Origin of the sequence: Sphingomonas sp. TZW2008 (genome assembly GCF_002117915.1) — a bacterium.
Lineage (GTDB): Bacteria > Pseudomonadota > Alphaproteobacteria > Sphingomonadales > Sphingomonadaceae > Sphingomonas.
The window spans coordinates 55,776-239,113 of record NZ_BDJB01000007.1 but is presented as its reverse complement, the minus strand read 5'-3'; the positions used below and the strand labels follow the sequence as shown (position 1 = coordinate 239,113).

At 68.4% G+C, this 183,338-nt stretch carries 168 protein-coding genes, 3 tRNA genes, 1 pseudogene and 1 riboswitch (1 of these 173 only partly in view); of the genes and pseudogenes, 61 read left to right on the top strand and 111 right to left on the bottom strand.

All coding sequences use genetic code 11. The annotated features are described in order from the left end of the window. Positions 1-338: 338 nt before the first annotated feature. Positions 339-414: transfer RNA gene (locus B7L05_RS09830), tRNA-Thr, on the bottom strand. Between the two features lie 156 nt (positions 415-570). On the opposite strand from B7L05_RS09830, the gene B7L05_RS09825 reads away from it, so the two are divergent. After that, a complete protein-coding gene (locus B7L05_RS09825) occupies positions 571-1,404 on the top strand; it encodes a hypothetical protein (RefSeq protein ID WP_085810075.1) in 834 nt (277 codons plus the stop codon). Positions 1,405-1,488: 84 nt separating this feature from the next. Next, a complete protein-coding gene (locus B7L05_RS09820; RefSeq protein ID WP_085810074.1) occupies positions 1,489-6,111 on the top strand; it encodes an NAD-glutamate dehydrogenase domain-containing protein in 4,623 nt (1,540 codons plus the stop codon). 286 nt (positions 6,112-6,397) lie between these two features. Here the strand turns inward: B7L05_RS09820 and B7L05_RS09815 are convergent, their stop codons facing one another. Next, on the bottom strand, positions 6,398-6,937 hold the full coding sequence (locus B7L05_RS09815; RefSeq protein WP_085810073.1) for a histidine phosphatase family protein: 540 nt from the start codon (positions 6,935-6,937) through the stop codon (positions 6,398-6,400). Between the two features lie 12 nt (positions 6,938-6,949). Beyond that, on the bottom strand, positions 6,950-9,688 hold the full coding sequence (locus B7L05_RS09810) for an ATP-dependent DNA helicase (RefSeq protein ID WP_256926680.1): 2,739 nt from the start codon (positions 9,686-9,688) through the stop codon (positions 6,950-6,952). A gap of 168 nt (positions 9,689-9,856) precedes the next feature. On the opposite strand from B7L05_RS09810, the gene sucC reads away from it, so the two are divergent. The 3 genes from sucC to B7L05_RS09795 all read left to right on the top strand — a co-directional run bounded on the left by sucC (position 9,857) and on the right by B7L05_RS09795 (position 12,939). Beyond that, on the top strand, positions 9,857-11,056 hold the full coding sequence (gene sucC / locus B7L05_RS09805; RefSeq protein ID WP_085810072.1) for an ADP-forming succinate--CoA ligase subunit beta: 1,200 nt from the start codon (positions 9,857-9,859) through the stop codon (positions 11,054-11,056). Positions 11,057-11,114: 58 nt separating this feature from the next. Continuing rightward, complete coding sequence (locus tag B7L05_RS09800) at positions 11,115-11,864, top strand: electron transfer flavoprotein subunit beta/FixA family protein (RefSeq protein WP_085810071.1); 750 nt, start codon at positions 11,115-11,117, stop codon at positions 11,862-11,864. Between the two features lie 145 nt (positions 11,865-12,009). Then, positions 12,010-12,939, top strand: coding sequence for an electron transfer flavoprotein subunit alpha/FixB family protein (locus B7L05_RS09795; protein ID WP_085810070.1), 930 nt, complete (start codon positions 12,010-12,012; stop codon positions 12,937-12,939). A gap of 264 nt (positions 12,940-13,203) precedes the next feature. Here B7L05_RS09795 and B7L05_RS09790 read toward each other — a convergent pair whose 3' ends face one another. The 7 genes from B7L05_RS09790 to pgmG form a co-directional block, all read right to left on the bottom strand. Continuing rightward, positions 13,204-13,587 (bottom strand): VOC family protein, encoded by a 384-nt coding sequence (locus B7L05_RS09790; RefSeq protein ID WP_085810069.1) that lies wholly within the window; start codon positions 13,585-13,587, stop codon positions 13,204-13,206. A gap of 58 nt (positions 13,588-13,645) precedes the next feature. Further along, positions 13,646-14,752 carry an S-(hydroxymethyl)glutathione dehydrogenase/class III alcohol dehydrogenase gene (locus B7L05_RS09785; protein WP_085810068.1) on the bottom strand — a complete coding sequence of 369 codons (1,107 nt, stop codon included), beginning with the start codon at positions 14,750-14,752 and terminating at the stop codon, positions 13,646-13,648. 21 nt (positions 14,753-14,773) lie between these two features. Next, complete coding sequence (locus B7L05_RS09780; RefSeq protein WP_085810067.1) at positions 14,774-15,799, bottom strand: sensor histidine kinase; 1,026 nt, start codon at positions 15,797-15,799, stop codon at positions 14,774-14,776. Further along, a complete protein-coding gene (locus B7L05_RS09775; protein WP_085810066.1) occupies positions 15,799-16,242 on the bottom strand; it encodes a response regulator in 444 nt (147 codons plus the stop codon). The genes B7L05_RS09780 and B7L05_RS09775 overlap by 1 nt, the downstream gene beginning before the upstream one ends. Further along, a complete protein-coding gene (locus B7L05_RS09770; protein WP_085810065.1) occupies positions 16,239-17,750 on the bottom strand; it encodes an ATP-binding protein in 1,512 nt (503 codons plus the stop codon). The genes B7L05_RS09775 and B7L05_RS09770 overlap by 4 nt, the downstream gene beginning before the upstream one ends. Before the next feature lie 81 nt (positions 17,751-17,831). Beyond that, positions 17,832-18,590, bottom strand: a complete 759-nt coding sequence (locus B7L05_RS09765) for an exonuclease domain-containing protein (protein WP_085810064.1) — start codon at positions 18,588-18,590, stop codon at positions 17,832-17,834. 57 nt (positions 18,591-18,647) lie between these two features. Further along, positions 18,648-20,024 carry a phosphoglucomutase/phosphomannomutase PgmG gene (gene pgmG, locus B7L05_RS09760; protein ID WP_085810063.1) on the bottom strand — a complete coding sequence of 459 codons (1,377 nt, stop codon included), beginning with the start codon at positions 20,022-20,024 and terminating at the stop codon, positions 18,648-18,650. Positions 20,025-20,154: 130 nt separating this feature from the next. Between pgmG and B7L05_RS09755 the strand changes: the two genes are divergently transcribed. Beyond that, positions 20,155-20,718, top strand: coding sequence for a hypothetical protein (locus tag B7L05_RS09755; RefSeq protein WP_085810062.1), 564 nt, complete (start codon positions 20,155-20,157; stop codon positions 20,716-20,718). Here B7L05_RS09755 and B7L05_RS09750 read toward each other — a convergent pair. Together B7L05_RS09750 and B7L05_RS09745 are read right to left on the bottom strand one after the other, a co-directional pair. Further along, complete coding sequence (locus B7L05_RS09750) at positions 20,715-21,002, bottom strand: hypothetical protein (protein ID WP_085810061.1); 288 nt, start codon at positions 21,000-21,002, stop codon at positions 20,715-20,717. The genes B7L05_RS09755 and B7L05_RS09750 overlap by 4 nt on opposite strands. Continuing rightward, a complete protein-coding gene (locus B7L05_RS09745) occupies positions 20,999-21,781 on the bottom strand; it encodes a division plane positioning ATPase MipZ (protein ID WP_085810060.1) in 783 nt (260 codons plus the stop codon). The genes B7L05_RS09750 and B7L05_RS09745 overlap by 4 nt, the downstream gene beginning before the upstream one ends. Before the next feature lie 81 nt (positions 21,782-21,862). Here B7L05_RS09745 and panC point away from each other — a divergent pair, with 81 nt between their 5' ends. Next, on the top strand, positions 21,863-22,714 hold the full coding sequence (gene panC, locus B7L05_RS09740; RefSeq protein ID WP_085810059.1) for a pantoate--beta-alanine ligase: 852 nt from the start codon (positions 21,863-21,865) through the stop codon (positions 22,712-22,714). Between the two features lie 61 nt (positions 22,715-22,775). Further along, on the top strand, positions 22,776-23,072 hold the full coding sequence (locus tag B7L05_RS09735) for a hypothetical protein (RefSeq protein ID WP_085810058.1): 297 nt from the start codon (positions 22,776-22,778) through the stop codon (positions 23,070-23,072). Positions 23,073-23,103: 31 nt separating this feature from the next. Here B7L05_RS09735 and topA read toward each other — a convergent pair whose 3' ends face one another. From topA to plsY, 4 genes are all read right to left on the bottom strand, one after another. Next, positions 23,104-25,701 carry a type I DNA topoisomerase gene (topA, locus tag B7L05_RS09730; RefSeq protein ID WP_085810106.1) on the bottom strand — a complete coding sequence of 866 codons (2,598 nt, stop codon included), beginning with the start codon at positions 25,699-25,701 and terminating at the stop codon, positions 23,104-23,106. Between the two features lie 90 nt (positions 25,702-25,791). Then, positions 25,792-26,145 carry a hypothetical protein gene (locus B7L05_RS09725; RefSeq protein WP_085810057.1) on the bottom strand — a complete coding sequence of 118 codons (354 nt, stop codon included), beginning with the start codon at positions 26,143-26,145 and terminating at the stop codon, positions 25,792-25,794. Next, positions 26,142-27,239, bottom strand: a complete 1,098-nt coding sequence (gene dprA, locus B7L05_RS09720; RefSeq protein WP_179187178.1) for a DNA-processing protein DprA — start codon at positions 27,237-27,239, stop codon at positions 26,142-26,144. The genes B7L05_RS09725 and dprA overlap by 4 nt, the downstream gene beginning before the upstream one ends. Beyond that, entirely contained in the window at positions 27,232-27,816 is a 585-nt protein-coding gene (gene plsY, locus B7L05_RS09715) for a glycerol-3-phosphate 1-O-acyltransferase PlsY (RefSeq protein ID WP_085810105.1), read from the bottom strand. Before plsY ends, dprA begins: the two co-directional genes overlap by 8 nt. Positions 27,817-27,958: 142 nt before the next feature. Here plsY and murI point away from each other — a divergent pair, with 142 nt between their 5' ends. From murI to B7L05_RS09700, 3 genes are all read left to right on the top strand, one after another. Then, a complete protein-coding gene (gene murI / locus B7L05_RS09710; RefSeq protein WP_085810056.1) occupies positions 27,959-28,747 on the top strand; it encodes a glutamate racemase in 789 nt (262 codons plus the stop codon). 152 nt (positions 28,748-28,899) lie between these two features. Next, on the top strand, positions 28,900-30,144 hold the full coding sequence (hemA, locus tag B7L05_RS09705; protein WP_085810055.1) for a 5-aminolevulinate synthase: 1,245 nt from the start codon (positions 28,900-28,902) through the stop codon (positions 30,142-30,144). A gap of 185 nt (positions 30,145-30,329) precedes the next feature. Continuing rightward, entirely contained in the window at positions 30,330-31,199 is an 870-nt protein-coding gene (locus B7L05_RS09700; protein WP_085810054.1) for a 3-hydroxybutyryl-CoA dehydrogenase, read from the top strand. Here B7L05_RS09700 and B7L05_RS09695 read toward each other — a convergent pair. Beyond that, on the bottom strand, positions 31,166-31,930 hold the full coding sequence (locus B7L05_RS09695) for an ABC transporter substrate-binding protein (RefSeq protein WP_256926679.1): 765 nt from the start codon (positions 31,928-31,930) through the stop codon (positions 31,166-31,168). The two genes, B7L05_RS09700 and B7L05_RS09695, sit on opposite strands and share 34 nt — an antisense overlap. 182 nt (positions 31,931-32,112) lie before the next feature. Here B7L05_RS09695 and B7L05_RS09690 point away from each other — a divergent pair, with 182 nt between their 5' ends. The 3 genes from B7L05_RS09690 to B7L05_RS09680 all read left to right on the top strand — a co-directional run bounded on the left by B7L05_RS09690 (position 32,113) and on the right by B7L05_RS09680 (position 36,300). Next, positions 32,113-33,105: an iron ABC transporter permease gene (locus B7L05_RS09690; RefSeq protein ID WP_085810052.1), complete on the top strand. Its 993-nt coding sequence runs from the start codon at positions 32,113-32,115 to the stop codon at positions 33,103-33,105. Further along, entirely contained in the window at positions 33,099-33,866 is a 768-nt protein-coding gene (locus B7L05_RS09685; protein ID WP_085810051.1) for an ABC transporter ATP-binding protein, read from the top strand. The genes B7L05_RS09690 and B7L05_RS09685 overlap by 7 nt, the downstream gene beginning before the upstream one ends. A 47-nt stretch (positions 33,867-33,913) precedes the next feature. After that, positions 33,914-34,135, top strand: a riboswitch (cobalamin riboswitch). A 221-nt stretch (positions 34,136-34,356) separates the two neighbouring features. Next, a complete protein-coding gene (locus B7L05_RS09680; RefSeq protein ID WP_085810050.1) occupies positions 34,357-36,300 on the top strand; it encodes a TonB-dependent siderophore receptor in 1,944 nt (647 codons plus the stop codon). A gap of 43 nt (positions 36,301-36,343) precedes the next feature. On the opposite strand, the gene B7L05_RS09675 is transcribed toward B7L05_RS09680, so the two are convergent. Together B7L05_RS09675 and B7L05_RS09670 are read right to left on the bottom strand one after the other, a co-directional pair. Continuing rightward, the gene (locus B7L05_RS09675) at positions 36,344-38,878 is read right to left on the bottom strand and encodes an ABC transporter permease (protein WP_085810049.1); all 2,535 of its coding nucleotides are present in this window, start codon (positions 38,876-38,878) and stop codon (positions 36,344-36,346) included. Next, positions 38,875-39,570, bottom strand: a complete 696-nt coding sequence (locus tag B7L05_RS09670; RefSeq protein ID WP_085810048.1) for an ABC transporter ATP-binding protein — start codon at positions 39,568-39,570, stop codon at positions 38,875-38,877. Before B7L05_RS09670 ends, B7L05_RS09675 begins: the two co-directional genes overlap by 4 nt. Positions 39,571-39,590: 20 nt before the next feature. On the opposite strand from B7L05_RS09670, the gene B7L05_RS09665 reads away from it, so the two are divergent. Further along, on the top strand, positions 39,591-40,316 hold the full coding sequence (locus tag B7L05_RS09665) for an arylesterase (protein WP_085810047.1): 726 nt from the start codon (positions 39,591-39,593) through the stop codon (positions 40,314-40,316). Between the two features lie 56 nt (positions 40,317-40,372). Here the strand turns inward: B7L05_RS09665 and B7L05_RS09660 are convergent, their stop codons facing one another. The 6 genes from B7L05_RS09660 to lgt form a co-directional block, all read right to left on the bottom strand. Beyond that, the gene (locus B7L05_RS09660; protein WP_085810103.1) at positions 40,373-40,948 is read right to left on the bottom strand and encodes an opacity protein; all 576 of its coding nucleotides are present in this window, start codon (positions 40,946-40,948) and stop codon (positions 40,373-40,375) included. 158 nt (positions 40,949-41,106) lie between these two features. Then, a complete protein-coding gene (locus B7L05_RS09655) occupies positions 41,107-41,643 on the bottom strand; it encodes an MAPEG family protein (protein WP_256926678.1) in 537 nt (178 codons plus the stop codon). After that, a complete protein-coding gene (gene pgeF / locus B7L05_RS09650) occupies positions 41,640-42,413 on the bottom strand; it encodes a peptidoglycan editing factor PgeF (RefSeq protein WP_085810046.1) in 774 nt (257 codons plus the stop codon). Before pgeF ends, B7L05_RS09655 begins: the two co-directional genes overlap by 4 nt. After that, entirely contained in the window at positions 42,410-42,925 is a 516-nt protein-coding gene (locus B7L05_RS09645) for a GNAT family N-acetyltransferase (protein WP_179187177.1), read from the bottom strand. Before B7L05_RS09645 ends, pgeF begins: the two co-directional genes overlap by 4 nt. Beyond that, the gene (locus B7L05_RS09640; protein WP_085810101.1) at positions 42,922-43,974 is read right to left on the bottom strand and encodes a class I SAM-dependent methyltransferase; all 1,053 of its coding nucleotides are present in this window, start codon (positions 43,972-43,974) and stop codon (positions 42,922-42,924) included. The genes B7L05_RS09645 and B7L05_RS09640 overlap by 4 nt, the downstream gene beginning before the upstream one ends. Positions 43,975-43,990: 16 nt before the next feature. Further along, positions 43,991-44,866 carry a prolipoprotein diacylglyceryl transferase gene (gene lgt, locus B7L05_RS09635; RefSeq protein ID WP_144037218.1) on the bottom strand — a complete coding sequence of 292 codons (876 nt, stop codon included), beginning with the start codon at positions 44,864-44,866 and terminating at the stop codon, positions 43,991-43,993. 89 nt (positions 44,867-44,955) lie between these two features. Between lgt and B7L05_RS09630 the strand changes: the two genes are divergently transcribed. The 4 genes from B7L05_RS09630 to phbB all read left to right on the top strand — a co-directional run bounded on the left by B7L05_RS09630 (position 44,956) and on the right by phbB (position 50,730). Beyond that, the gene (locus B7L05_RS09630; protein WP_085810043.1) at positions 44,956-46,659 is read left to right on the top strand and encodes a class I adenylate-forming enzyme family protein; all 1,704 of its coding nucleotides are present in this window, start codon (positions 44,956-44,958) and stop codon (positions 46,657-46,659) included. A gap of 105 nt (positions 46,660-46,764) precedes the next feature. Further along, positions 46,765-48,969 (top strand): xanthine dehydrogenase family protein molybdopterin-binding subunit, encoded by a 2,205-nt coding sequence (locus B7L05_RS09625; RefSeq protein WP_085810042.1) that lies wholly within the window; start codon positions 46,765-46,767, stop codon positions 48,967-48,969. Further along, positions 48,966-49,973 carry a ferrochelatase gene (gene hemH, locus B7L05_RS09620; protein ID WP_085810041.1) on the top strand — a complete coding sequence of 336 codons (1,008 nt, stop codon included), beginning with the start codon at positions 48,966-48,968 and terminating at the stop codon, positions 49,971-49,973. The genes B7L05_RS09625 and hemH overlap by 4 nt, the downstream gene beginning before the upstream one ends. A gap of 34 nt (positions 49,974-50,007) precedes the next feature. Beyond that, positions 50,008-50,730, top strand: a complete 723-nt coding sequence (gene phbB, locus B7L05_RS09615; RefSeq protein ID WP_085810040.1) for an acetoacetyl-CoA reductase — start codon at positions 50,008-50,010, stop codon at positions 50,728-50,730. Between the two features lie 145 nt (positions 50,731-50,875). Here the strand turns inward: phbB and B7L05_RS09610 are convergent, their stop codons facing one another. Both B7L05_RS09610 and B7L05_RS17440 read right to left on the bottom strand, forming a co-directional pair. Beyond that, positions 50,876-51,190: an antitoxin Xre/MbcA/ParS toxin-binding domain-containing protein gene (locus B7L05_RS09610; RefSeq protein ID WP_085810039.1), complete on the bottom strand. Its 315-nt coding sequence runs from the start codon at positions 51,188-51,190 to the stop codon at positions 50,876-50,878. Next, positions 51,187-51,363: a hypothetical protein gene (locus tag B7L05_RS17440; protein ID WP_179187176.1), complete on the bottom strand. Its 177-nt coding sequence runs from the start codon at positions 51,361-51,363 to the stop codon at positions 51,187-51,189. The genes B7L05_RS09610 and B7L05_RS17440 overlap by 4 nt, the downstream gene beginning before the upstream one ends. Positions 51,364-51,503: 140 nt before the next feature. Between B7L05_RS17440 and B7L05_RS09605 the strand changes: the two genes are divergently transcribed. Both B7L05_RS09605 and B7L05_RS09600 read left to right on the top strand, forming a co-directional pair. After that, complete coding sequence (locus B7L05_RS09605; RefSeq protein ID WP_085810038.1) at positions 51,504-54,251, top strand: [protein-PII] uridylyltransferase; 2,748 nt, start codon at positions 51,504-51,506, stop codon at positions 54,249-54,251. Positions 54,252-54,296: 45 nt separating this feature from the next. Further along, the gene (locus B7L05_RS09600) at positions 54,297-54,677 is read left to right on the top strand and encodes a VOC family protein (RefSeq protein ID WP_085810037.1); all 381 of its coding nucleotides are present in this window, start codon (positions 54,297-54,299) and stop codon (positions 54,675-54,677) included. A gap of 90 nt (positions 54,678-54,767) precedes the next feature. On the opposite strand, the gene B7L05_RS09595 is transcribed toward B7L05_RS09600, so the two are convergent. From B7L05_RS09595 to B7L05_RS09575, 5 genes are all read right to left on the bottom strand, one after another. Further along, the gene (locus B7L05_RS09595; RefSeq protein WP_085810036.1) at positions 54,768-57,590 is read right to left on the bottom strand and encodes a TonB-dependent receptor; all 2,823 of its coding nucleotides are present in this window, start codon (positions 57,588-57,590) and stop codon (positions 54,768-54,770) included. A gap of 239 nt (positions 57,591-57,829) precedes the next feature. Next, positions 57,830-58,363, bottom strand: a complete 534-nt coding sequence (gene infC, locus B7L05_RS09590; protein WP_085810035.1) for a translation initiation factor IF-3 — start codon at positions 58,361-58,363, stop codon at positions 57,830-57,832. A 132-nt stretch (positions 58,364-58,495) separates the two neighbouring features. Next, positions 58,496-61,324, bottom strand: coding sequence for a TonB-dependent receptor (locus B7L05_RS09585; RefSeq protein ID WP_085810034.1), 2,829 nt, complete (start codon positions 61,322-61,324; stop codon positions 58,496-58,498). Positions 61,325-61,496: 172 nt separating this feature from the next. Then, positions 61,497-63,488, bottom strand: a complete 1,992-nt coding sequence (thrS, locus tag B7L05_RS09580; protein WP_085810100.1) for a threonine--tRNA ligase — start codon at positions 63,486-63,488, stop codon at positions 61,497-61,499. A gap of 336 nt (positions 63,489-63,824) precedes the next feature. Beyond that, on the bottom strand, positions 63,825-64,175 hold the full coding sequence (locus B7L05_RS09575; protein ID WP_085810033.1) for a glycine zipper 2TM domain-containing protein: 351 nt from the start codon (positions 64,173-64,175) through the stop codon (positions 63,825-63,827). Between the two features lie 137 nt (positions 64,176-64,312). Between B7L05_RS09575 and B7L05_RS09570 the strand changes: the two genes are divergently transcribed. Then, positions 64,313-65,272: an esterase-like activity of phytase family protein gene (locus B7L05_RS09570; protein WP_085810099.1), complete on the top strand. Its 960-nt coding sequence runs from the start codon at positions 64,313-64,315 to the stop codon at positions 65,270-65,272. A gap of 87 nt (positions 65,273-65,359) precedes the next feature. On the opposite strand, the gene rpmB is transcribed toward B7L05_RS09570, so the two are convergent. After that, positions 65,360-65,656 carry a 50S ribosomal protein L28 gene (rpmB, locus tag B7L05_RS09565; RefSeq protein ID WP_085810032.1) on the bottom strand — a complete coding sequence of 99 codons (297 nt, stop codon included), beginning with the start codon at positions 65,654-65,656 and terminating at the stop codon, positions 65,360-65,362. 143 nt (positions 65,657-65,799) lie between these two features. Between rpmB and B7L05_RS09560 the strand changes: the two genes are divergently transcribed. Both B7L05_RS09560 and B7L05_RS09555 read left to right on the top strand, forming a co-directional pair. Further along, entirely contained in the window at positions 65,800-66,039 is a 240-nt protein-coding gene (locus B7L05_RS09560; protein WP_085810098.1) for a hypothetical protein, read from the top strand. An 81-nt stretch (positions 66,040-66,120) separates the two neighbouring features. Then, a complete protein-coding gene (locus tag B7L05_RS09555) occupies positions 66,121-66,549 on the top strand; it encodes a nucleoside deaminase (protein WP_085810031.1) in 429 nt (142 codons plus the stop codon). A gap of 24 nt (positions 66,550-66,573) precedes the next feature. On the opposite strand, the gene B7L05_RS09550 is transcribed toward B7L05_RS09555, so the two are convergent. Next, entirely contained in the window at positions 66,574-67,251 is a 678-nt protein-coding gene (locus B7L05_RS09550) for an OmpA family protein (RefSeq protein ID WP_085810097.1), read from the bottom strand. Between the two features lie 128 nt (positions 67,252-67,379). Here B7L05_RS09550 and B7L05_RS09545 point away from each other — a divergent pair, with 128 nt between their 5' ends. Beyond that, positions 67,380-68,675, top strand: a complete 1,296-nt coding sequence (locus B7L05_RS09545) for a hemolysin family protein (protein ID WP_085810030.1) — start codon at positions 67,380-67,382, stop codon at positions 68,673-68,675. A 113-nt stretch (positions 68,676-68,788) separates the two neighbouring features. Beyond that, on the top strand, positions 68,789-69,511 hold the full coding sequence (locus B7L05_RS09540; RefSeq protein WP_085810029.1) for an alpha/beta fold hydrolase: 723 nt from the start codon (positions 68,789-68,791) through the stop codon (positions 69,509-69,511). Positions 69,512-69,531: 20 nt separating this feature from the next. On the opposite strand, the gene B7L05_RS09535 is transcribed toward B7L05_RS09540, so the two are convergent. Then, a complete protein-coding gene (locus B7L05_RS09535; protein WP_085810096.1) occupies positions 69,532-69,816 on the bottom strand; it encodes a hypothetical protein in 285 nt (94 codons plus the stop codon). Next, positions 69,816-70,838 (bottom strand): glycerophosphodiester phosphodiesterase, encoded by a 1,023-nt coding sequence (locus B7L05_RS09530; protein ID WP_085810028.1) that lies wholly within the window; start codon positions 70,836-70,838, stop codon positions 69,816-69,818. Before B7L05_RS09530 ends, B7L05_RS09535 begins: the two co-directional genes overlap by 1 nt. Positions 70,839-70,895: 57 nt before the next feature. On the opposite strand from B7L05_RS09530, the gene B7L05_RS09525 reads away from it, so the two are divergent. The 5 genes from B7L05_RS09525 to B7L05_RS09505 are packed head-to-tail and all read left to right on the top strand — an operon-like array spanning position 70,896 to position 76,096. Continuing rightward, positions 70,896-71,399 carry a 2Fe-2S iron-sulfur cluster-binding protein gene (locus B7L05_RS09525; RefSeq protein ID WP_085810027.1) on the top strand — a complete coding sequence of 168 codons (504 nt, stop codon included), beginning with the start codon at positions 70,896-70,898 and terminating at the stop codon, positions 71,397-71,399. After that, complete coding sequence (locus tag B7L05_RS09520; protein WP_085810026.1) at positions 71,396-72,370, top strand: xanthine dehydrogenase family protein subunit M; 975 nt, start codon at positions 71,396-71,398, stop codon at positions 72,368-72,370. Before B7L05_RS09525 ends, B7L05_RS09520 begins: the two co-directional genes overlap by 4 nt. Beyond that, a complete protein-coding gene (locus tag B7L05_RS09515; RefSeq protein WP_085810025.1) occupies positions 72,367-74,571 on the top strand; it encodes a xanthine dehydrogenase family protein molybdopterin-binding subunit in 2,205 nt (734 codons plus the stop codon). The genes B7L05_RS09520 and B7L05_RS09515 overlap by 4 nt, the downstream gene beginning before the upstream one ends. Positions 74,572-74,574: 3 nt before the next feature. After that, positions 74,575-75,498: an XdhC family protein gene (locus tag B7L05_RS09510; RefSeq protein WP_085810024.1), complete on the top strand. Its 924-nt coding sequence runs from the start codon at positions 74,575-74,577 to the stop codon at positions 75,496-75,498. After that, on the top strand, positions 75,485-76,096 hold the full coding sequence (locus tag B7L05_RS09505) for a nucleotidyltransferase family protein (protein ID WP_085810023.1): 612 nt from the start codon (positions 75,485-75,487) through the stop codon (positions 76,094-76,096). The genes B7L05_RS09510 and B7L05_RS09505 overlap by 14 nt, the downstream gene beginning before the upstream one ends. Before the next feature lie 11 nt (positions 76,097-76,107). Here B7L05_RS09505 and B7L05_RS09500 read toward each other — a convergent pair whose 3' ends face one another. The 11 genes from B7L05_RS09500 to B7L05_RS09450 form a co-directional block, all read right to left on the bottom strand. Then, the gene (locus B7L05_RS09500; RefSeq protein ID WP_085810095.1) at positions 76,108-77,316 is read right to left on the bottom strand and encodes an ABC transporter permease; all 1,209 of its coding nucleotides are present in this window, start codon (positions 77,314-77,316) and stop codon (positions 76,108-76,110) included. Continuing rightward, entirely contained in the window at positions 77,316-78,062 is a 747-nt protein-coding gene (locus tag B7L05_RS09495; RefSeq protein ID WP_085810094.1) for an ABC transporter ATP-binding protein, read from the bottom strand. The genes B7L05_RS09500 and B7L05_RS09495 overlap by 1 nt, the downstream gene beginning before the upstream one ends. Next, positions 78,046-79,440: an efflux RND transporter periplasmic adaptor subunit gene (locus B7L05_RS09490; protein ID WP_085810022.1), complete on the bottom strand. Its 1,395-nt coding sequence runs from the start codon at positions 79,438-79,440 to the stop codon at positions 78,046-78,048. The genes B7L05_RS09495 and B7L05_RS09490 overlap by 17 nt, the downstream gene beginning before the upstream one ends. Continuing rightward, positions 79,440-80,915 (bottom strand): efflux transporter outer membrane subunit, encoded by a 1,476-nt coding sequence (locus tag B7L05_RS09485; protein WP_085810021.1) that lies wholly within the window; start codon positions 80,913-80,915, stop codon positions 79,440-79,442. The genes B7L05_RS09490 and B7L05_RS09485 overlap by 1 nt, the downstream gene beginning before the upstream one ends. A gap of 116 nt (positions 80,916-81,031) precedes the next feature. Further along, entirely contained in the window at positions 81,032-83,059 is a 2,028-nt protein-coding gene (locus tag B7L05_RS09480) for an acetyl/propionyl/methylcrotonyl-CoA carboxylase subunit alpha (RefSeq protein WP_085810020.1), read from the bottom strand. Positions 83,060-83,141: 82 nt separating this feature from the next. Then, a complete protein-coding gene (bioB, locus tag B7L05_RS09475; protein WP_085810093.1) occupies positions 83,142-84,155 on the bottom strand; it encodes a biotin synthase BioB in 1,014 nt (337 codons plus the stop codon). Continuing rightward, complete coding sequence (locus tag B7L05_RS09470) at positions 84,152-84,541, bottom strand: lysozyme inhibitor LprI family protein (protein ID WP_256926676.1); 390 nt, start codon at positions 84,539-84,541, stop codon at positions 84,152-84,154. Before B7L05_RS09470 ends, bioB begins: the two co-directional genes overlap by 4 nt. Then, positions 84,538-86,712: a methylmalonyl-CoA mutase gene (scpA, locus tag B7L05_RS09465; RefSeq protein WP_085810091.1), complete on the bottom strand. Its 2,175-nt coding sequence runs from the start codon at positions 86,710-86,712 to the stop codon at positions 84,538-84,540. Before scpA ends, B7L05_RS09470 begins: the two co-directional genes overlap by 4 nt. Positions 86,713-86,826: 114 nt before the next feature. After that, positions 86,827-87,618: an enoyl-CoA hydratase-related protein gene (locus tag B7L05_RS09460; protein ID WP_085810019.1), complete on the bottom strand. Its 792-nt coding sequence runs from the start codon at positions 87,616-87,618 to the stop codon at positions 86,827-86,829. A gap of 22 nt (positions 87,619-87,640) precedes the next feature. Further along, positions 87,641-88,060, bottom strand: a complete 420-nt coding sequence (mce, locus tag B7L05_RS09455) for a methylmalonyl-CoA epimerase (protein WP_085810018.1) — start codon at positions 88,058-88,060, stop codon at positions 87,641-87,643. A 41-nt stretch (positions 88,061-88,101) separates the two neighbouring features. Continuing rightward, positions 88,102-89,628: an acyl-CoA carboxylase subunit beta gene (locus tag B7L05_RS09450; RefSeq protein WP_085810017.1), complete on the bottom strand. Its 1,527-nt coding sequence runs from the start codon at positions 89,626-89,628 to the stop codon at positions 88,102-88,104. Between the two features lie 101 nt (positions 89,629-89,729). On the opposite strand from B7L05_RS09450, the gene B7L05_RS09445 reads away from it, so the two are divergent. Continuing rightward, a complete protein-coding gene (locus tag B7L05_RS09445; protein WP_085810016.1) occupies positions 89,730-91,088 on the top strand; it encodes a short-chain fatty acyl-CoA regulator family protein in 1,359 nt (452 codons plus the stop codon). Between the two features lie 20 nt (positions 91,089-91,108). On the opposite strand, the gene B7L05_RS09440 is transcribed toward B7L05_RS09445, so the two are convergent. The 11 genes from B7L05_RS09440 to B7L05_RS09390 all read right to left on the bottom strand — a co-directional run bounded on the left by B7L05_RS09440 (position 91,109) and on the right by B7L05_RS09390 (position 98,017). Next, positions 91,109-91,600, bottom strand: coding sequence for an MmcB family DNA repair protein (locus tag B7L05_RS09440; RefSeq protein WP_085810015.1), 492 nt, complete (start codon positions 91,598-91,600; stop codon positions 91,109-91,111). A 57-nt stretch (positions 91,601-91,657) separates the two neighbouring features. Continuing rightward, positions 91,658-92,266, bottom strand: coding sequence for a cell wall hydrolase (locus B7L05_RS09435; protein ID WP_085810014.1), 609 nt, complete (start codon positions 92,264-92,266; stop codon positions 91,658-91,660). 163 nt (positions 92,267-92,429) lie between these two features. Then, positions 92,430-92,756: a DUF1491 family protein gene (locus B7L05_RS09430; RefSeq protein ID WP_085810013.1), complete on the bottom strand. Its 327-nt coding sequence runs from the start codon at positions 92,754-92,756 to the stop codon at positions 92,430-92,432. After that, on the bottom strand, positions 92,756-93,211 hold the full coding sequence (locus B7L05_RS09425) for a PaaI family thioesterase (protein WP_256926675.1): 456 nt from the start codon (positions 93,209-93,211) through the stop codon (positions 92,756-92,758). Before B7L05_RS09425 ends, B7L05_RS09430 begins: the two co-directional genes overlap by 1 nt. Further along, complete coding sequence (locus tag B7L05_RS09420; RefSeq protein WP_085810011.1) at positions 93,198-93,677, bottom strand: PTS sugar transporter subunit IIA; 480 nt, start codon at positions 93,675-93,677, stop codon at positions 93,198-93,200. The genes B7L05_RS09425 and B7L05_RS09420 overlap by 14 nt, the downstream gene beginning before the upstream one ends. A gap of 13 nt (positions 93,678-93,690) precedes the next feature. Beyond that, positions 93,691-94,275: a ribosome hibernation-promoting factor, HPF/YfiA family gene (gene hpf / locus B7L05_RS09415; protein ID WP_085810010.1), complete on the bottom strand. Its 585-nt coding sequence runs from the start codon at positions 94,273-94,275 to the stop codon at positions 93,691-93,693. A 51-nt stretch (positions 94,276-94,326) separates the two neighbouring features. Further along, on the bottom strand, positions 94,327-95,013 hold the full coding sequence (gene dnaQ, locus B7L05_RS09410; RefSeq protein WP_085810009.1) for a DNA polymerase III subunit epsilon: 687 nt from the start codon (positions 95,011-95,013) through the stop codon (positions 94,327-94,329). 7 nt (positions 95,014-95,020) lie between these two features. Further along, the gene (coaE, locus tag B7L05_RS09405; protein ID WP_085810008.1) at positions 95,021-95,659 is read right to left on the bottom strand and encodes a dephospho-CoA kinase; all 639 of its coding nucleotides are present in this window, start codon (positions 95,657-95,659) and stop codon (positions 95,021-95,023) included. 28 nt (positions 95,660-95,687) lie between these two features. Next, positions 95,688-96,539 carry a shikimate dehydrogenase gene (locus B7L05_RS09400; protein WP_085810007.1) on the bottom strand — a complete coding sequence of 284 codons (852 nt, stop codon included), beginning with the start codon at positions 96,537-96,539 and terminating at the stop codon, positions 95,688-95,690. A gap of 30 nt (positions 96,540-96,569) precedes the next feature. Next, complete coding sequence (locus tag B7L05_RS09395) at positions 96,570-97,187, bottom strand: nucleoside triphosphate pyrophosphatase (RefSeq protein WP_256926674.1); 618 nt, start codon at positions 97,185-97,187, stop codon at positions 96,570-96,572. Beyond that, complete coding sequence (locus B7L05_RS09390; protein WP_085810006.1) at positions 97,184-98,017, bottom strand: pyruvate, water dikinase regulatory protein; 834 nt, start codon at positions 98,015-98,017, stop codon at positions 97,184-97,186. The genes B7L05_RS09395 and B7L05_RS09390 overlap by 4 nt, the downstream gene beginning before the upstream one ends. Positions 98,018-98,374: 357 nt before the next feature. On the opposite strand from B7L05_RS09390, the gene hemE reads away from it, so the two are divergent. From hemE to ribA, 7 genes are all read left to right on the top strand, one after another. Beyond that, positions 98,375-99,430, top strand: a complete 1,056-nt coding sequence (gene hemE / locus B7L05_RS09380; protein ID WP_256926683.1) for a uroporphyrinogen decarboxylase — start codon at positions 98,375-98,377, stop codon at positions 99,428-99,430. Next, entirely contained in the window at positions 99,430-99,888 is a 459-nt protein-coding gene (locus B7L05_RS09375; RefSeq protein WP_085810003.1) for a CopD family protein, read from the top strand. The genes hemE and B7L05_RS09375 overlap by 1 nt, the downstream gene beginning before the upstream one ends. Before the next feature lie 180 nt (positions 99,889-100,068). Next, entirely contained in the window at positions 100,069-101,325 is a 1,257-nt protein-coding gene (gene rho / locus B7L05_RS09370; protein WP_085810002.1) for a transcription termination factor Rho, read from the top strand. Positions 101,326-101,545: 220 nt separating this feature from the next. Continuing rightward, complete coding sequence (locus B7L05_RS09365) at positions 101,546-102,277, top strand: TerC family protein (RefSeq protein WP_375601254.1); 732 nt, start codon at positions 101,546-101,548, stop codon at positions 102,275-102,277. 96 nt (positions 102,278-102,373) lie between these two features. Then, a complete protein-coding gene (locus B7L05_RS09360) occupies positions 102,374-102,970 on the top strand; it encodes an outer membrane lipoprotein carrier protein LolA (protein ID WP_085810001.1) in 597 nt (198 codons plus the stop codon). Between the two features lie 355 nt (positions 102,971-103,325). Then, on the top strand, positions 103,326-104,108 hold the full coding sequence (locus B7L05_RS09355; RefSeq protein ID WP_085810000.1) for an exodeoxyribonuclease III: 783 nt from the start codon (positions 103,326-103,328) through the stop codon (positions 104,106-104,108). Then, positions 104,105-105,175, top strand: a complete 1,071-nt coding sequence (gene ribA, locus B7L05_RS09350) for a GTP cyclohydrolase II (protein ID WP_085809999.1) — start codon at positions 104,105-104,107, stop codon at positions 105,173-105,175. The genes B7L05_RS09355 and ribA overlap by 4 nt, the downstream gene beginning before the upstream one ends. Before the next feature lie 23 nt (positions 105,176-105,198). Here the strand turns inward: ribA and B7L05_RS09345 are convergent, their stop codons facing one another. After that, positions 105,199-105,864 (bottom strand): HAD family phosphatase, encoded by a 666-nt coding sequence (locus B7L05_RS09345; protein ID WP_085809998.1) that lies wholly within the window; start codon positions 105,862-105,864, stop codon positions 105,199-105,201. Continuing rightward, positions 105,861-106,538, bottom strand: a complete 678-nt coding sequence (locus B7L05_RS09340) for a YggS family pyridoxal phosphate-dependent enzyme (protein WP_085809997.1) — start codon at positions 106,536-106,538, stop codon at positions 105,861-105,863. Before B7L05_RS09340 ends, B7L05_RS09345 begins: the two co-directional genes overlap by 4 nt. A 22-nt stretch (positions 106,539-106,560) precedes the next feature. Between B7L05_RS09340 and B7L05_RS09335 the strand changes: the two genes are divergently transcribed. Further along, positions 106,561-107,115 (top strand): thiamine phosphate synthase, encoded by a 555-nt coding sequence (locus B7L05_RS09335; RefSeq protein ID WP_085809996.1) that lies wholly within the window; start codon positions 106,561-106,563, stop codon positions 107,113-107,115. 24 nt (positions 107,116-107,139) lie between these two features. Here the strand turns inward: B7L05_RS09335 and B7L05_RS09330 are convergent, their stop codons facing one another. The 4 genes from B7L05_RS09330 to B7L05_RS09315 form a co-directional block, all read right to left on the bottom strand. Continuing rightward, positions 107,140-107,847, bottom strand: coding sequence for a porin (locus B7L05_RS09330; protein ID WP_085810088.1), 708 nt, complete (start codon positions 107,845-107,847; stop codon positions 107,140-107,142). 623 nt (positions 107,848-108,470) lie between these two features. Beyond that, the gene (locus B7L05_RS09325; RefSeq protein ID WP_085809995.1) at positions 108,471-110,252 is read right to left on the bottom strand and encodes a YbhB/YbcL family Raf kinase inhibitor-like protein; all 1,782 of its coding nucleotides are present in this window, start codon (positions 110,250-110,252) and stop codon (positions 108,471-108,473) included. 317 nt (positions 110,253-110,569) lie between these two features. Further along, positions 110,570-111,352: a trans-aconitate 2-methyltransferase gene (locus tag B7L05_RS09320; protein ID WP_085809994.1), complete on the bottom strand. Its 783-nt coding sequence runs from the start codon at positions 111,350-111,352 to the stop codon at positions 110,570-110,572. A 19-nt stretch (positions 111,353-111,371) separates the two neighbouring features. Next, positions 111,372-113,402, bottom strand: coding sequence for a TonB-dependent siderophore receptor (locus tag B7L05_RS09315; protein WP_144037211.1), 2,031 nt, complete (start codon positions 113,400-113,402; stop codon positions 111,372-111,374). 296 nt (positions 113,403-113,698) lie between these two features. Here B7L05_RS09315 and B7L05_RS09310 point away from each other — a divergent pair, with 296 nt between their 5' ends. The 4 genes from B7L05_RS09310 to holA are packed head-to-tail and all read left to right on the top strand — an operon-like array spanning position 113,699 to position 118,189. After that, the gene (locus tag B7L05_RS09310; protein ID WP_085810087.1) at positions 113,699-114,136 is read left to right on the top strand and encodes a DUF3576 domain-containing protein; all 438 of its coding nucleotides are present in this window, start codon (positions 113,699-113,701) and stop codon (positions 114,134-114,136) included. Positions 114,137-114,144: 8 nt separating this feature from the next. Next, positions 114,145-116,667, top strand: coding sequence for a leucine--tRNA ligase (gene leuS / locus B7L05_RS09305; protein WP_085809992.1), 2,523 nt, complete (start codon positions 114,145-114,147; stop codon positions 116,665-116,667). After that, a complete protein-coding gene (gene lptE, locus B7L05_RS09300; protein WP_085809991.1) occupies positions 116,664-117,176 on the top strand; it encodes an LPS assembly lipoprotein LptE in 513 nt (170 codons plus the stop codon). Before leuS ends, lptE begins: the two co-directional genes overlap by 4 nt. Next, a complete protein-coding gene (holA, locus tag B7L05_RS09295; RefSeq protein WP_085809990.1) occupies positions 117,173-118,189 on the top strand; it encodes a DNA polymerase III subunit delta in 1,017 nt (338 codons plus the stop codon). Before lptE ends, holA begins: the two co-directional genes overlap by 4 nt. A 7-nt stretch (positions 118,190-118,196) precedes the next feature. Here holA and B7L05_RS09290 read toward each other — a convergent pair whose 3' ends face one another. From B7L05_RS09290 to B7L05_RS09265, 6 genes are read right to left on the bottom strand one after another with little or no spacing between them, the layout of a single operon-like run. Then, on the bottom strand, positions 118,197-119,096 hold the full coding sequence (locus B7L05_RS09290; protein WP_085809989.1) for a ParB/RepB/Spo0J family partition protein: 900 nt from the start codon (positions 119,094-119,096) through the stop codon (positions 118,197-118,199). Further along, entirely contained in the window at positions 119,093-119,875 is a 783-nt protein-coding gene (locus B7L05_RS09285) for a ParA family protein (RefSeq protein ID WP_085809988.1), read from the bottom strand. Before B7L05_RS09285 ends, B7L05_RS09290 begins: the two co-directional genes overlap by 4 nt. Then, complete coding sequence (locus B7L05_RS09280) at positions 119,872-120,492, bottom strand: 16S rRNA (guanine(527)-N(7))-methyltransferase RsmG (protein WP_085809987.1); 621 nt, start codon at positions 120,490-120,492, stop codon at positions 119,872-119,874. Before B7L05_RS09280 ends, B7L05_RS09285 begins: the two co-directional genes overlap by 4 nt. Continuing rightward, positions 120,489-122,207, bottom strand: coding sequence for a tRNA uridine-5-carboxymethylaminomethyl(34) synthesis enzyme MnmG (gene mnmG, locus B7L05_RS09275; RefSeq protein ID WP_144037210.1), 1,719 nt, complete (start codon positions 122,205-122,207; stop codon positions 120,489-120,491). Before mnmG ends, B7L05_RS09280 begins: the two co-directional genes overlap by 4 nt. Positions 122,208-122,215: 8 nt before the next feature. Next, complete coding sequence (gene mnmE, locus B7L05_RS09270; protein WP_085809985.1) at positions 122,216-123,487, bottom strand: tRNA uridine-5-carboxymethylaminomethyl(34) synthesis GTPase MnmE; 1,272 nt, start codon at positions 123,485-123,487, stop codon at positions 122,216-122,218. Beyond that, a complete protein-coding gene (locus tag B7L05_RS09265; RefSeq protein WP_085809984.1) occupies positions 123,487-123,720 on the bottom strand; it encodes a DUF6489 family protein in 234 nt (77 codons plus the stop codon). The genes mnmE and B7L05_RS09265 overlap by 1 nt, the downstream gene beginning before the upstream one ends. 117 nt (positions 123,721-123,837) lie before the next feature. Here B7L05_RS09265 and B7L05_RS09260 point away from each other — a divergent pair, with 117 nt between their 5' ends. Then, on the top strand, positions 123,838-124,539 hold the full coding sequence (locus B7L05_RS09260) for a dienelactone hydrolase family protein (protein WP_085810086.1): 702 nt from the start codon (positions 123,838-123,840) through the stop codon (positions 124,537-124,539). Between the two features lie 25 nt (positions 124,540-124,564). On the opposite strand, the gene B7L05_RS09255 is transcribed toward B7L05_RS09260, so the two are convergent. The 4 genes from B7L05_RS09255 to cysD all read right to left on the bottom strand — a co-directional run bounded on the left by B7L05_RS09255 (position 124,565) and on the right by cysD (position 128,684). Next, on the bottom strand, positions 124,565-124,867 hold the full coding sequence (locus tag B7L05_RS09255) for a hypothetical protein (protein ID WP_085809983.1): 303 nt from the start codon (positions 124,865-124,867) through the stop codon (positions 124,565-124,567). Positions 124,868-124,927: 60 nt separating this feature from the next. Beyond that, a complete protein-coding gene (locus B7L05_RS09250) occupies positions 124,928-125,668 on the bottom strand; it encodes a 3'(2'),5'-bisphosphate nucleotidase CysQ (protein WP_085809982.1) in 741 nt (246 codons plus the stop codon). An 8-nt stretch (positions 125,669-125,676) separates the two neighbouring features. Then, entirely contained in the window at positions 125,677-127,617 is a 1,941-nt protein-coding gene (gene cysN / locus B7L05_RS09245) for a sulfate adenylyltransferase subunit CysN (RefSeq protein WP_085809981.1), read from the bottom strand. Positions 127,618-127,775: 158 nt separating this feature from the next. Continuing rightward, on the bottom strand, positions 127,776-128,684 hold the full coding sequence (cysD, locus tag B7L05_RS09240; protein WP_085809980.1) for a sulfate adenylyltransferase subunit CysD: 909 nt from the start codon (positions 128,682-128,684) through the stop codon (positions 127,776-127,778). Positions 128,685-128,758: 74 nt separating this feature from the next. Here cysD and B7L05_RS09235 point away from each other — a divergent pair, with 74 nt between their 5' ends. Continuing rightward, the gene (locus B7L05_RS09235) at positions 128,759-129,769 is read left to right on the top strand and encodes a hypothetical protein (RefSeq protein ID WP_085809979.1); all 1,011 of its coding nucleotides are present in this window, start codon (positions 128,759-128,761) and stop codon (positions 129,767-129,769) included. A gap of 191 nt (positions 129,770-129,960) precedes the next feature. On the opposite strand, the gene B7L05_RS09230 is transcribed toward B7L05_RS09235, so the two are convergent. Further along, the gene (locus B7L05_RS09230; RefSeq protein WP_085809978.1) at positions 129,961-132,273 is read right to left on the bottom strand and encodes a DNA translocase FtsK 4TM domain-containing protein; all 2,313 of its coding nucleotides are present in this window, start codon (positions 132,271-132,273) and stop codon (positions 129,961-129,963) included. A gap of 196 nt (positions 132,274-132,469) precedes the next feature. Between B7L05_RS09230 and B7L05_RS09225 the strand changes: the two genes are divergently transcribed. The 7 genes from B7L05_RS09225 (at position 132,470) to B7L05_RS09195 (ending at position 136,272) form a co-directional block, all read left to right on the top strand. Then, positions 132,470-133,684: a UbiH/UbiF/VisC/COQ6 family ubiquinone biosynthesis hydroxylase gene (locus B7L05_RS09225; protein WP_085809977.1), complete on the top strand. Its 1,215-nt coding sequence runs from the start codon at positions 132,470-132,472 to the stop codon at positions 133,682-133,684. Between the two features lie 140 nt (positions 133,685-133,824). After that, positions 133,825-134,070 (top strand): translation initiation factor IF-1, encoded by a 246-nt coding sequence (infA, locus tag B7L05_RS09220; RefSeq protein ID WP_026325702.1) that lies wholly within the window; start codon positions 133,825-133,827, stop codon positions 134,068-134,070. Between the two features lie 27 nt (positions 134,071-134,097). Next, positions 134,098-134,670, top strand: a complete 573-nt coding sequence (locus B7L05_RS09215) for a nucleoside triphosphate pyrophosphatase (RefSeq protein WP_085809976.1) — start codon at positions 134,098-134,100, stop codon at positions 134,668-134,670. Then, on the top strand, positions 134,663-135,586 hold the full coding sequence (locus tag B7L05_RS09210) for a ribonuclease (RefSeq protein WP_085809975.1): 924 nt from the start codon (positions 134,663-134,665) through the stop codon (positions 135,584-135,586). Before B7L05_RS09215 ends, B7L05_RS09210 begins: the two co-directional genes overlap by 8 nt. Further along, entirely contained in the window at positions 135,583-135,768 is a 186-nt protein-coding gene (locus B7L05_RS09205) for a DNA gyrase inhibitor YacG (protein WP_085809974.1), read from the top strand. Before B7L05_RS09210 ends, B7L05_RS09205 begins: the two co-directional genes overlap by 4 nt. 29 nt (positions 135,769-135,797) lie before the next feature. After that, positions 135,798-135,873 (top strand) — tRNA-Phe (locus tag B7L05_RS09200). A gap of 126 nt (positions 135,874-135,999) precedes the next feature. Then, entirely contained in the window at positions 136,000-136,272 is a 273-nt protein-coding gene (locus B7L05_RS09195; protein ID WP_085809973.1) for a hypothetical protein, read from the top strand. A gap of 55 nt (positions 136,273-136,327) precedes the next feature. On the opposite strand, the gene B7L05_RS09190 is transcribed toward B7L05_RS09195, so the two are convergent. The 13 genes from B7L05_RS09190 to B7L05_RS09135 form a co-directional block, all read right to left on the bottom strand. Beyond that, entirely contained in the window at positions 136,328-137,464 is a 1,137-nt protein-coding gene (locus tag B7L05_RS09190; protein WP_085809972.1) for a TrmH family RNA methyltransferase, read from the bottom strand. 71 nt (positions 137,465-137,535) lie between these two features. Beyond that, positions 137,536-137,997, bottom strand: a complete 462-nt coding sequence (gene nrdR, locus B7L05_RS09185; protein ID WP_085809971.1) for a transcriptional regulator NrdR — start codon at positions 137,995-137,997, stop codon at positions 137,536-137,538. Positions 137,998-138,053: 56 nt separating this feature from the next. Then, positions 138,054-138,230: a small multi-drug export protein gene (locus B7L05_RS17435; protein WP_179187174.1), complete on the bottom strand. Its 177-nt coding sequence runs from the start codon at positions 138,228-138,230 to the stop codon at positions 138,054-138,056. A 9-nt stretch (positions 138,231-138,239) separates the two neighbouring features. Next, complete coding sequence (glyA, locus tag B7L05_RS09180) at positions 138,240-139,547, bottom strand: serine hydroxymethyltransferase (RefSeq protein ID WP_085809970.1); 1,308 nt, start codon at positions 139,545-139,547, stop codon at positions 138,240-138,242. Continuing rightward, positions 139,544-140,002 carry a ribose 5-phosphate isomerase B gene (rpiB, locus tag B7L05_RS09175; protein WP_085809969.1) on the bottom strand — a complete coding sequence of 153 codons (459 nt, stop codon included), beginning with the start codon at positions 140,000-140,002 and terminating at the stop codon, positions 139,544-139,546. The genes glyA and rpiB overlap by 4 nt, the downstream gene beginning before the upstream one ends. 113 nt (positions 140,003-140,115) lie before the next feature. Continuing rightward, a complete protein-coding gene (locus tag B7L05_RS09170; protein WP_085809968.1) occupies positions 140,116-140,964 on the bottom strand; it encodes a CoA ester lyase in 849 nt (282 codons plus the stop codon). Then, the gene (locus tag B7L05_RS09165; RefSeq protein WP_085809967.1) at positions 140,961-143,000 is read right to left on the bottom strand and encodes a malate synthase G; all 2,040 of its coding nucleotides are present in this window, start codon (positions 142,998-143,000) and stop codon (positions 140,961-140,963) included. Before B7L05_RS09165 ends, B7L05_RS09170 begins: the two co-directional genes overlap by 4 nt. Positions 143,001-143,123: 123 nt before the next feature. Further along, positions 143,124-144,632 carry an acetyl-CoA acetyltransferase gene (locus tag B7L05_RS09160; RefSeq protein ID WP_085809966.1) on the bottom strand — a complete coding sequence of 503 codons (1,509 nt, stop codon included), beginning with the start codon at positions 144,630-144,632 and terminating at the stop codon, positions 143,124-143,126. Next, entirely contained in the window at positions 144,633-145,448 is an 816-nt protein-coding gene (locus B7L05_RS09155; RefSeq protein ID WP_085809965.1) for a crotonase/enoyl-CoA hydratase family protein, read from the bottom strand. It abuts the gene before it with no gap. 12 nt (positions 145,449-145,460) lie between these two features. Then, positions 145,461-147,767, bottom strand: coding sequence for a CoA transferase (locus tag B7L05_RS09150; protein WP_085809964.1), 2,307 nt, complete (start codon positions 147,765-147,767; stop codon positions 145,461-145,463). Further along, the gene (locus tag B7L05_RS09145; RefSeq protein WP_144037209.1) at positions 147,764-149,173 is read right to left on the bottom strand and encodes a phosphotransferase family protein; all 1,410 of its coding nucleotides are present in this window, start codon (positions 149,171-149,173) and stop codon (positions 147,764-147,766) included. The genes B7L05_RS09150 and B7L05_RS09145 overlap by 4 nt, the downstream gene beginning before the upstream one ends. Beyond that, positions 149,170-150,282, bottom strand: a complete 1,113-nt coding sequence (locus B7L05_RS09140; RefSeq protein ID WP_085809963.1) for a hypothetical protein — start codon at positions 150,280-150,282, stop codon at positions 149,170-149,172. Before B7L05_RS09140 ends, B7L05_RS09145 begins: the two co-directional genes overlap by 4 nt. 154 nt (positions 150,283-150,436) lie before the next feature. After that, on the bottom strand, positions 150,437-151,042 hold the full coding sequence (locus B7L05_RS09135; RefSeq protein ID WP_085809962.1) for an NADPH-dependent FMN reductase: 606 nt from the start codon (positions 151,040-151,042) through the stop codon (positions 150,437-150,439). 63 nt (positions 151,043-151,105) lie between these two features. Here B7L05_RS09135 and B7L05_RS09130 point away from each other — a divergent pair, with 63 nt between their 5' ends. Beyond that, positions 151,106-153,364, top strand: coding sequence for a transglycosylase domain-containing protein (locus B7L05_RS09130; RefSeq protein WP_085809961.1), 2,259 nt, complete (start codon positions 151,106-151,108; stop codon positions 153,362-153,364). 203 nt (positions 153,365-153,567) lie between these two features. Here B7L05_RS09130 and gltB read toward each other — a convergent pair whose 3' ends face one another. The 4 genes from gltB to B7L05_RS09110 form a co-directional block, all read right to left on the bottom strand. Then, entirely contained in the window at positions 153,568-158,085 is a 4,518-nt protein-coding gene (gene gltB, locus B7L05_RS09125) for a glutamate synthase large subunit (protein ID WP_085809960.1), read from the bottom strand. Then, the gene (locus B7L05_RS09120) at positions 158,082-159,539 is read right to left on the bottom strand and encodes an NAD(P)-dependent oxidoreductase (RefSeq protein ID WP_085809959.1); all 1,458 of its coding nucleotides are present in this window, start codon (positions 159,537-159,539) and stop codon (positions 158,082-158,084) included. Before B7L05_RS09120 ends, gltB begins: the two co-directional genes overlap by 4 nt. 135 nt (positions 159,540-159,674) lie before the next feature. Then, the gene (locus tag B7L05_RS09115) at positions 159,675-160,475 is read right to left on the bottom strand and encodes an undecaprenyl-diphosphate phosphatase (RefSeq protein ID WP_085809958.1); all 801 of its coding nucleotides are present in this window, start codon (positions 160,473-160,475) and stop codon (positions 159,675-159,677) included. A 109-nt stretch (positions 160,476-160,584) separates the two neighbouring features. After that, the gene (locus B7L05_RS09110) at positions 160,585-161,511 is read right to left on the bottom strand and encodes a complex I NDUFA9 subunit family protein (RefSeq protein ID WP_085810085.1); all 927 of its coding nucleotides are present in this window, start codon (positions 161,509-161,511) and stop codon (positions 160,585-160,587) included. Between the two features lie 97 nt (positions 161,512-161,608). On the opposite strand from B7L05_RS09110, the gene B7L05_RS09105 reads away from it, so the two are divergent. After that, positions 161,609-161,695, top strand: a tRNA-Leu gene (locus tag B7L05_RS09105). Between the two features lie 317 nt (positions 161,696-162,012). On the opposite strand, the gene B7L05_RS09100 is transcribed toward B7L05_RS09105, so the two are convergent. The 3 genes and pseudogenes from B7L05_RS09100 to B7L05_RS09090 form a co-directional block, all read right to left on the bottom strand. Further along, complete coding sequence (locus B7L05_RS09100) at positions 162,013-162,585, bottom strand: DNA-3-methyladenine glycosylase I (protein WP_085810084.1); 573 nt, start codon at positions 162,583-162,585, stop codon at positions 162,013-162,015. Positions 162,586-162,604: 19 nt separating this feature from the next. Further along, positions 162,605-163,315: pseudogene (locus B7L05_RS09095) on the bottom strand (SDR family oxidoreductase); the annotation flags it as partial. A 68-nt stretch (positions 163,316-163,383) separates the two neighbouring features. Continuing rightward, positions 163,384-163,719, bottom strand: a complete 336-nt coding sequence (locus B7L05_RS09090; RefSeq protein ID WP_085809957.1) for a nuclear transport factor 2 family protein — start codon at positions 163,717-163,719, stop codon at positions 163,384-163,386. Between the two features lie 96 nt (positions 163,720-163,815). Between B7L05_RS09090 and B7L05_RS09085 the strand changes: the two genes are divergently transcribed. The 3 genes from B7L05_RS09085 to B7L05_RS09080 all read left to right on the top strand — a co-directional run bounded on the left by B7L05_RS09085 (position 163,816) and on the right by B7L05_RS09080 (position 166,259). Beyond that, entirely contained in the window at positions 163,816-164,721 is a 906-nt protein-coding gene (locus B7L05_RS09085; RefSeq protein WP_085809956.1) for a LysR family transcriptional regulator, read from the top strand. A 137-nt stretch (positions 164,722-164,858) separates the two neighbouring features. Then, positions 164,859-165,002, top strand: coding sequence for a hypothetical protein (locus tag B7L05_RS17430; protein ID WP_179187173.1), 144 nt, complete (start codon positions 164,859-164,861; stop codon positions 165,000-165,002). A 321-nt stretch (positions 165,003-165,323) separates the two neighbouring features. Further along, entirely contained in the window at positions 165,324-166,259 is a 936-nt protein-coding gene (locus B7L05_RS09080) for an NAD-dependent epimerase/dehydratase family protein (RefSeq protein ID WP_085809955.1), read from the top strand. 45 nt (positions 166,260-166,304) lie between these two features. On the opposite strand, the gene B7L05_RS09075 is transcribed toward B7L05_RS09080, so the two are convergent. Continuing rightward, complete coding sequence (locus B7L05_RS09075) at positions 166,305-167,660, bottom strand: cytochrome P450 (RefSeq protein WP_085809954.1); 1,356 nt, start codon at positions 167,658-167,660, stop codon at positions 166,305-166,307. Positions 167,661-167,701: 41 nt separating this feature from the next. Beyond that, entirely contained in the window at positions 167,702-168,496 is a 795-nt protein-coding gene (locus B7L05_RS09070) for a glutathione S-transferase family protein (protein WP_085809953.1), read from the bottom strand. A 147-nt stretch (positions 168,497-168,643) separates the two neighbouring features. Between B7L05_RS09070 and B7L05_RS09065 the strand changes: the two genes are divergently transcribed. Further along, on the top strand, positions 168,644-169,183 hold the full coding sequence (locus B7L05_RS09065; protein ID WP_256926673.1) for a GNAT family N-acetyltransferase: 540 nt from the start codon (positions 168,644-168,646) through the stop codon (positions 169,181-169,183). Here B7L05_RS09065 and B7L05_RS09060 read toward each other — a convergent pair. The 9 genes from B7L05_RS09060 to B7L05_RS09020 all read right to left on the bottom strand — a co-directional run bounded on the left by B7L05_RS09060 (position 169,180) and on the right by B7L05_RS09020 (position 177,677). Beyond that, positions 169,180-169,614: a cytochrome c-type biogenesis protein gene (locus tag B7L05_RS09060; protein WP_144037208.1), complete on the bottom strand. Its 435-nt coding sequence runs from the start codon at positions 169,612-169,614 to the stop codon at positions 169,180-169,182. The genes B7L05_RS09065 and B7L05_RS09060 overlap by 4 nt on opposite strands. Continuing rightward, positions 169,611-170,138: a redoxin family protein gene (locus B7L05_RS09055; protein WP_085809950.1), complete on the bottom strand. Its 528-nt coding sequence runs from the start codon at positions 170,136-170,138 to the stop codon at positions 169,611-169,613. The genes B7L05_RS09060 and B7L05_RS09055 overlap by 4 nt, the downstream gene beginning before the upstream one ends. 7 nt (positions 170,139-170,145) lie before the next feature. Next, a complete protein-coding gene (locus B7L05_RS09050) occupies positions 170,146-172,104 on the bottom strand; it encodes a heme lyase CcmF/NrfE family subunit (RefSeq protein ID WP_085809949.1) in 1,959 nt (652 codons plus the stop codon). Positions 172,105-172,187: 83 nt separating this feature from the next. Then, positions 172,188-173,480: an amidohydrolase family protein gene (locus B7L05_RS09045; protein WP_085809948.1), complete on the bottom strand. Its 1,293-nt coding sequence runs from the start codon at positions 173,478-173,480 to the stop codon at positions 172,188-172,190. After that, positions 173,477-174,898: an amidohydrolase gene (locus B7L05_RS09040; protein ID WP_085809947.1), complete on the bottom strand. Its 1,422-nt coding sequence runs from the start codon at positions 174,896-174,898 to the stop codon at positions 173,477-173,479. The genes B7L05_RS09045 and B7L05_RS09040 overlap by 4 nt, the downstream gene beginning before the upstream one ends. A 102-nt stretch (positions 174,899-175,000) precedes the next feature. Continuing rightward, on the bottom strand, positions 175,001-175,564 hold the full coding sequence (hslV, locus tag B7L05_RS09035) for an ATP-dependent protease subunit HslV (RefSeq protein WP_085809946.1): 564 nt from the start codon (positions 175,562-175,564) through the stop codon (positions 175,001-175,003). A gap of 88 nt (positions 175,565-175,652) precedes the next feature. Continuing rightward, positions 175,653-176,060 carry a holin family protein gene (locus tag B7L05_RS09030; RefSeq protein WP_085809945.1) on the bottom strand — a complete coding sequence of 136 codons (408 nt, stop codon included), beginning with the start codon at positions 176,058-176,060 and terminating at the stop codon, positions 175,653-175,655. A gap of 11 nt (positions 176,061-176,071) precedes the next feature. Next, entirely contained in the window at positions 176,072-176,608 is a 537-nt protein-coding gene (locus B7L05_RS09025; protein ID WP_085809944.1) for a glycoside hydrolase family 108 protein, read from the bottom strand. 91 nt (positions 176,609-176,699) lie between these two features. Then, complete coding sequence (locus B7L05_RS09020) at positions 176,700-177,677, bottom strand: NAD-dependent epimerase/dehydratase family protein (protein ID WP_085809943.1); 978 nt, start codon at positions 177,675-177,677, stop codon at positions 176,700-176,702. Positions 177,678-177,816: 139 nt separating this feature from the next. On the opposite strand from B7L05_RS09020, the gene B7L05_RS09015 reads away from it, so the two are divergent. Beyond that, positions 177,817-178,638 (top strand): tryptophan 2,3-dioxygenase, encoded by an 822-nt coding sequence (locus B7L05_RS09015; RefSeq protein ID WP_085809942.1) that lies wholly within the window; start codon positions 177,817-177,819, stop codon positions 178,636-178,638. Then, entirely contained in the window at positions 178,635-179,873 is a 1,239-nt protein-coding gene (kynU, locus tag B7L05_RS09010) for a kynureninase (protein ID WP_085809941.1), read from the top strand. The genes B7L05_RS09015 and kynU overlap by 4 nt, the downstream gene beginning before the upstream one ends. A 4-nt stretch (positions 179,874-179,877) precedes the next feature. Here the strand turns inward: kynU and B7L05_RS09005 are convergent, their stop codons facing one another. The 5 genes in view from B7L05_RS09005 to B7L05_RS08985 are tightly spaced (at most 60 nt apart) and all read right to left on the bottom strand, a layout consistent with a single transcriptional unit that may run on beyond the window. Beyond that, positions 179,878-180,381 (bottom strand): hypothetical protein, encoded by a 504-nt coding sequence (locus B7L05_RS09005; RefSeq protein ID WP_085809940.1) that lies wholly within the window; start codon positions 180,379-180,381, stop codon positions 179,878-179,880. Between the two features lie 11 nt (positions 180,382-180,392). Then, a complete protein-coding gene (gene egtD, locus B7L05_RS09000; protein WP_085809939.1) occupies positions 180,393-181,370 on the bottom strand; it encodes an L-histidine N(alpha)-methyltransferase in 978 nt (325 codons plus the stop codon). Positions 181,371-181,395: 25 nt separating this feature from the next. Next, a complete protein-coding gene (egtB, locus tag B7L05_RS08995) occupies positions 181,396-182,649 on the bottom strand; it encodes an ergothioneine biosynthesis protein EgtB (RefSeq protein WP_085809938.1) in 1,254 nt (417 codons plus the stop codon). Between the two features lie 60 nt (positions 182,650-182,709). Further along, positions 182,710-183,267, bottom strand: coding sequence for a cob(I)yrinic acid a,c-diamide adenosyltransferase (locus tag B7L05_RS08990; protein WP_085809937.1), 558 nt, complete (start codon positions 183,265-183,267; stop codon positions 182,710-182,712). 26 nt (positions 183,268-183,293) lie between these two features. Continuing rightward, positions 183,294-183,338 carry the end of a twin transmembrane helix small protein gene (locus B7L05_RS08985; RefSeq protein ID WP_085809936.1) on the bottom strand. It continues 192 nt past the right edge of the window, so only the last 45 of its 237 coding nucleotides appear in the window; the start codon falls outside the window, past its right edge; it ends in the stop codon at positions 183,294-183,296.

Sequence of the window (183,338 nt, the reverse complement as noted above, 5' to 3'; positions counted from 1 at the left end):
CCACGCTCTCCTTACGGAGCCTGAATCAGATCACGCATCCCACATCAATGGGTCCTGACCCTAAGGCCAAGGCTCATCGATGTGACGGGTGGGATCTGATCCAGGCCCCATGAGGACACTAGCAGCCGAAGTCGCGGCGTATTGATAGTTGTTCGAGAAAGGTAATTCCACGATCGGTGACGAGGCGCGCATAATCGGAGTGGGGGTCACGCCGCCGTAGCAGCCGCCCGCCATCCCTGCTCAAAAGCCGCCCCAGCCAGGACCCACGTGAGTTCCCAAGCCAAAGCCCCTTCGCCTCAGCCGCCGCCGCTGCCCTTGTCGAAGTGCCATAAAGAAGGTGGTGCCGCTTACAGGACTCGAACCTGTGACCCCCGCATTACGAATGCGATGCTCTACCAGCTGAGCTAAAGCGGCGCCGCGCGCCCCGAAGGGGCACGTCGATGATTGCCGCGTAGCAGGCGCGTTCGATCGGTGCAAGCCGGTGTTCGGGCGTCCGCGCTTTACCTGCCCTTTACCCTGTTGGCCGCAAAGCCGGGCGCAAGAGGCACTTTGCCCAGGGGATTGACGCACATGGACATCCGCGGCTTCGACGAGGCGCGCCCGAGCGACGGGAACGATCCCACCGAAGGCGGCGTGGGCGAGCCGATGATCGCCATCGGCACCGACGAGCGACGCATGCACGTGCGCGCCTATAATCACTGGGTCAGCCTGCTTGATGGCCGCGCCTATCCCTCGATCACCGATCTCGATCCCGCGCAGAACACGGATTTCGGGCCCAACAGCGTGCTGCTCGATTTCACCGGCGGCGTCGGCGATCCTGCGATCCGCTTTCTCGGCCAGGCGCTGCGCGACGAATGCGATCTCGATTCGGGGATCACGCGCATCTCGGACGTGCCCGAGCGCTCGCTGCTGTCACGGCTGACCGATCACTATCTTCAGATCATCGCCAATCGTGCGCCGATCGGCTTCGAGGCGGAGTTCGTCGGCACGCGCGGGCACAACACGCTCTATCGCGGCATCCTAATGCCCTTCTCGTCCGACGGGTCGACGATCGATTTCGTCTACGGCGTCATCAACTGGAAAGAACTGGTCGGCAGTGCGGAGCAGCAGCGGCTCTTTGCCGAGCTCGCCGGGGCGATGCGCAGCGCACCCGCGCCGAGCGCACACGGCGCCGTGTGGGCGGATGGGCCGAGCGCGGGCTTCGGCAACGCCGCGATCGCGCCGCCCGCCGCTCGCCCGCCGGAACATGCGACGCTCGCCACGCTGCCGCTCGACGTGCGCGGCTTCCCCGGCGATCTCGTGGTGCTGCTCGCGCGCGTGTCGCCCACCGGCGGGCTCGACGTGTTCGGCACCGTCACCGACGATCCCGATCTGTCCGCGCGCGCGCTCGCCGCGATCGGCTGATCGCCGCCGCGGTTTCGTCTCAATCGATACGAAACCGCCACCCCGGGGTTGAGCCCCGCCGCGCCCGGGCGCATAGGCGCGCGCATGGCGAAAGCATCGATGAAGGCGCTCACCCAGGCGCTGGCGGACCGGCTCACCCACGGCGCATTGCCCGGCGAGCTGGACGGGTTCGGCCCCGCGGAACAGGCCGAGGCGGCCGCGTTCCTCGCCGCCACGGCGGAGCGCCGCGCGCCCGGCACAGTGGCGATCGCGCTCGATACGCTGCCGGGTGACGGCACCGCGCGCCGCATGCGCCTCGCCATCGTCAACGACGACATGCCGTTCCTCGTCGATTCGATCGCCGGCGCGATCGGCGCGCACGACATCGCGATCGATCGCATCATCCACCCCGTCGTGCCCGTCAGCCGCGATGCGGACGGCGTGCTGGGCGGCGTTGGCGACAGCGGCACGCGCGAATCGATGATCTACATCGAGACCGAGCGCGCCGACGCGCGCGAGCGGCGCGAGCTGATCGACGATCTCACCGCCGGCCTCGCCGACGTGCGCGCCGCGGTGGCGGACTGGCGTGCGATGCAGGCGACGCTCGCCGCCGACGCCGGCATGCTCGAGGAGACGGGCGGCGATCACGAGGGCGCGGCGCTGATGCGCTGGTTCCTCGATCGCCATTTCACGCTGCTCGGCCACGAACGCTGGCTGGCGGATGGCACCAGCGACCGCGCGCCGCTCGGCATCGCGCGCCACCCGCATGAACCGGCGCTGCTGGCCGAGCGCTCGCGTCGCCTCGCGCTTGACTATTTCGCCGCCGGCAAGCCCGCGCCGCTGCTGCTGAAATCGAGCCTGATCTCGCCCGTCCATCGCCGCGCGCCGATCGATCTCGTCGTCGTGCCGCTGCGCGACGGCGGGCGGATCACCGGCCTGTCGATCCACGCCGGGCTGTGGACCTCCGCCGCGCTCAACGCGCCGCCGCGCAGCGTGCCGGTGCTGCGCCAGCGGCTGGCCGAGCTCGAGAAGAAGCTCGGCTTCGATCCTGCTGGGCACGCCGGCAAGGCGCTGACGCACGCGATGGCCGCGCTGCCGCACGATCTCGTCACCGCGGTCGATGCCGAGGCGGTCGAGTCGCTGGCGCTCACCGCGATGAGCCTCGCCGATCGCCCGCGGCCCAAGCTCGTGCTGCTGCGCTCGGCGCTCGGCCGCCACCTCTTCGCCTTCGCGTGGTTGCCGCGCGACGATCTCACCACCGCGCGCCGCGTTGCGATCGGCGAGATGCTGGCGGAGGCGGCGAACGGCACGATCCTCAACTGGTCGATCTCGCTCGAGGACGGCACGGTGGCGATGCTGCGCTACACGATTGATCTGCGCCAGGGCGGCGCGATGCCCGATGCCGCCGCGCTCGACGCGCGGCTCGTCAAGATGGTGCGCGGCTGGGAACGCGACGTCGAGGCCGCGCTTGCCGAGCGGCTGGCGCCGGCCCGAGCCGCGCGCCTCGCGTTGCGCTGGGCGGCTTCCTTCCCCGCCAATTATCGCAACGTGAGCACGCCCGAGGAAGCGGCAGAGGACATTCTGCGGGTGTCCGAGCTCGCCGACGCGGCCGATCGCGCGGTGCTAATCTATCCCACCGCAGGGGGCGAGGAGCAACGGCTCAAGATCTACAAGTCGCACGGCGCGCTGGCGCTGTCCGAGGCGGTCCCGGTGCTCGAGAACTTCGGCTATCGCGTGATCGGCGAGCTGCCGACGCGGCTGCGCGAGGACAGCGACAGCTTCGTCCACGACTTCATCGTCGAGACGCGCGCCGATGTCGCCGCGATCGATCGCACCGTGCTAGAGGATGCGATCGCCGACGTGCTGCGCGGCACCGCGGAGAACGATGCCTTCAACCGGCTGATGCTCGTCGCCGGGCTCACGCCGGCCGCGGTGCTGCTCTACCGCGCGTGGTTCCGCTATCTGCGCCAGGCCGGGCTCGCCTACGGTCTCTCCACCGTCGCCGACGCGCTGGGTCGCGCGCCCGCGCTCGCCAAGGCGCTGATCGACCGCTTCACGCTGGCGCACGATCCCGCCGCAACGGGAGACGTTGCCGCGATCGATGCCGAGATCACCGCCGGGCTCGACGCGATCGTCGCGATCGACGACGATCGCATCCTGCGTGCGTTCAAGGCGGTGATCGCGGCCACGCTGCGCACGAACGCCTTCGCCCCCGCTGCGGCTGAGGCGCTGGCGTTCAAGCTCGACAGCGCGCGCATCCCCGGCCTCCCCGCCCCGCTGCCGTGGCGCGAGATCTGGGTCTATTCGCCGCGCGTCGAGGGCATCCACCTGCGCGCCGGCCCGGTCGCGCGCGGCGGCCTGCGCTGGTCCGACCGGCGCGACGATTTCCGCACCGAAATCCTCGGGCTGATGAAGGCGCAGCGCGTCAAGAACGCCGTCATCGTGCCGACCGGTGCGAAGGGAGGCTTCTATCCCAAGCAGCTGCCCAACCCTGCCACCGATCGCGACGCCTGGCTGGCGGAGGGCACGGAAAGCTACCGCATCTTCATCCGCACGCTTTTGTCGATCACCGACAACATCGTCGCCGGCAAGGTCGTCCACCCCGCGGGCGTGCGCGTTCACGACGGCGAGGACCCCTATTTCGTCGTCGCCGCGGACAAGGGCACCGCGACGTTCAGCGACGTCGCCAATGCGATCGCGCTCGATCGCGGCTTCTGGCTCGGCGACGCCTTCGCCAGCGGCGGATCGCAGGGCTACGATCACAAGGCGATGGGCATAACCGCGAAGGGCGCGTGGGTCTCCGTCCAGCGCCACTTCGCGGAGCGCGGCGTCGACGTGCAGAAGGACGTGATCCGCGTCGTCGGGTGCGGTGACATGTCGGGCGACGTGTTCGGCAACGGCATGCTCCTGTCGCAGACGCTCAAGATCGTCGCGGCGTTCGATCACCGCCACATCTTCCTCGATCCCGATCCCGATCCGGCGGCGAGCTGGGCCGAGCGCGCGCGGCTGTTCAGCCTGCCGCGGTCGAGCTGGGAGGATTACGACGCCGCGCTGATCTCGGCCGGCGGCGGGGTCTTCCCGCGCGCCGCCAAGTCGATTCGCCTGTCGCCGCAGATCAAGGCGGCGCTCGACATCTCGGCTGACGAGATCGAGCCGACCGCGCTCATTTCGGCGATCCTCAAGGCGCCAGTCGATCTCATCTGGTTCGGCGGCATCGGCACCTATGTAAAGGCGGCGGGCGAGAACAACGCCGCGGTCGGCGATCCCGCCAACGATCGTCTGCGCGTCGATGCGGAGGAGCTGCGCGCGACCGCAATCGGCGAGGGCGCGAACCTCGGCGTCACGCAGGCTGCACGCATCGCGTTTTCTGTTAAGGGCGGGCGGATCAACACCGACTTCATCGACAATTCGGCCGGCGTCGATTGCTCGGACAATGAGGTCAACATCAAGATCGCGCTCAACCGCGAGATGGCCGAGGGTCGCCTCTCGTTCGACGATCGTAACGCGCTGCTAGGCGCGATGACCGACGACGTCGCGCATCTCGTGCTGGAGGACAATCGCCTGCAGACACTCGCGCTGTCGATCGCCGAGCGTGGCGGCGCGCGCGGCGTGCCGAGCTACGTTCGCGCGATCGAGATCTTCGAGGCATCGGGCCGGCTCGATCGGCGTGTCGAAGGGCTGGCGGCGAACGAGGATTTGCTGCGCCGCTCGGCGGAAGGCCGCGGGCTGACGCGCCCCGAACTGGCGGTGCTGCTGTCGACCGCCAAGCTCGCGCTGCAGGACGCGATCGAGCAGGCCGGGCTCGGTGCCGACAAGCTGCTCGAGCCCGATCTCCACGCCGCCTTCCCGCCGGCCATGCGCGAGCGGTTCGCCAAGGCGATCGACAGGCACCAGCTGCGCAGCGAGATCGTCGCGACCAAGCTCGCCAACCGCATCGTGAACCGTATCGGCCTGCTCAACCCGTTCGAGCTCGCCGAGGAGGAAGGCGCCGCGCTGGGCGACGTCGCGGCGATGTTCGTCGTCGTCGAGCGGCTGTTCGCGCTCGACGCGCTGTGGCGCGATATCGAGACGACCGCGATGCCCGAGGCGGGCCGCCTCGCGCTGTTCGAAGGCGTCGCACGTGCCGTCCGCGGGCAGGTTGCCGATCTCCTGCGCGTCGTCGCGCCCGGCACGATGCCGGGCGAGGTGCTCGCGCGCATCGGCAAGGGCGTCGCCAAGCTCGAGACGCAGGCAAGCGACCTGCTGCTCGCCGAGGCGCGCACGGAAAGCGCGCGCATCGCCGCGTCGCTCGCCCGCGCCGGCGCGCCCGACGCGCTCGCCGCACGCGTGGTGCGCCTGTCGGAACTGGACGGTGCGATCGGCCTCGTCGATCTCAGCGGCAAGTCGAAGACCGACGAGACCGCGCTCACCCGCGCCTATACCCGGCTCGGCGAGGCGCTCGGGCTCGATTGGGCGCAGGCCGCCGCGACGCGGCTCGCCCCGTCCGATCCATGGGAGCGGCTGCTCGTCGCCGGACTGGTGCGCGATTTCGAGCAGATGCGGCTCGACTTTCTCGCGCGGGAGGGCAAGCGCGATCCCGATCGTGCGGTCGAGGCTTGGCTCGCCGAGAACCCCGCGCGCGTCGCGCAATTCGCCGCCGTCGTCACCCGCGCGCGCCAGTCCGCCACCCCCAACGCCGCGATGCTGGCGCAGGTCGCCAGCCAAGCGCGCATGCTGCTCGGTCGCTGAGGCAGGACGTCATCGCGGGCAGGCCCGCGATGACGGACCGATCACCTACGCCGGTCCGCGACGCCGCGCCTGCGGTCCGATCCAATCCGCTCGAAGCGCCCGTCCTTGGAGAAAGGGCTCAGGCGGGGATGGTTCAAGGTCAATTGATCAGCCCGGCGTCCCGCCCCGCGCCCCGGTCGTGCTGAGGAGGTACTGAGCAGCGCGAAGTACCGTCTCGAAGCACAGCCGCTTACGCCACCGACCAATTGCAACATCAGCCCGCCAGCCGGCGCGCCCGCGGCAGCGATCAGTCCGTGTCCGGCCCCAGCGTCGGATCGAGGTCACGCGGGCGGACGAAGCGCACCAGCGTCCCGGCCCCCGCGGCGATCCCCGCCCAATCGTCGACCGCGAACTCCAGCGCCGCGACCGTCGCCGTCGGATATTTCGCCTCGGCCGCGCGCACCAGCGCGGAATCGCCGCCGCCCAGCAGCAGCAGCACGAAATCCTCCAGCCCCGGATTGTGCCCGATCATCAGCAGCCGCGCGGCGTCCGCGGGTGTCTCGCGCGCGACGTCCATCAGCGTCTGCGCGGAAGCGAGGTACAGCCTTTTGTCCCACGCCGGCGCGATCGCGCTGCCATAGCCGCGCGCGACGTCGTCGATCGTCTCCACCACACGCTGCGCCGGCGAAGCGACGATGTGGTCGAACGCCAGCTTTTCGTCGCGCAGATGCCGCCCGATCGCCTGTGCCGCCTTGCGCCCCTTGGCGTTGAGCGGCCGATCGAAGTCGCGCGCGACGGTATCGTCCCAGCCCGATTTGGCGTGGCGCAGCAGCGTCAGCGTCTTCAAACCTGATCTCCGTTAAGGCGTGCGGGCGGGAGCCGCCTCATGCCCCAACGCCGCGTCCGAGGAAAGCCGCGAAGCGACGCGCGCGATCGCCTCGTCGAGCGGCACGCGCGCGATCGGCACGCCGGCCGGAAACGCGTCGAGCAGTCGCGAGGGCGTCGCAGCGGACAGCAGCACGAACACGCCCCGATCGTCGGCGGAGCGGATCAGCCGCCCGAACGCCTGCGCCAGCCGCGCGCGCACGATCCGATCGTCGTACGCGCTGCCGCCCGCGCCGTCGGTGTTTGCCAGACGGCGCGCGGCGTGCAGCACGCTCGGTTTGGGCCACGGCACGCCCTCCATCACGACGAGCCGCAGCGAGTGGCCGGGTACGTCCACCCCGTCGCGCAGCGCGTCGGTGCCGAGCAGCGAGGCGTGCGGATCGTCGCGAAAGATGTCGACCAGCGTCCCCGTGTCGATCGGATCGACGTGCTGCGCCATCAGCGGCAGGCCGGCGCGCGCCAGCCGGTCGGCGATCCGCGCGTGCACCCCGCGCAGCCGGCGGATCGCGGTGAACAGCCCCAGTGTGCCGCCGCCCGCCGCCTCGATCAGCCGCGCATAAGCGTTGCTCAGCGCGGGCACGTCGCCGCGCTTCACGTCGGTGACGACGAGTACCTCGGCGCGCGCGGCATAATCGAACGGGCTCTCCGCCGCGAAGCGGGTCGGCGGCAGCGCGAGGTGATGCGCCCCCACCCGAGCCTCCGCGGTCTCCCACGTGCCCCCCGCGGTCAGCGTGGCGGAGGTGACGAGCGCACCGTGCGCCGGCTTCAGCACGATCTCGGCGAACGGCCGCGTCGGATCGAGCCAGCGGCGGTGCAGCCCGATGTCATATTCACGCCCCTCGACGCGCTCCACCGCCAGCCAGTCGACGAAGTCCGCGCTCGCCGGCCCGCCGACGCGCGCGATCAGCGCCAGCCACGCCGCCACCGTCTCGGCGCGCCAGCCGAGCGAGGCGATCGCCCCCTCCACGCGCGCGCGCGCCGGCCCGTCGAGCCAGTCGGGCGCGTCGGTCAGCACCGCCTCCAGCCGCTTGCCCAACGCGACGAGCGGGCGATACAGCGCGTCGAGCGCCTCCGCTGCGGGCGCCGCCGCCTCGATCAGTTCGGCGCTCGGCTCGGCTAGCTCGGTCTCCAGCCCATAGCCCGCGTCCTCCGCCCCTTCAGCGCGCGCGTAGGTCAGGCCGCGCACGCTCGCCAGCAGCGTCTCGATCGGTCCGAACGGCTGCCCCTCGGCGATGCGCTGCAGCCAGCCTTCGGCGGCAAGCCCCCCCGCCGCCTTTACCGCGTCGCCGATCGCCTGCGCCCCGCCCTCGTCGTAGCTCGCGACGTCGGACAGCCGCGCCGCCAGCCCGCGCCGCCGCCCGCGGCTCCCCGCCTCCGGCCCGATCACCCAGCGGCGGAGCTCGATTGTTTCCTGCCCGGTCAGCGCGGTGGCGAACATCGCGTCCGCCGCATCGAACAGGTGATGCCCCTCGTCGAACACGTAGCGCGTCGGCCGAGTCGCCGTCTCGCGCCCGCGCGCGGCGTTGACCATTACCAGTGCGTGGTTGGCGATGACGATGTCCGCCTCGGCGGAGGCGCGCGCGGCGCGCTCGATGAAGCATTTGCGGTAATGCGGGCAGCCGGCATAGACGCACTCGCCGCGCCGGTCGGTCAGCGCCGCCGATCCGTTGCGGCGGAACAGCGTGACGAGCCATCCCGGCAGGTCGCCGCCCACCATGTCGCCGTCCGCGCTATACGCCGCCCAGCGCGCGACGAGATGCGCTAGGATCGCAGCGCGGCCCGCGAACCCGCCTTGCAGCGCGTCCTCGAGGTTGAGCAGGCACAGATAATTCTCGCGCCCCTTGCGCGTCACCACCTTCTGCCGCCGCACCGCCTCGTCGGGGTACACGCGCCGCGCCTCGTGCCCCAATTGCCGCTGCAGCGCCTTGGTATAGGTCGATACCCACACCGCACCGCCGGCGGTGTGCGACCACAGGCTGGCGGGCGCGAGATAGCCCAGCGTCTTGCCGATCCCCGTCCCGCCCTGCGCCAGCACCACATTGGGCGCCTCGCGCACCGCGCGCGGCGCGAACGCCCCCGTCGCCGCGGCGGCATAGGCGCGCTGCCCCGGCCGCGTCTCCGCCGTGTCACCGATCAGCGTCGCGAGCACGCGCTGCGTCGCCTCGGGATCGACCGGTACCGTGCGTGGCGCAGGGCGCGGCGCCGCCTCCTCCCATTCGGGCAATTTGGCGAACAGCCAGCGCTCGTTCTGCGCCGGCTTCTTTATGCGATCGACGAGCAGCGGCGCCCACGCCCAGCGCAGCCGGAACAAGGATTGCGCCGCCGTCCACGCCCCCTCCCGCTCGGGCCAGTCGCCGTGCGGGATCGCCAGCAGCCGCGCCGCGGCGGCGAGCAGGAACGGCGCGATGCCCGCGTCGTCGGCGGGCATGTCGAGCCCGGTAACTGCGGCGAGCCCCTTCGGCGTCGGCACCGCGAAGCGCGCAGGCCTCAGGAACGCGAACAGCTCGAGCAGGTCGAGCCCCGACAGTTCGGCATAGCCCAGCCGCTGCCCGATCAGCGGCGCGTTCAGCAAGATCATCGGCGTGTCGGCGGCGGCGCGGATTGCCTCGCCACGCGACACCTGCCGCGTCTCACCGCCCTGCGCGATCCAGATGCCGGTGTGGCTCGCGTGAAGCGCGGGGTATGGCAGCGCGGGAAACGGCTCGGGCGACACGCGCGCCTCTTAGAACAAAGCGACAACCATCGCCAGCCGCCGCACGCCCCCGCCGCCGGGGCAAGGATGCGGAAACTCGCACGCTAGGCTGGATTCCCCGGCCTCGCTGTGCTTAGGGCACCATAAATTTCGTTCCGTAACTTTCGTCATCACGAGGTGCGACGCTCCATGAACATTCACGAATATCAGGCCAAGGAACTGCTGGCCAAGTACGGCGCGCCGATCGCCGCGGGTCACGCCGCCTTCACCGTCGAGGAGGCCGTCGAGGCCGCCAAGCAGCTCCCCGGGCCGCTCTACGTGGTGAAGTCGCAGATCCATGCCGGCGGCCGCGGCAAGGGCAAGTTCAAGGAGCTGGCGCCCGAGGCAAAGGGCGGCGTGCGCCTCGCCTTCAACCTCGACGAGGTCCGCGCGCACGCCACCGACATGCTCGGCAACACGCTGGTGACGATCCAGACGGGCGACGCCGGCAAGCAGGTCAACCGCCTGTACGTCACCGACGGTGCCGACATCGCGAAGGAATTCTACCTCGCGCTGCTCGTCGATCGCGCCACCGGCCGCGTCGCCTTCGTCGTTTCGACCGAGGGCGGCATGGACATCGAGGAAGTCGCGCATTCGACGCCCGAGAAGATCCACACGTTCAGCGTCGATCCGGCGAGCGGGTTCCAGCCGCACCACGGCCGCACCGTCGCCAACGCACTCGGTCTGTCAGGCGATCAGGGCAAGCAGGCCGCCAAGGTCGCGCAGTCGCTTTACGACGCCTTTCTCGGCACCGACGCCGCGCAGATCGAGGTCAACCCGCTCGCGCTGACCGAGCAAGGCAATCTGCTGGTGCTCGATGCCAAGGTCGGCTTCGACGGCAACGCGCTGTTCCGCCACAAGGACCTGATGGAGCTGCGCGACGAATCCGAGGAGGATCCCGCCGAGCTCGAGGCGTCGAAGTACGACCTCGCTTACATCAAGCTCGACGGCGACATCGGCTGCATGGTCAACGGCGCGGGCCTCGCCATGGCGACGATGGACATCATCAAGCTCAACGGCATGTTCCCGGCCAACTTCCTCGACGTCGGCGGCGGCGCTTCGAAGGAGAAGGTGACGGCGGCGTTCAAGATCATCCTCGCCGATCCGAACGTGAAGGGCATCCTCGTCAACATCTTTGGCGGGATCATGAAGTGCGACATCATCGCCGACGGCATCGTCGCCGCGGCGAAGGAAGTGAACCTTTCGGTGCCGCTGGTGGTTCGCCTCGAAGGCACGAACGTCGAGAAGGGCAAGGAAATCCTCGCCAACTCTGGTCTCGCCATCGTTCCCGCGAACGATCTGGGCGATGCCGCGCAGAAGATCGTCGCCGAGGTGAAGAAGGCGGCCTGACGCTCCTCCCCGGGGAAATCCCACGGAAGCGTTGCCGACTGATTTGGAGAGTAAGCGAATGAAGGTGCTGGTGCCGGTCAAGCGCGTGCTTGATTACAACGTGAAGCCCCGCGTGAAGGCGGACGGGACGGGGGTCGATCTGGCCAACGTCAAGATGAGCATGAACCCGTTCGACGAGATCGCGGTCGAGGAAGCCATCCGCCTCAAGGAAAAGGGCGTGGTGACAGAAATCGTCGCAGTGTCGATCGGCGAGGCGAAGGCGCAGGAAACGCTGCGTACCGCGCTCGCGATGGGTGCGGATCGCGCGATCCTCGTCACCGCGGACGACCGCGTCGAGCCGCTCGGCGTCGCCAAGATCCTGAAGGCGATCGCCGACGAGGAACAGCCGCAGCTTGTCATCCTGGGCAAGCAGGCGATCGACGACGACAACAACCAGACCGGCCAGATGCTCGCTGGCCTGCTCGGCTGGGGCCAGGGCACGTTCGCGTCGAAGGTCGAGGTATCGGGCGATACCGTGACGGTCACGCGCGAGGTCGACGGCGGTCTCGAGACCGACAGCTACAAGCTGCCGGCGATCGTCACCACCGATCTTCGCCTCAACGAGCCGCGCTACGCCTCGCTGCCCAACATCATGAAGGCGAAGTCGAAGCCGCTCGCGCAGAAGACCGCCGCCGATTACGGCGTCGATGTCAGCCCGCGCGTGAAGACGCTCAAGGTGGTCGAGCCCGGCAAACGCCAGGCCGGCGCCAAGGTCGCCGACGTCGACGAGCTGGTGATGAAGCTCAAGGCGATGGGCATCGCCAAGTAAAATCCATCCGTTCGCCCTGAGGAGGCGCTGAGCCGCAGGCGAAGTGCCGTCTCGAAGGGCATGTGCTTCGAGACGAGGCTTCGACAGGCTCAGCCGCTCCTCAGCACGAACGGTGGGAGATACGGGTTCGGAAGGAAGAGAAGCTATGAAGACTCTGGTTTGGGTCGAGCATGACGGATCGGCCGTCAAGGATGCGACGCTCGCCGCGGTGACCGCCGCGTCGAAGCTCGGCGAAGTGCACCTCCTCGTCGCCGGCAAGGGCGTCGACGGCGTCGCGCAGGCGGCCGCTAAGATCGCCGGCGTCGGCAAGGTCCACGTCGCCGACGACGATGCCTTCGCGCACGCGCTGGCGGAGAACGTCGCGCCGCTGATCGTCGATCTGATGGGGCATCACGACGCGTTCGTCGCGCCATCGACCACCTCGGCCAAAAACATCGCGCCGCGCGTCGCCGCGCTGCTCGACGTGATGCAGATCTCCGACATCCTGTCGGTCGAGGGTGAGGATACGTTCACCCGCCCGATCTACGCCGGCAACGCGATCGCGACGGTGCAGACGTCGGACGCGAAGAAGGTCATCACCGTGCGCACCACCGCCTTCGACAAGGCGGCGGCGGAAGGCGGCTCGGGCACGGTCGAGGCGGTGTCGTCGACCGGCGACAAGGGCCTGTCGACCTTCCAGAGCCAGGAAATCGCCAAGAGCGCGCGTCCCGAGCTCGCCAGCGCCAAGATCATCGTCTCGGGCGGCCGCGCGCTGCAGAACGGTGAGAACTTCCGTTCGCTGATCGAGCCGCTCGCGGACAAGCTGGGTGCCGGCGTCGGCGCGAGCCGCGCAGCAGTCGACGCGGGCTTCGTTCCCAACGACTATCAGGTCGGCCAGACGGGCAAGATCGTCGCGCCTGAAGTCTATGTCGCGGTCGGCATCTCCGGCGCGATCCAGCACCTCGCGGGGATGAAGGATTCAAAGACGATCATCGCGATCAACAAGGACGAGGACGCGCCGATCTTCCAGGTCGCGGACATCGGTCTCGTCGGCGATCTCTTCAAGGTCGTTCCGGAACTGACCGAGAAGCTCTGATAGGTCCCGGCGCCCGGCGCGCCGGCCCGGACCAACGAACGACGGCGGCGCCCACCCGGACGCCGCCGTTGTCGTATCTACGCTGGAGAAAGGGCGTCACGCTGCCGCAATCGCGCTTCAGCAGCGCGTCGTACCCCTCACGCACCGCACACCAAGCCTACACCTGAGGCCAACCAAACGACCGCTTGGGCCGCTAATTGCACCGCGCTTAACGCAAACGAACGGCGCATCGCGCGAACATGATCGCACGACGCGCCGCCGCGATCACGCCGGGATACGGTGCATCGCACACAGCTTGTTGCCGTCCGGATCGCGCAGATAGGCGAGATACAGGTTGGCGAAGCCGCCCTCGCGCACGCCCGGCGCGTCCTCGATCGCGGTGCCACCATTGTCGACCCCCGCCTGGTGCCAGGCGTTCGCCTGCTCGGGATTGTCCATCGCGAACCCGATCGTGCCGCCATTGGCGTGCGTCGCCGGCTCGCCGTCGATCGGCTTGGTGACGAGGAACAGGCCGCCGTTGTGCATGTAGATCAGGCGACCCTTGTCGTCCTCGATCGCCGGCTTGCCGCCGACCGACGCGAATAGCGCGTCGTAGAACTTCTTCGATCGGCCGATGTCGTTCGATCCGACCATCATGTGACTGAACATGCATCCTCTCCCTTTACTTATACCGTTATCGTGCCGGATCTTTGCCGGCACGCGCAAGTCAGTAAACCACCACGCTCCTGATGCTCTCGCCGGCGTGCATCAGATCGAACCCCTTGTTGATCTCGTCGAGGCTCAACCGGTGCGTGATCATCGGGTCGATCTCGATCAGCCCGTTCATGTACCAGTCGACGATCTTGGGCACGTCGGTCCGGCCGCGCGCGCCGCCGAACGCCGTCCCCTTCCACACCCGTCCGGTGACGAGCTGGAAGGGCCGCGTCGCGATCTCCTTGCCGGCTTCGGCGACGCCGATGACGATCGATTCGCCCCAGCCGCGGTGCGCGCTCTCGAGCGCCTGCCGCATCACCACCGTGTTGCCCGTACAGTCGAACGTATAGTCGCCGCCGCCGTCGGTCATCGCGACGAGATGCTGCACGACGTCGCCGACCGTCTTCCCGTTGACGAAGTCGGTCATCCCGAAGCGCCGGCCCCATTCCTCGCGATCGGGATTTATATCCACACCGATGATGCGCGCGGCGCCGGCGAATTTCGCGCCCTGGATCACGTTGAGCCCGATCCCGCCGAGCCCGAAGACGATCACCGTCGCCCCCGGCTCGACCTTGGCGGTGTTGACCACCGCGCCCACCCCCGTCGTCACGCCGCAGCCGATGTAGCAGCTGGTATCGAAGGGCGCGTCAGGCCGGATCTTCGCCACGGCGATTTCGGGCAGGACGGTGAAGTTCGAGAAGGTGGAACAGCCCATATAGTGAAAGATCGGCTGCCCCTTGTAGCTGAAGCGGCTCGTGCCGTCCGGCATCAGCCCCTTGCCCTGCGTCGCGCGGATCGCGGTGCACAGGTTGGTCTTCTGGCTGAGGCACGACTTACACTGGCGGCATTCCGGCGTGTACAGCGGGATCACATGATCGTCGGGAGCGACGCTCGTCACCCCCGGCCCCACCGCGCGTACGATGCCGCACCCCTCGTGACCGAGCACGCTCGGAAACAGCCCCTCGCTGTCGAGCCCGTCGAGCGTATAGGCATCGGTGTGGCAGATGCCCGTCGCCATGATTTCGACCAGCACCTCGCCCGCCTTTGGTCCTTCGAGGTCGAGCTCGACGATTTCCAGCGGCTTCTTGGCTTCGAACGCGACGGCGGCGCGGGTCTTCATGGCAATTCCCTCAAGGCAAGATCAGGCTAGTGCCGCGCGCAGCGTGGCGCGCGTGCCGCGGTGGGCGGGGTCGTACTCGATGCTCGTCTGCAGGCTCTGCGCCATGGCGCGGATCAGCTTGGTGCCGACGCCGGTCCCCCCAGGCGCCACCGCGCCGCTCAGCCCGACGCCATCGTCCTCGACGGCGAGCAGGAAGACGGCGTCGCCGTCGCGATGCAGCGCGATGCGGATCTCGCCACTACCCGCGGGATAGGCGTATTTGCAGGCATTGCTGACGAGTTCGGTGACGATGACGCCGAGTGATACCGCGCGATCGGTCGGCAACTGGATCGGATCGGCGACGAGCCGCAGCAGGCGCGGCCGCTCCACACTCGACCACGTCTCGGCGAGCTCATCGACCAGTGCGCCGAGATATTCGCGCATGTCGACCTGCTCGACGTCGCCGCCGGTGTACAGCCGGCGATGCACCTGCGCGATCGCGCTGATGCGGTGCTGGGTATCCTCAAGCGCGGCGCGCGCGGCGGGATCGCTCAGCGCGCCGGCCTGCAACCGCACCATCGCCGAGACGAGCTGCAGCGAGTTGGCGACACGGTGATTGACCTCGGCGAGCAGCGCCTCGAGCCGCGCGTTGGAGACACGCAGCTCCTCTTCCGCGGCGAGCTTCTGCCGCTCGAGCTGCGCGCGCGCCGCGACCCCCCGGAACGACGCATCGAGCAGGTCGAAGAAATCGTCGCCGACCGATTTGACGACATATTCCGACGCGCCGGCACGCAGCGCCGCCACTGCGACGCGCTGCTCCTCCGATCCGGTAACGTAGACGACGCTCGGCGGATCGGGCAGCGCGCGCAGCCGCGCGAGCGTCTCGAGCCCGTCGATGCCCGGCATGTAATGATCGACCGCGACGAGCGCGAACTTCTGCTCGGCCGCTATCCTGACGCCCGCCTCACCGCCGTCGGCGGTCGTCACGTTCCACCCGCGCCGCGCGAGCGCACGCGAGGCGAGCCGGCGAATCCCCTCGTCGTCGTCGATGTAGAGGATGCGGTCCATCACTCCTCGATGTCGGGGACCTGGATCACCGACAGGAATAGTCCGAGCTGGCGGATCGCCTGCGCGAAGCTCTCGTAGTTCACCGGTTTGGTGATGTAGACGTTGGCGCCCAGATCATAGCAGCGCTGGATCTCGCGGCTGTCGTCGGTGGTGGTCAGAACGACGACCGGGGTGCGCTTCACCGGGCCGTCGGACTGCTTGATTCGGGCGAGGATGTCGGTGCCGCTCATGTCAGGCAGGTTGAGATCGAGCAGCACGAGCGCGGGGCCGTTCAGCGCCGGGCCGTCGGGCGCGTTGAACAGATAGTCGAGCGCGGTCGTGCCATCCAGGAAATGCTTAATGTCGTTGAGGATGCCTGCGCGCCGGATGTTCTTCTCGATCAGCCGGGCGTGGCCCTCGTCGTCCTCGATCATCACAATGCTGACGGATTGATGCGCGTTCATGGCTTTTCCTGCAAATTCAACGTCGATGGCAGCGATAGGCGGAAGGTCGCGCCCTCGCCAAGCGCGGATCGCAGCGTGATCGTGCCGCCGAGGCGATAGGTCAGCGCGCGGACGTGCGCGAGCCCGATCCCCTCGCCCGGCTGATCCTGCACGCCCGACCGGCGGAAGAGATCGAACACCCGCTCGTGATCGCGCGGGTCGATGCCGCGGCCGTTGTCGGTCACCGACAGCCACACGCGGTCGCCCGCCTGCGCACCGCTCACGCGGATCGCGACCGGGCGCTTGGGATCGCGATATTTCACCGCATTCTCGATCAGGTTCGACAGCACCTGCTCGATCGCGACGCGGTCGCTGACGAGATGCGGCAGCGTACCATCGACGGTGATCGTGCCATCGGTCTCGTCGAGCCGGTGCGCCATCGAATCTCGGATCGACGACACCATCTGTTCCAGATCGAGCGGCTCGGGCGCGAGTACCCGGCGCCCCTGCCGCGACAGCGCCAGGATCGCGTTGATCAGCCGATCCATCTTCTGCGTCGACGTGCGGATGAAACCGATCGCCTCGGGCAAGTCCTCGCGCGCGGCGAGCTTCGCGTCCTCGGTGAGGATCGCCGGCGCCTCCGCCTCGGCCTCATCGACCAGCGCGCGCAGCGTCGCGCTCGACGCCTCGAGCTCGGCAGTGAAGCCCATCACGTTGACGAGCGGCGAGCGCAGATCGTGGCTGACGATATAGGCGAATCGCTGAATTTCGTCGTTGGCGCGCGTCAGATCCGCCGTCCGATCGACGACGATCGCCTCGAGACTCTCGTTTAGCTGCCGCAACTGCTCGCGCGACTGGGTGACGTCCTGCGTGAAGCGCAGCACGACGAGCAGCGAGGCGAGCGCGACGACGAGCAGCAGAACGCCCGCGACGATCAATACGGTGTAGAACAGCGCGATGCTGCGCTGCTGCTCGGCGTCGCGCACTGCAAGCAGTCGGCGTTCCTCGCGCGACATCGCGTTGAACGTCCCGCGGATCTCACGCAGGCGCGCGGCGCTCAGCTCCGCCCGGAACTCTGTGATCGCCTGCGCGACGCGGCCCTCGCCGATCAACAGGATCGATCGCTCACGCAGCGCCGCAAGCGCTGCCATCCGCGCTTCGAGCAGGCGCAGGTTGCCGATCTGACGCGGATTGTCATACGTCAGCCGGCGCAGTTTCTGCGCCGCGCGCGGCAGCTCCGCCGCCGCTTCACGATAGGCCGTAAGGAATCCCGCGGTTTGCGGCGCCAGAAGATAGCCGCGGCGCGTTGTCTCGCCCTGTTCGATCAGCCGGCGAATGTCGGCAATCGCCAGCTCGACCTGATAGGTATGCGCCACTGCACGGCTGTGCTGGGCGAGCTGCCCCGTCACCCATGCCGCCGCGATCCCGGCGGCGAGCAGCGCGACGAACCCCGCCGCCATGAACGCGACAAGAACCCGGCCGATGCGGCCTTCAGTAACGGTTAGTCGTTGCCCGCGTTCGCCAGCCATGGCGGTCGCGTCTAGGCGACCGATCGGGGGAAGGCCAGCATTGTGCCGACAACCTGGGTCGGTCGCCGCCGCGAAATCACATCAGAGCAGCAGATCCTGTGCCGTCATCCGCCCAACGTGGCCGCCGCCGCGCCGCCGCGCCATCTCAGTCTCAGCGGTAAAGCGGACGTCGGGATCGCGATCGGTCAGGAATTTGACGAGGCTCTCCTCCTCGATCTCGGTCCAGGGCTTGCCGCGATCGGCGCCGAACCGCACGCGCGGCAGCAGTGCCGGGATGTTCGACCATTCGATCAGCTGCGCCACGCTCGCCTCGTTGAGCATGTCGCGCAAATGATGCGCGGTAACATAGGCATCGGGAAAGGCGCGATGCGCCGGTAGGCCGCGTTCGTGATCGAGGCCGTGCGGCTTGCGCCAGTACCGCAGCACCTGGTTCGAGAAGCTAGGGCTGTCGGGCCACAGGCGCAGCGCACACTTCCACGTACAGATCCAGTCGGCGCCGTGCGTCATCGCGGGCGTGCAGAATTGCTGCTCGAAATCGGCCCGGTGCGCGGCCAGCGCGACGCGCCGCGGATAGGGATCAAGCACTGCGCGCGCGACGTCGTGCCACCATGGCGCATCGGCGACGTCCTCGTCGCGGATGTGGTGGATCGCCTGCGTGATCGGCGGCATCGCGCGCCCCGGATTGACCAGCCGGTTGCCGCCCTCGCCGTACAATTCCCAGCGTCCGTCGGTGCCGAGCGCCACGTCCTGCCACCCGATCTCGCATACGCCGTGCGCCGGGGGGGCGTTCCCCGTCGTCTCGAGGTCGATCACGCGGATGATGCTGGGTTGCTGACGCATGGCCGCTATGTGGGGATCGCAACGCACGCTGTCATCGGTCGCGTGGTCAGGAGGTAGCTAGGACGCGGGGCGCGTGCGCTCCACCCCGCTCGCCAGCAACTGCGCATCGATCGCCGCAACGAGCCGGTCGAGCGCCGCCGCGTCGCGCGCCTCGGCCCGCGCGGTCAGCATCGCCTGCGTATTGGACGCGCGCAACAGCCACCATCCGTCTCGCGTCGTGACCCGCGCCCCGTCGGTGCGATCGACGGTAGCACCCTCGGCTGCGAGCCGCGTGAGGACTTCGTCGACGACCGCGTCCGCCCGCGCGGGATCGACGGCGAAGCGCAATTCGGGCGTCGCCACCACAGCGGGCATGGCGTCGCGCAATTCGGCGAGGCTGCGCCCGCTATCCCCGATCGCGCGGATCAGCGCGATCGCGGCGAACAGCGCATCGTCGTGGCCGCCGAGTTCGGCGAAGAACAGATGTCCGCTCATCTCGCCCGCGATCGGCGCGCCGACCTCGTGCATCATCGTCTTGATGTTGCTGTGGCCGCTCTTCCACATCACCGGCCTTCCGCCCAACTCCGCGATGCGCTCGAACAGCGTCGCACTCGCCTTCACGTCGGCGACGATCGCCGCGCCGGGATGCGCGCGCAGCGCCGGCTCGGCGAGGATCGCGAGCAACTGGTCACCGGCGACGATCCGCCCCTGCGCGTCGATCGCGCCGATCCGGTCGCCATCTCCGTCGAAGGCGACGCCGAGATCGAGTTTCCGCGCTGCGACGAGCCGGCGCAGGTCGGCGAGGTTCGCCGCCTCGGTCGGATCGGGATGGTGGTTGGGAAAGCTGCCGTCGACGGCGGTGAACAGCAGATGGTGCTCGCCCGGCAGCAGCCGCACCAGCCGCTCGATCGCCGGCCCGGCCGCGCCGTTACCGGCATCCCAGCCGATACGAAGCGACGGGACCGCGGCACCGGACACGAGCGAGGCGACGTAGCCGTCGAGGACGTCGACTTCCCCAACCGAACCTGCCCCATGTTCGACGTCGCCCGACGCGGAGAGCTGCGCCAGCGCCTTGATGTCCGCACCGAAGAACGGCCGGTGGCGCAGCACCATCTTGAACCCGTTATCGTCCGCGGGATTGTGGCTGCCGGTCACCTGGATGCCGGCATCGACGTCGAGCAGGCGTTCGGCATGGTAAAGCATCGGCGACGGCCCGAGCCCGATCCGCACCACGTCGACACCCGCGGTACGCAGCCCGGCCACCAGTTCCGCCTCGAGCGCCGGCGAGGACACGCGCCCGTCACGCCCGACCACCACGCGCGCACCCCCCTGTCGCCGCACGATCGTGCCGAACGCAAGGCCGAGTGCGTGCGCATCGTCGGGTGAAAGATTGCGACCGACGGTGCCGCGAATGTCGTACTCACGCAGGATCGAGGGATCGAAGAGGTGCCGCATCGGGCATGCTTAGGGCGCCGATTGGATGCCGTCATCCCCGCCGTCCCGACCTTCGCCGTGCGGTACGTCCGCGCGCCGGGCAGTCGAGACGGCGCTTGATCCCCGGCAGCGTCGCGGGGACACTGTCGGCGTGGATGCCTTCTCCTATCTCTCCGTGCTGCTGTCGATCATTCTCGGACTGGCGATCACGCAGGTGCTGCAGGGCGTGCGCGGCCTGCTCCTCTCGCGACGCCACGTGCGGCTCTACCCACCGGTGCTGCTATGGGCGGGGACGATCCTGCTGATGGCGGTGCAGATGTGGTGGGCGAGCTTCGGTCTCGCGGATCACGCCGAGTGGACCTTCGCCGAATTTGGCATCGTGCTGGTTCAGACGGTTCTGCTCTACATGCTCGCCGCGCTCGTCCTGCCCGATTTCGCGCTCCACGAGCCGGCCGACTTGCGGGAGCATTACTATCGCGAGACGCGACCATTCTTCGCCATCCTCGTCGCGATGCTGCTCGTCAGCGGGTTCAAGGATCTTATCATCGACGGCTATATGCCGTCGGGTGTCAACCTGTTGTTCCACGCCGCCTTCGCTGCGATCGCACTGGCCTGTTCGATCAGTCGTCGTGCCCGGCTGCACGAGATCAGCGCCGTCGCCATCGCCGCCATGGTCGTCGTCTACATCGCACTGCTGTTCGCGCGGCTCGGCTAGCCCCGGCGCAGCAGCAGATCGCGCGCGGCGTTGAGCGCGCGGGCGCGTTCGGGCGATCCGCCACGATCGGGGTGCGCCTCGCTCATCAGCCGGCGGTGCGCATCGCGTATCCCGCGCTCGTCGGCAGAGGCATCGAGCCCGAGCAGGCGGCGCGCGGCGATCGCGTCAGCCGGATCGATGGTGGGGACGGGTCGCGTCGCTCGCTTGCCGCTGCCGAGCGCGTCCTTCCACAGCTTCCACCCGGCGTAAGCGACGAGCATCGCGATCAGCAGCTTCCAGATCATGCGACTTGCGGCACCGCCGGCTCGGGCAGCGCGAGCCCGGCCATCATCTCGCGCAGCTCCTGGCGCGCGGCGACATGGCCCAGCCCCATCGCACCGAATTCCTTGGCATCGAGCATCGTCATGCCCGACGGGAACAGCTCGCGATAGATCACGCGCTCGCCAAGCCCAGGGATGATGCGGAAGCCGACACGCTTGGCGAGCTGGTCGAGCGCTTCGGATACGCGGCGCATGTTGCGCGCCTCGATATGCTGCAGGCGGTTGCGCAGCACGACCCAGTCGATCGTCGAGCCGTCCGCCTTCGCCCGTGCCTTGCGCGCATCCCAGATCAGTTCCGAATAGAAGCTCGGCCGGGTCACCTTGAAGGTTTCGGGATGAACCTGGCCGATCAGGTCGAAATCGACGAAACTGTCGTTCATCGGCGTCACTAGCGTGTCCGCGCGCACCGCCGCCATCCGCGCATAGGGATCGTCGCGCCCCGGCGTGTCGATCACCAGGAAGTCGCTACCCTCGACCATGGCCTCGAACGCCGGCTCGAAATCGTCGTGCGCCGTACGATGGCGCGGAATGACGAGCGGCGCGCCGGTGCGGCGTACCGTTTCGGCACGGTTGTCGAGGTACCGACCCATCGTGCGCTGGCGATGATCGAGGTCGAGGCAGGCGACGCGCGCACCGCGCACCGCCAGCGCAATCGCGACATGCACGGCCGTCGTCGACTTGCCCGTCCCGCCCTTTTCGTTGGCGAAGACGATGACGTGAGTATTGTCGGAACCACTCGGCAAGTCGTCGCATCCCTTGTTGATCGCGCGGATACTCCCCCATAGATGCCCGTTGATCCCGTTACGAGTGGAGTTTCGACGCGCGTGCAGACTGTCCGTGACCTGAACGACCTGCGCGCTGCCGTTGCCGCCTTTCGCGCCGATGGTGCGCGCGTCGCGCTGGTGCCGACGATGGGCGCGCTTCACGCCGGGCACATCGCGCTGATCGATGCGGCGAAGCGGGCTGGGACGCGCGTCGTCGCGTCGATCTTCGTCAATCCAAAGCAGTTCGGCCCCAACGAGGATCTGGCGCGCTATCCACGGCGCGAGGCGGCCGACGCGCGCCTGCTGGTCGACGCGGGATGCGACCTGTTGTGGCTGCCGCCGGTGGAGGTCATGTACCCGGACGGTTTCGCGACCAATGTGTCCGTGTCCGGCGTGACCGAGGGGCTCGATGGCGCGGCGCGGCCCGGGCATTTCGATGGCGTGGCGACCGTCGTCGCGAAGCTGTTCAATCAGGTGACGCCCGACGCCGCCTACTTCGGCAAGAAGGATTTCCAGCAGCTCGCCGTCGTCCGCCGGATGGTCAGCGATCTCGATTTCGCGATCGAGATCGTGGGCGTGCCGACGCAGCGCGACGACGACGGCCTCGCGCTGTCGTCGCGCAACATATACCTCGACGAGGAACAGCGTTTGAAGGCAGTGACGCTGCCGCGTGCGCTGGGTGTCGCAGGGCGCGCGATTGCCCGCGGCGATGATCCGGCGGCGGCGCTGGCCGAAGCGCAGGCGAGCCTCGTCGCCGCGGGCTTCGTCGTTGATTATGTCGCACTGGTCGACGCGGCGACGCTGGCAGAGCCCGCGCACGCCGATCGCCCGCGCCGCCTGCTTGCCGCCGCGCGCATGGGACAGACCCGGCTGATCGACAATATCGCCGTCGACCCCACGTTAACCCGTTAACCATTTATAGAGACGAATCGCGCCAAGGTCAGCCCATGGGGACCTGAACTGGGGCAATGACATGGGCAACAGCCTGAAAAGCGCACGATTTCTGATCGAGACACGACTGGCCGACGCGATGCGCGGCGACGATCGCGCCTGCTACGACCTGGGCGTCGCATATTCGACCGGCACCGGCGGCGCCGATTACGATCTCATCCAGGCGCACAAGTGGTTCAATCTCGCGGCGGTCGCCGGCAACGAAGAGGCGCAGGTCGCCCGCGCCGAGATCGCCGACGACATGACCGCGCGCGAGATCGCCACTGCGCAGCGCGCCGCACGCGACTGGATCGCCGCGAGCCAGCGCCGCGCGGCCTGACGCTTCCACGGCCGCGCCCAGCCGGCGCGAATTACGCCGCGGCGCTCTTCTTCGCGGCCGCCTTCTTCGGCGCAGCTTTCTTGGATGCCGCCTTCTTGGCCGGCGCATCCTTGCTTGCCGCCGCTTCCTTCTTGGCAGCAGGCTTTTTCGCCGGGGCTTTCTTCTTCGGCTTGCCCTTTGACGGCATCGCGGCGCGTGCGTCGATCAGCTGCGCGGCTTCCTCGAGCGTCAGCGCGTCGGGGGCGATCGTCTTGGGCAGCGTCGCATTCGTCTCACCATCGGTGACATAGGGGCCGTAGCGCCCTTCCATCAGCTTGATCTCCGCTTCGGTCCGCGGATGCTTGCCGAGCACCTTGAGCGGCTCGCGTGATCCGCGCTGCGGCCGCCCGCCGCCCGCCGCCGCCTCGGCGAGCTTGACCACCGCGGCATTCATGCCGGTTTCGAACACCTCCATCGTCGCGCCGAGCCGCGCATATTTGCCGTCGTGCTGGAGATACGGGCCGTAGCGGCCGATCGAGGCAACGATGTCCTTGCCCGTTTCGGGGTGCTGGCCGATCGTCCGCGGCAGGCTCAGCAGCTTGAGCGCCATTTCGAGGTCGAGTTCCCCGATATCCTTAGGGATCGAGGCGCGCTTTGCCTCCTTGCCCTCGCCGAGCTGGATATACGGGCCGAACCGCCCGGACTTGCGCTCGACCGGCAGGCCGGTGACCGGATCGTGGCCGAGCTGCTCGGGCTCGCCGCTGTCGCCGCCCTCGGCGCCCGCCTGCGCGAAACGGCGGGTGTATTTGCACTCGGGATAGTTGGAGCAGGCGATGAACGCGCCGAAGCGGCCGCCGCGCAGCGCGAGCCGCCCGTCGCCACAATTGGGGCACAGCCGCGCGTCGCCGCCGTCCGCCTTCTGCGGGAAGAGATAGTCCTCGAGAAACGCGTCGAGCTGCTCGGTGACCTCGCTCGGCTTGAACTCCATCACCTCCGCGGTGCGCGGCTTGAAATCGCGCCAGAAGCTCTCGAGCACCGCCTGCCACTCCGCGCGCCCGCCCGACACGTCGTCGAGTTCCTCCTCGAGCTCGGCAGTGTAATCATAGCCAACGTAGCGTTCGAAGAAGCGCTCGAGGAACGCCGTCACGAGCCGCCCGCTCTCCTCGGCGAAGAAGCGGTTCTTCTCGACGCGCACATAGGCGCGGTCCTTCAGCGTCTTGATGATCGAGGCGTAGGTCGAAGGCCGGCCGATGCCGAGCTCCTCCATCCGCTTGACCAGCGAGGCCTCGGAGAAGCGCGGCGGCGGCTGGGTGAAATGCTGCTCGGCGTCGACCGATTTCTTGGCCGGCGAATCACCGTCACGCATCCGCGGCAGGCGCTTCGCGTCCTCGTCGGCGCTGTCGTCCTGCCCCTCTTCATAGAGCGCGAGATAGCCGGCAAAGAGCACGACTTGGCCGGTCGCGCGAAGTACGTTGCGGCCGGTGCCGTCCGCCATGTCGACGGTGGTGCGCTCCATCCGCGCCGACGCCATCTGGCTGGCGAGCGCACGCTTCCAGACGAGATCGTAGAGGCGGGCATGGTCGCCTGAGCCAACGCGATCGCGGCCGAAATCAGTCGGGCGGATCGCCTCGTGCGCTTCCTGCGCGTTCTTCGCCTTGGTCTGATATTGCCGCGGCTTGTCGGGCACGTAGCTCGCGTCATAGCGGTTGGCGATCGCGCCGCGCGCGGCATCGATCGCGCTGCCGTCCATCTGCACGCCGTCGGTCCGCATGTACGTGATCGCGCCGTCCTCGTAGAGCTGCTGCGCGATCCGCATCGTGTGATCGGCGGAGAAACCGAGCTTGCGCGCCGCCTCCTGCTGCAGCGTCGAGGTGGTGAAGGGCGGCGGCGGATTACGCGTCGCCGGCTTCGTCTCGACGCGCTCGACCGCGAAGCGCCCGGCCTCGACCGCAGCCTTGGCCTTCAGCGCATCGCCTTCGTTGCCGATCGACAGGCGATCGAGCTTGGTGCCGTCCCATTGCACGAGGCGCGCGGTGAAGGGCGTGCCGTCCTGCTCCATGGCGGCAGTGACTGACCAATATTCCTGCGCGCGAAACGCCTCGATCTCGCGCTCGCGGTCGACGATCAGGCGAAGCGCGACCGATTGGACGCGGCCGGCGGACTTAGCACCGGGCAGCTTGCGCCACAGCACGGGCGAGAGCGTGAAGCCGACGAGATAGTCGAGCGCGCGGCGGGCACGGTACGCGTCGATCAGGTCGGTATCGAGCTCGCGCGGATTCGCCATCGCGGTCGTCACCGCCGCCTTGGTGATGGCGTTGAAGGTGACGCGCTGGACGTCCTTGGGCAGCGCCTTTCGCTTCGCCAGCACTTCCTGGACGTGCCAGCTGATCGCCTCGCCCTCGCGATCGGGGTCGGTCGCGAGAATCAGCCGGTCGGCGCCCTTCGCCAGATCGGCGATCGCCTTCAGCTGCTTCGCCTTGTCGGCGTAATTCTCCCATTCCATCGCGAAGCCGGCGTCGGGGTCGACCGAGCCGTCCTTGGGCGGCAGATCGCGGACATGGCCGTAGCTCGCGAGAACGCGATAATCGGAGCCGAGGTATTTTTCGATGGTCTTCGCCTTGGCGGGCGATTCGACGATGACGAGTTGCATTGGCGCCTTGCTAAAGATCTTCACACGTACGCGCGAGGGTGACGGCGGCGGCGGCGCATCGTCAAGCAGCCCTCGCGCTGCGATCGGCGCTCAGCTTCTGGGCGTCGCCCGCCACGCTAGAAGAAAGCCGAGCCCGAGCAACAGGTCGAGCCCGCCGAACAGAACGACCGCGAGCGGCGCCACACCCTTGGCATAAAGCACGAACGCCGGCACGCCGAACGCCAGCTTCTCGGCAACGCCCGCCAGCATCAGCGCGCGGTAGCGGACGGGATCGCTAGCGATGATCCAGAAAACGATCTGGAACGCGCTCGCCGTGCCGATGAAACCGTATGCGACGAGCTCGGCTCCCGCAGGCTGCGGCAGCAGATATTGCGGCAGCAGCGCAAGAAGGCCGTAGATCGCCGCGACGCGAAACCACAGCGACACCCAGCGCGGCGCGGTCACGCGACGATGCTCGCGCGGCCGCCGGCATGCCGCTCGAGCCGACCGGCGAGTTCGAGCTCCAGCAGCACCATCTGGACGACGGCGGGCGCGATGCCCGACTGGCGGATCAGCTCGTCCACCGCGACCGGCACCGGCCCCAGCAGGTCGGCAATGCTGCGCCGTGCGGCATCATCGGCATCGGCGGGCGGCTGTGGCTCGAAGGTCCACACGGGGGAACGGACGAGGCGCGGATCGAACGGACGGATCTGCTCCAGCACGTCGGCCGCATTCTGCACCAGCGTCGCGCCCTCGCGGATCAGCAGATTGCATCCCTGCGCGCGCGGATCGAGCGGACTGCCGGGCACCGCCATCACCTCGCGCCCGGCCTCGTTCGCAAGCCGTGCCGTGATGAGCGAGCCCGATTTGGGTGCGGCCTCGACCACCACCGTGCCGTGCGCAAGCCCGGCGATGATGCGGTTGCGATAGGGAAAGTGCCGGGCGCGCGGCTCGGTGCCCGGTGGCATCTCGGCGAGCAGCAGCGCGTCGGTCGCGATCCGCTCCTGAAGCGCGGCGTTCTCCGGCGGGTAGGCGATGTCGATCCCGCCGGCGATGACTGCGATCGTCGCGGCGCCCGCCCCCATATGCGCCGCGGTATCGATCCCGCGCGCCAGCCCCGACACGACGATCGCGCCCTCCGCGGCGAGATCGTGCGCCAAACCGCGCGCGAAGCGGCATGCGGCGGCGGAGGCGTTGCGCGCGCCGACGATCGCGACGATTCGCGCATCGGCCGCAGGCAACGCGCCGCGCATGGTGATTACCGGCGGTGCATCGTCGAGTTCGGCGAGCAGCCGCGGATAATCGGGCGAATCGATGAACAGGTGGCGTCCGCCGAGCGCGGCGATTCGCTCCACCTCGTGCGCGACCGTGCGGAGATCGGGCGGGTCGCCGCTGCGGCCGCCACCGCGCCGTGCGAGATCGGGCAGCGCACGGAGTGCGGCGGCCGCCGTGCCGAAGCGGCGGATCAGCTGGCGATAGGTGACCGGCCCGACACCGGGCGTGCGGATCAGCCGCAGACGATCCGCCGCATCGGGCAGCGCCGGATCGGCGTCAGCCACTCTTCCTGCCGATCCTGGGCTCCGCGCCCTCGATCAGTCGCCCGATATTTTCGCGATGCTTCCAGATGACGATCAGCGCGAGCGCGAGCAGCAAGGGGACGAAATCAAACTGGCTAAACACCGCCGCGGCCAGCGGCGCGCTGCCCGCCGCGGCCATCCCGGCGACCGACGATATGCGGAGCAGTGCGAGCAGGCCGAGCCAGACGATCGCATAGACGAGCCCGATCGGCCAGTAGAGCGCGAGCACGATCCCCATCAGCGTCGCGACGCCCTTGCCGCCGCGAAATGCCAGCCAGACGGGATAGCAGTGACCGACGAAGGCGCCCGCCGCCGCCAGCTGCTCGTTGCCCGGCAGCAGCGCCGCCACGAGCGCCACCGCGGCCCAGCCCTTGACCATGTCGAGCAGCAGCGTCGCCGCCGCGAGCCCCTTGCGCCCCGTGCGCAACACGTTCGTCGCGCCGATGTTGCCCGAGCCGATCTGTCGAAGGTCACCCGCTCCGCCGAACCGCGTCAGCAGAACGCCGAAGGGAATCGAGCCCAGCAGATAGCCGAGCAGCAGCGCCGCGGCCGGCGGCATCCAGACGATCCCGGTTTCCAGGTGCAATCCCTCCGTTGATCGTGACGATAGCCGAACGACCGGCGCGGCGCTACTCACCTGCATCAAGCGTACGGAAGCGTGCGCGCTTCCCCGCTGCGTCGCAGCGCGGTACGCGGCAGCGATGAGCGACGCGCGGCCGATCCTGTTTTTCGATTCGGGGGTTGGAGGGTTGTCGATCGTCGACCCTGCGCGCGCGGCGCTGCCCGACGCACCGTTCGTCTACGTCGCCGACTCGGCCGGTTTCCCCTATGGCATCAGGGACGAGGCGGAGATCGCCGCGCGCGTGCCGGCGCTGCTCGGCCGGCTGGCCGAGCGCTACGCGCCGCGGTTGATCGTGATCGCCTGCAACACCGCATCGACGATCGCGCTCGCCGCCGTGCGCAGCGCGCTCGACGTGCCGATCGTCGGCACCGTGCCTGCGATCAAGCCCGCCGCTGCGCGCAGCCGGACGCGGACGATCGCGGTGCTCGGCACCGCTGCGACGGTGCGTCAGCGCTACGTCGACGATCTCGCCGCGCGCTTCGCCGCCGACTGCCGCGTCATCCGCCACGGCAGCGCGGCGCTGGTGACGTTGGCGGAAGCCAAGCTCGCCGGCGAGGTGGTAGATCCGGATGCCATACGCGCCGCGATCCGGCCGATGTTGGAGGCGGACTGTGGTGATCCCATCGACGCGGTCGTGCTTGCCTGCACGCACTTCCCGCTGCTGCGCGACGAGTTGCAGCGCGCGATCGCGCGGCCGATCGACTTCGTCGACGGCGGAGACGGTATCGCCCGCCGCATCGCCTTTCTCACGCAAGGACAGTCGTTCACTCGAGAGCGGCCCGACCGCGCAGTATTCACCGGCGCGATCAGTGAGGGGCTCGAGGCCGCATTTTCAAATCGCGGGTTCGCGACGGTCGAGCAGCTCTGATTTCGCTACTGGGATAAGGCGCGTTAACTTTGCCATCATGGGTCGGCGTCTGTTGCACCGACTCCACTCCCCATCCCTGAACGACGCCGCAGATCACCGCGATCGCTGGAATCCGCTGGAAACTGCGGCTTCAGGCGCGTAAGTCGCGCTCCATGTCTATCGACGCTCTCGCCGGGAAGCCGGTCGATTACACGCGCGCCTTCTCGCAGGCGATCGATCGCCTGCACGCCGAGGGCCGCTATCGCGTGTTCATCGATATCCTGCGCAACAAAGGCGCTTATCCCAGCGCGCGCTGCTTCGCTGGCCATAACGGGCCGAAGCCGATCACCGTCTGGTGCTCGAACGATTACCTCGCGATGGGGCAGCACCCCAAGGTGATCGCGGCGATGGAAGAGGCGCTGCACGATGTCGGCGCCGGCTCGGGCGGCACGCGCAACATCGGTGGCAACACGCACTATCACGTCGATCTGGAGGCCGAGCTCGCCGACCTGCATGGCAAGGAAGGCGCGCTGCTGTTCACGAGCGGCTATGTCTCGAACGAGGCGACGCTGGCGACGCTCGCCAAGGTGCTGCCCGGCTGCATCATCTACTCGGACGAGCTCAACCACGCGTCGATGATCGCCGGCATCCGCAATGCGGGCTGCGAGAAGCGCGTGTTCCGCCACAACGATCTCGCGCATCTCGAGGAGTTGCTCGCCGCCGACGATCCCGCCCTGCCCAAGATGATCGCGTTCGAGAGCGTCTATTCGATGGAGGGTGACGTCGCCCCGATCGCGGCGATCTGCGACCTTGCCGACAAGTACAATGCGCTGACCTACCTCGACGAGGTTCACGCCGTCGGCATGTACGGCGCACGCGGCGGCGGCATTTCGGAACGTGACGACGTCGCGCACCGGCTGACGATCATCGAAGGCACGCTGGGCAAGGCGTTCGGCGTGATGGGCGGCTATATCGCCGCGGACCGGACGATCATCGACGTCATCCGCTCCTACGCGCCGGGCTTCATCTTCACCACGTCGCTTTCGCCCGTGCTCGTCGCCGGCGTGCTGGCGAGCGTGCGACACCTCAAGGCATCGTCGGTCGAGCGCGAGGGGCAGCAGGCCGCCGCAGCGCGGCTGAAGGCGATGATGACCGAGGCGGGGCTGCCGGTGATGATCGGCGATACGCACATCGTGCCGGTGATGGTCGGCGATCCGGTTAAGGCGAAGAAGATCAGCGACGTGCTGCTCGCCGAATACGGCATCTACGTCCAGCCGATCAATTACCCGACCGTCCCGCGCGGTACCGAGCGGCTGCGCTTCACGCCCGGCCCGGCACACAGCGAAGCAATGATGCAGGAATTGACCGACGCGCTGACCGAGATCTGGGATCGACTGGAGCTGCGCAAGGCGGCTTGATCCGCCTTTCCTTGCATACTGCCCCACCACTCCCTTCGTCCTGAGGATAGGCTGAGCTAGCGAAGCCTCGTCTCGAAGGACCTGTGTCTTGAACCTAGCTTCGAGACAACACTTCGCCATCGACTCAGCACCTCCTCAGCACGAACGGGTGAGGAGCGGAACCAACTTACGTGAGGATTGACATCATGCAGGCAGTCGGCGTCGTCGGGGCGGGCCAGATGGGCGCGGGGATCGCGCAGGTTTCGGCACAGGCCGGCTATCGCGTGCTGCTGACCGATGTCGACAAGGCGCGTGCCGAGGCGGGCAAGGCCGGGATCGCGCGGCTGCTCGACCGCGCGGTCGACAAGGGCAAGCTCGAGCCGCAGGCGCGCGACCAGACGCTCGCGCGGATCGAGCCGATCGAGGGCGTCGAGGGCATGTCGTCGTGCGGCCTCGTGATCGAGGCCGCGACCGAGCGCGAGGAGGTGAAGCGCACGATCTTCGCGCGCGTCGGCACCGTGCTCGGCCATCAAGCGGTGCTCGCGTCGAACACCTCGTCGATCCCGATCACCCGGCTCGCGCAGGCGGCGCCTGATCCGGCGCGCTTCATCGGCGTCCACTTCTTCAATCCCGTCCCCGTGATGGGGCTGATCGAGGTGATCCGCGGCCTCGCGACGTCGGACGAGACCGTGGCGACGATCGAGACCTATGCCGCGGCGCTCGGCAAGCAGGTGGTCCGCGCCAACGACGCGCCGGGCTTCATCGTCAACCGCGTGCTGATGCCGATGATCAACGAGGCGTGTTTCGCGCTTGGCGAGGGCGTCGCCACGATCCGCGACATCGATCTGGCGTGCCAATTGGGGCTCAACCATCCGATGGGGCCGCTGACGCTGGCCGATTTCATCGGGCTCGACACCTGCCTCGAGATCACGCGCGTGCTGTTCGAGACGACGGGCGATCCGAAGTTCCGCCCGGCACCGCTGCTCGTGAAGTACGTTGAGGCCGGCTGGTACGGCCGCAAGACTAAGCGCGGCTTCTACGACTATTTGGGTGCGGAGCCGGTGCCGACGCGCTGAGGGGCGCGGCGTAGCTGCGCGGTCAGCGACTGCGCGGCGCGGACATAGGCCGGTCCGCCACACACCGTCCATGCCTCGGGCACGCGCAGCCGCGTGATCGGCGCGATCAGCGGGTGGCGGAGCATCGCCGCGCCGCGATCGGTCGCGACGTCGGTCGCCGTCTCGACGATCAGATAGTCGGGCCGCGCCAGCGCGATCCGCTCGAGCCCGATCCGCGCGAGCGGGGGCGTGCCGAGCCGCGTCGCGAGGTTGGTGAGGCCGACGCGCCGCATCAGATCGTCGACCAGCGTCCCTGTGCCCGTCAGATAGCCGCGACGCTGATAGTAAGCCGCGACGCGGCCCTTCCCCGTATCGTCAGGCAGCGCCGCCAGATCGTGGCGCATCCGCGCGATCAGTGCTTCGCCACGCGCCGGCTGGCCGATCGCGGCCGCGATCTGGCGGACCTGCGCGACGATCTCCTGCGCGGTATCCGCCGTATCGAGCTCGATCAACCGCGTCCGGCCGCGCGTCAAACGGTCGAGCGCGGCGCGACGGAAACCCGGTGCGGCGATGATGAGATCAGGCCGCAGCGCGAGGATGTCCTCGGCCGTCCCGGCGGACACGGGCCAGGACGCTGCCTGAACGGCGACGGCGGACATGTTCGGGTCACGCGACAGGCGCGTCAGCGCCGCCACCTGCGATCGATCGGCCAGCGCGACCAGATACTGATCGGCGCACATGTTGAGCGACACGATGCGCTGTGGCCGAAAGGGCGGACTTTGGGAGGGCTTTGGGCGGGCTTGGGGTGCGCGAACGGGGGCTGCGCCGAGGCTCAGCGCAGCAAGCAGGAGGGCGAGCACGTGGCGCATGCATCGCCTTTGCCTCAGCCCGCGCGCATCGGCTAGGGAGCGGGCGAACTGCCCGGGGTCGCCGCTTGCCATCCACCCGTCGCTGGCTCTGGCCGGCGCTGATCCTTTTGCTGGTGATCGCGGCGACGGCCTCGGTCGGGATCGGCAGCGCCGCGATCCCGCTGCCGCGCGTGCTGCGTGCGCTGGCGGGCGGCGGCGATCCGGTCGAGCGTGCGATCCTGATCGAGCTGCGGCTGCCGCGCACGCTGCTGGCGCTGCTCGTCGGCGCGATGCTCGGCATCGCCGGGGCGGCGCTGCAAGGCTATCTGCGCAACCCGCTTGCCGAGCCGTTGGTGCTCGGCGCGTCGAACGGCGCCGCATTGGGCGCGGTCGTTGCGCTCTATTTCGGGCTGGCGGCGTGGCACGAAGCGATGGTGCCGCTGCTCGCGATCGGGGGGGCGCTCGCAAGCTTGGCGCTGCTGTTCGTGCTGGCAGGGCGTGCGGAGAGCGCGCTGACGCTGATCCTCGCAGGGATCGCAGTCGGCACGCTGGCGGGCGCGGGGATCAGTCTCGCGCTCAACCTGTCGCCCAATCCGTTCGCGGCGATGGAGATCGCGACATGGCTGCTCGGCAGCCTCGAGGACCGGTCGTTCCACCACGTCGCGCTCGCGCTGCCGTGCATCGCGGCGGGAATCGTGCTGCTCGCGTGGGACGGCCGCGCGCTCGACGCGCTGACGCTGGGTGAGGATAGTGCGGCGACCTTGGGGATCGACCTCGCGCGGGTGCGGATCCGCATGCTGCTGGGCGTCGCGCTGGGTGTCGGCGGCGCGGTGGCGGTGTCTGGCGCGATCGGCTTCGTCGGGTTGATCGTGCCGCATCTCGTACGCCCGTGGACCGACCGCAGCCCGTCGGCGGTATTGTGGCCGAGTGCGGCGGGCGGCGCCGCGCTGCTGTGTCTCGCCGACGTCGCGGTGCGCGTGATCCCGAGCAGCAACGAATTGCGGCTCGGCGTCGTCACCGCGTTCCTCGGCGTCCCCGTGTTCCTCGTCCACCTGATGCGCGAGCGACGGCTGTGGTGACGGTGACGCTGGATGGCGTCGGTGTGCGGCTTGCCGGGCGGCAAGTGGTAGAGGACGTTTCGTTCACCGCGGACGGCGCGGCGTTCGTCGGCGTGCTCGGCCCCAATGGCGCGGGCAAATCGTCGCTGATCCGCGCGCTGCTCGGCCTGCTGCCGGCAAGCGGGCGGATCGCGATCGACGGCCAGCCGGTCGCCAACATTGCCGCGGCGACGCGTGGCCGGCGGCTCGCCTATCTGCCGCAGGGCCAGGCGCTGCACTGGCCGATCAGCATCGCGCGGCTCGTCGCCCTCGGCCGCCTGCCGCACCTCGCCCCCTTCTCGCGGCTCGGCGACGACGATCGCGCCGCGATCGCGCGCGCGATGGACGTCGCCGAGGTAACGTCACTCGCACATCGCGTCGCGACCGAACTATCGGGCGGCGAGCGCGCGCGCGTGATGCTCGCCCGCGCGCTTGCGGTGGAAGCGCCGGTGCTGATCGCCGACGAGCCGCTCGCCAGCCTCGATCCCGCACACCAGCTGCACGGCATGGAGATATTGCAGGCGCAGGTGCGCGCCGGCGTGCTGGTGATCGCGGTGCTGCACGATCTGGGTTTCGCCGCGCGCTTCTGCGACCGCGTGCTGGTGATGAAGGCTGGCCGTCTGGTCGCGGACGGGGCGCCGGGCGCGGTGCTGACGCCGCCGCTGCTCGCCGACGTCTACGGCATCAGCGCGCTGTTTCACGACGGCCAGCCGATCGCGCCGCTGGCGCGCACCGGCGCGTGACTTGCCTTTCTTCGCATCTGCGGTAGAGGCGCCGGCGGCCCGGTGATCCGGGCCACGTTCGCGCTGGTGCCCCGAGAGGGGCCATCGAGGGAATGCGGTGCGGGAGGGATCCTCCCCAAGCCGCGGCTGTCCCTGCAACTGTAAGCGGCGAGCGCGGCGCACAGGCGCCCGGCACTGTTGCCGGGAGCAGCCACTGGGGAAACCTGGGAAGGCGTGCGGCGCGCGACGACCCGCGAGCCAGGAAACCTGCCGGCGCGGGTCGCTCGATGCTCGGGTCCAGGGGATGGTCGGGGCACGGAACATCCGTTCGAGCGACGACGGTGCGCGGCGGGGCGACCTGCCGATCACCGACAGCCGCGCGGCTTCGGGGCCGCACGTGGCGCGTCGAGCGGGCACCGCGTCCGTCATCTCCGCGCGTCACCGGTCCGTCGCGCATGCGGCGGACGGCCCCGCCGCGTGTCCGAACGTTCGGCGCGGGGGGAATAAAAGAATGAAGAGCCATGTTTCGCTGCTGGCGCTCGCACTCGCGAGCGTCGCCACACCGTCGCTCGCGCAGAGCGACCCGACGATCCCGACGCGCGATGCCGAGGGCCGCGACATCGTCGTCACCGGATCGCGATCGGGCGACGCCAACCGTGTGTCCGACCTGCCGGCGTCGGTATCGGTCATCGCCGACGAGGATCTGCGGCTGCGCCAGACGCGCATCGTCTCCGACGTGCTGCGCGACGTGCCCGGCGTGTCGGTAAGCCGCACCGGCGCGATCGGCGGGCTGACGCAGGTGCGCATCCGCGGCAGCGAGAGCAACCACGTGCTGGTGCTGATCGACGGGATCGAAGTCGCCGACCCGTATCAGGGCGAGTATGATTTCGGCACGCTGATCGCCGACGAGGCCGCGCGGATCGAGGTGCTGCGCGGGCAGCAATCGTCGCTCTACGGCTCCGATGCGATCGGCGGCGTGATCCAGGTGATCACGCTGACCGGCCGCGAGGCGCCGGGGCTGTCGCTGCGCGCGGAGGGCGGATCGTTCGGCACCGCGGCGGGCGGCGCACGCTTCGCCGGCGTTTCCGACACGATCGACTATGCGCTGTCGGCGACCGCCTATCGCACCGACGGCACGCCGACCGCGCGCGGCGGCGAGCGCGACATCGGATCGACCAGCGTCGGCGCGACCGCCAAGCTGACGTGGACACCGTCCGACGTGTTCAAGCTGACCGGCGTCGGCCGCTACAGCTACACCGACGCGCGCAGCAACAATTCGGAGAACGATACTTCGAGCCCGCTGTTCGGCTACACCGTCGACAGCCCGGGCGTGAAGACGCGCAACGAGGCGTTCTATGGATTGGCGCGCGGCGAATTGTCGCTGGCGGATGGCCGCTGGGTGAGCGCGCTGACCGGGCAGATCGCCGACACGACGCGCAAGGGCTTCACCGCCGCCGGCTTCGATTACGGCGACGAGGGCACGCGCTACAAGGGATCGTTCGAGACGAGCTATCGCTTCGGCAGCGACCGCGTGATCAACCGCGTGACCGGCGCGGTCGATTTCGAGCGCGAGGAATTCCGCAACACCACGCCCTCGCCCTTCGCCTTCCAGGGGCGGCGCGCGACGGAAAATTGGGGCTTCGTCGGGCAGTACGAATTGACCGTCGACGATGCCTTTTCGGCCGGCGCGAGCGTGCGGCACGACGCCAACGATCGCTTCGACGACGTGACGACGTGGCGCGCACAGGCGGGCTATCGCCTGCCGTTCGGGCTGCGCGTGCGCGGCGCGTACGGCACGGGCATCAAGAACCCCGGCTATTTCGAGCTCTTCGGCTATTCGGACGGGCGCTACATCGGCAATCCGAACCTGAAGCCCGAGAAGTCGAAGGGCTGGGAAGCGGGCGTCGATCAGGAGGTCGCCGGCACGACGGCGACGATCGGCGCGACCTATTTCGACAACAGGCTGACCAACGAGATCTACACCACCTATCCCGCGCCCGCGTTCGTCGCGACGCCGGCGAACCGCACGACGCTGTCGAAGCAGCACGGCGTGGAGGTGTTCGTATCCGCCCGGCCGATCCCGCAGATCAAGTTCGACCTCGCCTATACCTATCTCGATGCCGAGGAGAACGGGGTGACCGAGCTGCGCCGGCCGCGCCATATCGGCAGCCTCAACACGAGCGTGTTCAGCGCCGACCAGCGCTTCTCCGGCACGCTGACGCTGCGCTACAACGGGCGGCAGTTCGACAATGCGTTCATCGATCCGAGCTTCGTGCCGGTGCGCGTGAGCCTGCAGGAATATGTGCTGATGAACCTCAGCGCAGAATACCGGCTCACCGATCGCTTCTCGCTGTTCGGACGCGCGGAGAACCTGCTCGACGAACGGTACGAGGAGATCTTCAGCTTCGTCGGCCAGGGGCGCAGCGTGATCGGCGGGGTGCGCGCGAAGTTCTGATCGTTCGGGCGCCCGCCCTTCCGATGCGGGGGGCGGGCGTCCGCTACAGCGTGCGCAGCGCGCGGGCGGGGCGCAGCGCCATCAGCGGCAGCGATCCGGCGAGCCCGATGCCGAGCGTGAGCAGCGCGCCGCCCGCCAGCGTGGCGAGCACCTGCACCCAATCGGGCGCCCAGCCGAAATCGAACACCTGGACGATGACGAACCACGCCGCCGTCAGCCCGAGCGCGAGCGCCACTGCGGCGAGGATCGCGGCGAGCAGCCCGTATTCGAGCGCCTGCGTGCCGAGCACCTGCCAGCGCGTCGCCCCCAGCGTCTTCAGGATGACGCTGTCATAGGCGCGGGACTGGCGCGACGCGGCGATCGCGCCGACGAGCACCGCGATGCCGGCCAGGATCGCGATCGAGGCGGCGGCTACGATCGCCTGCGCCATCTGATCGAGGATGCCGCCGATCTGCCCGATGACGTCGCTGACCGCGATCACCGACGCGGCGGGAAAGGCGCCGAGCAGCGCGCGCGTGACGGCCCCGTCGCGCGCCTTGTCCATCGTGATCGTCGCGGTGACGCTGTGCGGCGCGGCGGCGAGCGTGTTGGGCGAAAACACCATGATGTAGTTGAAGCCCATCGTGTCCCAGTTGATCTTGCGCAGCGAGGCGATGCGCGCGGGGATCTCGCGGCCGAGCACGCTGACCGTCAGCGTATCGCCGACGCCGATGTTCAGCACCTTGGCCGCCTCCGCATCGAGCGAGACGAGCGGTGGGCCGGCATAGTCCTTCGGCCACCATCGGCCGGCGACGAGGTCGCTGCCCTGCGGCAGCGCGTCGCTGTACGTCGCGCCGCGCTCGCGGCCGAGGAACCACGCGCCATCGGGCAGCTGCTTCAGGTCCGCGACGCGCTGGTCGCCATAGGCGACGATCGTCGCGCGTAGCGCGGGGACGACGTTGAGCGCGGCGCCGGGCGCGGTCTGCGCGACGAGCGAGCGGAAGCGCGCGGCGTCGGCAACGGGCACGTCGAGGACGAATAGATTGGGGGCCTTCTTGGGCACCGAGCGCGCGATCTCGGCGGAAAGGCTCGACTGGATCGCGGCAAGCGTGACGAACAGCGTCAGCGCGAGGCCGAGCGCGACGACGAGCGCGCCGGTCTGCGCACCGGGGCGGTGGAGATTGCCGAGCGCGAGGCGCAGCAGCGGGCGACGCGGGCGCGGCAGCGCGCGGGCGATCCGCGCCACGCCCCAGCCGAGCGCGAGCAGCAGCACAAGCACGCCCGCAACGGCGCCGAGCACCGCGGCGGAGAACAAGGGCTCGCGCGCGGTGCCGAGCGCGACCGCGACGAGCGCGGCGGCGGCGAGTGCGACGCGCGCGAATGTACGCCGGTCGACGCCGCGGCGCGGATCGACGCCCGAGCGGAAGATCGCCGCCGCTGGCTGCGTGCGCGCGCGGGCGAGCGGCGGCAGCGTGAAGGCATAGGCGATGATGAGGCCGTAGAGCGCGCTGGTGGCGAGCGGCACCGGGTGAAGCGCGAAGCCGGGGCGGACCGGCAGCACGTCGCCGAGCAGCGCGACGATCGCCGGCGGGATCAGCGCGCCGACGACGAGCCCACTGGCGATCGCGAGCGCGGCGACCGCGCCGATCTGCAGCAGGTAGATGCGTGCGATGTCCTGGCTTCGCGCGCCGAGCACCTTGAGCGTCGCGATCGATCCGCGCTTGAGCGCGAGGTACGACGACACGCCGTTGCTGACGCCGATCCCGGCGATGACCAGCGCCGCGAGCCCGATCAGCGACAGGAACTGGCCCATACGTTCGAAGAAGCGGTTCGCGCCGGGCGCGGCGCGGCCGTGATCCTTGAACGACCAGCCATCCGCCGCGTGCGCCTTCTCCAGCCGGTCACGCAAGGCGGGTGCGTCGGTGCCGGGCGGGGTGCGCAGACGGTACTTGCTGTCGTAGAGGCTGCCGGGCTGGATCAGCCCGGTGCGCGCAAGCCCGTCGAGCGAGACGATCGCGACGGGGCCGAGCGTGAACCCCTCGCCGACGCGATCTGGCTCGTCGGCGATGACTCCAGCGACAGTGAAATCGGCGCTGCCGTAGCGCAGCCGCGCCCCGCGGCCGATCGCCAGCCGATCGGCGAGCGCCTGGCCGATGACGACGCGATCGGGGGCGAGCGGCGCGTAGCGGCCTTCGGCGAGGCGCAGCGTGCCGTAGAGCGGATAGGCGCGGTCGACGCCCTTCAGCTCGGTGAGCACCGCCGGCGGCGCGTCGCTCCGCGCCGGGCCGAGCGCGCGTGCCATCGCGCGCAGGCGGATCGTCTCACTGACGCTGCCGAGCCGCCGCAGCATCGCGAGATCGGCCGGCGCGATCTGCCGCTGCATCATCGCGATCTCGATATCACCGCCGAGCAGCGTACGGCCGCGTGCGGCAAGCTCCTGCGTGATCGCGGCGGTGAGGCTGCCGATCGCCGCGAGCGTCGCGACGCCGAGGAACAGGCAGACGAATAGGAGGCGGAGCCCGCGGAAGCCGGCGTGGAGATCGCGCCGCGCGATCCGCCAGGTCGCGCCCCAGCCGAGCGCGCCAGCATCGTCGCTCACGCGCGGCGCTCCCCGACGATGCGGCCGTCGCGCATCTCGATCACGCGCGCGCAGCGGTCGGCGAGCGCGGGATCGTGGGTGATGATGAGCAGCGTCGCACCCGCCGCGCGCTGGCGCGCGAACAGCAGGTCGATCACCGCGGCGCCGGTGGCCGCGTCGAGATTGCCGGTCGGCTCGTCGGCGAAGAGGATCGCGGGCTGCGGCGCGACGGCGCGCGCGATCGCGACGCGCTGCTGCTCGCCGCCCGATAGCTGGGCTGGATAATGATCGAGCCGGTGGCCGAGGCCGACCGCAGCGAGTTCGTTGGCGGCGATGGTAAAGGCATCGGCGTGGCCGCCAAGTTCGAGCGGAACGGCGACATTCTCGAGCGCGGTCATCGTCGGCAGCAGGTGGAAGGCCTGGAGCACGATGCCGATCCGCCCGCGCCGCGCCTTGGCCAGCCCGTCCTCGTCGAGGCGGCCGAAATCGACGCCGCCGACGCTGACGCTGCCGCCGCTCGCGCGTTCGAGCCCAGACAGCACCGCCATCAGCGACGACTTGCCCGATCCCGAGGCGCCGAGGATCGCGAGGCTCTCCCCCGCCGCGATATCGAGATCGACGCCCTTCAGCACCTCCACCGGGGCGGCGCGGCTGCCGAGCGTGAGCGTGACATCGCGCGCGCGGACCGCGATAGCAGCGTCCTGGTTAGGCATAGGTGAGGGACGCTCCCGACATGATGGCGATGCGACATTTGGTGGCGGCGCTGGCGCTTGTCCACCTGAGCGCGGCGTGCAGCCCGGCGCGTGACGACGCGACAGGCATCGACAATGCGGCGGCGCCCGCCGCCGCGCCGGCGAACGTGGCCGAAGCGGCGGCGCCGCAAGGCGATCGGCGGCTGATCGTGGCGTTCGGCGACAGTCTGTATGCGGGCTACAATCTGCCGGCAGGTGACGGCTTCGCACCGGTGCTTGAGCGCGCGCTGACCGCGCAAGGGGTGCCGGCGCAGGTGGTGAACGCCGGCGTGTCGGGCGATACGAGCGCGGGCGGGCGCAGCCGGCTTGCCTTCGTGCTCGACGGACTGCCGCGAAAGCCCGATCTCGTCGTGCTGGGGCTGGGCGCGAACGACATGCTGCGCGGGCTCGATCCGGCGGCGACACGGGCCAACCTCGACGCGATGCTGGCGACGCTGAAGACGCGCGGCATTCCCGCGATGCTGACGGGCATGGTCGCCGCGCCGAACATGGGCGCGGACTATGCCGGCGCGTTCAACGCCATCTATCCCGATCTGGCGAAGAAATACGGCGTGCCGCTCTACCCGTTCTTCCTCGACGGCGTGATCACCGATCGCGGCCTGCTACTGGGCGACGGCATCCATCCCAATGCCGCCGGCGTGAAGCGCGTGGTCGCGAAGGTGGCGCCGATCGTGGCGGACGCACTGCCGCCCGCTGCCGGGCAATGAAAAAGGGGCCCCGGCAGCGTGCCGGGGCCCCTTTCGAGATTAGCCGATCTTCGAAATCAGAAGTGGCCGATGACGCCGATCATCGGACGGACCGATTCGAACTCGCCGGTGGTCGACACTTCGGCGCGCAGCCGGATGCCTTCCTTCTTGGTCAGCCCGTCCAGCCCGATCGCCGCCGGGCCGAACTCGCCGCCGATGCCGTAGGAGACACGGCCGAAATCGGGGCTGTTGTTGCCGTAGCGGTCGAAGTTGACCCAGCGATAGCCAGCCTTGACGTAGACGAGGCCCGATTCACCGGCGCGCGCGCCGACGCGGCCGTGCACGCCATATTCCCAGTCGATATCGCCGGTGAAGCCCTTGGCCGCATTGCCCTCGACACCGACGAAGAACCCGCCGAGCGGCACGTTGACGCCGGCCACGCCCTCGACCAGCCCGCCCTTGAGGCGATCACCGCGCGGGCTGGCCGGAATGCCGCCGCCCGGGTTGCTCTCGAACCCTTCGTAGCCGCCCATCACGCCGACGTACGGGTCGATGCCGAACGCGCGCGAGCCATCGGTGGTGGTATCCTGCGCTGCAGCGACGGCGGGAACGAGGAAAGCGGCAGCAGTCGCCGCCATGATCAACTTCTTCATGAAAATTACCTTTGAAGCGAGCCGCATACGTCATGCGCGGCTCGCGTGTAGAAACCGCCGGCGACGGGCATGTTTCCGCATGCGGCGCAAAAGCGGCGGCGTGTTGCAGCGCGGTAACAGTAGTTTGGTAGCTTTGCGCTAGGCTGGCGACGACGCGCCTACCTGAGCAAGCGGCGTGCGGCGAGCGCGAGCGCAACGATCGTCGGGTAGAAGGTAAAGCCGAAGCCGAATGCGCGCCGCGCGGCACCGCGGGCGTATCCCAGCGCGAAGCAGCCACGACCGAGGCAGAACAGCGCGGCGAAAACCGGGACGAGCGCGATCTCCCGCTCCCGGACGACGCTGGCTAGTGCGAGGTGCGCGAAGACGGCGAGCGTCACCTGTTCATGCGTGTTGGCGAGGAGTGCGCGGCCGATTGCCACCGGCGGCGTAGCAGGGGCAAACGCCGCCCCGTCGACATCCGCGGCGGAGAAGAAGCGCCGTGCCGCCACTGCGGCGATCGCGAACAGCAACGTCGCGACGACGGGAATGTCGCACCTCAGCGCAAAGGCGAGGCGGTCTGCGGTGGTCGGCATCGCGGGCAACAGGCCGCCGCCCCAGCGAAGCGCCACGATCGCTGCGACGATCGTCACCCCCGCCGCCGCCGCCATGCCGGTGGCGACGCCGCGCTGCTGCGACGCGAACGGCGGGGCGCTCACCCCGGCAGGCCGATGATCGCGATCTGACGGCCGTAGCTCGGCTCGCCGCGGTGCGTCGCGCGGCGGTAGCTGAAGAAGCGCTGCTCGTCGGCATAGGTATCGAGCCCCAGCGCCTCGATCCGGCGGACCCCGGCGGCGGCGAGTCGGTGCGCGACATAGGCTTCGAGATCGAACTGCGCGTGACCGGGGCGGGCATCGACGAAGAAGCGCTCGTTCGCGGGATCGACCGCCTCGAACCGCTGGCGGAACGCGTCGTCCACTTCGTAGCTCGCACGCGCGATGCACGGGCCGATCGCGACGACGATCGCCTCGCGCCGCGCCCCCAGCGCCTCCATCGCCGCGATCGTCGCGTCGGTGACGCCGGCGAGCGCGCCCTTCCATCCGGCGTGCGCGGCACCGACGACTCCCGCGGCGGGATCGGCGAGCAAGACTGGCGCGCAATCGGCGGTGAGGATGCCGAGCGCGAGTCCCGGCCTCGCGGTAACCAGCGCGTCGGCGCGTGGCCGCTCGGCGGGAAGCGCATCCAGCGTCACGCAGTCGGCGGAATGGATCTGGTAGCAGGTGGCAAGCGCGGCGCCGGGCAGTACGGCGGCTAGCGCGCGGGCGCGGTTCTCCGCCACCGCAGCGGGATCGTCCTCCGACCCCAGGCCGACGTTGAGCCCGCCGTGGATCCCGGCGGAGACGCCGCCCCGCCGGCCGAGGAAACCGTGCGCGATCCCGTCGAGCGCGCGGGCGCGGATCGGCGCGACCTGATCGGCGGTACCCGTCACAGATCAAGCCGCATGATAAGATCGCGGTCGATCTGGCTGCCCGTCTGGAAGGCATAGTCGCCGACGTGGACGAAGCCGTGCTTAGCATAGAAGGCCCGCGCGCGATCGTTGCCTTCCCAGACGGTGAGGAGGATCGCGGGCGTGCCGCGGCGGCGCGCGAGCCCCTTCGCCCAATCGAGCAGCGCGGGCGCGACGCCGCTGCCGTGCGCCGCGGGATCGACGTAGAGCTGGTGCAGGTGGATCGTCCCCGCGGTCGGCACCTCGCCGTCGAAGAAGGTGGGGCCCAGCTTGCAATAGCCGACGACGACGCCGTCCTTCAGCGCGACCTGAAAGTCGTAGGCGGGATCGGCGAGGTGGCGGCGCAGCGTGCCGGCCGGGCCGTAAGCGTTGGCGACATAGGCATCGATATCCGCCGGCGGGGCGGAATGCGCGAAGGTCGCGAGCCAGACGCGGCGCGCCATTTCGTCGATCGCCGCCCCATCGGTGGCGACGGCGTTGCGATAATCGATCATGCGAAACCTGCCGGCCGCGGCCATTGGGGGTGATGGATGGCAAGCACCTTGAACAACGTGCCCATCGCGTCGACCAGCCGATCGCGATCGGCGGTAACCTTGGGCCCGAGCGCGGCGGCGCGCGCATCGATGCCGAGCGCGCGGAGGAATTCGCCCTGCCCGTCCGGCCCGGCGATGCGCGCGCCGCTGGCGAGGCCGACCGCGCCCAGCGTTGCGAAATCGACGTGCGCGGTGAGATCGCGATCGCCCGGCGCCTCGAACGGATTGGCGAAGGCGTGGCCGCGCACTGCCTGCAGCGTGTCGCCGATCGCCGGGCCTTCGTAGCCATAGTCGATCACCAGCGCCGCGCCGCCCTGCGCGACGATCCGCGCGGCGAGGACGCGCATGATCCCGACGCTGGCGGGCGACGTCTCGATGATCGACCCGGCCGGCGCATCGACGAGGTGCGGCGGGATGATCGCGTCGGGCACCTGCTTGCCGGGGATCGGCAGGAACAGCGTATCCTGGCAGGCGACGAAGCGCTCGTGCCAGCTGCCCGCGCGGCGGACGAGCTGGCGGATCGGCAGCGCATCGAAGAATTCGTTGGCGACGACGATCAGCGGGCGATTGGTGGGGAGATCCTCGACATCGTCGTGCCACGTCGCGCCGGCGACCCGCTTCGCCTGCTCGGCGCGGAGCACCGGGCTCGTCTCGACGAAGTGAACGGGCGGCGCGAACCCCGCCTTTGCCGCGGCGCGCATCGCATCGGCGGTGAGCGTACCGCGCCCCGGGCCGAGCTCGACCCAGCGCACGTCGGGGCGGCCGGCGCGATCCCACAGGTCCGCCGCCCACAACCCGATCAACTCGCCGAACATCTGGCTGATCTCGGGCGCGGTGGTGAAATCGCCCGCCGCGCCGAGCGGATTGCGCGTCGCGTAATAATGCGCGTTGGCGGCCGCCATATACTGGCTGACCGGGATCGGCCCGCCGAGCGCGATCGCGCGGGCGAGCCGTTCGGGCAGCGGGCCGTCGGCGCCGGGTGCGCGATCGGCTGATGGAGCGGCCGTCATCGCAGAGCCCGGCGCGTCAGGCGACGCTCTCGCCGCCGGCGATCGGCTCGACCCGCTGGCGGCGGCCCGGCGCGGTGGCAACGAGATAGAGCCCGCCGGCGATCATCGGCAGGCAGAGCAGCTGCCCCATGTGGATCGTCGTGGCGAAGAAGGTGCCGGCGAACTGCGAATCGGGTTCGCGAAAGAATTCGACGACGAAGCGCGCGACGCCGTAGCCGACGAGGAACAGCCCGACGAGCTTGCCCGGCTGGTAACGCGCCTTGGTGCGCCAGAAGAAGAACCACAGGATCGCGAAGAGGACGATGCCCTCGAGCCCCGCCTCGTACAGCTGGCTGGGATGCCGCGCCGGTTCGGGCACGCCGATCGGCACCGTGCGGTCGAACACGATGCCCCAGGGCGCTTGCGTCGGCTTGCCCCACAATTCGCCGTTCACGAAGTTGGCGAGCCGCCCGAAGAACAACCCGAACGGCACCACGCAGGCGACGTAATCGTGGATGCGCAGCCAGTTCAGCCCGTTCTTGCGCGCGAACAGGATGATCGCGAGGCTGGTGCCGATCACCCCGCCGTGGAAGCTCATCCCCCCGTCCCACAGACGCAAGATGCGCAGGGGATGAAGGAACATCTCGGGCGCGTAGAAGACGACGTAGCCGATCCGCCCGCCCAGGATAATGCCGAGCGTGGCGTAGAAGACGAGATCGTCGGCGTGGCGCCGCGCCATCGGTGCGCCGGGCTGGTCGAGCAGCTTCAGCAGATACCACCAGCCGATGACGATGCCGGCGATATAGGCGAGGCTGTACCAGCGCAGCGTGAAGAAGCCGATCGAGAACACATCGGGATGCAGACCGAGCTCCGCAAAGCGGATGTGGCCGGTGGCCGCCGCGGCAGCAATCATTTGAGGCAGGATCAAGGCTTTCCCCTATCGCGTCGCGCCTGCATAAAGGGGCGGGGCAGCAAGACCAATAGCCATGCGGAGAGCGTTGCATGAAGACCGAACTCGACCACAAGATGGATGCCGTCATGGCGGCGATGACCGCAGAGGGCGGCCCGCTTGCGCTCGGTTCGATCGCGCGCTTCGGCCGCGAGCTGCCGATCATCGCGGGTGCCCCGCCGACGCTGCCGGCCTATTTCGATCATTATTGCCAGCAGCACGCCGGCACCGAATTCCTCGTCGCGGGCGATGAGCGGCTGACCTACGCCGACGTGTACGAGCGCGCGCGCGCCGTCGCCGCGGCGCTGGCGAGCGGCTTCGGCGTCGGCAAGGGCGACCGCGTCGGCATCGCGGCGCGCAATTCGCCGTCGTGGATCGTCCTCTACATGGGCATTCTGATGGCGGGCGGCGTCGCGACACTGCTCAACGGCTGGTGGCAATCGGAGGAATTGCAGGCGAGCATCGAGGATGTCGGCTGCGGGCTCGTTTTCGCCGATCCGCCGCGCTGCAAGCGGCTCGCCGCGATCGACCAGCTGACCGCCACCGTGGTCGAGTTCGACGACCTGCAGCCGGTCGACACCGCGCTGAAGCCGATCCTGGCGAAGGGCGCGGGCGAGGCCGAGCTGCCGCAGGTGGGGCCGGACGACCACGCGACGATCCTGTTCACTTCGGGCTCGACCGGCCAGTCGAAGGGCGCGCTGTCGACGCATCGCCAGGTGACGCAGGGGGTATTCAACTACCTCGGCTCGGCGATGATGATGCTCGCGATCGCGGCGCAGGACGGTCAGGAAGCCGGCGCGCTGCAGCCGTCGACGCTGCTCAACGTACCGCTGTTCCACGTCACTGCCGAAGTGCCGGTGATGCTGCAGTCGTTCGCTATCGGGCGCAAGCTGGTGCTGATGCCCAAGTGGGACGCGGAGGAGGCGATGCGCCTCATTCAGCAGGAGAAGATCACCTATTTCGTCGGCGTGCCGCTGATGAGCTTCGAGATGCTGACGCATCCCAATCGCCACAAATACGACCTGTCGAGCGTCGCCGACATCGCCGCGGGCGGCGCGCCGCGCCCGGTGGAGCACGTCAAGCGGATCGACGAGGAAATGGAGGGCGCGCCGCTGATCGGCTACGGGCTGACCGAGACGAACGGCGTCGGCACGGGCAACTGGCGGTCGAACTACCTCGCCAAGCCCAATTCGGCCGGGCGACCGTCGATGCCGCTGGTCGACCTCGCTATCCTCGACGACGCCGGCAATCCGGTGGCGCAGGGCGAGCGCGGCGAAGTGGCGATCCGATCGGCGGCGAACTTCGAAGAATATTGGGGCAAGCCCGAGGCGACCGCGAGCGCCTATACCGCCGACGGCTATTTCCGCACCGGCGACATCGGCTATCTCGACGAGGACGGCTATCTGTTCATCGTCGACCGCAAGAAGGACATCATCATCCGCGGCGGCGAGAACATCAGCTGCCAGGAGGTCGAGGCGGCGCTGTACGAGCACCCTGATGTAGCGGAAGCCGCGGTGTTCGGGCTGCCGGACGAGAAATACGGCGAGGTTCCGGGCGCGGTGGTGCATTTGTCGAGCCGCGGTGCGGTGACCGCGGAGGACCTTACCGCCTTCCTCCACCAGCATATCGCGGCCTTCAAGGTGCCGGCCAAGATCTGGCTGTCCGACGATGCGCTGCCGCGGCTGGGCACCGAGAAGATCGACAAGGTGGGGCTGCGCACCCGCTATCGCGCGCTGGCGAATACCGAGGCGGCGTGACGGCCCTAGCGCCGGTGGCTGCGGCTGCGGGCGCGCGCACCTCCCCGTCGCCCCGCGCGCGCAACGCCGATGACGGCGCGGCGATCGCGGGCTAAGCCCGCGCGGATGATCTCGCGGCGTTCCTTGCTGGTGACCGGTGGCGCGGGGGTGGGCCTCGCGCTCGCCTGGGCGGTGTGGCCGCGCGACTATGCGGTCGATCTGGCGCCGACGGCGGGCGAGACGCAATTCGGCGCGTGGCTCAAGATCGCCGAGAGCGGGCAGATCACCGTCGCGGTGCCGCAGGCGGAGCACGGCCAGGGCGTTTGGACGGTGCTGCCGCAGATCCTGGCCGACGAGCTGGGCGCCGACTGGCGCACGATTGGCGTGGAGGCGGCGCTGCCGAGCCCGCTCTACGCCAACCCGCTCGCCGCCGACGCGCTGTTCGGCACGGGGGGCGTGCCTGAGGCAGTGCGGCGCGAGCATTGGGTGCGATCGGCGCTGGTGCTGACCGGCGGATCGACATCGGTGCGCTCGTTCGAGCAGCCGCTGCGCGAGGCGGGCGCGGCGGCGCGTGTGCTGCTGTGCCGCGCGGCGGCGGCGCGCTGGGGGATCGAGTGGGAGGCGTGCGAGACGCGCGACGGCTTCGTCGTCGCCGGCAATCGGCGGCTGCGCTTTGGCGAGCTCGCCGCAGCGGCGGCGCGCGAGACGCTGCCCGACGATCTGCCGCTGCGCATCGGCGACGCGGGCCGACTGACGGGGCAGCCGCTGCCGCGGCTTGACGCGCCGGCAAAGGTCGACGGATCGGCCAATTTCGCCGCCGACGTGCGGCTGCCCGACATGGTCTTCGCCAGCATCTGCCAGGGGCCGGCGGGGGGCGAGAGCCGGCTGGTGCGCGTCGATCGCGCGGCGGCGGACCGGGTGAGCGGCGTCGTCGCGGTGGTGGAGAATGCACGCTGGGTCGCGGCGGCGGCGAACAATTGGTGGGCGGCGAACCGCGCAATCGCCGCGCTTGCGCCGCGCTTCGAGACGCGCGGTGCGCTGGCGGACGACGCAGCGATCGCACGCGCGCTCGATGCGGCGCTGGCGGGCGAGGGGCGGCGGCTAGCGGCGATCGGCGACGTGTCTGACGTGCTGCAAGGCGACGTGGTGCGCGCCGACTATGCGATCGGCGTTGGCGTCCACGCCGCGATCGAGACGCCGACCGCGACGGCGTGGTGGCACGCCGACCGGCTTGAACTGTGGGTGCCGACGCAGGCGCCGACAGCGGCGCGCGCGGCGGCGGCGCGTGCGATCGGCGTGGGCGAAAGCGCGGTGACGATCCACCCGATGCTGATCGGCGGATCGTTCGGCCAGGCGCTGGAGCATGACGCGATCGCACAGGCGGCGATGCTGGCGGTGACGCTGAAGCGCCCGGTGCAGCTTACGTGGTCGCGCCGCGAGGCGATCATGCACGATCGGTTCGGGGCGCCGGCCAAGGCGCGCATGGCGGCGCGGATGGCGAGCGACGGGCGTATCCTCGAATGGCAGGCGCGGATCGCGACGCCGGCGACCGGCGCGGCGCTGGCGGCGCGGCTTGCGCCGGGCGATCCGCTGCTGCGCGCCGACGCGCTGCTCCCCGCACGGGCGGACGGCTACGCGATGTCGGGCGCGCTGCCGCCGTATCGGCTGCCCGCGCTGTCGGTCGATCATCACGTCGCCGATCTGCCGATCCCGGTCGGCCATCTGCGCGGCCAAGCGAACCGCGCTAACGCCTTCTTCACCGAATGCTTCCTCGACGAGCTGGCGCATCGCGCTGGCGCGGAACCGATGTCGTACCGGATCGGCATGCTGGGGCACGACGCGCGGCTCGCGCGCTGCCTGACCACGGCGGCGTCGCTCGGCGGGTGGGACGGCGGGCGGCCGGGCAGCGGCCAGGGGCTGGCGTGCCACGCAATGGCCGGCAGCAGCATCGCGATTCTCGCCGAAGCGCAGTTCGACGGGGCGGGGCGGCCGCGCGTCGACCGCATCGTTGCCGCGGTCGATGCCGGGCGGGTGATAAATTCCGACGTGGTGCGCCAGCAGATCGAGGGCGGCATCGTGCTCGGCCTGGCGCTCGCCACCGGCGCGGGGCCGGGGTTCGCGGGCGGGATCGCGCGCGCGCGGCGGATCGGCGACCTCGCGCTGCCGCGCCTTGCCGATACGCCCGAGATCACCGTCGAGCTGCTGCCGAGCGACGCTGAGCCCGGCGGGATCAGCGATCTCGGCGTACCGGCCGTCGCCCCGGCGATCGCCAACGCGCTGACCGCGGCGACCGGCAACCGGCTGCGCACCCTGCCGTTTGGAGCATCATGACCCTACCCCCCGATCACCCACCCATTCCCCCGCGCCGGATCGGCGTGCTGCTGATCAACCTCGGCACGCCCGACGCGCCCGATGCGCGATCGGTGCGGCGCTATCTCGCCGAATTCCTGTCCGACCGGCGCGTCGTCGAGATCCCGCAGATCGTGTGGCAGCCGATCCTGCGCGGCGCGGTGCTGACGACGCGACCGAAAAAATCGGCGCACGCCTATGGCCAAGTGTGGCGCGAGGATGGATCGCCGCTCGCTGCGATCACGCGCGCGCAGGCGACAGCGCTCCGCGATGCCTTCGGGCCAGAGGTGATGGTCGACCACGCGATGCGCTACGGACGGCCGGCGATCGCCGACCGGCTGCAGGCGATGAAGGATGCGGGGTGCGAGCGCATCCTGCTGGCGCCGCTCTACCCGCAATATTGCGCGGCGACGACTGCGACCGCGAACGACAAGGCGTTCGCGCATCTCGCGACGCAGCGCTGGCAGCCCGCGATCCGCACGCTGCCGCCGTATCACGATGATCCGGCCTATATCGCGGCGCTGAAGGCGTCGATCGAGGATGGACTGGCGGCACTCGATTACACGCCCGACCTACTGATTGCGAGCTTCCACGGCATGCCCAAGCGCACGCTTCAGCTGGGCGATCCGTACCATTGCCACTGCCAGAAGACCGCGCGGCTGCTCGCCGAGGCGATGGGGCGAGAGGTGCGCATCACCTTTCAATCGCGCTTCGGCCCGGCGAAGTGGCTCGAACCCGCGACCGACACGACGCTCGCTGCTTTGCCCGGCGAAGGCGTGCGGAAGGTGGCAATCGTCGCGCCGGGCTTTTCCGCCGACTGCCTGGAAACGCTGGAAGAACTGGCGATCCGCGGGCGCGAGACATTCGAGGAGGCGGGGGGCACGCACTTCGCCTACCTGCCGTGCCTCAACGACAGCGCCGTCGGCATCGATTTGTTACGCACGCTGCTGGCGCGGGAGCTTGAAGGCTGGGTGGCGGCTAAGTAGCGTCGCGGCTGACTGCGGATTAGGGAGAGGCTGAATGGCACGGGTCGCGATCGTCACGGGCGGAACGCGCGGGATCGGCGAGGCAATCAGCCTGGCGCTCGAGGACATGGGCATGACGGTGGCGGCGAATTACGCCGGCAACGACGAGAAGGCCGCCGCCTTCACCGAGCGAACGGGGATCAGGGCGTATAAATGGGACGTCGCCGATCACGAGGCGTGCCAGGCGGGCGTCGCGCGCGTCGCGGAGGAACTCGGCCCTGTCGACGTGCTGGTCAACAACGCCGGCATCACGCGCGACGGCACGATCCTGAAAATGACGTACCAGATGTGGAAGGAGGTCATGGACACCAACCTTGGCGGGTGTTTCAACATGGCCAAGGCGGTGTTCCCGGGCATGCGCGAGCGCGGCTGGGGCCGGATCGTCAACATCGGCTCGATCAATGGCCAGGCGGGCCAGTACGGGCAGGTCAACTATGCCGCCGCGAAGAGCGGCATCCACGGCTTCACCAAGGCGCTGTCGCAGGAGGGCGCGCGCGCCGGCGTGACGGTGAACGCGATCGCGCCGGGCTATATCGATACCGACATGGTCGCGGCGGTGCCCGCCGACGTGCTCGACAAGATCGTCGCCAAGATCCCGGTCGGGCGGCTCGGCCAGGCGCACGAGATCGCGCGCGGCGTCGCGTTCCTGTGTTCGGAAGAGGGCGGGTTCGTCACCGGATCCACGCTGAGCATCAACGGCGGCCAGCATATGTACTGACGGGCGCAGGCCCGCGCGGCGGGCCGATGCGCGGCGCGTAGCGCTCGGGCTGCGCCCGGCACGGCCGGCGGGTCGGCAGCGCCGAACCCGTCCGACGACGCGGCTTCGCCGCGGCGTGCCTAGCGACCGACCCCTCGACCGCGCCTCAGCGCGGTGCGGCCGCCGCGTGCGCGACGATCGCCGCCTCAACCGCCGCCATCCCCGATGCGCTCGCCGTGGCGACGTCGAGCGGGCGGCCGCCGAGTGCCGCGTCAGGTTCGTTGAGGAAGGCACGCGAGGCATCGCGGCCCATCTTCTCGAACGCGAGGCGCACGGCGCGGCCCTGACGATCGGCCTCCTCGACTGACAGCTTGGATTTGGTAGCGGCGGTGCGGAACTGGCGCCGCTTCACCACCGGTGCCGGTGCCGGCGTGTCGCCCGCATCTTCGCCGACGACCAGAGTTTCCGGCGCGGTGCTCATGCCGCGCGGCCGGCGAGCGGGCTGGTGGCGCCGCTGCGGGACTGGAGCGCCGCGATCCGCGTCGCGTAACCGCGCGTGAGCCCGGCGTGCGCGTGGCGCGCCTCCGGCGAGGCGGCGGCGCGCACCCGCATCAGCGAGATCTGGTGGCGGGCGAGTAGGTGATTGAGATCCATGGAACACTCCGGCGCGTAAGCGGGAGCACGTGCGTCTCTCAGCCGCCAGCGCCTACGGGCGGTGATACTGGCGATTGTTACTATATAGGAACGATTGCGCCCGGTTCCAAGGCGCGTCGCTTTGCCGTACCGCTGGCGGGATGAGCACGCGCTTCGACACGCTTCCCAATCGCCGGGCGATCGTCGATCGCCGCGCGCTCGCCGAGGCGATCGCCGCGCTCGAGATCGACGACCCCGCGCTGCTGCGCCGTACCGCCACCGCGATGCTCAAGGACGCGCTCGACGCCGGGCGCGCGGAGATCGCGCGAAGGCTCGCCGACCGCCCATCGCGCGGGCTGGAGGCGGCGAATGCGCAAGCGTTCCTGATCGACCAGCTGCTGCGCATCCTGCTCGATCTCATCACCCAGCGGCTGTACCCGCCGACCAATCGTACCGCAGGTGAACGCCTGTCGCTGATCGCGGTCGGCGGCTACGGCCGCGGCGAGATGGCGCCGTTCTCCGACGTCGACATCGGTTTCCTGACGCCGTGGAAGCAGACGCCATGGGCCGAGCAGGTGATCGAATCGATGCTCTACGCGCTGTGGGACCTTGGGCTGAAGGTCGGCCATTCGTCGCGCTCGCTCGACGAGATGGTGCGCCAGGCGAAGGGTGACGTGACGATCCGTACCGCGCTGCTCGAAGGGCGGTTCGTGTGGGGCGACACCGCGCTGCACGACGAGGCGATCGCGCGCTTCAAGGCGGAGGTGACGTTCGGCACCGAGCGCCAATTCATCGCCGACAAGCTCGCCGAGCGAAACGTGCGCCACGTGAAGATGGGCGACACGCGCTACGTCGTCGAGCCCAATGTGAAGGAGGGCAAGGGCGCGCTGCGCGACCTCCACGCGCTGTTCTGGATCGGCAAGTACGTCTACGACGTCGATCGCGCCGCGCAGCTCGTCGACGTGGGGCTGTTCACCCCTGCGGAATACCGCCTGTTCAACCGTGCCGACAATTTCCTGTGGGCGGTGCGCTGCCACCTCCACCTCGCCGCGGGGCGTGCCGAGGACCGGCTGACTTTCGACATGCAGCGCGAGATCGCGGAGCGGATGCGCTTCTCCGACCGGCCGGGCAAGGCGGCGGTCGAGCGGTTCATGCAATATTACTTTCTGCACGCCAAATCGGTCGGCGCGCTGACGGGCGTGTTCCTGGCGCACCTCGACGAGAAGTTCGCCGCGCGCGGGCGCCGCTTTGGCCTGCCGCAGCTGCGCCGGCGCCCGCGTAAACTGGCGGGGTTCGTGCTCGATCGCGGGCGGCTCGCGCTGCCGCACGACGGCTTCTTCGCCGAGGATCCGGTGCGGCTGATCGAGATCTTCCAGCTCGCCGATCTGCACGGGGTGGAAATCCATCCGCTTGCCGCGCGCGCCGCGACGCGCGACGCCAAGCTGGTCGACGACGTGCGCACCGATCCGCGCGCCAACGCGCTGTTCCTCGACGTGCTGACGAGCCCGCGCGATCCCGAACTTGTGCTGCGCTGGATGAACGAGACGGGTGTGTTCGGGCGCTTCGTGCCCGATTTCGGCCGCGTCGTCGCGCAGATGCAGTTCGACATGTACCACCATTACACCGTCGACGAGCACACGATCCGCGCGATCGGGCTGCTCGCGCGGATCGAGAGCGGCGCGCTGGCCGCCGACCACCCGCTCGCCACCGCGATCTTCGACCAGATCCTGTCGCGGCGCGTGCTGTACGTCGCGGTGCTGCTGCACGACATCGCCAAGGGGCGCGGCGGCGACCATTCGATCCTGGGCGCGGCGGTTGCCGAGCGGCTGTGCCCGCGCTTCGGGCTGAGCCGCGCGGAGACCGAAACGGTGGCGTGGCTGGTGCGGCATCACCTGCTGATGTCGGCGACGGCGTTCAAGCGCGACCTGTCGGACTTCAAGACGATCCTCGATTTCACCGCCGTGGTGCAATCGGCGGAGCGGCTGCGGCTGCTGCTGATCCTGACGATCGTCGATATCCGTGCGGTCGGCCCCGGCACCTGGAACGGGTGGAAACGCCAGCTGCTCGGCGATCTGTTCGAGGCGGCGGAGGAGGTGCTGCGGCTCGGCCACAAGCAAAAGGGCCGCGGCGAGCGGATTGAGGCGAAGCAGACGAATCTCGCGGCGGCGATGGCGTGGGATGCCGACGCGCTGGCGCGCTACGTCCGTCGCTTTCCCGAGGCCTATTGGATCGCCGAGCCCGAGGACGTGCTGCTCCACAACGCCCGCTTCGTCGCCAAGATGGGCGAGGCGCGGCTGGCGATCGACGCGCAGGTCTATGCGCAGCGCGGCGCGACGCTCGTCACCGTCTATGCCGCCGATCATCCCGGCATCTTCTATCGCATCGCCGGCGCGATCCACGTCGCCGGCGGCAACATCATTGACGCGCGTATCCACACGACGCGCGACGGCATGGCGCTGGATAATTTCCTGGTGCAGGACCCCTATGGCCGGCCGTTTGCCGAGGACGACCAGCTCGCGCGGCTGCGCACCGCGATCGAGGATGCGCTGGCAAACCGCGGCAAGCTGATCGACCGGCTGAAGGCGAAGCCGCTGCCGCGCACCCGCGCCGATGCCTTCGCGATCGAACCCAACGTGCTGATCGACAACAAGGCGTCGAACCGCTTCACCGTCGTCGAGGTGACGGCGCGCGACCGGCCGGCGCTGCTCAACCAGCTGGCGCACGCGCTGTTCCAGTCGAAGGTGACGATCCACTCGGCGCACGTCGCGACCTATGGCGAGCGCGCGGTCGACACTTTCTACCTGACCGATCTGACGGGCGACAAGATCGCCAGCGGGCCGCGGCTCAAGACGCTGGAGAAGCGGCTGCTCGACGCCGCCGCGGGTCGCGCGATGGAGCTTGCCGCCTAGCCACCGACCGCGCACCATCCTGTTCGATCAAGCGGGAGGTGCGCGATGCCGGTGCTGGGAATAGGTGGCTTGTTCTTTCGCGCGCGCGATCCCGATGCGCTGAGCGCCTGGTACCGCACGCATCTCGGCGTCGGCGCGGGCTGCAACGCGAGCGGGGACGGCGCAGCGAGCGAATGGTTCTGGCAGACGCAGGGCGGGCCGACGGTGTTCGCGCCGTTCCGCGCCGACAGCGATTATTTCGCCGCCGACAAGGCGTGGATGCTCAACCTGCGCGTTAGCGACCTTGCCGGGCTGGTCGCAACGCTCGCGGCATCCGGCATCGCCGCCGAGACGCGGACGGAATGGGATTCGCCGGAGACGGGCCGCTTTGCGCGCATCCACGATCCCGAGGGCAATGCGATCGAGCTGTGGGAACCGCCGGCCTGACGGCCAAGAAAAAGGCGGCACCTGGATCGACCAGATGCCGCCTTTCCTAAGCGATCGGGGAGAGGGTGTCCCCCCCCCGCCCGCTTCCGATCAGAAGCGCTTGCGCAGCGTGACGCCATAGGTGCGCGGCTCGGCGAGGAACGATGAGAAGATCTGGTTCCCGGTACCGCCGAAGCGCTGGACCTGCGCGATGCTGCCCGCGCCCTGGAACGGGGCGTTGAACGCGACCTGCTGGTAATCCTGGTCGAACAGGTTCTGCACGAAGCCCTCGATCGCCCAGTTGGCGTCGGGCCCGCGCAGGCCGACGCGCGCATTGGCGACGAAGAAGCTGTCCTGCGCCTTCTCCAGGAACAGATCCGAGCCGGTGTTGTAATCGCTCGACAGACGACCATCGAGGTAGAACAGCGCCGACATCCCGCTGCTGCCGATATCCGGCGTCCAGCTGACCGAGCTCGTCACGACGTTGCGCGGCGCGTTCGACATCTGGCTGCCGGCGAGCAGGAACAGCGCCGGATCGAGCGGCTCGCCCGAGGCCGAGCCGACGAGGTTGCGGCGGAACTTGGTGTCGGCCAGCGTGTAGCCGAGGTTCACCGCGAAGTTACGCGCCGGGTAGATGCCAATCTCGAGCTCGACGCCCTGGCTGCGCACGCCGGTGCCGACCTTGCCGGCGCAAGCGCCGGTCGTCGCCGATGCGTCCTGATCGGCGCCGTTCAGGCTATCCGAGCACGAGCCGATGTTCTGGACGACGAAGTTGGTGCCGTTGAACGTGTTGAGCTGGAAGTTTTCGAAATCCGAGCGGAACACGGTGACGTTGGCAGTGAACTGACGCGTCGAATATTTGACGCCCGCTTCGTAGCTGTTGACCAGCTCCGGATCGAAGCGGAGGCGCGCTGCGCCCGCGTTCGTGGGCGGGGCGAAAGCGTTGGGCGCCAGTTCCGACCGATCGAGGTTGTAGCCGCCCGCCTTATAGCCGCGCGAGTAGCTCGCGTAGAGCATCAGATCGCGCGTCGGCTTCCACGAGATGACGCCGGTGCCGGTGAATTCGTCCTCCGAGAAATCATCACGCAGATCGAGCCCGTTGAGCGCGACCGTCGAGTTGCCGGTGCAGCCCAGCGTGATGATACCACCGGCGAGCTGCGCGAGTGCGGCGTTGCCGAGCAGCGGCGCGAGGCTCTGCTGGAGCTGCGGGCAGACGGTGTTGGTGTTGTCGAACGCGGCGCGGAAGTTCTTCGCCTCGTGCGTCCAGCGCAGGCCGGCAGTGATCGACAGCGTATCCGTCAGCTTGAAGATGTTGTGCGTGAAGAACGCGTAGTTCTCGCTGTTCTGCTTGTAGGTCGCGTTGCGATCGCCGAGGTTGTTGAGCGTCGACAGACGATCGAGCCCCGCGCCGAGCAGGCCGGCGTTCGTCGAAGCGGTGGCGAGCGGCGTGCCGGCAGCGACCTGCGCCTGGATCAAGCCTCCGAGCACGGCTGCACGGCCCGTAACGCCCGGTGCGACGAAGCCAGTGCCGAGGCAGCCCGGTGCGGCTGGATTGCGCAGCGCCGCAAGCGGATTGACGGTCGCGACGATGCGGCACGACGCGAAGGCGCCGTACTGCGAGCCGAACTGGAGGTTGTCGCCGATCGTCAGGTCTTCGTTCGAGTAGAAGCCGCCGACGAGCCAGTCGAGGCGGTCGTCGAACGCCGAACCCTGCAGGCGGACTTCCTGCGTGAAGGTGTGGAACTGGCGGAAGGCGCGGCCGTCGTCGGCGCGGTAGCCGAGATCGACGTTGCCGTAATCGATGTCCGCGGCGTTGCCCGCCTTGTACTCGCGATAGGCGGTGATCGACGTCAGCGAGGCGTTGCCGAAATCATAGTCGATCTGCATCGACCCGCCGTAATCCTTGGTCTCGTTCGAATAGGCGCGGCCCGGCGAGAAGGCGATGCGGCGGTTGTACGGATCGCCCGCACTCGGGAACACGCCGCCGAGGCTGCGCAGCACGTCGACGATGCGGTTGCCGTTGGGGTTGACGGTGAAGTCGCCCGGGACGCCCGGCGTCGGATCGAGCTTCTCGCGCGTGTCGACATAGACCGCGCCGCAGCACTTCTCGTCACGGAAGGTATAGTCACCGATTAGGCGGACGGTGAGTTCCGACGTCGGCTCGAACAGCAGCTGACCGCGCACGAAGTAGCGATCGCGGTTGTTGTAGTCGGTGTTGTTGACGACGTCGCGGTAGAAGCCATCACGCTTGTTGAACACGCCGTCGAGGCGGAACGACAGCACGTCCTTGACGATCGGACCCGTCACCGCACCGGCGATGCGGATGTTGTCGTAATTGCCGTACGTGCCCTCGAGGTAGCCGCCGAAGTCGTTCGACGGCGCCTTGGTGTAGACGTTGATCGCGCCGGCCGACGCGTTGCGGCCCGACAGCGTGCCCTGTGGTCCGCGCAGCACCTCGATCCGGTCGACCTCGCCGATGTCGTTGAGGCCCGAGCCGGTGCGGCTGCGATAGACGCCGTCGATGAACACCGCGACCGAGCTCTCGAGCCCGGGGTTGTCACCGACGGTGCCGATGCCGCGGATACGCGCGGAGGCGTTCGCCTCGCTCCCGGTCGACGAGATGAGCAGGGACGGCGCGAGCTGCACCACGCCGCGGATGTCGTTGGCGCCCGAATTCTGCAGCGCAGCCTGGCTCACCGCCGAAACGGCGATCGGCACGTCGGCAAGGCGCTCGGCACGACGCGTTGCGGTGACGACGATGTCACCGGCATTGCCGCCCTCGCCAGCGCCCAGATCGGTGTCCGCAGCGGGTGCGGGCTGCGGCGTGTCGACCGACGCGGCGGCGGTGGGATCCTGGCTCGGCTGCTGCTGGGCCAGCGCGGGCAGCGCGGCGAACAGGACGGCGGTAGACAAAAGCGAGGCGGCGCGACGCATCGTGCTCTCCGGATTATTTTTTGAAGATCGGGTTTGGAGCGGCGCCTTTACGGCCAACGAAGGCGCGATCTAGAGAATTTTTGTTGCTGACGATTCGTTTCGAATACGGCTGTCGCCCGCGCGCCACGGTATGGCCGAAATGGTTCGGTTGCAGCGCACAACTGACGCTACGGCATCGCACAAAAAAGGCCGCGCCCGACGGGCGGACGCGGCCGATTGAAAAACGGTTCTAAAAAAAGTTACTTGGGCGCCAAAACCATCAGCATCTGGCGGCCTTCCATGCGCGGATAGGCTTCGACCTTGGCGACTTCCGCCACCTGCTCGGCGACGCGCTGCAGCACCGCCATGCCGAGCTGGCCGTGGCTGAGCTCACGCCCGCGGAAGCGCATGGTGACCTTCACCTTGTCGCCGTCGCCGATGAACTCCTCGACCTTCTTCATCTTCGTATCGTAATCGTGATCGTCGATGTTGGGACGCATCTTGATCTCTTTGATCTCCTGCGTCTTCTGGCTCTTGCGGGCGAGGTTCGCCTTCTTCTGCGCCTCGTACTTGAACTTGCCGACATCGAGGAACTTGGCCACGGGCGGATCGGCGTTGGGCGACACCTCAACGAGATCGAGCCCGACTTCCTTGGCTTGGGCGATCGCTTCGCGGGTGTACATCACGCCGAGATTCTCGCCCTCGTGATCAATCACGCGGACCTTCTGGCTCTGGATCCATTCGTTGAATCGCGGGCCGTTCATCGGCGGCGCCTGGTTAGGCCGGCGCATCATTGGCGGACGTATGGTTGATTCTCCTGTTTGAACACTTACCGCCAATATAGGCGCTCGCGTGTCAATCCGAAAGACACGAAACGGCCGCCGCCCCGAGGGGACGACGGCCGCGACGTTCGACCGGTGATTGGATCAGAAGCTGCCGCGCAGCGTGACGCCGTACATGCGCGGCTCGCCCGGGAAACCGACGAACAGCTGATTGGCGGTCGCCGGGAAGCCCGCCGATGCCGGTGCAGTGACGGTGCCGAGCGATCCGCTGCCCTGGAGCGGCATGTCCGCCCCGATCTGGAAGTAGCGCTTGTTGAACAGGTTCTGGCCCCAGAATTCTAGCCCCCAGCGCTTGTCCGCGCCGTAGAGGCCGATGCGGCCGTTGACCACCGCGAACCCGTCCTGGATCTTCTCGGGATCGAGATCGGAGCCGGTGTTGGTGTCGCTCTGCAGACGCGTGTCGAGATAGAACAGCGCGGACATTCCGCTGCTGCCGATCTCGGGCGACCAGCTGATCCCCGCCGTCGCGGCGTAGCGCGACGAGTTGGACACGTTCTGGCCGGGCAGCTGGAACAGCACCGGCGAGAGCGGCCGGCCGCCCGTGCCAACGAGATAGCGGCGGTAGTAGGAGTCGACGTAGGTCAGCGCCATGTTGACCGAGATGTCGCGATACGGGCGCAGGAACGCCTCGATCTCGAACCCCTTGGAGATGACGCCGGGGCGCAGGCGATCGGAGTCGCACGCGCCGGTCAGCGCCGAGGCATCGCGGTCGCCGCCGTTCAGGCTGTCCTTGCACGCCTGGATGTTGGTGACTTCAAAATTGACGCCGTTGTAGGTGTTGAGCTGATAATCCTCATACGCCTGGTAGAAAGCGGCGACGTTGACGTCGATGCCGCGGCCGTTGAACTTGGCGCCGACTTCGTACGCCCACACCTTCTCGCTCGCGAAGGCGAGATCGGACGCTTCGGCGCGGCCGTTGCCCTGCCGGTTCGCCGGCAGCGCGAGACGCGCGGCGCAGGCGGTGTCGAACGCGGTGAAGCACGGACGATCGAGCGCCGACGTATCGAGGTTGAAGCCGCCCGCCTTGTATCCCTTCGACACCGAACCGTAGACGAGCAGGCTGTCGATCGGCTTGAACGAGAGCACCGCGGTGCCCGTCCACTCGCTGTCGGTGAAGCGCGTGCCCGGCGTGCCGCGCGCGAAATCGGGCGCGGTGCCGTTGGTGACGCACGGCAGCGCGGCGAGCGCCTGGAACGGCGAGTTGACGATCAGCGGGCAGATCGCGTTGTTGAGATTGGCGTCGATGCCCAGATCCTTGCGCTCGTGCGTGTAGCGCGCGCCGATCGTGAACATCAGCCGATCCTCGATGATGTCGACCGTGTTGTGCGTGAAGAAGGCGTAATTCTCGCTGTCCTGGCGATAGCGCGTGTCGACGTTGCCGGTGCCGTTGATCGCGATATCGGGCTGGCCGAGGCGTGCCGCGAGGCTACCAAAACCGGGACGCGCGGTGTTGAAGATCAGCGCCTGCAACGTGCCCAGCGACGCGCGGCGCGGATCGGTTGCCGGTAGCGCGTTCAACGCCGCGATCGTGCCCTGCACCACCGGCACGTTGACGCAGAACGGATTGCTCGTCTGTACCGCCGCCGGCAGCACGCTCGAGAACAGCGTGCAATTGGCGTAGCGCTCGAAATCGCGGCCATACTTGATGTCGTCGCGGACGTTGAGCTTCTCGTTCGAGTAATAGCCGCCGACGAGCCAGTCGAGCCGCCCGTCGAACGCCTCGCCCTGCAGCCGCAGTTCCTGGCTGAACAGGCGGAAGCGGCGATCGAGGTTGAAGCGGTCGAGCAGGCCGAGCGCGCTGAAATCGCCGTCCTGCCCCTGCTTGTTCTTGTAATCACGATAGGCGGTGATCGACGTCAGGTTCGCAGGGCCCAGATCATAGTCGATCTCGCCCGAGACGCCCCAATCCTCGCTGTCGGAGGTGTAGCGCACACCCGGCGTCGTCGGCGTCTGATAGTTGAACCGGCGGCTGGCGGGGATCGCAGGGTAGTTCGCGCCGAGCGCCTGGACGAGGCCGAACAGCGCATTGGGGCCGATCGCGGCGGTGCCGTCGGCCTGGCGGGTCAGGCCGCGGACCGGGCCGAGCAGCACGCCGGCGCAGCAATTCTCGTCGCGCTTCGAATAGTCGCCGATCAGGCGGACCTTGAGCTGGTCGGTCGGCTCGAACGCGAGCTGGCCGCGCAGCAGCCAGCGATCGCGATCGTTCATGTCGGGCTCACCGGGCGTTAGCGCCTTGATATAGCCGTCGCGCTGCTGCCACACGCCGTCGAGGCGGAAAGCGGCGTTCTCGCCCAGCGGCGCGTTCACCGCGCCCTCGGCGCGCATGAAGTCGTAATTGCCGTAGGTGAAGGCGCCCTTCGCCATGAAGCGGCCGAGCTCGGGCCCCTTGGTGGTGATGTTGATGAGACCGGCGGTCGAGTTGCGGCCGAACAGCGTGCCCTGCGGGCCGCGCAGCACCTCGACACGCTCGATATCGCCGAGTTCGGACAGGCCGACGCCGGTGCGGCTGCGATAGACGCCGTCGATGAACAGGCCGACCGAGCTCTCAAGCCCAGCGTTCTCGCCGACGGTGCCGATGCCGCGGATGCGCGCGGTGAAGTTCACCTCGCTCGTCGCGCCCGAGACGAGCAGCGATGGCGCAACCTGGTTGAGCGCACGCACGTCGGTCGCGCCGGTGTTCTGCAGCGTCTCACCCGATACCGCGGAGATCGCGATCGGCACGTCCGACAGTGCCTCGGTACGGCGCGTCGCGGTGACGACGATGTCGCCGGGATCGTCGCTCGCGGCGGGCGCCTGATCGGCAACGGCGGCATCGGCGGCGGGAGAGGTGGTCGACTGCGTCTGCGCCGCGACGGGCATCGCGAGCGCGAGCGGTGCGGCCGAGAGCAAACAAGTAAGCAACGTCGAGCGCATGTGGCGATCCTCCCCATTCGGCCCTATCAGCCGGTTTGGGGCGCCTTTAGCGGCGCGGTGACGTTCGCGTCACCTGACACGATCGCCAGGTTGCAGCTTTGTAACGAAGTGCGTCTTTCGCGCCACATCGCGCGCCGCGCGGGAAGCGATCCCGGCGGCGGCGACCAGGACCTTACGCCATGTCGGGGGCGCGCGCTTCCTCGACGAGCCGGGCGACGATCTCGTCGAGCGCGACGATCTCCTGCCCCTGGCTGCCGAGTCGGCGGACGGCGACGGTGCCCTCCTCCGCCTCGCGCTTGCCGACCACCAGCATCGCGGGAACCTTGGCGAGGCTGTGCTCGCGCACCTTGTAGTTGATCTTCTCGTTGCGAAGATCGGTCTCCACCCGCAGCCCGGCGGCGGCGAGCTTCGCGCGTACCTGCTCGGCGTAATCATCGGCGTCGGAGACGATCGTCGCGACCACCACCTGCACCGGTGACAGCCACAGCGGGAAGCGGCCGGCGTGATGCTCCATCAGGATGCCGAGGAAGCGCTCGAACGTGCCGAGGATCGCGCGGTGCAGCATCACCGGCCGGTGGCGCTCGCCGTCCTCGCCGATGTAGCTCGCGTCGAGACGATCGGGCAGCACGCGGTCCGACTGGATCGTGCCGACCTGCCACGTGCGGCCGATCGCGTCGGTCAGGTGGAATTCGAGCTTGGGCGCGTAGAAGGCGCCTTCGCCCTCCAACTCCTCGAACCCGTCCTTGATCGTCTGCGGCAGGTTCGACGCCATGACGGCGCGGCGCAGCTCGTCCTCCGACTTGTCCCACATCGCATCGTCGCCGAAGCGCTTCTCGGGGCGCAGCGCGAGCTTCACGGCGTAGTCAGTGAAGCCGAGATCGCGGTACACGCTGTCGAGCAGGTCGATGAACTTGGCCACCTCATCGACCAGCTGATCCTCACGCACGAAGATATGCGCGTCGTCCTGCGTGAACTGGCGCACGCGCATGATGCCGTGCAGCGCGCCGTGCGGCTCGTTGCGGTGGCAGCAGCCGAACTCGGCCATGCGGATGGGGAGGTCACGGTAGGATTTGATTCCCTGGCGGAAGATCAGGACGTGCGCCGGGCAGTTCATCGGCTTCAGCGCCATCCAGTCGGCGTCGTCTGACACCAGCGCGCCTTCGTCCTCGATGTTGGGCACCTCGTCGGGAATGACGAACATGTTCTCGCGATACTTGCCCCAGTGGCCGGATTTTTCCCACTGACGCGCGTCCATCACCTGCGGCGTCTTAACCTCGTCATAGCCCGCCGCGTCGAGCCGGCGACGCATGTACGCCTCCAGCTGGCGCCAGATCATATAGCCCTTGGGGTGCCAGAAGACGCTGCCGTGCGCCTCGGCTTGGAGGTGGAACAGGTCCATCTCCTGGCCGATCTTGCGATGGTCGCGCTTCGCCGCTTCCTCAAGCATCGTGAGGTGCGCGTCGAGCTGCTTCTTGTTGAGCCAGCCGGTGCCGTAGATGCGTGACAGCATCGCGTTCTTCTGGTCGCCGCGCCAATAGGCGCCCGAGACACGCGTCAGCTTGAACGCGTCGGGCGAGAGCTTGCCCGTCGAGGGCATGTGCGGGCCGCGGCACATATCGAGCCACTGGCCCTGGCGATAGATCGTCAGTTCCTCGCCGTCAGGCAGTTCGGCAGCCCATTCGGCCTTGAACGTCTCACCCTGGCGCTGCCACGTCTCGATCAGCTGCTCGCGGCTCCACACTTCGCGCGTGAACGGCTCGTTCTTCGCGATGATGCGGCGCATCTCGGCCTCGATCGCGGGCAGATCGTCCTCGGTGAACGGGCCGCGATCCGCCGGCGCGGCGAAATCGTAGTAGAAGCCGTCGTCGGTCGCCGGGCCGAAGGTGATCTGCGTGCCGGGGAACAGATGCTGCACCGCTTCGGCCAGCACGTGCGCGTAATCGTGCCGCGCGAGTTCGAGCGCATCCTTCTCGTCGCGCATCGTGACGAGCGCCAATTGCGCGTCGCCGCTGAACGGCCGCGACAGATCGCGCAATTCGCCGTCGACGCGCGCGGCGATCGCCGCCTTGGCAAGGCCCGGGCCGATCGCCGCGGCGATATCGGCGGGCGTCGCGCCGGGAGGGACTTCGCGCACCGAACCGTCGGGGAGCGTGATCGCGTACATGTTCATCACTGGCTTTCCTGCAATGCTTGCCGCTTAGGCGAGGCGCGCCCGCGCGAAAAGAGCGTCCGATGGGTGCAGGAACGGGAAGGGACGCCGGCCCACCCGTTCCCGGGCGAGCTGGCCGACCGCGCGCCTAGCGCGTGGGCGACCGCCCCCGGGTGACCGGGGTGGTGGTGCTAGTCGTGGCGCGGACGAGCGGCATGGCGCGAGAGATAGCGGCGCGAACCGCTGCGAACAATAGCGCCGCATATAACAACGGGCCCGCCTCCGTTGGGAAGCGGGCCCGCGCCCTCGATACGCGACCGGAGGGAAGGGTTCGGCCGTCAGGCCATCTGGTTAGCGGCAGTAGCGCGGGTTGTTCGACTTCTCGATCGCATTGCCTGCCACCGCGCCGCCGACGCCGCCGAGCACCGTGCCGAGCGTGCGATCACCGCGGCTGTCGACGACCCGGCCGAGCAGGCCGCCGGCGATCGCGCCGACGATCGTGCCGGTGGTGCCGTTGTTGCAGCGCTGGTTGCGATAGTAGCGCCGGTCATTCCCACGATAGTTGCGGTAGCCGTTGTCATAGCCGCGATACTGGCGCTCGTAGCGATCGCCATAGTAGCGCTGCGCCGACGCTTCGGCCGGGATCATGGCGACCGTGCTCATGGCGAGAGCGGCGCCGGCGAGCGAAAGCTTCTTGAACATCTTGCAACTCCCGTTGGTGTTTCCGGCGAGACGGCGGGTGCCGCCTCGATGAACACGCTTTTGGCCGAGTCGCGTTGAGTGAAGCCTGAATGCGCTCGTTATCGACCGTTCAGGCAAGAAGCGCCTATGGCGCGGGCGTGCGCATCATCCTTTCGATCATCGCCGTGCTGCTGGCCGTGCCGCGTTACAGCGGCGACGAGCGGCTGCCGCTGATCCGCGCGACGCCCGAAATCCGCGCCCTGCCGTACGTCCCCGCGGGCGGCTGGCCGGCGCGCGTCGGCGCGCTGCGCCCGATCGGCGGGGTGACGCTGACAAGCCCGACGCCGGCGTTCGGTGGCTTCTCGGGCATCGCGCTGCGCGACGGTCGAATCACCTTATTGTCGGATGGCGGCAATATCGTCCGCTTCGCGATCGCGGGGGGCCGCGTGATCGATCCCAGCGGTCATGTGCTGCGCGCGGGGCCGGGGACGGGGTGGACGCGATCGGACCGTGACAGCGAATCGATTGCGCTCGATCCCGCCACCGGCACGGCGTGGATCGGGTTCGAGAACAACAACGAGATCTGGCGCTACGCAGCCGACTTCGGCCGGGCGATGGGGCGGGCGCAGCCGGCAGCGATGCGCGACTGGGCGACCAACCAGGGCGTCGAATCGCTCACGCGACTAGCGGACGGCCGCTTCGTCGCGATCGCCGAGCGCAAGCCGAACCGTCGAACGCGCCACGCGGTGCTGTTTTCGGGCGATCCGACGCGCGCGGACACGCGAATTGCGCGCTTCCTGTTCGTGCCGCCCGAGCGCTACGACCCGAGCGATGCGGCAACGCTGCCCAACGGCGACCTGCTAATCCTGACGCGGCGCTTCCGCTTTCCGTTCGATTTCTCCGCCAAGCTCGTCCGCGTGCCGCGCGATTCGATTCGCGCGGGGGCGCAGGTGGCCGGGCGGGTGATTGCGACCCTGCGCGCGCCGCTCGTGGACGAGAATTGCGAGGGGCTGGCGATCACGCGCGAGCGCGGGCGGACGATCGTGTGGATCGTGACCGACAATGACGCGATGCCGTGGCGACCAACCTATCTGCTCAAGTTCGCGCTAGACGGTTGAGCCGGCGACGATCGCTGCCCCACAACAGCGAAAGGCCCGCTGCCCGGTGGGGCAGCAGGCCGTTCGAACCTTGCAATCGCGCGCCGATCAGGCGGCGGTAGCGGCCGCCAGCTTCTTGACGACGTCGCGCTTCAGGCGGCGTGCACGCAGCGACAGCTTGTCGTCGCCCGTCTTGACCAGCCAGTTGTCGAGACCGCCGTTATGCTCGACCGAACGCAGGCCATGCGTCGACACACGCAGGCGGACGCTCCTCTCGAGCGAATCGGACATCAGCGTCACGTTCTGCAGGTTGGGCAGGAAGGTGCGCTTGGTCTTGTTGTTGGCGTGGGAAACATTGTGTCCCACCTGCCGGCCCTTGCCGGTCAGCTCGCAGATGCGCGACATGATTCAGATCCTGAGTTTCGGGTTGGCCCGGAAAGTGGGCGCAGATAACCATCACGCGACGAAAGGTCAAGCGACCGGCGATGCAACCCTTGGCCGCGGGCGGGCGTTGTTCCGGCAGCGAATCGGTTGTGGAGATCCCCGTCATGCGTGCCCTGCTCGTCCTACTCGGCATCGCCGCACTCGTGATCCTGGCGGGGATGGCGACGGGGTTCATCAGCATCGATCAGACCCGGACGGCGCAGTTGCCGCGTATCGAGGGCGGGCAGGCGCCCGAGTTCAAGGCCGATGTCGGGCGAATCGACGTCGGCACGGAGACCAAGACGGTCGAAGTGCCCAGCATCCAGGTGCAGAAGCCCGGCGCGACGCCGACGCCGGCACAGTAAGCACGTTTCCGGCGGCCGCTCGACTGGCGAGCCCCGCTAATCGGCGATACGGGCGGCGGGATGTTTCCTCTGCCCGCACCGATGCGCCGCGCGCTTGACGCCGCCTGCGAGGCGGCGGGCACCGGCGAAGTGCCGGTCGGCGCGGTCATCGTGCACCGGGGCGAGGTGATCGCGACCGCAGCCAATGCGCCGCGCCGCCTGCACGATCCGACCGCGCATGCCGAGATGCTGGCGATCCGTGCCGCCGCTGCGCGGCTCGGGCGCGACCGGCTGGAGGATTGCGACCTGTGGGTGACGCTGGAGCCATGCGCGATGTGCGCCGGGGCGATCGCGCACGCGCGGATTGCGCGGCTCTATTATGCGGCGAGCGACGCGAAGGGTGGCGCCGTCGAACACGGTCCGCGCCTGTTCGAGCAGCCGACCTGCCACCACCGGCCCGACATTTACGCCGGGATCGGTGATGGCGAGGCGCGCGACCTGCTGCGCGCTTTCTTTCAGGCGCGGCGCTGACGAACCTGCGTCAGCGCCACCGGCTCAGCCAGCTTCGTTCTGCGAGATCGGCACGATCTTGATCTCGACGCGGCGATTCGCGGCGCGACCTTCCTCGGTCTCGTTGGTCGCGATCGGCTGCGTCTCGCCGAAGCCGCGGGTGCCGATCCGCGCGCTCTGCACCCCGCGGGTCGACAGATAGTCAGCGACGGCGCGGGCGCGCTGTTCGGACAGGCCCTGGTTATAGGCGTCGCTGCCGGTCGAATCGGTATGGCCGTACACGTCAACATAGGTGCGGTTGTATTCGCTGAGCACGCCGGCAACCTGATCGAGCGTGCGCTGGAACTGCGGCTGCACCGCCGCCGAATTGTACGCGAAGTTGATCCCGCTGGGGATGTTGAGCAGCAGATCGTCGCCCTGGCGGATCACCTGCACGTCGGTGCCTGCAGTACGCGCGCGCAGATCGCGTTCCTGCTTGTCCATATAGGCGCCAATCCCCGCGCCGGCGATGCCGCCGATGCCAGCGCCGATGATCTTTTCCGTGCGATCGCGCCGCCCGCCTACGAGATCGCCGAGCAGATAGCCGCCGAGCGCGCCGCCGATGCCACCGATCGCCGCCTTGGAGATCCGCCGCTCGCCCGTCTCGGGATCAGTGGTGCACGCGGCAGTGGTGAGCAAGGCACCGCCGGCTATCGCCGAGATCAGAGCCGACTTGATACGCATCAACATTTCCCCTTACAGATGTCCGCCTCAAACCGGCTTTCGCAGCGGTTGTTCCGCCTCCGTGCTGAACCTTCGCTGACGCGGGTGGTTGTGGGCGGCGGCTTTTCCGGCCAAGAGACCGCTACATCATGCTTCCGCCGTTCCCCTGGATCGACGTCCTCATCATCCTCGCGCTCGTCGCGCTGAACGGCGTCTTCGCGATGAGCGAGCTCGCGATCGTATCATCGCGACGCGCGCGGCTGGAGGCGATGGCGCGCGGCGGGCATCGCGGCGCGCGCGCGGCGCTGACGCTGGCGGCGGATCCCGGAAAGTTCCTGTCGACGGTGCAGATCGGCATCACGCTGATCGGGATCGTCAACGGCGCCTATTCGGGCGCGAGCTTGGGCGAGCCTACCGCGGCGCGAATCGCGGCGCTCGGCGTCCCCGCGGCAGCGGCGCACACGATCGGGCTGACGCTGGTGATCGGGCTGACGACCTTTGCCTCGCTGATCCTGGGCGAGCTCGTCCCCAAGCAGTTCGCGCTGCGCAAGCCCGAGCCGGTCGCGGCCTGGATCGCGCTGCCGATGACGTGGCTCGCGGTCGGCACCAAGCCGCTCGTCTGGCTGCTCGATGCGAGCAGCGCGCTGATCTTCAAGCTGCTGCGGCTGAACCGCGAATCGGAAGAGCACGTCACCGCTGAGGAGATCCACCACATCGTCGCCGAAGCGTCGAAATCGGGCATCATCGAGGAGCATGAACGCTCGATCATCTCTGGCGTCGTGCGGCTCGCCGATCGTCCGGTGCGCGAGGTGATGACGCCGCGGACCGAGGTGGAATGGCTCGACGCCGCGCTCGACGACGCGGCGATCCGCGCCAAGCTGCTCGATTCGGCGCACAGCCGGCTGCCGGTCGCCAACGGATCGATCGACGCGGTGATCGGCGTGGTGCAGGCGCGTGACATCGCGCGTGCGCTGGCGCGCGGCGAGACGCTCGATCTGGCGCAGCTGGTGCGCAAGGCGCCGGTGGTGATCGACCGGATCGACGCAATGGACGCGCTCGACGCGCTGCGCCGCGCCGACGTGCCGATGGCGCTGATCCACGACGAATACGGCCATTTCGAAGGGATCGTGACGCCGGCCAACCTGCTCGCCGCGATTGCCGGCGAGTTCGCGTCGGACAGCGATCCTGGCGACGCGCCCAACGTCGTCGAGCGTGACGATGGATCGCTGCTCGTTGCCGGCACGATGGCGGCGGACGCGCTCGCCGACCGGCTCGGCATCGATCTGCCCGAGGATCGCGACTATGCGACCGTCGCCGGGCTCGCGCTGGCGGTGTTCCGCCATCTGCCCGGCGAGGGCGAGAGCTTCGTCGAGCAGGGCTGGAAGTTCGAGGTGGTCGACCTCGACGGGCGGCGAATCGACAAGCTGCTGGTCAGCGCTGAGTAGCGATCCGATAACGCCGCGAGTTCGGCGCTATCGGTTCAGGCGCCGTTCTGTCATGGAACTGTAACGAGGCACGCTGCGCTCTACCGCGCAAGCCCTTCGCTACGGAACCGCCGATGACTGCCGCCGCCCTTCCCTTCGCGCTCTCGCCGCCACCGCCGCGGCATTGGATTGCCGAGCCGGTACGCTCGATCGCGGGCACGATGTCGCTGCTCGGCGCACGTCGTACGCTGCTGTCGGCGCAGAAGGGTGACGGGCGGACGGTGGTGACGCTGCCCGGGCTGTTCACCGGCGACCGGTCGATGTTTCCGATGCGCCGCTATCTCGGCTGGCTCGGCTACCGCGCCGAGGGGTGGGGAATGGGCGCCAATTTCGGCGTGCGCACGATCGGCGCGGAGGCCGAACTGCTCTTCGCGCGGCTCGAGACGAGCGCGGCGCAGAACGGGCCGGTCACGCTGGTCGGCGTCAGCCTGGGCGGGATGATCGCGCGGCTCGCGGCGCATCGCCGTCCCGATCTGGTGCGCGAGGTGATTACCATCGCAGCGCCTTATGCGGGCAGCCCGCGCGCGACCAACGTGTGGCGTCTGTTCGAGTGGATGACGGGCGAGAAGGTCGACGGGCCGGCCGTGCAGGAGCGGCTGGCCGAGATCGCGCGCCCGCTGCCAGTGCCCGCCACCGCGATCTGGAGCGCCACCGACGGGATCGTCAACGGCCTGATCTGCCACGCGCCGAACGAGCCGGGATGCCGCGCGATCGAGGTCGTGGCGAGCCACATGGGCGTGCAGCATCGCCCGCAGGTGCTGCAGGCGGTTGCCGAGACGCTGGGCCGCGCGCGATGAACGCGGCCTAGCGGGTTCGCCTAATTGTCGCGGCCGGCGACGTAGCCGTCGTAGCTACCGCAATTCTCCGGATCGCGGCGGCAGCGCTTCTCCCAGTCGCGGCGCTCGCGGCCCTCGCGCGCTTCCTTCTTGCGCATCTTGCGGCCGTAGTTGCGATCCGCCTCGTCCTGGCTGGTCGTCGCCCAGTCCGCCGCCTGCCCCGCGACCTTGAACGGCGCAGTGACGACGCTGGCCGCGGTACGGATGCACCCGCCCGCGCTTAGCGGCAGTGCCAGCGCGGCCGCACACACGATGATCTTACGCATCACTTCACTCCCCGCGCGTCGTTTCGCGCCTTCACCCCGATAGCAGGAAAATCGGTGAAGAATCCGTCGATACCAAGGCGAAGCGCGGCTGAAATCTCGGCGGCGACATCGCCGTGTCCGCGCGGATTGATGCCTTGGCGGAAACGTGACGGGAGGAAGTAGTTCTCGGCACGGTACGTCCAGGGGTGGACGCGCAGCCCGGCGGCGTGCGCGTCGCGGACCAGCGTGCTCGGCGCATCCCCCTGCCATAGCATCGCCTTGTTGGGACCGATCCCCCAGGCGTAGCGCGCAACCGCGGCCAGCCCGGCGGGCGTCGTCATCTCGGCATAGCTCGCCGCGGCGCCATCCGCCGGCGCGCCGTCCGCATCAAGGAGCTGGATCAGGCGGATCTTCGTCATCGTCGCGAGGCGCCGCAGGTTCGCGATCTCGAACGACTGGATGAAGACGGGTGCGTCGGCGCTGTCCCACCCCGCCGCCTTGAGCGCGGCGACGAGCGGCGCATCGGTGCCGCGGCCGATCGCGGCGAAATAGCTCGGATGCTTGGTTTCGGGGTAGATCGCGACACCGTGCCGCTTGGCGAGCGTGATCACCTCGTCGAGCGTCGGGATCGTCTCCTGCCCGTCATAGGCCGTATTGTCCGGGCGGAGCAGCGGCAGGCGCTCGCGCGCGCGTAGCGTCTTCAGTTCGGCGAGCGTGAAATCCTCGGTGAACCAGCCGGTCAGCGTCTTGCCGTCGATCGTCTTGGTGGCGCGGCGATCGGCGAATTCGGGGTGATCGGCGACGTCGGTCGTCTCGCTGATCTCGTTCTCGTGCCGCGCGACGAGCACGCCGTCGCGCGTCGGCACCAGATCGGGCTCGATCACGTCGGCGCCCTGCTGAATCGCACGTGCGTAGGCGGCGAGCGTGTGCTCGGGCCGCTCGCCCGAGGCGCCGCGGTGCGCGATGACGATGGGGGACGAGAGCGAGGCGACCGGATCCATTGCCGCAGGTTGCCGCGAAGCGCAGCCGCCCGCCAGCAGCATAACAAGAATTATTGCGGCACTCTTGGATCGGATCATCGAAGCGCGCATAGTATCGTCATGCGCTTCACCATCAACGGCAGCAAGCGCGAGGCCGATCCCGATATCCGCGCCTCGCTTCTCGACCTCCTGCGCGAGGATTTCCGCCTCACCGGCACCAAGAAGGGATGCGACCACGGCCAGTGCGGCGCGTGCACGGTGCTGGTCAACGGGCGGCGGATCAATGCGTGTCTCACGCTTGCCGTGATGCATCAGGACGATGACATTACGACGATCGAGGGGCTGGGCAGCGGCGACTCGCTGCACCCGATGCAGGCGGCGTTCGTCCGCCACGACGGCTATCAGTGCGGCTATTGCACGCCCGGGCAGATCTGCTCGGCAGTCGGGATGCTCGACGAGGTTGCGAAGGGGTGGCCGAGCCACGTCTCGGGCGATCTCACGGCGCCGCAGCTCGACGATGCCGAGATCAGCGAGCGGATGAGCGGCAACATCTGTCGCTGTTCGGCCTATCCGACGATCGTCGACGCGATCCGCGACGTGCACGAGGCGGAGACGGCGGCGTGAAGACGTTCAGCTATACCCGTGCCGACAGCCCCGAAGCCGCGGTGAAGGCGGGCGGGCGGTTCATCGCGGGCGGCACCAACCTCATCGATCTGATGAAGCTGCAGGTCGAGACCCCCGAGGCGCTGGTAGACATCAGCCGGCTGGACCTGAACACGATCGAGGAGCGCGACGGCGGGCTGCTGATCGGCGCGCTGGTGCCCAACAGCGATCTCGCCGCCGACCGCCGCGTGATCGCGCGCTACCCGGCGCTGAGCCGCGCGCTGCTCGCCGGTGCGTCGGGGCAGCTGCGCAACAAGGCGACCACGGGGGGCAACCTCCTCCAGCGCACGCGCTGCTATTTCTTCTACGACACGCATGCAGCGTGCAACAAGCGCGTGCCGGGCAGCGGCTGCGACGCGATCGGCGGGTTCAACCGCATCCACGCCGTGCTGGGGACGAGCGATCGGTGTATCGCGACGCATCCCGGCGACATGCCGGTCGCGATGCGCGCACTCGACGCGGCCGTGGTGACGCTGAAGCCCGACGGCGACCGGCGGCGCATCCCGCTCGGCGATTTCTATCGCCTGCCCGGCGACACGCCGCAGATCGAGACGGTGCTCGAACCGGGTGAGCTCATCACGCACGTCGCACTGCCCGCCCCGCCGGCCGGCGCGCGGCAGGCGTATCGCAAGGTGCGCGATCGTGCGTCCTACGCCTTTGCCGTGGTCTCCGTCGCCGGCGTGATCGCGGTACAGGACGGGCGGATCGCGCACGCCGCGCTTGGCTTCGGCGGCCTCGCGCCGATGCCGTGGCGCGATGCGGCGGTCGAGGCGGCGCTGATCGGCCGGGCGCCCGATGCGGCGACCTTCGCCGCCGCGGCGGACGCGCTGCTCGCGGACGCGCGCGGCTATGGCCACAATGATTTCAAGATCCCGCTCGTGCGGCGCGTGCTGACCGCGACGCTGCGCGAGCTGACGCAGGTGCAGCCATGAACGACGTCGCGATGGACGCTCCGTACCGCCCCGCCGCGCTCGACCGCGCGCAGCAGGGGCTGCTGGGCAAGCCGATCGACCGCTACGAGGGGCCGGCCAAGGTCAGCGGCGCGGCGCACTACGCCTATGAGCAGGCACCGGAGCGCACCGCCTATATGGCGGTGGTGACGGCGGCGATCGGGCGCGGGCACGTGACGGGAATCGACGCCGCGGCAGCCGAGGCGCTGCCCGGCGTGATTGCGGTGATCCACGGCGATCCGCGCATGCCGACCGGCGAGGGCAACTCGCGCGCGCCCGCGACGCTCGGCAGCGACGAGATCTTCCACTACGGCCAGGGCGTCGCGTTGGTCGTCGCCGAAACGCAGGAGACGGCGCGCGCCGCGGCGCGGCTGGTCGAGGTGAACTACGCGGCGCAGGCGGGCCGCTTCGACGCGGGCGACGTCACGGTCGAGCGTGACCACAAGCTCGGCTTCCTGCCAGCGATCGACAAGGGCGGGTTCGACGAGGCGCTCGCCGCGGCCGAGATCGTGTTCGACCGCACCTATTCGACCCCGATCCACTTCCCCGCTGCGCTCGAGCCGCACGCGACCACCGCGTGGTGGGAGGGCGAGCGGCTGATCGTGCGGTCGAGCAATCAGGTGATCGGCAGCGCGGCCGCCACGATCGCGACGGCGCTGGGGATCGACAAGGACCGCGTGCGCGTACTCGCGCCCTATGTCGGCGGTGGATTCGGCGGCAAGACGGGCGTCGGCCCCGAAGTGGTCTTTGCCGCGATCGCCGCAGAAAAGGTCGGCCGTCCGGTAAAGGTGGCGCTCACCCGCCGACAAACCGCTTACATGGTGCACCACCGCTCGCCGACGCAGCAGCGAATGCGCATCGCCTGCGATGCCGACGGCAACATCAGCGCGATGGCGCACGAGAGCGTCGCCTATCAGAACGACGACAGCGGGTTCCTCGAGCCAGTGCCGTTCGGCACGCTGCCGCTCTACGCCGGCAAGGCGCGTCGCTTCCGCACCGATCTCGCGCGGATCGACCTGCCCGCGACGGGCGCAGTGCGCGCGCCGGGCGAGGCGATCGGTACCTTCGCCGTCGAGTGCGCGATGGACGAGCTCGCCGAGCAGCTCGGGCTCGATCCGATCGAGCTGCGCCGGCGCAACGAGCCAAGTGTCGATCCGACGACGGGCAAGCGCTTCTCCACCCGCCGCCTGCTCGACTGCTACGACGAGGGCGCGCGGCGCTTCGGCTGGGACCAGCGCGCCGCAACGCCGGGCAGCCGGCGCGAGGGCGAGTGGCTGATCGGCATGGGCATGGCGGCGGCGCTGCGCGGCAACTTCACCGTTCAGGCGGAGGCCGAGGTGACGCTGGAGGCGGACGGCCGCGCGACGCTGCGCACCGACATGACCGACATCGGGACCGGCACATACACGATCCTGGCGCAGACCGCGGGCGAGATGCTGGGCCTGCCGGTGAGCGCGATCGACGTGATGATCGGCGACAGCGATCTGCCGCCGAGTGCGGGATCGGGCGGATCGTTCGGCGCAGGCAGCGCGTGCGCGGCGGTGGCGCTGGCGTGCGAGGACATCCTTGCCGAGCTCGCGCTGCGCATGAACGCCGCACCGGAGGATCTCACGCTGCTCGACGGTCAGGTTACCGCCGGCGGGCGGACGAGCGCGATCGGCGATCTGGTGCGCGGCGCGCCGATCACCGCGCGCGGCAAGACGTCGCCCGGCAAGGAATCGCAGGCGACGAGCCAGGCGAGCCACGGCGCGCAGTTCGCCGAAGTCGCGGTCAACGCCGTGACGGGCGAGGTGCGCGTACGCCGCATGCTCGGCGTGTTCGACATCGGCCGCGTGCTCAACGAGAAGACGGCGCGCAACCAGATCGTCGGCGGCATGGTCTGGGGCCTTGCCTATGCGCTGAGCGAGGATGCAGTGGTCGATCCGCGTAACGGGCGGTTCGTGAACCCCGATTTCGGCGAGTATCACGTCGCGGTGAATGCCGACGTGCCGCAGATCGAAGCGCATTTCATCGAGGAGATCGATGATTCGGCCAATCCCGTCGGCGCCAAGGGGGTCGGTGAGCTCGGCATCGCGGGTGCCGGCGCGGCGATCGTCAACGCGATCCACAATGCGACCGGCGTGCGCAGCTACGACATGCCGGTGACGCTCGACAAGCTTCTCCCCTCGCTTCCCCCGGTGTGATCCATGGCCGATAACGATACCGTCCTCTCCGCGGCGCAGGCGTGGAAGGGGTCGAAGATGGCGCTCGCCACCGTCGTCTCGACGTGGGGATCGGCGCCGCGACCGCGTGGCAGCCACATGCTGGTGCACGAGGACGGGCGCTTCGAAGGCTCGGTGTCGGGCGGCTGCGTCGAAGGCGACATTCTCGATACCGCAGCGCAGGTGATCGCCGGCGCACCCTTCACGGTGAAGGAGTACGGCGTCGCCGATGCCAGTGCGTGGGAGGTCGGGCTGCCATGCGGGGGCCAGATCAGCGTGATGGTGCAACCGGTGAGCGCCGAGGGGTTCGACCCCGAATTGTTCGACCGCATCGTCGCCGCGCGCGGCGATGGCCAGTCGCTGACGGTGACGACCGATCTTGCGACCGGCCATTCCGATCTTCGTCCGGTCGAAACGGGGGCAGTCTTCGCCAATCGCTACGATCCGCCGCGGCGGCTGATCGTCGTCGGCGCGGTGCAGATCGCGCAGTCGCTGGTCGGGCTCGCGCGCACGCTGGGGATCGAGACGGTAGTGGTCGATCCGCGCGGGCGGTTCCTCACCAAGGAGCGGTTTCCCGACACGGTGCTCGACGATCGCTGGCCCGACGAGGCGGTGGCGGCGTACAAGCCTGGCCCGTCGACCGCCGTGGTGACGCTGAGCCACGATACCAAGATCGACGATCCGGCGCTGATTGCCGCGCTTGCCGCCAATACCGGCTATGTCGGCGCGCTGGGCAGCCGCAAGAGCCACGCCGCGCGGCGCGAGCGGCTGGCGGCGGCGGGGGTGAGCGACGCGGACCTCGACCGGATCGACGGTCCGGTCGGGCTCGATATCGGTGCGATCGGGCCGGCGGAGATCGCGCTGTCGGTGGCGGGCGCAATGATCAAGGCGTTTCATGATCGCGGCTGAGGACGTCGTCCTCGTCCTGCTCGCGGCGGGCAAGTCGACGCGGTTCGGCGACATCGGTAGCAAGCTCGACGGGCCGTTCCTCGGCCGTGCGCTCGGGCTGCACGTCGCGGTCGCGCTGGAAGACATGCCGTTCCGCGAGCGGATCGCGGTGACCGCCAATTGCCGGATCGACTATGCGCAGCACGGCTACACCGTGGTGCGCAACGACGCGGCGATCGCCGACATGGCGTCCTCGCTGCGGCTCGGCATCGCTTGCGCGCGCTCGCGCGACGCCGCGGCGGTGGTGATCGCGCTCGCCGACATGCCGCGCGTCACCGCGACTCACGTCTACAACCTGCTCGACGCCGCCGACGATGCGCGCGCGGTGGTGGCATCGAGCGACGGGCGCCAGCCGCGCCCGCCGGCCTTGTTCGGGCGCGATCGGTTCAACGAGCTGCTGGCGATCACCGGCGATCACGGTGCGCGCGCGCTGATCCGCGCGGGCAAGCACGTCGTCGCCACCGCGGCCGAACTGATCGATGTCGACACGCCGGCCGAGCTCGACGAGTTGCGCCGGCTGGTCCACGCGCCCGAGGCCCATACCCGCCGGCGCGCCTGATTGCCGATGCGCTACTCGTGGCGCAGCGCGTCGATCGGGTTGAGCGCCGCTGCGCGGCGGGCGGGGAAATAGCCGAAGACGACGCCGATCACCGCCGCGATGGCGAAGGCGATCATGTTGATCGTCGGATCGAACGTCCACGGCACCTGCATCAGCGGTGTCGCGACGAGGATGACGAGCTGCGCCAGGATCAGCCCGATCAGCCCGCCGAGCATCGACAGCGTCACCGCCTCGACGAGGAATTGCATCAGCACTTCGTTCGCCACCGCGCCGATCGCGAGCCGGATGCCGATCTCGCGCGTCCGCTCGGTGACCGATACGAGCATGATGTTCATGATGCCGATCCCGCCGACAACGAGGCTGATCGCCGCCACCGCGGCGACGATCCGCGTCAGCAGCGTCGTCGTGCCCGTCAGCGTGTCGCTGATCTGCTTGGTGTCGAAGATGTTGAAATCGTCCTGCTTGCCGCCGCCGACATTGCGCCGCTCGCGCAGCAGATCGCTGATCGACGATTGCACCGCGGCGGTCGAATACGCCTGATCGACGCCAACCAGCATCAGCCGCACGTCGCGATTGCCGGTGAAGCGGCGCTGGACGGCCTTGATCGGCATCACCACCGTATCGTCCTGATCGCCGCCGAACCCCGCCTGGCCGCGGGCGGTGAGGACGCCGATGACGTCGCAGCTGATCGCGCCGATGCGCATCCGCTGGCCGACCGCGCTGCCGCGCCGGAACAGGTTCTGCCGCACGGTATTGCCGATAATGCACACCGCCTTACCCGCCTGCTCCTCTGCCGGCGTCCAGGTGCGCCCCTGCGCGAGCGGCCACGGCTGAACGGTGAACACCGCGTTGGTGGTGCCCTGGATCGTCGTCGACCAGTTCGCGCCCTCGTAGATCGCGGTGGCGGTGGCCGATGCCTGCGGTGCGACGGCGGTGACGCCGGCGACCTGCTGCTCGATCGCGGTGACGTCCTCGGGTTTGAAATCGGGCGGGCGCGGGCCGCCGCCGCCGCGCCCGAAGCCCTGACCGGGGCGGATCTGCAGCACGTTGGTGCCAAGCGCAGCGATCTGCTGCTGCACCGCGCTGGTCGTTGCCTTGCCCAGCGTCACCATCGCGACGACGGCGGCGACGCCGATGACGATGCCGAGGGTGGTGAGGAACGAGCGCAGGAGGTGGCGGCGGATCGAGCGCAGCGCGAGGATGAAGGTGGTGCCGAAGATCATTCCACCCCCTCCCCCATGCGATGGTTGGCGTCGATCCGCTCGACCAGCCCATCCTTGAAGTGGGCGACGGTGTGCGCGAATGCCGCCATGTCGGGCTCGTGCGTCACCATCAGCACGGTGATCCCGCTCGTCCGGTTGAGATCGGTGAGCAGCTCCATGATCTCGACCGATCGTTCGGAATCGAGGTTGCCGGTCGGCTCGTCGGCGAGCAGCACGTCGGGGCGGGTGACGATCGCGCGCGCGATCGCGACGCGCTGCTGCTGCCCGCCGGACAGTTCGGCGGGCGTGTGATCCCACCAGTCGGCGAGCCCGACCTTGTCGAGCGCCGCCATGCCGGCGTCGCGCCGCGCCTTGCGATCGTCGCCGCGGTACAGCAGCGGCAGCTCGACATTCTCGAGCGCGCTGGTGCGGCTCAAGAGGTTGAACCCCTGGAAGACGAAGCCGAGGTAGCGGCGGCGGAGCAGCGCGCGCTGATCGCGGTCGAGCGTCTCGACATGGTGACCACGGAACAGGAAGGTGCCGCCCGACGGCACGTCAAGACAGCCGAGGATGTTCATCGTCGTCGACTTGCCCGATCCCGACGGGCCCATCACCGCGACGAAATCACCCGCTGCAATGTCAAGATCGACGCCCTTCAGCGCCTGGAACGCGGTGGGGCCGGTGCCGTAGGTCTTGGTCACACCGCGCAGCGTGATGATCGGGTCGCCGACAGCGCGGCGCGCATCGTCAGGCGCCGCCGCCACCGCCGCCGCCTCCCTGCCGCTGGCGGCGCTGGCCGCCACCGCGCGGCGTCGCGCCCTCGTCACCGCCCGCCAGCTGCCCGGTGATGACCTGCATGCCGGGCTTCAGCCCGCCCGAGAGCACTTCCGTCACGCTGCCGTTGGTATCGCCGGTCGTCACTTGGATCGCGCGCGGCTGGCCGTTTTCGCCCTTGACGTACACCGTCTGCTGCGCGCCGCGGCCCACCGTTACCTGCCGCTCGGCGCGATTGCCGCGGCGCGGACGAAAGGTGAGCGAACCCGCGATGCCGCCCTGCCCGCTGTCGCCGCCCGCCGCGCTCGGCGTGAAGCGGAACGCCGCATTGGGCACGAGCAGCACGTTCTTCTTGTCGCTGGTGACGATATCCGCGGTCGCCGTCATCCCCGGGCGCAGCTCCATCGTCGGGTTCGCGACGGTGAGATCGGCGGCATAGGAGACGACCTGCCCGGTGCTCGCCGTCGTGCTCGCCGTGCCGCTGCTCGACGCGCTCGCCGTGCTGGCGGTCAGGTTCGAACCCAGATCGACGCGCGTGATCGTTGCCGGGAAGGTACGGCCGGGGAAGGCATCGACGGCGAAGCTCGCCTTCTGCCCCTGCTTCACCGCGCCGACATCCGCCTCGTCGATCGCGACCTCGAGCTTCATCTGGCTCAGATCCTCGGCGATGACGAACAGCGTCGGCGTATTGAACGAGGCGGCGACCGTCTGGCCGGGATCGACCTGCCGGGCGAGCACGACGCCGTTGACGGGCGAGCGGATGATCGCGCGCTGACGCTGCGTCTGGCTCTGCGCGAGATTGGCGCGCGCGGCGGAGACATTGGCCTCCGCGACGCGCTGCGCGGCAACCGCGCGCTGCGCATTGGCCTGACCGGTCTGCAGTTCGGTCTTCGAGGGCACGCGGCCGTTCGACAGCCGGTACACTTCCTGCAGCCGCGCGAGCTGCGCTTGCGCTTCGGACACCGTGGCGCGCGCCTGGTTGACCTGCGCGACATTGGCGGCGAGCTGCGCTTCGCCGGCGCGGATCTGATCATCGATCTGCTCGGGATCGATCAGCGCGAGCGGCTGGCCGGCGACGACGCGGTCGTTGACGTCGACGACGACACGAGTGACGAGCCCCGACAATTGCGAGCCCACCGTCACCTGGTTGGTCGGCGCGAGCTTGCCCGTCGCGGAAACGGTGACGGTCAGATCGCCGCGGCGCACCGGCGCGGTGGCATAGCCCGCTTCCGCGCTGGAACCGAACAGGCGCATGCCGAGCAGCACGAGCAGGATGACGCCGAGCGCGATCGCAGGCCATTTGATCCAGCGCCGCCACGCCGGCTGCGGCTTTACGCCGAGGAAATCGTCAAGGTCCGTCGTCGCCATCAGCGCGATCCGTTCTGGTTGAGACGCTGCGGATCGGTATCGGCGAGCGGCGCGGCGCCCGCGTCCCACCCGCCGCCGAGCGCGGTGTAGAGCTGGATGAGCGCCGTCGCCTGATCGCCGCGCGCCTGCGCCGCGCTGTTACGCGCCGACAGCAGCGCCGCTTCCTGCTGGCTCAGCGTCGTGAAATCGGTGAGGCCGGTGCGATACTGGCTGCGGCTGAGGATCGCCGAGGCATTCGCCGCATCGAGCGCGATCGCGAACTGCCGCTCGCGCTCCTGTGCGCTGCGCAGCGCGACGAGGGCGTTCTCGACATCCTCCAGCGCGACGAGCACCGCCTGCTTGTACGCGGCGAGCGCGGCATCGGTCGCGGCTTCCGCCCCGCGCACCTGGCTGCGCAGCCGCCCGCCGTTGAAGATCGCCTGCGTCACGCCCGCGAACAGCCCGCCAGTGATCGTCTCGAGCAGCCCGCCGAAGGTACCGGCGTTGCTGTTGAGCCGGCCGGTGATCGCGAGTGCGGGATAGAGCTGCGCCTTAGCGACACCGATCTGCGCGGTGGCGGCGGCGAGGTTGCGCTCCGCCGAGCGAACGTCGGGGCGCTGGCGCAGCACGTCGGCGGGGATGCCTGCACCCGCCGTCTGCGGCCCACGCGGGATTGACCGCGGCGCAGCGAGCAGCGGTTTGAGCGCGCCGGGCGCCTGACCGGTCAGCACGCCCAGCCGCGACACGGCGGCGTTGTATTGCTGCTCGATCTGCGGGATCGACGCTGCGGTCTGCGCGCGCTGGACTCGGGCCTGCTCCTGATCGAGGCTGGAGACGAGCCCCGCCTGGACGCGGAAGCCGGCGATCTCGAGATTGTCGTCCTGCAGCGCGAGGCTGTCGCGCGCATTGGCGAGTTGCAGCTGGTACAGCCGCGCCAGCACGTAGTTGCGTGCGACCTCCGCCTGCACCGACAGCAGCACGGTCGCCTGGTCGAACCCCGACGCTTCATATTGCGCGCGGCTCGCCTCTACCGTGCGGCGCACCTCGCCGAACAGGCCGAGCTGATATTGCGCATCGAGCCCGAGCGAAAAGTTCGAGCCCCCGCCCCCGCCGACGTTCTGCACCGTGCCGTCGGGTAGCGTGATGACGGTGCCGCCGCCGCGCAGCGTCTCCGAGCGGCTGTAGCCGCCCGAGCCGTTGAGCGTCGGCAGCAGGTCCGCGCGGCTCTGCACCAGCGCCTCGCGCGCCTGGCGCAGTCGCGCCGCGGCCTGCGCGATGTCGAGATTGGCCGCCGCGGCACGCTCGACGAGATCGCCGAGCACGGGATCGTCGAACCCGCGCCACCAGCGCGTCAGATCCTCACGCGTCGGCGCCGCGGTGACTGAATAGGCGTCGGGCACACCCAGCTCGCCCGCTGCGCGCGGGCGATAATCGGGCCCAACGGTGCATCCGCCGAGCGCGGCGGCCAGAAGAAGCGAGGCGCGAATACGCTGCATGGGATCGGGATGGCGGCGGCGGCCCGTCCGGTCCAGCAATTTAGTGTCGCGATTTGTCGCAGTGCGGCACGCGCCGTTCCTGCCGGCTTCTTAGACCGGCAGGAACGGGAGACCGACTATTCGAGCTCGAGGATCACCTGATCGACCTGGAGGCTCGCGCCCGCTTCGGCGCTGACGCTCTTCACCACCGCGCTCTTCTCGGCGCGCAGGATGTTCTCCATCTTCATCGCCTCGACCACCGCGAGCGGCTGCCCCGCTTCGACCTTGTCGCCGGCCTTGACGTCGAGCCGCACGAGCAGCCCGGGCATCGGCGCGATCAGGAACTTGGACAGATCAGGCGGCACCTTTTCGAGGAGGTGCTGCGCGTAGGATGCAGCGCGCGCGGGCAGCACGCGCACCTTGTGGCTGGCGCCGAGCGCGTTGAGCGTGAAGCCGGTGCGCGTCTTCACGAGCTTCACCGTCAGCGCGGGCGCTTCGCCCTCGGTCGGCTCGGCGACGATGACACGGTCACCCGGGGTGTATTCGAGCGCGAGCGGCAGATCCGTCCCGTCGACACGCAGCGCATCGGGCGAGACGGTGACATTGTGGTCCTTGCCGTCGATCCGCACCACCCATTCGGCCGGCGGATGCAGCCGATCGCCGAGCTGCCCGTCGACGCGGCGTGCGCGGTCCGCCTCTGCCGTCGCGGCGAAGCCGGCGATACCGGCGAGCGCGCGAACCGTCTCTTCAGAGGCCGGCGCGCCGTGGAAGCCGTCGGGATATTCTTCGGCGATGAACCCCGTCGTGATGTTGCCCGAGCGGAAGCGCGGGTGCTGCATTAGCGCGGAGACGAAATCGAGGTTGGTGCCCGGCCCAACGATCTCGAACTGGTCGAGCGCCGCGACCTGCTTGTCGATCGCTTCCTCGCGCGTCTTGCCGTGGGTGATCAGCTTGGCGATCATCGGATCGTAGAACATGCTGACTTCGCCGCCCTCGTACACGCCGTCGTCGACGCGCACGCCGGGCGCACCCTCGTCGTCGCCAAACGGTGCCTGGCGCTTGTCCGCAGCGGGCGGATTGTAGCGCACCAGCCGGCCGATCGAGGGAAGGAAGCCGCGATACGGATCCTCGGCATAGACGCGATTCTCGATCGCCCAGCCGTTGATCTTGACGTCCTTCTGCCCGAAGCCGAGCTTCTCGCCGTGGGCGACGCGGATCATCTGCTCGACCAGATCGAGCCCGGTGATCTCCTCGGTAACGGGATGCTCCACCTGCAGGCGGGTGTTCATTTCGAGGAAGTAGAAGCTTTCGCCCGTCGTGTCGGCGCCCGAGACGATCAGCTCAACCGTGCCGGCGCTATAATAGCCGACGGCCTTCGCCAGCGCGACCGCCTGCTCGCCCATCGCCTTGCGCATCTTGGGCGTGACGAACGGCGACGGCGCTTCCTCGACCACTTTCTGATGGCGGCGCTGCACCGAACATTCGCGCTCGTTGAGGTAGACGACGTTGCCGTGCTGGTCGCCGAGCACCTGGATCTCGATGTGGCGCGGGCTCTCGATGAACTTCTCGATGAACACGCGGTCGTCGCCGAAGCTCGCCAGCCCCTCGCGCTTGGTTGCCTCGAAGCCCTCGCGCACGTCCTGCTCGCTCCACGCGAGCCGCATGCCCTTGCCGCCGCCGCCGGCGGACGCCTTCATCATCACGGGATAGCCGATATCGCCGGCGATCTTCACCGCCTCGTCGGTGTCCGCGATTTCGCCGAGATAGCCGGGAACGACGTTGACGCCGGCTTCCTTGGCGAGCTTCTTCGATTCGATCTTGTCGCCCATCGCGGCGATCGCGTTGGGCGGCGGGCCGACGAAGGCGATGCCCGCCTCGGCGCACGCCTTGGCGAAGCTCTCGCGCTCGGACAGAAAGCCGTAGCCGGGGTGGATGCAGTCCGCGCCCGTCTCCTTGGCGGCGAGCAGGATCAGATCCGCCTTGAGATAGCTCTCCGCCGCTGGCGCTGGCCCGAGCCTGACGCTCTCGTCCGCCATCAGCACGTGCGGCGCGCGCGCATCGGCATCCGAATAGACGGCGACGGTCTTGATGCCCATCTTCTTCGCGGTGCGGAACACCCGGCACGCGATCTCGCCGCGATTGGCGACCAGGATCTTCTTGAACACTGCCTTCTCCCCTAGGCCTGCGGCGGGCGTGCCGCCGCAAGCGATCGAACCCTATGCGGGGAGGCAGGCTCCCCGATCACCTTTATTCAGCCGGCTCGAGCGCGGCGTCGGCGCGGCGTGCGCGCATCGGCTCTTCCGCCTGCATCGGCCGCACGCCGAGCTTCGAAAACAGCGCGGCGTCGGCGCTATCGCCGCGGTTGCCCGCGGTCAGCAGCTTGTCGCCGGTGAAAATCGAGTTCGCGCCGGCCATGAAGCACAAAGCCTGGGTCGCCTCCGACATGCTCTCGCGTCCCGCGGACAGGCGCACCATGCTCATCGGCATGGTGATGCGTGCTACCGCTACCGTGCGGACGAATTCGATGTCGTCGATCTTGGCTAGCGGCGTGTCCGACAGCATGTTGCCCAGCACGGTTCCCTTCACCGGCACCAGCGCGTTGACCGGCACGCTTTCCGGATGGCGCGGCAGCGTCGCGAGCGCGTGGACGAAGCCGACGCGATCCTCGCGCGTCTCGCCCATGCCGACGATCCCGCCGCAGCACACGTTGATCCCCGCGGTACGGACATTCTCCAGCGTCTCGAGCCGCTCGCCGAAGGTGCGCGTGGTGATGACGTCGCCGTAGCGCTCGGGCGAGGTATCGATATTGTGGTTGTAGTAATCGAGCCCGGCGTCGGCGAGCATCGCGGCCTGACGCGGGGTGAGCATCCCCAGCGTCATGCACGTCTCCATCCCCATCTGGCGCACGCCGCGCACCATTTCGACGATGGCGGGCATGTCCTTGTCCTTGGGATTGCGCCACGCCGCGCCCATGCAGAAGCGCTGCGAGCCCGCGTCCTTCGCCTGCGCCGCGCTCTGCAGCACGGCGCGCACGTCCATCAGCTTGGTCGCCTTGACGCCGCTGTCGGCGGACGCCGACTGCGAGCAATAGCCGCAATCCTCGGGGCAGCCGCCGGTCTTGATCGACAGCAGCGTGCACAATTGTACCTCGCCTGCCGCATGATGGGCGCGGTGCACTGATTGCGCACGCCACATTAGTTCGTCGAACGGCAGGTCGAACAGTTCGGCGATCTCCGCCCGTGTCCAATCGGTGCGGATCATCGGCGCCACATCAAATCTTTCAATTGCTTCGTCCGTTCCTTGGTAAGCCGCGTGAGGCAGCCGGCGCGCACCATCGGCGCCATCGATCCGCCCTCTACCTCCTTCGCCTCGATCGCGCATTGCGCGTTGCGAAAGGTGAGCCACGCGCGCTGGCTGGCGAGCGTCGCCGCGGCATAGCCCGGGCTGCGCGCACCCGCCGCATTCTGCGCATCCTCACGCTTCATGTAGGCGTAGGTCGCCTTCCACTGCGCCGTCATCGCCACGTCGGCGCGCCGATAGTCGGTGCCGGCGGAAGCGTTCATCTGCGCCTGCGTCTGCGCGGCGGCAGGCGTGGCGCAGAGAAGCGCGCCGCAAACCAGGCCTGCCGGTGCCGCGAGCAGCCTCACTCCGCCGCCTCCGCCTGTTCTTCGCCTTCGGGCGGCATGTTGTGGCCGAGCAGCCGCAGCACGTCCTCCGCCGCCTTGATGAGGTTGGTGCCCGGGCCGAAGATCGCCTGCACGCCGCTGTCGTACAGCGCCTGATAATCCTGCGCGGGGATGACGCCGCCCGCGATCACCTTGATGTCCGGGCGCCCGGCATCGCGCAGGTGGCCGATCAGCTCGGGGATCAGCGTCTTGTGCCCCGCCGCAAGGCTCGATGCGCCGACGACGTCCACATCCTTCTCCAGCGCCACCGCCGCCGATTCCTTCGGCGTCTGGAAAAGCGGCCCGGCGATCACCTCGAAGCCCAGGTCGCCGAACATCGACGAGACGAGGTTGGCGCCGCGATCGTGCCCGTCCTGCCCCATCTTGGCAACGAACATGCGGGGCTTGCGGCCGAGCCGACGCTCGGTCGCCTCGACGCCGCGCAGCAGCCGCGCCCAGCGCTCGTCCTCCTTGTACGCGCCGCCGTAAATGCCCTTCACCGGTGTCGGGAACGTGCCGAAGCGGCCGAACACATCCTCCATCGCCGCCGAGATCTCACCCAGCGTTGCCCGCCGCCTCGCGCATTCGACTGCGAGCTCGAGGAGGTTGCCATTGCCCTTCGCGCCTTCGCGCAGCGCGTCGAGCGCCACTTGGCATGCCGCGTCGTCACGCTCTGCCTTCACCTTCTCGATGCGGCGGATCTGCGCCTCGCGCACCGCGACGTTGTCGACGTCGAGGATCTCGATCGGATCCTCCTTGTCCTTGGTGTATTTGTTGACGCCGACGACGACTTCCTCGCCGCGATCGATCCGCGCCGCGCGCGCGGCGGACGCCTCCTCGATCATCGCCTTCGGCCAGCCGGCGGCGACCGCCTTGGCCATGCCGCCCTCCGCCTCGACGCGCTCGATGATCGCCCATGCGCGGTCGACCAGATCCTTGGTCAGCGCCTCGACGTAATAGCTGCCGCCGAGCGGATCGACGACCTTGGTCATTCCCGTCTCTTCCTGAATCACGATCTGCGTGTTGCGCGCGATGCGGGCGGAGAAATCGGTCGGCAGCGCGATCGCCTCGTCGAGCGCGTTGGTGTGGAGTGACTGGGTGCCCCCCAGCATCGCCGCCATCGCCTCGATCGTGGTGCGCATGACGTTGTTGTACGGATCCTTCTCGGTCAGCGAGACGCCCGACGTCTGGCAGTGCGTGCGCAGCATCTTGGAGCGTTCGTCCTGCGCGCCGAGGTTGGTCATCACGCGATGCCACAGCACGCGCGCGGCGCGCAGCTTGGCGACCTCCATGAAGAAGTTCATGCCAATCGCGAAGAAGAACGACAGACGCCCGGCGAACTTGTCGATGTCGAGGCCGCTCGCGACGCCGTATTTCACATATTCCATGCCGTCGGCGATGGTGAAGGCGAGCTCCTGCACCTGTGTCGCTCCGGCTTCCTGCATGTGATAGCCGGAGATCGAGATCGAATTGAACTTCGGCATCTCGCGGCTGGTGTAGCCGAAGATGTCCGAGATGATCCGCATGCTCGGCTCGGGCGGGTAGATGTACGTGTTGCGGACCATGAACTCCTTGAGGATGTCGTTCTGGATGGTCCCGTCGAGCAGCTTGCGGTCGACGCCCTGCTCCTCACCCGCGACGATGAAGAAGGCGAGGATCGGGATCACCGCGCCGTTCATCGTCATCGACACGCTCATCTGATCGAGCGGGATGCCGTCGAACAGGATCTTCATGTCGTCGATCGTGTCGATCGCGACGCCCGCCTTGCCGACGTCGCCCGTGACGCGCGGGTGATCGCTGTCATAGCCGCGGTGCGTCGCGAGATCGAATGCGACCGACAGCCCCTTCTGCCCCGCCTTCAGATTGCGGTGGTAGAAGGCGTTCGATTCCTCCGCGGTCGAGAAGCCGGCGTACTGGCGGATCGTCCACGGCCGCCCCGCGTACATCGACGCGCGCACGCCGCGAGTGAAGGGCGCGAAACCGGGCAGGCCCGGCTCCCAGCCTTCGGTATCCGCTTCGGTATAGAGCGGCTTGACCTGAATCCCTTCGGGCGTGTCCCACGTGAGGTCCTTGCCCTTCACCTCCTTCGCGGCGGCCTTCGCCCATGTGTCGAGCGTGGGCGCGGGCGGCGGCGACGCGACTTCGGTCGGCATCGGTGCCGGCTTGGGCGCGGCGCCGGTGTCTTCGCCAAGGTTGGTTTCGGGCTTGTCGGTCATTGCTATTGTCCCATCAAACTCCCCTCCCGCAGGCAGGAGGGGAAATTTGGATCACTGGCCCTTGAACACCGGCTTGCGCTTCTCGAGGAAGCTGAGGCCGCCCTCGCGCGAATCCTGCGAACCGCCCGCGAGCCGCTGGCCCTCGGCCTCGGCGCGCAGCACCTGATCGAACGTGCCGTCGAGCGCGACCTGGATGTTCTTGCGCATCGCCGAGAGTGCGACGGTCGGCCCGCTCGCGAGGCGCGTCGCCATCGCCAGTGCCTCGTCCATAAGCGCGGCGTCGTCGACCGCCTTGTAGATCAGCCCCCATTGCTCGGCCTGCTCGGCGCCGATCCGCTCGCCCAGCATCATCATCTGTGTCGCGCGCGCCTTTCCGATCGTCTTGGCGAGCAGCCAGGTCGAGCCGCCGTCGGGCACCAGCCCGATGTTGACGAATGCCTGGAGGAAGTACGCGCTCTTGCCGGCGAACACGAAATCACCCGACAGCCCCATCGAACAGCCGACGCCCGCCGCCGGGCCGTTCACCGCGGTGACGACCGGCACCGACAGGTTCATGATCTGGCTCATCAGCGGGTTGTAGAAGTTCATCAGCGCGCGGTGGCTGGTGTCGCCGCCCTTCACCACGCTGTCGCCGCCGCCGCGCGCCTGCAGATCGGCGCCCGAGCAGAATGCCCGGCCCGCGCCAGTCAGCAGCACCGCGCGTGCGCCCTGCAGATCGTACAGCGCGACCGTCAGGTCCTCGGCGAGCTGGATCGACGCCGCGTTGAGCCGCTCGGGGCGGTTCAGCGTGATGACGAGGACATCGCCCTTCTTCTCCGTCAGGATCGTTTCGTAATCAGCCATTCCCGCTCTCCTTTTATCGTGTTCAATGCGCCTGCTTGGGCTCTTCCATCAGCTCGACGAGCATGCCGCCGAAATCCTTGGGGTGGACGAAGATGATCGGCGTACCGTGCGCGCCGATGCGCGGCTCGCCCAGCACCGTCGCGCCGTTCGCCTTGAGATGCGCCACCGCGGCGTCGATGTTGGGCACCTCGAAACACACGTGATGCTGCCCGCCCGCCGGGTTCTTCTTGAGGAAGCCGGCGATCGGCGAGTTCGCGTCATACGGCTCGATCAGCTCGATCTGCGTGTTGGGCGCATCGACGAAGCACACCGTCACGCCCTGCGCCGGCAGGTCGAACGGCTCGCCGATCGCATCCGCGCCGAGCAACGTGCGGTACGTTTCGACCGACTTCTCGATCGACGGCGTCGCGACGCCGACATGGTTCAGGCGACCAAGGTTCATCTCAGCCCTCATTCATTGTTTCGAACAGACCATACCGCCGCTCACAGCGGGATGTTGTCATGCTTCTTCCACGGGTTCTCGAGGCTCTTGTTCTTGAGCTTGCGTAGCCCCAGCGCGATCCGGCGGCGGGTGGAGTGCGGCTGGATCACCTCATCGATGAAGCCCTTCGACGCGGCGACGAACGGGTTGGCGAAGCGCGCTTCATACTCGCGCGTCTTCTCGGCGATGCCTTCCTCGTTCAGCCCGCGGAAGATGATCTCCACCGCACCCTTCGCGCCCATCACCGCGATCTCGGCGGTCGGCCAGGCGTAGTTCAGGTCGCCGCGCAGGTGCTTGGAGGCCATCACGTCGTACGCGCCGCCATAGGCCTTGCGCGTGATGACGGTGATCTTGGGCACGGTCGCCTCGGCATAAGCGAACAGCAGCTTCGCGCCGTGCTTGATGATGCCGTTATGTTCTTGGGCAGTGCCCGGCAGGAAGCCCGGCACGTCGACGAAGGTCACGATCGGAATGTCGAACGCGTCGCAGAAGCGCACGAAACGCGCCGCCTTCTTCGACGAATTGATGTCGAGCACGCCCGCCAGCACCATCGGCTGGTTGGCGACGACGCCGATCGTCTTGCCCTCGATCCGGCCGAAGCCGCAGATGACGTTCGCCGCGTGCGCCGGCTGGATCTCGAAGAAATCGCCCTCGTCACACACTTTCCGGATTAGCTCGTGCATGTCGTACGGCTGGTTGGCGGACGGCGGAATCAGCGTGTCGAGGCTCGGCTCGAGCCTGTCCCACGCGTCCGCGGTGGGCCGCTCGGGCACCGGCGAGCGGTTCGATTCTGGCAGGAAATCGATGAAGTCGCGCGCGGCGAGCAGCGCCTCGATATCATCCTCGAACGCGACGTCGGCGACGCTCGTCTTGGTGGTATGCGTCACCGCGCCGCCGAGCGCCTCCTGCGTCACCACCTCGTTGGTCACCGTCTTCACCACGTCGGGGCCGGTGACGAACATGTAGGAGGAATCTTTCACCATGAAGATGAAGTCAGTCATCGCCGGCGAATAGACCGCGCCGCCCGCGCACGGGCCCATGATGAGGCTCAATTGCGGCACCACGCCCGAGGCGAGGACGTTGCGCTGGAACACCTCGGCATAGCCGCCGAGCGACGCTACGCCTTCCTGGATGCGTGCGCCGCCCGAATCGTTGAGGCCGATCACGGGCGCGCCGACTTTCATCGCCATGTCCATCACCTTGCAGATCTTCTGCGCGTGACGTTCGGACAGCGAGCCGCCGAACACGGTGAAATCCTGGCTGAAGACAAACACGAGACGGCCGTTGATCGTGCCCGATCCGGTGACAACGCCGTCGCCCGGATAGACCTGATCGGGCATGCCGAAATCGACGCAATTATGCTCGACGAACATGTCGAGTTCCTCGAACGATCCTTCGTCGAGCAGCACGTCGAGCCGCTCGCGCGCGGTCAGCTTGCCCTTGGCGTGCTGCGCATCGATGCGCTTCTGCCCGCCGCCCAGCCGCGCGGCGGCGCGCTTGCGTTCCAGTTCCTCGATCGTCGACGACATGCATCTCTCCTGACGGTGGTGCTGTCTGCGCCGCGGGGCCGCATGACGCAAATGTGAAGTTGCGAACTTGCGAATGGAAGCTCTGCGAAATAGGCCGGGGCATGGCTGCCCGTCTTTACGCCGGTTCGCAATTGCGAGCGTTGCGCCTCGCCGCCGGCATGAACCAGCGCGCGATGGCGACGAAGCTTGGCCTGTCGGTGAGCTACTTATCCCAGCTGGAGAGCGACGAGCGACCACTGACCGCGGCGGTGACGGCCGCGCTGGCGCGCCATTATCCGCAGGCGCTGGCGGTGATCGAGGGCGAGGCGCCCGCCCGGCGGCTGACCGCGCTGACCGACGCGCTGGCGGATCGCGCGCTGGCGGGCTTCGACGCGATCGACGCGGTGAAGCTGGCGGAAGCCCAGCCGGGGGTCGCCGACCGCCTGATCGCGCTGCAGGCGGCGAAGCGCGCGGCAGAGGACCGGCTGGCGCTGGCGGAAGAGTCGCTCGTCGCGGGCAGCGGCGCGCGGCTGCCATGGGAGGCGGTGCGCGACTGGTTCCATGAGGCGGGCAACTACATCGACCCGCTCGACCGCGCGGCAGAGGATCTGGCGGAGCGCGCCGCCAGCCTCGCGCGCGCACTGTCCGATCACGGCATCGTCGTCGCGAGCGACCATGACGAGGATGCGCCGCTGTCGCGCTTCGACGGCGTGCGGCTGACGATCAACGGCGCGCTCTCCCCCGAAACGCAGCGCTTCCTGGTCGCGCACCGACTGGCGGCGACGGCGTTCGCGGGGATGATCGAAGGGATCGTCGCGGCCGCCGATCTGCCCGGCAACGAGGCACGTAGGCTGCTCGCCGTAGGTCTCGCGAACTACGCCGCGGGCGCGCTTGTCATGCCCTATTCCAGATTCCGCGCCGAAGCGCGGAGGTTGCGGCACGACATCGATCGGCTGACGCGACGCTTCAACGTCAGCTTCGAACAAGCGTGCCACCGCCTGTCGACGCTGCAGCGGCAGGGCGTGGAGGGCGTGCCGTTCTATTTCTGCCGCGTCGACATGGCGGGGAACATCACCAAGCGGCACTCGGCGACGCGGCTACAGTTCGCGCGCTTCGGCGGCGCGTGCCCGCTGTGGCACGTGCACGAGGCGGTTGCGGTGCCCGATCGCATCCTGGTGCAGCATGCGGAAACGCCCGACGGCGTCCGCTACGTCTCGATGGCGAAGGGGCTGGTGAAATCGTCGGGGCGGTTCGATCGGCTCGCGCGCCGCTACGCCGTCGTGCTCGGGTGCGAGGCGACGCACGCCGCCGACTTCGTCTACGCCGACGCCGTCGACCGGACGAGCCGCCCGACGCCGATCGGCATATCGTGCCGCCTGTGCCCGCGCATCGAGTGCGACCAGCGCGCCTTTCCCCCCACCGACCGCCCGATCGCGGTGGAGCCCGGCGTCAGGCGGATCGTGCCGTACCGCGTGCTGTAGCGGGGACGGGGCGGCGGGCACTACCACGCCTGCGCCGCTTCAGGATCGGCCAGCGCGACGAGCCGCCGTGCGGCGCGCCGCGCAAAGGCCAGCGTGCATTTCTTGCGCGCGTGCGTGTTCATCGGGTCGGTCCGCGCTTCGCGCACCACCGCCGCATCGTAGCGATCGGCGACGATCAGCCCGGTTCGCTCGGGAAGGAAGGCGTCGCCCGCGATCGGAGCGTGATCGAACCCGGCTGGCACCGCCCAGAAGAACCGGTCGCAATGCGGCAGGTAATCCTGCCACTTGCCGTCGCCGAGCAGATCGGCGCGTGACACCTTGATCTCGACGATCGTGATCTGCCCGCGCCCGTCGATCGCCATCAGATCGACGCGCCGCCCGCCCTCGAGCGGTACCTCCGCCATCGCCACCAGATCGTGCCGCAGCAGCAGCCGCGTCACCCCGCGCGCGACGTCCGCCGCGCACAGCGGCGACGATGGATCGTCGAGGCAGGGTTCAGGCGTCGTCAGCACGCCCGACAGTTAGAACAGGAAGGGAACGATGAAAAGCGGCGATCGATGCCGGATCGTTCAGCGCCAGAAGACGTGATTGCCGATCGACGCGACCTTGCGCAGCCCTGCCGCCGGCGCACGGCCACGGTTGAAATACAACGCACGGTCCGCTTCGCCTTCCCAGGCGTTAGCGAGCGCGACCTTCGCCACCGCGACGGCGGTGCGATAATAGCGATTGTCCTCGTCGATCGAGGGGATGCGCCCGCCGCGAACGAAGCTGAACTGGCCGCGCTGCGTGACGACCTGACAGACGTCTTCGGGGAAGCGGCCCGACTTGGCGCGGTTTAGGATCACGTCGGCGACAGCGAGTTGGCCCGACAGCGGCTCGCCCTTCGCCTCGTAGAAGATCGCGCCGGCCAGGCATTCGGTCGCCTGATCGTCGCCGTCATGCGTCGTCTGCGCGGCGACCGCGGCCGCAAGCGTCGGATATGCAACCGTATCACCGGTCGCGAGTTCATCATTCACAGCATCCGCCGTCGTGGCGGTGGTCACGATCCCGGTCGTGACAGGCTGGGGGAGCGTCGTCTGCTCGACCTCGGCAGCCATAGACGGTGCGCTCTGCGCACCCAGCCCAAGAAATGTCATCGTCATGGCCACGGCGATCGCGGCCTGCGAGAAGAAAGCCATCGTACACTATCAAATGCGGTGGTTACGCGGACACGATCAGCCGTTCGCCTGCGAACATCGATCGCCCGGGAGCCCCCCCGACTGCGTCACCGAACGGATCGCACCCGTGCAGCACAACGCCAAAAAGCAATAACCAGGCTGCTCGTTCAGTGACGGTTTCGAGTCAATTAATGCAGATCGTTTCAGCGGCGAACCGTTCGCCGTCCGCGATGTCCAGAGCAACCACCCACAGATCTGGATCGCGCACGCGGCGTCGCTGCCAATATTCGTCCGGCGATTCCGACGCCCCGCCGGCGAATCCCGCGGGGACCAGCGCATCGTGGCCATCGATGTCAATCATCCGCTCGACCAGCCGGTCCTCGCGCTCGAGCAGAACCAAAATGCCGCCCGAATCGGCGTCGCCCCGCGCGCGCACGACCGCGAATCCGCCGGCATCGTTGACCCGGCGCAGCAGCGCGGAGACGAGCAGGTGCGTCGGCAGCCGCGCCATCAGCCGATACGATATCCCGGCAAGCCGGCCAGCGCGATGCGGCTGCGCATGAAGGTGCCGGTACCCCGCGCGACCTCCTCGCCATCCGCCGCGATCAGCCGCGCATCGCCGACAAAGACGCGCCGCTGCCCGCTGACCCAGCGCCCCTCCGCCACCACCGGGCCGGCGGCGAGCGGGCGCGTCAGCAGCAGGTTGAACTGCGTCGTCAGCAGGAAGCGATCGGTGATGAGGCTGTTGCACGCGTAAAAGGCGGCATCGTCGAGCATCTTGAAATAGGCGGTGCCGTGCGCCGCGCCCGCGGCGTGAAAGTGATCGGGCACGACGTCGAACCGGATGCGCGCGACGCCGGGTTCGGGGATCTCGAGGCGCGAGGCGAACAGCGCGTTGATCGGCGCGGCGGCATAGAGCGATTCGAGCGCACGATGATGTGCCTCGGCACCTTCAGGCCGCGTCACGCGCGTGGCTCCCATCGTCCGCCGTGAGCAGCGCGTAGAGCGCGTCACGCGACCCCGCACCGCGCAGCTTAGCGACGAACGCGCGGTCGCGGAAACGGCGCGAGACGCGGGCGAGCGCCTTCAGATGCTCCGCACCGGCATCGGGCGGTGACAGCATCATCACCACGATATCGACCGGCATGTCGTCGACCGCCTGGAAGTCGATCGGCTGCGCGAGCCGCGCCACGCCGACGATGATCCGTGGCAGATCGGCAATCCGCGCATGGGGGATCGCCACGCCGCCGCCGAAACCGGTCGAGCCGAGCTTCTCGCGCTCGGCAAGCGCCGCGGTGATGGCGGACGCTTCGCCCTCGATGGCCGGCGCGACGATCGAGCCAAGTTGCTGGAACAGCGTCTTCTTGCTGGTTGCCGCCACCCCGACGACAACGAGGTCGGGGTGGAGCAGATCACTCAAATCATTGGACATGATGCTTCGATAATCATCCCGCGCGCTGCGGTTCGACCCATCCGATCGTTCCGTCGCCGCGCCGATAGACCATGTTGTACGCGCCCGTCCCCGAGTTCTTGAACAAGAGCGCCGCGGTGTTGCGCAGATCGAGCATCATCACCGCGTCGGACACGCTGGCATCGGGCACGTCGACGCGCGTCTCGGCGACGATCAGCGGCGCGTCGCCCGCCTCGTCCTCCTCGGTCGGCTCGGCGAACAGCGTGTAGCCGGCATTGTCGTAGGCGACGCTCTCGGCCAGCGCCTGCGCCTCGCCCGCGTTGCGGTCCTTCAGTCGGCGCATGTAGCGGCGCAGCTGCTTCTCGATCTTCTCCGCCGCGCCGTCGAACGCGAGATGCGCATCCTGCGCCTCGTGCCGGCCCTTCAACACCAGCCCCTGCATCACGTGGACGACGATGTCGCAGCCGAAGCCGTTGTCGTGCGGGCCCTTGCCGAACGTCACCTGCGCAGAGATCGCGCGGCTGAAATACTTATCGGCGATACCCTGCAACCGGGTGTCGACATGATCCTTGAGCGCATCGCCCGTCTCGACCTGGTGTCCAGAGATGCGGATATCCATCGACTTTTCTCCATTCAATGGCCCGGCGTTCTCGCGCCGGAGCGTTGGGCGTCAACCGGACGCCGCGGCCCCCCAGATCGGATTCTTGACCCGCGTCAGGAACGCGGCATGCGCCGCAAGTTCCGCGTCACTGGGCGCGAAATGGCGCGCCGGGCGCGCGATGCGCGGCGCAGCGACGGTGGCGGGTTGCGCGTCGGCGACAAGGTCGCTGACGAGCGACAGCCCAATCTGCCGCCCGCCCATCAGCTCGACATAAACCTGCGCCAGCAATTGCGCGTCGAGCAGCGCGCCGTGCAGTACGCGGTGCGAGCGATCGACGCCGAAACGCGAGCACAAGGCGTCAAGCGTCAGTTTCGCGCCCGGATGACGCTGCTTCGCGATCGCCAGCGTATCGATCATCCGCGTCATGCAGATCGGATCGCGGCCGCAGCGCCCGAGCTCGCCGTTGAGAAAGCCGAAATCAAACGAGGCATTGTGCGCGACGAGCGGCGCGTCGCCGATGAAGGCGACGAGTTCCTCGGCCAGCGCGTGGAACAGCGGCTTGTCCGACAGGAACGCGTCGCTCAGCCCGTGGATCGCCTGCGCGCCCGGCGGCATGGTGCGCTCGGGATGGAAATAGGCGTGAAAGGTGCGCCCCGTCTCGACGCGGTTGACGAGTTCGACGCAGCCGATCTCGACCATGCGATCCTCGCCAAAGGTAAAGCCGGTGGTTTCGGTATCGAAGACGATCTCGCGCATCGTGAGTTTATCGGCCTTCGCTTGAACCGAGGCAAGCCTGGTCGGCCGATCCGGCGCCCCTTCCATCGCCGACCAGATCCGCGACGACGCGGCGAACGTAGGCGCGCGTCTCCTCCATCGAAACGTCGGTGGGAATGACGTAATCGGCGCGTGCGCGCTTCTCGGCATCCGGCACCTGCCGCGCGAGGATCGCGTCGAACTTGGCGGCGGTCATGCCCGGGCGCTGCAGCGTGCGATCACGCTGGACGGCGGGATCGGCGGAGACGACGGCGACCTTGTCCACCCCGCGCTGGCCGCCGGTTTCGAAAAGCAAAGGCACATCGAATATGACGAGCGGCGCGGCGGCATGTTCCGCGAGAAAGGCGGCGCGTTCCTCGCCGACGGCGGGATGAACGATCGCCTCGAGCGCCTTCATCGCCGCATCGTCGCCGAGCACCGCCTCGGCGAGTGCAGTGCGGTTCACGCCCTGCGCGCCGGTGGTGCCGGGAAAGCGCGCCTCGATCGCCGCCACGACGCGGCCGGCGGGGCCCTGCAGCTTGTGCACTTCGGCGTCGGCATCGAAGACCGGCACGCCTTCGTCGGCGAACATCTTGGCGACGGTCGACTTGCCCATGCCGATCGATCCGGTGAGCCCCAGCTTGATCATCGTCGCGTCTCCCTTTCCAAATGCTTGCTCAGGCGAGCAGCCGTTCGCGCAGTTCGTCGTCGTGCTGGCGCGGCGCGGGCTGGCCGAAGAACAGTTCGAACGCCGCGGCGGCCTGGCCGACGAGCATGTCGAGCCCGTCGATCGTCTCGAACCCCAAAGCGTCGGCGGCCTGCAGCAGCGGCGTTTCGATTGGGGTGTAAACGATGTCGTAGACGATCGCGCCGATCGGCAGCGGCGACAGGTCGAGATCGAGCGGTGGTTGGCCCGCCATGCCGAGCGCGCTGGTGTTGACGAGCAGCTTCGCCGGGGGAAGCGGCGCGGCGAGCGGCAGCGCATCGCCCTTGAGGCCGAAGCGGCCGAGCAGCGCGGCGCCCTTCAACGGCGAGCGGTTGAGGATCGTTACGCGCCCCACGTTCATTCGCGCCAGCGCGAAGAGGATCGCGCGCGCCGCGCCCCCCGCGCCGATCACCGCGACCGGCGCGCCGGCAAGGTCGAGGTCAGCAATCGGCGCGTAGAAGCCGGCGGCATCGGTGTTGGTGCCGAACAGCGCACCCCGCTCCCCGCGCACCACCGTGTTCATCGCGCCGATCGATCCGCGCACGTCGCCCGGATCGTCGACCAGATCGAGCATCGCGATCTTGTGCGGGATAGTGACGTTGCAGCCGCGCCACGTTGGATCGGCGCGCCGTGCCGCGACATAGGCCGGCAGGTCGGCGGGCAGGACGTGGGTGGCGCGATAATCGGCGTCGATCCCCAGCTTCTCCAGCCAGAAGCGGTGGATCAGCGGTGATTTCGAATGCGCGACGGGATCGCCGATCACCTCGGCATAGGGGCGGTCGACGGCGGTGACGCCACGCGGCTGCGATGTTGGCTCCGACACTGGCGCGTTTCCTTTCCTGATGTCCGCCGATCAGGCGAGCAGTACCTGCCGCTCGCGCAGATAGCCGAGCAGCGGCAGCAGCGGCATGCCGAGCACCGTGAACTGGCTGCCCTCGACGCGGCTGAACAATTGCACGCCCGGCCCCTCGATCCGATAGCAGCCGACGCAGCCCGCGATCGCCGGCCATTCGGCGTCGAGATACGCTTCGATGAAGGCAGGCGACAGCGGCCGCACGATCATCCGTGCCTTGTCGACGTGGCGCCACACCGCCTGCCCGCCTTCGGCGATTACCGCCGCGCTGACGAGATCGTGCCGCTTGCCCGACATCATCGCGAGGTGCGCCGCCGCTTCCTCCCGGTCGCGCGGTTTCGACAGGATCGTACCGTCCTCTAGCACCGCGAGGCTGTCCGATCCGAGCACTAGCGCCTGCGGCGCGCGCTGCGACACCTTGAGTGCCTTCAGCTCGGCGAGCGCATCCGCCAGATCGCGCGGCGCGACGTCGCCGAGCGCCGCCTTGGCGGCATCCTCGTCGACCATCGGCGCCTGCGCGACGAACGGCACGCCCGCCGCTTCGAGCATCGCGCGGCGCGACGCCGACTGCGAGGCAAGGATGAGTTGCAGGGCGCTCTGTTCCGGGTTCGGCATCATTGCTCGCCCACGCTCGGCGCACCGCGGCGATCGTTGACCAGCGCGATGATCGCCGCGGCGGTCTCCTCGATCGAGCGGCGCGTCACGTCGATCACCGGCCAGCCGTTGTCGGCGAACATGCGGCGGGCATATTGCAGTTCGCGCGTGACGGCTTCCTGGTCGACATAGGGCGTCTCGGGCGCCTGGTTGAGCGACAGCAGCCGGTTGCGGCGGATCTGGATCAGCCGATCGGCGCTGGTCGTCAGCCCGACGACGAGCGGGTTCTTCAGCGCGAACAGATCGCGCGGCGGGGGGCTCTCGACGACGATCGGGATGTTGGCGACCTTGAAGCCGCGGTTGGCGAGATAGATCGACGTCGGCGTCTTGGACGAGCGCGAAACGCCGGCGAGGACGATATCGGCTTCCTCCCACTCCTCCCACGCGATCCCATCGTCGTGCGCGATCGTATACTGGATCGCATCGACGCGCGCGAAATAGGCGGCATCGAGCACGTGCTGGCGCCCCGGCTTGCCCTTGGCCTGCTGCCCGAACAGGACGGACAGCGCGTCGTTCACCGGATCGAGCGGCGCAACCATCGGCAGTCCCAGGCTCTGGCAGCGCTGCTCGAGCGCGCGGCGGGTGGCGGGATTGACCAGCGTGTAGATCACCAGCCCGGGATTGTGCGCGATCTCCTGCAGGATGCGGTCGAGATGCGCCTCGGTGCGGACCATCGGCCAGAAATGGCGCACCGTCTCGACGTCGTCATATTGCGCCAGCGCGGCCTTGGCGATGTTCTCGAGCGTCTCGCCGGTCGAGTCCGACAGAAGGTGGAGGTGCAGGCGGACGGTCACGACGCCGATCCGAGCCGCACGAGGGGCAGGAGCAGCCACGTGCAGGCGGCGATCGTGAACCCTGTGGACAACATGGGGAGGAGCGCTAGCGCAACCCGCCCCGACGGCCAAGCCGCGCGTCGGCGGTGGAAAACCGGGCGGCTATCCACAATCCCGTTCACACCGGCCGATTTCATCCACAGCCTGTGGATAACGGGGACGACGCATTCGAATCGGCGGCGCCGCGTGGGGCGCCACACGTCAAGCTGTTGGCATTTCGGGGGGGAACGCATAAGCCCCGACACCAACGCGCCAACAACATCACACAACCCTTTTGAATCTTCTTTTCTAGTTAGAAGGATGCCCGTGCACCCCCCGATCGAGCCGTCCGCGAAGCCGCTGCTTGGCGTGCTGCAGGGCCAGCGTGCGGCGCGTCCGCCGATGTGGCTGATGCGTCAGGCGGGACGCTATCTCCCCGAGTATCGCGCATTGCGGGCGGAGAAAGGCGGCTTCCTTGCGCTGGCGACCGATCCGGCGAGCGCGGCCGAGGTGACGATCCAGCCGATCCGCCGCTTCGGATTCGACGGCGCGATCCTGTTTTCCGACATTCTGATGGTCCCCTGGGCGATGGGGCAGGATCTGACGTTCGGCGTGGGCGAGGGACCACGCCTCGCGCCGCGGCTCGCCGAGCATGCGCTAGGTGATCTGTCCGCGGTGATCGCGCGGCTCGATCCGGTGTACGCAACCGTGCGCCGCGTCGCCGGGATGCTGCCGGCGGCGACGACGTTCCTCGGCTTCGCGGGATCGCCGTGGACGGTCGCGACGTACATGGTGGCCGGGCAGGGATCGAAGGACCAGGCCGAGACACGCGCGATGGCGTATCGCGATCCGGTGGCGTTCGCAGCTATCATCGATGCGATCACCGCGCTGACGATCGATTATCTGTCGGGCCAGATCGAAGCCGGGGTGGAGGCGGTGCAGATATTCGACAGCTGGGCGGGCACGCTGTCGCCGGCGCAGTTCGAACGCTGGGTGATCGCGCCCAATGCGGCGATCGTCGCCGGGCTGAAGGCGCGCCACCCCGACGTTCCGATCATCGGCTTCCCCAAGGGGGCGGGCGGCAAGCTGCCTGCCTATGCGCGTGAGACCGGGGTCGACGCGGTCGGGCTCGACGAGACGGTCGATCCGCGCTGGGCCCACGCCAATCTGCCCGACAACATGCCGGTGCAGGGCAATCTCGATCCGCTGGCGCTGATCGCAGGCGGGGACGCGCTCGACGCGGCGGTCGACCGCATTCTTGCCGCTTTCCCGGACCGGCCACACGTCTTCAATCTCGGCCACGGGATCGACCAGCATACGCCGATCGCGCATGTCGAGCACGTGGTGGCGCGGGTGCGCGGCGGCGTTACCGCGGAGCCGGAGGTGGTTGGCTGATGGGTGTCGGGTTCCTGGGCGCTGCCTATCTGTGGGTGAAGGCCGCGCACGTCATCTTCGTGATCTTCTGGATGGCGGGCATGTTCATCCTGCCGCGGTATCTGGTGCATCACCAGGAAGGGCTCGGCGATCCGGCCGAAGAGCAGCGCTGGATCACGCGCGAGGCGAAGCTGCGGCGGATCATCCTGACCCCGGCGATGATCGCGGTATGGGCGATCGGGCTCGCGCTGGCGGTCAACGTCGGGCTATTGTCGGGGATCCAGGGGCTGGCGTGGCTCCACGCCAAGCTGTTCGTCGTGTTCCTGCTCTCAGGCTATCACGGCTGGGCGGTGGGCTATTCGAAGCGGCTCGCGCGCGGGCAGGCGAGCCTCGGCAACCGGCAGCTGCGGATGATGAACGAAATACCCGCGCTCGCGGTGACGATCATCGTCATCCTGGCGGTGGTGAAGCCGTTCTGATCCGCCGCGTGCGGGTGGATCGCATGCGCCACGCGCTGCTTGACTAACCGGCGGGCCAAACCTACGTCGCACACTCGGTGAGGCCGTTCGGCCCGCTGCCTCCTTCAGTCTCGTTGCCGCGCGAATTGTTTTCCGCCGACCGGGCTTTCTCCCCCACCCGATTTCAATCGGACACACGACATGCATCTCAAAGACCTAAAGAAGAAAGCCCCGGCCGAGCTGGTCCAGCTTGCCGAGGAGCTCGGCGTCGAGGGCGCCTCGACGCTCCGCAAGCAAGACCTGATGTTCGCGATCCTCAAGGTTCAGGCCGAGGAAGGCGAGACGATCATGGGCGAGGGCACGATCGAAGTGCTGCCCGACGGCTTCGGCTTCCTGCGCAGCCCCCAAGCGAATTATCTTGCCGGCCCGGATGACATCTATGTTTCGCCCAATCAGGTGCGCAAGCATGGCCTGCGCACCGGTGACACCGTCGAGGGCGAGATCCGCGGGCCCAAGGACGGCGAGCGGTACTTTGCGCTGACCAAGCTGATGAGCGTCAATTTCGACGATCCCGACGCCGTCCGCCACCGCGTCAACTTCGACAATCTGACGCCGCTCTATCCCGACGAGCGGCTGAAGATGGAGATCGAGGATCCGACCGCTAAGGACAAGACGGGCCGCGTGCTCGATCTCGTCTCGCCGATCGGCAAGGGCCAGCGCTGCCTGATCGTCGCCCCGCCGCGCGTCGGCAAGACGGTGATGATGCAGAACATCGCGCGCGCGATCTCCGCCAACCATCCCGAGGTGTTCCTTCTGGTGCTGCTGATCGACGAGCGGCCCGAGGAAGTCACCGACATGCAGCGCACGGTGAACGGCGAGGTCGTCTCCTCGACCTTTGACGAGCCGGCGACGCGCCACGTGGCGGTGGCCGAGATGGTGATCGAGAAGGCCAAGCGCCTCGTCGAGCACAAGAAGGACGTGGTGATCCTGCTCGACAACATCACGCGCCTTGGCCGCGCCTACAACACGGTGGTGCCGTCGTCGGGCAAGGTGCTGACCGGCGGTGTGGATGCGAACGCGCTGCAGCGTCCGAAGCGCTTCTTCGGCGCGGCGCGCAACATCGAAGAGGGCGGCAGCCTCACCATCATCTCGACCTCTCTGATCGATACCGGCAGCCGCATGGACGAGGTGATCTTCGAGGAGTTCAAGGGCACCGGCAACGCCGAGATCGTGCTCGACCGCAAGGTGGCCGACAAGCGCATCTTCCCCGCAATCGACGTGGGCAAGAGCGGCACGCGCAAGGAAGAGCTGCTGGTCGAGAAGGACAAGCTGTCGAAGATGTGGGTGCTGCGCCGCATCCTGATGCAGATGGGCACTGTCGACGCGATGGAGTTCCTGCTCGGCAAGATGAAGGATTCGAAGACCAACGAGGATTTCTTCGCCAGCATGAATCAGTAGCCGAGTCTGGCCGGCGCCCTGCTGGCGCCGGACTCAGGCCGGCTCGGCCGACGGATGCGCAGCAACCCGATCGACGGCGTGGCTTTGCGACGCCGTTTGCCGTTGGGGGTTGATCGATCATAGGCGCTGGTGATTACCGGCCCCCCGCCATATGGACGCAACCGAAACGGTACCAACGCCGTTCGATCACCAGACCTTTACTCGCGGGAGCGCCCAGCCGTTGATCCTTTCCCTGCTCGCCCAGGCCGCCGCGGCCATCCAGGGGCCCGGATCGCTCGGCGATATCTGGCACCACATCGTCGCCGATTTCTCCAATCTGTCCGATCCCGCCGCGCTCGCCGCCTTCGGCCAGGTGCTGATGATCGATCTCGTCCTCGCGGGTGACAATGCGATCGTCGTCGGCGCGCTCGCCGCCGGGCTGCCGGCGGATCAGCGCAAGAAGGTCATCCTGATCGGCATCCTCGCCGCGCTGGTGCTGCGCATCGCCTTCGCGCTCGTCGTCACGTGGCTGATGGGGATCGTCGGCCTGATCTTCGCGGGCGGGCTGCTGCTTTTGTGGGTGAGCTGGAAGTTCTGGCGCGAGCTGCGGCACGACAGCCATGCCAACACCGGATCGGTTGAGGTGGAGGGCGACGAACGCTCCGGATTGAAGCCCGCGCGCAGCTTCGCCAGCGCCGCCTGGGCGGTCGCGGTCGCCGACGTGTCGATGAGCCTCGACAACGTGCTGGCGGTCGCCGGCGCGGCGCGCGAGCATCCCGGCATCCTCGTCGTCGGACTGATTTTATCGGTCGCGCTGATGGGGCTCGCCGCCAACGTCATCGCGCGCTTCATCGAACGCTATCGCTGGATCGCCTACGTGGGCCTGGCGGTGATCGTCTTCGTCGCGTTCAAGATGATCTACGAGGGCTGGGTCGGCACAGGCGAGACGATCGGGCTGGGGACGCTGTTTTGATCGACGCCCTGTTCTGAGCAGCATTGGGTTCACGGCAGGTTCAATGCGTCGGTGCCATCGGATCGGCAGCCCATTGGGAGAGTGTGAGTGAGATACATGATGCCGGTCGCCGCGCTGGTGGCGGTCGCCGCGCCGGCGGTGGCGCAGAGCGGTGATCTGTCGCTGGTGCAGAACCACCTGCGCAGCGTGAACACGATGACGGCGGATTTCACGCAGACCGACCGCGCCGGCAAGACGCTGACGGGCACGTTGACGCTCAAGAAGCCCGGTCGGATCCGCTTCCAGTACGAGAAGGGGGTGCCGATCCTGATCGTCGGGGACGGCAAGGCGCTCACCTTCATCGACTATTCGGTGCGACAGGTGCAGCGCTGGCCGATCGGCAATTCGCCGCTCGGCGTGCTGATCAATCCCGACAAGGACATCGCGCGCTATGCCAAGATCGTGCCCAATCCCGACCCGCGCGTGCTGTCGGTCGAGGGTTACGATCCCAAGCACCCAGAATACGGCCGGATCACGATGGTCTTCGCGCGCGACGGCAGCGCGCCGGGCGGGCTGATGCTGCAGGGCTGGGTGATGCTCGACAGCCAGGGCAACCGCACGACGATCCGCCTTGCCAACCAACGCTTCAACGCGCCGGTTAGCGACGGAACGTTTCGCTGGAACGATCCACGGCGGAACGGGTCGCGTAGCTGAACAAAATGGTTCATCTCGTTCATGTGGGCGACAGGTAAGCGCGCCTAGAGCGGTTCTTGCGGATGTGGGGCGGTTCGGGATTTTCCCCCTGTTGCCCGGACGATTGCTCCACTCCCCCTGCGTGACGAACGCCAGGTCGGCCCTCGCTCCATGCCCCCGGAGCGGGGGCCTTTCTGCGCAGGGCGTATGCCGCAGCAGCGGCAAGACGCCCAAGCACGGCCGGCGTCGCATCAGCGATGATCGACGACGCGGTTTCGCCGCGGCGCTGCATGCCTTCTGAACCAGCACACGCCGACGCAACTCGACCAAGCTGCACGGTTGCCGTTATCGCCGCGACAGGTCTAAAGCCCGCGGCGTGAAGATCGTCAGCTGGAACATCAACTCGGTTCGCTTCCGGATTGCGATCGTCGAGCAATTCCTGCGCGAAAATGCCCCTGACGTCCTGTGCCTCCAGGAAACCAAGGTGGTAGACGAGGACTTTCCGGCCGACGCGTTCCGCGCGCTCGGCTACGATCATGTCCTGATCCACGGGCAGCGGATGCACCACGGCGTAGCGATCGTCAGCCGCGTGCCGATCAGCGAGGACGACCGGCTAGACTGGCAGGCGAACCGCGAAGCGCGCCATATCGGCGTGCGCCTGCCCAACGGCGTGCGGCTCGAGAACGTCTACGTTCCCGCGGGCGGCGACGTGCCCGATCGCGAGGTGAACGCGAAGTTCGGCCAGAAGCTCGATTTTGTCGAACGGATGACGGCGTGGTCCGCCTCGCTCGACTGCCCGACGATCCTGACGGGCGATTTCAACATCGCGCCGCTGCCCGAGGACGTGTGGAGCCACAAGGCGCTGCTCAAAGTCGTCAGCCATACGCCGATCGAGGTTGCGGCGCATGATCGGCTGAAGTCGTCGAACGACTGGGTCGACCTGGGGCGGCATTTTCATCCCGCCCCGGCGCGGCTGCATACCTGGTGGAGCTATCGCTCGCCCGACTGGACGAAGAACGATCGCGGTCGCCGGCTCGATCACATGTGGGCGACCGGCGATGTGGCAAAAGCAGCAACGCGGCACGTTGTGTTCGAGGCCTGCCGCAGCTGGGCGGCGCCGTCGGATCACGTGCCGATCATGACCGAGTTCGCCTTTTGAGCGATCCGGCCGCCCGCACGGATGCCGCACGTAATGTCGCGCGCGCGATCGATGCGCTGCGCCGGGGGTGGCCGATCCGCATCGGGGAGCTGGCGTTGCTGCCGATCGAGACGAGCGATCCACTGCGGCTCGCGGCGTTCGATCCTGCCGAGGCGGCGCCGGTGCTGCTGTCCGCCGGGCGGGCGGAGACGCTGAAGCTCGCCAATCAGAAGGACGCGGCGATCCCCGACGCGCCCGTGCTGGTCGATCGTGCACCTTGGGTCGATTTCGCTGCGGCGACCGCGCTCGCCGATCCCCAACTCGACCTAGCGACCCCGCTGAAGGGGCCGTTCCGCGCGCTGCCGCTGGTCGCCGCCGACGATGCCGCCGCGGCGCTTCGCCTGGCGCGTGTGGCGGGGATGCTGCCGGCGTTCTTCGTGTTGCCGGACGGCGCGGGCGAGGTGGCGATCGCGGCGGGTGACATCGACGCGCACGAAGATGCGCTGCGGCTGTGGATCGCGGCGCGCGCACGCCTGCCGGTTGCGCATGCAGAGGACGCCGAGATCGTCGCCTTTCGCACCCCGGAAGGGCCCGGCGAGCATGTCGCGCTGCTGATCGGCGCACCTAACGGCCAGCCGCCGCTGGTGCGGCTGCACAGCGAGTGCCTGACCGGCGACGCGTTGGGCAGCCTGAAGTGCGATTGCGGGCCGCAGCTCGATGCTGCGATCAAGGCGATCGCCGCCTCGGGCTGGGGCATCCTGCTGTATCTGCGGCAGGAAGGGCGCGGGATCGGGCTGGTCAACAAGCTGCGCGCCTATGCGCTGCAGGACCAAGGCTTCGACACCGTCGACGCGAACACGCGGCTTGGCTTCGCGATTGACGCGCGAGATTTCGGTGTGGCGGCGCGGATGCTCGACCTGCTGGGCCAGCGCGCGGTGCGGCTGCTGACGAACAACCCCAACAAGGTGGCGGGGCTCGAAGGGCGCGGGATCACGGTGGTGGAGCGCGTGCCGCACTTCCTGCCGACCAATCCGCACAACGAACAGTATCTCGCGACCAAGCGCGATCGCACCGGGCACCAGCTATAGGGTCGTTCGCGACGCCTTAGCGGTCACAGTCCGAGTTCGCGGCGTACGTACTCGAAATCATGCGCGATCGTATCGACGCCGATTGCGCGCAGCGTCGCGTCATGCCCGATCGCGCAGTGGCGGCCGGCGCACAGACCGATGACGTAGCCGCCGCTCGCCACCGCGCCCGTCGCGCCGACGGGCGAGTCCTCGAGGATCGCGCAGCGCTCAATCGGAACGCCGAGGCGGGCCGCGCCGTAAAGATAGAGATCGGGTGCGGGCTTGCCGCGCGTGACGTGCTCGGCGCCCGAGTAGACGTGGCCGCCGAATGCGTCGGCAAGGCCGAGATGGGCGAGATGGGTACGGATCCAGCGCGTCGAGCTCGACGACACGACCGCCTTCGGCAGATCCGCCGGCAGCGAGCGGACGAAGGCGACCGCGCCGGCGACTTCGTCGATCCCCTCGGCGAGCACGCGGTCGTTCTCGATGCGGCGCGCTTCGTCCCATTCGGGGGGCAATGGACCGCCGAAGCGATCCTCCAGGCGTGTGATGAAGTCGCGCCCCGAATAGCCCATGAAGTTCGCCATCGCTTCTTCGGTGGTGGTGGGGATGCCCGACGCGGTCAGAAAATCGGCGATATGCCGGTTGCCGAGATACTCGCTCTCGATCAGCACGCCGTCGAAATCGAACAACAAGGCGTCGAATTTCATGCGCTTGGCTCCACCGCTGGACGCGCGCCGAACAGCGCCGATCCGACGCGCACGTGCGTCGCGCCGATCATCACCGCGGTTTCGAAATCATCCGACATGCCCATGCTGAGGTCACCGACTCCCTCTTCGCGCGCGATCTTGGCGAGCAGCGCGAAATAGGGCGCGGGCTCGAGTCCGGCCGGCGGGAGACACATCAGCCCGGTGACCGGGAGGTCGGCGGCGCGTGCCTCGGCGAGCAGGGCGGGGACATCTGCAATCGCGCAGCCGCCCTTCTGCGGCTCGGCACCGATGTTGACCTGAACGAAGCAAGCGGGACGGCGGCCCTGCGCCTCCATCGCGCGCGCGATTGCGGTGACGAGCGAGGGGCGGTCGACGGCGTGGATCGCATCGGCGATCGCCACCGCATCGGCGGCCTTGTTCGACTGCAGCTGCCCGATGAGGTGGAGGCGGGTGTCGGGGTAGCGTTCGCGCAGCGCGGGCCATTTGAACTGCGCTTCCTGGACGCGGTTCTCGCCGAAATCGCGTTGCCCGGCAGCGAGCAGCGGTTCGATCGCGGTCGCGGGGTGCGTCTTCGATACCGCGATCAGCGTCACGTCGTCTTGGTCGCGACGAGCGAGCCGGGCGGCATGGGCGATGCGGCCGCGGATCGCGGCGAGACGGTCGTCGGCGTGCATCGCGCGGGCTATAAGCGGGGCGATGCAGCGCCGCCACCCCATCGCGACCGATCGCGTGCCCCGTGTGTGGCTGATGACCGACGAGCGGACGGGCGATGGTTTGTGGCGCGCGGTGCGCCGGCTGCCGCGCGGCGGCGGCATCGTGTTCCGGCATTACGCCACCCCGCTGGCCGAACGGCGGCGCCTGTTCGCGCGGCTGCGGCGCGTCGCGATCGCGCGCGGGTTGGTGCTTGTGCGCGCCGGCGCCACAGCGATGCGCGGTGAAATGGGGCGCCACGGGTTGGCTGAAAAGGGGGGCGAAGGAGGGCTTCGAAGGGGTTTGTTGACGGCGCCGGTGCACGATTGGCGCGAGGCGAAGGCGGCGCGGCGGCAGCGCGCGGACTCAGCGTTCGTCTCGCCGGTATTCACGACGCGATCGCATCCCGGCGCGGGGGCGCTAGGCGTGCGCCGCGCGACGCGTTTGGCGCGTGGGTTGCCGATGGTCCGAGTCGCGCTTGGCGGAATGACAGCGCGGCGCTTTCGCACCCTGCACGGCTTCGATGGATGGGCGGCGATCGACGCGTGGCTGGGCGACTAGCCTAGTCCGCCAGCGACGCCGGCGTCAGAAGCGGAAGGCGGTGCCGACGTAGACCGCCTGGCTGTCGCGACGGTCGTCAGCGAAGCGGGCGAGCCGCTCGCGTTCGGACTTGTAGCGCACCCCGGCGGTGAGATCGATGTTGCGGGTGAGCGAGTAGGAACCGCCGACGTCGAGCGAGTAGGTCGGCGCATCCTCGACCAGCTTAGGCGCGCCGGGCAGCGCGCGATCGGCAGCGGCCTTCACGCGGCCGGTGAAGCGCGGTAGCGAGTAGCTGACACCGACGTCGGCGATCTCACGGCTGCCAGGTGCGCCGGCGAGATCGACCTTGGCGACATCGCCGGTGACCGCGAAACGCTTCCAGCCGACGGACACGCCGAGATTGTAGGCGACCGGCACCAGACCGACCGTGGGCGCGGCGACCGCGGCCACGCGATTGCTGTCGTCGACGCGATTCGAACGGGCGCGGACTGCCACGGTGACCGGGCGGTTGCCGCCACGCGCTTCCGACGGGGTGAAGCGAAAGTCGCTGCTGCCAAGGCCGCTGCGCGCGAACGCGGCAGCAAGGCGCGGATCGGCCGCCGCGGGGGTGAAACCGCTGACGCTGCGCCCCCCTACGAATCGCTTGGGCATCTGCCGCTCGACTTCGGAGGCACCGAACGCGGGCGCGACGGCGAGCGACGCGGCAGCGAGTGCCACGAACGATCCACCGATGAGCGCACCCTTGCGAAACACGAGTCCCTCCAACCCCTTCGAAACGTTCGTAACACGATTGGTTCGCACGCCGCCATCGGCGCGGGCACATTTTGGCCGCCTTTTGGCGAGAGTGTTGCATAGTATCCACAACATCGCCGGAAGCTGAACGGCCGGACCCACGAATCGCGGCGGTCGGCCGGCCCAAGTGGCGTGAAGCACCATCGCCTGTTGCAAGTTCGTGCTGCGCGGCGACCCTTGCTGGCCGTCGCCTCACGCGCATCGTCCATGCTGCTTCCATGCTGCGGTCCTGGTTAGCTGCGCCAGACCGCCGAAGCGAAAGAGGGACAGTAGCCGCACGTCGAGTCACCGTGTGCCCCACGCGCCCGAGGTAGCGTGGCGCATGTGGGATGGCACCGGGGCAATCCCCGTCGCCGATGCCGGTCGGATCTTTGCTCGCGACACAACCGCCGCCCGATAGTCTTTTAAAAGCCCCCGTCCGCTCAGTCACCGTCGCCTTGCAACACTGCTCGTTCACACCATGCCGGTGGCTGATGCGATCGCTCCGCATGACGTGGCTCCGGAGGAGCGGGACCGTAGCCAGGTGGGTGCCACGCCAGCGCCGCCGGCAGTCGCCCGGCGCCGTGCGGCGCCTCGCGATCGCGTCACCGCGGCTCGCTGTACGTGCCCACGAGGTCACCGGTCGCGATGACATGGCCTGCCGCGGCGGAGAGCAACTGGTCGCGCGTCGCGCCGAGCGGGAGGTCGAGCTGTCGGTCGAGCGCCAGCAGCTGGAAATGATAGTGGTGCGGCGCATCGCCCTTGGGCGGGCGCGGGCCATACCACCCGACGCTGCCGCGCCCTGTCGCCCCCTGCATGATCCCCGCGAGCGGCCCGCCGCTCAGCCGGTCTCCCTCCTGCAGGCCAGCCGGCAGGCGCGTGGTGGTGGCAGGCACGTTCCAGGCGACCCAGTGGACGACAGGTTTCGCACGCCCGTCGGGATCCTCCGCGACGATGGCGTAGGACACGGCGCCCGGCACCGCCGACCAACTGATCTCAGGAGAAATGCTCAGCCCATATTCGCTGTGATCGCGCGGGATCGCGCCGTTCGCTTGGAAGGCGGCGGCGGTGACGGCGATACGACCGGCGCCCGCAGATCGCGTTTCGGGCCGGGCCAGCGCGAGCGGCACGTTGGTACCCCGCGCCGCTTGTTCCAGCATCGGCCCCGCCGGCGGTGTCAGCGGCGCCGCGTTGCCGGTCGCGCCGTCATAGGTGATGCGGTAGAGCACGCCGTTGGCGTCGTCGGACAGAAGCAGCGAGCCATCGCGCATCACCGCCACGCCGGCGAGGCGCCCGTAATGGCCGGTGCCGTCGCGGCTCATGAAACCGCTGACGAACGGCTCGATGCGCTGCGCCTGGCCTTGTGCATCGAAGCGAATGCGGACCAGCTCATAGCCGGAGGCGGGCTTGCGGTTCCAGCTGCCGCGCAAAGCGACGAACGCGTCGCCCGCCACATCGGGGCCGAAGCCGCCGCCGGGATGAAACGCCCATTGCATTCCTGCCGAATGCGCGACGTGCATCAGCACCGGATTGGTGGAAGCGGCGGCCCATTGCGCTCCGGCGATGCCGCCCGGCGGCTCGTCCTGCGGATTGAGCTTGCCGTCCTCGAATACATAGGGCCAGCCATAGCGCCGCCCGCGTTCGAGCTTGTTGACCTCCTCGCGCTGGAGATCGTTGCCGAGCCAGTCGATCCCCTGATCCCATCCCCACAGCTCGCCGGTGCGGGGGTGCCAGCCAAAGCCGATGGTATTGCGTAGCCCGGCGGCCCAGATCGTGCGCGCCTTGCCGTCCAGCCCGGCGCGCAGCAGCGTCGCATTCTCCGGGCTCGATTCATCGCACGCGTTACAGGTCGATCCGGCGCTGATGTAGAGCATGTTGTCCGGCCCCACCGCGAGCGTCCGGTTCAGGTGCTGGCCTGCATCGGGGAGATCGTCGATCAAGGTCTCGGTCGCGCCGATCCCCCCGTCGGGACGCAGCGGCGCACGGAACACCTCGCGTGCGGTCATGAAATAGAGCATCCCGCCATGGATGGTCAGGCCGTGCAGCCCCGGCCGATTGACGACCACGGTCGGCGGGCCGTCGGCGCGGCCGTCGCGGTTTGCATCGACCAGTCGCACGATGTCGGCTTCCGACCGGCGGCTGACATAGACCGCCCCGTCAGGCGCCACCGCAATCATCCGCGCATTGCCGAGATCGCTTGCCCACACGCTCGCGCGATAACCCTTCGGCAGTTTCAGCTTGGAGGCGAAATCGGGGCCGGGCTTCAATGGGGTCAGCTCGTAGAACCAGGCCTGTACGGGGCGCTTGTCGCGATCTTCCGGGCTGCTTTGCGCGGCTAGCGGGGCGGTGGTGGCGAGAAATGCGGACGCGAACAAGGCTGCCTTCATGCCGGAATCATCCTATCGGGGAGGTGCAACAATGCTTGAGAGCGGCACGGGGCTCCCCGAAGGACCGGACGATTAGGCAAGATCGATGCGCCGGCAGGGCCAATGCCTGCCGCGACGGGGCCACGCAGTCGACCAGGTCGGCGCGACTGTGTAGCCAATCAGCGCTAGCGGTCCGCCCGGCACAACGCAGACGGACGATCAACCGGTCACCGGGCCGACCTCCGATCGGTCTTCCGCGCTATACGGAGAACGGTTGTGCGACGATCATCGACTTGCCCGACATCAAAGACCTACGCTGGGAAGATCCACGCCGGCGGCTAACCCCGGCTACCAAAGCGGCCGGAGACGAGAAACGCCATGTCCCACAGGATCGTACCGCCAGCGGTGCGCCGCTCGTCGTCGAGTTGCTCGGCAAGGCTTTCCGGATCGACTTCGTGCGACCGAACGACACCGCGCTCGATCATACGCGGCAGCATCATGCGGATCAGCGTCGGCAAGAAGGATTCCTGCCACGGCTGGATCACGATCCCTTCGCTGTACGCCTGCTCGACGGCAAAACCGGATGCACGTACGAGATCGACCAAGCGATAGCCGAGCGTTACGTCGCCCTGCTCGGCCGCGACCGTGTTCCACGCCATGCCATAGCAGCGCCGATGCACCGGCAGATCGCCCGCACCGGCGGGCAGGGCGGCGCGCGCATGTTCCTGAAAGGCCAGAACGGTGCCGGGCTTCGCGAAATCTGAGAGCCGGGTTAGCGTTGCCGCGGCATCTGGAAGATACATCAGCACCCGTCGTCCAATAATCGCATCGAACCGGCCGAGTGCCGGCAGTGGTCCGCGAAAGTCCGCGAGCTCGTAGCGGACTGATGCGCTTCGGGTATCGGACGGCGCGGCGCGCGCCGCCGCAAGCGCCGTTGCGCTGCTGTCCACCCCGACGATTTCTCCACCGGGGCCGACCAGCGCGGCCGCCATGCGCGTAAGATCACCGTTTCCGCATCCGACATCGAGCACGCGCATGGTCGCGGAAAGGCCGATCCCGGCGAAAAAACGGGTGCTCGGAACATTGGCCGGATTAATCGGCATCGCTCCTGTATCAGGCATCGTCGGGCTCCGTGGCGGATCAGATTTCAAGGCGAAGCGAGGCACGCACCGTTCGTGGAGCGCCGGGATAGATCCACAAGGCGCTGTACGAACTGGCGGCGTAGCGTTGATCGAGCAAATTGTCGGCTTCAAGCCGGAAGCGAAGCCCTTGGTTGAGGGGCAGTTCGATCGCCGCCTTTACCTTCACGTAGTCGGGAAGCACGACCGGGGTCGCTGTCAGCGATCCCGCCCGGTCACCGACATAGGCGACGCCTGCGCTCGCCTGCCAATCGCCGCGCCGGGTTGGTTGGCGATAAACGACCAGCATGGTGCCCGAATGCTCCGGCACGTTGAGCACGGCGGGCGTCGGGAACGCCGTGTCGTCCGCCTTTGCATCGATCCATGCGTAATTGGCAACGATCTGCCAGCGGCTGGCCAGACCCATCGATGCATCGATTTCGAGCCCGCGACTGACGATGCTGCCGACAGGGGCAAGGAAATTCGGGTCGATTGGATCGGTGGTCAGAATGTCCTGTTTGCGGATGTCGAACCACGTCGCCGCCAGATCGATACCCGGCAGCTTTGCGGCGACGCCCACTTCGTAGCCGCGCCCCCTTTCCGGCCCGAAGCCAGCGCCGGTACGATCGGTGCCGGTGTTGAGCGAGAAGTTCTCGCCCCAATTGGCATGTATCGCGATCGCGTCCGTCACGCGGTACTGTGCGCCGACGCGAAAGGTGACAGGTTCGTCGATGGTGCGGCCGACGCCGCCGGTGTTGTTGTTGACGATCTTCTGCCGGTACGGATCGATCCGTGCGCCGCCGACCAGCGTCAGCCGATCGGTCACGTCCCACATGTCCTGCACGTAGACGGTGCCCGCCCATCGGCTTTCATCGTTGTTCGTGAAGGGACGCAGCGGGGCTGCTACTGATCCGTAGACGCGATCGTACAGGTCGATGGCATAGGGCGCGCCGGCCGAGGGATTGATGCGTAGCCAGCGTTCGCCGTAGAAGAAGCGATAGCCCTTCACACCGGCGCTAATACGATGACGGCCGATCCGGCCGGCGAGTTCCAACCGCCCAGACAAGTCGTCGACGCTGAAATCGCGCGACCGACGCTGTCGCCAGAGCGCGGTGCCGACGATGCGCGACTGATCGGCGGACAGGCCTTTCAGCGTTCCCGTCCGCCACACGATGCCGCCGTTCAGCGTCCAACCATCGCCCAGACCCGCCGATCCGGTCAGTTGATGCTGCTGCTGGCGCGATTTGGTGATCCCGTTCGACGGTTCGCCGTAATAAGCCGATCGTGGCAGCGCATTGGCATTGCCGTCGATCGCCGGAATACCGCGATCGAACGGCGTATCGTACTGGCTGATCTCACCAGCGTAGGTGAGGCGGAATGTGTCGTCCGGCTGCCACGTCAACGACGGCGCGACGACGCGGCGACGCAGCGAGACGGTATCGCGCCAGCCGTCGCTATTCTCCGCCGCCAGCACGATCCGTCCAGCGAGCGTCGAGGTCAGCGGGCCGGTAGCGTCAACGTCGATCCGGCGCGTGTTGAACGAGCCGTAGCCGATCGTCGCATTCGCATGCGGCGCGAAGCGTGGTACCTTGGTGACGATGTTGACCCGCCCGCCAGGATCGACGTCGCCGAACAGCGCGCCGGCCGGCCCTTTCAGCACTTCGATCCGCTCGGTCGTCGCGGGGTCGCGCGGCGGCGCCATGCCGCGGTTGGCGAGAAAGCCGTTCAGATAGTATTCCGCACCTCCGTCGGGGGTGCCCAGGAATCCGCGAACGGCAAAGTTGTCGATGACGCCGCCACGGTTATTCTGCTGGCTGAAGCCGCTGACGAGTTCGAGCGCGTCGCTCAGCCGGTACGTGCCGGCGGCATCGAGGATGTCGCGTTCGATCGACCGGCTCGACTGTGACATGCGCTCGGTAACGCGATCCGACGACAGCGCCCGATCAAGGGTGTTGCGCGTGCCCAAGACAACGATCGCATCGTTACCGGACTCCGGCGCGTCCTGTGCCGCGGCGGCAGATGGCACAAGACTAAGTGCGACCGTCGCGGCCATCGTGGACGCACGTAGCCGCGCGTGAGGGGGCGAGGGTGGCATTTCTGCTCCAAGACAGGGTGAAGAGAAAACGCTGCAGGGAGCAGCGTTATGTTGCAACGTATCATATATTGATGATGTCGCAGTGCAACACCGCAAATCATCTGATCGCGGCCAGTACGTAACTCCCTCTATCCGCGATGCTCGCACCCCCTAGCATCACCGATGGCGGCCACGGGCGAATCGGATCAACTTGCGGGCGGGGGAGGGGCCCTATAGAGCCGCAGCCAGTGAGTTTTTCCATCAGGACGATGCCGATGTTCCGCCCGTTGCGTTCCGCGCTGATCGTATGTGCCGCCCTTGCTGCAGCGAGCTGCGGCGGGGGGCGCGAGCGGCCGCAGACCGACCTTGCCGCCTCGCGCATCACGACGATCGGGGTGAACAGCTATCTGTGGCGCGCGACGCTCGACACGCTGAGCTTCATGCCGCTGCTGCAGACCGACTCGAACGGCGGTGTGGTGGTGACCGATTGGTACGTCAATCCGCAGACGCCGACCGAGCGGATGAAGGTGACGGTGTCGATCCTCGACCAGGATCTGCGCGCCGACGCGTTGCGTGTCGCGGCGCTGCGTGAGGTGAACCAGGGCGGCCAGTGGGTCGGCGCGCCGGTGGCGGCGGCGACGACGCAGAAGCTGGAAGACGTGATCCTGACGCGGGCACGCGACCTGCGCCGCGCCTCCTCCGCGATCAACTGAGGCAGGCGATGAGTTCGGGGACCGGCCAACGCTTCAACGCGCTTGCCGCGGACGCGAAATGGCAGCGCGTGTGGGACGAGCGGGCGACCTTTGCCGCTGACGATGCCTCGCCCAAGCCGAAGAGCTACGTGCTCGAGATGTTCCCCTATCCGTCGGGGCGCATCCACATGGGGCACGTGCGCAACTACACGATGGGCGACGTGCTGGCGCGCTTCCGCCGGATGAACGGCATGGAAGTGCTCCACCCGATGGGGTGGGACGCGTTCGGCATGCCCGCGGAAAATGCTGCGATGGAGAAGGGGGTGCACCCCGGCGGCTGGACGCGCGACAATATCGCGACGATGAAGGCGCAGCTGAAGCGGCTCGGCTTCGCGCTCGATTGGACGCGCGAGTTCGCCACCTGCGATCCCGATTACTTCGGGCACGAGCAGGCGCTGTTCCTGAAATTCTACGAAGCTGGCCTCGTTTATCGCCGCGAGAGCGCGGTGAACTGGGATCCGGTCGACATGACTGTGCTCGCCAACGAGCAGGTGATCGACGGGCGCGGCTGGCGATCGGGTGCGCTGGTCGAGAAGCGCAAGCTGAACCAGTGGTTCCTCAAGATCACCGCCTTCGCCGACGATCTGCTGCGGGGGTTGGGCGACCTCAAGGATTGGCCAGACAAGGTCCGGCTGATGCAGGAGAACTGGATCGGCAAGAGCCAGGGACTGACGTTCCGCTTCGCGCTCGGCGATGCGGCGGGGACGGGCGAAGGCGTCGTCGAAGTCTATACCACGCGGCCTGACACCATCTTCGGCGCGAGCTTCGTCGCGGTGGCGGCGGATCACCCGCTGGCCCAGCAGGCGGCGGCGCGCGACCAGGCGGCGGCGGACTTCATCGCCGAGTGCAAGCGCGGTGGCACCACCGCGGCCGAGCTCGAGACGCAGGAGAAGAAGGGGTTCGACACCGGGCTGAAGGCGACGCACCCGTTCGATCCGACGTGGCAGCTGCCGGTGTACATCGCCAATTTCGTGCTGATGGACTATGGCGTCGGTGCGGTGTTCGGCGTGCCGGCGCACGACCAGCGCGATTTCGAGTTCGCCACCAAATATGCGCTGCCGATCCGCCGCGTCGTGTCCGAGGGCGACAAGGATGCCCCCGAGTTCGACGGTGCCGAGGCCTATAACGGGCCGGGTAGGCTGGTGAATTCGCACTTCCTGGACGGGATGGACATCGAGGATGCTAAGCGCACCGTGATCCAGCGCGCAGAGGCTGGCGGGTGGGGTGAGGGGACCACCGTGTTCCGCCTGCGCGACTGGGGCGTCAGCCGCCAGCGCTACTGGGGCACGCCGATCCCGATCATCCACTGCGACGCGTGCGGCGCGGTGCCGGTGCCCGCTGACCAGCTGCCGGTGTTGCTGCCCGAGGACGTGAGCTTTGCCGTCCCTGGCAATCCGCTCGATCGGCATCCGACATGGAAGCATGTCGCCTGCCCGTCGTGCGGCGCCGACGCGGTGCGCGAGACCGACACGCTCGACACGTTCGCCGACTCTTCTTGGTATTTCATCCGCTTCGCCAGCCAGCCGAGTGACCGCCCGTTCGACCGCGCGGTGGCCGAGCAGTGGTTGCCGGTAAACCAATATATCGGCGGGGTGGAGCATGCGATCCTCCACCTTCTCTACGCGCGCTTCTGGACGCGGGCGCTGAAGGCGGTCGACCTGATCGACGTGGCCGAGCCGTTCGCCGGCCTGTTCACGCAGGGCATGGTGACGCATGAGACGTACAAGTCGCACGACGGCCGCTGGCTGTCGCCGGGCGAGATCGAGGGCGGCGTCGAGACGGCGACTGGGCAGCCAGTGACGGTCGGCCGCATCGAGAAGATGTCCAAATCGAAGAAGAATACGATCGATCCCGAGCCGATCGTCGACCAATATGGTGCGGACGCGGTGCGCTGGTTCATGCTGTCCGACTCGCCGCCCGAGCGCGATCTCGAGTGGAGCGAGAACGGCATCGAGGGGGCGTGGCGCTTCGTTCAACGGCTGTGGCGGCTGATTGGCGATGATAACGTCAGCGAGGGCGACGACGTCGGCTTGCGCAAGGTGGCGCATCGCACGGTGAAGGGCGTTGCCGAGGCGATCGAAGGGCTGCAGTTCAACAAGGCGGTGGCGCTGATCTACACGCTCGCCAATGCGATCGACAAAGCGGCGCCGTCGCGTGATCGCGCCGAGGCGCTCGCGACGCTGCTGCGAATCGTATCACCGATGGTGCCGCATCTCGCCGAGGAAGCCTGGGCGGCGCAGGGCGGCGACGGCCTGATCGCTGATGCGACCTGGCCAGCGGTCGATCCGGCGATGCTGGTCGACGACGAGGTGACGATCGCAGTTCAGGTGAACGGCAAGCTCAAGGACACGATCGTGCTGCCGAAGGGCGCAGCAAAGGACGTAACCGAGGCGCAGGCGCTGGGGCTCGACAAGATCGTCCGCGCGCTCGACGGAAAGCCGCCGCGGAAGGTGATCGTGGTGCCCGACCGCCTGGTGAATATCGTCGCATGAGGCGCTCGCCGCGCCCGCTTCTTGCGATCGCGCTCGCTTTGCCGCTGCTGGCGGGATGCGGACTGAAGCCGCTCTACGCCGGCGGCGCGTCGAGCCCGGTCGCGGCGACGCTGGCACAGGTCGAGGTCGCGCCGATCGAGGGCAAGGCGGGATGGCTCGTCGCCAATGCGCTGCGCGACCGGCTGGGCAAGCCGCAGGGTGCAGGTGCGCGCTATCGGCTGGAGATCAAGCTCGACGATCAGATTACCGGGCTCGCCATCCGCCGCGATGATTCGGTGGCGCGCGAGCGGCGGACGCTGCGCGCGCGCTACCAATTGGTCGAAGTGGGGCAGGCCGGCGTCGTGCTCGACGCGACCGCCGGATCGGACGCGGGGATCGACGTGGTCGGATCGGAATATGCCACGATCGCGGCGGAGAATACCGCGCTAGAGCGGCTGTCCGAAACGATTGCCGACCAAATCCTGACGCGCGTCGCACTCTACGTCGGGCGGGCGCCGGCGGCGCAATGAAGGCGACCGAGGCGCGCCTCAAGGCCGCGCTCGACCGGCCACCCGCCGACATTCGACTGTATCTGCTGTTCGGACCGGACGAGGCGGGGGCGATGGCGCTCGCCGATCGGCTGCCGCGCGCGCTGGGGCCGGACGCGGAGCGCGTCGATCTCGACGGCGCGACGCTACGCGGCGATCCCGCGCGGCTGGCGGACGAGGCAGCGGCGCTCTCGCTATTCGGCACCGCGCGACACGTGCGCGTGACGGGGGCGGGCGAGGAGAGCCTGGCGGCGGTATCGGCGCTGCTGGAGGCCGAGCGGGCGGGCAATCCGGTGGTGGTGATCGCCCCGACGCTGAAGGCGACGTCGAAGCTCGCCAAGCTAGCGCTCGACGCACCCAATGCGCTCGCTGTCGCCTGTTACGTGCCTAGTGTGGAGCAGCTGGAGGGGGTGGTCGGCGAGATCGCGCGGGAACACGGCCTGCGGCTCGCTCCGGGTGTCGCACGGCGGCTGGCGGGCGCCGGCGGCGGTGATCGCGCGGTGATCGCGCGCGAGATCGAGAAGCTGGCGCTGTACCTCGACGCCGATCCGACACGTACCGTGACGGCCGAGGAAGCGGCGCTCGACGCTATCGGTGCCGACCTCGGCGAGGTCGAGGCGTCCGACGTGATCGACGCGCTGGTGGCGGGCAAGCCGGCGGCGCTGGGGGAGGCGCTGCGGCGGATGGAGGAGGCCAATGTCTCGCCCGTGCCGTGGCTGCGCGCGCTAGCCCGGCGGCTGGCATCGCTGGCTGAGATGCGCGGCGAGGTGGCGGGCGGGGCTGACATCGGCGGCGTGATGAAGCGGCACCGCGTGTTCTTCAAGGAAGAGGTGGCGACGGGGGCGGCGCTGCGCCGCTGGTCACCGACGGCGCTGGCAGGTGCTCTGGCGATCGTGCGCGCGGCGGAGCGATCGGTGATGAGCGGAGCGAGTGCTGGGAACGTTCTGCCGGCGCAGGCGATGATCGAACTCGCCAGCCGCCGCGCGGGCGGATGACGGCGCGCTAGATCGGCTCGCCGCTGAGCCGCTGACAGATCATATCGAGCTGATCGAGCGTCGAATAGTCGACCGTTAGCGTCCCGCCGCCCGCATTGTACGCGATGCGAACCCTGAGCCCCAGGAGATCGCCAAGCTGCCGCTCGAGCGCGGCTACATCGGCATTGTCGGCCTCCTCACGCGTACCGGTCGATCGCGCCGTCTTGCTACGGACGGCGGCGGGTTTGGCGGCCTGTGCGAGCTTCTCGGTCTGGCGCACGGAGAGGCCCTTGGCCACGACCTGGCCGGCCAGCGCCTCGGCATCGGGCGCACCAATGATCGCGCGGGCGTGGCCCATGCTGAGCGTGCCGTCGATCACGCGGTCTTGGACGCTGCGCGGCAGATCGAGCAGGCGGAGCAGGTTCGCGACGTGACTGCGCGACTTGTGCACCGTCTTGGCGAGCACTTCCTGTGTGTGACCGAATTCGTCGAGCAGGCGGCTGTAGGCTTCCGCTTCCTCGATCGCGTTGAGATCCTGGCGCTGGATGTTCTCGACCAACGCAATCTGCATCGTCTCGGCGTCGGTATAGTCGCGGATGACAACCGGCACTTCGTGCAGCCGCGCGCGCTGTGCCGCGCGCCAGCGCCGTTCACCCGCGACGATCTGATAATCGTGGCCGTGCGGACGGACGACGATCGGTTGGATGATGCCGCGTTCCGCGATCGAGGCGGCGAGCTCGTTGAGCGCATCCTCGTCGAAATGGCGACGCGGCTGCTCGGGGTGCGGCGCGATCGCGCTGACCGGGATCATGCGGACGCCGCTCGCCGGGCTGCCCTGCGGATCGACGGGCGAATCGTCGCGTGAGATGTCGCCGAGCAGCGCGTTGAGGCCACGGCCGAGCCCGCCGCGCGGGCGCTTATCGGTCACGCCGCGACCTCCTCAACCTGCGGAAGCCGCGCGATCAGCTCGCGGGCGAGCGTGATATAGGCTTGCGAACCGCTGCAGCGATGATCGTAGATCAGCGCGGGCAGTCCGTGGCTCGGCGCTTCCGAGAGGCGCACATTGCGCGGAATGACGGTATCGAAGACGACACGGCCAAGCACCGCGCGAACGTCCGCCGATACCTGCTCGGTCAACCGGTTGCGCCGATCGTACATGGTGAGCGCGACGCCGATGATCGACAGCGATGGATTGAACCGCGCGCGGATCCGCTCGACGGTGGTGAGCAGCTGGCTGAGGCCTTCGAGCGCGAAGAACTCGCATTGCAAAGGCACAAGCAGCGAATCTGCGGCGACCATCGCATTCATCGTCAGCAGGCCGAGCGAGGGCGGGCAGTCGATTAACGTGATATCCCACCGCGCTGGCGCGGCGTCGAGCGCGCGATGGAGGCGGTGCGTTCGTTGATCGAGCTCGACAAGTTCGATCTCGGCGCCGGACAGATCAACCGTCGCAGGGAGGATGTCGAGCCGCGGGATCCCGCTCGCGACCACACCCTGCGCGATCGGCGCCTGATCGACGAGGACGTGATAGCTCGACGATGTGCGCTGCGCCTGGGTGATGCCGAGGCCGGTCGAGGCATTACCCTGCGGATCGAGATCGATCAGCAGCACGCGCTTGCCGGTTGCCGCGAGTGCGGTCGCCAGATTGATGGCGGAGGTTGTCTTGCCAACCCCGCCCTTCTGGTTGGCGACAGCGATACGGATCATCGATGCTTCCTCACGCCTGACGCGACGATGATGCCTGAAGTCGGCTCGGTTCGGCTCTGTTCCACGTGGAACAATCCAGCATACCGCCGCCGTGCGTCGCTCATTTCCGTCGTGGCGGATTGTCCTTTCGGGAGCAAGTACACAGTTTCGTCGTTCGCAAGATGGGCGGTGCTGGCGAACAAATCAGCAAGTGCTGCTACCGCGCGCGCGGAGATGACGCTGGCGATCGTGGCCGCCACTCGCTCTACTTTGCACTGGTGCACGGTAATGCGGTGAGACAGACCTTCGTCCTCGATCACCTGCTGAAGAAAGCTCGCGCGCATCCGACGCGGCTCGACTAGCACCACGGGTATGTCGCGGGCGAGGGCGACAACCATTCCGGGGAAGCCGGCTCCAGTTCCGACATCGATCCAAGAGTTGATCGACGCCGGGGCGAGGGGCAGAAGCTGCGCAGAGTCGAGCATATGCCGCAGCCAGAACGTGTCGAGTGTCGCGCGCGCGACGAGATTTTGCTCGCCGCTCTCGCGGCGGATGCGGTCGGCAAACCGGTCAAGCGCAGGCATCACAGGTGTACCGACAATGCTCTCGACCGCAGCGCGTGCCTCGTCCTCGGTCATCGCTGCGCCTTGGCGTCGAGCCACAGCGCCGTCAGCGCAGCTGGCGTGACGCCGCGCACGCGCGACGCCTCGCCTAAAGTTCGCGGACGCGCGGTGCGGAGCCGCTCGCGCATCTCGTTCGACAGACCAGCAATACGATTGAGATCATGGTCGGCGGCGATGTTGATGCGCTCGTCGCGTTTCATGCGTTCTACTTCCGCCGCTTGTCGGGCGAGATAGGGGGCGTAGCGAACGTCCTCCTCATGCTCGCGGATTAGATCGGCGTCGTACAGCGAGGGGTCGTCGCGGCCGGTTTGGATGGCGGCGCGTTGCGTGTCGCGTCGTTCGACATGCGCGAGGCGGTCCGCGGTAAGTAGACCAAGCATCTTGGCGTGCGGTGTCAGACGCGTTTCAGCGTTGTCCGCGCGCAGCGACAGGCGATATTCGGCGCGGGCGGTGAGCATGCGATAGGGCTCGCTGATGCCTTGCAGGATCAGATCGTCGATCATCACGCCGATATAGCTGTTGCTGCGATCGGGAAGGAATGGGGCGAGCGACAGCGCATGAGCGGCGGCGTTCGCGCCGGCGACTAAACCCTGCGCGGCGGCCTCCTCATAACCGGTCGTACCGTTGATCTGTCCGCACAGGAACAGACCGTCGAGTGCGGGCAGTGCCAGTGTCGCATCGAGTGCACGCGGATCGATATGGTCATACTCTACGGCATAGCCGTGCATCGTGATGACACATCGTTCGAGCCCAGGGATCGCACGGATTAAAGCGTCCTGCACATCGGCCGGCAGCGACGTCGATATGCCGTTGGGATAGATGATATGATCATCCAGCCCTTCGGGTTCGAGGAAGATCTGGTGGCCGTCGCGATCGCCGAAACGGCGGATCTTGTCCTCGATCGACGGGCAGTAGCGCGGGCCCTGTCCCTCGATCGCGCCGGTGTGCAGCGGCGAGCGGTGGAGATTGTCGGCGATAATTGCGTGGGCCTGCGGCGTGGTGCGGGTGATCGCACATGCGAGCTGAGGCCGCATGCGTCTTGCCGTCATCGGCGACATCGTCCACGGGTCGGCGTCCGAGGGCTGGGGTTCGAGCCTCGCCCAATCGATCGTGCGGCCGTCGAGCCGGGGCGGGGTGCCCGTCTTGAGACGACCCATCGGCAAGGAGAGTGCGCGAAGTTGTGCCGCGAGCGGAATCGCCGCCGCCTCGCCGACGCGACCGCCAGGCGTCTCGTCCGATCCGCGGAAGATGCGCCCGCCGAGGAAGGTTCCAGTCGCGAGGACTACACTCGGAGCCGCAATCTCTCGGCCGTCGGACAGTACGACGCCGTTAACGCGTCCCGAGGTCAGCGAGAGTGATGTGACATCACCGGCAACGACCGTCATGTTCGAGTCCGCCGTCAGCATTTGCTGGATCGCTGCGGCATAAAGGCGGCGGTCGGCCTGGACCCGAGGTCCCTGCACGGCGAGCCCCTTGCTGCGATTGAGCATGCGGTAGTGGATACCCGCGGCGTCTGCGGCGCGCGCGATCAACCCGTCATAGGCATCGACCTCCCGTACAAGGTGCCCTTTGCCTAGTCCACCGATCGACGGGTTGCACGACATCGCCCCGACACGAGATTGGTCGTGGGTAACAAGCGCAACGCGAGCGCCACGGCGCGCTGCAGCAGCTGCGGCTTCGGTGCCGGCATGACCGCCGCCAACGACGATAACGTCAAATCTCTGTTCCACGTGAAACACTATTTCCCGACACAGAACCTACTGAAGAGAGCATCGAGCATCGCTTCGGTCGAATCGACACCAAGCAGCGCCGCGAGCGCTTGCGAAGCGGCGCGTAGCTCCTCGGCCTTAATGAGTAGATCGTCGGTACCCAGCGCCGTCGCAAGGGCAAGGTGGGCGGTGCCGATCATCTGTCGCTGCTGGTCGTGGAAAGCGGCTTCGTCTCCCGCGTCGATGATTGTTCGCTGTCGCTGCTCAATCGCCTCCCACAGCACGTCGATCGAGGAGAGATCGTCGCAAGCGGTGGCTATCGTTCCGTCACGCGCCCTATCGCTGCGGATGTCGGATCGCGCGTGAACGGCAATAGTGTGCGGCCCCGTCACCGCGTCGTCCGACAGATCGAGGATGATATCAGCGGTGTCGCGTGCGAGGCGCGTACGGGCAATACCGATCTGCTCGATTGGATCATCGGTTGCGTCGCGCAGCCCGGCGGTGTCGACCAGCGTGTAGGCCGCCCCACGGCGAACGACTGCCGCCTCGATCCGATCGCGCGTCGTCCCCGCAATGGGCGAGACGATCGCCGCGTCGCGGCCGATCAGTGCGTTGAAGAGTGACGATTTGCCTGCGTTTGGCGGGCCGACCAGGACCACCCGAATACCATCGCGGTAGCGCTCGATCGAGGGACGATCGAGCGCTGCGGAGAGCTCGTTAGCGATCGCGGCGGTGCGCTCATCGACTACGGCAGTGTCCATCGCCGACACATCACCCTCATCATCGAAATCGATCGTCGCTTCGACGAGGGCGCGCAGTGCGGAGAGATCAGCCATCCACGCAGCGATCTGCCGGCTGATCGCGCCTTCGGCATGCATGAGCGCCTGGCGCCGCTGCTGCTCGGTCTCCGCCTCGAGAAGATCAGCGAGGCCCTGCGCCTGGACAAGATCGATCCGGCCGTTGCCGAGGGCGCGGCGGGTAAACACGCCCGCGGTCGCTGGACGGCACCCGGGCATCGCGGCAAGCGCGCATTCGACTGCGGCAACGACAGCGCGGCCGCCGTGAAGATGAAGTTCGACGAGGTCCTCGCCCGTTGCGGTGTTTGGCGCCGGGAAAACAAGAACGAGCGCGCGATCGAGGATGTCTTCGCCGTTGCGGAGGACGCGGACGGCGGCGTGTCGTGGCGGGGGGAGGGTGCCTGCCAGTCGCGTGGCGGCGGCGATCGCTGCGGGACCGCTGATCCGCATTACGGCGATCGCCGCGGGCGGACGGCCGCTCGAGATCGCGAAGATCGTCTCCATCAGCCGCCCGGCTTGGTCCCCGCCTCGAACAGACGGCGCCAGAAGGCGGCGCCCGCATCGCCCATCGGCGCCCAGCTCTTGACCATATTCTCGAGCAGTTCGGGGCGCAGGTTGCCCTGCATCGTCTCCTGCATCATCGCAACGTAGCGATCGTGCAACGGCGTGAGATCGGGCAAACCCATGACGCCGCGCGCCTCCTGTGGCGTGCAATCGACCTCGATCGTGACCTTCATCGTCGCGCTCCCTTGAGCCCCATGGCCGGGGACGATAGCGTCACCCGCGACGCGCTATGCCCGCGATCGTATCTCGATCGCAACCGTGGCGGCGCTGCCTAGCTGAGAGGAATGACAATGGGTGAGATGATCGACGTCACGGCGCTGAACGGCGAGGGCAGCTTCAAGGCCTATCGCGCCGAGCCGGAGACGACGCCGCGCGCCGCGATCGTCGTCATCCAGGAGGTGTTCGGCGTCAATGCGGGGATCCGGCAGAAGTGCGATCGGCTGGCGGCGCAGGGCTATCTCGCGATCGCGCCGGATCTGTTTTGGCGCATCAAGCCAGGCGTTGAGCTCAACCCCGACGTTCCCGAGGAACTGCAGGCGGGGCTCGACCTGTTTGGCCAGTTCGATCAGGATGCGGGCATTCGCGATATCGAAGCGACGATTCACCGCGCGCGTGATCTGTTGGGCGGCGCCGGCAAGGTAGGGGCGATCGGCTACTGCCTCGGCGGGCGGCTTGCGTTCAAGACCGCGTGCCGGACGGACGTCGACGCGAGTGTCGGCTATTATGGCGTCGGGATCGACGGTCTGCTCGGCGAGAAGCATGCGATCGCTAATCCGGTGCTGTTGCATATCCCGACCGAGGACGGGTTCGTCGACAAGCCGACGCAGGCGGCGATGCACGCGGGTCTCGACGATCATCCCAAGGTGACGCTCTACGATTACGCCGGCGAGGATCACGGCTTCGCAACCGAGATGGGCGACCGGCGATCGGAAGCGTCGGCTCAGCTGGCGGACGAGCGCACCGCGGCGTTCTTCGCCGAGCATCTCGGCTGAACAGCGGGCGGCGGCGCGAGCGACCCTATTGCTCGCGCTGCCGCCGCCAGCGCAGGCCGATGAACAGCACGATCGGCCAGAACAGCGTGTTGATCGTGTCGCCGATCGTATCCGGCCAGCGCCACGAGCCGTGATTGTAGCGATCGATACACTCGTTAAGTGCCTGCATCACGATAACGCAGGCGAGCGGAATCGGTGTGGCGAGCGAGCGACGCGTGATCAGCCGCGCGAGCAACAATACCGCCATGCCGCCGTGGACGTGCGCGAGCGAATCGCTGCCGGGCGCGATCATGTCGGCGACGAATTGCTTGAGCGCAACATACTCCATCACCGGCGATCTAACCGCCGCGGCGTGGGCTGACCATCCCGCACCGTGGCGGGCAGACGGTCATGTTGCAGGATCGAGCCCGGCGATGATCGTCAGTATCTTGGCGGCGAGAGGCTTGGGACAGATCAGCAGATCGGGCAGGTAGACGTCTTCTCGGTTGTAGATCAGCGGGCTGCCGTCGATCCGCGAGCAGTGCAGGCCGTGCGCCAATGCCACCGCGACGGGCGCCATCGAGTCCCATTCGAATTGGCCGCCAGAGTGAAGATAGATGTCGGCATCGCCGCGCACGACGGCCATCGCTTTTGCGCCCGCCGAGCCCATCGGGACAAGATCGGCGCCGAGCCGCTCGGCGACCGCGAGCGCCTCCTTCGCCGGACGCGTACGACTGACGAGCATGCGTAGCGGCGTCGGCGACGGCGGCACCGGGGCGGGACGATCAGAGCGTAGTACGAGCCCGGCATCGGGCAGCGCCACCGCGCCGATCACGGGTTGGCCGTCGACCGCAAGGCCGACGTGCACCGCCCAGTCGGCGCGCTTCTCGCCATATTCGCGCGTGCCATCGACGGGATCGACGATCCACACGCGCGACTTGGCGAGCCGCTCGCCATTGTCCTTCATCTCCTCCGAAAGCAGCCCGTCGTCGGGGCGTGCTTCGCGGATCGCGTGGACGAGGAACTGGTTGGCGGTTTGGTCACCCGCTTTGCCCAGCGCCTTTTCGGAGAAGACGCCGGCATTGCGCACGTCGATCAGGATGCGGCCAGCGGTCTCAGCGAGGTGCGCGGCGAGTTCGGCATCGGTCATACCGGCGCTCACGGGATGATCCTCTGAATGATCAGCTCGGCGGCTTCCTCTGGCGTCAGCTGCGCGGTGTCGATGCGAATCTCGGGATCCTCGGGCGGCTCGTACGGGCTGTCGATGCCGGTAAAGTTGGCGAGCTGTCCCGCGCGTGCCTTGGCGTAGAGGCCCTTCACGTCGCGGCGTTCGGCTTCCTCGAGAGAGGTGTCGATGTGCACTTCGATGAACTCGCCGGGGCGCATCATTTGGCGCACCATGTCGCGTTCGGCGCGGAACGGCGAGATGAATGCCGTGACGACGATCAGCCCGGCGTCGGTCATCAGCTTGGCGACCTCGCCGACGCGGCGGATGTTCTCAACGCGATCGGCATCGGTGAAGCCGAGATCGCGGTTGAGGCCGTGGCGCACGTTGTCGCCATCGAGCAGGAAGGTGTGACGGTTCATCCGCACCAGCTTCTTCTCGACGATGTTGGCGATCGTCGATTTGCCCGCGCCCGAGAGGCCGGTGAACCACAGGACGACGGGCTTCTGGTTCTTGAGTGCGGCCAGCGTCTCGCGGCTGACGTCGGTTGGCTGCCAGTGGACGTTCTGCGCCCGGCGCAGGGCGAAGTGCAGCATCCCGGCGGCAACGGTGGCGTTGGTCAACTTGTCGACGAGGATGAAGCCACCCAGCGCCTTGTTCGGGCTAGAGTGGCCGTCGGCATAAGGCTCGAACACCAGCGGCTTGTCGGTGGAGAGATTGGCGACGCCGATCGCGTTGAGATCGAGCGTCTTCGCTGCGAGCTGCTCCATCGTGTTGACGTTGATCTGGTATTTCGGCGCTTGCACCGTCGCGGTCGCGGTCTGCGTACCAAGTTTCAGCCAGTAGGAGCGGCCGGGGAGCATCTCGTCCTCAGCCATCCAGATGATCGTCGCCTCAAACTGGTCGGCGACCTGCGGCGGGGCGTCGGCGGCAGCGATGACGTCACCGCGCGAGCAATCGACCTCGTCCGCGAGCGTGAGCGTGATCGACTGACCGGCCACCGCCTGATCGAGATCGCCGTCGAGCGTGACGATGCGCGCGACGGTCGAGGTCTTGCCCGAGGGGAGGATGCGGACGGGGTCGCCCGGCCTGATCGTGCCGGTGGCGACGAGACCGGCGAAGCCGCGGAAGTCAAGATTGGGGCGGTTGACCCATTGCACAGGCAGGCGGAACGGTTTTGCCTGATCCGCTTCGGCATCGATCTCGACCGCCTCGAGATGCGCGACCAGCGAGGGGCCGGTGTACCATAGGGTGTTGGGTGAGGCGGCAGTGATGTTGTCGCCCTTGAACCCGGAGATCGGCAACGCGGTAAAATCGGTAATGCCGATCGTGGCGGCGAACGCTGCGTAGTCGGCGACGATCGCGTCGAAGCGCGCCTGATCGTAGCCGACGAGATCCATCTTGTTCACCGCAAGCACGATGTGGCGGATGCCGATGAGGTGCGCGAGGTAACTGTGACGGCGTGTCTGCGTAAGGATGCCCTTGCGCGCATCGACCAGGATCACCGCGAGATCGGCGGTCGAGGCGCCGGTGACCATGTTGCGGGTATATTGTTCGTGGCCGGGCGTGTCGGCGACGATGAACTTGCGCTTTTCGGTCGCGAAGAAGCGATAGGCGACGTCGATCGTGATGCCCTGCTCGCGCTCGGCGGCGAGCCCGTCGACGAGGAGGGCGAAGTCGATCTCCTGACCCTGCGTGCCGACTTTCTTCGAATCGGTTTCGAGCGCGGCCAGCTGATCCTCGAAGATCATCTTCGAATCATAGAGCAGGCGGCCGATCAACGTCGACTTGCCATCGTCGACCGAGCCGCAGGTGATGAAGCGAAGCAGCGACTTGTGCTGGTGGCGATCGAGATAGGCGTCAATGTCCTCAGCGATGAGCGCATCGACTTGGTAGGCGGATTGCTGGGCGGCTTCGGAGGCAGTGCTCGCCATGACTTACCTAGTCCTTTCCGCGAAAGCGCTCGACCGTAGCGGGTGATCGCGCCCGGGCAGACAGTCCGATTGCATCCCCGTGGCGAAGATGATGGCGGGGACGCGAGCCGGTCGAGCCGCGCGCATTTCAACCTGCTGCAAAGTATCACTTTGCAGCATCAGAAATATCCTTCCTGCTTCTTCTTCTCCATGCTCGCTGCGCCGGCATCCTTGTCGATCGCGCGGCCCTGGCGCTCGCTGGTGGTGGTGAGGAGCATTTCCTGGATCACTTCCGACAGTGTCGCAGCCTCGCTCTCGACCGCGCCGGTGAGCGGGTAGCAGCCGAGCGTGCGGAAGCGGATCGATCGTTCGACCGGCACTTCGCCTTCGCGCAGCGGGAAGCGATCGTCATCGACCATCAGCAGCAGCCCGTCTCGCTCGACGGTCGGGCGCTTCGCAGAGAAATAGAGCGGGACGATCGGTATGTCGTTGAGCTGGATATACTGCCAGATATCGAGTTCGGTCCAATTCGAAATTGGGAACACCCGGATGCTTTCGCCGCGCGCCTTGCGGGCGTTGTACAGGTTCCACAGTTCCGGGCGCTGGTTCTTGGGGTCCCAGCGGTGATTGGCCGAACGGAAGGAAAAGACGCGTTCCTTCGCGCGGCTTTTCTCCTCGTCGCGGCGTGCGCCGCCAAAGGCGACGTCGAACCCGTACTTGTCGAGCGCCTGCTTCAGACCCTCGGTCTTCCACATGTCGGTGTGCAAGGGGCCGTGATCGAACGGATTGATCCCACGCGCTTCGGCTTCCGGATTCTTGTGGACTAAGAGCTCCATACCGCTTTCGCGCGCCATGCGGTCGCGCAGCTCGTACATCGCCTTAAACTTCCACGTCGTGTCGACGTGGAGCAAAGGGAAGGGCGGCGGGGCGGGATAGAAGGCCTTGCGGGCAAGGTGCAGCATCACCGCCGAATCCTTGCCCACCGAGTAGAGCATCACCGGTCGTTCGCTCTCGGCGACGACCTCGCGCATGATGTGGATCGATTCGGCCTCTAGCCGTTCGAGATGCGTGAGGGTGCGCGCGGTCATACTGGCTCCGATGATCCACGTGGAACATGCCGCGCAGCACGTGACATGGCACCTCCCATATGGGAGGGTACTGCATGGCGATGACGCGTTCGGACTTTACCGACTTGGTGACGCCCTTGCACGAGGGGGTGCATGAGTGGGCGCCCTGGGCGATGTTCCTCGATCGGTTGCGGCAGCGGACGCGTGCCGATGGAGCCATGATCGACGTGCGGCCAGCGGGTGGTGGAGCCGCGATCGGGTTCGCGTCGGGCCTGGTGGCGCGGATGCGTGGCGGAACATGGCAGGGGACGTTGCGAGCAGGTCGCGTCTACGCGCTTAGCGAGTGTGATGCGGATGCGCCGGGCGTCGGCCGTATCATCCGCGTCGAGGGTGGCGACGGGGCGAGCGCCTGGCTGGCAGTCTGGCGCGGGCAGCGCGATTTCGCGGCGGCGGACGGGGCCGTGCTGACGGGCCTAGCGCCGCACCTCGCGATCGCCGTGCGCACGCGGCAGGCGCTCGATCGCCATGCGCTCCGCGATGGTATCGGTGCGGCGGCCCTTGCGCGCGCCGGTGTGGGGTGGATCGCGCTGGCGCGGGATGCGCGCGTGCTAGCGATGTCGAGGGTGGCCGAAGCAACGTTCGGCGATGGGATCGGGGAGCGGCTTGGGACCTGGCGCGGTGCCGGGCCGGTGGGCCGCGACGCGGCGCTGGCGATCGCAAATTTCTGTCACGCGCCGCGCGACGCGTTGGCAGTGCCACTGGAGAGCAGGGGCCCGGCGGCGATGCTGCTGCTGCCGGCCACGTCGGTCGAGATGGCGACGACGGTGACGCCGGCGGCGGCGATCGGGCTGATCTCTACCGAGGGTGAAGGGGATCCCGCCGCGCGCGCCGCGATTTTGGCGACGCTGCACGGACTGGCGCCGAGCGAGGCGCGCTTCGCGGCGGCGATCGGGGCCGGGGCTTCGCTGACGGCGGCGGCGGCGGCGCTCGGGCTGACGATCGAGACGGCGCGCAATTATTCTAAACGCGTCTATGCCAAGACGCGGACGGCGGGACAGGTCGATCTCGTCCGCATGGTTTCGGACAGCGTGGCGCGGTTCGGCTGATGCGGCACGCGGCGGTCTCGCGTGAACCTACGGATCGACAGAGTTGACGAACATCTCTCGGCGCCGCCCCAGCCTGGCCCGGGGTGGCATTCGAACCTATGTCCGTCGATGCGAGCGTAGCGAGGCGATCTAACCTCCTGCACGTGAGCCGGTGTTGCTTCGCTGCGCTCGCGATGACGGCTGGTGCCCGCCTAGATCGGCTGCCCGTCGGTGTCGCGGAGTACCTCGCGGCGGCCGACGTGGTCGGGACGGCCGACGATGCCGTCCTTTTCCATCCGCTCGATGAGGCGCGCGGCGGAATTGTAGCCGATGCGCAATTGGCGCTGCAGCCACGAGGTGGACGCCTTCTGGCTGCCGCAGACGAGCTGGATCGCGGCGCGATACTGCTGGTCCTCCGCCGAATCCTCTCCGGTCGGTGCGCCTTCGAGTTCGAAGCTCTGTTCGGGCTCTTCGGTGACGGACGAGACGTAATCGGGCTGGCCCTGCGCGCGCCAGTGATCGGTGACGCGCTGCACTTCCTCGTCGCTGACGAACGGGCCGTGGACGCGCACGATGCCCTTGCCGCCGGGCATGTAGAGCATGTCGCCCTTGCCCAGCAGCTGTTCCGCGCCCTGTTCGCCGAGGATGGTGCGCGAGTCGATTTTCGAGGTGACGTGGAAGCTGATCCGCGTCGGCAGGTTCGCCTTGATGACGCCAGTGATGACGTCGACCGACGGGCGCTGCGTCGCCATGATGAGGTGGATGCCCGCCGCGCGCGCCTTCTGCGCGAGGCGCTGGATGAGGAATTCGACCTCCTTGCCGGCGGTCATCATCAGATCGGCGAGCTCGTCGACGATCACGACGATCTGCGGCAGCACCTGATAGTCGAGCTGCTCTTCCTCGTACACCGGGCGGCCGTTCTCGTCCCAACCCGACTGTACCTTGCGCCCGAGCGGCGCGCCCTTCGCCTTCGCCGCGCGCACCTTGTCGTTGAAGCCCGAGAGGCTACGCACGCCGAGCGAGGACATCTGGCGATAGCGATCCTCCATCTGCTCGACCGCCCATTTGAGCGCGCGGACGGCCTTGGCGGGATCGGTGACGACGGGGGAGAGGAGATGCGGAATGTCGTCATACATCGACAGTTCGAGCATCTTGGGATCGATCATGATCATGCGGCACTGATCGGGGGTGAGCCGATAGAGCAGCGACAGGATCATCGCGTTGAGGCCGACCGACTTGCCCGAGCCGGTGGTGCCGGCGACGAGCAGGTGCGGCATCGGCGCGAGATCGGCGATGACGGGATCGCCGGCGATGTTCTTGCCCAGAATGACGGGGAGCGAGGCGTTCTGGTCCTCGAACGCCTGACTGCCGATCAGCTCGTGCAGCGACACGGTCTCGCGGCGCGCGTTGGGCAATTCGATGCCGATCACGGTGCGGCCCGGAATCGTCGCGACGCGGGCGGAGATCGCGCTCATGTTGCGCGCGATGTCGTCGGCAAGGCTGACAACGCGTGTCGCCTTGATGCCGGGCGCTGGCTCAAGCTCGTACATCGTCACGACGGGGCCGGGGCGGACCTCGACGATCGATCCCTTGACGTTGAAATCGTCGAGCACCGTCTCGAGCAGCCGCGCGTTGCGCTCGAGCGCGGTCTTGTCGATCATGCCGCCCTGCTTGGGCGGGGCGGGGGTGAGCATGTCGAGCGTCGGCAGCGCGTAATCGTCGCGCAGGTCGAGCTTGGGCTGGCGCGGCGCCTTGGTGACGCTGGCGGGGGCCGCGGCGCGATCGTTGATGACGGGCGCGGGACGGGTATCGGGCTGCGCGACGGCGCGCGGGGTGACGACCTTGCGCTTGAGCTCGATCGGCTCGTCGTCGATCGCATCGTCGAAATCGTCGTGGTAGCCATCGTCGAAAGCGGCGGCGCGGCGCGCGCGGCGGCGCGCGATCCAGCCGCGCGGCATATCGACCTCGAGGCTGCGGCCCCAGACGATCGCGCCGGCGATGCCGGTGACGATGCCGAGCGCGACGATGCTCCACCATTCGATCAGCGGGTTGTTGGCATAGGCGAGCCCCGCGCGCGCGGCGGCAACCCCGCCGAGCCCGATCGCGCCGCCCCAGCCGAACGGCAGCGCGAGCACCGCATCGTCGGCGACGCAGGCGAGCGCCACCGCCATCAGCGCGACACCGAGCACCGCCTGGCGAAGCATCCGCTGCCACGCGCCCGCCGGCTGCTCGCGCCACAGCCGCAGGGCGACGATCGGCGCGATCGGCAGCAGCAGCGCGACCGCCGGGCCGAAGACGGTGAGCGCGAGATCGGCGAACCACGCGCCGGGCACGCCGGCCAGATTGCCCGTGGTTCCCGCCGCCGCGGTGTTGAGCGCCGCATCGCTCGGCCGATAGCTGGCGAGCGCGAGCGCCATCAGCGCGGTGGCGGCGAACAGCACGAGCGCGGTGACGAGCGCGCCGCTGCGCACCGCCCCCGCCTTCACCGTCTCGCGCCACAAGGACGGTTGCGCCCTGCTCGCCATCGTACCGCCCCCGAAATTCCTGGAAAAAACGCCCGTCTGATTGTCCGCCGCGCCGCCGCCGCCGTCAAGCAGGGGGCGGACGATCCGCGGGGAACTGTGGTGCCGTGGGCACGGTTAACGGTAGTGGCCGCGGCACGCGCGATCATGCCGGTTTGCGCGGTTCCGCTTCTCCTCTTGCCTCGCTAAGGTCGCCATCATGGTTCACGCGGACGTTCTGATCCTTGGAGGCGGGCTGGTCGGCAGCACGCTCGCGCTGGCGCTAGACCGGCATGGCCTGTCGGTGATCGTGGTCGATCCCGCCGATCCGGCGGTGACGCTCGCGCCCGGGTTCGACGGACGCGCCTCCGCGGTGGCGAGCGCGAGTCATCGCATGCTCGAGGCGATCGGGGTGGGCGAGCGGCTGGCCGGGCAGGGCTGCGCGATCCGCCAGATCCGGGTGAGCGACGGACTCGAGCCGGGAAAGCTCGATTTCATCCCCGATGCCGACGACGGCGCGCTCGGCACGATGTACGAGAACCGCGCGATCCGGCGCGCGCTGGCGGACGCGATCGGCGAGAGCGGGGTCGACTTCCGGTCGCTGACGCGCGCGACCAGCGTCGAGCGATCGGCGAGCGGCGTGCGCGCGACGCTGAGCGACGGCAGCGAGGTGACGGCGTCGCTGCTCGTTGCCGCGGAGGGGCGCAACTCGCCGACCCGCGCGGCGGCGGGCATCGCGACCGCGCATTGGCGCTATGATCACGCCGCGATCATCGGCGCGTTCCACCATGAACGGTCGCACGAGAATATCGCCTACGAGATCTTCTACTCGGCCGGACCGTTCGCACTGCTGCCGCTGGTCGATGACGATCACGGCCACCGCTCGGCGATCGTGTGGACGGTGAAGGCGGCGCACGCGCCGGGCATGCTCAAGCTCGGCGATCGCGGTTTTCTGGCTGAGGCAGAGCAGCGGATGGGCGGGTTCCTCGGCGCGCTGTCGAAGGCGAGCCCGCGCGCGAGCTATCCGCTCGGCTTCCACCACGCGGCGACGATCACCGCCGAGCGCCTGGCGCTGGTCGGCGATGCGGCGCACGGCATCCATCCGATCGCGGGGCAGGGGCTCAACCTCGGTTTCCGCGACGTCGCGGCGCTGGCCGAGGTGCTGGTCGAGGGGCGCCGGGTCGGGCTGGAGCCCGGCGACGCGCAGCTTCTCGCGCGCTACCAGCGCTGGCGCAGCCTCGACACGATGCTGGTCGCCGGCGCGACCGACACGCTGACGCGGCTGTTCGGCATTCCCGGACGCGCGGCAAGCGCGGTGCGCAGGCTGGGGATCTCGGCGGTCGACGCCATCCCGCCGCTCAAGAACCGCTTCATGGCCGAGGCGCGCGGCGAGAGCGGCGCACTGCCCAAGCTGCTGCAGGGCGTTCTGGTGTAAGCCGCGCAGGCTCTTGATTCCGGCGCGGATCGGCACGATCTACCGTTCGTTCCCTTGAACGACCGTTATGCCGCGCGCCTTTCTTTCCGGTGACGCTTGGGCTATGGGCGCGCGCGATCATCCGCAGAAAGTGTAATTGTTTGGCGAAAGAAGAACTTCTCGAAATGCGCGGCCAGGTGGTCGAGCTCCTTCCCAACGCGATGTTCCGCGTCCGGCTGGAGAACGATCATGAGATCCTGGGCCACACCGCGGGCAAGATGCGCAAGAACCGCATCCGCGTGCTCGTCGGTGACGAAGTGCTCGTCGAGTTGACGCCCTACGACCTGACCAAGGGGCGGATCACCTACCGCTTCATGCCCGGCCGCGGCGGCCCCGGCCCGCAATAATCCGCTGACGATCGGCCAGGTGGGCGCATGCCCTCCCTGATCCTCGCTTCCGCATCGCCGCGTCGACTGTCGCTGCTGGCGCAGATCGGCGTAGTGCCCGCGCGTGTCGTCGCGCCCGACGTGGACGAGACCCCGCTAAAGGACGAGCGCCCGCGCGATTACGTGCTGCGCGTCGCGATCGCCAAGGCCAATGCGGTCGCGCGCGATGCCGACGAGGTCGTGCTCGCGGCCGACACGAGCGTGGTCGCCGGGCGCCGCATCCTCGGCAAGCCGGCCGACGAAGCGGATCTCGTCCGCATGCTCGAGCTGCTCTCGGGACGGCGGCATCACTGCCTATCCGCGGTCGTCGTGATCGGCGCCGACGGCACACAGCGCACGCGCCTGTCCGACACGACCGTTGCGTTCAAGCCGCTGAGCGCGGCGGAGATCGCGCGCTATGTCGCGAGTGGCGAGGGGATGGGCAAGGCGGGCGGCTACGCGATCCAGGGCCGCGCCGAGGCGTTCGTCCGCCGCATCGACGGATCCTACTCGTGCGTCGTCGGGCTGCCGCTGTTCGAGACGCGTGCGTTGCTGACGAGTGCCGGGATCGCCTTTGGCTGAATGGCTGTACGAGGCGGGGATCGGCGAGGAGCGCGCGGCGCTCGTCGTCGATGACCGTATCGTTCGCGCGCGCATCCTCCCCGACGATGCGGGGCCCCAGCCGGGGATGGTAGCGTCCGCACGGCTGATCGACCGGCTCGTCGCGCGGCTCGACGACAGCAGCGACGTGGCGCTCGATCGCACGCCGGCGGGAACGACGCTGGGCGCGGCGATCCGCGTCGAAATCACCCGCGCGGCGATTCCGGAGGCCGGCCGGCGCAAGCCGCCGCGCGGGCGGGCGAGCGACGCCGCGCTGCGTGCCTCGCCGATGCTGCGCGACAAGTTGACCGACGCGCCGGTGCGCGAGCTGCGCGCGCACGAGCCGGACGCGCTCGAGGTGGCGGGGTGGTCCGAGTTGCTCGAGGAGGCGACGAGCGGCGACATTGCCTTTTCGGGCGGCGCGCTGCGGCTGACGCCGACGCCAGCAATGACGCTGTTCGACGTCGACGGCGGCGCGCCACTTGATGCGCTGGCGGTGCGCGCGGCGGTGGCGGTCGCCGCGGCGATCGAGCGCCACGCGATCGGCGGATCGATCGGGATCGACTTCCCGACACTTACCGGCCGCGCGCCGCGCCAGGCCGTAGCCGACGCGATCGACGCGAATCTTGCGCAGCCGTTCGAGCGGACGGCCGTCAACGGCTTCGGCTTCCTCCAGATCGTACGCCCACGCACCGGCCCCTCGCTGCCCGACTTGCTGCGGGCGGATCCGGTCGGCGCGGCGGCGCGGGCGGCGCTGCGCACAATCGAGCGGACGCCGCCTGGCGCCGCGAACCGCGTGCGGCTACCCGCCGCAGTGCGTGAGCGGATCGTGCAGCGGCCCGACTGGCTCGACGAGGTGGTGCGCCGCACGGGGCGAATGCCTATCTTCGACGCATGAAGACGAAATGCCCGATCTGCGGCCGGCCCCCCGAGCCCGCCGCTGCGCCCTTCTGCTCGCGCGGGTGCAAGGACCGCGACCTGCTGCAATGGCTCGGCGAAGGCTATCGCATTCCCGGCCCGGCGATCGATCGGATCGGTGACGGCGCGGATGGGCTGGACAGCGCGACATCACGCGATTAGGGGGACCGCTCCGCGGTGATCCACCGTGCGCCCAGGTAGCTCAGTTGGTAGAGCATGCGACTGAAAATCGCAGTGTCGGCGGTTCGATCCCGTCCCTGGGCACCATCTCCCCCGCCCGATACCCGCTCCGGCGCGATTATTGCGCTGCATCAATGAACGCATGAGACTTATCGGCGTGTCGCTGGTTGTGGCGTTACGCCTCGTCGTGTGTGCGTGAATGGGAGAATTGTAATGATCGCAAAATTGATGACTGGCCTTGCCGCCAGCGCGCTCGTCGTGGCGCCGGTTGCCGCCACCGCTGCCCCTGTCGCCCCCGTGGCGTCCACGACGGCGGCCTCGAAGCTGTCGCTCTCGAATGCGCCGCGTGCCGGCACTGCGACCGCCAAGGCTGATCGTCTGGCCGGTGTAAGCATCATCCCGGCGATCATCGGTGCCGCCGTGGTGATCGGCGTTGCGCTGTTGATCATCGACAACGAAGACGACAACGACTCGGACAGCAACTGAGTGATGACCAGGGGGACGCGTTCCCCCCTGCGTCTGCCGTCGCTGCCGCGCGTGGTCAGCCGCCTGACTTCTTCGCCTTGGCGCCGGCGAGGGCGGACAGCACGCCGCGCATCGTGCGCACTTCCTGGCTGGTCCAGCCGGGCTTGGTGAGCAGCGTGCGCAGCGTTCGCCGCGTCGCCGGCGTGCGATCGGGCGGAAAGAAGAAATTGGCCGCGACGAGCATCGCGTCGAGCTGGCCGATCATCCCCTCGAGTTCCTCCTGTGGCGCCGGCACGCCGAGATCAACCTCGGGCGGTGACGCGAGCGCCTCGCCCTTCGACCATTCGTAGGCAACGAGGATCACCGCCTGCGCGAGGTTGAGGCTGCCGAACGCGGGATTGATCGGCACCGTCAGAATCGTGCGCGCGAGCGCGACATCGTCGGTTTCGAGCCCCGACCGCTCGGGCCCGAACAGGATCGCGCTGCGGCCTGACGCGGCGCGCATGCCCTCAGCCGCCTGCTCGGGCGTGACGACCGGCTTGGTGACGCCGCGCTTGCGCACGGTGGTGGCGTAGACGTGCGGGCAATCGGCGACCGCATCGGCGACGGTATCGAATACCTGCGCGTTGGCGAGGACGGTGTCGGCGCCCGACGCCGCGGGGCCGGCGGCGGGATTGGGCCAGCCGTCACGCGGGGCGACGAGGCGCATCTCGGTCAATCCGAAATTGAGCATCGCGCGTGCCGTCTTGCCGATGTTCTCGCCGAGCTGCGGGCGGACGAGGACGATGACGGGGGGTGGGTTGGGACTTGTCCTTCGAGACGGCGCTTCGCTGGCGCTCAGCACCTCCTCAGGACGAACGTGGGCAGGGGAAACTCGTTCGTGCTGAGGAGGTGCTGAGGGCGGGCTCTGCTCGGCCGAGTTGCCGTCTCGAGGCACAGCCCGGCTGGCGAGTGCGCGAATGCGGTCCCAGTCGCCGGCGATCAGCGCCTCCTTTTTGGCCCGCGACCAGCCCTTGATCTGACGCTCGGCTTCCTGTGCCTCCAAGCGCGAGGGAAATTCCTGTGACCACATCACGGTTACCGGGAGACGGTGCTGCGTGTAGCCAGGCATTTCTCCCCCCTGATGCTGGGCAACGCGGTGGTCGAGATCGTCGGTGTGCCCGGCGTAGTAGCTGTCATCGGCGCAGCGGAGGATGTAAGCCCAGAACGTCATGCGCGCGGCCTATCGCTCGATACGCCTGCTCGACAAGCGCGAAGGCCGTTCTGGACTGACGCGGAGACGCGCTACCCCCGTGCGGCTTCCTCGACGCTGCCGGCGAATTCCTCGAAGTCACGCGCCTCGCTGAAATCGCGGTAGACGCTGGCGAAGCGGATATAGGCGACCGAATCGAGGCCCTTGAGGCCGTCCATCACCATTTCGCCTATCCGTTTGGAGGTGACCTCCGCCTCGCCGCTGGTTTCGAGCTGGCGCTGGATGCCGCTGACCAGCCGCTCGATCGCGATGCCGTCGAGCGGGCGCTTGCGCGCGGCGATGCCGATCGAGCGCAGCAGCTTCTCCCGCTCGAACGGCTCGCGCCGCTCCTCCGACTTGACCACGGTGAGCTCGCGCAGCTGGATCCGCTCGAACGTGGTGAAGCGCGCGGCACAGCCCTCGCACTGGCGGCGACGGCGGATCGCCGCGCCGTCGTCGGTCGGGCGGCTGTCCTTTACCTGGCTAGCATCATGGCCGCAGAAGGGACAGCGCATCGGGCTCGTCTCGTATCGATGGCGGCACCGCTATCCGGCGCGGTGCCGCCGATCCGTCAGATCTTGTCGCGGCGGGCGTAGGCGATCCCGGCGCCGGCGAGCGCACCGAGCACCGGACCGATGAACGGCACGGGGATCGCGACGACCGCGCCGATCGCGCCGTATTTCGCCATCTTCTTGCCGAGCCCCGGGGTCGCCTTGACGGTGTTCTGAACTTCTTCAATCTTCGACATGCTATTTCCTTACTGGTAGATCGGGAAACGAGCGCACAGCGCACGGACTCGTTCCCGCACCGCGGCCTCGACCTGGGCGTCACCCGCCTCGCCGTTCTTGGCGAGGCCGTCGAGCACGTCGGCGACCATGTTGCCGATCTCGCGGAATTCGGCGGTGCCGAAGCCGCGCGTCGTGCCAGCGGGCGAGCCGACGCGGATGCCGCTGGTCTTCACCGGCGGCAGCGGATCGTAGGGGATGCCGTTCTTGTTGCAGGTGATCCCGGCGCGCTCAAGCGCTTCGTCGGCGTCCTTGCCGGTGACGCCGAGCGGGGTGAGATCGACCAGCGCGAGATGCGTGTCGGTGCCGCCCGAGACGAGGTTGCAGCCACGCTCCTTGAGCGTCGCGGCGAGCACCTTGGCGTTCTCGACCACCGCGGCGATGTAGCTCTTGAACTCGGGCTGGAGCGCCTCGCCGAACGCCACGGCCTTGGCCGCGACGACGTGCATCAGCGGGCCGCCCTGGAGGCCGGGGAAGACGGCCGAGTTGATCTTCTTGGCGATGCCCTCGTCATTGGTCAGCACCATGCCCCCGCGGGGCCCACGCAACGTCTTGTGCGTCGTGGTGGTGACGACGTGCGCGTGCGGCAGCGGGCTGGGGTGGTGCCCCGCCGCGACGATGCCGGCGAAATGCGCCATGTCGACCATGAAATAAGCGCCGACCTTGTCCGCGATCGCGCGGAAGCGGGCGAAATCGATCTGCCGCGGATAGGCCGAGCCGCCGGTGATCAGCAGCTTGGGCTTCGTCTCCACCGCCTGCCGCTCGACCGCATCGTAATCGATGAGGTGCGTGTCGGGGGTGACGCCGTACTGCACGGCGTTGAACCACTTGCCGCTCATCGCCGCCTTCGCCCCGTGCGTCAGGTGGCCGCCGGCGTCGAGGCTGAGCCCCATGATCGTTTCGCCCGGCTTGACCAGCGCGAGCATCACCGCGCCGTTCGCCTGCGCCCCCGAGTGCGGCTGGACGTTGGCGAAGCCGCATCCGAACAGCTCCTTCGCGCGATCGATCGCGAGCTGTTCGACCACGTCCGACGGGTGGCAGCCCTGATAATAGCGCTTGCCGGGATAGCCTTCGGCATATTTGTTGGTGAAGACCGAGCCCTGCGCCTCAAGCACCGCTTTCGACACGATGTTCTCCGACGCGATCAGCTCGATCTGTGTCTGCTCGCGTTCCAGCTCCTGTGCGACGCCGCCGAACACCGCGGGATCGGCATCGGCGAGGCCGCGCGTGAAGAAGCCGTCGGGCTGCACATCGGTGAGGACGGCGGGGTTGGTGCTCATGCGGGCTCCCTTTCGGAACGGAGGTTCGGCGCGGCGAGCTTGTCGACGCGCGCGGCGTGGCGGCCGCCGGCAAAGGCGGTGGTGAGGAAGGCGGTGACGCAGGCCTTGGCCATGTCCTCGCCAACGAGGCGCGCGCCGAGCGCGAGGACGTTGGCGTCGTTGTGCTCGCGCGCGAGGGTGGCGGACAGCGGCTCGGCGACGAGTGCGCAGCGCGCGGCGGGGTGGCGGTTGACCGCGATCGAGATGCCGATGCCCGAGCCGCACAGCGCGATGCCACGCTCCGCGCTGCCATCGGCGATCGCCTCGGCGAGCCGGTAGCCGTAATCGGGATAGTCGACGCGCGCGTCGGTCGCGGGGCCGAGATCGGTGACGTCGTGGCCGGCGTCGCGCAGCCACGCGGCGAGCGTCGCCTTGAGTGCGACGGCGGCGTGATCGGAGGCGATGGCGATTCGCATCGGGATCGGCGGGGCTCTCGATGATTCAGGGTCGCGCGCGCTTTAGCGGCAGTGACGCGCGATTGCCACCGCGATGCGGATCTCTTCAGTTTGGAGAGCGGCGTGAGCGGCGTTTATCCGTGGTCGGCGATCGCGGCTGCCAGCGCGAGCGTGCGCCGCGCGTCGTCGCGGTGGAGTAGCTCGACCATCTTGCCGTCGACCTTGATCGCGCCCTTGCCGGCGTTCTCGGGCGCGTCGAACGCGGCGACGATGCGCTGCGCCCAGGCGATCTCCTCCGCGGTCGGCGCGAAGACGCGGTTGGCGGGGGCGATCTGGTTGGGGTGGATCAGCGTCTTGCCATCGAACCCGAAAGCAAGCCCCTGTGCGCATTCGGCGGCGATCGCGCCCTCGTCGTCGAACGCGTTCATCACCCCGTCGAGCGGCGCGATGCCGTAGGCGCGCGCGACGGTGACGATCCGGCTGAGGATCGGCAGCAGCGGCGCGCGATCGATGCCGGGACGCAGATGAAGTTCCTTGGCGAGATCGTTGGGGCCGATGATGAACGCGGCGAGTCCGGTCTCCGCCGCGGCCTCGGCGATCGTGCGCAGATCGACGAGCGCCCGCGCGGTCTCGATCATCGCCCACAGCGCCGGGCCGCTCCCGAGCAGCGCGCGCGCCTGGCGCAGATCGTCGGGGCTGGAGACCTTGGGCAGCAGCACCGCATCGGGCGCGGCTGCACGGCACGCCGCCAGATCGTCCGCGCCCCATTCGGTATCGAGCCCGTTGACGCGGATCACCCACTCGCGGTGGCCGAACCCGCTCGCCGCCGCCGCCTGGTCGCGCGCCGCCGCCTTCTGCTCGGGCGCGACGGCATCCTCGAGATCGAGGATCACGACGTCGCACGCGAGGCTGCGCGCCTTCTCAATCGCGCGGGCGTTCGACGCGGGCATGTAGAGCGCGGAGCGACGCGGGCGGATCGTCATGCGGCTTTCTTCTCCTGCCGGAAGCGATGGAGCAGCGGCTCGGTATAGCCCGACGGCTGCGTCACGCCCTCGAACACCAGCGCGCGCGCCGCCTGGAAAGCGAGGCCGTCGCGGGTGAGCGGGCGGTAGAGCGGGTCGCCGGCGTTCTGCGCGTCGACCTTTTTCGCCATCCGATCGAGCGCGGCGTCGACCTCGGCTTCGGTGCAGACGCCGTGGAGCAGCCAGTTGGCAAGATGCTGCGACGAGATGCGCAGCGTCGCGCGATCCTCCATCAGCCCGACGTCGTGGATGTCGGGCACCTTGGAGCAGCCGACGCCCTGGTCGATCCAGCGCACGACATAGCCGAGGATACCCTGGCAATTGTTGTCGAGCTCCTCGCGCACCTCGTCGGGCGACCAGTTGCGCCCGGCGGCGAACGGCACGCTCAGCAGGCGGTCGAGCGCCGGGGGCGCCTCGCCGGCGATTTCCTGCTGGCGGGCGAACACGTCGACCTGATGATAGTGCAGCGCGTGGAGCGTCGCGGCGGTGGGGGAGGGCACCCAGGCGGTGTTGGCGCCGCTCCGCGGGTGCGCGATCTTCTGGTCGAGCATGTCGGCCATCATGTCGGGCGCGGCCCACATGCCCTTGCCGATCTGCGCCTTGCCACTGAGGCCGCAAGCGAGGCCGATGCGGACGTTGCGATCCTCATACGCCTTGATCCAGTCGGCGCCCTTCATCTCGGCCTTGCGGATGACGGGGCCGCCGCGCATCGCGGTGTGGATCTCGTCGCCGGTGCGATCGAGGAAGCCGGTGTTGATGAACACGATCCGGTCCCGCACCGCGTGGATGCACGCGGCGAGGTTGGCGGAGGTGCGGCGTTCCTCGTCCATCACGCCGACCTTGATCGTGTGGCGCGCGAGGCCGAGCTGATCCTCCACCGCGTCGAACAATCCGTTGGTGAACGCCGCTTCGTCGGGCCCATGCATCTTGGGCTTGACGATGTAGATCGATCCGGTGCGGCTGTTCTGCAGACTGCCGAGCCGCTTGAGATCATGCAGCCCGATCAGCGACGTCATGATCGCGTCGAGGATGCCCTCGGGCGCCTCGCTGCCGTCGGCGAGGCGGAGCGCGGGCGTCGTCATCAGATGGCCGACGTTGCGCACGAACAGCAAGGATCGGCCGGGCAGCGTGAAGCTCGAACCGCTCGGCGAGGTGTACGTCCGGTCGCCGGCGAGCCGGCGCGTCAGCGTCTCGCCGTTCTTGTCGAACGTTTCCACCAGATCGCCGCGCATTAGCCCGAGCCAGTTGCGATAGGCAGCGACCTTGTCCTCGGCATCGACCGCCGCGACCGAATCTTCGAGATCGACGATCGTCGTCAGCGCCGATTCGAGCACCACGTCGGCGATGCCGAGCGGATCGGTGCGGCCGATCGGATGGTCGCGATCGACGACGATCTCGATGTGCAGGCCGTTGTGCGCGAACATCACGCCCTTATCGAATGTCGCGAAACGGTGCGGGCAGTCGCCCCCCGTCAGCGCCGCGTCCCAGCCCGGCAATGTCTCGTCCAGGAAGGCGCGCGCGCGGGCAATGACTTGAGCGCCGCGATCCGCGTCGTAGCCGCCGGGTTTCGCCTTACCGGGCAGCGCGTCGGTGCCGTAAAAGGCGTCGTACAGGCTGCCCCAGCGCGCGTTGGCGGCGTTGAGCACGAAACGCGCGTTGAGGCTGGGGACGACGAGCTGCGGCCCTGCCATCGTCGCGATTTCGGCGTCGACGTTCTGCGTGCCGATCGTGAAGGGCGCGGGCTCGGGAACGAGATAGCCGATCTCGGTGAGGAACGCGGTGTCGACGGGCGCGCCCGCGGCGTAGCGCGCGTCGATCGCCGCCTGCAACTCCTCGCGCCGGGCGAGCAACGCGCGGTTTTCAGGCGTGAACTCAGCGAAGATCGCCGCCGCGCCCTGCCAGAAGGCGTCGGGCGCGATGCCGGTGCCGGCGAGCGCCTCGTCCTCGACGAAGGCGGCGAGGCGTGGATCGACCGATAGGCCGGCGCGGGTCTGCATGGGGGATTCCTCCTGACGTTACCAACAGCGCCTGGGGAGGGCACCGGCGCGATTAGGCGACAGCGCACCCGAAGCGCAACCCTGTCCTCCCCGACGCGATGCCGGGAAGGACAGGGGGTACGGTCAGGCGCTGCGCTTCCACACCATCACGTCGCCATCGGCGACAACGCTGCCGGCGGTACCGACCGGCTCGGCCGTGCCGTCGCTGAGGAAGGCGATCGTCGCCGTGTCGGTCGCGGGCACCTGCGCCAGCGTCCGCTTGCCGTCCGGCAGCTTGGCGACGACAACGCCTGCCCTCGCCGAGCCATCACGGTTGTAGAAGACGGTGTAGGTCTCGATCTCGGCCGGGCCGGTATAGTCCTTCGCCAGTGCCGGCACCGCGCCCCGCGCCGCGTCCGCCTCCGCCTGCAGGTCGAACGCGTGCGCCTCGCCCGCGCCGGGCAGCGGCTGGGTGGCGAGCACGATCGCGTGGTTGTGCGTCGCAAAGCCCCCGTTCGCGAACAGCAGGCCCTTCTTGCCCTCGCCGGCGCGGAGGCTGTCGACCATCTCGGCCACGGCGTGCGCCATGTAATTGCCGATCGGCCCGCCACCGAAGGTGAGGCCGCCGAACACCGTCGCCGGCTTCTCGGCAGGCCAGCCGATCACCCGCCGCGCCATCTTGGGGACGCACGGGAAGCAGGAATAGAGCTCGACCAAATCAAGATCGTCCGCCGTTACCTGGTTGAACTCGAGCGTGCGGCAAAGGCACACTTCCATGCTCGGCGACTTGTCGTAGCGGTCGCGCGCGAGGAAGTCGTCTGCCTCGTGCGCGCTCGCGCCGCGGCCGACGTAGACGATGCGGTCGTCGGGCACGCCGCGGCGGCGCGCCTCGGCAAGGCTGGTGACGATGAAGCCCGCGCCCTGGTTGACGCTCGAATTGGCGACCATCAGCTTGGTGTAGGGGAAGGCGATCGGGCGGTTGTCGGCGGTCGGCTCAATCACCTCGTCCGGCGTCTTCGGGGCGTGAATCCAGGCGGCGGGGGTCTGCGCCGCGACCTTGGAGAAGCGCGACCAGATCTCGCCCGATTCGCGCTGCCCCTCGGCCAGCGTCTGGCCGTAGGCGGCGCGGCCGGCGTTCTCGTACAGCGGATAGACGTCGACCGGGGTGGCGAGACCGTAGATCTGGCGATAGCCGGGCGCGGCGTTCTTCGCGAGATTACGCAGCGGGTTCTGGTCCGCGACGCTGGTCTTCGCGGCGAGCGCGGCCTGCTGGCTTGCGGTACGCAGCGCCTCGCCGCCGGTCACCGCCGCGATCCTGATCTCGCCGCGCGCGATGCGGTTCGCCGCCTCGTTGAGCAGCAGGATCGGGCTGTCACCATTGGGGCCGACCGATTCGTAGACGATGCCCGCCTTCGATCCGATGCCGTCGGCGACCTTCTGCGCCAACGGATTGGTCTTGCGGAAGCTGATCTGCTGGACGACCGCGACCGAGTCGACGTCAGGCAGCCAGCCGCCGCCGGCATCCTTGTCCGCTTCCTCGAGCGCGGCGATCATCAGCCCGAGCGAATCCTTGCCCGCCATCGGATCGGCCGGGCGGTCGTTGACCTGCCCGACCCCGACGATGACGGCGATCTTTTCCGGATCGGCCGTCATTTACTTGGCCTTCCACACCGGCGCGCGCTTCTCCGCGAACGCCTTGGGCCCCTCGCGCGAATCCTCGCTGGTGAAGACGATCTTGGTCTCGTCGCGGTTCTGTGCCCAGGCGGCTTCCTCGCGCGCGACCTTGCCGCCCGAAATGCCCTGCGCCATCCGCTTCGACGCCTGCACCGACAGAGGCGCGTTGACCGCGATCCGCTCGGCGAGCGCGAAGGCAGTGTCGAGCAGCTTGTCGCGCGGCGCGACGGCGTTGATCAGGCCGAGTTCGAGCGCGCGGTTGGCGTCGATCGGGTCGCCGGTGAGGATCATCTCCATCGCGATCTTCTTCGGCAATTGCTCGGGCAGGCGGAACACGCCGCCGGCCGCGGCGAACAGCCCGCGCTTGGGCTCGGGCAGGCCGAACTTCGCCTCGTCAACCGCGACGGCGAGGTCGCAGGCGAGCGTGATCTCGAGCCCGCCGCCGAGCGCCATGCCGTTGACCGCCGCGATCACCGGCTTCGAGATCGCGTGGCTGACGATGCCGGCGAAGCCCCACGCCGCCTTGGTCTTGTCCTCGGGCGCGAGGCTCTCGCCGCGCGACAGCGCGACCAGATCGGCGCCGGCGCAGAACGACTTGTCGCCAGCGCCGGTGACGATCACGACGCGGATCTCGGGATCGTTGTCCGCCGCCTCGAGCGCGTCGCCGACGCCTTCGTGGACGAAGCGGTTGACGGCGTTGCGCGCCTCCGGGCGGTTGATCGTGACGAGCATTACGTTGCCGCGCGTGTCGACGGTGACGGCTTCGTTCCCCAGGTTCGCAGTCGGCTCAGCCATGATAGTCCCTTTCTATGCAGCTTGTTCGATGATCTTGTCGGCGAGGAGCGGCGCGATCGCGGCGTCGTCGAGCGCCAGCCAGTCCTTCAGCACGGCGACGCTGTCCTCGCCGATGCGCGGGGCGGGGCGCTGATCGGGCGGCGGCACGCGCGCGAAACGGGTGAGCGCGCCCTCGACCTGGAACGGCGCGGGGAGCAGTGGATGCGTCGCTTCGCGAAAGGTGCCGAGCGCGCGATAGGCCGGAAGCTCGGGCAGATCGACGACGCGCACCATCATGCCCGCCGGGACGCCCGCCGTCTGGAGCTGCGCCATCACCTGGTCGGGCGGCAGTGCGCGGGCCCAGCACTCGGCCGCGGCGCGATCGTTTCCGCCGACGAGTGTGGCAATCGCGGCGCGATCGGCGGCGTGGCGCACGCTGACGGCGCACCATTCGTCGTCTCCGGCGCAGGGCAGCAGCCAGTTCTCCGCGGTTTCGGGCGTGTCGAGCTGTAAGCCCGCGGCGATGGCGGCGAGTGCGGCGATCTCCGCCGCCTTGTGGCCGAGCATCACCTCCGCCTGGCTGACGCTGACGTTGCCACCGTGCCCGGTGCGCATCCGCCGGATCAGCAGCGCGAGCGCGCCGGCGGTGCCGATGCGGCCGGCGACGTGATCGGGATAGACGGTGATGCCGTCGGCGAAGCTGTCGGGCTCGCCGGGATAGGTCCACTGTTTGGTCAGCCCGGCCGAGGCGCGCACCAGCGGGCCGTAGCCGAGCCGCGACGACCATGGGCCGGTCGCGCCATAGGCCGAGCTGTTGACGGTGACGAGGCGCGGGTTCGCGGCGGCCAGCGTCGCGGCGTCGAAGCCGAGCCCGGCGAGCGTGCCGGGCTTGAAATTCGACAGCAGCACATCGGCCTCGCGGACGAGATCGAGGAACAGCGCCTTGCCGCGCGGGGATTTGAGATCGATCGACAGGCCGCGCTTGTTGCGATGGCCGGCGGCAAAGGTCAGGCTGACGGGATCGTCGTCGCGTGACTGGCGCTGACCATCGGGGAAGGCGGCGTTCTCGACCTTGATGACATCGGCGCCGAGATCGGCGAGCAGCCGCCCGCTCTCACCGCCGACGACGATCACGCCCATGTCGAGCACGCGGATGCCGGCGAGTGGATAGTCGGCAGCCGGCGGCGGGGCGTAGCTGGGGCGCGGCGCGGCGAAAGCGGTGCAAACCGGGAGCGGATAGCGGGCGGCAGGCGCGGCGCGCGCGCCGTCGATCGTCAGGGCGCCGGCGGGGAAGGGCAGCGATACGCCCGGCGCGATCTCGACCGGCACGAAGGCGCCGCGCGCCGTCATCTGCGGTGTCGCGATCGCTTCGCCCAGATCGAGCAGCCCGGCGGCGGGGATGCCGCGCGCCGCGGCTTCCGCCTCGATCTCGGCGCGCGTCTTGTCGGCGAAGAAAGCGGTGATCGCGGGCAGCAGGTCGGGCGACTTGTAGCGCGTCATCAGCCGATCCCACTCGGGGCCGGCGAAGGCGGCGGGGGCGCCCATCCAGGCGTGCATCTGGCGCCACTGGCGCGGCGCAAGGACGCACAGCCGCACGAAGCCATCGGCGCACGGCAGGATCGGGTAGCGGAAGCGCTCGTCGGTGCGGCCGCGTGGCATCTTCCAGCTCGGCACGCCCGACTGCGCGCTGCCGTTGAGCCCGAAGCCCGGATCGAGCGCCTGCATCGCCGCCTCGATCAGCGAGACGTCGAGTCGGTCGCCCTCGCCGCTGCGCAGCGTGCGGATGAACGCGCCGAGCGTCGCGACCGCGATATGCGCAACCGCGGTCTCATAGGTGAGCTGGCCGGGCGGGATCAGCGGCGGGCGCCCCGGGAGCCCGGAGCGCGAGAGCCCGCCGGTGAGCGCGTGAAGCACCGCGTCACTCGCTCGCCAGTCGCGCCACGGGCCGATGTCGCCGAAATCGGTGATCGCGACGTGGACTAGGCGCGGCGCGGCGGCGGCGAGCGCGGCGGCGTCGATGCCGGGCAGCCCCGCCTCGAGCAAGATGTCAGCCTCGCGCGCGAGATCGAGCAGCGCCGGCATATCTGCCGGCAGATCGATCGGGCAGGTCGCCTTGCCGAGATTGGCGGCGACGAAGGGCAGGCTGACCCCGGCGACGCGCGGACCGGCAGCGCGATCCGCCGCGCCGCCGCTCGGTTCGATGCGGATCACCTCCGCGCCGAGTTCGCCGAGGAAGCGGCCGAGCGCGCCGAGGACACCGGGCACCGCATCGATCACGCGCACGCCGGCGAGCGGCAGATCCATGGCGGGATTGGCGACGGGCTCGGCGGCGGCGGTCATAGCGGCCAGGCGAGCTCCCGCCGCGCCGCGCTCTCGCGGTAGAAATCGAGCAGCGGGCGCTCGGCATCGGCGTCGGTCGCGACGCGATCGTGATGCGCGATCAGCGCGCTCGCCAGCGTCGACCAGATGCCGTCGAGCGCGGCGAGCGTCTCGCCCTCCGCGGTCACCGGCGCATCGTCGCCGAGCAGCCGGCGCATGTCGGCGATATCGGCGCGGCGCCAGGCGGCGGCCTTCTCCGCCTCCTGCGCGCCCAGCAACGCGAGCAGCGCAGCGACGGTGAGCGTCGAGCCGGCAAAGGCATCGACCGCACCCATCTTCTCGCCGGCCCCGGCGGCGGCGATCCCGGCGCCGATCAGCACCTGCGCCAAGTCGCTCGACGGCAGTGCGGGAACGGGATCGAACACCGATCCGCCGAGCTGCGCGGCGATGATCGCATCCTGCCGGCGCAGCGTGTACCAGCCCGACACGGCGAGCACGGGATCCTGCCGCCCGCCGTCGACGAATTCGCGGAACGCCGACAGCCAGATCGCGGCGCCCTTGACCGAGGCGAACAGCGACCACCAGCGCATCGCTGCGGGATCGACGGTGAGCCCGCTCGCGCGCTCCCAAATCGCGATCGCGTCGGCGCGCGGCACCATGCCGCTCGCCATGCCGGGGGTGAAATGATCCCAGATCGGATCGAGCGCCCAGCCGAGATCCTCGAGTGGATCGCCGAAATGCGCCATTTCCCAATCGAACATCGCGAGCATCTTGCCCGCACCGTCGTGCATGACGTTGCCCGAGCGATAATCACCGTGGACGATTCCGACGCGCTGCGCGGGCGGCGGCGGATTGGCGCGCAGCCAGCGGATCGCGGCCCGCGCGATCGGTTGCGGCAGCAGCGCATCCTCCTCGATCACGCCGTCCCAGTAATCGAGCGCGATACGCCAGCATTCGTCGGCCGCCGGCATCGCGGCGTGATCGGCGAGCGGCGTGCCGGCGGCATCGTGCGCGGCGAGCCGGCCGAGCGCGCCGAAGAATTCCTCGCCTAATGCCGGGGCCGAGGCGCCGAACGGATCGCGCGCGAAGCTGCCCGCGACCTCGCCGCCCTCGATCCGCTGCATGATGAAGAACGGGCGGCCGAGCTCGGCGCCGTCGGGCTCGAGCGCGATCGCGCGCGGTACGGGGACGACGCCCGCCGCGCTCTGATAAGCGCGGAATTCGGTCGCGCTCTCGGTATCGATCAGCCCCTTGGCGGGTTCGCGCCGCAGGATCAGCTGGTGCCGTTCGGCATCGGTGTGCGCGTCGAAGCGATACGTCTCGCGGCTGGCGCCGCCGGGGATGCGCGCCAGCGCGTCTACGCGCACCGGCTGCTGCCACAGGCGGGTGAGATAGGCCTCGATCTCGGTAGCGGTGAGCGCGCTCATGCCGGGTCGAGCACGCCCTTGAAGCCCGATGGCGCGTGCGGACCCATGACGAGCTGCTCGAGCACGCCCTTGCCGCGGCGCACCTTGCCGTCGGGACCCGTCATCGTGACGCCGGCGATTGCCTGGATGTGGAGGTGGTGCGGCTGCATCACGTCGAGCTCCGCCGGCACGAAATCCTCGCGCTCCACGGTCAGCCCATCGCCCTGGTGCCGGCCGTGGCCCCATTTGGGATGCGTGTAGCCGAGGCCGAGCATCATGAACGGCTGGCCGAGATCGAACTCGACCTGCGTCTCGCACCCCTCCTCGTCCTTCAGCGTGACGCTGGCACCCTGCGCGTGGCGCGAGCCCTGCTTCCACTGGATCTTGTAATCGGATTCGAAATGCGTCTCGTCCTCGATCCCGCCGCCCAGCGGCTTCCACGCGGCGCGGCGGTTCCAGAAGCGGCCGTGCTCGTCGTCGTTGGTGTGGAAGTAGAAGTCGCCGTCCTCCATCGCGGTGGGGCTCCACAACCAGAAGAATTGCGGCGCGATCGGCGGGCTGGCCGGCTGCGCATCGGGCGCGCCGATCGGGCGGACGCCCCACGAGCGATCACGCGTGCCGAGCCAGTCGGTCACTTCGGTGCGGACGCCGTCGACCTCGATCCAGCCCTGATAGGTGCCGTTCTGCGTCATCCGCGTGACGTCCATCAGGATGCGCGGGCCGTTGCGGCGCGTGAAGCGCGGCTCTTCGAGCGGAAAGGCGCGGCCGGTGTAGGTCAGCTCGGCGCGGATGCCGTGTTCGGGCGCGTCGACGGTCAGCCGCACCGACTTCAGCGGTTCGAGCACCTCGACCGCGATGCCGCCGACCTGCGTGTCCATCCGCTCCATGTTGAGCCCGCGGCTGGCGTGCAGGTTGATCTGCTTGCCGTCCTTTAGCCAGCAGAAGCTCGCGTCGATGATGTTGATGTGCGGATAGACGCCCATCGCCGCGGCGAAGAAGCCGTCCTCCGCGACGCCGGGGGCATAGCCGTTGAAGAAGAAGCGATCGTAGAAATTGCGGTCGGTGCCGGCATAGGCGACCGGCTCGGCCGTCTGGTGGATCGGATATTCGTCGCCCTTGGTCAGCACCATGCCCGCTCTCCGCTTCGTCGGCCGATCGTGGCGTCGGCGCGTCAGGCGCGGGGGTGGACCAGCGGCGGCGGGGCTGTCAACGGTGGGATAACTAAAGTTACGTCGAGCCGCGTTTTACGGGCGTTTATTGCCCGTAGCGTGTCGTTTGCGGGCCCTAATCGGCGAGGCCGGCGAGCGGCGCGAAGCGCGCGACCTGCTTGCCGACGAGCTTGAGCTGATCGATCACGGCGGGATCGCTGGCGCCGCCCTCGTCATCGAACTTGGTCAACTGCGTGTTGATCGCGGCGGCGAAGGGCGTCGGCCAGCCGCGCAGCGCGTGGACGATCGAGCGTAGCGCGGCGATTGTCGAGCCGGTCGCCTGCCAGCCGTAGGCGGTGGCGATGAGGCCGACGGGCATGTCGGCGAGATAGGCGCGATCGGTATCGCGCGCGGTTTCCTCCAGGAGATCGAGCGCGTTCTTGACCACGCCCGAGATGCTGCCGTGGTAGCCAGGCGAGGCGATGATCAGGGCCGAGGCGCCGCGCACCGTGGCGACGAAATCTTGCTCCTCCGCGGTACGATGCGCCGCCTTGGGATCGTAGAGCGGGAGCTTCGCCATGTCCGCGCCGCCGAACAGCCGAGTGCGGAAGCCCTGCTCGCCGGCCGCGTCGAGTGCGATCGCGAGCGCGCGCTCGGTGGAGGAGGGCCCGCCGATCGTGCCGCCGATGCCGACGACGAGCGGGCGGGTGTCGGACGTGGGAGCTTCCGTTGCGGCGTTCATCGCCCTATTCCCTCGCACGATGCGCGACCTTGCGGCAACTGTCTTAGTAAAGTAATACGCGTAATGGCCGACCGCCGGAACGACGATATGCGCCCCGATCCCTTCGATCCGCGCCCGATGGGCGACGGCCCGCACGAGCCGGGGCGGCTGCGCTACAACCACGCGCCGGCCGAGCCGCGCGCTTCGATGCCGGGGTTCGACGCTTGGGTCGATCGCGACCCCGAGCACCGTCAGGATCAGCGGGAATACGATCAAGGGCCGCCGCCCGAGGGGACGCCGGGCCGCCGCCGCCGCCGCATCCCGCTGCGCTGGGTGACGCGGGGCATCGGCATCGCGCTGATCCTGCTGGTGCTGGCGATCGGGTGGCTGGCGGTGACTGCGCCGCTGTCGAAATCCTTGAAGCCGCCGACGCCGCCGTCGATCACGCTGACCGCGGCGGACGGCACGCCGATCGCGCGGCGCGGCGCGATCATCGCCGCACCGGTGGTCGCGTCCGACCTGCCTGCGCACGTCACGCAGGCGTTTCTCGCGATCGAGGACCGGCGCTTCTATTCGCACTGGGGGATCTCGCCGCGGGGTATCCTACGCGCGGCCTGGGCGAATGTCGGCTCGGGCGGGGTGCGGCAGGGCGGCAGCACGATCACGCAGCAACTTGCCAAGAACGCGTTTCTCGATTCGGATCGCACCGCGGCGCGCAAGCTGCGCGAAGTGATGATCGCCTTCTGGCTGGAGGCGTGGCTGTCGAAGGACGAGATCCTCTCGCGCTACCTCTCCAACGTCTATTTCGGTGACAATGTGTACGGGCTGCGCGCCGCGTCGAAGCACTATTTCGGGCGCGAGCCGGGCAAGATGAACATCGGCCAGGCGGCGATGCTCGCCGGGCTGGTCAAGGCGCCGTCGCGGCTGGCGCCGACCGGCAACCTGGAAGGCGCGCGCAAGCGGCAGGCGATCGTGGTTGGCGCGATGGTTGACGCGGGCTTTTTGACGAAGGCGCAGGCGGCCGACGTGCAGCCGCAGCGCGTGCTGGCGCGGCGCGCGCAGAGTCTGCCGACCGGCACCTATTTCGCGGATTGGGTGCTGCCCGACGCGCGTGACCAGGCGGGCGAGGTGCAGACCGAGGCGACGGTGCGCACCACGCTCGACCGCAACCTGCAGCGCACTGCGGAGCGCGCGATCCGGCAGGCGGGGCTGCGGCAGGCGCAGGCGGCGATCGTCGCTATGAAGCGCGACGGCGAGGTGGTCGCGATGGTCGGCGGGCGCGACTATGCGAAGAGCCCGTTCAACCGCGCGACGCAGGCGCGGCGGCAGCCGGGATCGACCTTCAAGCTGTTCGTCTATCTTGCGGCGCTGCGCGCGGGGATGAACCCCGACACGGTGGTCGACGACACGCCGGTCGAGATCGCGGGGTGGAAGCCGAAGAACGACGACGGGCGGTACCTTGGCGATATCTCGCTGCGGCGCGCGTTCCAGCGATCGTCGAACGTCGTCGCCGCGCGGCTGACGCAGGAGGTGGGCGTGCGCAACGTGATCCGCGCGGCGCGCGATCTCGGCATCTCGACCCCGATCGCGAACGAGGCGACGATCGGCCTCGGCACCTCCGAAGTCTCGCTGCTCGAGCTGACCGCGGCGTTCGCAGGCGTCGCCGACGGGCGCTATCCGGTGCAGCCACACGGGCTGCGCAACGTCGCCGACAAGAGTTGGTATCAGGCGCTGACCGACGGGCAGAAGACGATGCCCGACCGTATCCATCGCGACATGCTGACGCTGCTCGCCGCGTCGATCCGCGGCACCGGGCGCGCCGCGGCGCTGTCGGTCGACGCGTACGGCAAGACGGGCACGTCGCAATCGGGGCGCGACGCGTGGTTCATCGGCTTCGCCGGTGACCTGGTGGTCGGCGTGTGGGTCGGCAACGACGACAATACCCCCAATCCGGGGCTACACGGCGGCGGCATCCCCGCGCGAATCTGGCGCAACTTCATGGTCTCCGCGCTCGATCTCGCGCCGGTCGTCAAGGCGCCGGTGGTCGAGGACGTCGATCCAGAAGCGGGGCTGATCGGCGTGCTGCAGAACGAGGTGGCGCCGATCGCTGGGCGGCTCGACGGGCTGGGCGTCGACCTCGAAGTCGGCCCCGACGGATCGATCAGCATCGGTGGCCCACGCGAGGCGGAGCCACCGCGGCGGCGCGAGGAGGAACCCGCGTTCGAGGACGAGCCGCAGTTCCTGCGTTCATCGTTCGCGCCCGAGGATGGCCGTGGCCCGCCGCCGGGTCGCGGCAATGGCCGTGGCAACGAAAAGGGCCGCGGCAAGGACAAGAAGGACTGACGCGACTCCCCGGCCGGCTGGAGGGGCCGGCGGCGAGGGGGTGCTAGCCGCAGGCGGTCCGAGGCAACTTTAACGCTGGGTGGCAGCGCTTTCGGGTCGAGCCGAAATCGTCATTGCTAGTGGAGCGAAATGTTCCAGGCGGTGCGATCCGGCCCTGGGTTGTTTCGCTTCACTCGCAATGACAGGTAGTGCTTTTAGGGCGCCTACTCCGCTGCTTCCATCGCAGGCGCGTCGTCGAGCGGGTGGGGGAGGCGAGTGAGCATCTCGCGCGGGACGATCTGCCAGAAACGGCCGACCGCAAGATCCCAATCTTCGAGGATGCCGCGCGCCCATTTCGAATCGGTCACGCGCGCATGGCGTTCGATATGGCTACGCAACACGCCCGCCCAATGCGCCGACGCGAGGCGCTGCCAGGTGATGCTCTCGGGATTGGCGCGGCGCGCGAAGCTGTCGTCGTGATCGTAGACGAAGGCCATGCCGCCCGTCATGCCGGCGCCGAAATTCTGGCCCACGCCGCCGAGCACCACCGCGACGCCGCCGGTCATATATTCGCAGCCGTTCGCGCCGCATCCCTCGACCACCACCGTCGCGCCCGAATTGCGTACCGCGAAGCGCTCGCCCGCCTGACCCGCGGCGTAGAGCGCGCCCGAGGTCGCGCCGTAGAGCACGGTGTTGCCGATGATCGTGTTGTCCTGGCTGGCGAGCGGCGACGAGACCGCCGGGCGCACGACGATGACGCCGCCCGACAGCCCCTTGCCGACATAATCGTTGGCGTCGCCGAACACCTCGAGCGTGATGCCCTTGCACAGGAACGCGCCCAGGCTCTGCCCCGCCGAACCACGCAGCCGGATGGTGACGTGATCGTCGTTGAGCGCGCTCATCCCGAAAGTGCGCGTGATCTCGCTCGACAGCCGCGTGCCGACCGCGCGGTGCGTGTTGCGCACCGAGTAGGTGAGCTGCATCTTCTCGCGGCGCGAGAAGACCGCCGCGGCATCCTTGATGATCTGCGCGTCGAGGCTGTCGGGCACCTCGTTGCGGAAGGTACTGAGCGAGAAGCGGCGCTCGGCGTCGGTCGCGTCGACCTTGGCGAGGATCGGATTGAGGTCGAGATCGTCGAGATGCTCTGCGCCGCGGCTGACCTGGCGGAGCAGTTCGGTGCGGCCGATCACCTCGTCGAGGCTGCGCACGCCGAGCCGCGCGAGGATGTCGCGCACTTCCTCGGCGATGAAGGTCATCAGGTTGATGACCTTCTCGGGCGTGCCGACGAACTTGTCGCGCAGCCGCGGGTCCTGCGTGCAGACGCCGACGGGGCAGGTGTTCGAATGGCACTGGCGGACCATGATGCAGCCCATCGCGACGAGGCTCAGCGTGCCGATGCCGAACTCCTCCGCGCCGAGGATCGCGGCGATCACGATGTCGCGCCCGACGCGAAGCCCGCCGTCGGTGCGCAGCTTGATCCGCCCGCGCAACCCGTTGAGGGTGAGCACCTGATTGACCTCGCTGAGGCCCATTTCCCACGGCGTGCCGGCGTATTTGATGCTCGTCTGCGGTGACGCGCCGGTGCCGCCGACATGGCCGGAGACGAGGATCACATCGGCATGCGCCTTGGCGACGCCCGCCGCGACCGTGCCGATGCCGGCCGAGCTGACCAGCTTCACGCACACGCGCGCACGCGGGTTGATCTGCTTCAGATCGTAGATGAGCTGCGCCAGATCCTCGATCGAGTAGATGTCGTGGTGCGGCGGCGGCGAAATCAGCGTCACGCCCGGCGTCGCGTGGCGTAGCTTGGCGATGAATTCGGTCACCTTGAAGCCAGGCAGCTGCCCGCCCTCGCCGGGCTTGGCGCCTTGCGCGACCTTGATCTCGATCTCGTCGCAGGCGTTGAGATATTCCGCCGTGACGCCGAAGCGCCCCGACGCGATCTGCTTGATCACCGAATTGGCGTTGTCGCCATTCTCGTACGGCTGATAGCGGACCTTGTCCTCGCCGCCCTCGCCCGACACCGCCTTGGCGCCGATGCGGTTCATCGCGATCGCCAGCGTCTCGTGCGCCTCGGGCGACAGTGCGCCGAGGCTCATCCCCGGCGTGATGAAGCGCTTGCGGATCTCGGTGATCGGCTCGACCTGGTCGACCGGCACGCCTTCCGACGGGAAATTGAACTGGAGCAGATCGCGCAGGTACACCGGCGGTAGATCGCCGACCCCGCGCGAGAATTGCAGATAGGTCGAATAGCTGTCGGTCGAGACCGAGGTCTGCAGCAAGTGCATCAGCTGCGCCGAATAGGCGTGCGCCTCGCCGGTGTGGCGCTGGCGATAGAAGCCGCCGATCGGCAGGTTGACGACCGCTTCGTCGAACGCCGCGTCGTGGCGGTCCTTGGCGTTGACGTGGAGCGAGGCATAGCCTTCGCCCGAGATCTTCGCGGGCATGCCGGGGAAGAAATCATTGACCAGCGCGCGCGAGAGGCCGACCGCCTCGAAATTATAGCCGCCGCGATAGGAGGAGATCACCGCGATCCCCATCTTGGACATGATCTTGAGCAGTCCTTCCTCGACCGCCTTGCGGTGACGCTTGAGGCATTCGTCGAGCGCGAGATCGCCGAACAGCCCGCGCGCCTGGCGATCCGCGATCGCCGCCTCGGCGAGATAGGCGTTCACCGTCGTCGCGCCGACGCCGACCAGCACCGCGTAATAATGCGTGTCGAGGCATTCCGCCGTGCGCACGTTGATCGAGGCGTAGGACCTGAGGCCGCGGCGTACGAGGTGCGTGTGGACGGCGGCGGCGGCGAGAACGCCGGCGATCGCCACGCGTTCGGGCCCGATATGCTCGTCGGTCAGGAACAGCTCGCTCTTGCCTTGCCGCACCGCCTGTTCGGCCTCGTTGCGGATGCGCTGGATCGCGGCGCGCAGCTTCTCCGGCCCGCCATTCGCCTCGAAGGTGCAATCGATCTCGGCGGCGGCGCGGCCGAAATAGGCCTTGAGCCGCGCCCAGTGCGACGAGGTGAGGACGGGCGAATCAAGCACCAGCACGCGCTCGCGGCTGTCCTCGGTATCGAGGATGTTGGCGAGATTGCCGAAGCGCGTCTTGAGCGACATGACGTAGCGTTCGCGCAGGCTGTCGATCGGCGGGTTCGTCACCTGGCTGAAGTTCTGGCGGAAGAACTGGCTGATGATGCGCGGCTTGTCCGAGATGACGGCGAGCGGCGTATCGTCGCCCATCGAGCCGATCGCTTCCTTGCCCGTCTCGACCATCGGCGACAGGATCAGCTCCATGTCCTCGAGCGTCTGCCCGGCGGCGACCTGGCGCCTCGCGAGCTCGGCACGGTCGTAGCGCGGCACGTCGCTCGCGGGCGCGGGGGGCAGATCGTCGATCGCGGCGAAATTGCCGATCATGCCGGCATAGTCCGCTTCGGCGGCGATCCGGTCCTTGATCGCGCGATCGTGGTACAGCCGCCCCTCGGCGAGATCGACCGCGATCATCTGTCCTGGGCCCAGCCGCCCCTTGGCGATGATCGTCGATTCGGGGACAACGACCATGCCGCTCTCCGATCCGACGATGAGGAGGCCGTCGGCGGTCTGCGTGTAGCGCAGCGGACGCAGCGCGTTGCGATCCATCCCTGCGACCGCCCAGCGCCCGTCGGTCATCGCCAGCGCGGCGGGGCCGTCCCACGGCTCCATCACCGAGGCGAGATACTGGTACATCGCGGCGTGTGCCGGCGGCATGTCGTCGGCGACGTCACTCTGCCACGCTTCGGGCACGAGCATCAGCTTGGCGGTCGGCGCGTCGCGGCCCGAACGGCAGATCGCCTCGAACGTCGCATCGAGCGCTGCCGTGTCAGACGCGCCGGCCGGGATCACCGGCTTGATATCCTCCGAATGCTCGCCGAACGCGATCGAGGCCATGCGGATCTCGTGGCTGAGCATCCAGTTCTTGTTGCCGCGGATCGTGTTGATCTCGCCGTTGTGTGCGAGGCAGCGGAACGGCTGCGCCAGCCACCATTGCGGAAAGGTGTTGGTGGAATAGCGCTGGTGGAAGATCGCGACGCGCGATTCGAAGCGCTTGTCGGTGAGGTCGGGGTAGAAGACCGACAGGCTCTCGGCGAGGAACAGCCCCTTGTAGATGATCGAGCGGCAGCTGAGCGAACAGACGTAGAAGCCCTGGATCTGCGCGGCGATGACGCGCTTCTCGATCCGGCGGCGGACAAGATAGAGGTTCTTCTCGAACTCGGCGGCGTCGACCTCATCGGGCAGCGGCCCGGCGATCATGATCTGCTCGATCTCGGGACGCGTCGCCTGCGCCTTCATGCCGATGACCGACACGTCGACTGGCACCTGCCGCCAGCCGTAGATCGTATAGCCCGCCTCGATGATCGCGCTCTCGACGATCGTCCGGCACGTCTCCTGCGCGCCGAGATCGGTGCGTGGGAGGAACACCATGCCGACCGCGAGCCGGTTGGGCAGCACCTTGTGCCCGCCGAGTGCGATCGCATCGTCGAAGAAGCGCACCGGCAGATCGACGTGAAGCCCCGCGCCGTCGCCGGTCTTGCCGTCGGCATCGACCGCGCCGCGGTGCCACACCGCCTTCAGCGCATCGATCGCCGACTGGACGACGCGGCGCGACGGCTTGCCGTCGGTCGCAGCGACCATGCCGACGCCGCACGCATCGCCCTCGAACTCGGGGCGGTACATGCCATGGGTGGCGAGATAGGTGCGCTGGTCGGTCATGCGGCTTCCTTCGCGGGCGAGGCGGCGGCCTTGGCCTTCAGATATTTGTGCATCGACGCGGCGACGTCGCGGCCGTCGCGGATCGCCCAGACGACGAGGCTCGCGCCGCGCACGATGTCGCCAGCCGCGAACACGCCGTCGAGGCTCGTCATCAGCGTCTTGTTGTCGACCAGCACGGTGCCCCAGCGGGTGACGCCGAGTTCGGGTGCGTCCCACAGATGCGGCAGCGCCTCGGCATCGAAGCCGAGCGCCTTGATCACCAGATCGGCGGGCATGTCGACCGGGCCGCCCGGATCGACTTCGGGCGCACGGCGGCCGCTGGCATCGGCGGCGCCGAGGCGCATGCGGTTGGCGCGGACGGCGGCGACCGATCCTGCTTCATCCGCCGACGTGAAGGAATGCGGGGCGGAGAGCCAGACGAACTCGGCGCCCTCCTCCTCGGCGTTGGTCACCTCGCGCTGCGAACCGGGCATGTTGGCGCGATCGCGGCGGTAGAGGCAGCGGACCGACGTCGCGCCCTGGCGGATCGCGGTGCGCACGCAATCCATCGCGGTGTCGCCGCCGCCGATCACGACGACGTTCTTGCCGCTCGCATCAAGGCTGCCGTCGTCGAACGCGGGCACGGCGTCGCCGAAGCTCTTGCGGTTCGACGCGGTGAGGAAGTCGAGCGCCTCGACCACGCCGCCGGCATCGCTGCCGGGCACGTCGATCGCGCGCGCCTTGTAGACGCCGGTCGCGATCAGGATCGCGTCGTGGCGCGCGCGCAGTTCGGCGAGCGTCGCGTCCGAACCGACCGCGAAGCCTTCGTGAAAGACGATGCCGCCCGCCTTCAGCCGATCGACGCGGCGCATCACCACCGGTTTCTCGAGCTTGAAGCCGGGAATGCCGTAAGTCAGCAGTCCGCCGGCGCGATCGTGGCGATCGTAGACGTGGACGTCATAGCCGTAGCCGCGCAGATATTCAGCCGCACTCAGCCCCGCCGGGCCGGCGCCGATGACGCCGACCGACAGCCGGCGCGCCGGGCCGGGGACGAGCGGTTCGACCCAGCCTTCCTCCCAGGCGGTATCGGTGATGAACTTCTCGACCGAGCCGATCGTCACCGCGCCGTGGCCGGTGAACTCGATCACGCAATTGCCCTCGCACAACCGATCCTGCGGGCAGATGCGGCCGCAGATCTCGGGCATCGTCGAGGTGGCGTTCGATAGCTCGTACGCCTCGCGCAGCCGACCTTCCGCGGTGAGGCGCAGCCAGTCGGGGATATGATTGTGGAGCGGGCAGTGAACGGTGCAATAGGGCACGCCGCATTGCGAGCAGCGCCCGGCCTGCTCCTCCGCCTGGACGATGGCGTAGCGATCGGCGATCTCGCGAAAATCCTCCGCCCGCGCCTCTGCGGCGCGCTTTTCCGGATAGGATTGCGGCATCGCGACGAATTTCAGCATCGTATCGGCGGTCATGATCGTTCTCCGCCAACGTGGGTCTCACATCAACGACAACGCATCAAGTCAGCTATACTGCCGTATTCCTGATTGGCGCACACGCAAACCTCGAAATAAGCGCTTTATCGCTAGATTTATAGGTCCGTTATCGGACTATCGTGCTGAAAGCATGAAGAGCGCCGTCGCGCCAGCCGCAATCCGATACCAGGCGAACGGTGCGAAACCGTGCCGCGTGACCACCGCGAGGAAGGCCTTCACCACCGCCAGTGCGACCACGAACGAGACGAGCGCGCCGACGGCGATCAGCTGCAGGTCACCGCCGGTGATAGCGTCGCGATGCTTGACGAGCTGGAGCACCGTCGCCCCCGTCAGCGTCGGCAGCGCGAGGAAGAAGGAGAATTCGGCCGCGGTGCGCCGATCGATACCGAGCGCCATCGCCCCCATGATCGTCGCGCCCGAGCGGCTGACGCCGGGGATCATCGCGATACACTGGACGATGCCGATCTTGAGCGACTGACCGGTGGTGACGCCCGAGATCCCGCCCACCTCGCGCGTCTTCGCCAGCCGTTCGATGACGAGGATCGCGACACCGCCGGCGATCAGCGCCCAGGCGACGACGACCGCATTCTCGAGCAGCGCCTCGATCTCGTCGTTGAACGCGAGGCCGAGCGCGACCGCTGGGACGAAGGCGATGAGGAGGTTGCGCACGAACGCGATCGACTTGGGCTCGCGCTTCGCCAGCCCGGCGAGCACAGCCATGAAGGTGCGCCAGTAGAGGACCACGATGGCGAGGATTGCGCCCGGCTGGATCGCGATGTTGAACACCGCCCAGCGCTGCGGATCGTAGCCGAGCAGCTCGGTCGCGAGGACAAGGTGGCCGGTGGAGGAGACGGGCAGGAATTCGGTGACGCCCTCGACGATACCGAGCAGGATCGCGATCAGGAAATCGGACATGGGGGCCTTTCGGGTCGGCGCCGTGCGTGGCGGCGCGTACGGCGCAAGGGCCGCCGGGGCAATCGTCACCGGGCGCGGCAGGCTGCCCCCGGCGGCGATCAGAAAGCGATCACACGGCGCTGGGCTTCGCGAAGCGGCCGTTGCGGCGATAGCGCACTAGCCACTGCGGCGCGACCGCGGCGAGCGGCGTCGGCGTGATGCCGAGCGCGGCAAGCCCCTCGGCGCCGTTGGCGACGATCGTGTCGCGCTGGAGCAGCTTCCACTGATCGCGCGAGATCGGCGACAGCGGCAGGCTGGCGAGCAGCGCGCCGGCCGCGTCGGGCAGCGGCACGAGCGACGGGTTGCGGCCGATCTGCGCCGCGATCCAGCGGTGCAGCTCGAGCATCGACAGCACATCGGGCCCGCCGAGCTCGAAGGTGCGGCCGCCGAACGTCCTGGGATCGGTCAGCGCGACGTGCACCGCCTCGCCGACGTCGCCCGCGAACACTGGCTGGAAGCGCGTCTGGGGCTTCAGCACCGGCACGACCGGCAGTTTCTGGATCATGCCGGCGAAGCGGTTCACGAATTCGTCCTCGCGGCCGAAGACGGTGGACGGGCGCAGGATCGTCGCGGCGGGGAAGACGTCGCGCACCGTCGCCTCGCCCTCGCCCTTGGTGCGCGCGTAGACCGACGTGCCCTCGGCATCGGCGCCGATCGCGGAAATGTGAACGAAGCTCGCTGCGCCGGCGCGCTGCGCGGCCGCCGCCAGCGTTCGCGCGCCGTCGACGTGCACCGCCTGAAGATTGCCGGCGAAGATGCCGACCAAATTGACGACGCCGTCGGCGCCGTCGACCGCGCGCGCGATCGTCTCAGGCCGCGTCACGTCCGCCGCGACGAACTGCGTCTGCCCCAGCCCGCCGAGCGGGCGCAGGAAGAACGCCTCGCGCGGATCGCGCTGCGCGATCCGCACGCGGGCGCCGGTCTTGAGCAGCGCCTGAGCGATATAGCGCCCCAGAAATCCGCCGCCGCCGACCAGCGTGAACAGCCTGTCCTTCATCTCGCGCTCCGCCGGAAACATCGCGCCGCCCCTAGCCGTGCCAAGCCGCTGTTGACAAGGCCGCCGCCCCGGCCCTAGAGGCGCCGGCCTACCCCGTGCCCAGATGGCGGAATTGGTAGACGCACCAGCTTCAGGTGCTGGCGCTCGCAAGGGCGTGGAGGTTCGAGTCCTCTTCTGGGCACCATTTCTGAAGCTGGCAGGAAACTGCCGGTTTCCTGCTACCTCATTAACGGCCCTTGAGAACTTGCGGCGATCGAATTCTCGAGCAGGGTGGCGAGCCACTTATTGGGCAAGTTGAGGTCCATTTACATTTTGACGGACTATCCGTCGCGCGCCAGCCGCAAGGCAAAAGACACCTTACTGTCACTCAGGCTTTGCTGGCTTAGACTCTGACCCACACGGGCGGGACCCTGGCGTAGACAACAAAACATCGTTTTTCCTGTCCGAAGCCTGAGAGTCCGGGTTTGCGCGCGCCGCACTCGCCTCGTTTTTGCGGGAGCTTCAGGAAGGGTGGCGCCGAAAGCATTCGCGCGCGTGGTCGTTGACGATGCCGACGGCCTGCATCCAAGCGTAGGTGATCGTCGGCCCGACGAACTTGAAGCCACGGCGCTTCAGTTCCTTGGAGATGGTCTCTGACAAGGCCGTACTGGCGACCCGGCGCTTGCCGTCGCCGACGATCGGCGCTCTGTCTGTGAACGACCAGCAGAAGGCCGCGAAGTCCTCGCCGCGCTGCTGCATGTCGCAGTAGATCTGCGCGCCCCTGATCGTGGCGTCGATCTTCGCCCGCGCGCGCACGATGCCGGGGTCGGCCATTAGCCGCTCGACGTCCCGCGCAGCGAATGCCGCGACCTGCGCCGAATCGAACCCCGCGAAGGCGGCGCGGAAGGCGTCGCGCTTGCGCAGGATCGTGATCCAGGAGAGCCCCGCCTGGAAGCCCTCCAGCATCAGCATTTCCCAAAGCATTCTGGGGTCGCGCTGCGGCACGCCCCATTCGGCGTCGTGATAGGCGCGCATCAGCGGATCGCCCTCGGCCCAGCTGCAGCTTGCGAGGGATGAGGTGTCTACTGCCGTCATCGTCCCATCTCCCATCACGTCACACGGTGCGGACCGTCCCACCGTCGATCACGAATTCGGCGCCGTGGATCGCCGCGGCGCGATCGGACGCGAGATAGGCGATGAGGTCGGCGACCTCGTGGGGCTCGGCGCCGCGACCGATCGGGATGCCGCCCAGCGCATCGAGCACCGACTGCCGTGCGTCCTCGATCGTGCCGCCGTTGGCGTTCCGGAGGATTACGAGGAAATCGCCGGTGGCCTCGGTCATGATCCAGCCCGGCGACACCGAATTGACCCGCACGCCCTTGGGCCCAAGCTCCTTCGAGATCGATTTGCTGTAGGTCCTGAGCGCAGCCTTTGCCGCGGCATAGCCAGTGCTGGATTCGGGCAGCGGTAGAGTCGCCTGGATCGATGTCACGTGGACGACGGTGCCAGTGCCGCGCGCGATCATCTGCGGGATCAGCAAGCGGTCGAGGCGAACGGTGGCCAGGAGGTTGAGGTTGAGCTCGGCCAGCCAATGCTCATCGGTCAGCGCGGCGAAGCCGCCGCCCGGCGATGACGAGCCGCCGACGACATGCGCGAGGATGTCGATGCCGCCCAGCCGCTCGATCGCCGTCCGAGCCAGCGCCTCGCCGCCCATTGCGGTCGTCAGATCGGCCTCGACATAGTCGACGCCCTCAATCCTGTCGCGGACGGTGCGGGCGGCGGTGATGACGCGTGCGCCACCGGCTAGGAAGCGTTCGACGGTGGCGCGGCCGAGCCCCTAGGTGCCGCCGCTGACGAGCACGCGCTTGCCGGCGAACTCGCGCGGATCCGCGGTCAGGCCCATACCATCGTCTCCAGCGTCTTGATGGCGTCGCCATCCATCGCGAAGCGATAGGTGAAGCGGAGCGGGCTGCCAGGGAATTCGCCGTGCGCCGGCCCTTCGAGCACGATGACACCGTCTTCCGCGCGCGCCGTATCCGGCTCGAAGATCGCCTTCACCGCGATTGCTTCGTCGTTCAGCATCTTGGCGATCGCGGCTTGGCCGACGAAGTCCTTGCCATTGTCGGTAAAGACCGCGTCTGGCGCGAAATACTTCATCATGCCGTCCAGATCGAGGTGCCGGTTGGCCTCGATATAATCGGCGATCGGGGCTGGCAGGTTCAGTGACATCGTCTTCTCCTCGGGTGTGACGAGGATGATTTAGCGGTTGCTGCTTCGCCCGATAATCGAGACAAACCGCGATGGAGTATCACGGAGATCGGGATAATGACGCGCCATTCATTGGCGGAGCTGGAGGCCGTCCTGGCGATCGTCCGCTGCGGCTCGTTTCGCGCCGCGGCGCTCGATCTCGGCATGTCCACGACGGCAATCAGCAACGCGGTGCAGAAGCTCGAGCGGGAGCTTGCCGTGCGGCTGTTCAATCGCACCACCCGCAGCGTCTCGCTCACCTATGCCGGCCGCATCTTCGTTGCGCAGATCAAGCCCGCGTTTGAAGGCATCCAGAAAGCGATGGACACCGCGCGTTCCCAGCAGGAGGCGCCGTCGGGAATCCTGCGGATCAACGCCTTCGCGACGGCGGCGCGCGAGATCATGGCGCCGCTCGTCCTTACCTATCTGGCGCGCTATCCGCAGGTGCATATCGACATCGTCACCGAGGGGCGGCTGGTCGATGTCGTCGCAGCCGGGTTCGATATGGGCGTGCGCGCCAAGGACCTAGTGCCAAGCGACGCGATCGCGATCCCGCTGGGTCGCGAGCGACGAATCGCGGTTGCCGCGTCCCCCGCGTTCTTCGAGAACCGGGCCATCCCGCAGGTACCGCAGGAGTTGACCAACCACCCGTGCGTCCGCGGACGGCTTCCCAATGGCGCCCTGCTTCGATGGCATTTCGCTAAGGGCGGTAGCGAGCTTCAGCTCGACGTCGACGGCCCGATCACCCTCGACGAAGCATCCCTCGCCCGGATCGCGGTGCTGAACGGCGTGGGCATCGGTTACTTCATGGAGTCCGACATCCGCGACGATATCGCCGCGGGACGGCTGGTGCGCATCCTGGAGGATTGGACGCCGCCGCTTGAACCGCTGTGTCTCTACTATTTCAATCGCCGAAACGCTTCCGCCGCTTTTCAGGCTTTCACCGCACTAGCCCGCGAGTTCGCAGCCGGGCGTCTCGCATAGGTTTGGACATCGCGCCGCAGCGGTAATTGGCCGCCCCGCTTTATCCGGTATTAGTCGAACGAGATCGAGGATACAGGTAACGGGGCTGACCGAACAATCATGGTGACAGCGCCGATGCGCTTTGCAATAAATCCGCCATGGTTGATCTCACTCGGGAAATGATTGCCTATGCCATCATCGGCGCGATCATGATCGTCGCCGCGCCGACCGGCATGGCCTATCTGAAGCGCCGTCGGCGCGACAAGTTGCGCCGTCGGGGCATCAAGACCTACGGGCATTGACGCTGCGCGGCGCGATTGCGGTGTTGGACGGAAGCGATGACGCGAGGCTGCGGCCTGGTCTGAGGCTCGGCGGTAGGCGTTTCGCCTCCCGCGTGAAATCGTCGGCCCGGCGGGCGTGATCCAGGAGTCCGCTATTCTGGCTTCGAGGAGCCGATGGCACGGAGCTGGTGTGCCTAACATCGCTCTACGCGCGGAGCGGCGCCGGGTTAATTGGTATGACGGCCTCACCAGCGCGATCGCGGCCGTTCTCGCCGGCCGTTTGCATCGCGGTTCAACGCGCCGCCGATCAGCCCCGCATGATAATGGTGGTTGCCGCGCGTGATGGGTAGCGCCGCGGCGGGGCGGCCGCGCCGGATATTGCTGCTTGGCGGCAGCGGCTTCATCGGCCGGAATTTGGCCGCGGCACTGCGGCGCGCGGGGCACGAGGTGACGCTGACCGGCCGCACGGCAGCATCGGTCGACGGCGCGGCGGTGAGCGCGCTGCCGCTAACGGCGACCGCGACGATCCTCGCGCTGATCGACGCGCGGCAGATCGATACCGTCGTCCATCTCGTGTCGACGATGCTGCCATCGAGTACCGCAGCGCAGTTCGAGCACGAGCAGCACGCGGTGATCGCGCCCACCGTCGCGCTTGCCGGCGAGCTAGCGGCGCGCGGCGTCGCGCTGATCTTCGTGTCGTCGGGCGGCACGGTGTACGGCGCGTTGCGGAACGAGCGCGCGCGTGAGGACGACGCGTGCGCGCCGATCAGCCTGTACGGCGAGGCGAAGCGGCGCGTCGAACTGGCGCTGCTCGAGCTGAACGCCGCGCGTGGGCTGCGGCTGCTGATCGTCCGTCCGTCCAATCCCTATGGCACGCACCAGGCGCTCGATGGGGCGCAGGGTCTTGTCTCGGTGCTGCTCGGCCGAACGCGCGACGGGCGCGCGCTCGACGTCTGGGGCGACGGCAGCAGCGTGCGCGACTATCTCCATGTTGCCGACCTCGTGCGCTCGATGCGTGACCTTATCGAGCAGGAGGTGCTGGGCACGATCGTCAACATCGGCAGCGGCGCGGGGCATTCGCTGCTCGACGTGGTGGCGACGGTGGAGGCGGCGACGGGGCGGCGAATCGCGCTGAACTTCACGCCCGCGCGCGCCGCGGACGTGCCGCGGCTGGTGCTCGACATCGCGCGGCTGCGCGCGCTCGGCATGGATCATGCGCGGCCGCTCGCGGCGGGCGTGCGCGCTTATGCCGCCGAGCTGGGGCTGGCGGCGGACTGACGCGGTTCGGCGAGCGGCGCGGGATCACGCGCCACCCGCCGGGGATCACGCCGCCTGGGCGGCGCGCTCGGGGGTGAACTCGACTTCAAGTCGCCGGACGGCGTGGACGAAGTTGTTGGGAGCGATATCCATGTCGCCGGTCCAGCGGATGTCGGGGAAGCGCGCGAAGATCTGGCGGTAGGCCTCCTCGAGCTGGAGCTGCGCCGTCATCCGTCCGATGCAGATGTGCGGGCCGTGGCCGAAGGCGATGTTCTTCTCGGCATTGGCGCGCGTGATGTCGAACCGATCAGGATCGGTGAACATCTTAGGATCGCGGTTCGCCGCGCCGTAATACATGATCACCTTCTCGCCCGCCGCGATCTTCTGCCCCTCGACCTCGGTATCGGCGGTGGCGGTGCGGCGCATGTAGATGACGGGGGAGACCATGCGGGTGATCTCGTGCACCGCGTTGGTCAGCAGGCTGCCGTCCGCCTGAAGCCGCGCCTTCTCGCCCGGATTTTCGGTGAAAAGCTTCATCGCGCCCGAGATCGAGTTGCGCGTCGTGTCGTTGCCAGCGAAGACGATCAGCAGCCACGCGCCGTCGAGGTAAGGATCGGGCAGCTGATCCCCCTCCACCACCGCATTGGCGATCGCGCTCATCAGGTCGGGCTGCGGATCGGCGCGGCGCTTGGCGATCATGTGCCGACCGTATTCGAACATCTCGGCGACGTTCTTGTTGAACAGTTCGATGAAGGCCGCGATCTGCGGGCTCATCTCGCCGCCGCCGGCGAGCTGCTCGGCCTGCTCGGTGGCGACCTGCTGCGCCATTTCGAGGAAATGGATCCAGCCGATGAAGCGCTCGCGATCCGACGGCGGCACACCGAGCATCTCACACAAGGTGAAGATCGGCAGCCGCTGCGAGAATTTCTCGACGAGGTCGCATTTGCCCAGCGGCGCCATCGTATCGAGCAGCCGCGTCACCTCGCCCGAGACGCGCTCGCGCAGCGTCTTAATGTAGCTGGCGGTAAAATAGGGCATATGCTCGCGCCGCATCTCGCGGTGCGGGCGGCCGTCGAGGTTGATCATCGAATTGGTCGAGGCGGAGAACAGCGTCGGGTGGCGCGTTTCCTGCGGCCCCAGCGCCATCAGGATGCCGCCCGTCTCCGAGCTGAACGTCTTGGGGTCGCCGTTGATCTGCTTGACGCCAGCGAAGCTGGTCGCGGCCCAGAAGCCGACGCCGCCGCGCGGCATCGGGTGCCACATGACGGGCGCCTCCTCGCGCATGCGGGCGAAATCGGCCCACGGCTGGCCTTGCGTGAAGCGCTTGATGTCGATGAGGTCGACGCCGGGCAGCGTTGGATAGACCTGGTCGAAAGTGGGGCCCTCGCGGCCCTCGACGATGTGATCGCTGACGAGATGCATGGTGCGGTCGGCTCCGGTAAAGATCAGGCTTTGGGAAAAAATCAGGCGAGATCGGGGGAGAAGCGGATGTTGCCCTTGGCCAGGCCCTGCGTGACGACGTCGATCCCGCCCGATTTCACCATCCATTCGAGGCGGTGGTCGCGGTATTCGCGCTTGAAGAGGCCCTGGTCGAGCAGCTTGGCGACATCGCCCATCCCGCCCGAGGCGGCGACCGCAGCGGACTCCGCGACGGTATCGCGCACCGAGGGCCGGGCGTTGGCACGGGCGAGCCAGGCGGCAAGCGGCGAGCCTTCGGCGGGCGGCACGCCGTGGCCGGCGGAGCCGTTGACATAGGGCACGACCGACAGATCGCCCCAGCCGAAGCTGTCGCCGTTGAACCATTCGCGGTCCCCCAGCGCACGTTCGAGCCACGCGTGATAGCCGCGGATCTGCGCCGCCGCCTTGCCGGCGAGCGCGTCGCCGAGCGGCCCTTCGGCGCGGCGGAACCAGCGCAATTCGCTGAGCCCCCAATTGACCGCTTCGAGATGGGTGTCGACAACTTCCTCGATCATCCGCACGCGCGCGCGCTCGGCGGGCGTCGCGGGGAGCAGAGGGGGCGTGGGCCACGCATCCTCGATATATTCAAGAATGATCGTCGAATCGAAGATCGCGACGTCGTCGTGAATCAGCGCGGGCACTTCGGCGCGCGGATTGGCGGCGACGAAATCGCCCGCCGCGCCGCCGACGCCGATCCCGCCCGGAATCGCGGTGTCGAACGCGACGCCCTTCTCGCGCAGCGCGATCTTCACCTTCTGCGCATAGGGCGACAGCGGGTGATCCCAAATCGTGACGGCCATCGGCCAGCCCCTCTCCGTAACTTTTGTTCTGGCCGCGACGCTATGCGTGCTCGCCGCAAAATTCCAGAGGCAATCGCTGGTGCTCGGTCGTGAACGGGAGCAGGCTGTAACGTTGGCAGGGCAACAAGGTCGCGGGATAGCATGGCAGTGGCGGAAGTTTTCGATCGGCCCATCATCGAGACGGGACGGCTGCGCCTGCGGCGTCCGAACGATCGCGACGTCTCGGCGATCATCACAGCGGTAGGCGATGCCGAGGTCGCACGGCGGCTGTCGCGGATCCCGCACCCCTACACCCCGGCGGATGCGCGCTTCTTCCTCGACCACGTCGTGCCGGGCGAATGGGTGTGGGCGATCACGCGCGGCGGCGAGGATACGATGATCGGCGCGGTGGGGCTGACGCCCGGCGAGGGCATGGCGGACGGCGAGAGCGCGGAGCTCGGCTATTGGCTGGCGCGCGCGTCCTGGGGCGAGGGGATCGTGACCGAGGCGGCGCGCGCCGTGGTCGCCTACGGCTTCGACACGCTGCGCCTGCCGTATATCCGGTCGGGCTATTTCGCGGACAATCCGGCGTCGGGCGCGGTGCTGCGCAAGCTGGGGTTCGTCGAGACCGGGCGGGGGACGCGGCCGTGCCTGATGCTGGGACGCGACGTGGCGTCGGTCGAGATGCGGCTGGCGGGGCTGGCCTAGCTTGGATCGCCCGGTCGTTTGCGGCGGCGGAAGCTGGCGCCCGCGATCCACGCGCCGATCGCGACCAGAACGAGCGGGGCGAGCCATAGTGGCAGCGTGACCGCGCTCAATGGCGGATCGTAGGTCACGTAATCGCCGTAGCGCGCGATCAGCCAGTCGCGCACCTCGGCAGGGCTTTCACCAGCGGCGACGCGCTGGCGCACCAGGCTGCGCATGTCGCCCGCCATGTCGGCGTCGCTGTCCGCGATCGACTGGCCCTGGCAGACGAGGCAGCGCAGCGTCGCCATCAGCGCGGCGGCCTCGGCCTCCTTGGCCGGATCGCGCAGCTGGACGTTGGCGTAATCGGCCGCGGGGCGCGTCTGCGCGGTGGCAGGCGCGGCGAGCGCGAGGGCCAACGCGAGCCACTGCCAGAGGCGGACGGCGGCGGTCACCGCGCGGCGCGCCACGCGGCGGCGAGTTCGGCGACGTCGTCGTCGCGGATATCGCCGACGTGCTGCTTCACGACGATGCCGCGCCCGTCGATGACGAACGTCTCGGGCACGCCCGACGAGCCGAGCGACAGCTGGACGCGGCTATCGGCATCGTCGCCGATGCGCTGGTACGGGTCGCCATTGCGCGCGAGGAAATCGGCGATCGCGGGGCCGGTATCGCGGATCGCGATCGCGTCGATCGGGACGCCCAGCGCCTTCAGCTTCATCAGCTGCGGCGCCTCCGCGATGCATGGGACGCACCAGCTGGCGAAGATATTGAGCAGGCGCGGCTGGCCGGTCTTGAGATCGGCGAGCGAGAGGCCGGGCTTGCCGGGCGCGATCGGCTTCAGCACGAAATCGGGCACCGGCTTGCCGACCATCGCCGAATAGACGGTGCGATCGGCGGGCTTGCGCAGTTCCAGCGCGGCGAACACCGCGAGCAGCACGAACGCGGCGAGCGGCAGCCAGAGGAGCCAGCGCCTCATAGGCCGCTCACACGCCCCATGCCGCGCGATACGCCTGCGCGTCCGCCGCCTCGGCCGCGCGGCGCTTCTGCCGGCGATCACGCAGCGCGTGACCGACGATCGACAGCGCGCCGCCGAGCGCGATCAGCGCGCCGCCGAACCAGATCAGCGTCACCCACGGCTTCCACCACAGCCGCAGCTGCCAGCGGCCCGCGCCGTCCGCTTGGCCGAGCACGGTGTAGAGCTGGCCATCGAGCGCGGTGAGGATCGCGCTCTCGCTGGTGGTGGTGGTGGGATTGGCGAAGAAGCGCGATTGCGGCGCGAGCAGCGTCGGCGCGGTATCGCCGCGCTGTATCTCGAGCCGCGCCTCTAGCGCGGACCAATTGTCGCCGATCACCGGGCGGATGCCGCGCAGCACGACACGGTACGGGCCGACGAAGGCGGGCTCGCCGATGCCTTTGGCGACCAGGGTCTCCTTCGTGAAAGCGGACGACGCCGCCATGCCGGCAAGGCTGACGGCGATGCCGAGATGCGCGATCACCATGCCGTAGACGAACAAGGGCGTGCGGCGCAGGTTGCGACCGACGAGCGGCGCGACGCTCGCCACCGCCAGCCCGGCGGCGAGTGCGAGGCCGAGCAGCGGCAGCGCGCCGAACCAGCCGGCAAGCGCGAACAGCCCGGCGCCGGCGAACATCGTCGCGGCGATCGGCCAGATCATCCGCTGAAGCAGCGCTTGCCCCGTGTCGCTGCGCCAGCGCAGCAGCGGGCCCGCGGCCATGATCGCGACGAGCGCGAGCGCGATCGGGCCCGCCGCCTTCTCGAAGAACGGCGGGCCGACCGACAGCTGCGTGCCCATCGACGCCGCGACGATCGGATAGAAGGTGCCGATCAGCACGATGCCGAGGATCACCGAGAGGAGGAGGTTGTTGGCGACGAGCGCGCCTTCGCGGCTGACGATCTCGAACGTGGTGCCCGCGCGCACCACGCCGATGCGCGTCGCGAACAGCGTCAGCGCGCCGCCGATGTAGAACGCGAGCAGCACGAGGATGAAGGCGCCGCGCTCGGGATCGACGGCGAAGGCGTGGACGCTCGTCAGGATGCCCGAGCGGACGAGGAAGGTGCCGAGCATCGACATCGAGAAGGCGACGACGGCGAGCATCACCGTCCAGGCGCGCAAGCCATCGCGCGTCGCAAGCACGTTGGCCGAGTGGAGCAGCGCGGTGGCGGCGAGCCACGGCATCAGCGAGGCGTTCTCGACCGGATCCCAGAACCACCAGCCGCCCCAGCCAAGCTCGTAATAGGCCCAGTAGCTGCCGGCGGTGATGCCGAGCGTCAGGAACACCCAGGCGGCGAGGACCCATGGCCGCATCGCGCGCGCAAAGGCGGGGCCGACGTCGCGCGTCACCAGCGCGCCGACCGCGAAGGAGAAGGCGACCGAGAGGCCGACGTAGCCGGCGTAGAGCGTCGGCGGGTGGAAGGCGAGGCCGGGATCCTGCAGCAGCGGGTTCAATCCCTGGCCGTCGGCAGGCGGATCGGCGAGCCGCGCGAACGGGTTCGAGGCGAAGAGCAGAAAGGCGTAGAAGCCGAGCGCGATCGCCGCCTGCGCGCCGAGCGTCGCGGTAAGCGTGCGCTCGGCCACGCGCCGTTCGAGCAGCGCCACCGCGCCGCCGGCGAGGCCGAGGATCGTCACCCACAGCAGCATCGAGCCTTCGTGATTGCCCCACGCGCCGGCGAATTTGTACAGCCAGGGCTTGGCCGAATGGCTGTTGGCGACGACCAGCGCGACCGACATGTCGGAGGCGAGGAAGACGCGGATCAGCGCCGCCATTGCGAGCAGGACGAGCCCGCCCTGCACGATTGCGACCGGGCGGACGGCCATGGCGAGCGCGGTGTCGCCGCGCCGCACCGCGAGGGCGGCGAGCGCGAGCTGCATCGCGGCGAGCGCGGCGGCGAGCCACAGCGCGACGAGGCCCAACTCCGCCGTCATCGCCGCGCCTCGGCACGATCGCGATGTGGCGCGGGATCGATCAGGCGACGCATCGGGTCGGTCGCCATGTCACGCGGGCAGGTTCAGCGCTCATAGGCCTTGGGCAGCGCGCCTTCGGTCGGCACGAGATAGCGGTCGCGCAATGACTTCTGGCGCGAGACCATCGGCTGCGCGCGACCGTCGATCCATACCGCAGTGGGGGCGGAGGACAGTTCGAGCGGATCGCCGTCCCACAGCACGACGTCGGCACGACGACCGGCGCGCAGGCTGCCGATCTCGCCATCCATCCCGAGCGCCGCCGCCGGCCCCGAGGTGATCGCGGCGAGCGCCTGGCCCCAGGCGAGCCCGGTGTGGCCGGGCAGGCGCGCGATCGCGACGAGGTTGCCGGCATATTGCCGCAGATTGTGCTCGCCGCCGTTGTTCCCGGTCGACGCGAGCGCGACCTGCACCCCCGCGGCGCGCATCCGGCCGACGTTCGATTCAGTTGCGCCGAGCGATTCGAACTGCGCAGGGAGATCGGCGAGCGCGGCGGCGATGACGGGAACGCGCGCCGCGGCGATCTCGCGCGCGACCATCCAGCCTTCGGAGACGCCCGTCAGTACCAGCTTGAGCCGCGGATAATCGCGGGGGAGGGCAAGGACGGTCAGGATGTCGCTCGCGCGCTCGACGTGCACGACCAGCGAGACACTGCCGTCGAGCACGCGGAGCAGCGCCTGCGCATCGCCGCGCTTGACCAGCGACATGCGCTCGCGGCCGCCGAAGCCTGCAGGATTCCGGCGATAGTCTTCCGCCTGGGCGAGCGCGTCGCGCAGCATGGCATAGGCCGCCGGGCGGCTGCCGCCGGCGAGGCGCCCGCCCGATTCGCCCAGTTCGACGTATTGAAAGGCGCGCGGGCGGGTGACGGAGTCGGGATCGTCGCCGAGATCGATCACCGCGCCCTGGCCGGCGAAAATCGAGCCCGCCGCCTCGGGCGCGACGAGCGCGCGCGTAACGCCGCCGAGCCGCTCGTTGGCGATCTTCACCTCGGCCGGGTTGATCGCCACCGCGACGTCGATCGCCGCGTTGAACGGTGCATTGCGCGCGCCCGCGTCGTTACTCTCCTCGACGCCCGCCGCGTCACTGATGCCGAGATCGCTGAAGCCCGCGACGAAACCGGGCGAGACCCACTTGCCGCGGCCGTCGATCACCTGCGCGCCCGCGGGCACGGCGACGCCGGGGCCGGCCGCGACGATGCGGCCGTTCTGGAACACGACGGTGCCGTTCTCGATCGGCGCCGAGCCGTCGCCGGTCGCGACGGTGGCACCGGTGATCGCGACGGTCTGCGCGGCCACGGGGCTTGCCAGCATCGTGGCGAGGAGCAGGAACGCGCGCTTCACTTGACGTCTCCCGAGCCGGGCTGGCCGAGTTCGAAATCGCTCACCGGGCGACGCTTGGGCTCGTTGGCGTCGAACAGCAGCGCGCCGTCGATCCACACCTTTTCGGGCCGGGTATAGATGCTGAACGGATCGCCGTTCCACAGCACCACGTCGGCCATCTTGCCGGGCTTGAGGCTGCCGGTGCGGTCAGCGATGCCTAGCGCGGTGGCGGGGCCGAGCGACAACCACTTCCACGCGACCTGCGGCGCGATGTCGATCCCCGCGCGGCGGCCCGAGGCGAGCACCTTGGCGACTTCCTGGTTCAGCCGCTGGATGCCGTTCTCGTCGTCCGAGTGGATCATCGCGCACGCGCCGGCTCGTTCGAGGATCGCAAGGTTCTCGCCGATCCCGTCGTAGCTCTCCATTTTGAAGCCGTACCAGTCGGCCCACACCGCGGCGCAGGTGCCGTTGGCCTTCAGGATGTCGGCGATCTTGTACGCCTCCACCGCGTGGTGGAACGCGGTGACCTTGTAGCCGAATTCCTTCGCCATATCCTCGACGATCGCCATTTCGTCGGCGCGGTAGCAGTGGTTCTGAATCAGGATCTCGCCGGCCAGCACACCGCGCAGCGTGTCCATCGCGATGTCGCGATCGGGCATGTCGCCGCCGTCCGCCTCGTACCGATCCCACTTGCGACGATAGCTCTGCGCCTTGGCCCAGGTCGCGCGATCGACCGCGACGTTGCCCATTCGGGTCGAGGGCTGGCGGCCCTTCGAGCCGTAGACGCGCTTGGGATTCTCGCCGCACGCCATCTTGAGGCCATAGGGCGCGCCAGGGAACTTCATCGCCTGCATCGTGCGCGCGTAGACGTTCTTGAGCACGACCGAACGGCCGCCCATCAGGTTCGCCGAGCCGGGCAGGATCTGCAGCGTCGTGACGCCGCCGTTGGCGAGTGCGCGGCTGAAGCCGGGATCCTGCGGCCACACGCTGTGCTCGGCCCACACATCCGCGGTAATCGGCCCGGTCGCCTCGTTGCCGTCGCTGTGCGCCTGGACGCTGGGGGTAGGATAATCGCCGAGGTGGCTGTGGATATCGACCACGCCGGGCGTCACCCACTTGCCCGTGCCGTCGATCACCTGCGCGTCGGCCGGCGCGTTCACGCTTTGCCCGACCGCGACGATCTTGCCGTCGGCGAACAGCACCTGGCCGTTGTCGATCCGCCCGCCTTCGCCGTCATAGACGGTGACGCCCCGCACCAGCGTCGGCACGCCGGGATAGGCGCGATAGGTGGAAGGGAAGGGATCGCGCGCATAGGGCTGCGGCGGCGCCTTGGCCGAGGCGGATTTGGGACGCGCGTCGCCCTGCGAACAGGCGAGCAGCGAGAGCGCCGCGGCGCCGGTCGCCAGCCAGCGACCGACGGTGGAAATGCGAGGGATCATGGCCGGCGTGATTGGACGTGCGCGCGGCGGATGACAAGCGGTTAGCGGGCGATCGAGATCATGGCCGATCGGTTGGGCGCGCACCGCAGGGAGGACAGGTCCTCACGTCGTGCTGTCGAGCGATTCCACGACCAGCCGATCGTTGGTGTAGACGCACACTTCGGCGGCGATCTTCATCGCCTTGCGGCAGATCGTCTCGGCATCGCCCTCGTAATCGACCAGTGCACGCGCCGCGGCGAGCGCGAAATTGCCGCCCGATCCGATTGCCGCGACCCCCGCCTCGGGCTCGAGCACGTCGCCGTTGCCGGTGAGGATCAGCGTCACGTCCTTGTCGGCGACGATCATCATCGCCTCGAGATTGCGCAAATATTTGTCGGTGCGCCAGTCCTTGGCGAGCTCCACCGCGGCGCGCATCAGCTGGCCCTGGTGGCGTTCGAGCTTCGCCTCGAGCCGCTCGAACAAGGTGAAGGCGTCGGCGGTGGCGCCGGCGAACCCGGCGATCACCTTGCCGTCCGGGCCGAGCGTGCGGACCTTGCGCGCATTGGGTTTCATCACGGTCTGACCCATCGAGACCTGGCCGTCGCCGGCGACGACGACCTTGCCGCCGCGCCGCACAGAGAGGATTGTCGTGCCGTGCCAGACGGGCATGCTGCTATGTTCGCTCATGCCCCGCGATGTAGGACGCGGGCGGGGCGGCGCAACAGCCGCGCCCGTCCACATCGCGACGTCTGCCCCCCCCGCACCGCTGCCGTACCTAGCGTAGCTTCGCCTTGCCCCATTCGCGCGCCACGGTGTAGCCGAGATAGCCGGTGCCGAAGAGCGCGTAGAGCGGTTCGGGGATGCCGGCGAGATAGGCGTTCATGCCGCGCGCGATCGCCTCCGCCGCTGCCGGGCGGACCGCGGCGATCAGCCCCATCGGGATCGACCACAAGAGCAGCACGTACATGACGTAGAGGAAGCTCGGGCGCGCGCGGCTGGTCCACGGGTCGGTGGAACCGGCCTCCGCCAGCACCGCCGCCATCTGCGCCTTGACGCGTTCGAGCTCCTGCGTGCCCTCCAGCCGGACGAGTTCGCGCTTCGCCGCCTCCCGCGCGGCGGGATCTGGGATGATCTTGTCGATCAGCGCGGCGACGGGGCCGATGATCGTATCGAGGATCGCCATGTCCGCTTTCCTCAGCCCAACCGGTTGGCGAGCCAGCCGTAGAGGAACGCCTCGTTCGCCGGGCGGCGCTCGGCAAGCGAGAGATAGCGCTCGCCCTGCAGCGCTTCGATCGCCTTGAGCAGCACGGTTTCGCCGCCCGCGCCGCGGGTAAGCAGGAAGAGATCGAGCGCGGCGAGCGTCTGCGGGCCGACGCGCCCGTCGAGCGATATGTCAGGATAGTCGCGCGCGCCGCGGTTGAGCGCGTTAAGCGCCCGCTGCAGAAACGCGGTGGCGACGGCGGGGCCCATGTTGACCCCGGTGTCGAACAGTTCGGCGGCGGTCAGCGGCGCGCGTTCCGCCACGGCGTCGTAGCGCGGGCGCTGCCAGTAGAGGTGGCGGTAGATCGGCACCGCCGCCTCACGCGCGAAATGCCGCATCTCTCCGACATAGCCGTTGGCGCGCGCGACCGCCTCTGTGATGCCCCAGCGCGTCGCGCCGCCGCGGTCGGCGGTATGGTTGCTGTAGCCGCCCTCGCGATCGATCACCGCGTCGATGAGTTCGTCGATCATATCCCCTCCTGCATCCTGAACAGAACAGGAACATATATTTAGCGCACGATGTAGGACAGCGGCCGATTGATGCGGCGGGGAAGAGGTTGGATCAGTGGGGTGCGTGGTAGCCGCGGAACCACTCGACGAAGCGCGGGATGCCTATCTCGATCGGGATGGTCGGCGCGAAGCCGTGGTCGCGGTGGATGGCGGTGATGTCGGCGTAGGTGGCGGGGACGTCGCCGGGCTGCATCGGTTCGAGTTGACGGATCGCCTTCACCCCGATCGCGTCCTCGAGCACGTCGATCATGCGCAGCAGCTGCTCGGGCTTGTTGTTGCCGATGTTGTAGACGCGGTGCGGCGGGGTGGTGCCGTCGTCGGCCGGCGGCGCATCGGTGACGGCGAGGACGCCGGCAACGATATCGTCGATATAGGTGAAGTCGCGCCGCATGTCGCCGTTGTTGAAGACGCGGATCGGCTCGCCCTTGAGGATCGCGTCGGTGAACAGCCACAGCGCCATGTCGGGCCGTCCCCACGGGCCGTAGACGGTGAAGAAGCGCAAGCCCGTCAGCGGCAGGCGATAGAGGTGGGCATAGACGTTGCCCATCAGCTCGTCGGCCTTCTTGGTCGCGGCGTAGAGCGAGATCGGCGCGTCGACGCGGTCGTCTTCGGCGAACGGCTGCTTGACGTTGCCGCCGTAGACCGAGCTCGACGAGGCGTAGCTCATCGACACGAGGCCATCGAGCCGGCGGGCATATTCGAGCATGTTGACCTGCCCGACGAGGTTCGACTGGACGTAGGCGTGCGGGTTGGTGATCGAGTAGCGTACGCCCGCCTGCGCCGCGAGGTGGACGATGTGCGTAATCGCGTGCGGCGCGAGCGCGGCGGTCAGCGCTGCATTGTCGGCGATGTCGACGTGCGCGAAGGTGAAGTTCGGGTGCGCCAGCGTCGCGAGGCGATCGTGCTTCAGCTGCACGGGATAGTAATCGTTGAGATCGTCGATCCCGACGACGCGCTCGCCGCGATCGAGCAGCCGGCGCGCCACCGCCGCCCCGATGAACCCGGCCGCACCGGTGACGAGATAGGTCATCGCAACTGTCCCCTGTGCCCGGTGCGTGCGTCGCCCTTGCCGCACGCGCGGTCAACTAGCCCGAATGGGTTAAGGCGGCGTGGCGATATTCCGATGCCTGAACGCGAAATTCGCCGCGGATCGCGCTACATGCTCGGCGATGGAACGTCGTGACACAACCGCAACGCCGCAGTCCGGCAGCCCGAGTTATACCAGCTACCTCCGCCTCGACGACCTGCTCGCCTGCCAGACGCCGCTGAGCGACACGCATGACGAGATGCTGTTCATCGTCATCCACCAGGCGTCCGAACTGTGGATGAAACTGTGCCTGCACGAACTCGACGCGGCGCGCGCCGCGATCGCCGACAATCGGCTCGACACCGCGTTCAAGATGATGGCGCGCGTGGCGCGAATCCAGCAGCAGTTGATCGGCAGCTGGGAGATTCTCGCGACGATCACCCCGGCCGATTACTCGGCGATGCGCGGCGCGCTGGGGGCGAGCTCGGGCTTCCAGTCGCACCAGTATCGCGCGATGGAATATCTCTTGGGCAACAAGAATGCGGCGATGATCGCGGTGTTCGGCGACGCGCCGCATCTTCAGGCGGCGCTCGAGGACGCGCTGCACCGCCCGAGCATCTACGACGAAGCGCTGCGCGCGCTCGCGCGGGCGGGGCTGCCGGTGCCGACGGACCGGCTGGAGCGCGATTTCACGCAGCCCTACGCCGCATCGCCCGCGGTCGAGGCGTGCTGGGCGCAGGTCTATGCCGCGCCCGAACGGTGGTGGAACCTCTACGAGCTCGCCGAGAAGCTCGTCGATCTCGAATATCGTTTCCAATTGTGGCGGTTTGGGCATCTGAAAACGGTGGAGCGGGTGATCGGCTTCAAGCGCGGCACCGGCGGCACGGCGGGCGTGCCGTATCTCGCCAAGGTGATCGACCAGGTGTTCTTCCCAGAATTGCTGACGGTGAGGGCGGTATTATGAGCGGCGAACGACACTGGCCGACGCTTGACGACGTTCGCGCGCTCGATGCTGCCGACACTCTAGGGACGTGCCGCGATCGCTTCGCGCTGCCAGACGGCGTGATCTATCTCGACGGCAATTCGCTCGGCGCGCTGCCCAGGGCGAGCGCGGCGCGCATCGCGCAGACGGTGACGCGCGAGTGGGGCGGGGACCTGATCGCGAGCTGGAACAAGCACGGCTGGATCGACGCGCCGGCGCGGCTCGGCGCGCGGATCGCGCCGCTGATCGGGGCGGCGGCGGACGAGGTGATCGTCGCCGATTCGACGTCTGCCAACCTCTTCAAGCTGATCGTCGCGGCGTGCCAGGCGCGGCCCGGCCGATCGATGATCCTGACCGAACCGGGCAATTTCCCGACCGACCTCTACATCGCGCAGGGCGTGGCAACGACGCTGCCGGGGCGGCAGGTAAGCGCCGCCGCCGACATCGTCGCGGCGATCGACGGCGACACCGCGGTCGTCGTGCTGACGCACGTCCATTACAAAACGGGCGCGATGCGTGACATGCACGCGATCACTGCGGCGGCCCACGCGGCGGGCGCGCTGATGCTGTGGGATCTCAGCCACTCGGTCGGGGCGGTCGAGGTCGATCTTGAGGGATGCGGCGCCGATCTGGCGGTCGGGTGCGGCTACAAATATCTCAATGGCGGGCCGGGGGCGCCGGCGTTCCTCTACGTCGCGCGTGCGCTGCACGGCACGCTCGCCTCGCCGATGACGGGGTGGATGGGGCACGCCGCGCCGTTCGACTTCGGTGACGATTACGCGCCGGCCGACGGCATGAAGCGTTTCCTGTGCGGCACGCCGCCGATCATCGGCATGGCGGCGCTCGACGCGGGGCTCGACACGTTCGACAGCGTTGCGATGGCCGATGTGGTGGCGAAAAGCCGCGCCCTGTCCGAGCTGCTGATCGCGGGGATCGACGCGCGCTGCCCGGGCTTGACGATGGCGAGCCCGCGCGACGCGGCGATGCGCGGCAGCCACGTCAGCGTTGCGCACCCCAATGCCTGGGAAATCTGCCAGGCGCTGATCGCGCGCGGCGTGATCGGCGATTTCCGCGCGCCCGACGTGCTGCGGCTCGGGCTGACGCCGCTCTACACGCGGTTCGAGGACGTGTGGCAGGCGGTGGAGATCATCGCCGACGTGCTCGCGCGCGAGACGTGGCGCGATCCCGCCTATGCGGTGCGTGCGGCGGTGACCTGACGCGCTACTTGCCGAGCGCCTTGGCGAGCTCAGCCTTGGTCATCGTCGAGCGGCCCTTGATGTCGCGGTCGCGCGCCTCGGCGAGGAGATCAGCCTTGGTCGGCTCGCCACCGCGGTCGCGGTAGCGGGCGGTCTTCTCCGCGACGTCGGCTGGCTGATCGGAGAATTGCTTGCCCTTGGCGGTATCGCGACGCTTCTTGGCGGTGGTGCGTGCGTATTCTTCCTTGCTCAGCACTGCGCGCGCCTTCTTGGGCAGGTAGCGCTCGCCCGTCTCGCCGCTCTTCTTGCCCGACTTCGTGCCCCACTCTTCCTCGGTCCATTCGTGCAGGCTGTTGTCGGCGTCCTTCTCGCCGACGTAGCCGCCGCCCGCCTTCTTGTATTCGGCGACCGCGAGCTGCGCCTTGCGCGCGGACCATTCGCCCTTCTTGCCGCCCTTCGCACCAGCGGTGACGCGCGCCTTCACCTTTTCCCACAGTTCGGGATCGTCACGCTCGGCGGTCTCGCTCATCGGATCGGCTCCTAGGGGGCGGGGCGCTCGGCCTGTGCCTCGGCGAGGTAGACGCCGAACAGCCCGTCGGGATCGGTCCACTCGGCGACCGGCGTCCAGCCGCCAGCGCGCAGCAGGATGCGGGCGTCGCGCGGGCCATATTTATGGCTGTTCTCGGTGTGGATCGTCGCGCCCGCCTCGATCGCGAAGGGCCGCCCTTCGACCTCGAACGCGACGTCGCGCAGCGCCTCCAAATGCATCTCGATCCGCGCGCGATCGTCGTTCCAGCGCGCGCGATGCGTGAAGGCGTCGAGCGGCACGGTGCCGTCAAGCTCGCGATTGATCCGCTCGAGCAGGTTCATGTTGAACGCGGCGGTCACGCCGGCGGCATCGTCATAGGCGCGCGTCAGCACGTCGGCGTCTTTGATCCGGTCCATCCCGATCAGCAGATGCGCGCCGAGCCCGAGTGAGCCGCGCATCGCGCGCAGCAGATCGACCGCGGCGTGCGGGATGAGATTGCCGATCGTCGAGCCGGGAAAGAAGCCGAGCTTGGGCGCCGCCGCGATCGTGTTGGGCAAGGTGAGCGCGCGGGTGAAATCGGCCTCGAACGGCAGCACGAACAGGTCGGGATAGGCGGCAGACAAGGCTCGCGAGGATTCGCGCAGGAAATCGCCCGATATGTCGATTGGTACATAGGCCGACGGCTTCACCGCATCGATCACCAGCGGCGTCTTGGTCGACGAACCCGATCCGAACTCGACCAGTGCCGCGTCGGCGGGGACGAGGCGCGCGAGCTCGGGCGCGACCCGCTGGAGGATCGCGGTCTCGGTACGCGTCGGATAATATTCGGGCAGCTCGGTGATCTGTTCGAACAATTGCGATCCGCGATGGTCGTAGAACCAGCGCGCGGGGAGCGCACGCGGCCGGCGTTCGAGCCCGGCGAGGACGTCGGCGCGGAACTGCGGGTCGGCGAGCGACGCCTGGCCGTCCTCGATCTCTGGCTTGAGCATTGGCGTCCTTTCGCGAAGCGCTGTGTCAGGCATTCTTGGCCAGCCTGACGCCGGTGAACTGCCAGCGCTGATGGGGGTAGAAGAAGTTGCGGTAGCAGGCGCGCACGTGCCCGCGCGGCGTGGCGCACGATCCGCCGCGCAGCACGAACTGGCCGCTCATGAACTTGCCGTTGTATTCGCCCACCGCGCCTTCCGCGGCGGCGAAGCCGGGATAGGGGCGATAGGCGCTGCCGGTCCATTCCCACACGTCGCCGAAGAGGGCCGGGCCGTCGCCTGCGGGCCGGGGTTCGATCGCACCGGCGCGGTCGAGCTGGTTGCCCGCGGCGGGATCGTGCGCGGCGGCGGCGGCTTCCCATTCGAATTCGGTCGGCAGTCGTGCGCCCGCCCAGCTGGCATAGGCATCCGCCTCGTAGAAGCTGACGTGCGTCACCGGCGCGGCGGGATCGACCGGGCGGCGACCGTCGAGCCCGAAGCGCGTCCAGATGCCGTCGCGTTCTTCCCAATAGAGCGGCGCGGTGATGCCCTCGCGCTGCACCCACGCCCAGCCATCAGCCAGCCACCAACGCGGTTCGCCATAGCCGCTGTCGGCGATGAACGCCTGCCACTCGCCGTTGGTGACGGTGCGGTCGGCGATACGGTGCGCCGGCACCAGCGCGCGGTGGCGTGGCCCTTCGCAGTCGAACGCGAAGCCCGCCCCGTTGTGCCCGATGTCCACGATCGCCTCGTCGCGTGCGATCCAGCCGATCGGCGCCGGCATCGCGACCGGCACCTTGGGCGCGGCGGGCCAGATCGCCGGCTCGAGCGGGTTCTCCGAGAAGAGGTGCAGCATATCGGTGACGAGCAGCTCCTGGTGCTGCTGCTCGTGGTGGCAGCCGAGCGCGACGAGCGTTCGCGCATCCTCGCCAAGATTAGGCAGCGCGGCGACCAGCGCCGCATCGACCGCAGCACGATAGGCGAGCACTTCATCGAGCGACGGGCGCGTGATCATGCCGCGCCGACCGCGCGCGTGACGTCGCCCTTCCGCCTCGTAATAGCTGTTGAACAGGAACGGGAAGCGCGGATCGTGCAGCCGATAGCCTGGCACGTGATCGCGCAGGATGAAGGTCTCGAAAAACCAGCTGGTGTGGGCGAGATGCCATTTCGCCGGCGAGGCATCGTCCATCGACTGGACCGTCGCGTCGGCATCGCCGAGCGGAGCGACAAGCGCACCGGTCAGCGCGCGAACTTCTATGTAGCGCGTCGCGAGTTCGTCCGACGCCGACGTTGGCTGAACCTGCATCCTGTTCCTTCCATCGGAACGCGAACGGCAGGCCGAAAGCGGGAAATCCGCCGGCTGGTGCTAGCGCGATCCCCCAGGCACCCAAAGAACGTCCGCGGTGCCTTGTTGGTTCACCCAACGGCACGCGACGAACAAATAATCACTTAGGCGATTGATATACATCAAAGCTGCGGGGTTGATTGGGCCGTGAATTGAAACACATGCACGCTCCGCACGGCGCACGATTGCGCGCGCGAGATGCAGTGATGCCGCCGCGCCGCCGGGCAGGATGAAGCTGGTGAGCGGCGCCATCCCGTCGTTCAACGCGTCGATCGCGTGCTCGACCCACGTAACCTGCGCGGGCACGATGCGCAGCGTCATGTCGGACGGCGCGAAATCGTCGCCCGGCGTTGCGAGATCGGCGCCGAGATCGAATAGGTCGTTCTGGATGCGCGACAGTTCCGCCACGATCGGATGATCGGCCAGACTGGCGATCGCGACGCCGATCGCGCTGTTTGCCTCGTCGACATCACCGATCGCCTCCATGCGGGGATCAGCCTTCGAGACGCGGCTACCATCGACGAGACCGGTGGTCCCATCGTCGCCAGTGCGCGTGTAGATCTTGTTGAGCTTAACCACCGAGCGTCAGTGACAGGGGGGCGGCGTCAGGTACGGCCGGCGGCGAACAGCAGGACAACGACGATCAGCAC

Coding starts and splice junctions, on each gene's coding strand:
- B7L05_RS09825 (WP_085810075.1), top strand. CDS start 571: ATGGACATCCGCGGCTTCGACGAGGCGCGCCCGAGCGACGGGAACGAT.
- B7L05_RS09820 (WP_085810074.1), top strand. CDS start 1,489: ATGGCGAAAGCATCGATGAAGGCGCTCACCCAGGCGCTGGCGGACCGG.
- sucC (WP_085810072.1), top strand. CDS start 9,857: ATGAACATTCACGAATATCAGGCCAAGGAACTGCTGGCCAAGTACGGC.
- B7L05_RS09800 (WP_085810071.1), top strand. CDS start 11,115: ATGAAGGTGCTGGTGCCGGTCAAGCGCGTGCTTGATTACAACGTGAAG.
- B7L05_RS09795 (WP_085810070.1), top strand. CDS start 12,010: ATGAAGACTCTGGTTTGGGTCGAGCATGACGGATCGGCCGTCAAGGAT.
- B7L05_RS09790 (WP_085810069.1), bottom strand. CDS start 13,587: ATGTTCAGTCACATGATGGTCGGATCGAACGACATCGGCCGATCGAAG.
- B7L05_RS09785 (WP_085810068.1), bottom strand. CDS start 14,752: ATGAAGACCCGCGCCGCCGTCGCGTTCGAAGCCAAGAAGCCGCTGGAA.
- B7L05_RS09780 (WP_085810067.1), bottom strand. CDS start 15,799: ATGGACCGCATCCTCTACATCGACGACGACGAGGGGATTCGCCGGCTC.
- B7L05_RS09775 (WP_085810066.1), bottom strand. CDS start 16,242: ATGAACGCGCATCAATCCGTCAGCATTGTGATGATCGAGGACGACGAG.
- B7L05_RS09770 (WP_085810065.1), bottom strand. CDS start 17,750: ATGGCTGGCGAACGCGGGCAACGACTAACCGTTACTGAAGGCCGCATC.
- B7L05_RS09765 (WP_085810064.1), bottom strand. CDS start 18,590: ATGCGTCAGCAACCCAGCATCATCCGCGTGATCGACCTCGAGACGACG.
- pgmG (WP_085810063.1), bottom strand. CDS start 20,024: ATGCGGCACCTCTTCGATCCCTCGATCCTGCGTGAGTACGACATTCGC.
- B7L05_RS09750 (WP_085810061.1), bottom strand. CDS start 21,002: ATGATCTGGAAGCTGCTGATCGCGATGCTCGTCGCTTACGCCGGGTGG.
- B7L05_RS09735 (WP_085810058.1), top strand. CDS start 22,776: ATGGGCAACAGCCTGAAAAGCGCACGATTTCTGATCGAGACACGACTG.
- topA (WP_085810106.1), bottom strand. CDS start 25,701: ATGCAACTCGTCATCGTCGAATCGCCCGCCAAGGCGAAGACCATCGAA.
- plsY (WP_085810105.1), bottom strand. CDS start 27,816: ATGCCGCCGGCCGCGGCGCTGCTGCTCGGCTATCTGCTGGGCTCGATT.
- murI (WP_085810056.1), top strand. CDS start 27,959: ATGAGCGACGCGCGGCCGATCCTGTTTTTCGATTCGGGGGTTGGAGGG.
- hemA (WP_085810055.1), top strand. CDS start 28,900: ATGTCTATCGACGCTCTCGCCGGGAAGCCGGTCGATTACACGCGCGCC.
- B7L05_RS09700 (WP_085810054.1), top strand. CDS start 30,330: ATGCAGGCAGTCGGCGTCGTCGGGGCGGGCCAGATGGGCGCGGGGATC.
- B7L05_RS09680 (WP_085810050.1), top strand. CDS start 34,357: ATGAAGAGCCATGTTTCGCTGCTGGCGCTCGCACTCGCGAGCGTCGCC.
- B7L05_RS09670 (WP_085810048.1), bottom strand. CDS start 39,570: ATGCCTAACCAGGACGCTGCTATCGCGGTCCGCGCGCGCGATGTCACG.
- B7L05_RS09665 (WP_085810047.1), top strand. CDS start 39,591: ATGATGGCGATGCGACATTTGGTGGCGGCGCTGGCGCTTGTCCACCTG.
- B7L05_RS09660 (WP_085810103.1), bottom strand. CDS start 40,948: ATGAAGAAGTTGATCATGGCGGCGACTGCTGCCGCTTTCCTCGTTCCC.
- B7L05_RS09645 (WP_179187177.1), bottom strand. CDS start 42,925: ATGATCGATTATCGCAACGCCGTCGCCACCGATGGGGCGGCGATCGAC.
- B7L05_RS09640 (WP_085810101.1), bottom strand. CDS start 43,974: ATGACGGCCGCTCCATCAGCCGATCGCGCACCCGGCGCCGACGGCCCG.
- lgt (WP_144037218.1), bottom strand. CDS start 44,866: ATGATTGCTGCCGCGGCGGCCACCGGCCACATCCGCTTTGCGGAGCTC.
- B7L05_RS09630 (WP_085810043.1), top strand. CDS start 44,956: ATGAAGACCGAACTCGACCACAAGATGGATGCCGTCATGGCGGCGATG.
- B7L05_RS09625 (WP_085810042.1), top strand. CDS start 46,765: ATGATCTCGCGGCGTTCCTTGCTGGTGACCGGTGGCGCGGGGGTGGGC.
- hemH (WP_085810041.1), top strand. CDS start 48,966: ATGACCCTACCCCCCGATCACCCACCCATTCCCCCGCGCCGGATCGGC.
- phbB (WP_085810040.1), top strand. CDS start 50,008: ATGGCACGGGTCGCGATCGTCACGGGCGGAACGCGCGGGATCGGCGAG.
- B7L05_RS09610 (WP_085810039.1), bottom strand. CDS start 51,190: ATGAGCACCGCGCCGGAAACTCTGGTCGTCGGCGAAGATGCGGGCGAC.
- B7L05_RS17440 (WP_179187176.1), bottom strand. CDS start 51,363: ATGGATCTCAATCACCTACTCGCCCGCCACCAGATCTCGCTGATGCGG.
- B7L05_RS09605 (WP_085810038.1), top strand. CDS start 51,504: ATGAGCACGCGCTTCGACACGCTTCCCAATCGCCGGGCGATCGTCGAT.
- B7L05_RS09600 (WP_085810037.1), top strand. CDS start 54,297: ATGCCGGTGCTGGGAATAGGTGGCTTGTTCTTTCGCGCGCGCGATCCC.
- B7L05_RS09595 (WP_085810036.1), bottom strand. CDS start 57,590: ATGCGTCGCGCCGCCTCGCTTTTGTCTACCGCCGTCCTGTTCGCCGCG.
- infC (WP_085810035.1), bottom strand. CDS start 58,363: ATGATGCGCCGGCCTAACCAGGCGCCGCCGATGAACGGCCCGCGATTC.
- B7L05_RS09585 (WP_085810034.1), bottom strand. CDS start 61,324: ATGCGCTCGACGTTGCTTACTTGTTTGCTCTCGGCCGCACCGCTCGCG.
- thrS (WP_085810100.1), bottom strand. CDS start 63,488: ATGTACGCGATCACGCTCCCCGACGGTTCGGTGCGCGAAGTCCCTCCC.
- B7L05_RS09575 (WP_085810033.1), bottom strand. CDS start 64,175: ATGTTCAAGAAGCTTTCGCTCGCCGGCGCCGCTCTCGCCATGAGCACG.
- rpmB (WP_085810032.1), bottom strand. CDS start 65,656: ATGTCGCGCATCTGCGAGCTGACCGGCAAGGGCCGGCAGGTGGGACAC.
- B7L05_RS09560 (WP_085810098.1), top strand. CDS start 65,800: ATGCGTGCCCTGCTCGTCCTACTCGGCATCGCCGCACTCGTGATCCTG.
- B7L05_RS09555 (WP_085810031.1), top strand. CDS start 66,121: ATGCGCCGCGCGCTTGACGCCGCCTGCGAGGCGGCGGGCACCGGCGAA.
- B7L05_RS09550 (WP_085810097.1), bottom strand. CDS start 67,251: ATGCGTATCAAGTCGGCTCTGATCTCGGCGATAGCCGGCGGTGCCTTG.
- B7L05_RS09545 (WP_085810030.1), top strand. CDS start 67,380: ATGCTTCCGCCGTTCCCCTGGATCGACGTCCTCATCATCCTCGCGCTC.
- B7L05_RS09540 (WP_085810029.1), top strand. CDS start 68,789: ATGACTGCCGCCGCCCTTCCCTTCGCGCTCTCGCCGCCACCGCCGCGG.
- B7L05_RS09535 (WP_085810096.1), bottom strand. CDS start 69,816: ATGCGTAAGATCATCGTGTGTGCGGCCGCGCTGGCACTGCCGCTAAGC.
- B7L05_RS09530 (WP_085810028.1), bottom strand. CDS start 70,838: ATGCTGCTGGCGGGCGGCTGCGCTTCGCGGCAACCTGCGGCAATGGAT.
- B7L05_RS09525 (WP_085810027.1), top strand. CDS start 70,896: ATGCGCTTCACCATCAACGGCAGCAAGCGCGAGGCCGATCCCGATATC.
- B7L05_RS09515 (WP_085810025.1), top strand. CDS start 72,367: ATGAACGACGTCGCGATGGACGCTCCGTACCGCCCCGCCGCGCTCGAC.
- B7L05_RS09510 (WP_085810024.1), top strand. CDS start 74,575: ATGGCCGATAACGATACCGTCCTCTCCGCGGCGCAGGCGTGGAAGGGG.
- B7L05_RS09505 (WP_085810023.1), top strand. CDS start 75,485: ATGATCGCGGCTGAGGACGTCGTCCTCGTCCTGCTCGCGGCGGGCAAG.
- B7L05_RS09490 (WP_085810022.1), bottom strand. CDS start 79,440: ATGGCGACGACGGACCTTGACGATTTCCTCGGCGTAAAGCCGCAGCCG.
- B7L05_RS09485 (WP_085810021.1), bottom strand. CDS start 80,915: ATGCAGCGTATTCGCGCCTCGCTTCTTCTGGCCGCCGCGCTCGGCGGA.
- bioB (WP_085810093.1), bottom strand. CDS start 84,155: ATGATCCGCACCGATTGGACACGGGCGGAGATCGCCGAACTGTTCGAC.
- scpA (WP_085810091.1), bottom strand. CDS start 86,712: ATGCCGACCGAAGTCGCGTCGCCGCCGCCCGCGCCCACGCTCGACACA.
- B7L05_RS09460 (WP_085810019.1), bottom strand. CDS start 87,618: ATGGCTGATTACGAAACGATCCTGACGGAGAAGAAGGGCGATGTCCTC.
- mce (WP_085810018.1), bottom strand. CDS start 88,060: ATGAACCTTGGTCGCCTGAACCATGTCGGCGTCGCGACGCCGTCGATC.
- B7L05_RS09450 (WP_085810017.1), bottom strand. CDS start 89,628: ATGTCGTCGACGATCGAGGAACTGGAACGCAAGCGCGCCGCCGCGCGG.
- B7L05_RS09445 (WP_085810016.1), top strand. CDS start 89,730: ATGGCTGCCCGTCTTTACGCCGGTTCGCAATTGCGAGCGTTGCGCCTC.
- B7L05_RS09435 (WP_085810014.1), bottom strand. CDS start 92,266: ATGGCTTTCTTCTCGCAGGCCGCGATCGCCGTGGCCATGACGATGACA.
- B7L05_RS09430 (WP_085810013.1), bottom strand. CDS start 92,756: ATGGCGCGGCTGCCGACGCACCTGCTCGTCTCCGCGCTGCTGCGCCGG.
- B7L05_RS09420 (WP_085810011.1), bottom strand. CDS start 93,677: ATGTCCAATGATTTGAGTGATCTGCTCCACCCCGACCTCGTTGTCGTC.
- hpf (WP_085810010.1), bottom strand. CDS start 94,275: ATGGATATCCGCATCTCTGGACACCAGGTCGAGACGGGCGATGCGCTC.
- dnaQ (WP_085810009.1), bottom strand. CDS start 95,013: ATGCGCGAGATCGTCTTCGATACCGAAACCACCGGCTTTACCTTTGGC.
- coaE (WP_085810008.1), bottom strand. CDS start 95,659: ATGATCAAGCTGGGGCTCACCGGATCGATCGGCATGGGCAAGTCGACC.
- B7L05_RS09395 (WP_256926674.1), bottom strand. CDS start 97,187: ATGATGCCGAACCCGGAACAGAGCGCCCTGCAACTCATCCTTGCCTCG.
- B7L05_RS09375 (WP_085810003.1), top strand. CDS start 99,430: ATGGGTGTCGGGTTCCTGGGCGCTGCCTATCTGTGGGTGAAGGCCGCG.
- rho (WP_085810002.1), top strand. CDS start 100,069: ATGCATCTCAAAGACCTAAAGAAGAAAGCCCCGGCCGAGCTGGTCCAG.
- B7L05_RS09360 (WP_085810001.1), top strand. CDS start 102,374: ATGATGCCGGTCGCCGCGCTGGTGGCGGTCGCCGCGCCGGCGGTGGCG.
- B7L05_RS09345 (WP_085809998.1), bottom strand. CDS start 105,864: ATGAAATTCGACGCCTTGTTGTTCGATTTCGACGGCGTGCTGATCGAG.
- B7L05_RS09340 (WP_085809997.1), bottom strand. CDS start 106,538: ATGCACGCCGACGACCGTCTCGCCGCGATCCGCGGCCGCATCGCCCAT.
- B7L05_RS09335 (WP_085809996.1), top strand. CDS start 106,561: ATGCAGCGCCGCCACCCCATCGCGACCGATCGCGTGCCCCGTGTGTGG.
- B7L05_RS09325 (WP_085809995.1), bottom strand. CDS start 110,252: ATGAAGGCAGCCTTGTTCGCGTCCGCATTTCTCGCCACCACCGCCCCG.
- B7L05_RS09320 (WP_085809994.1), bottom strand. CDS start 111,352: ATGCCTGATACAGGAGCGATGCCGATTAATCCGGCCAATGTTCCGAGC.
- B7L05_RS09315 (WP_144037211.1), bottom strand. CDS start 113,402: ATGGCCGCGACGGTCGCACTTAGTCTTGTGCCATCTGCCGCCGCGGCA.
- B7L05_RS09310 (WP_085810087.1), top strand. CDS start 113,699: ATGTTCCGCCCGTTGCGTTCCGCGCTGATCGTATGTGCCGCCCTTGCT.
- leuS (WP_085809992.1), top strand. CDS start 114,145: ATGAGTTCGGGGACCGGCCAACGCTTCAACGCGCTTGCCGCGGACGCG.
- lptE (WP_085809991.1), top strand. CDS start 116,664: ATGAGGCGCTCGCCGCGCCCGCTTCTTGCGATCGCGCTCGCTTTGCCG.
- holA (WP_085809990.1), top strand. CDS start 117,173: ATGAAGGCGACCGAGGCGCGCCTCAAGGCCGCGCTCGACCGGCCACCC.
- B7L05_RS09285 (WP_085809988.1), bottom strand. CDS start 119,875: ATGATCCGTATCGCTGTCGCCAACCAGAAGGGCGGGGTTGGCAAGACA.
- B7L05_RS09280 (WP_085809987.1), bottom strand. CDS start 120,492: ATGACCGAGGACGAGGCACGCGCTGCGGTCGAGAGCATTGTCGGTACA.
- mnmE (WP_085809985.1), bottom strand. CDS start 123,487: ATGGAGACGATCTTCGCGATCTCGAGCGGCCGTCCGCCCGCGGCGATC.
- B7L05_RS09265 (WP_085809984.1), bottom strand. CDS start 123,720: ATGAAGGTCACGATCGAGGTCGATTGCACGCCACAGGAGGCGCGCGGC.
- B7L05_RS09260 (WP_085810086.1), top strand. CDS start 123,838: ATGGGTGAGATGATCGACGTCACGGCGCTGAACGGCGAGGGCAGCTTC.
- B7L05_RS09255 (WP_085809983.1), bottom strand. CDS start 124,867: ATGGAGTATGTTGCGCTCAAGCAATTCGTCGCCGACATGATCGCGCCC.
- B7L05_RS09250 (WP_085809982.1), bottom strand. CDS start 125,668: ATGACCGATGCCGAACTCGCCGCGCACCTCGCTGAGACCGCTGGCCGC.
- cysN (WP_085809981.1), bottom strand. CDS start 127,617: ATGGCGAGCACTGCCTCCGAAGCCGCCCAGCAATCCGCCTACCAAGTC.
- cysD (WP_085809980.1), bottom strand. CDS start 128,684: ATGACCGCGCGCACCCTCACGCATCTCGAACGGCTAGAGGCCGAATCG.
- B7L05_RS09235 (WP_085809979.1), top strand. CDS start 128,759: ATGGCGATGACGCGTTCGGACTTTACCGACTTGGTGACGCCCTTGCAC.
- B7L05_RS09230 (WP_085809978.1), bottom strand. CDS start 132,273: ATGGCGAGCAGGGCGCAACCGTCCTTGTGGCGCGAGACGGTGAAGGCG.
- B7L05_RS09225 (WP_085809977.1), top strand. CDS start 132,470: ATGGTTCACGCGGACGTTCTGATCCTTGGAGGCGGGCTGGTCGGCAGC.
- B7L05_RS09215 (WP_085809976.1), top strand. CDS start 134,098: ATGCCCTCCCTGATCCTCGCTTCCGCATCGCCGCGTCGACTGTCGCTG.
- B7L05_RS09205 (WP_085809974.1), top strand. CDS start 135,583: ATGAAGACGAAATGCCCGATCTGCGGCCGGCCCCCCGAGCCCGCCGCT.
- B7L05_RS09195 (WP_085809973.1), top strand. CDS start 136,000: ATGATCGCAAAATTGATGACTGGCCTTGCCGCCAGCGCGCTCGTCGTG.
- B7L05_RS09190 (WP_085809972.1), bottom strand. CDS start 137,464: ATGACGTTCTGGGCTTACATCCTCCGCTGCGCCGATGACAGCTACTAC.
- nrdR (WP_085809971.1), bottom strand. CDS start 137,997: ATGCGCTGTCCCTTCTGCGGCCATGATGCTAGCCAGGTAAAGGACAGC.
- B7L05_RS17435 (WP_179187174.1), bottom strand. CDS start 138,230: ATGTCGAAGATTGAAGAAGTTCAGAACACCGTCAAGGCGACCCCGGGG.
- glyA (WP_085809970.1), bottom strand. CDS start 139,547: ATGAGCACCAACCCCGCCGTCCTCACCGATGTGCAGCCCGACGGCTTC.
- rpiB (WP_085809969.1), bottom strand. CDS start 140,002: ATGCGAATCGCCATCGCCTCCGATCACGCCGCCGTCGCACTCAAGGCG.
- B7L05_RS09170 (WP_085809968.1), bottom strand. CDS start 140,964: ATGACGATCCGCCCGCGTCGCTCCGCGCTCTACATGCCCGCGTCGAAC.
- B7L05_RS09165 (WP_085809967.1), bottom strand. CDS start 143,000: ATGCAGACCCGCGCCGGCCTATCGGTCGATCCACGCCTCGCCGCCTTC.
- B7L05_RS09160 (WP_085809966.1), bottom strand. CDS start 144,632: ATGACGGCCGATCCGGAAAAGATCGCCGTCATCGTCGGGGTCGGGCAG.
- B7L05_RS09155 (WP_085809965.1), bottom strand. CDS start 145,448: ATGGCTGAGCCGACTGCGAACCTGGGGAACGAAGCCGTCACCGTCGAC.
- B7L05_RS09150 (WP_085809964.1), bottom strand. CDS start 147,767: ATGACCGCCGCCGCCGAGCCCGTCGCCAATCCCGCCATGGATCTGCCG.
- B7L05_RS09145 (WP_144037209.1), bottom strand. CDS start 149,173: ATGAGCGCGCTCACCGCTACCGAGATCGAGGCCTATCTCACCCGCCTG.
- B7L05_RS09140 (WP_085809963.1), bottom strand. CDS start 150,282: ATGGTGCTGACCAAGGGCGACGAATATCCGATCCACCAGACGGCCGAG.
- B7L05_RS09135 (WP_085809962.1), bottom strand. CDS start 151,042: ATGAACGCCGCAACGGAAGCTCCCACGTCCGACACCCGCCCGCTCGTC.
- B7L05_RS09130 (WP_085809961.1), top strand. CDS start 151,106: ATGGCCGACCGCCGGAACGACGATATGCGCCCCGATCCCTTCGATCCG.
- gltB (WP_085809960.1), bottom strand. CDS start 158,085: ATGACCGACCAGCGCACCTATCTCGCCACCCATGGCATGTACCGCCCC.
- B7L05_RS09120 (WP_085809959.1), bottom strand. CDS start 159,539: ATGACCGCCGATACGATGCTGAAATTCGTCGCGATGCCGCAATCCTAT.
- B7L05_RS09115 (WP_085809958.1), bottom strand. CDS start 160,475: ATGTCCGATTTCCTGATCGCGATCCTGCTCGGTATCGTCGAGGGCGTC.
- B7L05_RS09110 (WP_085810085.1), bottom strand. CDS start 161,511: ATGAAGGACAGGCTGTTCACGCTGGTCGGCGGCGGCGGATTTCTGGGG.
- B7L05_RS09100 (WP_085810084.1), bottom strand. CDS start 162,585: ATGACGGCAGTAGACACCTCATCCCTCGCAAGCTGCAGCTGGGCCGAG.
- B7L05_RS09090 (WP_085809957.1), bottom strand. CDS start 163,719: ATGTCACTGAACCTGCCAGCCCCGATCGCCGATTATATCGAGGCCAAC.
- B7L05_RS09085 (WP_085809956.1), top strand. CDS start 163,816: ATGACGCGCCATTCATTGGCGGAGCTGGAGGCCGTCCTGGCGATCGTC.
- B7L05_RS17430 (WP_179187173.1), top strand. CDS start 164,859: ATGGTTGATCTCACTCGGGAAATGATTGCCTATGCCATCATCGGCGCG.
- B7L05_RS09080 (WP_085809955.1), top strand. CDS start 165,324: ATGGGTAGCGCCGCGGCGGGGCGGCCGCGCCGGATATTGCTGCTTGGC.
- B7L05_RS09075 (WP_085809954.1), bottom strand. CDS start 167,660: ATGCATCTCGTCAGCGATCACATCGTCGAGGGCCGCGAGGGCCCCACT.
- B7L05_RS09070 (WP_085809953.1), bottom strand. CDS start 168,496: ATGGCCGTCACGATTTGGGATCACCCGCTGTCGCCCTATGCGCAGAAG.
- B7L05_RS09055 (WP_085809950.1), bottom strand. CDS start 170,138: ATGAGGCGCTGGCTCCTCTGGCTGCCGCTCGCCGCGTTCGTGCTGCTC.
- B7L05_RS09050 (WP_085809949.1), bottom strand. CDS start 172,104: ATGACGGCGGAGTTGGGCCTCGTCGCGCTGTGGCTCGCCGCCGCGCTC.
- B7L05_RS09040 (WP_085809947.1), bottom strand. CDS start 174,898: ATGATCCCTCGCATTTCCACCGTCGGTCGCTGGCTGGCGACCGGCGCC.
- hslV (WP_085809946.1), bottom strand. CDS start 175,564: ATGAGCGAACATAGCAGCATGCCCGTCTGGCACGGCACGACAATCCTC.
- B7L05_RS09030 (WP_085809945.1), bottom strand. CDS start 176,060: ATGGCGATCCTCGATACGATCATCGGCCCCGTCGCCGCGCTGATCGAC.
- B7L05_RS09025 (WP_085809944.1), bottom strand. CDS start 176,608: ATGATCGACGAACTCATCGACGCGGTGATCGATCGCGAGGGCGGCTAC.
- B7L05_RS09020 (WP_085809943.1), bottom strand. CDS start 177,677: ATGACCTATCTCGTCACCGGTGCGGCCGGGTTCATCGGGGCGGCGGTG.
- B7L05_RS09015 (WP_085809942.1), top strand. CDS start 177,817: ATGGAACGTCGTGACACAACCGCAACGCCGCAGTCCGGCAGCCCGAGT.
- kynU (WP_085809941.1), top strand. CDS start 178,635: ATGAGCGGCGAACGACACTGGCCGACGCTTGACGACGTTCGCGCGCTC.
- B7L05_RS09005 (WP_085809940.1), bottom strand. CDS start 180,381: ATGAGCGAGACCGCCGAGCGTGACGATCCCGAACTGTGGGAAAAGGTG.
- egtD (WP_085809939.1), bottom strand. CDS start 181,370: ATGCTCAAGCCAGAGATCGAGGACGGCCAGGCGTCGCTCGCCGACCCG.
- egtB (WP_085809938.1), bottom strand. CDS start 182,649: ATGCAGGTTCAGCCAACGTCGGCGTCGGACGAACTCGCGACGCGCTAC.